Annotated in this window: 190 protein-coding genes and 2 riboswitches (1 of these 192 only partly in view); of the genes, 55 read left to right on the top strand and 135 right to left on the bottom strand. The window is 71.4% G+C overall.

Annotated features, from left to right (window positions below; all coding sequences use genetic code 11):
* Nucleotides 1-112 precede the first annotated feature (112 nt).
* From gap to ACLQ3K_RS22400, 4 genes are all read right to left on the bottom strand, one after another.
* A complete protein-coding gene (gap, locus tag ACLQ3K_RS22415; protein WP_426001684.1) occupies nt 113-1,132 on the bottom strand; it encodes a type I glyceraldehyde-3-phosphate dehydrogenase in 1,020 nt (339 codons plus the stop codon).
* 80 nt (nt 1,133-1,212) lie between these two features.
* Nucleotides 1,213-2,241: a class II fructose-bisphosphate aldolase gene (fbaA, locus tag ACLQ3K_RS22410; RefSeq protein ID WP_426001683.1), complete on the bottom strand. Its 1,029-nt coding sequence runs from the start codon at nt 2,239-2,241 to the stop codon at nt 1,213-1,215.
* A 56-nt stretch (nt 2,242-2,297) separates the two neighbouring features.
* Nucleotides 2,298-3,719 carry a pyruvate kinase gene (gene pyk, locus ACLQ3K_RS22405; RefSeq protein ID WP_426001682.1) on the bottom strand — a complete coding sequence of 474 codons (1,422 nt, stop codon included), beginning with the start codon at nt 3,717-3,719 and terminating at the stop codon, nt 2,298-2,300.
* Nucleotides 3,720-3,775: 56 nt separating this feature from the next.
* Nucleotides 3,776-4,738, bottom strand: coding sequence for a sugar-binding transcriptional regulator (locus ACLQ3K_RS22400; protein WP_426001680.1), 963 nt, complete (start codon nt 4,736-4,738; stop codon nt 3,776-3,778).
* Between the two features lie 175 nt (nt 4,739-4,913).
* Between ACLQ3K_RS22400 and ACLQ3K_RS22395 the strand changes: the two genes are divergently transcribed.
* Nucleotides 4,914-5,945, top strand: a complete 1,032-nt coding sequence (locus ACLQ3K_RS22395) for an ATP-dependent 6-phosphofructokinase (RefSeq protein ID WP_426001679.1) — start codon at nt 4,914-4,916, stop codon at nt 5,943-5,945.
* Between the two features lie 27 nt (nt 5,946-5,972).
* On the opposite strand, the gene ACLQ3K_RS22390 is transcribed toward ACLQ3K_RS22395, so the two are convergent.
* From ACLQ3K_RS22390 to ACLQ3K_RS22365, 6 genes are all read right to left on the bottom strand, one after another.
* Nucleotides 5,973-6,749 carry an aspartate/glutamate racemase family protein gene (locus ACLQ3K_RS22390; protein WP_426001678.1) on the bottom strand — a complete coding sequence of 259 codons (777 nt, stop codon included), beginning with the start codon at nt 6,747-6,749 and terminating at the stop codon, nt 5,973-5,975.
* Nucleotides 6,750-6,841: 92 nt separating this feature from the next.
* The gene (galK, locus tag ACLQ3K_RS22385; RefSeq protein WP_426001676.1) at nt 6,842-7,942 is read right to left on the bottom strand and encodes a galactokinase; all 1,101 of its coding nucleotides are present in this window, start codon (nt 7,940-7,942) and stop codon (nt 6,842-6,844) included.
* A complete protein-coding gene (galT, locus tag ACLQ3K_RS22380; protein WP_426001675.1) occupies nt 7,939-9,039 on the bottom strand; it encodes a galactose-1-phosphate uridylyltransferase in 1,101 nt (366 codons plus the stop codon). The genes galK and galT overlap by 4 nt, the downstream gene beginning before the upstream one ends.
* Nucleotides 9,036-9,836 (bottom strand): DeoR/GlpR family DNA-binding transcription regulator, encoded by an 801-nt coding sequence (locus ACLQ3K_RS22375; protein WP_426001673.1) that lies wholly within the window; start codon nt 9,834-9,836, stop codon nt 9,036-9,038. Before ACLQ3K_RS22375 ends, galT begins: the two co-directional genes overlap by 4 nt.
* Complete coding sequence (locus ACLQ3K_RS22370; protein WP_426001672.1) at nt 9,823-10,122, bottom strand: hypothetical protein; 300 nt, start codon at nt 10,120-10,122, stop codon at nt 9,823-9,825. The genes ACLQ3K_RS22375 and ACLQ3K_RS22370 overlap by 14 nt, the downstream gene beginning before the upstream one ends.
* A gap of 14 nt (nt 10,123-10,136) precedes the next feature.
* The gene (locus ACLQ3K_RS22365) at nt 10,137-11,837 is read right to left on the bottom strand and encodes a sodium:solute symporter family protein (RefSeq protein WP_426001671.1); all 1,701 of its coding nucleotides are present in this window, start codon (nt 11,835-11,837) and stop codon (nt 10,137-10,139) included.
* A gap of 132 nt (nt 11,838-11,969) precedes the next feature.
* Here ACLQ3K_RS22365 and ACLQ3K_RS22360 point away from each other — a divergent pair, with 132 nt between their 5' ends.
* Nucleotides 11,970-12,512, top strand: a complete 543-nt coding sequence (locus ACLQ3K_RS22360) for an AAA family ATPase (RefSeq protein ID WP_426001670.1) — start codon at nt 11,970-11,972, stop codon at nt 12,510-12,512.
* Here ACLQ3K_RS22360 and ACLQ3K_RS22355 read toward each other — a convergent pair whose 3' ends face one another.
* From ACLQ3K_RS22355 to ACLQ3K_RS22345, 3 genes are all read right to left on the bottom strand, one after another.
* Nucleotides 12,513-13,244 carry an SDR family oxidoreductase gene (locus ACLQ3K_RS22355; RefSeq protein WP_426001669.1) on the bottom strand — a complete coding sequence of 244 codons (732 nt, stop codon included), beginning with the start codon at nt 13,242-13,244 and terminating at the stop codon, nt 12,513-12,515.
* A gap of 77 nt (nt 13,245-13,321) precedes the next feature.
* On the bottom strand, nt 13,322-14,176 hold the full coding sequence (locus ACLQ3K_RS22350; RefSeq protein ID WP_426001668.1) for a sigma-70 family RNA polymerase sigma factor: 855 nt from the start codon (nt 14,174-14,176) through the stop codon (nt 13,322-13,324).
* A 10-nt stretch (nt 14,177-14,186) separates the two neighbouring features.
* Nucleotides 14,187-15,590 carry an NAD(P)H-quinone dehydrogenase gene (locus ACLQ3K_RS22345; protein WP_336671197.1) on the bottom strand — a complete coding sequence of 468 codons (1,404 nt, stop codon included), beginning with the start codon at nt 15,588-15,590 and terminating at the stop codon, nt 14,187-14,189.
* A 90-nt stretch (nt 15,591-15,680) separates the two neighbouring features.
* Here ACLQ3K_RS22345 and ACLQ3K_RS22340 point away from each other — a divergent pair, with 90 nt between their 5' ends.
* Nucleotides 15,681-16,175 carry a gamma-glutamylcyclotransferase gene (locus ACLQ3K_RS22340; RefSeq protein ID WP_224649116.1) on the top strand — a complete coding sequence of 165 codons (495 nt, stop codon included), beginning with the start codon at nt 15,681-15,683 and terminating at the stop codon, nt 16,173-16,175.
* A gap of 6 nt (nt 16,176-16,181) precedes the next feature.
* Here ACLQ3K_RS22340 and ACLQ3K_RS22335 read toward each other — a convergent pair whose 3' ends face one another.
* Complete coding sequence (locus tag ACLQ3K_RS22335; protein WP_426001667.1) at nt 16,182-16,418, bottom strand: hypothetical protein; 237 nt, start codon at nt 16,416-16,418, stop codon at nt 16,182-16,184.
* 55 nt (nt 16,419-16,473) lie between these two features.
* On the opposite strand from ACLQ3K_RS22335, the gene ACLQ3K_RS22330 reads away from it, so the two are divergent.
* Nucleotides 16,474-17,466 (top strand): helix-turn-helix domain-containing protein, encoded by a 993-nt coding sequence (locus tag ACLQ3K_RS22330; RefSeq protein ID WP_426001666.1) that lies wholly within the window; start codon nt 16,474-16,476, stop codon nt 17,464-17,466.
* A gap of 224 nt (nt 17,467-17,690) precedes the next feature.
* Here the strand turns inward: ACLQ3K_RS22330 and ACLQ3K_RS22325 are convergent, their stop codons facing one another.
* From ACLQ3K_RS22325 to ACLQ3K_RS22315, 3 genes are read right to left on the bottom strand one after another with little or no spacing between them, the layout of a single operon-like run.
* A complete protein-coding gene (locus tag ACLQ3K_RS22325) occupies nt 17,691-18,899 on the bottom strand; it encodes an amidohydrolase (protein ID WP_426001665.1) in 1,209 nt (402 codons plus the stop codon).
* Nucleotides 18,896-20,098: an amidohydrolase gene (locus ACLQ3K_RS22320; protein ID WP_426001664.1), complete on the bottom strand. Its 1,203-nt coding sequence runs from the start codon at nt 20,096-20,098 to the stop codon at nt 18,896-18,898. Before ACLQ3K_RS22320 ends, ACLQ3K_RS22325 begins: the two co-directional genes overlap by 4 nt.
* 2 nt (nt 20,099-20,100) lie before the next feature.
* Entirely contained in the window at nt 20,101-20,811 is a 711-nt protein-coding gene (locus ACLQ3K_RS22315) for an enoyl-CoA hydratase/isomerase family protein (protein ID WP_426001663.1), read from the bottom strand.
* Nucleotides 20,812-20,843: 32 nt separating this feature from the next.
* On the opposite strand from ACLQ3K_RS22315, the gene ACLQ3K_RS22310 reads away from it, so the two are divergent.
* From ACLQ3K_RS22310 to ACLQ3K_RS22300, 3 genes are read left to right on the top strand one after another with little or no spacing between them, the layout of a single operon-like run.
* Entirely contained in the window at nt 20,844-21,680 is an 837-nt protein-coding gene (locus ACLQ3K_RS22310) for a purine-nucleoside phosphorylase (RefSeq protein ID WP_426001661.1), read from the top strand.
* Complete coding sequence (locus tag ACLQ3K_RS22305) at nt 21,681-23,306, top strand: phospho-sugar mutase (RefSeq protein ID WP_426001660.1); 1,626 nt, start codon at nt 21,681-21,683, stop codon at nt 23,304-23,306.
* On the top strand, nt 23,303-23,854 hold the full coding sequence (locus tag ACLQ3K_RS22300) for a hypothetical protein (RefSeq protein WP_426001659.1): 552 nt from the start codon (nt 23,303-23,305) through the stop codon (nt 23,852-23,854). Before ACLQ3K_RS22305 ends, ACLQ3K_RS22300 begins: the two co-directional genes overlap by 4 nt.
* Nucleotides 23,855-23,873: 19 nt before the next feature.
* Here ACLQ3K_RS22300 and upp read toward each other — a convergent pair whose 3' ends face one another.
* Nucleotides 23,874-24,503, bottom strand: coding sequence for a uracil phosphoribosyltransferase (gene upp / locus ACLQ3K_RS22295; RefSeq protein ID WP_224649098.1), 630 nt, complete (start codon nt 24,501-24,503; stop codon nt 23,874-23,876).
* A 63-nt stretch (nt 24,504-24,566) separates the two neighbouring features.
* On the opposite strand from upp, the gene ACLQ3K_RS22290 reads away from it, so the two are divergent.
* The 3 genes from ACLQ3K_RS22290 (at nt 24,567) to ACLQ3K_RS22280 (ending at nt 26,584) form a co-directional block, all read left to right on the top strand.
* On the top strand, nt 24,567-24,881 hold the full coding sequence (locus ACLQ3K_RS22290) for a hypothetical protein (RefSeq protein WP_426001658.1): 315 nt from the start codon (nt 24,567-24,569) through the stop codon (nt 24,879-24,881).
* On the top strand, nt 24,878-25,999 hold the full coding sequence (locus ACLQ3K_RS22285) for a C40 family peptidase (RefSeq protein ID WP_426001657.1): 1,122 nt from the start codon (nt 24,878-24,880) through the stop codon (nt 25,997-25,999). Before ACLQ3K_RS22290 ends, ACLQ3K_RS22285 begins: the two co-directional genes overlap by 4 nt.
* Nucleotides 26,000-26,101: 102 nt before the next feature.
* Complete coding sequence (locus tag ACLQ3K_RS22280; protein WP_426001656.1) at nt 26,102-26,584, top strand: MmpS family transport accessory protein; 483 nt, start codon at nt 26,102-26,104, stop codon at nt 26,582-26,584.
* Nucleotides 26,585-26,644: 60 nt separating this feature from the next.
* Here the strand turns inward: ACLQ3K_RS22280 and ACLQ3K_RS22275 are convergent, their stop codons facing one another.
* Both ACLQ3K_RS22275 and ACLQ3K_RS22270 read right to left on the bottom strand, forming a co-directional pair.
* Nucleotides 26,645-27,568 carry a recombinase family protein gene (locus ACLQ3K_RS22275; RefSeq protein WP_426001655.1) on the bottom strand — a complete coding sequence of 308 codons (924 nt, stop codon included), beginning with the start codon at nt 27,566-27,568 and terminating at the stop codon, nt 26,645-26,647.
* A 23-nt stretch (nt 27,569-27,591) separates the two neighbouring features.
* Nucleotides 27,592-27,753 carry a hypothetical protein gene (locus ACLQ3K_RS22270; RefSeq protein ID WP_426001654.1) on the bottom strand — a complete coding sequence of 54 codons (162 nt, stop codon included), beginning with the start codon at nt 27,751-27,753 and terminating at the stop codon, nt 27,592-27,594.
* A 49-nt stretch (nt 27,754-27,802) separates the two neighbouring features.
* Between ACLQ3K_RS22270 and ACLQ3K_RS22265 the strand changes: the two genes are divergently transcribed.
* Nucleotides 27,803-28,075, top strand: a complete 273-nt coding sequence (locus ACLQ3K_RS22265; protein WP_426001653.1) for a hypothetical protein — start codon at nt 27,803-27,805, stop codon at nt 28,073-28,075.
* Between the two features lie 206 nt (nt 28,076-28,281).
* Here the strand turns inward: ACLQ3K_RS22265 and ACLQ3K_RS22260 are convergent, their stop codons facing one another.
* The 36 genes from ACLQ3K_RS22260 to ACLQ3K_RS22085 all read right to left on the bottom strand — a co-directional run bounded on the left by ACLQ3K_RS22260 (nt 28,282) and on the right by ACLQ3K_RS22085 (nt 58,624).
* A complete protein-coding gene (locus ACLQ3K_RS22260) occupies nt 28,282-28,779 on the bottom strand; it encodes a hypothetical protein (RefSeq protein WP_426001651.1) in 498 nt (165 codons plus the stop codon).
* A complete protein-coding gene (locus tag ACLQ3K_RS22255; protein WP_426001650.1) occupies nt 28,764-29,204 on the bottom strand; it encodes a hypothetical protein in 441 nt (146 codons plus the stop codon). Before ACLQ3K_RS22255 ends, ACLQ3K_RS22260 begins: the two co-directional genes overlap by 16 nt.
* Entirely contained in the window at nt 29,201-29,431 is a 231-nt protein-coding gene (locus tag ACLQ3K_RS22250) for a phage holin (RefSeq protein ID WP_426001649.1), read from the bottom strand. The genes ACLQ3K_RS22255 and ACLQ3K_RS22250 overlap by 4 nt, the downstream gene beginning before the upstream one ends.
* Nucleotides 29,431-30,678, bottom strand: a complete 1,248-nt coding sequence (locus ACLQ3K_RS22245; RefSeq protein WP_426001648.1) for a peptidoglycan DD-metalloendopeptidase family protein — start codon at nt 30,676-30,678, stop codon at nt 29,431-29,433. Before ACLQ3K_RS22245 ends, ACLQ3K_RS22250 begins: the two co-directional genes overlap by 1 nt.
* A 32-nt stretch (nt 30,679-30,710) precedes the next feature.
* Nucleotides 30,711-31,562, bottom strand: a complete 852-nt coding sequence (locus tag ACLQ3K_RS22240; RefSeq protein ID WP_426001647.1) for a hypothetical protein — start codon at nt 31,560-31,562, stop codon at nt 30,711-30,713.
* 72 nt (nt 31,563-31,634) lie between these two features.
* The gene (locus ACLQ3K_RS22235; protein ID WP_426001646.1) at nt 31,635-33,020 is read right to left on the bottom strand and encodes a hypothetical protein; all 1,386 of its coding nucleotides are present in this window, start codon (nt 33,018-33,020) and stop codon (nt 31,635-31,637) included.
* A gap of 5 nt (nt 33,021-33,025) precedes the next feature.
* A complete protein-coding gene (locus ACLQ3K_RS22230; protein ID WP_426001645.1) occupies nt 33,026-33,391 on the bottom strand; it encodes a hypothetical protein in 366 nt (121 codons plus the stop codon).
* A 10-nt stretch (nt 33,392-33,401) separates the two neighbouring features.
* The gene (locus tag ACLQ3K_RS22225; protein ID WP_426001644.1) at nt 33,402-33,770 is read right to left on the bottom strand and encodes a DUF7264 domain-containing protein; all 369 of its coding nucleotides are present in this window, start codon (nt 33,768-33,770) and stop codon (nt 33,402-33,404) included.
* Nucleotides 33,767-33,991 (bottom strand): hypothetical protein, encoded by a 225-nt coding sequence (locus tag ACLQ3K_RS22220; protein ID WP_426001643.1) that lies wholly within the window; start codon nt 33,989-33,991, stop codon nt 33,767-33,769. Before ACLQ3K_RS22220 ends, ACLQ3K_RS22225 begins: the two co-directional genes overlap by 4 nt.
* Nucleotides 33,988-35,679 (bottom strand): hypothetical protein, encoded by a 1,692-nt coding sequence (locus ACLQ3K_RS22215; protein WP_426001642.1) that lies wholly within the window; start codon nt 35,677-35,679, stop codon nt 33,988-33,990. Before ACLQ3K_RS22215 ends, ACLQ3K_RS22220 begins: the two co-directional genes overlap by 4 nt.
* Nucleotides 35,676-36,374, bottom strand: a complete 699-nt coding sequence (locus ACLQ3K_RS22210) for a hypothetical protein (RefSeq protein ID WP_426001640.1) — start codon at nt 36,372-36,374, stop codon at nt 35,676-35,678. The genes ACLQ3K_RS22215 and ACLQ3K_RS22210 overlap by 4 nt, the downstream gene beginning before the upstream one ends.
* A 48-nt stretch (nt 36,375-36,422) precedes the next feature.
* Entirely contained in the window at nt 36,423-38,057 is a 1,635-nt protein-coding gene (locus ACLQ3K_RS22205; RefSeq protein WP_426001639.1) for a hypothetical protein, read from the bottom strand.
* A complete protein-coding gene (locus ACLQ3K_RS22200; protein WP_426001638.1) occupies nt 38,054-39,010 on the bottom strand; it encodes a hypothetical protein in 957 nt (318 codons plus the stop codon). The genes ACLQ3K_RS22205 and ACLQ3K_RS22200 overlap by 4 nt, the downstream gene beginning before the upstream one ends.
* Nucleotides 39,011-43,204 (bottom strand): transglycosylase family protein, encoded by a 4,194-nt coding sequence (locus ACLQ3K_RS22195; protein ID WP_426001637.1) that lies wholly within the window; start codon nt 43,202-43,204, stop codon nt 39,011-39,013. It lies immediately after the preceding gene.
* Between the two features lie 78 nt (nt 43,205-43,282).
* Nucleotides 43,283-43,888, bottom strand: a complete 606-nt coding sequence (locus ACLQ3K_RS22190) for a hypothetical protein (RefSeq protein ID WP_426001636.1) — start codon at nt 43,886-43,888, stop codon at nt 43,283-43,285.
* Nucleotides 43,889-43,891: 3 nt separating this feature from the next.
* Nucleotides 43,892-44,422, bottom strand: a complete 531-nt coding sequence (locus ACLQ3K_RS22185; protein ID WP_426001635.1) for a hypothetical protein — start codon at nt 44,420-44,422, stop codon at nt 43,892-43,894.
* Between the two features lie 3 nt (nt 44,423-44,425).
* Nucleotides 44,426-44,881 (bottom strand): HK97 gp10 family phage protein, encoded by a 456-nt coding sequence (locus ACLQ3K_RS22180; RefSeq protein WP_426001634.1) that lies wholly within the window; start codon nt 44,879-44,881, stop codon nt 44,426-44,428.
* Entirely contained in the window at nt 44,871-45,146 is a 276-nt protein-coding gene (locus ACLQ3K_RS22175; RefSeq protein WP_426001633.1) for a hypothetical protein, read from the bottom strand. Before ACLQ3K_RS22175 ends, ACLQ3K_RS22180 begins: the two co-directional genes overlap by 11 nt.
* Before the next feature lie 68 nt (nt 45,147-45,214).
* Complete coding sequence (locus ACLQ3K_RS22170) at nt 45,215-45,676, bottom strand: hypothetical protein (RefSeq protein WP_426001632.1); 462 nt, start codon at nt 45,674-45,676, stop codon at nt 45,215-45,217.
* The gene (locus tag ACLQ3K_RS22165; protein ID WP_426001631.1) at nt 45,676-46,398 is read right to left on the bottom strand and encodes a hypothetical protein; all 723 of its coding nucleotides are present in this window, start codon (nt 46,396-46,398) and stop codon (nt 45,676-45,678) included. Before ACLQ3K_RS22165 ends, ACLQ3K_RS22170 begins: the two co-directional genes overlap by 1 nt.
* Nucleotides 46,399-46,401: 3 nt before the next feature.
* Nucleotides 46,402-47,103 carry a hypothetical protein gene (locus ACLQ3K_RS22160; RefSeq protein WP_426001630.1) on the bottom strand — a complete coding sequence of 234 codons (702 nt, stop codon included), beginning with the start codon at nt 47,101-47,103 and terminating at the stop codon, nt 46,402-46,404.
* Between the two features lie 86 nt (nt 47,104-47,189).
* Nucleotides 47,190-47,435 carry a hypothetical protein gene (locus ACLQ3K_RS22155; protein WP_426001628.1) on the bottom strand — a complete coding sequence of 82 codons (246 nt, stop codon included), beginning with the start codon at nt 47,433-47,435 and terminating at the stop codon, nt 47,190-47,192.
* A gap of 12 nt (nt 47,436-47,447) precedes the next feature.
* The gene (locus tag ACLQ3K_RS22150) at nt 47,448-48,233 is read right to left on the bottom strand and encodes a hypothetical protein (protein WP_426001627.1); all 786 of its coding nucleotides are present in this window, start codon (nt 48,231-48,233) and stop codon (nt 47,448-47,450) included.
* An 84-nt stretch (nt 48,234-48,317) separates the two neighbouring features.
* Nucleotides 48,318-50,168 carry a major capsid protein gene (locus tag ACLQ3K_RS22145; protein WP_426001625.1) on the bottom strand — a complete coding sequence of 617 codons (1,851 nt, stop codon included), beginning with the start codon at nt 50,166-50,168 and terminating at the stop codon, nt 48,318-48,320.
* 86 nt (nt 50,169-50,254) lie between these two features.
* The gene (locus ACLQ3K_RS22140; RefSeq protein ID WP_426001623.1) at nt 50,255-50,407 is read right to left on the bottom strand and encodes a hypothetical protein; all 153 of its coding nucleotides are present in this window, start codon (nt 50,405-50,407) and stop codon (nt 50,255-50,257) included.
* Nucleotides 50,397-52,469, bottom strand: a complete 2,073-nt coding sequence (locus tag ACLQ3K_RS22135; protein WP_426001622.1) for a hypothetical protein — start codon at nt 52,467-52,469, stop codon at nt 50,397-50,399. Before ACLQ3K_RS22135 ends, ACLQ3K_RS22140 begins: the two co-directional genes overlap by 11 nt.
* A 68-nt stretch (nt 52,470-52,537) precedes the next feature.
* Nucleotides 52,538-52,825: a hypothetical protein gene (locus ACLQ3K_RS22130; protein WP_426001621.1), complete on the bottom strand. Its 288-nt coding sequence runs from the start codon at nt 52,823-52,825 to the stop codon at nt 52,538-52,540.
* Nucleotides 52,818-54,629 (bottom strand): phage minor head protein, encoded by a 1,812-nt coding sequence (locus ACLQ3K_RS22125; protein ID WP_426001620.1) that lies wholly within the window; start codon nt 54,627-54,629, stop codon nt 52,818-52,820. Before ACLQ3K_RS22125 ends, ACLQ3K_RS22130 begins: the two co-directional genes overlap by 8 nt.
* Entirely contained in the window at nt 54,616-54,969 is a 354-nt protein-coding gene (locus ACLQ3K_RS22120; RefSeq protein ID WP_426001619.1) for a hypothetical protein, read from the bottom strand. The genes ACLQ3K_RS22125 and ACLQ3K_RS22120 overlap by 14 nt, the downstream gene beginning before the upstream one ends.
* On the bottom strand, nt 54,966-56,624 hold the full coding sequence (locus tag ACLQ3K_RS22115) for a hypothetical protein (protein WP_426001618.1): 1,659 nt from the start codon (nt 56,622-56,624) through the stop codon (nt 54,966-54,968). The genes ACLQ3K_RS22120 and ACLQ3K_RS22115 overlap by 4 nt, the downstream gene beginning before the upstream one ends.
* The gene (locus ACLQ3K_RS22110) at nt 56,621-56,920 is read right to left on the bottom strand and encodes a hypothetical protein (protein ID WP_426001616.1); all 300 of its coding nucleotides are present in this window, start codon (nt 56,918-56,920) and stop codon (nt 56,621-56,623) included. The genes ACLQ3K_RS22115 and ACLQ3K_RS22110 overlap by 4 nt, the downstream gene beginning before the upstream one ends.
* 146 nt (nt 56,921-57,066) lie before the next feature.
* On the bottom strand, nt 57,067-57,462 hold the full coding sequence (locus tag ACLQ3K_RS22105; RefSeq protein WP_426001615.1) for a hypothetical protein: 396 nt from the start codon (nt 57,460-57,462) through the stop codon (nt 57,067-57,069).
* Nucleotides 57,463-57,501: 39 nt separating this feature from the next.
* Entirely contained in the window at nt 57,502-57,978 is a 477-nt protein-coding gene (locus tag ACLQ3K_RS22100) for a hypothetical protein (protein ID WP_426001614.1), read from the bottom strand.
* Nucleotides 57,971-58,108, bottom strand: a complete 138-nt coding sequence (locus ACLQ3K_RS22095) for a hypothetical protein (protein ID WP_426001613.1) — start codon at nt 58,106-58,108, stop codon at nt 57,971-57,973. The genes ACLQ3K_RS22100 and ACLQ3K_RS22095 overlap by 8 nt, the downstream gene beginning before the upstream one ends.
* Complete coding sequence (locus ACLQ3K_RS22090; protein ID WP_426001612.1) at nt 58,108-58,398, bottom strand: DUF732 domain-containing protein; 291 nt, start codon at nt 58,396-58,398, stop codon at nt 58,108-58,110. Before ACLQ3K_RS22090 ends, ACLQ3K_RS22095 begins: the two co-directional genes overlap by 1 nt.
* Nucleotides 58,379-58,624 (bottom strand): hypothetical protein, encoded by a 246-nt coding sequence (locus ACLQ3K_RS22085; protein WP_426001611.1) that lies wholly within the window; start codon nt 58,622-58,624, stop codon nt 58,379-58,381. Before ACLQ3K_RS22085 ends, ACLQ3K_RS22090 begins: the two co-directional genes overlap by 20 nt.
* 66 nt (nt 58,625-58,690) lie before the next feature.
* Between ACLQ3K_RS22085 and ACLQ3K_RS22080 the strand changes: the two genes are divergently transcribed.
* Together ACLQ3K_RS22080 and ACLQ3K_RS22075 are read left to right on the top strand one after the other, a co-directional pair.
* Nucleotides 58,691-60,277 (top strand): terminase large subunit domain-containing protein, encoded by a 1,587-nt coding sequence (locus ACLQ3K_RS22080; RefSeq protein WP_426001610.1) that lies wholly within the window; start codon nt 58,691-58,693, stop codon nt 60,275-60,277.
* 24 nt (nt 60,278-60,301) lie between these two features.
* Nucleotides 60,302-61,000 carry a hypothetical protein gene (locus tag ACLQ3K_RS22075; protein ID WP_426001609.1) on the top strand — a complete coding sequence of 233 codons (699 nt, stop codon included), beginning with the start codon at nt 60,302-60,304 and terminating at the stop codon, nt 60,998-61,000.
* Nucleotides 61,001-61,249: 249 nt separating this feature from the next.
* Here the strand turns inward: ACLQ3K_RS22075 and ACLQ3K_RS22070 are convergent, their stop codons facing one another.
* The 39 genes from ACLQ3K_RS22070 to ACLQ3K_RS21880 form a co-directional block, all read right to left on the bottom strand.
* Nucleotides 61,250-61,732 carry a hypothetical protein gene (locus ACLQ3K_RS22070; protein WP_426001607.1) on the bottom strand — a complete coding sequence of 161 codons (483 nt, stop codon included), beginning with the start codon at nt 61,730-61,732 and terminating at the stop codon, nt 61,250-61,252.
* A complete protein-coding gene (locus ACLQ3K_RS22065) occupies nt 61,729-62,637 on the bottom strand; it encodes a hypothetical protein (protein ID WP_426001606.1) in 909 nt (302 codons plus the stop codon). Before ACLQ3K_RS22065 ends, ACLQ3K_RS22070 begins: the two co-directional genes overlap by 4 nt.
* Nucleotides 62,624-62,842 carry a hypothetical protein gene (locus ACLQ3K_RS22060; RefSeq protein WP_426001605.1) on the bottom strand — a complete coding sequence of 73 codons (219 nt, stop codon included), beginning with the start codon at nt 62,840-62,842 and terminating at the stop codon, nt 62,624-62,626. The genes ACLQ3K_RS22065 and ACLQ3K_RS22060 overlap by 14 nt, the downstream gene beginning before the upstream one ends.
* On the bottom strand, nt 62,835-62,987 hold the full coding sequence (locus ACLQ3K_RS22055) for a hypothetical protein (RefSeq protein WP_426001604.1): 153 nt from the start codon (nt 62,985-62,987) through the stop codon (nt 62,835-62,837). The genes ACLQ3K_RS22060 and ACLQ3K_RS22055 overlap by 8 nt, the downstream gene beginning before the upstream one ends.
* Entirely contained in the window at nt 62,984-63,415 is a 432-nt protein-coding gene (locus ACLQ3K_RS22050; protein WP_426001603.1) for a hypothetical protein, read from the bottom strand. The genes ACLQ3K_RS22055 and ACLQ3K_RS22050 overlap by 4 nt, the downstream gene beginning before the upstream one ends.
* A complete protein-coding gene (locus ACLQ3K_RS22045; RefSeq protein WP_426001602.1) occupies nt 63,412-63,771 on the bottom strand; it encodes a hypothetical protein in 360 nt (119 codons plus the stop codon). Before ACLQ3K_RS22045 ends, ACLQ3K_RS22050 begins: the two co-directional genes overlap by 4 nt.
* Nucleotides 63,764-64,987, bottom strand: a complete 1,224-nt coding sequence (locus tag ACLQ3K_RS22040; protein ID WP_426001600.1) for a hypothetical protein — start codon at nt 64,985-64,987, stop codon at nt 63,764-63,766. The genes ACLQ3K_RS22045 and ACLQ3K_RS22040 overlap by 8 nt, the downstream gene beginning before the upstream one ends.
* The gene (locus ACLQ3K_RS22035; protein ID WP_426001598.1) at nt 64,984-65,199 is read right to left on the bottom strand and encodes a hypothetical protein; all 216 of its coding nucleotides are present in this window, start codon (nt 65,197-65,199) and stop codon (nt 64,984-64,986) included. Before ACLQ3K_RS22035 ends, ACLQ3K_RS22040 begins: the two co-directional genes overlap by 4 nt.
* Nucleotides 65,196-65,480, bottom strand: coding sequence for a hypothetical protein (locus ACLQ3K_RS22030; RefSeq protein WP_426001596.1), 285 nt, complete (start codon nt 65,478-65,480; stop codon nt 65,196-65,198). Before ACLQ3K_RS22030 ends, ACLQ3K_RS22035 begins: the two co-directional genes overlap by 4 nt.
* Complete coding sequence (locus tag ACLQ3K_RS22025; protein ID WP_426001595.1) at nt 65,477-65,872, bottom strand: hypothetical protein; 396 nt, start codon at nt 65,870-65,872, stop codon at nt 65,477-65,479. Before ACLQ3K_RS22025 ends, ACLQ3K_RS22030 begins: the two co-directional genes overlap by 4 nt.
* Nucleotides 65,869-66,189 (bottom strand): hypothetical protein, encoded by a 321-nt coding sequence (locus tag ACLQ3K_RS22020; protein WP_426001593.1) that lies wholly within the window; start codon nt 66,187-66,189, stop codon nt 65,869-65,871. Before ACLQ3K_RS22020 ends, ACLQ3K_RS22025 begins: the two co-directional genes overlap by 4 nt.
* A gap of 2 nt (nt 66,190-66,191) precedes the next feature.
* Nucleotides 66,192-66,890, bottom strand: coding sequence for a metallophosphoesterase (locus ACLQ3K_RS22015; protein ID WP_426001591.1), 699 nt, complete (start codon nt 66,888-66,890; stop codon nt 66,192-66,194).
* Complete coding sequence (locus ACLQ3K_RS22010) at nt 66,887-67,129, bottom strand: hypothetical protein (RefSeq protein WP_426001589.1); 243 nt, start codon at nt 67,127-67,129, stop codon at nt 66,887-66,889. Before ACLQ3K_RS22010 ends, ACLQ3K_RS22015 begins: the two co-directional genes overlap by 4 nt.
* Nucleotides 67,126-67,710 carry a hypothetical protein gene (locus ACLQ3K_RS22005; RefSeq protein ID WP_426001588.1) on the bottom strand — a complete coding sequence of 195 codons (585 nt, stop codon included), beginning with the start codon at nt 67,708-67,710 and terminating at the stop codon, nt 67,126-67,128. The genes ACLQ3K_RS22010 and ACLQ3K_RS22005 overlap by 4 nt, the downstream gene beginning before the upstream one ends.
* Nucleotides 67,707-67,886 (bottom strand): hypothetical protein, encoded by a 180-nt coding sequence (locus ACLQ3K_RS22000; RefSeq protein ID WP_426001586.1) that lies wholly within the window; start codon nt 67,884-67,886, stop codon nt 67,707-67,709. The genes ACLQ3K_RS22005 and ACLQ3K_RS22000 overlap by 4 nt, the downstream gene beginning before the upstream one ends.
* Entirely contained in the window at nt 67,883-68,110 is a 228-nt protein-coding gene (locus ACLQ3K_RS21995) for a hypothetical protein (RefSeq protein WP_426001584.1), read from the bottom strand. Before ACLQ3K_RS21995 ends, ACLQ3K_RS22000 begins: the two co-directional genes overlap by 4 nt.
* Nucleotides 68,107-68,523 (bottom strand): hypothetical protein, encoded by a 417-nt coding sequence (locus tag ACLQ3K_RS21990; protein ID WP_426001582.1) that lies wholly within the window; start codon nt 68,521-68,523, stop codon nt 68,107-68,109. The genes ACLQ3K_RS21995 and ACLQ3K_RS21990 overlap by 4 nt, the downstream gene beginning before the upstream one ends.
* Nucleotides 68,520-70,058, bottom strand: coding sequence for a hypothetical protein (locus tag ACLQ3K_RS21985; protein WP_426001580.1), 1,539 nt, complete (start codon nt 70,056-70,058; stop codon nt 68,520-68,522). Before ACLQ3K_RS21985 ends, ACLQ3K_RS21990 begins: the two co-directional genes overlap by 4 nt.
* Before the next feature lie 65 nt (nt 70,059-70,123).
* The gene (locus tag ACLQ3K_RS21980; RefSeq protein WP_426001578.1) at nt 70,124-71,266 is read right to left on the bottom strand and encodes a hypothetical protein; all 1,143 of its coding nucleotides are present in this window, start codon (nt 71,264-71,266) and stop codon (nt 70,124-70,126) included.
* Nucleotides 71,266-71,469, bottom strand: coding sequence for a hypothetical protein (locus tag ACLQ3K_RS21975; RefSeq protein WP_426001577.1), 204 nt, complete (start codon nt 71,467-71,469; stop codon nt 71,266-71,268). Before ACLQ3K_RS21975 ends, ACLQ3K_RS21980 begins: the two co-directional genes overlap by 1 nt.
* Nucleotides 71,470-71,592: 123 nt before the next feature.
* Nucleotides 71,593-72,240 (bottom strand): hypothetical protein, encoded by a 648-nt coding sequence (locus ACLQ3K_RS21970; protein ID WP_426001575.1) that lies wholly within the window; start codon nt 72,238-72,240, stop codon nt 71,593-71,595.
* Nucleotides 72,237-72,506 (bottom strand): hypothetical protein, encoded by a 270-nt coding sequence (locus ACLQ3K_RS21965; RefSeq protein WP_426001574.1) that lies wholly within the window; start codon nt 72,504-72,506, stop codon nt 72,237-72,239. Before ACLQ3K_RS21965 ends, ACLQ3K_RS21970 begins: the two co-directional genes overlap by 4 nt.
* Before the next feature lie 3 nt (nt 72,507-72,509).
* A complete protein-coding gene (locus ACLQ3K_RS21960; protein WP_426001572.1) occupies nt 72,510-73,043 on the bottom strand; it encodes an NUMOD4 motif-containing HNH endonuclease in 534 nt (177 codons plus the stop codon).
* Nucleotides 73,040-73,246, bottom strand: coding sequence for a hypothetical protein (locus ACLQ3K_RS21955; RefSeq protein WP_426001570.1), 207 nt, complete (start codon nt 73,244-73,246; stop codon nt 73,040-73,042). The genes ACLQ3K_RS21960 and ACLQ3K_RS21955 overlap by 4 nt, the downstream gene beginning before the upstream one ends.
* A complete protein-coding gene (locus ACLQ3K_RS21950) occupies nt 73,243-73,518 on the bottom strand; it encodes a hypothetical protein (RefSeq protein WP_426001568.1) in 276 nt (91 codons plus the stop codon). The genes ACLQ3K_RS21955 and ACLQ3K_RS21950 overlap by 4 nt, the downstream gene beginning before the upstream one ends.
* The gene (locus tag ACLQ3K_RS21945; protein WP_426001566.1) at nt 73,515-73,859 is read right to left on the bottom strand and encodes a hypothetical protein; all 345 of its coding nucleotides are present in this window, start codon (nt 73,857-73,859) and stop codon (nt 73,515-73,517) included. The genes ACLQ3K_RS21950 and ACLQ3K_RS21945 overlap by 4 nt, the downstream gene beginning before the upstream one ends.
* Nucleotides 73,856-74,191, bottom strand: a complete 336-nt coding sequence (locus ACLQ3K_RS21940; RefSeq protein WP_426001565.1) for a DUF3850 domain-containing protein — start codon at nt 74,189-74,191, stop codon at nt 73,856-73,858. The genes ACLQ3K_RS21945 and ACLQ3K_RS21940 overlap by 4 nt, the downstream gene beginning before the upstream one ends.
* Complete coding sequence (locus ACLQ3K_RS21935) at nt 74,188-74,340, bottom strand: hypothetical protein (RefSeq protein WP_426001563.1); 153 nt, start codon at nt 74,338-74,340, stop codon at nt 74,188-74,190. Before ACLQ3K_RS21935 ends, ACLQ3K_RS21940 begins: the two co-directional genes overlap by 4 nt.
* A gap of 237 nt (nt 74,341-74,577) precedes the next feature.
* A complete protein-coding gene (locus ACLQ3K_RS21930; protein WP_426001561.1) occupies nt 74,578-75,015 on the bottom strand; it encodes a DUF7171 family protein in 438 nt (145 codons plus the stop codon).
* Between the two features lie 3 nt (nt 75,016-75,018).
* Nucleotides 75,019-76,044, bottom strand: coding sequence for a recombinase RecT (locus tag ACLQ3K_RS21925; protein ID WP_426001559.1), 1,026 nt, complete (start codon nt 76,042-76,044; stop codon nt 75,019-75,021).
* Between the two features lie 13 nt (nt 76,045-76,057).
* Nucleotides 76,058-77,074 carry a YqaJ viral recombinase family protein gene (locus tag ACLQ3K_RS21920; protein ID WP_426001557.1) on the bottom strand — a complete coding sequence of 339 codons (1,017 nt, stop codon included), beginning with the start codon at nt 77,072-77,074 and terminating at the stop codon, nt 76,058-76,060.
* Nucleotides 77,071-77,319, bottom strand: a complete 249-nt coding sequence (locus tag ACLQ3K_RS21915; RefSeq protein ID WP_426001555.1) for a hypothetical protein — start codon at nt 77,317-77,319, stop codon at nt 77,071-77,073. The genes ACLQ3K_RS21920 and ACLQ3K_RS21915 overlap by 4 nt, the downstream gene beginning before the upstream one ends.
* The gene (locus tag ACLQ3K_RS21910; RefSeq protein WP_426001553.1) at nt 77,316-77,465 is read right to left on the bottom strand and encodes a hypothetical protein; all 150 of its coding nucleotides are present in this window, start codon (nt 77,463-77,465) and stop codon (nt 77,316-77,318) included. The genes ACLQ3K_RS21915 and ACLQ3K_RS21910 overlap by 4 nt, the downstream gene beginning before the upstream one ends.
* Nucleotides 77,465-78,229, bottom strand: coding sequence for an exonuclease domain-containing protein (locus ACLQ3K_RS21905; protein WP_426001552.1), 765 nt, complete (start codon nt 78,227-78,229; stop codon nt 77,465-77,467). The genes ACLQ3K_RS21910 and ACLQ3K_RS21905 overlap by 1 nt, the downstream gene beginning before the upstream one ends.
* A complete protein-coding gene (locus ACLQ3K_RS21900) occupies nt 78,226-78,672 on the bottom strand; it encodes an HNH endonuclease signature motif containing protein (RefSeq protein WP_426001551.1) in 447 nt (148 codons plus the stop codon). Before ACLQ3K_RS21900 ends, ACLQ3K_RS21905 begins: the two co-directional genes overlap by 4 nt.
* Nucleotides 78,669-78,833 (bottom strand): hypothetical protein, encoded by a 165-nt coding sequence (locus ACLQ3K_RS21895; RefSeq protein ID WP_426001550.1) that lies wholly within the window; start codon nt 78,831-78,833, stop codon nt 78,669-78,671. Before ACLQ3K_RS21895 ends, ACLQ3K_RS21900 begins: the two co-directional genes overlap by 4 nt.
* The gene (locus ACLQ3K_RS21890) at nt 78,830-79,033 is read right to left on the bottom strand and encodes a hypothetical protein (RefSeq protein WP_426001549.1); all 204 of its coding nucleotides are present in this window, start codon (nt 79,031-79,033) and stop codon (nt 78,830-78,832) included. The genes ACLQ3K_RS21895 and ACLQ3K_RS21890 overlap by 4 nt, the downstream gene beginning before the upstream one ends.
* Nucleotides 79,030-79,236, bottom strand: coding sequence for a hypothetical protein (locus ACLQ3K_RS21885; RefSeq protein ID WP_426001548.1), 207 nt, complete (start codon nt 79,234-79,236; stop codon nt 79,030-79,032). The genes ACLQ3K_RS21890 and ACLQ3K_RS21885 overlap by 4 nt, the downstream gene beginning before the upstream one ends.
* Nucleotides 79,233-79,478, bottom strand: a complete 246-nt coding sequence (locus tag ACLQ3K_RS21880) for a helix-turn-helix domain-containing protein (RefSeq protein WP_426001547.1) — start codon at nt 79,476-79,478, stop codon at nt 79,233-79,235. The genes ACLQ3K_RS21885 and ACLQ3K_RS21880 overlap by 4 nt, the downstream gene beginning before the upstream one ends.
* Before the next feature lie 181 nt (nt 79,479-79,659).
* Here ACLQ3K_RS21880 and ACLQ3K_RS21875 point away from each other — a divergent pair, with 181 nt between their 5' ends.
* The 5 genes from ACLQ3K_RS21875 to ACLQ3K_RS21855 all read left to right on the top strand — a co-directional run bounded on the left by ACLQ3K_RS21875 (nt 79,660) and on the right by ACLQ3K_RS21855 (nt 82,706).
* On the top strand, nt 79,660-80,619 hold the full coding sequence (locus tag ACLQ3K_RS21875) for a hypothetical protein (protein ID WP_426001546.1): 960 nt from the start codon (nt 79,660-79,662) through the stop codon (nt 80,617-80,619).
* A gap of 247 nt (nt 80,620-80,866) precedes the next feature.
* Nucleotides 80,867-81,532, top strand: a complete 666-nt coding sequence (locus ACLQ3K_RS21870; protein ID WP_426001545.1) for a hypothetical protein — start codon at nt 80,867-80,869, stop codon at nt 81,530-81,532.
* Between the two features lie 49 nt (nt 81,533-81,581).
* On the top strand, nt 81,582-82,016 hold the full coding sequence (locus tag ACLQ3K_RS21865; protein ID WP_426001544.1) for a hypothetical protein: 435 nt from the start codon (nt 81,582-81,584) through the stop codon (nt 82,014-82,016).
* On the top strand, nt 82,010-82,240 hold the full coding sequence (locus ACLQ3K_RS21860) for a DUF3263 domain-containing protein (protein WP_426001542.1): 231 nt from the start codon (nt 82,010-82,012) through the stop codon (nt 82,238-82,240). The genes ACLQ3K_RS21865 and ACLQ3K_RS21860 overlap by 7 nt, the downstream gene beginning before the upstream one ends.
* Nucleotides 82,230-82,706, top strand: coding sequence for a hypothetical protein (locus ACLQ3K_RS21855; RefSeq protein ID WP_426001541.1), 477 nt, complete (start codon nt 82,230-82,232; stop codon nt 82,704-82,706). Before ACLQ3K_RS21860 ends, ACLQ3K_RS21855 begins: the two co-directional genes overlap by 11 nt.
* 11 nt (nt 82,707-82,717) lie before the next feature.
* Here the strand turns inward: ACLQ3K_RS21855 and ACLQ3K_RS21850 are convergent, their stop codons facing one another.
* Nucleotides 82,718-84,094 (bottom strand): recombinase family protein, encoded by a 1,377-nt coding sequence (locus ACLQ3K_RS21850; RefSeq protein WP_426001540.1) that lies wholly within the window; start codon nt 84,092-84,094, stop codon nt 82,718-82,720.
* A 178-nt stretch (nt 84,095-84,272) separates the two neighbouring features.
* Here ACLQ3K_RS21850 and ACLQ3K_RS21845 point away from each other — a divergent pair, with 178 nt between their 5' ends.
* Entirely contained in the window at nt 84,273-85,607 is a 1,335-nt protein-coding gene (locus tag ACLQ3K_RS21845) for a primosomal protein (protein ID WP_426001539.1), read from the top strand.
* 39 nt (nt 85,608-85,646) lie between these two features.
* Here the strand turns inward: ACLQ3K_RS21845 and ACLQ3K_RS21840 are convergent, their stop codons facing one another.
* The 4 genes from ACLQ3K_RS21840 to ACLQ3K_RS21825 form a co-directional block, all read right to left on the bottom strand.
* Nucleotides 85,647-86,765, bottom strand: coding sequence for an adenosine deaminase (locus tag ACLQ3K_RS21840; protein WP_426001538.1), 1,119 nt, complete (start codon nt 86,763-86,765; stop codon nt 85,647-85,649).
* Nucleotides 86,766-86,809: 44 nt separating this feature from the next.
* Entirely contained in the window at nt 86,810-87,436 is a 627-nt protein-coding gene (locus tag ACLQ3K_RS21835) for a response regulator (protein WP_426001537.1), read from the bottom strand.
* Nucleotides 87,437-87,446: 10 nt separating this feature from the next.
* Nucleotides 87,447-88,706, bottom strand: coding sequence for a sensor histidine kinase (locus tag ACLQ3K_RS21830; protein WP_426001536.1), 1,260 nt, complete (start codon nt 88,704-88,706; stop codon nt 87,447-87,449).
* Between the two features lie 86 nt (nt 88,707-88,792).
* On the bottom strand, nt 88,793-90,454 hold the full coding sequence (locus ACLQ3K_RS21825) for a DHA2 family efflux MFS transporter permease subunit (protein ID WP_426001534.1): 1,662 nt from the start codon (nt 90,452-90,454) through the stop codon (nt 88,793-88,795).
* Between the two features lie 107 nt (nt 90,455-90,561).
* Here ACLQ3K_RS21825 and ACLQ3K_RS21820 point away from each other — a divergent pair, with 107 nt between their 5' ends.
* Both ACLQ3K_RS21820 and ACLQ3K_RS21815 read left to right on the top strand, forming a co-directional pair.
* The gene (locus ACLQ3K_RS21820; RefSeq protein WP_426001533.1) at nt 90,562-91,056 is read left to right on the top strand and encodes a MarR family winged helix-turn-helix transcriptional regulator; all 495 of its coding nucleotides are present in this window, start codon (nt 90,562-90,564) and stop codon (nt 91,054-91,056) included.
* A gap of 5 nt (nt 91,057-91,061) precedes the next feature.
* Entirely contained in the window at nt 91,062-91,988 is a 927-nt protein-coding gene (locus ACLQ3K_RS21815) for a D-2-hydroxyacid dehydrogenase family protein (protein ID WP_426001532.1), read from the top strand.
* Here the strand turns inward: ACLQ3K_RS21815 and ACLQ3K_RS21810 are convergent.
* Together ACLQ3K_RS21810 and ACLQ3K_RS21805 are read right to left on the bottom strand one after the other, a co-directional pair.
* On the bottom strand, nt 91,985-93,283 hold the full coding sequence (locus ACLQ3K_RS21810; protein ID WP_426001531.1) for a thymidine phosphorylase: 1,299 nt from the start codon (nt 93,281-93,283) through the stop codon (nt 91,985-91,987). The genes ACLQ3K_RS21815 and ACLQ3K_RS21810 overlap by 4 nt on opposite strands.
* Nucleotides 93,284-93,288: 5 nt before the next feature.
* The gene (locus ACLQ3K_RS21805) at nt 93,289-93,702 is read right to left on the bottom strand and encodes a cytidine deaminase (protein ID WP_426001530.1); all 414 of its coding nucleotides are present in this window, start codon (nt 93,700-93,702) and stop codon (nt 93,289-93,291) included.
* A gap of 238 nt (nt 93,703-93,940) precedes the next feature.
* Here ACLQ3K_RS21805 and sdhC point away from each other — a divergent pair, with 238 nt between their 5' ends.
* The 9 genes from sdhC to ACLQ3K_RS21760 all read left to right on the top strand — a co-directional run bounded on the left by sdhC (nt 93,941) and on the right by ACLQ3K_RS21760 (nt 101,762).
* A complete protein-coding gene (sdhC, locus tag ACLQ3K_RS21800) occupies nt 93,941-94,348 on the top strand; it encodes a succinate dehydrogenase, cytochrome b556 subunit (protein ID WP_068741624.1) in 408 nt (135 codons plus the stop codon).
* A 14-nt stretch (nt 94,349-94,362) separates the two neighbouring features.
* A complete protein-coding gene (locus ACLQ3K_RS21795) occupies nt 94,363-94,830 on the top strand; it encodes a succinate dehydrogenase hydrophobic membrane anchor subunit (protein ID WP_068522412.1) in 468 nt (155 codons plus the stop codon).
* A gap of 25 nt (nt 94,831-94,855) precedes the next feature.
* Complete coding sequence (sdhA, locus tag ACLQ3K_RS21790) at nt 94,856-96,607, top strand: succinate dehydrogenase flavoprotein subunit (RefSeq protein ID WP_224649071.1); 1,752 nt, start codon at nt 94,856-94,858, stop codon at nt 96,605-96,607.
* Nucleotides 96,607-97,374, top strand: coding sequence for a succinate dehydrogenase iron-sulfur subunit (locus tag ACLQ3K_RS21785; RefSeq protein WP_224649069.1), 768 nt, complete (start codon nt 96,607-96,609; stop codon nt 97,372-97,374). Before sdhA ends, ACLQ3K_RS21785 begins: the two co-directional genes overlap by 1 nt.
* 80 nt (nt 97,375-97,454) lie before the next feature.
* Nucleotides 97,455-98,399: an SGNH/GDSL hydrolase family protein gene (locus ACLQ3K_RS21780; RefSeq protein ID WP_426001529.1), complete on the top strand. Its 945-nt coding sequence runs from the start codon at nt 97,455-97,457 to the stop codon at nt 98,397-98,399.
* Between the two features lie 309 nt (nt 98,400-98,708).
* The gene (locus ACLQ3K_RS21775; RefSeq protein WP_336671207.1) at nt 98,709-99,221 is read left to right on the top strand and encodes a histidine kinase; all 513 of its coding nucleotides are present in this window, start codon (nt 98,709-98,711) and stop codon (nt 99,219-99,221) included.
* Nucleotides 99,222-99,326: 105 nt separating this feature from the next.
* Nucleotides 99,327-100,172, top strand: a complete 846-nt coding sequence (locus ACLQ3K_RS21770; protein WP_224649050.1) for a DUF4097 family beta strand repeat-containing protein — start codon at nt 99,327-99,329, stop codon at nt 100,170-100,172.
* 28 nt (nt 100,173-100,200) lie between these two features.
* A complete protein-coding gene (locus ACLQ3K_RS21765; RefSeq protein ID WP_426001527.1) occupies nt 100,201-100,995 on the top strand; it encodes an ABC transporter ATP-binding protein in 795 nt (264 codons plus the stop codon).
* Nucleotides 100,992-101,762, top strand: coding sequence for an ABC transporter permease (locus tag ACLQ3K_RS21760; protein WP_426001526.1), 771 nt, complete (start codon nt 100,992-100,994; stop codon nt 101,760-101,762). Before ACLQ3K_RS21765 ends, ACLQ3K_RS21760 begins: the two co-directional genes overlap by 4 nt.
* Here the strand turns inward: ACLQ3K_RS21760 and ACLQ3K_RS21755 are convergent.
* Nucleotides 101,755-102,723 (bottom strand): DUF2867 domain-containing protein, encoded by a 969-nt coding sequence (locus tag ACLQ3K_RS21755; RefSeq protein WP_426001524.1) that lies wholly within the window; start codon nt 102,721-102,723, stop codon nt 101,755-101,757. The genes ACLQ3K_RS21760 and ACLQ3K_RS21755 overlap by 8 nt on opposite strands.
* Nucleotides 102,724-102,793: 70 nt before the next feature.
* Here ACLQ3K_RS21755 and ACLQ3K_RS21750 point away from each other — a divergent pair, with 70 nt between their 5' ends.
* Entirely contained in the window at nt 102,794-103,366 is a 573-nt protein-coding gene (locus ACLQ3K_RS21750) for a TetR/AcrR family transcriptional regulator (protein ID WP_224649041.1), read from the top strand.
* Here ACLQ3K_RS21750 and ACLQ3K_RS21745 read toward each other — a convergent pair.
* The 4 genes from ACLQ3K_RS21745 to ACLQ3K_RS21730 all read right to left on the bottom strand — a co-directional run bounded on the left by ACLQ3K_RS21745 (nt 103,363) and on the right by ACLQ3K_RS21730 (nt 106,951).
* The gene (locus tag ACLQ3K_RS21745) at nt 103,363-104,889 is read right to left on the bottom strand and encodes a DHA2 family efflux MFS transporter permease subunit (RefSeq protein ID WP_426001523.1); all 1,527 of its coding nucleotides are present in this window, start codon (nt 104,887-104,889) and stop codon (nt 103,363-103,365) included. The two genes, ACLQ3K_RS21750 and ACLQ3K_RS21745, sit on opposite strands and share 4 nt — an antisense overlap.
* Entirely contained in the window at nt 104,879-105,460 is a 582-nt protein-coding gene (locus ACLQ3K_RS21740; protein WP_224649037.1) for a PadR family transcriptional regulator, read from the bottom strand. Before ACLQ3K_RS21740 ends, ACLQ3K_RS21745 begins: the two co-directional genes overlap by 11 nt.
* Before the next feature lie 118 nt (nt 105,461-105,578).
* Nucleotides 105,579-106,052 carry a nitroreductase/quinone reductase family protein gene (locus ACLQ3K_RS21735; protein ID WP_426001522.1) on the bottom strand — a complete coding sequence of 158 codons (474 nt, stop codon included), beginning with the start codon at nt 106,050-106,052 and terminating at the stop codon, nt 105,579-105,581.
* A gap of 26 nt (nt 106,053-106,078) precedes the next feature.
* A complete protein-coding gene (locus ACLQ3K_RS21730; protein ID WP_426001520.1) occupies nt 106,079-106,951 on the bottom strand; it encodes a sucrase ferredoxin in 873 nt (290 codons plus the stop codon).
* Nucleotides 106,952-106,982: 31 nt separating this feature from the next.
* Between ACLQ3K_RS21730 and ACLQ3K_RS21725 the strand changes: the two genes are divergently transcribed.
* Nucleotides 106,983-108,287, top strand: a complete 1,305-nt coding sequence (locus ACLQ3K_RS21725; RefSeq protein WP_426001519.1) for a D-alanyl-D-alanine carboxypeptidase family protein — start codon at nt 106,983-106,985, stop codon at nt 108,285-108,287.
* Nucleotide 108,288: 1 nt separating this feature from the next.
* Entirely contained in the window at nt 108,289-109,785 is a 1,497-nt protein-coding gene (locus ACLQ3K_RS21720; RefSeq protein WP_426001517.1) for an APC family permease, read from the top strand.
* A 10-nt stretch (nt 109,786-109,795) separates the two neighbouring features.
* Here the strand turns inward: ACLQ3K_RS21720 and yhjD are convergent, their stop codons facing one another.
* The gene (gene yhjD, locus ACLQ3K_RS21715) at nt 109,796-110,794 is read right to left on the bottom strand and encodes an inner membrane protein YhjD (RefSeq protein WP_224651159.1); all 999 of its coding nucleotides are present in this window, start codon (nt 110,792-110,794) and stop codon (nt 109,796-109,798) included.
* A 38-nt stretch (nt 110,795-110,832) separates the two neighbouring features.
* Entirely contained in the window at nt 110,833-111,858 is a 1,026-nt protein-coding gene (trpS, locus tag ACLQ3K_RS21710) for a tryptophan--tRNA ligase (RefSeq protein ID WP_426001515.1), read from the bottom strand.
* 470 nt (nt 111,859-112,328) lie between these two features.
* Between trpS and ACLQ3K_RS21705 the strand changes: the two genes are divergently transcribed.
* Nucleotides 112,329-113,135, top strand: a complete 807-nt coding sequence (locus tag ACLQ3K_RS21705) for a hypothetical protein (RefSeq protein ID WP_426001514.1) — start codon at nt 112,329-112,331, stop codon at nt 113,133-113,135.
* Here ACLQ3K_RS21705 and ACLQ3K_RS21700 read toward each other — a convergent pair.
* Genes ACLQ3K_RS21700 through ACLQ3K_RS21685 form a run of 4 tightly spaced genes read right to left on the bottom strand, consistent with a single transcriptional unit; the run spans nt 113,113 to nt 115,944 of the window.
* On the bottom strand, nt 113,113-113,922 hold the full coding sequence (locus ACLQ3K_RS21700) for an exodeoxyribonuclease III (protein ID WP_426001513.1): 810 nt from the start codon (nt 113,920-113,922) through the stop codon (nt 113,113-113,115). The genes ACLQ3K_RS21705 and ACLQ3K_RS21700 overlap by 23 nt on opposite strands.
* A complete protein-coding gene (locus ACLQ3K_RS21695) occupies nt 113,919-114,350 on the bottom strand; it encodes a barstar family protein (RefSeq protein ID WP_426001512.1) in 432 nt (143 codons plus the stop codon). Before ACLQ3K_RS21695 ends, ACLQ3K_RS21700 begins: the two co-directional genes overlap by 4 nt.
* The gene (locus tag ACLQ3K_RS21690) at nt 114,347-114,787 is read right to left on the bottom strand and encodes a ribonuclease domain-containing protein (RefSeq protein WP_224651145.1); all 441 of its coding nucleotides are present in this window, start codon (nt 114,785-114,787) and stop codon (nt 114,347-114,349) included. Before ACLQ3K_RS21690 ends, ACLQ3K_RS21695 begins: the two co-directional genes overlap by 4 nt.
* Before the next feature lie 11 nt (nt 114,788-114,798).
* A complete protein-coding gene (locus tag ACLQ3K_RS21685) occupies nt 114,799-115,944 on the bottom strand; it encodes an MFS transporter (RefSeq protein ID WP_426001688.1) in 1,146 nt (381 codons plus the stop codon).
* Nucleotides 115,945-116,075: 131 nt separating this feature from the next.
* A riboswitch (SAM riboswitch) is annotated at nt 116,076-116,193 on the top strand.
* 9 nt (nt 116,194-116,202) lie between these two features.
* Here ACLQ3K_RS21685 and metX point away from each other — a divergent pair.
* Nucleotides 116,203-117,351 (top strand): homoserine O-acetyltransferase MetX, encoded by a 1,149-nt coding sequence (gene metX / locus ACLQ3K_RS21680; RefSeq protein ID WP_426001511.1) that lies wholly within the window; start codon nt 116,203-116,205, stop codon nt 117,349-117,351.
* A gap of 21 nt (nt 117,352-117,372) precedes the next feature.
* On the opposite strand, the gene ACLQ3K_RS21675 is transcribed toward metX, so the two are convergent.
* From ACLQ3K_RS21675 to ACLQ3K_RS21665, 3 genes are all read right to left on the bottom strand, one after another.
* A complete protein-coding gene (locus ACLQ3K_RS21675) occupies nt 117,373-118,800 on the bottom strand; it encodes a hypothetical protein (RefSeq protein WP_426001510.1) in 1,428 nt (475 codons plus the stop codon).
* Nucleotides 118,801-118,909: 109 nt separating this feature from the next.
* On the bottom strand, nt 118,910-119,221 hold the full coding sequence (locus ACLQ3K_RS21670) for a DUF3017 domain-containing protein (protein ID WP_426001509.1): 312 nt from the start codon (nt 119,219-119,221) through the stop codon (nt 118,910-118,912).
* Nucleotides 119,221-120,087 (bottom strand): bifunctional methylenetetrahydrofolate dehydrogenase/methenyltetrahydrofolate cyclohydrolase, encoded by an 867-nt coding sequence (locus tag ACLQ3K_RS21665; protein ID WP_426001508.1) that lies wholly within the window; start codon nt 120,085-120,087, stop codon nt 119,221-119,223. Before ACLQ3K_RS21665 ends, ACLQ3K_RS21670 begins: the two co-directional genes overlap by 1 nt.
* 87 nt (nt 120,088-120,174) lie before the next feature.
* On the opposite strand from ACLQ3K_RS21665, the gene ACLQ3K_RS21660 reads away from it, so the two are divergent.
* On the top strand, nt 120,175-120,765 hold the full coding sequence (locus ACLQ3K_RS21660; RefSeq protein ID WP_224651131.1) for an HdeD family acid-resistance protein: 591 nt from the start codon (nt 120,175-120,177) through the stop codon (nt 120,763-120,765).
* 49 nt (nt 120,766-120,814) lie between these two features.
* Entirely contained in the window at nt 120,815-121,279 is a 465-nt protein-coding gene (locus tag ACLQ3K_RS21655; protein WP_426001507.1) for a tRNA (cytidine(34)-2'-O)-methyltransferase, read from the top strand.
* Nucleotides 121,280-121,312: 33 nt separating this feature from the next.
* Here the strand turns inward: ACLQ3K_RS21655 and ACLQ3K_RS21650 are convergent, their stop codons facing one another.
* The gene (locus ACLQ3K_RS21650; protein ID WP_426001506.1) at nt 121,313-123,178 is read right to left on the bottom strand and encodes an alpha/beta hydrolase; all 1,866 of its coding nucleotides are present in this window, start codon (nt 123,176-123,178) and stop codon (nt 121,313-121,315) included.
* Nucleotides 123,179-123,213: 35 nt separating this feature from the next.
* Entirely contained in the window at nt 123,214-124,653 is a 1,440-nt protein-coding gene (locus ACLQ3K_RS21645; RefSeq protein ID WP_426001504.1) for a short-chain fatty acyl-CoA regulator family protein, read from the bottom strand.
* Nucleotides 124,654-124,800: 147 nt separating this feature from the next.
* Here ACLQ3K_RS21645 and prpD point away from each other — a divergent pair, with 147 nt between their 5' ends.
* From prpD to ACLQ3K_RS21625, 4 genes are all read left to right on the top strand, one after another.
* Nucleotides 124,801-126,306, top strand: coding sequence for a 2-methylcitrate dehydratase PrpD (gene prpD, locus ACLQ3K_RS21640; protein ID WP_224651110.1), 1,506 nt, complete (start codon nt 124,801-124,803; stop codon nt 126,304-126,306).
* A gap of 17 nt (nt 126,307-126,323) precedes the next feature.
* Nucleotides 126,324-127,238: a methylisocitrate lyase gene (prpB, locus tag ACLQ3K_RS21635; RefSeq protein WP_224651170.1), complete on the top strand. Its 915-nt coding sequence runs from the start codon at nt 126,324-126,326 to the stop codon at nt 127,236-127,238.
* Nucleotides 127,238-128,353, top strand: a complete 1,116-nt coding sequence (locus ACLQ3K_RS21630) for a bifunctional 2-methylcitrate synthase/citrate synthase (RefSeq protein WP_426001503.1) — start codon at nt 127,238-127,240, stop codon at nt 128,351-128,353. The genes prpB and ACLQ3K_RS21630 overlap by 1 nt, the downstream gene beginning before the upstream one ends.
* A gap of 289 nt (nt 128,354-128,642) precedes the next feature.
* The gene (locus tag ACLQ3K_RS21625; protein ID WP_426001687.1) at nt 128,643-132,029 is read left to right on the top strand and encodes a pyruvate carboxylase; all 3,387 of its coding nucleotides are present in this window, start codon (nt 128,643-128,645) and stop codon (nt 132,027-132,029) included.
* Between the two features lie 54 nt (nt 132,030-132,083).
* Here ACLQ3K_RS21625 and metE read toward each other — a convergent pair whose 3' ends face one another.
* Complete coding sequence (gene metE / locus ACLQ3K_RS21620; RefSeq protein ID WP_426001502.1) at nt 132,084-134,372, bottom strand: 5-methyltetrahydropteroyltriglutamate--homocysteine S-methyltransferase; 2,289 nt, start codon at nt 134,370-134,372, stop codon at nt 132,084-132,086.
* A gap of 164 nt (nt 134,373-134,536) precedes the next feature.
* Nucleotides 134,537-134,702, bottom strand: a riboswitch (cobalamin riboswitch).
* Nucleotides 134,703-134,787: 85 nt separating this feature from the next.
* Nucleotides 134,788-135,021 carry a DUF167 domain-containing protein gene (locus tag ACLQ3K_RS21615; RefSeq protein WP_426001500.1) on the bottom strand — a complete coding sequence of 78 codons (234 nt, stop codon included), beginning with the start codon at nt 135,019-135,021 and terminating at the stop codon, nt 134,788-134,790.
* Nucleotides 135,022-135,062: 41 nt separating this feature from the next.
* Here ACLQ3K_RS21615 and ACLQ3K_RS21610 point away from each other — a divergent pair, with 41 nt between their 5' ends.
* Nucleotides 135,063-135,665 (top strand): CHAP domain-containing protein, encoded by a 603-nt coding sequence (locus ACLQ3K_RS21610; protein WP_224651098.1) that lies wholly within the window; start codon nt 135,063-135,065, stop codon nt 135,663-135,665.
* Nucleotides 135,662-136,537 carry a patatin-like phospholipase family protein gene (locus ACLQ3K_RS21605; RefSeq protein ID WP_224651089.1) on the top strand — a complete coding sequence of 292 codons (876 nt, stop codon included), beginning with the start codon at nt 135,662-135,664 and terminating at the stop codon, nt 136,535-136,537. Before ACLQ3K_RS21610 ends, ACLQ3K_RS21605 begins: the two co-directional genes overlap by 4 nt.
* A 3-nt stretch (nt 136,538-136,540) precedes the next feature.
* On the opposite strand, the gene ACLQ3K_RS21600 is transcribed toward ACLQ3K_RS21605, so the two are convergent.
* Complete coding sequence (locus ACLQ3K_RS21600; RefSeq protein WP_224651080.1) at nt 136,541-137,122, bottom strand: TetR/AcrR family transcriptional regulator; 582 nt, start codon at nt 137,120-137,122, stop codon at nt 136,541-136,543.
* Between the two features lie 56 nt (nt 137,123-137,178).
* Between ACLQ3K_RS21600 and ACLQ3K_RS21595 the strand changes: the two genes are divergently transcribed.
* The gene (locus tag ACLQ3K_RS21595; protein ID WP_224651077.1) at nt 137,179-137,616 is read left to right on the top strand and encodes a PaaI family thioesterase; all 438 of its coding nucleotides are present in this window, start codon (nt 137,179-137,181) and stop codon (nt 137,614-137,616) included.
* The gene (locus tag ACLQ3K_RS21590) at nt 137,613-138,176 is read left to right on the top strand and encodes a pyridoxamine 5'-phosphate oxidase family protein (protein WP_426001499.1); all 564 of its coding nucleotides are present in this window, start codon (nt 137,613-137,615) and stop codon (nt 138,174-138,176) included. The genes ACLQ3K_RS21595 and ACLQ3K_RS21590 overlap by 4 nt, the downstream gene beginning before the upstream one ends.
* Here the strand turns inward: ACLQ3K_RS21590 and ACLQ3K_RS21585 are convergent.
* Both ACLQ3K_RS21585 and ACLQ3K_RS21580 read right to left on the bottom strand, forming a co-directional pair.
* The gene (locus ACLQ3K_RS21585) at nt 138,106-138,507 is read right to left on the bottom strand and encodes a DUF4440 domain-containing protein (RefSeq protein WP_426001686.1); all 402 of its coding nucleotides are present in this window, start codon (nt 138,505-138,507) and stop codon (nt 138,106-138,108) included. The genes ACLQ3K_RS21590 and ACLQ3K_RS21585 overlap by 71 nt on opposite strands.
* Nucleotides 138,508-138,526: 19 nt before the next feature.
* Complete coding sequence (locus ACLQ3K_RS21580; RefSeq protein ID WP_426001498.1) at nt 138,527-141,823, bottom strand: error-prone DNA polymerase; 3,297 nt, start codon at nt 141,821-141,823, stop codon at nt 138,527-138,529.
* A 178-nt stretch (nt 141,824-142,001) separates the two neighbouring features.
* Between ACLQ3K_RS21580 and ACLQ3K_RS21575 the strand changes: the two genes are divergently transcribed.
* Both ACLQ3K_RS21575 and ACLQ3K_RS21570 read left to right on the top strand, forming a co-directional pair.
* Nucleotides 142,002-142,649: an MspA family porin gene (locus ACLQ3K_RS21575; protein WP_426001497.1), complete on the top strand. Its 648-nt coding sequence runs from the start codon at nt 142,002-142,004 to the stop codon at nt 142,647-142,649.
* Nucleotides 142,650-142,670: 21 nt separating this feature from the next.
* A complete protein-coding gene (locus tag ACLQ3K_RS21570) occupies nt 142,671-143,147 on the top strand; it encodes a hypothetical protein (protein ID WP_426001496.1) in 477 nt (158 codons plus the stop codon).
* A 10-nt stretch (nt 143,148-143,157) separates the two neighbouring features.
* On the opposite strand, the gene ACLQ3K_RS21565 is transcribed toward ACLQ3K_RS21570, so the two are convergent.
* Nucleotides 143,158-143,697, bottom strand: coding sequence for a TetR/AcrR family transcriptional regulator (locus tag ACLQ3K_RS21565; RefSeq protein WP_224650208.1), 540 nt, complete (start codon nt 143,695-143,697; stop codon nt 143,158-143,160).
* 46 nt (nt 143,698-143,743) lie between these two features.
* Between ACLQ3K_RS21565 and ACLQ3K_RS21560 the strand changes: the two genes are divergently transcribed.
* Entirely contained in the window at nt 143,744-144,787 is a 1,044-nt protein-coding gene (locus ACLQ3K_RS21560) for an FAD-dependent monooxygenase (RefSeq protein ID WP_426001495.1), read from the top strand.
* Nucleotides 144,788-144,796: 9 nt separating this feature from the next.
* Here ACLQ3K_RS21560 and ACLQ3K_RS21555 read toward each other — a convergent pair whose 3' ends face one another.
* Nucleotides 144,797-145,258, bottom strand: coding sequence for a MarR family winged helix-turn-helix transcriptional regulator (locus ACLQ3K_RS21555; RefSeq protein ID WP_426001493.1), 462 nt, complete (start codon nt 145,256-145,258; stop codon nt 144,797-144,799).
* A 91-nt stretch (nt 145,259-145,349) separates the two neighbouring features.
* Between ACLQ3K_RS21555 and ACLQ3K_RS21550 the strand changes: the two genes are divergently transcribed.
* The 3 genes from ACLQ3K_RS21550 to ACLQ3K_RS21540 all read left to right on the top strand — a co-directional run bounded on the left by ACLQ3K_RS21550 (nt 145,350) and on the right by ACLQ3K_RS21540 (nt 148,964).
* Nucleotides 145,350-146,258, top strand: coding sequence for an amidohydrolase family protein (locus ACLQ3K_RS21550; RefSeq protein WP_426001492.1), 909 nt, complete (start codon nt 145,350-145,352; stop codon nt 146,256-146,258).
* 23 nt (nt 146,259-146,281) lie between these two features.
* Entirely contained in the window at nt 146,282-147,553 is a 1,272-nt protein-coding gene (locus ACLQ3K_RS21545; RefSeq protein ID WP_426001490.1) for a serpin family protein, read from the top strand.
* A gap of 91 nt (nt 147,554-147,644) precedes the next feature.
* Nucleotides 147,645-148,964: a hypothetical protein gene (locus ACLQ3K_RS21540; protein ID WP_426001489.1), complete on the top strand. Its 1,320-nt coding sequence runs from the start codon at nt 147,645-147,647 to the stop codon at nt 148,962-148,964.
* A 20-nt stretch (nt 148,965-148,984) separates the two neighbouring features.
* On the opposite strand, the gene ACLQ3K_RS21535 is transcribed toward ACLQ3K_RS21540, so the two are convergent.
* From ACLQ3K_RS21535 to ACLQ3K_RS21525, 3 genes are all read right to left on the bottom strand, one after another.
* Nucleotides 148,985-150,577, bottom strand: coding sequence for a DNA polymerase Y family protein (locus tag ACLQ3K_RS21535; protein WP_426001488.1), 1,593 nt, complete (start codon nt 150,575-150,577; stop codon nt 148,985-148,987).
* Nucleotides 150,574-151,284, bottom strand: a complete 711-nt coding sequence (locus tag ACLQ3K_RS21530; protein WP_426001487.1) for a hypothetical protein — start codon at nt 151,282-151,284, stop codon at nt 150,574-150,576. The genes ACLQ3K_RS21535 and ACLQ3K_RS21530 overlap by 4 nt, the downstream gene beginning before the upstream one ends.
* 401 nt (nt 151,285-151,685) lie before the next feature.
* Nucleotides 151,686-153,191, bottom strand: coding sequence for an amino acid permease (locus tag ACLQ3K_RS21525; RefSeq protein ID WP_336671231.1), 1,506 nt, complete (start codon nt 153,189-153,191; stop codon nt 151,686-151,688).
* Nucleotides 153,192-153,241: 50 nt separating this feature from the next.
* On the opposite strand from ACLQ3K_RS21525, the gene ACLQ3K_RS21520 reads away from it, so the two are divergent.
* Entirely contained in the window at nt 153,242-153,790 is a 549-nt protein-coding gene (locus tag ACLQ3K_RS21520) for a CGNR zinc finger domain-containing protein (RefSeq protein ID WP_259143887.1), read from the top strand.
* 17 nt (nt 153,791-153,807) lie between these two features.
* Entirely contained in the window at nt 153,808-154,980 is a 1,173-nt protein-coding gene (locus ACLQ3K_RS21515) for a serine/threonine-protein kinase (RefSeq protein ID WP_426001486.1), read from the top strand.
* A 12-nt stretch (nt 154,981-154,992) separates the two neighbouring features.
* On the opposite strand, the gene ACLQ3K_RS21510 is transcribed toward ACLQ3K_RS21515, so the two are convergent.
* On the bottom strand, nt 154,993-155,664 hold the full coding sequence (locus ACLQ3K_RS21510) for a LuxR C-terminal-related transcriptional regulator (protein WP_224650231.1): 672 nt from the start codon (nt 155,662-155,664) through the stop codon (nt 154,993-154,995).
* Entirely contained in the window at nt 155,661-157,118 is a 1,458-nt protein-coding gene (locus tag ACLQ3K_RS21505; protein ID WP_426001485.1) for a PspC domain-containing protein, read from the bottom strand. Before ACLQ3K_RS21505 ends, ACLQ3K_RS21510 begins: the two co-directional genes overlap by 4 nt.
* Nucleotides 157,119-157,260: 142 nt before the next feature.
* Between ACLQ3K_RS21505 and ACLQ3K_RS21500 the strand changes: the two genes are divergently transcribed.
* Nucleotides 157,261-158,640, top strand: coding sequence for a PspC domain-containing protein (locus ACLQ3K_RS21500; protein ID WP_426001484.1), 1,380 nt, complete (start codon nt 157,261-157,263; stop codon nt 158,638-158,640).
* Nucleotides 158,630-158,878, top strand: a complete 249-nt coding sequence (locus ACLQ3K_RS21495; RefSeq protein ID WP_224650237.1) for a hypothetical protein — start codon at nt 158,630-158,632, stop codon at nt 158,876-158,878. The genes ACLQ3K_RS21500 and ACLQ3K_RS21495 overlap by 11 nt, the downstream gene beginning before the upstream one ends.
* Here the strand turns inward: ACLQ3K_RS21495 and ACLQ3K_RS21490 are convergent.
* The 5 genes from ACLQ3K_RS21490 to ACLQ3K_RS21470 form a co-directional block, all read right to left on the bottom strand.
* A complete protein-coding gene (locus ACLQ3K_RS21490; protein ID WP_426001483.1) occupies nt 158,811-159,617 on the bottom strand; it encodes an SDR family oxidoreductase in 807 nt (268 codons plus the stop codon). The genes ACLQ3K_RS21495 and ACLQ3K_RS21490 overlap by 68 nt on opposite strands.
* 40 nt (nt 159,618-159,657) lie before the next feature.
* Nucleotides 159,658-161,229, bottom strand: coding sequence for a glutamine-hydrolyzing GMP synthase (gene guaA, locus ACLQ3K_RS21485; protein WP_224650241.1), 1,572 nt, complete (start codon nt 161,227-161,229; stop codon nt 159,658-159,660).
* Nucleotides 161,230-161,280: 51 nt separating this feature from the next.
* Nucleotides 161,281-161,661, bottom strand: coding sequence for a hypothetical protein (locus ACLQ3K_RS21480; RefSeq protein ID WP_426001482.1), 381 nt, complete (start codon nt 161,659-161,661; stop codon nt 161,281-161,283).
* Between the two features lie 74 nt (nt 161,662-161,735).
* Nucleotides 161,736-162,392: a DNA alkylation repair protein gene (locus tag ACLQ3K_RS21475; protein ID WP_426001481.1), complete on the bottom strand. Its 657-nt coding sequence runs from the start codon at nt 162,390-162,392 to the stop codon at nt 161,736-161,738.
* 26 nt (nt 162,393-162,418) lie between these two features.
* Nucleotides 162,419-163,865, bottom strand: partial view of a GMC family oxidoreductase N-terminal domain-containing protein gene (locus ACLQ3K_RS21470; protein WP_224650247.1) — the 3' portion only. Its footprint extends 323 nt past the window's final position; the window shows 1,447 of its 1,770 coding nt (coding positions 324-1,770); the start codon falls outside the window, past its right edge; it ends in the stop codon at nt 162,419-162,421.

Here is a 163,865-nt window from a genome sequence, read left to right as displayed (position 1 = left end):
GCCGCGCGGGCGAAGCTGCCATCGGCCAGCACGATCTCCACCTCCACCGTGGGGTTACCACGGGAGTCGAGGATCTCGCGGGCGCCTACCTGGACGATCTCTCCGGCGGCCGTCACAGCGACTTCCCCACCAGGCCGGTGAGATCCACGAGGCGATTGCTGTAGCCCCACTCGTTGTCGTACCAGGAGACGACCTTGGCCTGGTTGTCGATCACCTTGGTGAGGCCGGCGTCGAAGAGCGAGCTGTGCGGGTCGGTGACGATGTCGGAGGAGACGATCGGGGCGTCGTAGTACTTGAGGATGCCCTTGAGCTTCCCCTCGGCCGCGGCCTTGAGGGCGGCGTTGATCTCGTCGGCGGTGGCGCGCTTGCCCAGCTCGACGGTGAGGTCGGTGACCGAGCCGGTGGGGATCGGCACGCGGAGCGCGTAGCCGTCGAGCTTGCCCTCCAGCTCGGGGAGGACGAGGCCGATGGCCTTGGCGGCGCCGGTGGAGGTGGGCACGATGTTGATCGCGGCGGCGCGGGCGCGGCGCGGGTCCTTGTGCGGGCCGTCCTGCAGGTTCTGGTCCTGCGTGTAGGCGTGGACGGTGGTCATGAGGCCGCTGACGATGCCGAACTCGTCGTTGACGACCTTCGCGAGCGGGCCGAGGCAGTTCGTGGTGCACGAGGCGTTGGAGATGATGTTCTGGCTGCCGTCGTACTTGTCGTCGTTGACGCCCATCACGATGGTGATGTCCTCGCCCGAGGCGGGCGCGGAGATGACAACCTTCTTGGCGCCCGAGTCGAGGTGGCCCTGTGCCTTGTCGCGGGCGGTGAAGATGCCCGTCGACTCGACGACCACGTCGACGCCGAGGTCGCCCCAGGGCAGCGCCGACGGTCCCTCGCGGACCTCGAGGGCCTTGATCACCTGGTCGCCCACGCGGATGGAGTCGCCGTCGGCGACCACGTCCGCGTCGAGGCGGCCGAGGATGGAGTCGAACTTGAGCAGGTGCGCCAGCATGGCGTTGTCGGTGAGGTCGTTGACCGCGACGATCTCGATGTCGGTGGCGCCGCCGAGCGCCTTCTGGGCGGCGACGGCCCGGAAGAAGTTGCGGCCGATCCGGCCGAATCCGTTGATGCCTACGCGAATCGTCATGGTTGTTCCTTTCAGAGGTGTCCGTTCGCGGTGTCTCCGCGGCGTCGGACGGGATGTGTCTGTGGTGCAGCCTGTTCGGGCTACTTCGTGCTGATCGACTTGCCGGCGGAGTGCAGGTCGTTGCACGCCTCGACGACCCGCTCGGCCATCGACGTCTCCGCCTTCTTCAGGTAGGAGCGGGGGTCGTAGACCTTCTTGTTACCGACCTCACCGTCGATCTTGAGCACACCGTCGTAGTTCGACAGCATGTGCCCGGCCACCGGGCGGGTGAACGCGTACTGGGTGTCGGTGTCGACGTTCATCTTCACCACGCCGTAGGACAGCGAGTCCTCGATCTCCGACTTCAGCGACCCCGACCCGCCGTGGAAGACGAAATCGAAGGGCTTGCTCCCCGCCGGCAGCCCTAGCTTCTCGGAGGCCACCGCCTGACCGTCCCGCAACACCTCCGGACGCAGCTTCACATTCCCCGGCTTGTACACGCCGTGGACGTTGCCGAACGTCGCCGCCAGCAGATACCCCTCCGCGCCCAGCGCGTCGACGGTCTTCGCGAAATCCTCATCCGAGGTGAACAGCTTGTCGTTGATCTCGTTCTCGACGCCGTCCTCCTCGCCGCCGACCACGCCGATCTCGATCTCGAGGATGATCTTCGCGGCCTTCGACTTCGCCAAAAGGTCCTGCGCGATCTCCAGGTTCTCCTCCAGCGGCACCGCCGAGCCGTCCCACATGTGGGACTGGAACAGCGGGTTCTGGCCCTTGTCCACCCGCTCCTGCGAGATGGCGAGCAGCGGGCGCACGTAGGAATCGAGCTTGTCCTTCGGGCAGTGATCGGTGTGCAGCGCGACCGTCACGTCGTACTGCGCCGCCACCACATGCGCGAACTCCGCCAACGCGACCGCACCGACCACCATGTCCTTGACACCCAGGCCGGAACCGAACTCGGCGCCGCCGGTGGAGAACTGGATAATGCCGTCGCTGCCCGCATCGGCGAAGCCCTTGATCGCCGCGTTGATCGTCTCGCTCGACGTGCAGTTGATCGCCGGATAGGCGTAACCGCCCTCACGGGCGCGGTCCAGCATCTCCCGGTAGGCCTCGGGGGTGGCGATAGGCATGGTCGTGTCCTTCTGTAGCTGAGTGGAAGTCGTGGGAGTGGCGGAGAATCAGGCGCTCAGTGGTCGTCTTCGCCGATGCGGTGCACCTGGATCAGGTTGGTCGAGCCGATGGTCCCGGGAGGAGCACCGGCGACGATGACGACCTGATCGCCCGTGGAGTAGCCGCCGATCCCCTCCAACGAGTGGTCGACCTGCCGGATCATCGCGTCGGTGCTGTCGGCGCCGTCGACCAGGAAGGTCTCCGTGCCCCAGGACAGGGCGAGCTGGCTGCGGACCTCCGGCAGCGGCGTGAACGCCAACAGCGGCAGGCGGGTGTGCAAGCGGGCCAGGCGACGCACGGTGTCTCCGGATTGCGTGAAAGCGACGAGGGCCTTGGCATTGAGCCGCTCGCCGATGTCGCGCGCGGCGTAGGAGATGATGCCCGGCTTGGTACGCGGCACGTGGTTCAGCGGCGGCACGGACGGCGCACCGTCCTCCACGGCCTGCACGATCTTGGCCATCGTCCGGACGGTCTCGATCGGGTACTTGCCCACCGACACCTCGCCGGAGAGCATCACCGCATCCGCACCGTCGAGGACGGCGTTCGCGACGTCGGAGGCCTCCGCGCGGGTGGGGCGGCTGTTCTCGATCATCGACTCCAGCATCTGCGTGGCGACGATGACCGGCTTGGCGTTCTCGCGGGCGATCTGGATGGCCCGCTTCTGCACCAGCGGCACCTCCTCCAGCGGCAACTCCACACCCAGATCACCGCGGGCGACCATCACCGCATCGAACGCCAGGATCACCGCCTCCAGGTTCTCGATCGCCTCCGGCTTCTCCAGCTTCGCGATCACCGGAATCCGGCGGCCCACACGGTCCATCACCGCATGCACCCGCTCGATATCCGCCGGCGCCCGCACGAACGACAAGGCGATGAAATCCACCCCCAGCTCGAGCGCGAACTCCAGATCCTCAATGTCCTTCTCACTGAGCGCAGGAACCGAGACGTTCATCCCCGGCAGCGAGACACCCTTGTTGTTCGAAACCGGGCCGCCCTCGGTGACCTCACACACCACATCGTTGCCGTCGACCGAGGTGACCTTCAGGCCGACCTTGCCGTCATCGACCAGCAACCGGTCGCCCGGGCGGGCGTCCTGCGCCAACTCCTTGTAGGTGGTGGAGACCCGATCATGCGTGCCGACCACATCATCGACGGTGATCCGCACCGTCTCACCCGTCTCCCACACGGTCCGGCCGTCACCGGCGAACCGGCCCAGCCGGATCTTCGGGCCCTGCAGATCCGCCAGGATCCCGACCGCACGACCGGTCTTATCCGAAGCCTCACGAACCCGCTCGTAGTTCACGCCGTGATCGGCGTGCTCACCATGGCTGAAATTCAGGCGCGCAACATCCATGCCCTCCTCGACGAGAGCAAGAACCTTCTCATCGGTTCCGACAGCGGGGCCCAGGGTGCAGACGATCTTGGTTCGACGAGTCACAGGACGGAACGTATGCACCCCGGATCGGGGTGACAACCGTCACGCCCATATGGGCATCAGGCGCGATCCGCCGATTCGGCCGGCGCCACGCGCAGCAGCGAGATGGCGGTCTCGCGGTCGGTGACCAGCGACGTGACGACCCCGCTGATGAGGCTCGCACGGATGGCCTCCACCTTCTGGTGGCCGCCGGCGATGGCGATGACCTCGTCGACCGCGCTCAGCTCGCGGTACGAGATGGCGAGCGTGCGCCCGCTGTAGTTCGTGCGCACCGGCCGCCCCGCGGCGTCGAACTGGATGGCGCAGAGCTCGGCCGCGACGTTGAGCGAATCCAGTTCCGCCCGGCCCTGATCCGACAGCATGGCGTACACCTGGGAGCCCGTGAGGTCGAGGCTGCCGACCGCGACCACGGCCACGGTGATCCGCTTCCACAGGCCCATCGCGGTGGCGACGCCGGGCTGCCGGGCGAGGGCCGCCTTCATCCGCTGGTCCGACATGATCAGCGGCGCGTAGATGGGGTACTGGGGGCCGCGGGAGACCGAGGTCAGCTGGCGCACCAGGTCGACCGAGCTGGCCTGCACGTCGCCCACCACGCCGGACATCTGGACGATCGTGCACGGCGGCAGGTCGCGGACGTGCTGCGCCATCGCGTCCAGGGTGCGCCCCCAGCCGACGCCGAGCACGTCCGACTCGGTCACGACCTCGCTGAGCAGGTCCGCAGCGACCCGGCCGAGGCCGTGCCGCAGGCCGTCGAAGTCGGTGAACGAGCCGGTGGCGACCAGCGCGCGTCGCAACCCGTACGCACGGCGCAGCCGCTCCGAGAGGTCCGCGTCGACCGCGGCATCGGTGTTGATCTCGATGCGGACCAGGCCCGATTCGAGGCACGCGTCCAGGATCCTGGCCACCTTGTACCGGGACAGCCCGTACTCGGCGCCGATCTCCATCTTCGACTTCCCGTCGAAGTAGAACCGTCGCGCGATGGCGGCGGCCTGGACGACTTCGGCCGGCCCCATGGACCCCATCGGTGCCTCCTGTGCAACGTCGTGGGCGGGACGTCCGCCACCCTCAGCGTAGATCGTCCGGACATCGGTCAGCGCCCATATGGGCGCGGCCGTTGTCGAAACGTTCCGATCCGCGTCTGATGAGTCGAGAACGACGACGGCCGTACGGCCTCGTTCCCACGACGAAGGGGAAGAAGTGCGCATCGGAGTGTTGACCGGTGGTGGTGACTGCCCGGGCCTGAACGCGGTGATCCGCGCGGTGGTCCGCACCAGCGACTCCCGCTACGGATCCGCCGTCGTCGGATTCCAGGACGGCTGGCGCGGCCTCCTCGAGGACCGCCGGATCCACCTGTCCAACGACGACCGCAACGACCGCCTGCTCACCAAGGGCGGCACGATGCTCGGCACCGCCCGCACCCACCCTGACGTCCTCAAAGCCGGCCTCGACCGCATCAAGGCCACCCTCGACGACAACGGCATCGACGTCCTCATCCCCATCGGCGGCGAAGGCACCCTCACGGCCGCCTCCTGGCTCGCCGACGAGGGGGTGCCGGTCGTCGGGGTGCCCAAGACCATCGACAACGACATCGACTGCACCGACGTCACCTTCGGCTTCGACACCGCCCTGACCATCGCCACTGACGCCATCGACCGGCTGCACTCGACCGCGGAATCACACCAACGCGTGATGCTGGTCGAGGTGATGGGCCGCCACGCCGGGTGGATCGCGCTGAACTCCGGCCTCGCCTCCGGGGCGCACGCCGTCCTCATCCCCGAGGTGCCCTTCGACGTCGAAGAACTGTGCACGATGATCAAACGCCGCTTCCAACGCGGCCACGCCAGCTTCATCGTCGTCGTCGCCGAAGGCGCCAAACCCGCCGACGGCACCATGGAACTGCGCGTGGGCGGCACCGACGAATTCGGCCACGAACGGTTCACCGGCGTCGCGCACCAACTCGGCGTCGAGATCGAAAAACGCATCAACAAAGAGGTCCGCACCACCGTCCTCGGCCACGTCCAACGCGGCGGCACCCCCACCCCCGCCGACCGGGTCCTCGCCACCCGCTACGGCGTCAACGCCGCCGACGCCGCCCACGCCGGCAAAACCGGACAGATGGTCTCCCTCCGCGGAACCCAGATCGGCCTCGTCCCCCTCGCCGAAGCAGTCAAACAACTCAAACGCGTCCCCCGCGACCGCTACGACGACGCCGCCGAATTCTTCGGCTGAACCGATCCTCCGGCGGCACCGCCGGACTCAGCCCACGGCCTTGAGCGCGCTGGAGACCGCGGCGTTCACGGCCACGACCAGCGGCACGTCGAACTGCGGCTGCAGCCGCAGGGCGGACGGCGACAGCGGCCCGCCGCCCATGATCACCGCGCGGGCACCGTCCTGATCCACCGACTGCCGCACGGCCTCGCGCAGCGCAGCGTCGAGGGCGTCCGGCGACTTCACCAGTTCGGTCGCGTCGCCGGGCGTGACGCGGACGCCGCGGTACTGCGCCAGGAGCCCGAGCTCGGCCGCCTTCTGCCGGAAGGACTCCACCAGTGCGGGATCCGAGGTCACGGTCGCGATGCCGAAGGCGCGGCCGCCCTGGCCTGCCTCCCGAAAGGCCTCAGTGCCGATGCCGAAGACGGGGATCGAGACCGCCGCGTCCAGGTCGGCGAGCCCGGGGTCGCTGAACGCCGAGACGATGATCGCGGCGACGCCCGGCTCCTTCGCCGCGGCGACGCCGCGCTCGACCACGCCCCGCGCCGCCGTCGCCATGTCCTGCTGCGTGGTCAGCAACGCCGGGGCCCCGTCGTTCGTGACCCCGACGATGTTCGCCGCGCCGCGCGCGTGCGCGGTCGCGAGCTCGACCATCGAGGCGGTCGCGCTCGCGCTGGAGTTCGGGTTGATGAGCACGATGGTCTTGACCGGCGCCGCCGCGCTCGACGAGCTCCCTGCCGCAACGTCGCCGCTGCTTCCGCAGCCCGCGATCGTCATCGCCGCCGCAACGATCCCCACCGCGAGCACCCCGCCTCGTACCGCCATGCCGCACCTCTTCCCGCCGGCGTCGCGCCGAGCATCAAATTCCGTTATGCGGAATGTACGCTCCGGATCGCGGCGAGTCCGACGAACGCGCGTTACCGTCGCGATCGCACAGCCGGAAGGAGATGCGCACCGCGCCCCGGACGGACAGCCGTGACGGTGGGGACGGGGTGACCCGCCCCCGCGATTCTCGACGGCAACGCGTCTGCGATCCGTTCGGCCGCAGTCGCGGACGCCAGGGCGATGACGGTGCCGCCGAAGCCGCCGCCCGTCATCCGGGCGCCGTACGCACCGAGCTCGACCGCGGTGTCGGCGATGAGGTCGATCGCGGGAACGGTGATCGCGAAGTCGTCGCGCATCGACGACTGCGAGGCGGTCATCAGCGCGCCGAAGGCGGCATGGTCCGCGCGCCGTAGCGCGGCCGAGGCGTCGAGCACGCGCCGGTTCTCGGTGAGCACGTGCCGGGCGCAGCGACGGATCTCCACGTCCTCCAGCGACTTCCAGGCGTCGTCCGCGGCATCGCGCAGGGCAGCGACACCGAGCCGCGCTGCGGCGGCCTCACACGCCTCGCGCCGCCGCCGGTACTCCCCCGCCGCGTGCTGATGCGGCGTGCAGGAGTCGATGGCGAGCAGCACGTCGTGGTCGAGGCGCAGGGGAACGGGATCCACGGCCAGCGTGCGGAAGTCGAGCAGCAGCGCAGTGTCCTCCGCGCCGTACATGCTGCTCATCTGGTCGAGCAGGCCGGTGGGCGCGCCCACGTAGTCGTTCTCGGCGCGCTGCGCGAGCCGGGCTACGACGGTGCGGTCCATCGCATCCGCCCCGGCGGCCGCGACCAGCGCCGGCAGCACGGCGCACTCGAGGGCCGCGGAGGACGAGAGTCCCGCCCCCACCGGCACGTCCGAGCGGAGCCGGAGCGTGCCGGCGGGGACGTCGACGCCGTGCTCGCGGGCCGCCCACACACACCCCGCGACGTACCCGGCCCAGCCCCGCACCCCGCCCGGGCGGGTGTCCAGCGGGACGGTGACGGCTCCGTCCTCCTGGGCGGAGGTGACCTCGATCGCGGAACCGGTCGCGTCCGGATCGAACTCGGCCACGGTCCCGACCTGCAGCGCGATGGGCAGCGCGAAGCCGTCGTTGTAGTCCGTGTGCTCCCCGATCAGGTTCACCCGCCCGGGGGCGTACGCGCGCACCGTCATCCGATCACCCGGCGCAGCTCGTCGGCGATGGCCTCCGGCGTCTTGTCCGTGACGAAGGCATCGCGGCCGGACTCCGAGCCCGCCAGGTACTTGAGCTTGTCCGCGCTGCGGCGGATGGAGAACAGCTCGGCGTGCAGGTAGCCCTCCGCGGAATCGAATCGGTACTGGTGCCACGAGGCGATGTACGGCAGCGCCGCGTCGTAGAGGGCGTCGAAGGCGCGGAGCAGCACCAGGTAGACCGCGGCCAGGTCGTCCGCCTCGGCGTCGGTGAGCTCGGACAGGTTGCGCACGTGCCGATTCGGGTAGACGTGCGCCTCGACCGGCCATTTCGCGGCGTAGGGCACGAAGGCGGTCACGTACTCAGTGCGGACGAGGATCCGCGCACCATCCGCGATCTCGCCGGCGAGCACCGCCTCGAACAGGTCGGCGCCGTGGTCGGCGCGGTACTGCGCGGCGGTGCGCAGCAGCGCGGCGGTCCGGCGGGTGCGGAAGGGGTAGCCGTAGATCTGGCCGTGCGGGTGTGTGAGCGTCACGCCGATCTCCTCGCCGCGGTTCTCGAAGCAGTACACCTCCTCGATGTCACTGCGCGCCAGCAGTTCCGCGGTGCGGTGGCTCCACGCGTCGATCACCAGCCGCGCCCGCCGCTGCGACAGCCCGGCGAAGGAACCGTCGTGATCGCTGGTGAAGCAGACCACCTCGCACCGGCCCAGCCCCGGCCACTCCACGCGCAACGGGTCCACCTGCGCGGGCTGGTCCGCCGCGTAGCCGTCGGGCGCCGAGAGGGAGGGGAAGCGGTTCTCGAAGACCACCACTTCGTAGTCCGCCGCGGGGATCTCGCTCGACAGCCCCGTGGGATCGGGGTCGAGCGGACACATGGCCCGCGGCGGCTTGTACGTGCGCTCCTGCCGGGCCGGCGCGATGATGACGTTGTCGCCGGTCGTCGGGTCGCGGCGCACGGTGGTCACCGGCACCGTCGGGCGGGCGGGCAGGTCCCGTCGGTCCGCACCGATCGACGGCGGACCGTCGGACGAGAAGAAGAGGATCTCGCGGCCGTCGGCGAGGCGGGACGCGGTGGGGGCGGCTATCTCGCGGGTCATGGGGCGCCTTCCGGTGCGACGGTGAGCGGGACGGCGGCGGCCAGCGCCTCGCGGGCTGCGGTGCCCAGGCCGTCGTCGACGATCAGCGCGTCCGCGTCGGCGAAGCGCGCGAACAGGTGGGCGCCGATCTCGCCGTACTTGGTGTGGTCCGCGAGGAGCACGGTGGACCGGGCGCTGCCGATGAGGCGCCGGTTCGTCTCGGCCTCACCGATGTTGGGCGAGGTGAACCCGGCCGCGGGATCGATCCCGTGGCAGCCGAGGAAGGCGAGGTCGCAGCGCACGCGCTCGAGCATGGCGTTCGCCACGGGCCCCACCAGCGCGTCCGACGGGGTGCGTTGCCCGCCCGTCAGCTGCACGTCCGAGGCCCCGGTCGGGTCGGCGCCGGCGTCGTCGGGGTCGGTGAGCACGTGGAAGATCGAGATCGAGTTGGTCACCACCGCGACGCGGCGGCCCCGCAGCAGCCGCGCGAGCTCGAGGGTGGTCGTCCCGGCGCCGACCGCCACCGTCATCCCGTCCTCGACGAGAGCTGCCGCGGCGGCCGCGATGGCGCGCTTCTCGGCGGTGTCGCGGACGGCCTTCTGCGCGGACCGCGGCTCCACGCCCCGTCCGGCCCGAGCACCGGGCAGGACCGCCCCGCCGTGCACCTTGGCGAGCTCGCCGGCCTCGTCGAGCCGGTCGAGGTCGCGACGGATCGTCATCTCGGAGACGCCGAGCCCGGCCGCGAGGTCGATCACCCGGACGGAGCCGTGGGCGGCCGCCGCCTCGAGGATCATCCGGCGTCGGTCAGCTGCGAGCACGCCCCACGCCCATCACTGCCCACGCCTCGAAGCCGATGGCGACGAGGACGAGGGCACCGCCCACCCACAGGTTCCCGGCGCTGCCCGCCGCCATGTCGACGCGGTCGGGCGTGTGCTCGAATTCGCGGGCACCCAACTCGGCGAACGACGGCACGAGTCCCGCGATCAGGAGCAGGACGCCGTAGATCCCGAGCAGGGCGGCGATGACGGTGCGGATGTCGGACAGGAGCGCCAGCTTCGTGGACTTCTTCGCCGGAGCGGACGCGGTTCCGTTGTCGTTGGTCATGGTTCAGCTCCTCGTCAGTGGAAGATCAGGCCGAGTGCGACGGTCGTGGAGAGCACCGCGGCACCCAGGGGCACGGGCCGCGAGTACCAGGGCGCGGAGGCGTCGTCCTCGCCCCGCAGGGTGGCCTTGTCGGTGAGCGAATAGACGTAGCCCGCCAGCTCGGATTCGGGCTTCGGTTTCGTCACGGCGGAGACCAGCACGGAGACCACGATATCGACCACGAAGGCCGCCGATGCGGCGACGAAGGCCATGCCCTGGCCGGGCAGGTCGATCACGCCGGTCTTCTGCAGGATGAAGACGCCGATCGCGGCCAGCGTGCCGGAGACGAGGCCCACCCAGCCGGCGGTGGGCGTCATCCGCTTCCAGAACATGCCGAGCAGGAACGTCGCGAACAGCGGCGCGTTGAAGAAGCCGAACAGCGTCTGCAGGTAGTCCATGAGGTTGGAGTAGCCCGCGGCGATCGTCGCCGTGCCGATCGCGAGGAACACCGCGATGACCGTCGCGACCTGGCCGACGCGGATGTAGTAGGAATCCTCGCGGTCCTTGACCACGTACTGCTGCCACAGGTCGTAGCTGAAGACGGTGTTGAACGCGGAGACGTTGGCCGCCATGCCCGCCATGAACGACGCGATCAGGCCGGCGACGGCCACGCCCAGCAGGCCGTTGGGCAGGATGTCGCGCATCATGAGCAGCAGCGCGTCGTTGTAGGTGACGCCGTCCGGCGCGCCGTTGTTCTTGAGGTTGATCATGTCGCCGATCGCGGCGGCGCAGATCATGCCCGGCACCACGACCACGAAGGGGATGAACATCTTCGGGATGGCACCGATGATCGGCGCGCGCCGCGCGGCCGACATCGAATCCGAGGCCATGGCGCGCTGCACCTCGACGAAGTTCGTGGTCCAGTAGCCGAAGGAGAGCACGAAGCCGAGGCCGAAGACGATGCCGACGACGGACCAGACCGGCGACTCGAAACCGCTGAGCGCCTGTCCGGGCCAGGTGTGCAGCTGATCGGAGACGGTGGCGGTGACGCCCTTGTCGGAGCGGGTCTCGATCACCTTCTCCTTGAGGCCGCTCCAGCCGCCGATCTTGATCAGGCCGATCACGGTGAGCGGCACCAGCGCCGCGAGGATCACGAAGAACTGCAGGACCTCGTTGTAGATCGCGGCGGAGAGGCCGCCGAGCACGGTGTAGGTGAGCACCACCGCCGCGGCGACGAGGAGCGAGACCCAGTGCGGCCAGCCGAGCACCACGTTGATCACGGTGCCGAGCAGGAACAGGTTGACGCCGGCGATGAGCACCTGGGCGACGGCGAAGCTCAGCGAGTTCACGAGGTGTGCGCCGGTGCCGAAGCGCTTGCGCATGAACTCGGGGACGCTGCGCACCTTCGAGCCGTAGTAGAACGGCATCATCACGATGCCGAGGAAGACCATCGCCGGGACGGCGCCGATCCAGTAGTAGTGGAAGGTCGACATGCCGATCTGGGCGCCGGTGGCCGACATGCCCATGATCTCGACGGCGCCGAGGTTCGCGGAGACGAAGGCGACGCCGGTCACCCAGGCCGGGAGCCGCCTGCCCGAGAGGAAGAAGTCGAGGCTGGACGCGACCTGCGTACGGGCCAGGTACCCGATGCCCAGGACGAACACGAAATAGATCGCGACCAGCGTGTAGTCGAGCAGTCCGACGTTGAGTCGGAGTGCGTTGTCGGCGAGGAGCATCGCGCCTCCAGGGGGTCAGGGAACGAATTCTCACGAAATTTAACAGAGACGCACATCTTCGCTGAGTGTTTCTGTGATTATTCGTGCGAAATCGATCGGGGCACGTGGTCGGGCGCGCGATACCCTCCGGACATGCGCATCGTCGTCTCCGGCACCCACGCGAGTGGGAAAAGCACTCTGATCACGGACTTCGCCGCCGTGCGGCCCGGGTACGAGGTGCTCCCCGACCCGTTCGAGGAGCTCGAGGAGTCGGCGCTCGACCTCGATGCCGGAACGTTCTACTCCCAGCTCGTCCTGGCCGCCGCACGCTTGCGCGGACGTCGTCCCGGCGACCTCGTCATCGCCGAGCGCGGGCCGCTCGACCTGCTGGCCTACCTGCGGGCGCTGGACGACCTCGGGCGCCCGACGAGGTCGCCGGGCCTGCTCGACCGCGGCGCCGCCATCACCGCGCGGGCGATGGCCGCGGTGGACCTCCTCGTCGTCCTGCCGTTGCACCATCGCGATCCGATCGAGGTCGGTGACGACGAGGATCCCGAGCTGCGCCGCGCGACCGACGCCGCGCTGCTCGACCTCGCCGACGACCCCGCCCTCACCGGCGGCGCCCGCATCGTCGAACTCGCCGGGTCGCCCGCGGATCGCCTCGCCCGGCTCCTCGACGCCGCACCCTCGATCTGATCAGGCGAAGAACCGCGTCGCCGCGATCTCCGCACCCGGACCCGGCAGCAGCGTGTCCGCCTGCAGGTGCGCGCCGAAGTACGCGGCGTCGGGGTCGCGGACGACGGTGCGCGCGTCGCCCGCCTGGGCGAGCGCCCTGCGGACGAGCTCGTCGAGGGCGAAGACGTCCGGACCCGCGACCTCGGTACGGCCGCCGGCCGGCGCCGCGAGCGCGGCGCGCACGACGGCCGCGGCCACGTCGTCGGACGAGATCGGCTGGATGTTCGCGCCCGGCACGCGGACGACCCCGTCGACCTCCGAAGCGGCGGCGATACCCGGGACGAACTCGAAGAACTGCGTGGCCCGGACGATCGTGAACGGCATGTCGCCGGCCTCGATCAGCTCCTCCTGCGCGATCTTTCCGCGGAAGTAGCCGCTCTCCTCGAGCCGCTCGGTGCCCACGACCGACAGCGCCACGTAGTGGCCGACTCCGGCCGCCCGCGCCGCAGCGAGGAGGTTCGTCGTGGCACGGGTGAAGAACTCCAGCACAGCCGCGTCCTCGAACGACGGTGAGTTCGCGACGTCCACGACGCCGTCGGCGCCCGCGAGCGCCGTGGCCAGCCCCTCGCCGGTCACGGCGTTCACGCCGGTGCTCGGGGCACCCGCGACCGCCTCGTGCCCCGCCGCGGCCAGTCCCGCCACCACCTTCGACCCGATCAGCCCGGTACCGCCGATCACCACGAACTTCGCCATGTCCTCGTCCTCTCGATCCGGCCCGAACCGTTCGGGCCTCCACACCAAGGACCGAACGGCGCGGCGATCTGTGACCGTCAGGCGAAATCGGCCAGCTTTTCGGGGTTCATGACCCACATCAGGCGCGTCAGGCCGGCGTCCGAGGCCGTCGGGCAGAGCAGCGCCACGGGCGCACCGTCGACGCTGAAGAGCGCGCCCGGCAGACCGTTGACCTCGACTATCCGCGCGGACGCGTCGGACATGAAGCGCGCGGAGAAGCCGGCGACGAAGCGCGCAACCGCGTTGTCCCCGACCACCGGGCGACGCCCGGCCCGACGCGCGCCGCCACCGTCGGTCTCGCTGACCACGTCGGCCACGAGCACGGCCTCGAGGCCCGCGACGTCGCCGGCGTGCGCCGCGGCGAGGAAGGCGTCGAGCAGCGCACGGACCCGCTCGCGGGTGGCGGTGGTGCGCCGCTCGCCCGCGACCTGGGTGCGGGCGCGGCTGACCAGCTTCCGCACGGCGGGCTCCCGCATCTGGAGGATCTCCGCGATCCGCGGGTAGGGGTGCTCGAAGGCCTCGCGGAGTACGTACGCGGCGCGCGCCTCGGGCGAGAGCCGCTGCAGTACGTGCACCACGGCGAGCTCCAGGGCCTCCGCCCGCTCGGCTCCCAGCGCGGGGTCCTCGGCCGTGTCGACCGGCGTCGGGAACCACTCCCCGACGTACTGCTCGCGCCGCGCCCGCGCCGACTGCGCCAGGTTGAGCGCGAGGCGGGTCACCGTCACCACCAGGAACGCCTCGGGATCGCGGACGGAACCGTCGTCGGCGCCGCGCCAGCGCAGCCACGCGTCCTGCACCACGTCCTCGGCGTCGGGCGCCGACGCGAGCACCCGGTACGCCACCCCGAACAGGCGGGGCCGCAGCGCCTCGAAGACGCCGTCCCGATCGCTCACCGCCGGACGGCTAGGCCAGGTCGTCCTGGCGCATCAGCTGCCGGGCGGCCTCGGTGACCGAGCCGGACAGCGACGGATACACGGAGAAGGTCTGCGCCACGTCGTCGACCGTGAGGCCGTTCTGCACCGCGACGGTGAGCGGCAGGATCAACTCGGAGGCGTTGGGCGCCACCACGACTCCGCCGATGACCAATCCCGTGTTGGGGCGGCAGAAGATCTTGACGAAGCCGCGCTTGAGGCCGGACATCTTGGCGCGCGGGTTCGTCGCGAGCGGCAGCATGACGGTGCGGGCCTGGTACGTCCCGTCGTCGATCGCGGCCTGCGAGACGCCGACGGTGGCGATCTCCGGGCGGGTGAAGATCGCCGACGAGACGGTCTTGAGCTTCACGGGCGAGACACCCTCGCCGAGCGCGTGGTACATCGCGACGCGGCCCTGCATCGCGGCGACGGAGGCCAGCGGCAGCACGCCGGTGCAGTCGCCGGCGGCGTAGATGCCGGGCACCTTGGTCCGCGAGACCCGGTCGACGGGGATGTAGCCGCCCTTGTTCAGCTCGATGCCCACGTCCTCGAGGCCGATGCCCGCGGTGTTCGGAATCGAGCCGACGGTCATGAGGCAGTGCGAGCCCTCGACGGTGCGGCCGTCGGTCAGGCGCACGACGACGCCGGTCTCCGTGCGCTCCACCTTGTCGGCGTAGGCGCGCTTGACCAGCGACACGCCGCGGTCGAGCAGCGCGTCCTCCAGCACCAGGGCGGCGTCCTCGTCCTCGTGCGGGAGCACGCGGTCGCGGGAGCTGACGAGGGTGACCTTGATGCCGAGCTCGGTGTAGGCGTGCACGAACTCCGCGCCGGTGACGCCGGAGCCGACGACCACGAGGTGCGTCGGGAGCTCCTCGAGGTCGTACAGCTGCCGCCAGGTGAGGATCTTCTCGCCGTCGGGCTGCGCGGACTCCAGCACGCGGGGCGAGGCGCCCGTGGCGACGAGCACCACGTCGGCCTCGAAGGACTGCTCGCCGCCGGACGGGGTCACGACGTTCACCTCGTGATGGGCCATGCCCGACGCCGTGGGTGCAAGGGTCGCGCGGCCGCGGATGATCCGCACGCCCTCCCCCGCGAGGCGGGCGCGGATGTCGGCCGACTGCGCCGTCGCCAGGTCCTTGACGCGCGCGTTGATCCGCTCGACGTCGATCTCGACGCGCTCGAAGTGCAGCTCGATGCCCAGGTCGACGGCACGCCGGGTCTCGGTGCGGATGCCGGTCGAGGCGATGAAGGTCTTCGACGGGACGCAGTCGTACAGGACGCAGGCCCCACCGATCCCGTCGGACTCGATCACCGTGACGTCGCCGCCGTGCGCCACCGCCACCAGTGCTGCTTCGTACCCCGCCGGACCGCCGCCGATGATCACGATGTTCGTCATGGCTGCAACGCTATCGTCCGCGGCCACGCCGCGTGCGGGCACCGTCGCACCAGCGACGTTCTCCCGGACCGGCGCGCTAGAGTCTGACCTGTGCCGATCTACGCCGCCTACGGCTCCAACATGCACCCCGACCAGATGGCCGAGCGCGCCCCGCACTCGCCGATGTCCGGTACGGGGTGGTTGCACGGCTGGCGCCTGACCTTCTCGGGCGAGGACATCGGGTGGGAGGGTGCGCTCGCGACCGTCACCGAGGACCCGTCGGATCCCGACGCCAAGGTCTTCGTGGTGCTCTACGACGTGACCAGCGACGACGAGGTCTCCCTCGACCGGTGGGAGGGCTCGGAGCTCGGCATCCACGTCAAGCTCAAGGTGCGCGTCGAGCTCACCGGCGGCGGCTCCACCCTGGCTTGGCTGTACGTGGTCGACGCCTTCGAGGGCGGCCTCCCGTCGGCCCGCTACCTGGGCGTCATGGCCGACGCCGCGTACATCGCCGGCGCCCCCGAGGAGTACGTCCTCGACATCCGCACCCGCGAGTCCCGCAACGTCGGCCCCGGCCCGGGCGCCTCCGCCGACGGCCCGGAATAGAACCGCTCAGGCGGCCTCCGGCCCGCAACCCGCCGGCGCCGGCTCGATCGCGGCCGCCAGCCGTCGCAACGCCCGGGCCAGCCCGGGACGCAGGCCCCGTCGCCCGGGTGCGACGGTGCGCCCCACCCGGTTCCGCCGCGCCCGGTCCAGCGCCGAACGGTCGTGCGCGTCCGCCATGCGGGCGTAGACTGCTGCCGTCGGAGGATCCGCCGTCAGGTTCCAGTGCTCTCGGTATTCGCTCATATCCCGAGCACACACGAACCCCGTCGCGGGTTCCAATGAATTAGGTGGCGCCTACATGTTGACCTACCTGTTGGACGTCGGCGATCTGGCCGACGCCCGCTTCGTGGTGTCGCCGCTCAACGAGACCGTCCTGAGCCTGTTCCACCTGAACAAGGTCTACGACACCGCGCACCACCTCACGGGGTGGCGATGCGAGGCGAACGCCCGCCGGGGCGAGTACGACCGCGACCTGATCGACGCGCTGGTCTCGCCGTCGGGCAAGCAGATCCCCGACTTCCTCACCCCGGTGACCGCACAGGCCGACGTCCGGCCGACGTTCGACGCGCACCTCGACGCGGTCCGCGGCACGGACGCGCGGACGGCGCGCGCCGAGCTGGTCGAACTGGCGGAGGGCACGGTACCGTCAGAGCCCCTGGCGCGCCTGATCGCCCTGGACGACCCCGCACCGGTCATCGCCGATGCCCTGGCCGCCTACCACCGCGCGGCCGTCGCTCCCGTGTGGCCGGCGGTGCAGCGGATCCTGGAGTCCGACGTCGTCTTCCGCGGCCGCGAGCTCGCCGTCGGCGGGCCCACCCGGCTCTTCGAATCACTGAGCCCGCGCGTGGAATGGCGTCGTACCGGGGAGCTGAGCGTGGACATGTCGTGCTCAGTGGTCGCGGGCGAGGTCCGCTCCCCCGGTCTCGGTCTGACCCTGATGCCGAGCGTCTTCACCACCAGGATCACCACCGCGCACGATCCGACCCGCACCGCGCCGAACATCGGTTACCCCGCCCGGGGGTCGGCGACGCTCGCGGAATCCGTTCCTCCGGTCGCCGACGACGCGCTCCGCAGGCTGATCGGCACCGCGAAGGCGGACCTCCTCGCGGTACTGGCCGAGCCCGCCGCAGTGGTCGATCTCGCCGCCGCACTGGGGATCTCGCCGTCGGCCGTGTCGCAGAGCCTGAAAGTCCTGGGCGCCAGCGGAATCGTCGAGAGTTCGCGGTACGGACGTCGGGTCCTGTACCGCCGCACCTCCCTCGGCGACGCGCTCGTGCAGGGCGACGGCTGATCGCGCCATCGCGGCGACCAGGATGGCGAGGATCAGGACGACGGGCCGATCACCGGCAAGTTCGAAACCGATCGCCGGGCAGACGAGCCGGCATCGACGACTCTCGGATTCTGTCCGTCCCGGACACCCTGTCCGATCCGGACAGAATTCGAGAGTCCGTTCGCCGCACTGCCGTCGCCACGACGGGCCCGCGCCGGCGCGGGTGTGGCCGGGGCCGACCGCGATCAGCGACCGGAGGCGAAGACCACGTTCGTGAAGACCTTCACGCCCATCTCGAGTGCGCGCTCGTCGAGCACGAAATCGGGCTGGTGCAAGTCGTACTGGCGGCCCTCGCCGGACCAGACGCCCAGCCGTGCCATCGCGCCGGGCGACTCCTCCAGGTACCAGGAGAAGTCCTCGCCGCCGCCGGACTGCGGGGTGTCGACCACCCCGTCGGGCGAGACGGCGCGCGCGGCGTCGGCGAGGCGGGTGGCGGCCAAGTGGTCGTTGATGACCGGGGGGACGCCGCGGGTGTAGTTGACCTCGTGCTTGATCCGCAGCGGCGCGAGCAGCTCGGCGATGATCTCGCGCACGAGCGGCTCCAGCGACTCCCAGATCTGATGCTCGCCGGTGCGGACGGTGCCGTGCAGCGCGCCGATCTGTGGGATCGCGTTCGGCGCGGATCCGGCGTTCGCCGCGCCCCACACCATGATCGTGCCGGAGCGGGGGTCCACGCGGCGCGACAGCACGCCGGGGAGCCCGGTGATGACGGTGCCCATGGCGTAGATCAGGTCGCTGGTCAGGTGCGGCCGCGAGGTGTGCCCGCCGGGCGAGTGCAGGATGACCTCGACGTGGTCGGCGGCGGAGGTGATGGCGCCGGAGCGGACGCCGATCCGTCCCACCTCGACGCGGGGATCGCAGTGCAGCGCGTAGATGCGGGAGACCCCCTGCATCACCTCGTCGCGCACCGCCGAGAGCGCGCCGCCCGGCATGACCTCCTCGGCAGGCTGGAAGATCAGGCGCACGCCCACTGGCAGCCGGCCCGCGCGGTCCAGCTCGGCCAGGGCGAGGCCGGTGCCCAGCAGGATCGAGGTGTGCGCGTCATGACCGCACGCGTGCGAGACGCCGGCCGACGTGGATCGGAAGTCGAGGCCGGTGGCCTCGTGGATCGGCAGCGCGTCCATGTCGGCGCGCAGGGCGACGCGCTCCCCGCCGGTGGGTCCGAGGTCGCAGATCAGGCCGGTGGTCGAGAGCTTGCGGGGGTGCAGGCCCGCGGCGGTCAACGCCTCGAAGACGACGTTCGTGGTGCGCTGCTCGCGCCAGGACAGCTCGGGGTGGGCGTGCAGGTCGCGCCGGAACTCGCGGAGCCAGTCGCCCTTGCGCTGCAACCACTGGTCGACGTAGGCGGCCCTCGAGAGATCCTCGCCCGCACTTCCGCTCGCCGTGCCGCTCACCGTCCGCCTCCATCGCTGCCGCGTCGCCCGGCCCCGGTCAGCAGCCGCGCGCGCTCGTCCTCGTCCTCTGCGACCGCAGCGAAGGCTGCGGCCAGGGCCAGCGCACCATCGCGCACGGCCCGATCGGCGGATTCGGTGGCGGCGGCGGCCGTGAACTCCGGCTGATGGGTCACGGCCCCGTCGGTCTCGAGGCCGATCAGCGGATGGATCGACGGTACAGCGTGGCTCACATTGCCCATGTCGGTACTCCCCAACGGCACCAGCCGCTCGAACTCCGGAGCCACCGGTTCCCGGCCGATCGCGACCGCCGCGGCGCGGTACGCGACGGCGAGGGCACCGTCGCTGCGCAGCTCGGTGTAGGCGGGCGAGACCTCGCCGACCTCGTGCGTGCAGCCGGCCGCCAGCGCGCCTGCGGCGAAGCAGTCGCCCGCGCGGACGGCGAGCCGCTCCAGCGACTCCGCGTCGTCGGCGCGCAGGTAGTAGAGCAGCTCGGACGCGGCGGGCACCACGTTGGGCGCGGTCCCGCCGTCGCTGACGATGCCGTGCAGCTGTTGGCCCGGCTCGAGGTGCTGCCGCAGCAGGCCCAGCGCGACCTGCGCGACCGTCGCGGCGTCGCCCGCGTTGCGGCCGGCCCAGGGGGCCGCCGAGGCGTGCGCCTCGCGCCCCGTGAACCGGATCGCCAGGTCGGCCAGCGCCAGGGTGCGCGTGCGCACCACGTCGAACGGGGCGGGGTGCACCATGCCCGCGTAGGCGACACCGTCGAACGCGCCGCGCTGCAGCATGAGCACCTTGCCGCCCCCGGACTCCTCGGCGGGCGTGCCGTACACCTCGACGGTCAGGCCCAGCTCGTCCGCGACGGACGCGAGCGCGAGGCCGGCGCCGAGCCCCGCCGCGGCGATGATGTTGTGCCCGCAGGCGTGCCCGATGCCGGGCAGGGCGTCGTACTCGGCGAAGACGGCGACGCGCAGCGGCCCGCTGCCGGACCGTCCGACGAACGCGGTATCGAGGTCCGCGACGCGGCGCTCGACGGCGAAGCCGTGCCCCGCGAGGGCGTCGGCCAGCAGCGCCGACGCGAACCGCTCCTCGAAGGCCAGCTCGGGCCGGGCGTGGATCTCGTGGCTGACCGCGACCAGGTCGCCCCGCACGCGGTCGACGGTGCCGGTGAGCGCCTCCAGGACGGAGGTGACGCGACCGGTCACCGTCAGCCGAACTTGACTTCGGTCGTCGGAACGGCGAGGTCGGCGATGAGGTGCGTGTGCAGATCGTTCTTGATCTTGTTCAGCGTAGGGCCGTCGGCGGCGGCGTTCGCCGCCGCCCGGGCGGTCGCGGTCGGCAGCAGCTCGGCCTCCGAGACCGCCGCCTGCACGATGCCCGCAGCAACGGCGTCGGCGCCGCCGTAGCGACGTCCGGTGGTCATCGCCTCGACCGCCGTCTGGTACGGCAGACGGGAGCGCAGCAGGCTGGCCATGCCGACGGTGAAGCCCATCTTGAGGCTGACCTCGGGGAGGCAGAAGAAGCCGCGGTCGTCGCGCATCACGGCGAAGTCGCACGACAGTGCCAGCATGGCGCCGGCACCGAAGGCGTGGCCGTTGACGGCCGCGACGGTGGTCATCGGGAAGGTCAGCAGGCGGCTGAAGACCGTGTGCACGCGGTCCAGGTAGGTCGGCAACTCACCCGCGTTCGCCAGGATGTACATGACGTCCAGGCCGTTGGAGAAGAACTTGCCGGTGGCGGTCACCACCAGCGCGGCGGGCGACCCGGCCGCCTGCGCCTCGATCTCGTCGAGACGGGCGTGCACTGCGTCGACCCAGTCCGGGGAGAAGCGGTTCTCCGGGTTGGTCTCCGAGAGCTCGACGCCCTCATCGCCCAGGAACAGAGTGAAGACGTCGTCGGTGCGCGTGACGTAAGGCATGGGCATCACGATAGCGGCTAGCATCTGGGGCCATGGCGCAACTGCACGCGGCACGTGACTCCGGTATCGACGATCCCTCCGCTGCGGCCCGCGAGGCGGCCGCCGCACTGACCGCCGCGACGGGCGGTGAACCCTTCGACGTGGCGGTGGTGCTCGGCTCCGGCTGGGCCCCCGCGGCCGACGCGCTCACCGCGCGCGGCGCCGCCGTCGGGTCCGTGCCGATGGCGGATCTCCCTCACTTCGCGCCGCCCAGTGCGGCCGGCCACAAGGGCACGGCCTCGGCGGTCGTCGTCGGCGGCAAGCGGGTCCTGGTGCTGCTGGGCCGCACCCACGCCTACGAGGGCCACGACCTGTCGCGCGTCGTGCACCCCGTGCGCACGGCCTGCGCGGCCGGGGCGTCGACGGTGATCCTCACCAACGCCGCGGGCGGCCTGCGCGAGGGCATGTTCGTCGGCGAACCGGTGCTGATCGAGGACCACCTGAACCTCACCGCCCGCTCGCCGCTCGTGGGCGCGCAGTTCGTGAACCTGGTGGACGCGTACTCGGCGCAACTGCGCACGCTGGCCCGCACCGTCGACCCTTCGCTCAAGGAGGGCGTCTACGCCGGCCTCCCCGGCCCGCACTACGAGACCCCGGCCGAGATCCGCATGCTGCGCACCCTGGGTGCCGACCTGGTGGGCATGTCGACGGTGCACGAGACGATCGCCGCCCGCGCGGAGGACGCTGCGGTGCTGGGGATCTCGCTGGTGACCAACCTGGCGGCGGGCATCACCGGCGAGCCGCTGAACCACGAGGAGGTCCTCGAGGCCGGACGCGAGGCGGCGGCGCGGATGGGCGGCCTGCTCGCCGACGTGATCGAGGCGATGTAGATGGGCGCCGAGCTCGCGGCCGAAGTCCTCGCCTGGATCGAGGGCGATCCCGACCCGGCGACCCGCGCCGAACTCGAGGCGCTGAGCGGCGACGAGCTCGCCGAGCGCTTCGCCGCCCCGCTGTCCTTCGGCACCGCGGGCCTGCGGGGCCCGGTCCGCGGCGGACCGTCGGGCATGAACGTGGCGGTGGTGACCCGCACGACCTGGGCCCTCGGCGAGTGGCTGAAGGCGAAGTGCCTGGGCGGCGGCACCGTCGTCGTCGGGCGTGACGCGCGGCGCGGCTCCGAAGCCTTCTTCGCGGCCGCCACCGAGGTGCTCGCGGCGCAGGGCTTCGCCATGGTGGCGCTGCCCGAACCCGGCCCCACGCCGTGGGTCTCGTTCGCGACCAAGGCACTCGGCGCCGTCGCGGGCGTCCAGATCACGGCCTCGCACAACCCGCCCGCCGACAACGGCTACAAGGTCTACCTCGACGGCGGCGCCCAGCTGGTCTCCCCCGCCGACGCCGAGATCGAGAAGCTCATCGCCGCCGCGCCGCCCGCCACGGAGATCGCGCGGACGCCGGTGCCGGCCGATCCCCGCGCGACCGAGGTGGTCGCGGCGTATCTGGACCGCGTCTCCGCGCTGCGCCCGGCGCCCGCCGTGCCGCTGCGGATCGCGCTGACGCCGATGCACGGCGTGGGCGGGGAGGTCGCGGTGGAGGCCCTGCGCCGCAGTGGCTTCGACGACGTGCACGTGGTGGAGCAGCAGTTCGCCCCGGACGGCGAGTTCCCGACGGTGGCCTTCCCCAACCCCGAGGAGCCGGGCGCCTCCGACCTGCTGCTCGCCCTCGCGGAGCGGGTGGATGCGGACCTCGCGGTCGCCCTCGACCCCGACGCGGACCGGTGCGCCCTGGGCGCCCGCTTCGCCGACGGCTGGCGGATGCTCACCGGCGACGAGTCCGGCTCGCTGCTCGGCGCCCACCTGCTCGACGCGCCGCTGGACGGCGCACCGTCGGATCCCCTCGTGGCGACGACGATCGTCAGCTCCGAACTCCTGGGCGCGATCGCCGAGAGCCGCGGCGCGCGGTACGCGAGGACCCTGACCGGGTTCAAGAACCTCGTCCGGGCGGGCGACGGCCTGGTCTTCGCGTACGAGGAGGCGCTCGGCCTCTGCGTCGACCCGTCGACGGTGCGCGACAAGGACGGGATCTCCGCCGCGGTCGTCGCCGCCGGCTACGCGGCCGCGCTGAAGGCGCAGGGCAGCGGACTGCCGGACGCGCTGGACGCGTTGTACCGCCGGCACGGCGTGTACCTGTCGAGCCAGTACGCGCTGCGCGTGGACGACGTTGCGCGGATCGCCGCGATCATGGCCGCCCTGCGCGCCGACCCCCCTATTGAGGTTGCAAACACCGCCGTCGGCTGTGAGGATCTTCTGACGGCCCGCCCCGCGACGGACGCGCTGGTGTTCCGCGGCGACGGCGTCCGGGTCACCGTGCGGCCCTCCGGAACCGAGCCGAAGGCGAAGTTCTACCTGGAGGTGATCGAGCCGGTGACGATCGACAGCGACACGAGCGGCGCCGAGGCGCGCGCCCGACAGCGGCTCACCGCGGTGACCGACACGGTGCGTAAGTGGGCGGCCTTCGGGTGACCCGCCCAGTGCGCCCGGCCGATCCCGCACGCGGCCGGGTGATCGCGGCGGCGGTCGTGGTGGGGGTGCTCATCGTGGTCGCCGCCGCGGCGGCCGCGACCGCCTACGTCAGCGGCAAACGACCCACGGAGCCGGCCACGGCCGCCGCGCCGCCGTCCGGGCCGTCGAGCTCCGCGTCGGCCGCCCCGGCACCGTCGTCCGAGCAGCCGGGCACACCCGCGCCGCCCGCACCGTCGATCCCCGGGACCGATGCCCTCGGCTTCCTGGGGACCCCCGCGCGCTGCGCCGACGGCGACGCCGCCCGGATGATGGTCCTCACCGCCACCTCGCAGGCCGTCGTCTGCGATCGCGCGGGCGCACTGTACTACGCGGGCTGGCGCGTCGACACCGGTACCGGGACGCGCATCGAGGGCGTGCTGCCCGCGGGCCCCGGCTGGGTCGCCCGCGCCCCGGACGCGACGATCAACATCACGCCCGCCGGGCTGGTGATCAGCACCCCGTCGGGCGAGTTCACCGAGCCGGCGACGGGATTCTGGGCGGCCCCGTAGCCGGCCGCCGATCCGTGACTCAGGTCCAGCGCGGGCCGAACTGGCGGTCGCCGGCGTCGCCGAGGCCGGGCACGATGTAGGCGTTCTCGTTCAGCCCCCGGTCGACGGTGGCCGTGACCAGGCGGACGGGGTGGCCGCAGTCGGCGAGCGCCTGCACACCCTCGGGCGCGGCGACGACGCACACCGCGGTCACGTCGGTCGCGCCGCGCTGCGCGAGCAGGCTCAGCGTCTCCACCATCGAGCCGCCGGTCGCGAGCATCGGGTCGAGCACGAAGACGGGGCGCCCCGCGAGATCGGCGGGCAGCGACTGGAAGTAGGGCTCGGGGACGTGCGTCTCCTCGTTGCGGCCCATGCCGACGAAGCCCACCTGGGACTCCGGCAACATCGCGTGCGCCTGGTCGACCATGCCGAGGCCGGCGCGCAGCACCGGCACCAGCAGCGGCGGCTTCGCGAGCGCGGCGCCGTCGGTGTCCTCGAGCGGGGTGGTCACCGTGACGGCGGCGACGGCGGCGTCGCGCATGGCCTCGTAGACCAGCATCTGGGTGAGCTCCTTCAGCGCTGCGCGGAAGGAGGCGTTGTCGGTGGCCTCCGCGCGGAGCGCGGTGAGGCGGACGGCGGCCAGGGGGTGGTCGACCACGGTGATCTGCATGCGGTCAGCGTATCGGGAACCGCTCGGGCCCCTGAGGCGTCCAATCAATGAGGGGGTATTGCGATGGAACCGTTTCTGATGACGACGAGCGCGGTGACGGCGGCGGGGACCGAACTGGGCTCGCTGGCCGCGTCGGTGGCGGGGGCCGCGGGAACGGGCGCCGTCTCGGCCGCGGCGCTCACACCGGTCTTCGGGCTGATCGGCGGCGACTACCTGGCCGAGCTGCTGGGCGCCGTCACGGCGACCGATGCCGAGGTGACGCGCCTGGCCGCGTTCTACACCTCGGCCTCCGCCGGCGCGGCGCGGACGGTGGCCTCGGCGGTCGCCACGGACGGGGGCGGCGCGGGGGCGCTGCTCGGGTTGCTGGGTGCGTCGTGAGCGGCATCGTCGCGGCGCTGGCGGCGCCGCTGCGGGCCCTGCTCGACACGTTCGGCACCGGCGACCTCTCGGTCGCGGGGGTCGACGCGGCGATCCGGGCGGTGGAGGCCGAACTGGCCCGGGTCAGCGCGCAGACGGATTCGGCGACGGTCAGCGTCGGCAGCGCGTGGACGGGCGTGGATGCGACGACCGCGCAGCGCACGATCGGCACCGGCGGCACCGCCGCGGCGGCCCTGTCGCAGCACAGCGGCGCGATCCGCGAGTCGGTGACGACCGCCGCCGGGGTGGTGAGCAAGGGCCGCACGCGGCTGCAGGCCGTCCTCGATTCCTTCGTGAGCAAGGCCGAGGCCGCGAATCCGACGCTGCTCAACCCCACCGGGCTGATCGCGGTGCTCACGCTGGCGGCCGATCACCTGCAGCAGGCGCTCGACGTACTGCGGTCCGTACGCGACAAGCTCGACGGCGAGACCGGCACGGTCTCCGGGCTGGCGGAGAGCACCCCGGCCGCGCCCGCCACCGTCGACGGCGGTGCGGCGACGACGCCCGCCTCGACGACCGCGACCACGACCCCGTCGACCTCCTCCCCGACCGGCACCGGCTCGGGGTCCGGAGGCGGCTCGGGCGGCGGAGCCTCCCCCGTCAGCGGGCTCACCTCCGCGCTCACGTCCGCGAACCGGGGCGGCTCGGGCTCGGGCCGCGGTTCGAAGACGCAGACGGCGTCGGCGTCCCGACGGTCCGGGGCGACGGTGACCGCCGACGGCAAGGGCGGCTACGACGTGCGCCTGCCCGACGGCACGGTGGTGAAGGCCCCGAACGCGAAGGCCGCCGCCGCGGTGCAGGCCGCGCTCACGCAGCTGGGCGTGCCCTACTCGTGGGGCGGGACGACGCCCGGAGTCGGCCTGGACTGCAGCGGGTTCACGCAATGGGCCTACCGGCAGGCGGGCATGGAGCTGCCGCGGCTCGCCAACGAGCAGGGCGTCGGCGCCGCGGTCAGCGCGGGCCAGTTGCAGCCCGGCGACCTCGCGGTGTGGGAGGGCCACGTCGCGATGGTCATCGGCGACGGACGCATGGTGGAGGCTAACTGTTCAGATAGGTTCAGTTTCCACGGACGGTTCTGAGCTCATACGTCCGTTTCGCGGAGCACATCAGTGTATGGTTCCGCTCACGCGCGGGGGGCGCTTGTGGTCCTCGTCGCACCCATCCCGAGAAACGAGGACCCGATGACCGACCAGCCGCAGCAGCCCTACCCTGGCCAGCCATACGCCGGCCAGCCCTACCCGCCCCAGCAGCCCCCGAAGAAGCGCAAGAAGTGGCCGTGGATCCTCCTCGCCATCTTCGTAGTGATCATCGCCATGTTCGGCGGATGCGCCGCCCTCATCGGCGGCGCCGCCAAATCCATCGACGACGAATCCAAGTCCGTGGTCAGCGTCACCTACAAGGTCACCGGGCCCGCAACCGGCGCGCTGATCACCTACACGATCAACGACAACATCACCCAGGACAACGACGTCGCACTCCCGTGGGAGAAGAAGACCGACGTTACCGGCCTCGCCAAGACCGTCACCCTCTCCGCGACCAACGGCATGAACGACACCGGCAAGATCACCTGCCAGGTCCTCGTCGACGGCAAGGTCATCATCGAGAACACCGCCAGCGGCACAGGCGCCTCGGCGTCCTGCTCAGGCAGCGTCAGCAAGAAGTAGCATCGCCGCCACAGCGGCCCCGACCTTCTCACCGAGGTCGGGGCCGCTCCGCGTTCGCGCCTACTTCGGCCAGTACCGCCAGTCGATACGCAGGCGGTCCGGCTCCCCCGCGACCTTCGCCTTCACGTCGATCCGGCGCACCAGCACGTCGATCACCTCGCGGCGGGCATCCATCGAGGCGGCCTCCCACCAGCTCGCGATCTTCATCACCGACGGCTCCGGCACATCCGTCAGCACCTCGCGGGCCCGCACACGGCCGGTCGCCGCGTCAAGGTTCTCGGCGAGGGTCTGCGACGCCGCGACGAACGCGACCTCGTCGACCTCGAGGTCGCCGTAGCTCTTGCCGAGCGCGCGCTGCCGCGCCTCGTACTGGGCGATGAGCTTCCGGTCCTCGTCCATGCCGGCCACCGCGATCGCCGTGGCGAGGTCCTCGCGGAGTCGGGTGTCGACGAGCCGCGCGAGGACGTGGCGGGTCACCTCGGCGTCGGCGGTGTCGAGGACGATCGACCGGCGGTTGCACCATCCGCCACCCGAGGAGCGGCACTGGTACACGGCCGGGCGGGCGCCCTTCTGCTGCGGCGACGTGCCGTACATGGGGCCGCCGCACTCGCAGCGCAGAATCCCGCCGGCGAGCAGCGGCCGGGTCTTCGGGTCCTTCGGGGCGATGAACTTCTGCCGCTCGGGGTCAGCGAAGATGCCGCGGACCTTCTGCCACACGTCATCGTCGAGGATCGGCTCGTTGTCGGCGTCGACGAGCTCGCCGCCCTTCTCCCGCTTACCCACGATGCGGGGGTTGAGCAGGGCCTGCTTGATGGTGCTGCGCCGCCAGGGCTTGCCAGACACCGTCTGGATGCCGCGGTCGTTGAGGTCGTCGATGAGCGGGAGGAAGGGCTCGCCGCGGGCGACCCAGTCAGCCATGTAGCGGAGCTGGTCAGCCTCGTCGTCGATGATGGTGCCGTCGCGGTTCCAGCCGTAGGGTCTCACGCCGAGTATTCTACCCTCGGCAACTAGTTCTTGGGTTCGCGGCGTGGTTGTGGCGCGGCGGCGCGGATCGCTTCGATGATCCGGGCGTCCTTCTCCGGCGCGAGCGGCGCCCCACGACCGCGGCCGGCCAGCGCGAGGGCGTACCAGCCACGGAGGCGAGTGAGGGCGTAGCGAACGAAGCTCATACCTATTGGACGCACCAGCTCGGCATTCGGTTCCCGGTATCTTCGGCTCGTGTTGTGGACGGTGGTCATCTTCTCGCAGATCCCGGGCGACACCCCTGTCGTCAGTTCCAGCGCGGCTCTGCCGGAGCAGGCGGCGCGGGCAGGTGGCACCGCGATGCTGGAGGCCCGCGGCGTCCCATCGGACGCGGTGGAGCGGTGGCGGCGCGCCCCCGCAGGCGAGGTGCTGCGCGCCGGGATGCTGACGTTCGGGATGGTGCCGACACCCCACCCGGGGGAGGCGTCCGACGCGATCGGCGAGTGGGTCGCCGAACACATGTGGTGACCTGGACTTGTCGGTGGTCGGTCGTACCGTCGCGCTCATGAGCGAGATCGAGGAAACGTACGAGTTCGGCGACGTGGTGCTGGTGCGCGGGCAGCGGCGGATGGTGCTCCGCGAGCGCCGGTATGGGCTGGAGGACTACGTGGTGATCGCCGCGGGCGGCGGCGGAGAGTCGATGATCCAGAAATCCCAGGTCACCCGAGTTCCGGCTATCCGTGCCCGAGCCACTCCCGCAGCTCCACAGGGACAGCTGGAAGGGGATGCTCAGGGTCTAGGTCTCGAAGGGCGAGTATCACGCGCCGGGTGTATCCGAGGAGCAGGAAGAACCGCGCCTTCGTCTCGGTGACCTCGCGCTCGAGGTTTTCCACGTCGCGGCGGAGGTCGGCGATCGCGCGGTCCTGCCGTTCGGCGCGCTCGTCCGCGCGCCGCGCGTCGGCGGCGCACTGCTCCACCAGGTCGTCGTACCGCTTGTCCATCCGGGCGATGACCTTGTCGTCGAGCAGCTCCGACGGCGTCGGCTCGGCGGCAGCCGCGCGCGCCTCCTCCCGCTTCCGGGCCTTCCGGCCCTGCCACGCGCGGGCGCCAGCGCCGAGGAGACCCGGCAGGGTGGCGGCTTTCTCGGACCCGGCAGCGGGTACGAGACCGAGGACGATGAGCAGCACGATCAGCCACGCGGGGGCGCCGGCGGAGATCAGGGCTTCGAACATGCGTCGGCCTCCAGGTCGTCGGGCTGCTGCGCGTAGCCGAGTGCCATGCCGAGCTGTGCGAGCGCGAAGATCGTGACGATGCCGGGGCCGCGGATCCCGTCGAGCCACGGCTCACCGAGCACCGCGACCCACTGGCCGACGGCGAGGGCGACGTACGTGGAGCCTCCGACCCACAGGCCAGCGATCGCGACGCGGCGCCACAGGCCCAGGAACCCCACGAGCGCGAGCACGCCGGCCAGGACGCACATGGCGCCCCACGCGGGCATCGGCATCGCGCGCTCGATGATGGAGAGCTGCTGCGCGGTCTCGGCGCCCGGGAGCGCGTAGTCGAAGCCGCGGAGGATCGGTTCGATAGGGACGATGCTGACGACGGCGTAGCGCGCGGCTCGCGGCAGGAGCGGCACCCACGAGCCGCGCCGGATCACGACTTGCCCCGCGGCGTGTGCGCCAGCGCGAGGACTCCGCCGCCGCCGAGCAGCGCGGCCTGGGCCACGATGAGCCAGAGGTCGGCCTGCTGCTGCGTCGCCAGCCCGTAGAGCACGGCGAGCGGTGCCAGGGCCGCGAGCACGCCGTAGATCACCCGACGCCGAGCCGGAGTGAGCCACGCGAGCGGCTGCGGCGTCGGCTGCTCGGGTGCGTTGTGCTCGGCCATCACTTCGCCGCCTTCGTGTCGCTGGCCCCGGGCACGCCGTTCTTCGCGGCGGTCGCCGCGGTCAGGTCGTACAGGGTGCGGTTGCCGCCCTGCTTGAACCCGCCGTACTCGCCCGCGTCCCGGCCGCCGGTGAGCTGCTGGCGGATGTCCTTCACGTCCGACCCGATCGGGCCGACGAACGTCTGCAGGCACTCGTAGATGAGCTCCCGCACCTCGTCCTTGGTTGCCATGTCCAACCAGTCCTTCCCCGGCAGCAGCCGGTCTCCGAGCGCGCGGCAGCGGTTCCACCGCGCGCGCCTGTCGTTGATGCCGTTGAGGCCGCCGTTGATCGCGCGGGTCACGCCGTCGAGATCGCCGCGGTCGCACATCGCGTTGATGCCCGGGCGAGCGACGGTCCAGTACCAGGACGCGGCAAGGAACCCGAGCCGCGGGTCGGAGCGCACCAGCTCGGGCCGCTCGACGAGCAGAGTCGGCGACGCGATGTGCCCGTGGTCGTACGCCCACCGCGAGAACAGGGTGAAGTTGTGGCGCCCGGTCAGCTGGATCGGGCCGGAACCTTTGAACCGGCGGCCGTCGCCCGGCTGAGTGTTCCCGAGGTCGGCGCGGCCCTCGTACTGCGAGCCGTCGGCGATCTCCTCCATGTAGACCAGGCCGGCGGACTCGTGGCCGATCTGCGCGGCGAACATCGCGGCGCGATTCGCGTTCGTGATCTCGGCAGCCTCCATGGCTACGACGTAGCCGGGAAGCATTTCGGTGGCTCGCGCTAGGCTGCAACTCATCGCCTGCGCCAGGGTCGCAGCGTCGATCCCCGTAGGGGGCTCCGGCGCGGGCGGCGTGTCACCGGGGTAGCTCGCGGCCGCGAGCTTGTCCTTCCAGTCCTGCTTGCCCTCCGGGCCGCCGTACGCGCGCGGCCAGAACGAGACGTGGCAGTGCGGCGCGACGCCGCCGTTCGTCGAGCTGTTCGGGTTCACGTAGCCGATGCGCTGGCCGGCGGCCACGGTCTGGCCGACGCCAACCTGGCGCACGATGTGCCCGTACTCGAAGCACCCCGAACCCTGCTCGTCCGTGCTGTCGATCACAAGCCAGCCTGCAGGATCCGGGCCGCCGTAGCCCTGCGCCGCACCGGCCTTAATGACGGTGCCCGCCTGTACCGCGTACACGGCGCGCCCGGCCGAGCCGCCCGGCCATCCGAAGTCGATCCCCGTGTGGAAGCCGCCGTCGCGCGGCCCGAACGGCGACGTCACCATGCAACCGCGGTCGAGCGGCCAGTACCGAGTTGTCACAGGACACCACTCCCATACGCGCTGTCGAAGAACATGTCCCGCGCCATCTGCTGGACGTAGGTGTAGGTCGTGCCGGGGAAGTTCCGCGCCCCGTACGCGGTGTGCACCTTCGGATAGCCGGTGGCCTCCGCGAGGCTGTTGGCCGCGATATGCGGGAGCTGCGGCAGCACCTTCGCCAGATCGCCACGAGCGAAGAACCGGGCCCAGAACGGCGCGTTCTGCCACGCTCCGCCCTTGACCTTCTCCAGCGTCTCGGCAGCCCAGGTGTGCACGCCCTGCGGCCCGGCGATCGAGAACCACTCCGAGACGTCGGCGAAGTCCCGCACGAGCGAGCCGGGAGAGCAGTCGGTGATGACGTCGCCGGGGATGCTGTACCAGCGGGCACGCCCGACGCGGTGCTGGCCGCCGACGCCGAACCCGCGGAACTCGTGCTGATCGGACTGCGCCCGGTACCCGGGGTCGCGGACCTGCCCGGTGCGATTCGCGCCTGCGGGTCGCAGCGGGTCGCTGAGCAGGTATCCGCACGGCACGTACGGAGACTCGTCCGCCGCGATGTTCGCGGACGCCGCGCCCTGGCTGTAGCCCGCGACGAACGGGATCAGGCCGCGGCGGCGCACCAGGTCGATCGTCGCGTGCGCCCGCTGCACGCCGTCGGCGCGCGACTCCCCGTAGGAGTTGGGGTTGGCGTACTGCGCGAGATACCGAGGCGTCCAGTGCTCGAACCGGCCCGGCGCGAGCCGGTCCAGCTCGTCAGCGACACCACGCAGCATCCCGAGCGGCTTCCGCGCGTCGGCGGGGAACGGCTCGTTGGTGCCGACCAGCCAGATCGCAGCGTGGGTAGCGGCCACCGGGATCACCTCATCGAGTGAGAAGGTGCCCGGCCCAACGCCAGCAGCTTGTTCACCCCAAGGGTATCGCGCTCAGGATCGGTAGACCGCCCAGGCGCGGCCGATCGAGCCCGCTCCGCCTGCGCTCCCGAAGAACGGAACGGCGTTGCCGCCCGCTCCAGCGCCGCCCGGAGCGTTGCCTGCAGCGCCCGCGGTCGTCTGCGCGCCGCCGCCGGTGAAGGTGCGGCCGTCGACTGTCCTGCTGCCTGCGCCCTGCCCGTCGCGGGTCGCTCCTGGGTTCTCGCCGGTACCGCCGGGCGCGGTGAGGGAGCCGCCGCCCTCCCAGGTGATCGTCGTTGCGCCGCCGGGGCCGCCCTTCGTCGGTGCGGCGCCGCCGGCTCCAGCGGTGCCCGCGCTGCCGATGGTCGCGGTGAGCACCGCGGGCACCCCGGTGAAGCCGCGCGAGATGGTGACGGAAGCGAACTGGCCCGCGGCGCCGCCGTACCCGGCCACCGCCCATCCGCCGCCGGTCCCGCCCACGCTTCCGCCGACGCCGATGACGTCGACGATCGTGGCGTTGTAGGGCACGATGTTCGCGCCGGCCGCGAGTTGCACGGTCGTCGCGGCCAGCGCGGGATACGCGACGAGCGCGGTCATCGCGGCCTTCACGCCGAACGTGGCGGCGAGGGTGAGGACCGCCGAGCACACCACCGTCATCGTCGCCGCGATCGGCACCCGCTGCCCGGTGGTCAGGGCCTCGGTGAGCTGCGCGGTCATGGCCGCGGTGGCACGGGCGGAGACGTCGCGGTCGTACCGCTGCGCCACGGCGGCCGAGAAACGGGCCATGCAGCCCATCACGGGCGCCGCGACGTACTGCTGCGCCAGGGCGGCGGTGAGCTGGCCGCGCGCGGCGAGGGTCGCGGCGTGCGCCATGCTCACCTCCACCTCGGCGGTGAGCTGCCCGACGGCGGCGAGCTCGGCCGCGAGGTTCATGCTCGCGGCGACGTCTGCGCCGAACTCCGCCCGCACAGCGAACTCGGCGAGGATGCGCCACCAGGCGGGCGGCGCGCAGACCTCCGCGCGGATCTGCGGGCGCGGGGCGACGGCGCGCGCGGCGGGCTGCCCGAGCAGCACGTCCGGAGCGCGCACGACAGAGAGCGCGGCGCGCACCGTCGAGGCGGCCAGCATGGCCCCAACGCGCGGCCGGGCCACGCCGATCCGCGCGGGTGCAGGCGCGGGCGCTGTGATCCGGACGGTGTGCACGGCCCGCGGGACGGTCACGGCGACCCGGGACGCGCTGGCGCCGCCCGTGGTGCGCGCCGTAGTGGGCACGCCCAGCGGCACCGTGCGCCGCCCGGGCCGAGGCAGCACGGACCGGGCCGCCTCGGCCCCGGCGGCGGCGCGCGCACCCGGCGCCGCGACCGAGACTCGCGCGGCCGTCGGCGCCGGACAGGGCACCGTGATCCGCGTGCACCCCATCGCGGTCAGGCCGCGAGGACGGTGAGCGTCGGCGTCACGTTCAGCACGCCGTTCGTCGTGAAGTTCACCGTGAACGGCACGCCGCCACCGTCGACGATCCGGTACGTCGCGACGTGCTGGCCGGAGGAGTGCCACAGGCAGACGTGCGAGACGTTCACCGGAGACGTCGGCGCGGCGACTGTGACCGGGCACGCGACCATCGACCCGGTGCCGGAGCCGTTCGAGCCCGCGGGCCAGGCCGTCGTCTGGTCCGTGTTGCCCGGCGCGCGGGCCGTGGCCTTGTTCGTGCCCGGGTCCGCGGTGTGCAAGGTGACCACGTCGCCCTGCGCCTTGAACGTGGTGAACATCGCCTGCAGCGAAGCTGGATTCACAGGTGGCATGTCAGCCTCGCTTTCCGGGCTTCGTGGTGCCGGTCACCACGAGGTAGTCGGTGGTCGGCGCGGTCGGCATCGAGACGTAGACGCCGAACACCGCCTTCGTCGGGAGCGCCGCGAGGTCCGCGGACTCCATGCGGCCGTGGATGAACGCGCCCGCCGCGTCGACGTCGAGAGTGACGGTGTCGAGGACCGGGGCGTCGTCGGCGGCCGTGGCGTAGAACCGCAGCTCCGCCGACGTCCCGGACGGCCACGGTTCGCCGCCCGGCGGGACGTCGAGGAAGAACTCCATGTCCTGGCCTGGGTACACCTCGATGACGGCCTTGATGGGGCGGTGCGTGAGGAGCGCTGCGCCACCGCCGAGTGGATTGGTCATGGGGTTCCTCCTGGTAGATCGGGGACTTGATCCGGCGTGAGGCCGAAGAACTGCTCGCAGCCGGGTGACCAAGGCATCTGCGCCCAGCCGCCGGGCGCGGCGGGTGAGTCCCAGCAATGTGCCGCGGCGTCGTCACGGGTGAGGTAGACGCCGGCGGGCTCGGCGTCGACGGGGAGGAGCTCGGCCGAGGGGACCGCGCCCACCAGATGCGGGCCGGTCACCGGAAGTACTCCGCGATGAGGGCTTCGCCGCGGGCGCCGTTGCCTCCGTTGCCGGGGCCGCCGGGGTTGGCGCCGCCGCCCGCGCCGCCACCGCCGCCGGGGATGCCGCCGTTCCCGCCGGTGCCGCCGCTGCTGCCGCCAGCCGAGCCGCCACCGCCCCCGGAGCCGCCGGTGAGGAATGTGTCGTCAGTAGGGGCGTTCTGCCCGGCGCTGCCGCTGCCGCCGTTGCCGGTTCCGCCCGAGCCGCCCTGCACTCGGTACGCGGGCTCGCCTTGCTTTCCGTTGTCGTCGTACACCGAGACGTTGGCGCCGATGCTGTTGACGTAGCCGGTCGCCATCCCCCCTGCGCCGCCGCGGCCGGCGCCGCCCGCGAGGGCGATCCCGAGGCTGGTGGAAACGCCGCCGCCTGCGCCGGAAGCGATGGACAGGAGGGAGCCGAAGCTGGTGGTGCCGCCGTAGCTTCCAGCTGATCCGTTCGAGGTCGCTCCGGCTCCGCCCGCACCGATCGTCACGGTCTGCGACGCTCCGACCGCCGCGGGGTCGAACTCGGCGTAGATGTACCCGCCACCGACACCGCCCGGTGCGGACGGGCATTCGAAGTACGAGCCTGTACTGCCGCTCGTCCCGTAGGCAGCCTGCTTCGACGACCTCGACGGCTTGCTGCCACCCTGCCCTGACCCGACGAGACCAACGCCGGTCTTCACCCGCTCAGTGCATCCGGCGGGGATGTTCGAGCGATTCCAGGTGCCTGTGCTGGTGATCGACGTGTAGACGACGGTGAGTCCGTCGACCGTCCCCATGGTGACGGCCTGCTGTTGCACAGTGCCCTGCACCGTTGTCGCTGTCGTCTGTGCAGCAACGGCCGCGGTCTCGGCGTCGACGGCCTTCTGCTGCAGCCCGCCGATCTCCGCGATGATGTCCGCTAGAGTGCCGCCCACCACCGGGATGCCGCGGATCGCGCGGAGGATCGCGTTCACCAGGTCCTGCACATACGTCGAGATCGACGACAGCGCGCCCTGCAGCCCGGCGACCGCCTGCTGCGGGATCGACGTGAGAGCGCCCAGCAGGTCCGCCGCGTCATCCCCGGTCGGAGTGAACCCGAACGCCTCGAAGATCATGTCGCGGATCCGGCCCGCGAGCGCCGACACGGCGCCGATCGCGTCCCACTTCCCCGACAGGAACGCCGCGAGGTCTTCCATGGTCGCGCCGGGGATCCCGACGATCACCTCGATCAGCGTGAACAGCATCCGCATGACGGCGGTCAGCTTGTTCAGCGCATCGCGCAGCGCCTGCCCGATGTTCTCCGCGATCGGCCCCGTGACGTCGTTGCAGCCGAGCCCCAGCGCGAGCTGCTTGAGGATCTCCGTGACGTCGCCGAGCAGCACCTCGGACAGCTCGATCGCGCCGAGCAGCGTGCCCTGGATGTCGCTAGCGAACCCGAGGATCCCACCCATGCCCGGCTCCCCCGACAGGGCCTCGCCGAGCGCGTCGAACCCGGCCTGCACGGCATCGACGACGTTCGTGAAGCCGTGGTAGAACTCGCGGGTGATGCCGTCACCGAAGGCGGCGAGCGCCTGGATGAGGAGCTTCCCCTCCTTGCCGACGCCGCAGGCCTGGATGTCCTGCAGGGTGTTGAGCAGCTGCGCCGGGAATGTGCCCGGCGGGGCGGCACCGTCGGGGGACGTCACGGGGCATCACCGCCCTCGTCCTCACCGGTGGCGTCGAACACGCCGTTCCGCACGTCGTCGGCACGCTTCTTCGCCGCCTCGACACGGTCGCGGGCGGCCTGCGCCTGCTGCGCGCGGATCTTGCCCTCCGTCGCCGCCATCCGGCCCGCAGCGCGCTGCACCCACTCCGGCTCCTTCGACAAGTCGAAGCCCTCCGGCGCGCCGGCCGCAGGATCCGCGTCGAACCCCGCGCCGTCGAGGTTCTCCTCCTGCACCAGCTGGTTGCGGCGCGCGAGGAGCCGCGACTCGAGGACGTCAAGCTCGTCGTCGGTCAGCTCGTCGAGCGCAGGGACACGGGAGGCGTCGAAGTCCGGGTCCTCCACGGGGTCACGGCCGACGCGGGACTCCTCCGCCTCGTCCTTGATCGGCACCCACCGCGGCGGGTTGTCCCACACGTCGGGCCCGTGCTCCGGGGGAATGGCCTTGTACCGCGGCTGCCGCGGCGCCGAGCAGTCGAGGTTGTCGAAGACGTGCATCGCGAGGACCTGCGCGGTGTGCTCGGTCATGGACATGTCCGGGAGGCCCTCGCCCATCGGCACCGAGCGGAAGTAGTGCGCCAGCGGGTGCCGCGTCTCGCGGGCGACGACGACGCCGTCCGCGTTGCGGTGAATCCCCTTGTTCAGCTTGTTCTTCGCCTTGTTCCTGCGTCGCGCCACGACGCCTCCTCTCGTTGAACTACTCGGACTAGGCCCGCGATTTCTCGGTCATGACGAGACCCCCAGGGCTTGGACGACGGACCGGATGTTCGCGACCTGCCGGGCGAGCAGCGCGCCAGGGGTGTCCTCGAGGTGGTCGTTGCCGATGGAGACCTGGAAGATCGGATCCTGTGTGCGGGACCAGGAGTCCTCGATCGTGTACACCTGGTCGACGTAGTACCAACCGGACCGGCCGACCTCCGTGGCGACGCGGTCGCCGAGCCCGAAGTGCTGGCCGATGAGGTACGGGGCGCCGTTCTCGACCTCCACTTTCGTGCTGGTGTACGCGCGGGACTTCCAGAAGCCGGTGCGCACCGACTGCAGCGCGCTGAGGGAGAAGCCGGTGCCGCCGGTCGCCTCCCACACCTCGCCGAACGGCGGCCCGTTGAGGCCCATCCTGGTCTGCCGGAACGGGTTCGGGATGCGGTCAAAGGCGAGGATCACGTCCTCGACCTGCGGATACACGATGTCGACGAAGATGTTCGGGTTGCCGATGACCTGCCCGAGGTAGCCCAACGTGGCGTTGAGCAGGAGCTTCAGCCCGGAGTTCACCCACTGCGGGGACTTCCCGCCGGTGACCACCGCGCTGGCGCTGGCCTTGTGGATGGTCGTCGCCTTCGACTTCACACCCGAGATGCCATGCGTCCGCTTGATATTGCGGAAGTTCACCCACGGGAAGTCCTTGAGCGAGCCGCGCCAGCCGGGGCGGCTGTACTCGGACGGGTTCGGGACGCCCTGGATCTCCTGGGCGGTTTCGTTGATGAAGTCCTCGGTGATCTGCAGCACCAGGTACGCGAGGCCGTCGAGCACCGTGCCCGTGAGGCCGCGGTACCCCGACTTGTTCTCGATCGACAGGACCAGCGTGGGCTTCTCGAGCGTGTACCAATCCTCGGCGGGCTGCTCGTCGCCCGGGAGCCACCGCTCGGCCTTCAGCTGCAGGCCGGCGTCCTTGAGCGTCGGCAGGATCATGTCGTAGAGCAGCCCGAACCGGGTAGCCATGACCGCCCACATCGACGTGTCCTGCAGGACGTCGATCGGCTTGATGATGATCGGCCAGTTCTCCGGGTTCAGGTTCGCCACCCACGAGCCCGGGTCGAGGATGTTGTCGGAGAACGTCCACGGCAACGCGAAGCGCCGCAGCAGGTTCAGGAAGATCGCGATGAGGCTGGTGCTGGCCGCCGGGCCCGCCGTCGCCCAAATCTTCGGCCACTGCACCTCCGCCGGCAGGAACGGATTGCAGTACGTCACAATCTTCTTGACGTGCTCGAACTCCGAGATGAACGCCAGCTTCAGGTAGGAGAAGCCGTTGTCGCGGTCCTCCTCGGTGATGGTGGTGCACTTCCCCGACCACCGCACGCCGGCGGTCTCGACGACGATGTGCAGGTCCTCGTCCTCGCCGAGCTCGTCGACGACCCAGTCGCGGATCGGGTGGTCACCGAACAGCTCGAGCTCACCCTCACCGGAGTCATTGAGCTTGTGGACGAACTTCCCACTGATCTCGCCGAAGATGCGGGTGCGCTCGGTCCAGTTCTTGTCGTAGATCCAGATCTTCCTGGGGGCGTGGGCCTGCCGGACCATGTCGGCGCAGACCGTGAGGAGGGAGGCGCGGACCTGGTCCGGTTCGAGGAGGGCTGGCGCGGTCACAGGTCCTCGCTCTCGCCGCCGACGAACCGTTCCCAACGGCGCGGCATGTAGCAGGTGATCTGCGACGTCTCAGCGCCGCCGACGAGCTCCACCGGCAGGGACACGGGAGTGTTCATCTCCGCGGGGAGCGGGTTGTCGAACTCCATCCCGCGCAAGTTCGCCCAGCCCGCGAGGGAGTCGTCACGGCACAGCACACGCGGCCGGGTGGGGTACGTCTGCACCAGGAACTCCTGGCCGGGCCGCAGGGGGCCGTTCGGGGTGAGCGGCACCAGCCGGCCCGGCGTCAGGTCGGGGTTGACCGCGTCGGGGATCTTCCACGTGAACGGCGCGGTCTCCTGCCCGTTGGCCCACTCGAGCCAGCCGAGGGAGTCCGTGGGGTTCCACACGTCGACGGTGCCCCGGTAGGTGACACCGTCGGGCTGCAGCACCATGTCCGAGCGCTTCAAGGTCACCGAGTCGAGCGGCCCGTACCAGTACGGGTCGCCGGCGAAGTAGTCGACGGTGTGCTTCGCGGTGTTCCGGATGCCGAGCTGCAGCTTCGTCTGGTCGACCGGGGACTCGAGGAGGCGAATCGTCAGCTCCCGCCACGTAACGCCGTCGATGTCGTAGATGCGGAGCACGGCGTCCTTGCCGACCTTGAGGACCCGCCAGAGGAGCGTCTCCATCCACACCCAGTCCGCGGGATCCTTCCCGACGGTCCCGAACCGCAGCTGCGAACTGCGCTCGTTCACGCGCGGGTTGTCCGACGGCTTCGCGCCCTCGCCGTACGCGGACTTCTCGATCGGCTGCGTCTTCGGCAGGTAGTAGAGGCCGCCGAGGCCGCCGAGGAGGTGGATGCCGCGGCGATCGAAGTTCGAGGCGTCGAGGACGTCGAGGACGATCACGTCGTTGCCCGCGGCGTCCCGCTTGATCAGCTGGTACTTCCGCGCGCGGTTCGTCAAGCACAGGGCCATCTACGGACTCCTCAGCGTGTTGGTGACCAGCGACTGGCCGCCGACGGAGCGCACGAGCTGGCGCTGAGCGTCCTTCGGGTCGTAGGCGGTGACGTTCTGGTTGATGACGGCGGTCGCCCCGCTGCCCACAGCGCCGGCCGCGACTAGAGCCGGGTTGCCGGTGGCGGCACCCGCAGCGCTGGCGGCTTGCACCCCAGCCTGCGCAGCCTTCTGGGCTTGCGCAGCCGCGCCCTTCGCGCCGTTGGTCGCGATGTCGACGCCCTTGCCGAACAGGCCGTCGAGGCCGAACGGGGCGAGGAACTGGCCGACGATCTCCTTGGTGGTGTCGCCCGCGTAGCCGATGCCGGAGGCGATGAGGTCGCCGCCGGTGTTGTTCGACGTGCCGGTGTCGCCGGTGATGAGCTGCGGGCCGGTCTGCTCGCCGGTGCGGTTCAGCGTCGGCGTGGTCACGGGCCCGGTGGCCTGCGTGACAGGGAGTGGCATACCCGGCCCGGTTGCCGTCGGATTCACCGTCGGGGTCTGCTGGAACGGGACCGGGCTCGATGCTGGTGCACCCACCGTGATGCCGGCGCGGAGTCCGGCCTCGCTCTCGCGGCCGGACAGGCCCGCGCCCCACGGAGATCCGCCGTCTCGGTTGAAGATGGCCGCCGCGATCTCGGCTTGCTGCTGCGGGGTGGCCTGCCCTGCGGTGGCCGCGTACTTGGTGCCGCCGCTGCCCTTCCAGGTGCCCTTGGCGATCTGGAACAGGCCCGAGGCCTCGTTGCCGCCGGAGTTGGCGTCCTGGATGCCCTGGACGATGTCGGCCTTGCCGCCGGACTCCCGCTTGATGAGCTTGGCCCACTCCGGGTTCGACGAGGTCCAGGTGCCATCTGCGTTCTGCGTCAGCGGGACCGACGCGGGGCCGGTGGCGGCCGGTGGCGCGGTGGTGGTCGCGGTGGTCTGCTGCGCGATCGCCTGCGTGTTCGCGGTGACCGCCGCCGTGTTCGCGGTGGTCGCCTGCTCGGTCTGCTGCTGGATCGTCGGATCCAGCCACTCCGGGATCTTGATGCCGAACGCGCTCTCGAGCGCCGCGAGCGGGATCCGCGCGAGCTCCTGCTGCGCGGTGCGCTTCGTCCCGCCCGACGAGCTGCTGCTGGTGCTCGACGACGACACGCTCGAGGATCCGGTCCCGGCGCTGGTGCTGGCCGTGGCGCCGGTGCCGACGACCGGGCCCGCGGTACCCGACGGGTCGCCGCCCATCGGCAGCCACATCTCGTTCGCCAGCGACCCGGCGCCCTGCGCGCCGGCACCGAACTTGCCGGGCGAGCCCTGCGGGCCGGTGTGCTCGAAGTTTGTGCCGTCGGGCAGCGTTCCCGCGGAGTGCTGTGAGTCCCAGCCGATGCGGAGCGACCCGGCGGGCCCACGCCCGGCCTGGAAGCCGCGGGCGGCGAGGAAGGCTCCCATCCCGCCGGTCGCTGTCCGTTCGCCCTGGCCGGGGCCGCTGGCCTTCCCGGTGGCGATGTTCGCGACCGACGACGTGGCGCCGGAGCAGTCGGTGTTCCAGCCGTTGCCCCAGCCGCCCCAGGTGTAGCCGGAGTTCACGATTCCCGACACCGCTGACCGCAGGTTGCCGACGAGGCCGCCGGTGTCGTAGCCCGGCAGGGTGCCGGTCCGGTTCATGAAGTCGAGGAGGCCGGGGAACTTGCCCTCGATGCTGCCTCGCGAGTTCTTGGACAGGACGAACTCGTCGGCGTGAACGATGCCCGCGGCCTTGTACTTCGAGCCCGGCCCCGTCCAGCCGCCCTCGGCGAACTCGGCGATCGTGGGGATCGAGAACGTCTTCCCGCCGATCCCGGGAATCCAGTCCGGCGTCGAGAAGGACAGCTTCGACGCGAAGTTGTTCCAGACGCGGATCATCGCGTTGACGGTCGACTTGAACGCGTTGCTGATGCCGTCCCACATTCCCGAGGCGGTGGAGCGGATCTTGTCCGGGATCGAGGCGATGAAGTTGACGAGCTGGTTGAACTTGTCCTTCACGCCGGTCCACACCGCCTCCGCCGAGGCGACGAGCGTGTTCCACCCCGTCTTGATCGCCTCCCACACACCGGCGAGGAACGGGAGCGCGGTGTCGGTGAACCACGAGACGACGGCGGCCGCTGCGGCCTTGATGGCGTTCCAGCACGTCTCCCACACCTTGCGTCCCGTCTCGGTCTGGGTGAAGAACCAGACGAGGCCAGCGACGAGCGCTGCGATGGCGGTGATGATCAGGCCGATGGGGTTCATCGCGAGGACCGCGTTGAAGATCCGCGCTGCCGCTGCGGCGGCGTTCGTCGCGATGGTGCCGGCGACCATCGCCACGCGGTGTGCGGTGAGCGCGATCGTGTTACCGGCGAGGGACGCAGTGCCAGCGCCGGTGGCGGCGGCAAACACGCCCTGCGCGATCGACGCGGCGGCCATCGCGGCGTTCCAGACGACCATCGCGGTGCCGATGCCCTTCACTGCGAGGGCGAGCCCGAGGATGATCGGGGCGAGCGGCCCGAGGTGTGAGACGAGGGTGGCGATGTGCGGGGCGAGCACCGCGACGACGGACGCCCACGGGGTGAATGCCTGCACGAGCGACGGGAGGAGCGGCGCCAGGTTGGTCATCACCTGGCCGAGGGCGGGCATGAGCTCGCGGGCCATCTGCATGATGCCGGGTGTCGCCTCGACGATGGCCTTGCCGATCGCCTGGAATCCCGGCGCGAGCGCGGGCGCGGAGATCCCGCCCAGCTGCCGCAGCCCGGACAGGACCGGGCCGACGACCGCGGCGATGTTGTCGAAGACCTGCCGCAGTTGGTCGAAGGCGGCGCGCATCTGGTCGGGGCTGATGTTCCGCAGCCACTCTCCCGCGTCGAGCAGTGCCTCGTTGATCCCCCCGCCGACGCCGGCGAAGGTCTTCGCCGCGGTGCCCGCGAACGAGACCAGGCCGGAGGAAAGCCCACCAAGTCCGGACTCGCCCTTGAACGCCGAGAAGAAGGTGTTCGAGGCCGCGAGCATGTCGGCGAAGCCCTGCTTGGCTGCAGGGCCCGCGAGGCTCTTGGCGACCTCGTTGCCGACCTCGCCGAGGGTGGTCGACAGGCCGACGAGCTGAGGGCGGAACTGAGAGACGAGACCGCCCATGGACTTGAACGCGGGCTGCAGCGCGCCGGCGAACGCGAGCTTCATCTGGCTGCTGGCGTCGTGCCATGCGGTGAGGAGCGGTGCCATCATGTTGCCGATGCGCTCGGACAGGGCGTCGTCCATGGCCTTGAACTGCTCGTTGAACTTCTTCGCCCCGTCGGACAGGCCCTTGAAGCCGACCTTGAGCGCGACGAGTGCGGGTCCGAGGATGCCGGCGGCCGCGCCCGCGGCCACGCCCATCGCGGCGCCGACGGCGGTGATCGCGGACAGCAGCGGGCCGCCGAGGAGCTGGGAGACGCCCGTGGCGACGCCGAGGAGCGCGGAGAAGCCCATCGTGCCGACCGCGGCGAACTTCCCGAGGTTCCCGAGCATCCCGATTCCGCGGCCTACGGCCTGCAGCACGGTGACGAGGGCGATGACGCGGGTGAGGTCCCGCGCCAGCTGGCCGGCGAACCGGGACGCGATCTTCAGACCGGCAGCGAGTTTCGTGAGCGCGCCCGCACCGAGCCCGCCGAGCGCGCCGCCGACGAGGAGCACCTTCTTCGCCAGCTGCCCTGCGGCGAGCGCCGCGACCTTCGTACCGAGCGCAATCCGCGCGAACCGAGACTCCGCACCGGCCATGCCACCCGCGAAGAGCTGGCTCACCGCGCCCAGGCCCGCCGACAGCGCGCCAAGGAACCCGGCGGAGAACTTGCGGCCCTGCGCGGCCCCGAGCCCGGTCATGTTCTGCGAGGCGAGCTGCCGCTCAACCGCCGCCGAGTCGACCTTCACGTCCACGGTGACCGAGAGGCGCGACGTGCGGAGGCGTCGCTCGATCCCCGCGAGCTCGCGGTCGACGGTTCGTGCCGCCTGGTTCATGCCGTGCGCGAAGGCGTCGGCCATCCGGTCAGCGGTGCGCCCGAACGCGGCCTCGATGTTGTTGAGGTGCTTCGCGACGACCTTCTCGGCCCGCTTCATCTCGGCTTCGACGCGCGGCGTCATGAGCCGTTCGATGTCGTCCCACGTCAGCGTGGCCTTGACGTTCGCCTCAGCGAAGGTGCCACCTGGTGCGGTCATCGAGCGAGCCCTCTTCGGGATCACGCTCGGCCCAGCGCCAGCAGCAGGAAATCTGTGTCTAGGGTACCGCCGAGGCGGTCACCGGTACTCGACGACGCTGTCGCCCGCCGTGTCTCGGTCCCGCACACGGCGGGTGAGCACGGCGGCGGCCTCTGCGTCGTCGGCGAAGTCGTCGTCCGTCGCGTCCTCGATCTCGGCGCGCACCACGCGCGGCGGCTTCCGCTTGAGGTCGCGTTGGAACTGCTCGTAGTCCTTGCGGTCGCGCTGCTGGTACCAGCCGCGGAGGACGCCGTAGATCGCGTTCGTGGCCTGCGCGAGCGGCATGGCGGCGATGTTCACGCCGCGGGCCTGCAGGTCTCCGTCGACCTCGTGCCACATCCCGTAGGCGGAGGTCCACAGGAACCGGGCCTCCCAGCGGCGCCAGCGGGTGTGGTCGTGGACCAGTGCGTCGGTGATCCTGTGCAGCACTGCGACGGTCACGGGCTGCCGTCGGTCGAGGATCCGGCCCGCGAGCCATATCCGGTCCTCCGCGCGCGGCAGGCTCGCGAACAGGTACGGCAGGGGGTTGTCGACGATGAGGTCGTCCCATAGCAGCAGCGGGGCGAGCTCGGCGGCGGTTCGGTCGGGTGCCGCGACGTGCAGCACCCGACCGTCGACGCGGATGGCGGGGGTTGTGCCCCACACGGTTCAGCGGCGCCGGCGCTGCGGCTGGCGTGCCTTGGCGGCGTTGCGCCGCGCGGCCCTGTTCGTGTGGGACGTCGGGTCCGGGGAGAGGTCGACGAGGAGCTTGTCGACGATCTGGGCGAGCATCTCGAGGCCGAAGCTGTCGTGCTTGTCGTAGAGCCGGGTCTGCACGATCATCTTCGACTGGTCGTCGAGCGTGCCCCACGCGAAGTTCAGGATCGCGTGCGTGCGATCGGCGTTCGTGGCCGCGGACGCGACGGCCTGGGACAGCAGCGCGTACGCGGCGTCGTCGGGCTGCTCGGCGACGAGGAGGTCGCCGTCGAGCTTGAACTCGCGGGTCTTCCGCTGCGCGAGCTGCTCGTCGGTGTACGGCGTGGTCTCGAAGACGAAGCCCTCGTCGACTTCCACCTCGTCGTCTTCGTCGGGCCCGTCCTCGTCGGGGGCCTCGGGGAGGTCGGGATCGAGCGTGTCGAGCTCGGTCTCGGGGATCTCGGTGTCGTCGATCTTCGTCACAGCGGTGTTCTTGCGGGCCATCGGTTACCTTCCTCGTCTGCGGACATTGCCCTGCCCGAGCACGGTCTCCAGCGCGCGGGACAGGAAGTGCGTGGCCTCGACGCCACGCACGTACTTGGCGAACACCCACGGCCGCTTGCCCTTCGCAGGCTGGCCTGGGCCTTTCATCGAGGCCCGGAACTTGAGGGCCTGCATCGTGGTGGGGTAGATCAGCGCGTTGCGGGGACCGTGGATGCCGGTGCCCTCTTCCTGGTAGGCGGCGTACTCGAGCGGGCTGCCGACGGTGACCTCGACGGCGCCGGGCCGCACCGCGACGGTATGCGCGATGCTCGAGCGGAGGCGGCCCTCGTCGACCGGTGCGTTCTTCTTGGCCTGGTTCACGACGGCGCGGCCGACGCGGTTGCCCCACTGCACGGCACCCTGGCTCATCACGCGGTCGCTCTCGCCGCGGTTGAAGCTGTAGTTGCTGCTAGTCGGCATCGTCAGCGCGCTTGCGGCCGCGGCGCGGCGCGTCGGGCACGGGTGCGTCGCCGGCGGGCAGCTCCTGCTCGGGTGCCTGCTGGGCCGCGTCGTCACCGTCGGCTGCGGGCGCCGGATCGACGGGCTGGTCGGAGGTTTCGCGCAGCACCTCGACGTGGCCGCGGGCGATCAGGCCGTCAAGGACGGGGCTGCGGGTGAGGCCGTGCACCACCTGCCCGCGGTCGTACTGCAGGGCCTTCGTGTGGAACTTGACGTCGACGGGCATGTGGGCGCACCTCTACGGGGACGGCCCGGCCCAACGCCAGCGGCTGCTTCTCCCCCGAATCGTACCGCTCAGGGGCAGCAGGGAGCGTCAAGGTCGTGGACGGTGACCTGCATGACGCCGCCGTACACACCGCCCTGCGGACCGACCGGCCGCCACACCCCGGGGGTCCACGTGAAGTCGTCGGGAATCGCGCACAGCGTCCGCTGCATCGCCTGCGCGTCGGAGACACCCGCGTCGGCGAGCGCGGACAGCAGATCCATGTCCGGGGTGACCGACGGGTCCGATGCCGGGTAGCAGCGGTTCACCACGAGGTCGAGGGCGACGTCCCAGTACGCCGGCAGGCCGCACCCAACCTGCACGGCCTGCGGGGTGATCGCGGCGACGCGCACCGCGGCCATCGCGCAGGAGCTGTACGCGGGCACGATGTCGCCGGGGTGGACGGCGGCGAGCTGCACTGGCCCGGCGAGGCTCTGCTCGAGCTGGACGACGAGTTCGTCGCGGAGCAGCGCCGCGAGCTCGAACGGGCCCATCAGCGCATCACCCGCGCGCCTCGCGGGACGTCCGGCGAGAACACCTCGGGCCGGGTCAGGGTGCGGTGCGGGTTCACCGAGGCGATCCACCGATCCACCGACGGAACGCCGGTGGCCTGGTCGCCGAGAAGCGCCGCCATGTCGACCATGTCCATGCTGACGCCCTGCCGCGACACCGAGCGGACGTTCTCCGGCAGGCCGCAGTCCTGGCCCTCGGCGGCCTTCCACAGCTCGTACGCGAGCGCGCCGGCGGCTTCCTGCCCGCCGAGCGGGACGGGCACGCCGCGCACGTAGTCGATCTCGAAGCCGAGGCCGGGCTCGAGCGGCGCGGGCCACTCCCCCGCGTCGATGCGGACCAGCCACCGGTGCTCGCGGACCTCCCACGCCGGAGGGGGCACCGCGGCACCGTCGACCCGCACCGCGAGGACCTCATGCACGGGGCCCGGCAGCGCGACTCGGCGCCGCGACGGCGCGCAGAACTCGATCACCGGGTACCAGTCGACGATGCCCGTGGCGCCGCCCTGCCCTTCGTACGTGGAGAGCCGGGAGTCGCACGCGAGGTGCGGGCGGACGGTGCGCTCGACGAGGCCGAAGACCCGCCCGGTGCGGCGCCACAGCAGTTCGACCGCGATAGCCGTGAACCGGCCCCGCGTCTCCGGAGTGAGCGCAAGCCACTTCGGATCAGGCGAGACCGGTTCAGCAACAGGCCAGAACGTGACCATCGGCTACGGCGTCGGGGTGTGGTAGCCGGGCGCCAGCGCGAGGGTGACCGCACCGTCGGTGAGCGCGGGCACGGGAACCGTCGACCGCAGCCAGGCGTAGTGGTCGGTGTCCTCGAACGGGGTGATCAGCGGCGCCGGGACTGCGGTCGGCGTGCCCGCCATCTGCACGTTGTACGGGCCCGGGCCCCAGTTGGTGCCGGGGCGGGTGTTCGCGGTGAACGTGAAGGTGGCCGCGGTCTTCTCGACGGTGAAGTCGCCGAGCCGGGCGGACGCGATGTAGGGCAGCACGTGGTACAGGAACGGCTTCGAGCCGGCGCCGCAGACCGCGCCGGGGATGTCGGACCACACCTCGAGGGCGAAGAACACCTCGTCGGCCTGGCCGAAGACGTTGCCGACGGATTCGCCGGCGGCGTCGACGAGGACCTTCTGGCCGGTCATGATCTCGACCATGTCGAAGTCGACCTCGCAGAGGGTGGCCTCGATCTCGATGTTCTTGAGCTTGTCGGGGGCCTTGTCCTGGATGCAGAGGTCACCGTTGGCGTTGGTCTCCTCGGTGTCCTCGCCGTCGATGTACTGGGGGGAGAGCTGGATCGAGACGAACCCCTTGGTGACGACCACGGCGGGGCCGACGGCGATGGGGTTGCCGCACTCGTCGAGCTTGGTGATCCGGAGGGCCTTGCCTCGGATGCTCTTCATGGTCGCCACGGCGGGCTCCTTCGTGAGGATGCCCGGCCCAGCGCCAGCAGCGAGTTCTTTCTGTTGTTGATGGTATCCCGCCCGGCGGGGCGTGATCAGGTGTCGGAGCTGGTGTTGGCCTTGGGCTTGCGGGTGGAGGGCTTGGTGGCGGGCTTCTCCGCGGGCTGCTCGGGCTCGGGTTCCGGCTCGGCGATCGTGGCGGCGAGGTCGTCGTCGACGTCGAAGACAGTGCTGCCGCCGTGCGTCGAGGTGCGTACGCGCTCCGGGTGGTCGCCTGCCGCCTTGAGGAGGCGTACGGCGAGCTCGGGTGCCTGGCCGGGCTTCGGGATGATCGTGGGCATCGTGGTGCTCCCTTACGGTGTCGGGTCGATGGTGATGACGGCGCCGCCCGGGTCGAACGAGACGACGACGGTGCGCTGCGCGAGGACGAACACCTCGTTGCTGGTGAGGTCGATGCCGTCGGCCCACTGCATCGGGTGGATCTCGACGCCGGAGCGGCGCACCGCGACCGGGCCGGACACGGCGATGCGGTTGGGCTGCGGGTAGTCGCCGAACGCCCAGGCGTTGTCGAGACCGGTCGTGAGCGTCGAGCCCTGCCGGACGGTGAGCTGCGCACCGTGGGCGACCGCTCCGAGCGCGCGCGGCGCGTGGACGATCGCGCGGCCCGCGAGCTTGCGGTACGCGTGCTCCTCGAGCGCACCGACGGCGGCCGTGATGCTGGGCGCGGTGCCGAGGTCGGTGGCACCGACGGTCAGCGACGGCGTCGCGGCCGCCCAGATGGTGCGTTCGATCGCGGCGCCCTCGCCCGCGGTGAGCCGGGCCTCGGCCTCGGCCTGCACGCTCTGCTCGTCGAGTCCGACGGTCTTGCAGGTGAAGCCGGTGTAGAGCACGAACGGGAGGGCGTTCGGGAAGTCGAGGCCCTCGTCGAACTGGCGGGCCGGTTCGTCGGTCATGCACTCGGCGGCGGCGAGTCGCACCGCGTCGCCGGGGATGTTGGCCTTCCACTCGACGCCGTGCCGGAAGTGCGCGCCGTCCTCCGGCGGGACGAGGTCGGCGACGGACAGCAGCCCGAACCGGGCCGGGGTGACCGGCGGGGCGGGCACGTACAGCAGGGGCCGTACGGGGGTCGGGGTGGTCACGTCGTCCTCCTAGATGCGCTGGATGCTGAGGTGGCCCGCCACCCTGCCCGGGGGGGGAGGCAGGGGTGCGGGCCACGGGGACTGCTACGGGGTGGCGGGGACGACCACGCCGTTGCCGTCCAGCTGGCGGGGCTGGCTGGTCACGCCGTTGACGAGGGTCGGGAACGTCACCAGGCGCGCGCTGTAGGCCCGGCGGGCGACGAGCAGCTTCTCCTCGACGAACAGCTGGATGTAGTCGTTGATCTTCAGGTTGGTGCTGTCGTAGATCGTGTCGAGCGACAGCACCTCACCGCGGCCGCGGACGTACGTGCCCGCGGGGTAGATCAGCGCCTGCACCGTGTCCGGCCAGTCCTTGTACGCGTCGGCGCCGCCGAACCCGGTCGACGGCGTGGTCGCCGAGGTGAACGAGTCCTGCCAGTCGTACACGAACTGCACGCGCACACCGCGCTTCGCGAAGTAGCCCGTGATCGCGCCGTCGTCGACCTGGTCGAACGCGATGCCGGTGCGCAGCGACAGGTCCTGCCGGATGAGCGGCTTGAGCCACAGCGGGAGGATCGCCTCGAGCTGCATCGTCTCCGGCGCGCGGTAGCCGTACCGCACGTCGACGACCTGCTGCTCCAGGCCGCCGAGCACCGCGGTGGTGACCGACGGGCCGAGGGTGACGGTGCCGACGTTGGTGGCCTCGGCGACCATCCGCGAGATGGTCGACGCGTTCACCTTGTGCGCGTGGGCCGCCAGCGCGCCCGCGGTGGCCTCGCGGCCGACCTCCGGGTACGCGTCCTGCTGCAGCACACCGGCGATGAGACCGAAGCCGACGACGTCGGAGCGGACGTCGATCCACGGGTCGACGCACGGGATGTGCCAGAACGTCTTCTCGGTGCCGGCGATCGCCTGCGCCTCGGTCTGCGCGAACCCGACGCCCGCGTAGATGTTCTTGAAGTCGAGGCCGCGGTTAAAGCGGATGCCGCCGCGGTTGACCTGGATGTCCGGGACGTCGATCAGACCGGCCTTCGCGTCGGCGAGGATGCCGGGCAGCTCGTACAGCGTCTCGGACGGCGAGCACCAGCCGCCAGCCGCCACGAGGCTGCCGCCGTCGAGGCGCGAGTGGTCGGCGGCGTAGTTCAGGACCTCGGTGTCGTCACGGCGGTCGGCCGAGGCGACGAGCTCCTTCGGGAACGGGCGACGGATGGTCGCGACGTTCTCCTTGATCACCGCGTTCGGGACGTACCCGGTCGGCAGGGCCTCGATCTTCGCCTGTACGGCGGCGGTGAGGCCGTCGAGGCCGTCGAGGTGCGTGCCGGCGGCGATGCCCTTGACGTTGGCGGCGGCGACGATGGCGACGCCGGGAGCCTCGGTCGGGGTCGGCTCCTGCTTGCGCGGCAGCGAACCGAGCGGGACGCGGCGGCGCGCTGCGCCGCTGGCGGCGATCGGTGCGGCCTCCTGCACGGGTGCGTCGACACCCGCGGCGGGAGTGTCGGACTGGGCGGTCGACGCCTTCTTCTTGGCGTCCGCGCCGGCCGCCTTCGCGACCGGGTCCTCGGGGCCGTCGACGGGGGCGTCGGGCTCCTCCGCCGGGGCGTCCTCGTCGACCGCGCTGGGGTCGGCCGGGGTGTCGGTGTCCTCGCGGGCGCCGAGCGCGCTCATCCGGTCCGACAGGGACGCGACGGCCGCCGCACGCTCGGCGGTCGCGGCCTCAGCAGCGGACGCCGCCTGCTGGACCGACTCGCTGATCGCGACGAGCGTCTCCAGCGCGGCGATCGACTCGTCGCTGGGGTTCTCGACGTCGATGGAGCCGAACTCGCCCTGAGCCTCAGCGGAAATCGCGTTGAGGTCCGCGTCGGGGTTGTCGGCCAGCACCTGGGCCACGATGGCGGGAACGTCGGCACCTTCGCCGGCCTGCTCCACCGCGCTGATGATGTCCTGCAGCTTGATCACCGGGATCTCCTCTAGGAGAAGCCCGGCCCAACGCCAGCAGCACTACTTCGTGTGGTTCGAGGTCAACTGTAACGCAGGTCAGCGCGTCAGCGCCGCACCTGCTCGTAGACGCCACCGTCGTGCTGCGCAGCGGCGCGCGCCTCAGCCTCGGTGGCGTAGCGGCGCACGATGCCCGTGGCGGGCCACCGCACCTGGTACTCGGTGACGTTCTTGTTGCTGCCGCAGGCGCTACATCCCATTGGTCGCTCCCTTGTTGCGCTGGTTCTGGTCTCGTGCGTCGAGGTGTGTCTGGAGGCGGTCGAGCAGGGACTGCAGCCGCTGCCGCTGCTCGGGCGTCGGCCCGGACTCGGGCGGCCCTGCCGCGGGTGCGCCGGAGTTGCCCGACGGTGCGGGCTTCGGGGCGAGCGCGTTGACGAGGGCCTCGACGAACGAGGTGATCGGGTCCTTCGCGGCCGTCGATGTGCCGGTGGTGGTGCTTGTCGCCTTCGTGCCGGTGGTGCTGGTCTTCGACGAGGTGCCGGTGCTGGTCTTCGTCGACTTGCTGCTCGACGTCTTGGTCTCGCCCTGCTCGTACCAGCCCTTCCCGTCGGACAGGGTGCCGTCGGAGTAGTACGCGACGCCGTTCTCGAAGTTGACGAGCTTCCCGCCCTTCGCGCCCTTGTCCGGGCTCTCGTCCTCCTCCATGTACGCGGTGTCGCCGGACTTCCGCGCTGGCGTGGAGCTCCCGAGCTTCTTCGACCCCGACGGCACCTGGCCTTTCGTGGTGCTGTCGGTCGACTTCTTCGACGAGCCACTACCGCTGCCGCCCTTCGTCGCCTTCGCCCCCGCGGGGTTCTCGGCCTTGATGGACTCCCACTCCTTCTCGACCGCCTGCGTGCGCGCGGAGCCCGTGGGGATCGGCTGCCCTACCTCGACGCCATAGCGCGTCGCGCCCTCTTGCGTGCGGACGATCCGCTGGCCGCCCTGAAGCTGCGTGCCGTCCTCCTCGACCGGCGCGGCGACGAGCGCGATCATGCGGGCGCGGAGCGTGTGGGCCTTGAGCGTGTTCATGCGGGCGCGGAGGTCGCGGGTGCGGATCGCGTGCATCCGCTTCGCCAGCACGCCAGCGCGGGCGCGCCGCAGGCTCGCATCGACGGCGCGCGCGGTCGCCGGGGTGACGATCCCCGCGGCGACGAGCGCCGCCTCCCCCGACGCCGCCATCGACTGCGTCCGCGGGATTGGGAAGCCGGGCACATTCACCGCGAGCGCCGCGACGAGCTCGAGGCCACCGCCCGGCGTGACGGTGCGCCAGTCGCCGGAGATCCCGGACCGGCGGAGCTCGTCGAGGCGGGTGTCGCTGGTGCCGGGCAGGGTGCGGCCCGCGACCCACACGCCGTGCTGGTCCTCGCCGCAGCGGACGACGCAGATCACGGAGCCGGTGTTGTCGTAGTGCGCGGCCGCGGCGGTCGCTCCGACTCCCGGCCGGGTGGGTGCATGGCCGGTGCCGATGGTGATCTTCCCGACGGGCAGGTCCCGGCCGTCAGCGAGACGCACGGCGCCCTGGTGGAAATAGCGGTAGTTGCTCGCGCTGCGGGGCGCGGTGACGCACGCGCCCTGGAACCCGATGTGGCACGACCGCCACCCGGCGAGGTGCCCGAACACGCGGCCGTCGTCGGTGACCTGCAGCGCGGTCAGCTCCCCGAGCCGGGGGTCGGCGAAGTCGTCAGCGTCGTAGGCGATGCCCGCGGCGATCAGCGACGCCGTCAGCCCGGACGGCTCGACGGTGGCGGCCTCGATGTGCGCGGTCTCGAACGCGGGGCCGGCGCAGAGGGTGGCGCCCATGAGCTTCCACTCGGTGACGCGGATCAGGGACTCCACCTCGAGGTCGAGGACGACGTCCGCGGCGGCGGTGTCCATCTCGGCGCCCTGCTCGTCGAGGGGGATCTCCTCGGCCTGGATGTCGGAGAGGTCCGCCGAGATCCAGCGCTGTCCGTTGGCGACGCGCTGCGCCCACTCGCGGCCGTCCTCGTCGTCGTTGAAGGTGCCCTCGGCCCAGACGTGCCCGTCCTGCAGCCAGACTCGGCGGATGAGGCCGACGACGACCGCGCCGTCGTGGCCTTCGTCGACGTGCTTCTGCGCGGACAGCGGCAGCGGGAGCGGGCGGCACGGCGGGTCGGTGATGGTCTCGTCGAGGACCATGATGCGGCCGTCGCCGGATCGGGTGTTGATCGGCATGATCGGGCCGCGCCACCCGGATGGTGCTGCCGGGGCGGGGATGGCGTCGTCAGGGACGATCGGGGCGTCGACGGCGGGAGCGGTCACGGGCACCTCGGAAGGTCATGCCCGGCCCAACGCCAGCAGCGGCTGGCTCTAGGGTATCGCCGCGGTCGCTATGCGGCGGACGGCTCGGGAAGCGCGTCGTACTCCGCCTCGGTGTAGACGGGGAAGCCGAGGGGCTTCACCTTGTCCATGAGAGCGGCGACCACGAGGTCGAGGTCAGCGCGGTCGACGTCCACGTCGACGTCGACCTGGATGGTCTCTTCGCCGGCGTCGGCCCAGGGCTCCACGATGATCAGCCGGATGGGTCCGCCGTCGGGAATGCCCGCACGAACGTGTGCCTCGACGTCGGCCAAGGCCGACGGCGGGGCCATCACGACGAAGGTGCGGGTCTCAATCACGCTGCCAGTATACCGCTCCGTCGGAGCCGAACAAGTACAGTTCGTCCAGGTGAGGTCCGGTCTCGGCGTTGCCGAGGAACCGTTTCATCAGGGCCTCGCACTGGGCGGAGTCGCGCGACGGTAGTTCCGCGTAGACGTGCCGCGCTTGCTCTCTCGCCCGGCGCAGCTCACGCAGGACCGTCTTGTCGTTGCCGTCGAGACGCTTCACCTCGACCAACCGTCCGTCCTGCGTGAGCAGGAAATCGGCGGACTTGCCCTCGAAGTCGAGCCCCGGCTTGTTCGCCAGGTCCGCGATCGTCAGCGCTGGCTCTCCGTTGAGCGCCAGCGCGGCGGCCATCCGCGCAACGTTCTCGTCGGGCCGGCCGTCGGGAGGGTCGACAGCCATCACCAGCGGGTCGTCCGGCGGCGAGATCCGTCCGTGCTGCCGCAGCTCCTCGACCGTCGCCTGCTGCGCGCCCGTGTACTCGGCGGGCGGGTGCACCGTCGCAGGATCGGCACGCCGCGCATCGCGGTACGCGCGGGCGAGATCCTCCGACCCTGAAGGCGCTCGCTTCGGCAGAGATCCGCGGAACTCTCCTTTCACGACCCCGTGGCCCCGGGTGCCCGGCTCGCGGATCGGACGGCGCGCGGGCCGCATCCCTCGAACGATCGGCGTCTCGGTCGGCGCGCCCCAGTAGTCCGAGTCGCGGACTCGGCGCGGCCCAGCGGAAGTGAGCGGTGGCGCCCAGTCCTCAGCGCGGGTGTCGGTGTGCTGGTCGTCGGCGGCTTCGAGCTCGGCGACCTTCGCGTCGACGACCGCGGGATCGTCGGGGCCGAGGCGCACGCCCTGCGGCACCACCTCGCCGATGCTCCCGTCGGGGCCCTGCAGCTCGGCCTGCAGCTCGTCGCGCTCCCAGTACGCCAGGGAGCAGCGGCAGTTGATGATCTCCGACGCGGCGCCCGACGACGGGTCGGCCGGGTACAGCAGTTGCGCGGTCCCGACGGTGAACCGCTCCGCGAGGCGCACCGCCTGCCCGTCGGCGAGCCAGTGCGAGTGCCGGGTGCGGGTGTCCGGCGTCGCGATCCACCGCTTCCACAGGGTGATCCCCAGCTGCGACTCGGACGCTCGGGCCGCCTCGTACTGTCCCGCCTCGACGGCGCCCTGCACCTCGGTGCGGGCGATGCGGCGGGCCATCCACTCCCACTCCTCGAGGGATGCGTCGTGGTCGCGCCACAGCTGGGCCTTCTGCGCGAGCAGCTCGGCCAGGTCCGCGGGGTCTGCGTCGGGATCGTCCAGGATGCGGTTGATCTCGTTGATCCGGGCGCGGTGCTCGCGCGTCATCTTGTCGATCCCGAGGATGGCGCCGACCCGGTCCTGCACCTGCCCGATCGACTCGGCTTCCGACAGCGCTTCCTCGAGCTCGGGCCGCAGCTCCTCGAATGCGCCGTCGGGCCAGATGACGAGCCGGTCATGCACGGTCGCCATGTGCGCGGCCTCGTACGGTTGCGGCGAGATCGTCGCGGTCTTCCGCACGGTGTTGAACGCCTCGCCGAAGACGGCGCTGATCGACGGTGCGACGGCGCCGTCGACCCACCGCAGCCACGTGCGGGCCGCGGCGGCGGCGTTGTCGAGGCGCCACAGGTGCTGGAAGAACCCGCCGGCGAGGATCTGCTCGCGGTTCGGCTGGTGCTCGGTGATCGCGGTGTAGACGGCGATGCGCCACAGGTCCATCCCGGCGAGCACGACCGCGGTGAGGTCGCGTTCGGCTGTGACCTTGCGGTGCCAGGCGGCGAAGCGGTGCTCGGCCGCCCTATCGGGCCGCATCGACGGCCGCCAGGTGCTGGTCGAGTCGGTCGCCGAGCGCGATGAGGGACGGCGTCCCGCGGGAGGTGAGTAGGCCGCGGGCGTAGGCGTCGACGGTGCGGATGATGTCGTCGACGTCGGGGCGGTCACGGAGCGCGGTGGCGAGGTACACCCAGGCGCCGTCGAGGAGCTGGTCGAGGTCGGCTTCGACAACGACGGTCGCCCGGTACATGAGGTGCTTCGGGATGTTCTGGAGGTTGTGGGCGCGGCGGCCGAGCTTGCGGCGGCTCGCGGTCTCGAGCGCCTTGAGGAGGGCGGCGTAGCAGGCGACGGCGAGCATCGACGGGGCTGGGCGGGTCATGGCTGCTGCTCCGGCATCGTGCGGTCGGCGGGCGCGGGCTCTGCGGGGTTCGGGTCGCCGCCGGGCAGCGGTCCGGGTTCCGGTTCGGCGGCACCGGGGCCGGGTGGTGCGCCCGCGGCTCCGTCAGGTGCGCCAGGGACCGTCAGCTGGACGTCGGTGATCCCCAGGGCGGGCAGCAGCTGGTTCGCGAGGTCCGGTCGGGCCGTGAGCAACTGGGTGAGGATCCGCTCGCGCTTCTCCTCGTCGGTGGGTGCGTCGTCGTCGCCGAACCCGGACTCGCGTCGCAGGGTCTCCGCGGACACGGCGCCGGCCTGGTGCAGCGCCTGCGCGTCCTTGGACCGGTCCGGGCGCAGCTCCAGCGACGACACGTCGAACCACACGAGGTAGTCGGCGGGGTCGTCGGTGAACTGGCTGTCGGCGGCGAGGGCCTCGAGGTACGGGCGGAGCCAGCTGTTCGTCAGGCTGTGGCAGAGGGTCGCGACCATCGGCGCGATGACGAGCCGGACTTCGTTCTGGTCGACGAGGAACCCGGTCCAGTGGTTCGCGCCGGACATACCGAGCAGGGTCTCGGGTTCGGAGTCCATGCCGAGGGCGACGCGGCGGATCGCTTCGTCGCGGAGGTCCTTGGCCTGCGCGTCGAAGGGCTGCGCGAAGCTGATGTGCTGGACTTTGCCGACGAGGTCGTCGCGGACCTTCACCATGAGCGGGACGATCGCGGAGGCGTCGTCGCGGTCGCCGATGGCGGTCATCATCGCTTCGAGGAGCGCGGTGTAGAAGTTGGTGTCCTCGGCGTCCTCCCCGGTGTCGCCGTCGATGGGGTCGCCGTTCTCGTCGACGCGGGGCGGCCGCTGCCCGGGGATCAGGCTGATCGACTCGGGGACGACGAGCATTCCGGCGCCGGCGAGGCGGGAGTCGATCTGCGCGGACACGTGCTGGCCGAGGCCGCGGAGCTCGCGCGCGACGGGGAGGACGGACCGGACGGGGCAGTCGGCCCACTGGAACACCTCGGGGTCGGGTGTCCAGGAGCGGATGAGGATTTCGGTCTCTTCGTCGACGTCGCGGGGTGTGCCGCTGCCGTCGTTGATCTTCCAGTCGCCGCTCTTGCCGGTGATCTCCTTCACGCTGTAGGGGCGGAAGGTGAGGCCTTCGTCGGGGTCGCGGTCGGAGACGAGGATGTTGCTCTCGCCGTTGAAGATCATGTGCTGGACGTAGCGGCGGATGGACTGGGCGGTGTGCGGTCCGTCGCCGAACATGTCCCGCGAGAGTGCGGCGAGCGTGGGGTCTTCGACGGGTTCGGGTTCGCCATCGGTGTCGGTGGGGCGCTTGGCGATCATGAGCCGGGCGAGGCTGGCGGCGCGGGCGACGCGTTCCCCGCTGTAGCGGAGTTCGCCGACCTCGCGGAACAGGGCGAAGGCCTCGGACTGCCATTTTCCGGCGGCGGGGCGCCGGTAGCCTTCGCCACGCGCGCCGGTCATGGTGTGCGCGGCGGCGACGATGCTGTGCGGGGCGGGCGCGGGATCGCCGAGGTCGGCGTAGCCGCCGGTGACGGAGTAGTAGCCGACGGCGGTGCCGTCGGGCCGGGTGATCGTGCGGGTCGCGCGGGTCCGCACCGGGACGGCGTACCGGTGGGCGGTGGACTCGGGCCGGCGCTTCATCGGTCTCCCCCGTCGACGAACGTGGCTGCGGCGCCGGTGATCCACGAGGCGGTGCCGATGGCGGCGGCGATGAGGTACGCCGGGGTGTGCCCGTACTGCCAGGCGACGGTGACGAGCGCGGCGGCGACGTAGGGGCTGACGCACCAGGGGCAGGCCACCCAGTAGGCGATGGGGTGGTTGGGGCCGAACCGTCGGATGATCGCGGCGCGGGCCCGGCCGAGGACGCGGTCGTCGGTGATGAGCCTCGTCACCCGGGCGACGAGTCCGAAGGTGAGCAGCAGTACGAGGGTCGACACACCAGCTCCTATATCGAGGGACTAGTGGCATCATATCCGCGTTTCAAGCTATGGTCGGGAGGCGTCTCCGTGGGATGGGACAGCGCGCGGCCCCCGACCTCTCACCAGGTCGGGGGCCGCTTGCGTGTCCATGGCGACGGAAGTCGTCAGCACACCTCGTTCTCGTTGTCCCGCGCGAGGCACTCGCGGTACTCCTTCGCCTGGATGCGCGCCCACTCCAGCGCCTCTGCCTGCGACCGCGCGTTCACCTGCCGCTCGTGCTCCGCGAGGGCCTTCTCGTAGGCCTTCAGCTCCTCCTCGGTGGCGTCCTTTCCCGGCTTCTCCGGGGCGCTGCCGACCGAGGGGATCGACACCGGGGTGTCGAAGCTGGGGCCGGGGACGCCGTTGCCGTCCTCGTGCTCGGCGCCGGCGGTGCGCGGGCCGGACCCGCTGTCGATCGACGCGCCGCCACCGGCGCCGGCGGGGTCGGCCCATGCGGCGGCGGGAGTGGTGAGCAGTGCGGCGAGGGTAAGCGCGGCGAGTGTGCGGTGGATCTTGTTCATGATCATGTCCTTTCGAGGTGGTGGTGCGGGGTGGGTGGGCTACTGGTTGTCGGCCATGGAGACGAGGGGCGCGGTGCCGCGGTCCTCGTACGTCGTCCAGGCCTGTACGAGCGCGGGGTGCGAGGTCGCGATGGTCATGCGCTGCAGCGGGTCGGCGTGCCGGATCAGCTCGATGACGCGCCGCTGGTGGTCGGACGGTGTCGGCCACCGTCCGGGCGGGCCGCCGAGGTGGGCGAGGATCAGCGCGGACGCCTCGGGCGCTTCGATGCCGTCGGTGATGGACTGCAGGTGACCGAGGACTTTCGTGAGGTGCTTGAACGAGGTGAGAAGTTGCGCGGCGAGCTTCTGGTCGAGGATCTGCCAGATGTTGTCGCCGGTGATCGTGACTTCCGTGCCGGTGGCCGCGCCGGCATGCTGCCCGCGGGCCTGCAGGTACAGCAGGGTGTCGTTGACGTGCTCGGTGATCTCGGCCAGCTGCTCGTTGTCGAGGGTGCGCGGGGTGTGGCGTTCAGGCATCGTCGCGGCCTCGTCGCTCGAGGACGTCGAGGCCCGTGCCGGTGGGCCGGTCGGTGTTGGTGCCGACGGCGGACCAGCCAATAACGCCCGCGCAGTAGATGGCGGCGAGCAGGAGCAGGACGTTGAGCATCAGGCGGCCTCCGCCCAGGCGAGGACCCGCGGCCAGGTGTCGGGGCAGTAGTTCCGCGACGCGGCGCTGACGAGAACGCCGGTGTCCCAGCCGGAGATTCCGGACGCGATGCCGGTGTCGACGACCGCCTGTACGGGGTTCGTGCGGAGCGCGCCGCACGTCGCGACGCCGAGCTCCACCTTCGACCGCGGGGTGCCGCCGATGCTGCCGGTCTGCTCGGCGGCAAGGTCCGCGAGGTAGGCGCGGTCGGCGCGCGTGTAGGCGCCGGGGTTAGCGGTGGCGGCGGGCAAGACGGCGAGTAGCGGCGCGGCGAGCGCGACGGTTGCCGTTGCGAGCGATATGCGAGTCGACCAGGTCTTCATCGGTGGGTCCTTCGTCTTCTTCGTCCGGGGATGGTTCGGGTTCGGGGAGGCCGGCACTGAGTTGCCGGATCTGCTCCTGGCGTTCCTCGAGCTCGACGGCCTTGAGCGACTTTCGGGCGAGTGCCTGCGGGTCGAGGTTGTTGGTGTTCGTCACCCACCTCAGTAAACTCGAATCGCGGAACTAATTCAACTATTCCCTCGTTCTAGGAGGTCGCGGACCATGAACGCACCCACCCTGGCGTCGCCCGCGGACAAGCGGTACGAGCTGCGGCGGCTCGTCGAGCTGCTCGCCGAGCAGGGTCTGCCGCTCGCCGACGTCCCCTCTCCCGCCGCGCTGGCCGGCGAGCACGACCGGCTGTTCGTGACCCGCGACCACATCCGCGTGATCGACGACGCGCTGGTGTGGCTGGCCGCCACGCCGGGCGGCCGGCTGATGGTGAACATCCCGCCGCAGCTGGGGAAGTCGACGCTGGTGTCGCGGTGGCTGCCGTTCTGGTGGCTACTGCAGCGGCCGATGGACCGGATCGTGCTCACGTCGTACGCGTCGTCGCTGGCGGCCGGGCACAGCGCGGCGTGCCGCGACCTGATCGCGGACTTCGGCGCCGAGTACGGGCTGTCGCTATCGCCGACGGAGTCGAACCGCACCGACTGGACGCTGACGACAGGCGGCGGCCTGCGGGCCCGCGGTGTGCGCGGCGGCCTGACCGGTAACCCTATGGACCTGGGGATCATCGACGATCCACTGGCGGACCGCGCGCAGGCGGACTCGCCGGTGTACCGGGACGCGGTGTGGGAGTGGTACTCCTCGGTGTTCCTCTCGCGCATGAGCCCGGGGGCGCGGCAGGTGGTGATCATGACCCGCTGGCACCAGGACGACCTGTCGGGGCGGCTGCTGAAGCGGGACGGGCGGCTCGAGGACGGTGGCCTGTGGCGGGTGGTGCACCTGCCGGCGATCGCCGTGGCGGCGGACCGGGAGCGCGGGTTCTACGCCGATCCGCTGGGCCGGGCGGCGGGTGAGCCGTTGCCGCACCCGAAGATCCCGGCGGGTGATCGGGCCGCGGCGATGGCGTTCTGGACGCGGCGGCGCGCGGACTCCACGTCGCGGGACTGGAACGCGCTCTACCAGGGCGTCCCGCACGACACGGAGGGCTCGCTGCTGTCGGATCTGGATGTGCTGCGCGCGACGGTGCACCAGGGGCCGGCGCTGCGGCGCATCGCGGTCGGCGTGGACCCGTCGGGCGGTGGCCGCGACGAGGCGGGCCTGGTCGCTGGCGGGCTCGGCGCGGACGGCCGGGTGTACCTGACGCGGAACCTGACGGCGCGGATGACGTCGGACCGGTGGGCGACGGCGGCGTGCACGTTGGCGGCGGAGGTCGGCGCGGACCGGATCGTGGTGGAGAAGAACTTCGGCGGCGACATGGCGCGGCTGCTGATCCTGCAGGCGTGGGAGAACCTGGTGCGGGACGGGAAGGTCGCGGGGTTGCCGCCGATGGTCACGGAGGTGACGGCGCGCCGGTCGAAGGTGCTGCGCGCGGAGCCGATCGCGCAGGCGATCAAGGGCCGGCCGGACGCGGACGAACCGGGGCGGGTGCGGTTCGCCGATGTGCACGAGCTGAAGGGCCTGAAGGCGGAGTGGACGATGTGGACGCCCGGCAGCACGTGGTCACCTGGTGCGCTGGACGCGAGCGTGCACCTGGTGACTGAGCTCCTGCCATCGCTGCCCGGTGGGGCGCGGATCGAGTCGCCGACGGGGATCCGCCGTGGCGAGGCGCGCGGCGGTGGTCCGCGGATCCAACGCCGCGCATGATCGGCCTGTCCTATTCTCGTCGCCATGAGCGATGGCGGCGGGGACGACGATTCTCGACAGACGTGGGTGTGGGCGGCTGGGATCGTCGCTGTTTCCGTGGTCGGGCTTGTCGCCGGTTCGCAGATCGCGCGGTGGGCGGGCCAGGACGTGGACTGGTACACCGGCTTCGGTCAGTGGCTCGGTGCCATCGCTTCCATCCTCGCCGCCGGCGCCGCACTCTGGATCGCCACCTCCGACCGCCGCAGAGCTGATCGGCTCGCGCGCGAACGGCAGGACGAGGACGACGAGAAGGAGCGCATCCGGCTAGAGCGCGTCGCCGCGCTCGTCCGCGTAGAACACGGCACGACGGTTCCCCAATTCGGGGAAGCCGTGTTCATCCAGATCATCAATATGCGGTCCGAGACCATCGTCGATGTCCAGATCACGGAGTACGTAATCGAGGGCCACAACTGGGCCACCACCGAACAATGGCTGTCGGACCACGTTCGACGAATTCCCCGCACACCTGACGGCGCTCCACGCCCGCTCAACAGCGACATCCCTGCGAACTCGGCGGTCATCAGACACGCCGCCGAAGTCCCGGAGTCTGATCCGGCATTCGTACCGAGGAAAGTCCCTGAGCTGGTCGTGGTCACGTATCTCGACTCGGCGGGTCTTCAGTGGCAGGTGGATTCGACGGGGCGTGCAGAGCGGATCCCTGATCGGCACGACGCGGAGGCCTGAGGGCCGGCGCGGCTGAGTCTGCGGGCTTCCATTCGAGGTGGAGTCGTTGGGGGCCTTCGTCGAGGCGGAGGCTGCCGGCGTCGACGGTGCCGCCGATCTCGTAGTTCGCGGCGGGGTGCTGGTCTACGTAGGAGCGGACGGCGCGGGTGAGCGCGGCGTGGCTGGTGATCCAGGCGGTGGCGGTCATGAGTTCGGTGCCACCGCTCACCAGGTCGGTGACGAGGACCTGCCGGTGCATGGCGCTGCTGGTCATGGGGTCTCCTCTACGGTGCCGTCGACGACGGTGGGCTGCTGCTGGAGCTGGGTGAGACGGTCGCGGATGGTGGCGATGTCGCGGTCGATCTGCTCGCGGTGCGCGACGATCACGGTCTGGTTGACCTGCGCGGGGGTGTCCTCGACGCGGTACAGCTTCGCCTGCCGCTCGAGGAGCTTGATCGCGGCCTCCATGGCGCGGATGCTGCCGCGGTCGACTTCCTTCCAGATGCGGGCGTAGAGCCGCTCCGAGCGTTCGATGAGGATGTCGAGGGCGCTGTCGCCGAGTTCGGCGCGACGTTGCGCGGCGGCTTGGGCTTCGGCCCGGACGTCGGTGTAGGCGACGGCGGGTGTGGTGCCGAGCTGCTCGGCGATCTCGCGGTAGGTCTTGCCGGTGCTGAACAGCTCGAGGGCTTGGGCGCGGCGGTCGTTGATGGCGAGTTCGCGGCGCTGTTGGTCGGGGGTCTGGCGTTTCGTCACCGGTGGCCTCCGTTCGGGTAGTGGGGCATGAAGTCGGTCCGCGGGCCAACGAGTTCGTCGCGGTCGATGCGCAGGCCGACGACCAGGCCGACGTGCCGCCAGGGGTCGGCCATGCGGACGCACTCCTGGCACGGCTCGGCCGGCGGCGGGTAGTTGCGGGCGACGGTGCGCGGCAGGGAGTGCACGCCGGTGCCGGGCTCGGTCGCGATGTTCCAGTTCTCGTCGTACAGGCGGAGTGTGTCGGGGCGCTGTTCGCCGAGCTGGCTGGCGGTGAGGTCGGTCGGCAGGTCTCCGGTGAGCCACGCTGTCGGGTCGAATAGCTCGGGGTGCTCGGCGTACGCGCGCTGCATCTGCAGCACGAGGAGGTCGAGGAACCACTGCGGGTAGATGGCGGTTCGTGGGAACCGGGGCCGCGGCGGCGGTTCAGGTGGCCCGGTGAGCTGGTGCTGGCAGGCGGCGTACGCACCGTCGCGCCACGCGGTTCCGCGAGAGACCGGCGGCGGGGCGTCGGCGGCGTTCGTGAGGAGCAGCACCCAGGTGCCGAGGGTGATCGAGCGTCGCGGGAACGTGACCTCGATCGGCACACTCGGCCGGTCGGTGCGGATCGGGCGGCCGTCCCAGCCGAGGTCGTCCAGGAACGGGTTGCGCGCGGTCAGGATCGCGTTCAGGTGCTGGGGTTCGCGGCCGTCGCCCTGCAGGGTGAGCTTCCCGGAGACGCGGAACGGCGGAGCCTTCGGCGTGAGCCACGCGGACGGGTCGAATAGGGGCCAGAGGCCGTCGAACGCGATCGTGTAGCACTGGGCGGCCTTCGTGACTTCGCCCGCGCGGGCGTAGCGGTCGCCGAGGAGCACCATCAGGGAGCGGCGAACGGTGTCGCGGCTGGGTGTGGTTTCAGGTTCGGGCATGGCGTAGTTCCTCAAGGGCCCGGGCGAAGTCGAGGGCGTAGGCGTGGGTGCCGAACACGAGCACTGGGCGGTGAAACCAGGGCCGGCGGACGGTGATGCGTACGCGGTCGTCGCGGATTGTGAGCCACCAGGTGCGCCATTCCCCGGGGTAGAGGTAGGGGTCGGGGAACAGCCCATCCGGGACGTCGAGGGTCTTCTCAGGCATGGTCGGGGGTTTCCTCTCCGCGGTCGGCGGCGCGGTCGTGTTCGGCGAGCAGGAGCCGGTAGGTGGTGAACAGGGCGATGCCCTTGCGTGGGGCGACCTGCCGGACGGCCTTCGCCCAGCACGCCCCGCACTCGATGACGGTCACGGCGCGCACCCCGGGCAGTTCTCGGCGTGGCGGCCGTCGTCGCCGATCTGGTGGAACACGACGGGGCCGTAGTGCGGGTGGAGCACGGGGAGCGTGATTCCGCCGGCCGTGAACGTCTCACCCTCCTCGATGTCGTCATCGTCATCGCCCTGGTCGCCGCGCAGGCACGTGAAGCAGAACTCCCCGCCGCGTAGCTTCCGCACCGCGGTGATGAGCGCGAGGATCACGTCCTCACGGGAGTACAGCGGGCCGGTGTCGACGTGCAGGGCGCCGTCGTGCACGGTCTCGGTGCCCTCCGGGGTCCATCTGGACATGAGTTCCAGCAGCTCATCGAGCGTGTTCGTCGTGCTGTCGTAGGTGGCGTGCACGGCCTCCTCGATCGCGTCGAGCGTGCCCGAATCGACAGGGAACGGCGGCAGGGCGGTCATGAGCACTCTCCGTCGTGGCCCTCGGCGAGCGCGCACCACGGGTCGAGGTGGCAGATCCGCGGGATGATCGTCTCCTGCACCTGCTCGTACGTCTTCGCGAACACGCCTGCCTCGCAGGGGTAGAACTCGCCGACCACGCCGCGGATCACGTAGTCGCCGGGGCGGGCGAGCATGTCCCCTTCGAGGGTGCGGATCGCGATGGCGTACTGCCCGTCGACGCGCACGACCTCGGTTCGGCCGCCGTTGTCGTTGATCCAGCGGTGCAGCGCCGCGTTGTCGTGGACGGTGGGTTCGGCCGGGTAGTGCATGGCTTCGATGACGACGGGGCGCTTCCGCCAGCGGGTGGGCTCAGGCATGGTGCGCTCCGCCCTGGCCTGCGGGCTGGCCGCCGCGGGTGCCGGGGTTGCCGCTTCCGCCGCCGTTGCCGGGCTGCCACGCGGCGACGGTGTCCTCGCGGCCGGCGCGGTACAGCTCCAGGCCGTAGTCGATGCAGTGGGCGCGCTCCTCGTCGGTGAGGTCGTCCCATGTCGGTACGAGGGATGGGAGGAACTGCCGGTCGCGGTCCTTCGCCCAGCGCGCCGCGAGGATCGGCTCGACGCGGTCGCGGTCGCGGGTGTCGGCGGCGGCCTGGCGCTCGTCGCGCTCCACCTCGTCGGCGGTGCGCCGAACCACGGACTGGAGGTACCTGGCGGCGTTGGGGGCGTCCACATGCTCACGGGCGGTGTCGATGCGGTCGGCGAGGTCGCGGAGCCACGCCGCCGAACCGGCCTCGGGCTCGGCGGTGAGCTTGGCTTCGCGGCGCTTCCACTCGGCCTCCATGCGGTCGTACTCGCCGGTCTCGGTGTCGACGATGATCCGAAGGTGGCCGCCGCGGGGCGCGGTGCCGCCGGTCTCGATGAGGTGGCAGCCGGGTTCGCCGGCGGCGAGGGCGCGCGCACCGTTGAGGACGGCCTTCTCCCACGCCTTCAGGAGGTGGGTGTCGTCGTCCATGTACTCGGTGAGGGTCCAGCCGTTGCCGTCCTGGTCGAGGTGCCATTTCGAGCCGTCGGTGGCGGTGTGCTCCAGCGGGTAGCAGTCGGGCGCGGGGAAGCCGTACCGCTCGGTGGCGGCGTCGGTGGTCATCGTGCGGTACCAGCCCGGGGAGTGCACGGGCTGCGGCTCGTCGGTGTCGATGTGGATGACGCGGGCTGTATCGCTGCCTTCGGCTCGGATACGCGCAGTGCGGCCGGTCTCGATGAGCTTGTCCGCGAGGGCTTCGATGGTGCTGTGAGGCGTGATCCCGGCGAGCTGGTCGGGGAGGGGCATGGTGTTCTCCTGGGTGTTCGGGATGGTCTCGGTGGCGTCCGCGAGGGCGGCGCGGATCATGTCGTGGAGAGCAAGGGCGTCGAGCACGCGGGCCTTCCACTCCTGCGAGCCGCCGACGGTAGTGATCGGCTTGGCCTGCGGCGTTTCCGGTTTCGCGCGCTCAGGTGAGGGGATCGGCTCGCCCTCGTCGTCGATCCAGCCGATGGCCCGGAGGAACTCGTGGTCGTCGTCGGGCGGCTCGGGCTTCCGCCGGCGCGGCCACCTCACGGGCGGGCCTCGGGTGTTCCGACGCTGAGGTCCATCTCGGCGAACGTGGCCTTGACGTCTGCGAACGGCATCGAGGCGAACGGCTGCCAGCACGAGCAGTACCGGTCGTCGGGCTCGTGGCAGTGGGCGCATTCGACGGGCGGGCACTTCTCGCAGGCGCTCGGCTGCGGGTTGTCGGAGTTGGCGGGCGCGCCGCACCGTAGGCACCTCATTCGGTGATCCGTCCGTTGAAGTGGGCGGGCGGAGTCCAGCCGCTTCCGAGCAGGTAGTCGACGAGGTCCGCGCCGCACTTCCACTGGTCCCGTTCGCCCTTCGCGGTCAGCCGCCGTGCCTTCTCGGCGAGGCTCATCAGGTCGTCGTAGACGGCCTGCTCGACGTCGGCGCGCTGCGCGTAGATGGCGGCGTCGTCGTGTCCGTCGGTGCGGAGCTGTCGGGCTACGTCGCTGAGCCGGGTGTGCGCGTAGGCGATGTCGCGGCGGTCGAAGGTGCTCATGCGCGGAGTCCGTCGAGTGCGGCTGCGTACAGCTTGTTCGCGAGGGATTCGGGGCCGCGGGCGCGGCTGTCCTCGTAGGGGTCGATCGCGTCGTAGTGGGCGCGCGCGATCTGCTCGGCCATCTCCTCGTCGGGCACGAACTCGCCGGCGGGCGCGGAGCACTCGTCCTGGATCGGCGCGGGCTCCTCGGTGACCTCGGCGCGCACCCACGTGCCGGGCGCCCAGGCGGCGACCGCGAAGCCGCCCGAGGTGTACTGGCCCTGGATCTCTCGCTCGACGGTGAGCGTGCCGTCTTCGACGCTGAACCAGTCGGCCTCGTACGTGATGGTGTCGTTGACCGTGATTCCGGCCTTGTGGACGGTGACGACGGTGCGGGTCTGGTTGTCGCTCATCGCTGCACCCACGTAACGGGGATCGTGTCGGCGGACTCGGGCGCGAACTCCAGCCGCCACTCGTAGTCCAGGTCGGCGACTTCGATCACCTTGGCGTGGGTGTGGTTCACGTCGTCGGCGGTGATCTCGTCGTCGGGACCGAACTGGGCCAAGGCGTCGTACTCGCTGACGAGGCGGGCGAACTCGGCCTTGTCGATGTGTCCGTAGCCGTAGATGCCGTAGCCGTTCTCGTCTTCGAAGAACGGGAAGGTGTGGTTGTCGTCGTAGACGGTCTCGAAGTCCTTGGCGGTCAGGGTTCGGGTCTGGGTGTCGGTCATGGTCAGTTCTCCTCGGGTGTGATGGTGGGGCCGGTGAATCGGGCGGCGGTGCGCTCGGGGACGGTTGTGGGGATCGGGATCGCGGGATGCCCGCGGAGGCCGCGGTGCCGGAGCAGCGACGGCGTTCCCTCGCGGATGAGGTCGGTGATGTCGTCTTCGCGGACCGGTCGGCGCCAGGCGTCCCAGCCGACGTGGATCGAGTGCGTGCCGGACCGCTTGTGCGGGGAGTGCGTGTGTCCGTGGAGGAGCCAGCGGCCCATCAGCGGGAGCCGGTACTGGCCGTACCGCTCCAGCTCGGTGTGGTCGCCGCCGCCCTGGTACGGGAAGTGCGACAGCAGCACCTCGTGGCGGACGGTGTCGACGGCGAACCGTTGCCGGGCGTACGGCTGCACGCTCTCGAACACCTGGAGGTAGCGGCGCTGCCACTTCCAGGCGTCGCGGTGCATCGGGTGGGCGGGGTCGTGGTTGCCGAGGATCAGGTGCTTGGTGACGGGGACTTCGGCGAGGAGGTCGAGGGCGCGTTCGGTGGCGCGTTTGGAGCCGCCGGAGAGGTCGCCGAGGATGTACAGCTGGTCGCCCTTGGGGTTGAGAGCGTGGAGGGCGTCCAGCAGTTCGTCGTCGTGGTCCTGGGTGTAGTCGTACCCGCGGGTTTCGGCGACGAGTTGGTGCCCGAGGTGCAGGTCGGCGGTGTAGTACCTCATAGCTCCTCCTCGCTGTAGAGGAGCCGGTCGGTTCCGGTGGGCCACACGGCGTGTTCGCCGTACGCGTCGCGGCAGCAGGTGCACACGTCCGGTCCGAACTCGCGTGCGCGCCGCTGGTGCTTGGCCCTCAGGGGGGCCAGGGCCTCGCGGGCGGAGGCGACGCGCTGGACGTGGCGCGACCGGCCCTCGGTGGCGGCGCCGGCTCGGTCGGCCGCGGCGACGGCGGGATCGGTGCTCATCGTGTGGTCCTTTCGGGGCGGGCGGGGAGGTCGAGGCCGGCCATCGCAAGGCGGTAGTCCTCGGTGACGATGAACGGCACGGGCAGCCGGAGGTGGACGGCGCCGATCGCGGCGAGCGCGAGGGCGTCGCGGGCGTTGTCGTCGCGGCACGGAACGGCGGGCCACATGCGGGTGACCGCGGCCTCCATGCGCTTCTTGCCGGGATCCTTGGCGCCGCTGCCGGTGGTGATCTTCTTCAGCGAGGACGGTTGCACCACGGTGATCGGGGTGTCGGGTCGGGTCTGGCTGATGGCGGCGTAGAGGAGCCACCAGAGGTAGACGATGCGGTCGTGGCCGATCTGGTTGGAGCCGAAGGAGATGCCTTCGATGACGAGGTGGTCGATGTGCTCGCGGGGGAGGCTGTCCATCACGGCGTTGCGTTGGGTGGCGGTGCGTCGGGCTTGGACGGCGCGCGTGTCGGACTTCTTGCCGCTGCTGGTGACGACGTGGGTGCTGGCGATGGTGCCGCGGCCGGGGTCGTAGGTGATGACGGCGACGCCGGTGCCGGCGAGGGATGGGTCGAGCCCTACGACGGTGGTCACGATGCGCCTCCGGCGAGGCCGATGCCGGTGAGGGCGCCGAACACGAGGAGCACTGCCGCGGTGAGGAATGCGGCTTCGGGCCAGGTGCATCGGTAGAGGTGGTGGATGATCGCGGCGAGGACCGCGCACGCGAGGAGGAACGCGGCGGCGCCGGCGAGGATCTGGAGAACGATCACGATGCGCCTCCGCTCACGGCGTCCCATTCGCTCGCGTCGCCCGTGGTGGCGTGCACTTCCATCGCGAGTTGCCCGGCGGTGGCTGCGGCCAGCGCGAGGGTGGCGTGCACCTGGGCGACAGTGAGGAGCGCCGCGATCTGCTCGCTGGTGAGGTTGTAGCCGCCGATCGGGTCGACGTCCGCGAGGAGTCGTTCGGCTTCGGCGTAGTGCTCGGGGCCGTTCACAGTGCCTCCTGGGCGTCGAGTTGGCCGGTGCGGTAGGACGCTTCGACGACGGCGTCCTCGCGGGCGTTGCGTCGTTCGGGGGTGAGGTCGGTGAGCTGCACGATGGGCTCCCACCCGCAGCCGGGTTCGTGTCCGTAGGGGCCGCCGCCGTAGCAGGTGCAGCCGCCGGCCTCGGCGACGATCCAGCCGTTGCGGACGTGGAGGGTCGGGTCGGAGAGGCCGGTGAGCGCGGTGAGGACTTCGGCGAGTTCCGCTCGTGCTGCGGAGAGCTCGTGTGCGAGCCGGTGTTCGTCGCACGGCCAGGGGGAGGAGTCGTGGGCGCAGAGCTTCCGGGGTTCGTCGCCGGGGTATCGGCCGCGGGTGACGTAGGCGTGGCGGGCGAGTGCGTTGAGGATGAGTTCGTCGTCGTTCACTGGTCCTCCTCGGCGACGGCGTCGTGGAGGTACGGGAGCCGCGCGTACAGGTCGGCGTACGGGCCGGGCGGCATGAGGGCGACGGCGGTGACGTCGTCGAACGGCCACGCGACGCCGGTGACGTTCCAGGTGGTGCCGTTCCAGTCGGCGCGGAGGCTGCCGTGGTCGATGTGCTCGCGGAGCCATGCCTTCACGTACGGGTCAGCGATTTGCACGTGGACGCCACGGCCGTCGCGCATGGTGCTGGTGGTGTCGGCGGAGGCGCGGGCACCGTCGGGCAGGTAGAAGCTGATCGACGGGCCGCCGGCGGCGGTGCGCGCGGTGCGGTATGCGACGCGGTCGGCCTGGCTCAGCTTGTCGTTGGGGCCGCCGGGCATCGGCAGCACCTCGTCGATGGCGTCGATGGCGCGCTGTCCGGCGCCCCAGACGACGATGCGGCCGCCGGACGTCTCGTGATCGGTCGCGTAGTGCGCCCCGCGGTGGTCGGGCTTGCCCTCGCATGTGAGGCCCTCGCCGGACCGGGCGGCGCACACCTCGTCGGCGCTGTCGCGGGTGGCCTGCGCGAGGGCGTCGCGGCGCGTGTTGGGGTTGGCGGGGTCGCCGCTGAACTCGTGGGTGGTGATGGTGCCGTCGGGGTGCTCGACGCCGATCCGGTCGCCCTTCGCGAGGTGCGGGAACGGCCCGGCGTACGGGGCGCGCCCGAGCACTTCGTCGACGCGCGGCGGCTTCGGGATCGCGCCCAGCATCAGCACCAACTCGCGGCGGTCGTGGTCGTAGCTGTACCCGGCGAGGCTCCACTCGCGGTCCATCCAGGCCACGAACACCGTTGCGCCGCCGTCGTCGGGCTCGAAGTGCGGCGTGAGCCAGGCGTACGCGGTGTCGACCTGAGCGGCCCGGACCTGCACCCGAGTGCCGGCTTCGCCCCGCACGGCCCGTCCGATGACGTCGAGCTTGTCGGTGTGCTCGCGGTTCCACAGCCGCACGGGCGCCTCCGGCGGGAGGGTGCGGCGCGGCGCGGTCCGGCCCGCGAACGGGGCCGCGGGCTCCGGCTCCGCGATCGGGAACAGCGGTGCGGCGGTGTGGGCGCTGGGCTGATGGTCGCCGTCGTGCCCCACGGGGAGCAGGCACGCACTGCGGACGCCGCCGCCGGAGATGACGCGAGTACCGCAGGGATCGGGCTGCCCGAGGGCGGCGGCCAGGAGGTCGCGCGGAACGATGTGCTCGCCGGCGTGGACCATCCGGCCCTCGAGCCACGCGGACAGCCAGTCACGCACCGGCGTCGGTAGCACCGCGACGGCACCGGCCCGCGTGAGTTCGCTCGCGGGCCGGTCCGCCGGGGACGACTGGCGGACGGTGATCGTCCACTCGCGGCACTCCCCCGCGACCGTCGACGTCACCCGCTGCACGGTGATCCGGTCGTCGGTCGGCGAGACCGCGACGCTGCGGCGCGTGTTCCCGCCGCCCCGTTCCGCCGTGGAGCGACTTTCAGGTGCGTCCTGGGGTGGATGGGCCGGGGCGGGGTTTTCGATGCTCATTTCGCGTCTCCTGGGATGGGGGTCGACTCACGACCGACGGATTAGTTTCGACTTTATCGTAGTTTTCACACGGAAGGCGAGACCTCGACCGGCGCCCTGCCCGTCACCTCGGCTCGTGCTTGGGCGCGGGCTTCGGGGTCGTCTGCTGGCTGGTCTGCGGGCTCGTCGGGGTTGGGCTGTTGGCGGGCGGCGAGGGCTTCGCGGATTTGGGCCATGCCGCGGGCGCGGCGGTCGTCGGTTTCGGGGTCGTGGTCGCAGACCTGGGTGCCGCGGTAGCCGTCGGGGTCGCAGAGCGTGCAGGCGTCGATGGCGGTGCGGCGTGCGGCGGCTTGGGCTTCGCGGTCGGCTCGGCGGGCTTCGGCGGCTCGGGCTCGGTCGGTGGCGGCGTGGGCTTCGGCGGCGAGCCGGGCGGTGCGGCAGTCGCCGCAGGCGTCGGCCGTGCCGTTCGGGTGGCGCGGGCAGCTGGAAGGTGGTGGTTCGTTGCCGGGCGAAAGTTGTTCGCGCTCGTAACGTTCCCTACTTACGTAACCACCTTCTTTGGAGCTGGAGCTAGGAGCTGGAGCAGGAGCTGGTAGGGAACCCTCCCCCAAACCTTCCCCCTGGGTTTGGGGGTAACCCACCCCGTAACCTTCCCCCAAATCTTGGGGTAAACCTTCCCCTAAACCTACGGGGTGATTGTGGGGGTTCCGCTCCCCGCAACCGACCGCCTGCGCTACCCCCTGCGGCATCGGAAGCGCCGCCGGATCGACCGTCTTGCGGGTCAGGATCTCCGCCACGCGATCGACGCCCCAGCCCTTCAATGCGGGCTGCTTCTCGTGCAGCCGGAGCAGCTGGTGGACGATCACGCCGCGCAGCGAACGCGACGCGAGGTCGGCGTACGCGTTGGCGAACGACACGGACACCTTCGGGTTCTTCAGCAGGCCGTCGTGCTTGACGAACGAGCGGATCAGGTACTCCTCGGTGTCCTCGTCGACGACGATGAACAGGTGCTCGATGAGCTCGGCGGCCGCCGCCTGCACAGCGCGCGTGGTCCATCCGCGGGCAAGCTGCGCGATGCGGCCGGGCCGCCAGTCCCCGACGCCGGCATACGACAGCGACGGGCTGGTCAGGAGCACGAAGTACAGGTGCTGCGCGGCCGGCGAGAGAAGGTCGGTCCAGTCGTCGTCGCCCCAGATATCGAGGCGGATCGGTGCGTGCTCGCGGGCCATCAGACCTCCTGCAGTCGTGGTGTGAGGACTCGCCAGCGGCCGTCGGGCTGCTGCTCGAGGAGGCCCGCGGCGACGAGGGTGTCGCGGGTCTGCTTGTACGAGAGCCGGGCGACGGTGGCGGCGTCGACGGAGCTGTCGGGGGCGCCCTGCGCGTCGGCGTGGACGGCGAGGGTGAGGTACACGGCGCGGGGCCGGGTGGGCATGTCGAGGAGGGTCGGATGGTCAGCAACCCAGGGCGTGAGGATCACGGGTGCGCTCCCTTCGTTTTCACCGGATAGCGTATCGCTTTTCAGTGCACTAATCGTATTTGCTCCGCGTTTTGTGTGTCACCAGAGCATCCCTTGTCCGACGTACTCGGGTTCGGCCGGCACGACGTGGACGTCCTCCAGGATCACGCCGAGGCGGGTGAGCTCGGCGACGGCGGCGTTCACGCGGTGGGGGTCGGTGCGGGGGTAGATGACCCAGCGCATGCACCAGCGGCACGGGTACGGGAAGTCCACGCCGTAGTTCGTCATGCCGCGGCTGACGTGCTCGATCGCCGCGTACTTCGACCACGGGGTGCGGCAGATCCGGATCGTGCGGACGTGGCCGGTGCCGGTGGACACCGGGTGTCGCGCGGGCCGGGTCGGGTTGGCGCAGCGGGCCATCGTGAACTGGTGGAAGAACGTCAGGTGGGAGTCGTCGATGACTCCGGGCGTGCCGGTGCGGACCCAGTCCGGGAGGGCGCGCGACCACGCCTGGAGCTCGGGGACGGTGACCGCGATGTCCTTCTGGTGGTCACCGGGGTGGAGCGTGACGTGGATTCCGTCGGGCCCGATGTGGCCGCCGGACATGGCTCCGGCAACCCAGTAGCCGTCGACGGGCTTCATCGTGGTGATCGCCGCGGCGGTCGGGTCGGCGACGAGCGCGACCGCTTCGGTGAAGCTGGAGAAGCACCGGAGCGCGGTGAGCTGGTCGGCGGTCAGGGGCGTCACGCTGCCGACTCCATGACGATGAGAGCGAGCTCGGCCAGGTAGGCGTTGATCGCGCTGCCGGAGCAGTGGAGCAGGCGGGCGGCCTGGGTGCGGGTGAGTTGGCCTTCGGTGACGAGCTGCACGATGCGGGCGCGATCGGCGGGGTCGGTGACGTGGACGGGGCTCGGCTGGCGGAGCGGCCCGCGGTACGCGGTGAGGGCGCGCTGCACGGCGAGCGGGTCATGGTCGTCGGGGTTGCCGAGGCGGAGGCCCTTCGGCTGCGGCATGGTTCAGTCCTTCGTGGTAGAGGCACCGGCGCGCTTGCGCCGGCTGGCAGCAGTGCGGGCTCGATTGCAGGCGCGGCAGTGCCGCCACCTGCGTGGCCCGATGTAGGTGGTGTTCTCGGGCGTGAACTCGTGCCCGTTCTTGCAGTGGGTCTTCGACGCCATGTGGTGCTCGCCGGCACGAACGACGTCGAGCGCGTTCTCCTGGCGCGTGTCCCACCGCAGGTTGATCAGGTGGTTGTTGGCTGGGTTGCCGTCGTTGTGGCAGCACTCCGTGCCCTCCGGCGCTGGACCGACGAACGCCTCCAGCACCAGCCGGTGGACCCAGACCGTCCTCCCGTGTCCATCGCGGAACAGTCTGGTGCGCCGATGGCTCCCGTTTCGCGGACCGCCGTCGTGCTGGCTGATCGCCCGCGACTGGACCGTGAGCAGATGTCCGTTGCGCTGCTGAATCTTCCGAGCGACGCTGCGCACGCGGCCGTGGTCGCTCACCTCGTACAGACCCTCGTAGCCGGGAACAGCCCGCCACGTCTCGCTCACGCGTCCTCGCCCTTCGTAGAGGTGATGAGCTGCACGGGGACGTGCACGACCTCGTTGGTCATCAACAGAATCGCGTATAGGCCGTTCACGGGGCCGGCCTTGACGATCCCGAACACGGCGACGCCGAGGGCGGGCATGTGCTGGACCTGGCCGGAGTCGAGGCGGAGGACGCGCACAACGGTGCCGATCGGGTGGTGGATCACGGGTGCTCCTCGTAGGTCCAGGTGCCGTGGAGCGCGCTGTCGGGGTTGCCGTGGTAGGTCCAGGTGCCGATGAGCTGGTCGCCGCGCCAGCGCTGGATTTCCGTGTCTCGGTCGGTGTTCCAGTGGATGAGGCGGTGCCGCCGGAGGCGGGGAGTTGCGATCTTCGCGGCCTGCAGGGAGCCGTAGACGCCCCATGTGGTGTCCGATTCCTCGTAGTCCTGCTGGGGGTCGACGACGAGGAACGCCTCGGCGCTGTGCTTCGTCGCGGTCACCGTCGGCCGCCCTTCTTGGCGTGGCGGGCAGCGTTGCCCTTCCGCCACTGGTCGGCGTGCGGGCACGTCGCGAAATGACTGCGGTAGAGGACGTTCCCGTCGGCGCGGGCGCCGGCGATCTGGCCGGGCCGCATCACGGTGGCGCGGACCGGGACCGGCTCCCCCGGCTTGTGCGCGATGCTGGGGTCGCGAGCGAGGAGGATGTTGCCGTTCGGGTGCGGGTCGGCGTCGACCATCATGGGGTGCCCGGACTTCAGCTCGGGGTTGGTGACGGTCCAGATGACGCGCGCGGAGCACGAGCGGCAGTTCACGATCCGGTACACGTTCTGCGCGCGCGTCACGACCGGGCCTCCTTCAGCTCGCGGGTGAGGCGGGTGATGGTGCCGCGCAACGGCGCGTTCGCCCGCTCGGCCTTCTCTGCGCGCTTGAGTGCGTCGACAGCGCGATCGTCCTCCAGCGACAGCATCACGTACCCGTCGTCGAGCCCTTCCACCCCGCGCAGAACGTGCGTGATCCGACGCTCGACGCCGGTGTAGAAGCCGTTGTCCGCGGTCAGGAACTCGATCGTGTCGCCGGCCTGGAAGTCACGGTCGTCGTACCGCACCTCGGCGGTCTTCTCGTGTGCGCGGACCCGCTGCAGCCAGCGGTCTTCGACTTTCAGGAGGTGCTTCATGCTGCGCCGCCGATCGTGTCGTCGGCGCCGGGGATCTGCCGGTTCGTGTAGCCGAGGCCGAGGCGCGCCCCGGCCACGATCGCGACGCGGCGCGTGCGCTCCGCGACCGTGTCGGTCAGCGGGATCCACGCCGCCAGCGTCAGGATCAACCTGCCCGGCGAGCTGCGGGTCCGCGCACAGGCTCTCGGCCTTCGCCAGCACCTCGTCGAGGCTGGGGTTGAACATGAGGTCGTCGGCGAGCTCCTGCGCGAGGGCGGCGACGTGCTCTTCGGAGCGGTACATCATCGGGGTCTTCCTTCGAGGGGATGGACATGGAACCGGGCGGCGGCGCGGGCCGCGAGTGGGCCGGCGCGCCGCCGCCCGGGTCATGGGGTGACGAGGCGTCGTCAGGCGCCGTCGGAGAACATCGCGGTGACGTTCTCGGGCACGCGGCCCTCGCCGTCCCGCTCGGGCAGCACGTCCGCGGCGGGCGGCACGTGATCGCCGCCGGCGTCGGGCACGTAGTCGCCGTACTCGTCGCGCGGCAGCTCGTTCGGGTCGTCGTCGATGCTCATCTGCCCCGGGATCTCGCCGTCGGGGCCCTTGCGGCCCTTGAGCGTCCCGACGTTGCCGACGGTGGTCTCGCGGACCGCGAACTTCGCGAAGTCTCGCGTCCCGCTGGCGAGCTGCTCCGTACCGACCGAGGTGCACTCGACCGTCACCTGCAGCACGCGGATCTCGCCGACCTGCGGGTGGTGCTCGAAGAGGTCCTCGGGCGAGCCTGCGAACTTCCACTTCGAGCCGCCCGCGCCCTCGGACGCACCGTCTACCGTGTTGACCTGCATGATCTACTTCCCTTCGTTGTCGGCTGCGGCTGCGGCCTGGTCTCGCTGCGCGAACGCGGCGTCGATCGCGGTGATGTCGTCGGAGGTGAGGTCGTCGAGCCCCGTCACCTCCCGGCCGGCCCACGAGGTCAGGGCGTCCGGGATCATGTCGTCGGGCAGCTTCTCGTCGTCGAACCGCTTCTGGACCCGGTCGCGCTGCGCCTTCGTCGCCTTCTTCGGGCCCGCGGTCTCCTCGAAGACCTCCGCCGCCTCCGCGTCGACGACCGGCGGCGCCTCGATCTCGGCGGGCACCTGCGGCACCACGTCGACGATGTCCGCGGCGTGAGCGTCCGTACCGTCGCGCTGCGTCTCGTCGAGCGCCGACGCCTGCGTCAGCTCCGTCGACATCGGCAGCCACTTCGCGAGCTGCTTCACCGCGGTCTTCTTCGCCATCGCCGCCCAGTCGGTCACCCAAGGCCCGTTCCGGCCAGCCCGCGACCGCGAGCGGATCGCCTCGACCTCGGGGATCGACAGCACCTCGAACGCGAAGCCGCCCTCCTTGAACACCGCGACGGCGTACACGTAGACCGGGGCGCCGCGGTCGCCCGTGGCGGGCTTGTGCACCAGGTCGCGGCGCAGACCAAGCTGGTAGTCGAAGTCGTCGTGCTCGTAGACGACCTGGGCGTGGATGTCCTGCAGGGCGCCGGACTGCCAGGCCAGCTTGATCAGGCCCTTGTAGCCGGGGATGAACGTGACGGTGTTGCCGTAGGGCACGAGGTACGCCTCGCCGAGCGGGCCCGGCTCGAGGCCGAGCTGCGACGCGGTGAGCAGCGCGCCGAGGAACGACTCCGGCGTGCACCGGGCGAGCGCCGGGGTCTGCTTGAGCACGGTGGTCGCGATGCGCGCCATCCGCTCGGGATTCATGTGCCGCGGCAGCGCCTTCGCGATCTCCGGCTGCATCCGCTGGATGAGCTGCTGCAGCGTCGGCTGACCGCCGGCCTGCTGGTTGGCGACGGACTGCTGCGCCCGCTGCGCGAGGTTGGTTCCCATGGATTCGGTTCTCCTACTTCTTCTTCGGGTTGGGGATTCGGATGGATACGGACTGGTAGCGGCGGAACAGGTCGGGGCTCTCGGTCTTCATCCGGGCGCGGTCGACGACCTCGACCTTGTGGAGCCACTCCGGGGCGGTCGGCTCCTCGGCCATGAAGTCCTTCTCGCGGAACTGGCCGCGCTGCAGCCGCACTAGCGGCTCGCCGGCCTCGTCGGTGAGGACGTCCGCGCCCTGCATCAACGCCAGCAGCTCGTTCTTCGCCTTGGCCTTCCGCGCGAGCGCCGCCTTCTCATCGGCCTGGGCCACGCGGTAATCGAGCACCGCGTCCGCGACGGCGAGCGGGCGATCGGTCACCCGCTCCACGCCGTGCTGCCGGGCCCACACCGCGCCGATCGCCTGCTCCGTCGCGGAGCTGCCGTCGATCGCCGGCTGCACGTCCGGCACGATGTGCTCGTCCCACAGCCGGGCCTCGGCCTCGTTGATCAGCGCGATCAGCTCGTCGTCGCGCGGCACGAACTCCCAGCGGAGCCGGTTCCCGCCGACCAGGCCCACGACGTACGCGCCGTCGGCGCCCGTCACCGCGCAGCCGTGCTGCACCTGCAGCTCCGCGTGATCCGGTACCTCGCCGTCGACCCACTCGTGCGCGAGCCACTGGCTGGCGTTCTTGATCTCGACGAGCACGTTCTCGGTGAGCACCAGGCCGTCGGGGTTGTACAGCTGCCACGGCCGCTCGAGGGATCGCAGCGTCGGGCACGCGGTGACGTCCAGCTCGGTGCGGCGCGCGAACTCGTCGCGGATTACTGGCTCGAGGATGTTGCCCCACTCCATGGCCTCCGACGGGCCGTCGTCGTCCACGCCGCGGGCGGTCTTGTCGACCCACACGGAGAACGGCGACCCGTACTTGCCGAGGCCAAGGATTGCGGAGCAGTCCGACGACCCGATGCCGGTGCGGCGCAGTTCCAGCCACTCGGCGCGGTCCTTGTAGTGGCCGGCGAGTTCGGCGTGCTCGGCCCAGAACGGCGCGGTCATCGGGTGATCACCCCGCGGAAGCTGACGAACCACCGTCCGTCGCGCTTCACGATGAGGTAGCCGTCGGCGTCGCCGAAGTGGCGCCGGAACTCGTCCCGCTCAGCGTCCGCCGCGCCCTCGCCCGGGAACCCGGTGCGCGGCCACTTGAACCAGACGCCCTCCGCGGCCTGGAGCTGCTCCGCCATGTCCTCGCACCAGGCCGGCACTACCGGCGGCAGCGCGGCCACCCGCTCCAGCTCGATCACGACGCCACCGCCGCCTGGCACTCGGCCTCGGCCCGCGCGCACGCGGCGCACAGGTCGCCGTCGGGCGTCCACGTCAGGCACACCTCGCAGTGCGGGCCCTTCGGCTCGGGGAACGCCGGATCGGCCGGCGACCACACGATCGCCATCACGCCACCGCCTTCGCGAACGGCGGGTTCTCCAACAGCGGCCACCCAGAATCGACGGTCTCCCAACGCAGATCACCCTGGCCCTGCCAGAACGCGCGCAGCGAGTCCTTCTTCCGCCGCGCCGCCGCGGCCTGCCACGCCAGCAGCTGCTCGAACGTCATCCCGTGCAGCGCGGCGAACGGCCCGCGCTGCGCCGCGGCGGCCCGACCCATGTGCCACGCCAGGTTCCCCGCCGCGCGCGCATCCGCATCGGCCGTGTGCGCGGCCGTCAGCTCCACGCCGTACGCGCGGGCGACCGCCTCCAGCTTGTAGGCGCCCGCGCCCTTCCGGCGGTTCAGCGCCTGATCCAGGACCAGCGGGTCAACGATCCACTCCGGCACCGTGAACCCGATGCCGAGACGCGCGCACTCCCGCACCAACAGCGTCAGATCGAACGGCACGTTGTACGCCACCAGAGCGGCGCCGTGCGTCGCCTCGTCGATCGCGTCCGCGATCTGCTGCACACCCGTCCGGTAGTCCATGCCGTGTTCAGCCGCGTGATCCGGCGTCACGCCGTGCGTCTCGACGGCCTGCGGCTCGAACTCGCAGTCCGGATTGAGGAGCCACTGCCGCGGCGCCGTGCGCGGCAGGATCAAGCACGCCGTGACGATCCGCTGCGGCGGCGCATCCAGTACCTCCGGACGCGGCCCGAGACCGGTCGTCTCGCAGTCGTAGGTGACCATCCGGCCGTCGTGCCAGGCGAAGGTCTCGCTCCACCGCGTCATGCCGACACCGCCTTACGCGCCGCCCACAGGCGGTTGCACGTCCGGCACCTTCGACGGCCATCGGTCCTGATGTGGGTGTTCGCGGGCGTGTACTCGTGGCCGTTCTTGCAGTGCGTCTGAGAGGCGAAGTACTCGAGATGCCGAGCGCGAAGCTCCCCGCGCTCGACGTTGACCAAGTGCGGCACGGCCTCCAAGTGGCTCGGGTTGCAGCACTTGGTGTTGCGGCAGAGATGATCGAGCTCGAGGCCGTCGGGCACCGGGCCCACGAGCAGCGTGTAGGTGATGACGTGAACGCGCTTCGAGATTCCAGCCTCACGCAGGGCCGTGAGGTTGACCTCGCCGTAGCCGTGGCGGTTGCATCGTTGCTGCCACTCCCAGCACTCTGCGTCGGTGACCGTGATCCGCGCCTTGATGTGCGCGACGGGGTCCGTGACCCGGCTCATCGCGCACCGCCGATCCGGCGCGCGCACACCGCGGGGTGGCGGCTGCGGTCGGCGGCCACGCGCCGGGCGCGGGCGTCGCGCCTCGCGTCGGCCAGCTCGAGCACCAGCAGGTGCAGGATCGCGATCAGGCCGACGAGGCCGAGGATGGTGAGGCCGTTCATGCTGCGACCGCCTCTCCGACGCGGAGTGCGGCGAGCCGGTCCAGGGCGGCGGGCGGGAGGACGAGGTCGACGATGCCGTCGGCGGCGTTGAGTTCGCGCTGGCGCTGGATCTGGTCGATGAGCGGCAGCTCGGCGTGCCGCTCGGTGAGCTCGTCGGCGGTCAGATCGAACGCGGGGCTGGTGGGTGCGAGGATGTTCACGCTGCATGTCCCTTGATGGAGGTGTGGCGGCCGGCGGCGGGGCTGTTCTTGGCGGAGTGGCCCGCTGCCGGTTCCTGGGTGAGGTGGGGGCCGAAGACGCGGCGTAGTACCGCGAGCTGCTGCGGGGAGTCGGGCGGCGGCCAGTCCCGGGTGAGCTCGTCGACGTACGCCTCGATCTCGGCGTCGAGGTCCGGCGCCGTCATGCCGACACAGCCTCACGATCGGGCTGCCAGACATTCAGCGGCGTGAGGCCGAGCGCCTTGCTCCAGGCGGTCATGAGCGGGCGACTCGCCTTCTTATGGCCCAGCTCGACGTTGCGGATCGTGTCGGGATGGACCTCTACGCCTTGCTCAGCGATCCGCTCAACCAGAGCCGCTACCGACAGCCCTAGCCCCTCCCTGAAGTCTCTGATTCGAATCTGCGGTCCGACGGGTTCGTTGATCATGTCGCCGACACTACCGACAGATACCGACAGATGCCAGCATTCCGTCGATTTTCGAACAGGTTTCTCCGATCTGGCCTGCAGAATGACAGACGTGTAAGAAGCAGACTGTTCGAAGGCTGCTGGTCAGAATCTGTCGATCTGCCGATAGACCTGTCGCCACATGTCCTGACAGGATGGGGGCATGGATTGGGAAAGGCTCGGCAACGAGGTCGCCGCCCGACGCGTGCAGTTGCGCCTCACGCAGCAGCAGGTGCAGGAGCGCGGCGGGCCTTCGGCGACCAAGCAACGTGAGCTCGAGAACGGTAGGACGTCGGTCCTCAGCGCGAGCAAACGCCGCGACCTTGAGCGCGCCCTGGACTGGCAACCAGGCAGCGTTGAAGCCATCCTCGACGGCGGCGACCCCACGCCCGCGCGTTTGGGTGAAGGCCTCGCCGCCCTCATTCCCGTCGGGATGGATCGCCGCGAGGAGTCGCTGTTGCTCCCGTCCTCCAAGGGCAATCCGGAGTACATCCAGCAGGCAGCGCGACTCGCTCGGCCGACGCGCGAGTACCGCCTCCTGGCGGCGAACCTGGACCTGGCGGAGAAGATCCTCGACCACGCCGAAGCGGCCGTGGAGCCATGGTCAAAGGCCGGGATCCGATCCCAGATGCCGTACATCGGCGACCTGCTCGACTCGGTCGCACGGTATTCCGACATCGTGAGCGGGCCTGAGTTCGAGTCGGTCCAGGGACGTGTTCGGCAGGACTCCGAGCGGTACGCCACCCAAAGACTCCGACTCGGCATGTCCCTCGGCATCGAAGGGACGGGCATGGGCGTCCGCGCAGCCCTCGGTGAAGACTGGGAGTCGAGAATCGACTGGTCGCAGCTTGAGCAATTCGAGGACGTCCGCAGAGCGATCGGCGAGCTCGAGGAAGCCTCGCGTGACCGCCATGGCGACGATGTCCACCTGGACTCGGCGAACTTCTTCAACAACGTGTTCAGCCGTTGGCTGCGAGCCCGCGGTGTCCTGGACGCCGACCAGGCTGACTTCGAGTTGGCCGCCCGTGATCTCGGCGCAGAGCCAGTCGGCCGGAAGGTCCGGCGCGCGCAGGACGAGGCCGGCGAGCTCCCCGATCCCGAAGGCCCGGAGGGCGGCGCGTGATGATGGCGTCGCCGTGGCCCTCGCACAAGGCCAACTACGTTCTGCGCAAGATCCTCTGCGCCAAGCTCGGTTACTCCAAGCTCGCGGGATCGCAAAGTGGGAGCCACGTATGGCTAGTCGCCGAAGGCAGGCCTCAGATACGCTGGGGATACCACGCCAAGCGGACCATCGCTGGGCAGGAACTCAAGAGGATCCTCGTCAAGGACGCAGGTCTCACGATCGAGGAAGCGAAGGAGGTGCTAGGGCTATGAAGAACCTTCACCTGGTGTTCACCAACTACGAAGGGTTCGGTTGGTCGATTCACAGTCCGCAGCTCCCGGGGCTGGCAGCCGGCCGCACGACGAGCACCGACATCGTGAATGACACCCCCGAGATCCTCCGGTTCGCTGGTGCCTCGACTGACGATGTGGGCGCGCCCAACGTCTACGTCCACGAGGAACATGCACGCACCGACCCGTACGGCAACGAGTACCTGATCAGGATGTACGGTCCTCCGAATGGCGATGCGAGCGATCGTGAGCATCTTGCGGGACTCGCCGCAGGGGCCGTCGACGATGGCATCTGGACGGACGCGGAACGCGCGAAACAGCCGTTGCTCAGCACCGAGGAAAGGCTGATCATCGTGGCCCTACCGACTGACACACTCGGTTGGATCCGCGACCAGATGGATTCGGATGACTCTGCCACCCTGATTGTGGCGGCCCCTGGCGTCGGGGCGAACGCCGTCTGGAATGTGCCCTATTCGGTTCCGGGCTTCGAGTCGAACCTCGGACGCGACCTCGTCGAGTTGGGCCTGTCCGACACTTCGACCGTCGACGAAATGCTGCGCGCGCTCCTGGCCGCAGACGCGGCGGTTCCCTCGAAGGCACTCCCCGAATCTACGGCGTTTCGACGCGAACTTACATCCGTGTAGTTCCTGGTCAGAGCGGTTTCTGTCGGTCCGTACGTGTACAACATCGGGCATGACGATCGAACGAGGAGCCTGGCACCCGTGGCGGGAGGCCCGCGCCCGGAACTGGCTGGAGATCCGCTTCGGCGACGTCGGCCACACCACGCTCGCCGGGTGCATCAACGGCCGGCGGATTCAGCTCGCCGACGACCTCACCCAAGCCGAACGACGCTGCACCATCGCGCACGAGCTCGTCCACGACGAACGCCGCGTGTACCCCCGCGACCCGGTCCTCCGAGCTCGCGAGGAGACCACGGTGCACGAGATCGCCGCGCGCCGGCTCATCGAGCTCGAGGACCTCGTCGACGTCCTCCGCTGGGCCCGGCACGCCACCGAGGTCGCCGACGAGCTGTGGGTCGACCTGCCGACACTCCTCGCCCGCGTCCGCGCGCTCACCGACGACGAACGAGCGTGGGTCGACGCCCAGGTGGAGGACCGGCCATGCTGACCGACCAGCAGCGCGCGATGCTCGACTTCGAGTCGTCATGGTGGCGGCAGCGCGGCTCGAAGGAGGACGCGATCACCGCCGCGTTTGGGGTGTCGCCGGTTCGGTACTACCAGCTGCTCAACCGGTGCTTGGATGATCCCGAGGCGGTGGCCTACTCCCCCACGACCGTCCGCCGCCTGCAACGTATCCGCGCGCCGAGAAGGGCCAACCACGATGACGACTGACCTCCGGAGGCCCACCCGCACGACGATCGCCTCCAGCGCCGCAGCCGCGCTGCTCGCGCTCGCCGCGGGCTGCTCCAGCACAGACTCGCCGACCACCGCGCCGGCGCCCTCGGTCGCCGCCACGTCCGCCGAGACCTCACCCGCCGCGCCGCCCGGGTCCGCGAAGGCCAAGGCGGTCTCTCTCACCGACGCGCTCACCGCCGCCGGCGCGCAGTGCACCACCGGCACCAAGGGGCAGGACTGCACCCTCAGCGGCGTCAAGCTGACCCTGTCGAGCGGGACTTGGGGATCGGACACCGCGCTACGGCGCCGCGCGTGCACCGAGGGCTACGTGAACAGCACCTACAAGGTCATCACCGACGGCCGCGACATGATCACCACCGACTTCAACAAGGACCTCGCGGCGATCATCACCGCGCTCCGCGAACACGGTGCCGACCCGCGCGAGGCCAGCTACTGCCCGTAGACGATCCTCGGCTAGATTCGCTCGATCAGCACGTCGGCTGGGCGGAACTTCGCCACGCCCCGGGCCGTCGTCGGCATCACGCGCACCGTCAACATCGACTGGATCACCTCGCGCTTCTCCACCACCGTCAGCTCGTCCCAGTCGTCCGGGTTCTCTGCCAGCCGCCCGATGAGCGGAGACCGATACGACGCCCGAGCTCGCGCCAGCGCGGCGTCGATCTGTGGCTGCAGCTTCTTCTCGATCGCCGCCAGCGCGCGGGGCGAAGGACCGCCCGGCTCCGCCGCGGCGAGCGTGAACTCGTCCAGGCGGGCCTGGAGGTCTACTGCCTCCCTGCGCGCGGCCGCGGCCATCACACCACCGTCGTCGCCGAGCTGCGCCCGGTCGATCTTCCGGATCCGCGCCAGCGTCGCGCGCACGACCATCTTCTCGAGCGGCTTCGCCTGCCGTCTCACGTGCAGCCCGTCGCTGCACGCGTACGCCGGTGGCGCGCTGATCTTCTGGGCCGACGGCGGCCAGTAGTGACGCATCCCCGCGCCACACACGCCGCACCGCGCGATCCCGGCCAGCAGGTGCCGCACCGGCACGCCGCCACCGCCGCTCGCGCGGCGGGCCGGGTCAGCGAACGCCGCGATGATCTGATCGCGCTGCTCCGGCGACCACAGCGCCGGCCAGTTCGCCTCACCGACGACCTTCCCCTGATGCACGCGCAGGCCCGCATAAGACGCGAGGTGGAGCCGGTCGCGCATCTGCCTGTGCGTGCCCGTCACACCGTGCTCGTTCGCCCAGCGGGTCACCTCCCGCAGCGTCTCGCCCGCGAGGATCCGGCGGGCCGCCTCCTGCATCACCGGCGCGACCTCGTCGGGCTCCCACGTGACCGTGCGGCCCGTGCGCGGATCGCGGACCGGCCGGTAGCCCGGCGGGTTCTTCCCATGGGGCCGCCCTTCCGCCGCCGCCGACCGCTTCCCGCGGAGCACGCGGGCGCGGATCTGCTCAGCCTCCTTCTCCGCGAGCAGCGCGTCGAGGCCCGTGCCGAACCGGTCGTCGCCGTCGGAGAGGTCGAAGACGCGGCCGTTGTACGCCCATTTCACGCCACGGTCCGCGCACAGGTTCCGCAGCTCGACGTAGGCCGCGAGGTCGCGCTGCGCTCGGCTGGCCTCCCACGTGACGAGGACGTCGCCCGGGCTCAGGATCTCCTTCAGCTCGCGGTACGCGGGCCGGTCCTTCCCGCTGTAGCGGCTGGCGCCGATGTCGTTGTCGGTGAGGACGCGGGTCACGTTCCAGCCCTGGCGATCGCAGAACTCGCGGCACTCCCGCTCCTGCTCCTGCACGGACCTCGTCCCGTGATCCTGGGACACCCGGGCGTAGATCACCGCATCCATGCTGGTCATCATATCTGAACCTATACATGCACTTGTCTGAAGCGGGCGATCCGGTGCAGATCTCCGCGATCCGCACGGAGAACATCGGCCAGCAGTTCTACGGCTTCTTCCGCCCGACCGGCTGAGCCTCGTGCGGTCGGATCCTCCAGCCGACGCCGAGGTGGCCCGGTGCACTACGCTGGGCGCCATGGCGTCTGACATCGTCCCGATCGAGCTCGGCCTCACCGACGGCCCGGTGTACACCCTGTGGGCACCGCGGTGGCGTGACGGGGAGGACGAATGGGAGGCCTTCCTGGGCCTCGACGAGGATCTGTACGGCTTCTCGTCGGTCGCCGAGTTGGTCGCCTTCGCCCGCAGCGGCAAGGCGAACGACCTGGACGACCACCCGGCCTGGGAGGCCCTGACCACCCTGCCGGCGGAGGCCTTCGTCCCGCGTGACGACCGTAGCTTCGACCTGATCTCGGTGCCGGAACTCGCCGCCGAGGAGCCCACCCCCGAGGTGATCGCCGAACTCGAGGACACCCTCGAGATCGTCGGCCTCATCGGCGAGGTGTGCGAGCTGATCGACGTCACCAAGTTCTTCAACGGCAACCCGGTGCTGGGCACCGTGCGCATCGGCACCCGCAACTTCGAGGGCCGCGAGGGCGCGGAGATGTGGCACAAGGTCGGCCAGATCATCAGCCGCAAGTGGGACGACGTGATCGACGCGATCGAGGGCGTCGTCAGCGCGCCGAAGGTGTCCGCCACCCTCACCGAGGCCGCCGAGCAGGAGCTCGCGGAGGCCGAGGAGAAGGCCGCCGCGCTCGCCGCCGACGCAGCGGATCTGGACGACGACCTCGACGACGTGCCGGGTCTCGACACCGACGACCTGGACGAGGACGACGACGAGTACGAGGGCGACGAAGCCGACGCCGACGACGGGGTGACGCTCGCGAAGAGCGCCGACGAGGACTTCGAGGACGAGGAGGATGACGATTCCTTCTGGGGTCAGGTCGGCATCGACCCGATCAAGATCATCACCTCCACGGGCGAGTACTACACGCTGCGCTGCTACCTCGACGACAGCCCGGTCTTCCTGGGCCGCAAGGGCAAGATCTACGTCTTCGACTCCGAGGGCGCGCTGGCCCGGTACCTCGCGGACGACGACGACACCGACCTCTCGTCGGTCTCCACCTTCGACGAGGTGCGCGTGGCCGCGACCGACGGCTCGCTGGAGATCGAGGTCTACGACGACAACGTCTACGTGCTGCCCGGGATCGGCGAGGACATCGCCGACGGTCCGCGGCGCATCGACCGCGATCAGCTGGACCTCGCGGTGGAGCTGCTGCTGGACTCGGCCGACTTCGCGGACGACGCCTCGGTGCGGGAAGCGCTGCGCCCCACCACTCCGCTGGGCTTCTTCGTCTCCTACGCGCTCGACCCGCAGCCGCGCCGGCTGGCCCCGTCGGGCCCGTTCGACAACGAGGCCGAGGCGTGGCGGGCGCTCGAGCACGACTTCGAGGACCGGCTCACCTCCAAGTGACCGGACCCCGCGGCGCCACCACCGCGGGGTACCCCGGCGTCAGCCGATCAGCACCGCGAAACCGGGCTTGATCACCTCGTCGATGATCGCGAGCCGCTCGTCGAAGGGCAGGAACGCCGACTTCATCGCGTTGATGGTGAAGCGCTGCAGGTCGGTCCAGCCGTAGCCGAAGGTCTCGACCAGCTTGAGCATCTCCGCGCTCATGGTGGTGTCGCTCATGAGCCGGTTGTCGGTGTTCACTGTGACGCGGAAGCGCAACTGCGCCAGCAGGTTGAAGGGATGCTCCTCCATCGAGGCGACCGCGCCGGTCTGGACGTTGGAGCTGGGGCACAGCTCCAACGGGATGCGCGCGTCCCGCACCCGCGCCGCCACCCGGCCGAGGACCGCGCCGGAGAAATCGGTGGATCCCGGCTCGACGCCCGCGATGTCGTCGACGATGCGCACGCCGTGCCCCAGGCGGTCGCAGCCGCAGAAGGCCAGCGCCTCGTGGATCGACGGCAGCCCGAAGGCCTCGCCCGCATGGATGGTGAAGGGGGCGGAGTGATCCCGCATGAACTCGAAGGCGTCGAGGTGGCGGCTGGGCGGGAAGCCCGCCTCGGCCCCGGCGATGTCGAAGCCGACGGCGCCGCGGTCGCGCCAGCGCACCGTCAACTCCGCGATCTCGCGCGAGCGGGCCGCGTGCCGCATCGCGGTCACGAGGCAGCGCACCACGATCGGGCGGCCAGCGGTGCGCGCCGCCGACTCACCCGAGGCGAAGCCCGCGAGCACGGCCTCCATCACCTCGTCGAGCGACAGGCCGCCCTCCAGGTGCTGCTCGGGCGCGAACCGCACCTCGGCGTAGACCACGCCGTCGGCCGCGAGGTCCTCCGCGCACTCGCGCGCCGCCCGGGCCAGCGCCTCGGGCGTCTGCATCACGCCTACGGTGTGCTCGAAGGTCTCCAGGTACTTCACCAGCGAGCCGGAGTCGGCGGCGTCCCGGAACCACGCGGCCAGCTCGGGCTCGGTGGTGGCGGGGAGGTTCGCGTAGCCGGTCTCCGCGGCCAGCTCGAGGACCGTGGCGGGACGCAGCCCGCCGTCGAGGTGGTCGTGGAGCAGCACCTTGGGCGCGCGGCGCAGGGCCTGCAGGTCGATGGGGGTGGGGCCAACGGGATTCGCCATAGGGTCAAGGTACCGGCTACCGGTGCGTAACACGGTCGGCGCGGCTATCGCTCCGTGAGATAGGTGAGGATGGCGCGGACGCGGCGGTTCCCCTCCTCCGGAGGCAGGTCCAGCTTAGCGAAGATGTTCGCCACGTGCTTGGCCACCGCGGCGTCCGAGACCACCAGCGCCGCAGCGATATCGGCATTGCTGCGCCCCTCCGCCATGAGGGCGAGCACCTCGCCCTCGCGGGGCGTGAGGCGGTCGAGCACCGTCGGGGTGAACATCTTGGAGATCACCTCGGGGTCGACCACCACTCCCCCGCTCGCGACGGTGTCGAGGGCGCGGAGGAAATCGTCCACGCGGCCGACCCGCTCCTTGAGCAGGTAGCCCACGCCGCCGCCGGAGTCCAGCAGCCGCCGCGCGTACGCGGCGGCGACGTACTGGGACAGCACCAGGACCGGCAGGCCCGCGCGGCCGGCCCGCAGATCCAGCGCCGCCCGAAGCCCGTCGTCGCCGTGCCCGGGCGGCATCCGGACGTCGGTCAGCACCAGGTCGACGGTGCCGGGATCGATCGCCCGGAGCGCATCGGCGTCGCCGAGCAGGCCGGCCACCTCGTGGCCGGCCCGTTCGACGATCCGCTGCAGCCCCTCGGCCAGCAGCACGGAATCCTCGGCTATTGCAATGCGCATCGCGCGCAGCCTACGACATCGCCTTCGCCCAGTAGAGCGTCGTGGGCCCTCCGGGCGGGCTCAGCACCGTCAGCGTCGCGCCGATGGACTCGGCCCGCTCGATCAGGCCGGCCAGGCCCGTGCCGCCGGCGGGATCCGCCCCACCCGTACCGTCGTCCATGACCGTCATCGACACCCCGAGCGCGCCCGCCGCGAACGTGATCCGCACCGTGCTCGCGCCGCCGTGCTTGATCGCGTTGGTCACGGCCTCGCTGGCGGTGTAGTACATGGCCTGCTCGATCTCGGCGGGCAGGCGGCCGCCGGGCGCCCAACCCTCGCCCGCGCTCACGTCGACCCGGATCGCGCCGCCGAGCTCGGCGCACGCCGCCTCGACACCGGCATCGTCGAGCACCTGCGGGTGCACGCCGCGGACGGTGTCCCGCAGGCCCGCCATGGCGCGCTCGAGCCGGGCCTGCGCCTCGGACACCTGGCCGCGCAGGGCCTCGTCGGCGGTCTCCGGCAGGCTCTGCTGCAGCTCGCCGAGCTGCATGGACAGGCTCGCGAGGTCCTGCTGCGGGCCGTCGTGCAGGTTGCGCTCGATCCGGCGCCGCTCTCCCTCGAAGGAGTGCACCAGCACGCCGCGGGAGGCCTCCAGCGTCGTGACGCGGCGCTGCAGCTCCTCCTCGGTGGGGCCGAGCAACAGGCGCGCGGTGGCGGCCTGCGCGACCGAGACCGCGTACGTGATGTAGAGCCCCGCCGCACAGATCACCGCGCCGATCGCGCCCCAGACCGCCTGGCTGACGACACTGTCGATCGCCGTGCCCATGACGTTGACCTCGCCGTCGAGGAAGGGAGCGATCACGAGCCCGCCGCCGATCGTCCATCCGATCACCGCGCCGAGGAAGACGATCGGGGTGAGCACTGCGAGGAGCAGCGAGTACGCGACCTCACGCCAGGTGGCCCGCTCGCCGAGGCGCGCGCCCGCGCGGGTGGACAGGTTGCCGGACACCGGCGGGTGCGGGTCCCCGATGGCCTGCTCCCCCAACCAGGTGACCCGCAGCCGCTCCAACTTCGCCAGCCCGAACGACCACGCCGGCGCGAACGGCAGCAGCACAACCACGACGTAGAGGAAGAAGAGCACCCACCCGACGATCATCGACCCGGCGAAGTAGGCCAGGCCGCGCCACGGCGCGGACGTGGTGAGGAAGCGCAGCGGCTCGCGGAGTGGCGCGGCGAGCGCGCCGCGCGCGGGCTCGGACTGCGCCGGGGACGGGGTCACGTAATCGATCATGCCGTAGACGCTATGCACGCCGCGGGCGCGAGTCCCTGGCCCCAGCCGGAGAATCCGGGGTGGTGCCAGCACTACCCTCCGCCGGATCAGGCGGCGACGTGCGGGCGGGCGTCCTTCGCGCCGCTCCCGTCGTCGCCCACCTCGCCGGTCATCGGCGGGATCAACAGGGACGCGACCAGGCCCAGCAGAACGAAGGCCGCCGCGACATAGCCGCCCACCATGATGCCGTCGGTCATCGCGCTGCGGCCTGCGTCCGCCACGACGGCGGTGGACGGATCGGCGGCGAAACCGCCGATCGCGGCGCCGGCGCTGTCCGCGAGCGTGCCGGACAGCGCGTCAGCCTGCTCGGGACCCATCCCATGGTCGGTCAGGTAGGTCTCCGACCGCGAGCTCAGCGCGGTGAAGAACACGGTGGTGAGGATCGCGATGCCCAGGGCGGAGCCGAGCTGCCGGAACGCGCTCTGGATGCCCGCGGCCTGGCCGTCCTCACTCGCCGGCACGTCGGCGAGGACGACGTTCGTGACCTGCGCGGTCGCGAAGCCGACGCCGACGCCGTACAGCGCGAGGACCAGCGAGAGCACCCACCAATTCGTGTCCGTCGCGGCGACGAACGCGAGGCCGGCGAGGCCGACGACCTCGAAGGCCAGGCCCAGCCGCAGCATCGCGAGGGGCGTGACGTTCTTGTCCGCCAGGCCGAAGCTCGCACCGCTGGCGACGAAGCTGCCGACGGCGATCGGGACCAGGAGCAGGCCCGACTGCATCGCGGTGTAGCCCAGCGTGAATTGGAGCCACAGGGGCAGGACCGCGATGATGCCGAACTCCCCGACGCCGATGATGAGCGTCGCGACGTTGCCGTTGCGGAACGAGGCGATCGAGAACAGCCGCAGGTCCATCAGGGCCTTGTCCACGTCGCCGCGCCGGCGCAGCAACACCTGTCGAGCGACGAAGCCGGTCATCGCGAGCGCGCTCAGCACGAGCGCGACGAGCACGGGCGACGGTCCGCTCGCCCAGTGGCGGCCGGCGACGTCCAGCGGACGGGTGACGGTCCACCATCCGTAGGTGCGGCCCTCGATCAGGCCGAAGGCGAGAAGACCCAGTCCGGCGACGGAGAGGATCGCCCCGAGGGCGTCCAACCGCCCGGCGACGCGCGGCGCGCGATCGACGCAGAGTACGACGCCGACGATGATCAGCACCGCCAGCGGCACGTTGATCCCGAAGGCCCAGCGCCAGGAGAAGTGCTCGGCCAGCCAACCGCCCAGCAAGGGCCCCAGGGCCGCTGCGGCCCCGATCGTGGATCCCCAGATCGCGAACGCCTGGCCGCGGGCCTTGCCGGTGAAGGTGGCGTTGAGCAGCGCGAGCGAGGTGGGCAGGATCATCGCAGCACCGGCGCCCTGCACGAACCGCGCGACGATGAGCACCTCGGTCCCCGGAGCGATCCCGGCCGCGATGCTGCTGACGCCGAAGACCACGACGCCCGCGGTGAACACCCGGCGCACTCCGTGGATGTCGGCGACGCGACCGACGACCAGGAGCAGCGCCGCGAAGACGATCGCGTACGACTCCTGGATCCACTGCGCCGCAGTGGATCCCGCTCCGAGGTCGGCGATGATCGACGGGTTGATCACATTGACGATCGTGGTGTCGACGACGATCAGCGCGACGCCGAGCGCGATCGCCAGCAGGCCGATCCACTGCCGCCGCGTCGGCACGACTTCCCCCGTGGCGACACCCTGTGGCGAGCCTTCCATGGCAACCTTCTTCCATTGTGGAATAATTCCACCAAGAAACTAGATCGGGCGCGGTAGGTTGTCAACCGAGACGGGTCGGCGTCGTGGGCCGACCGCAGGAGGGGCAGATGAGCGACCGGGTCGAACCGGGTCAACAGGAGCGGCTCGCCGAGTCGCTGCTCAGCTACGGCGCGACCTTCCGCGAGCTCAGCCGCAAGTTCGCAGCCTGGCTGGGCCTGCACTCCACCGACGCCGAGGCCCTCCTCGAGATCTTGTCCGCCGAGGAGAGCGGCACGCCGATCTCGCCGGCCCGACTGAGCGAGCGGATCGGCAGGTCCCACCCCGCCACCACCGCGGTCCTGAACCGGCTCGAGCGCGCCGGCCACGTCGTCCGCACCCGGGAGCACGCTGACCGCCGCGTGGTGACGCTGCGCAGCGGCCCCGAGGTCCAGTCGCTCGCGGACGAGTTCTTCAGCCCGCTCGGCGTCGAGGTCGGCGCCGTCATGGCGCGCTACTCCGCGGCCGAGCTGGAGCGTTTCCAGGGCTTCCTCGACGCGATGCTGATCGCCACGAACGGCCACCTCGAGCGCCCCGTCGAACCCGCCCCGCGCGCACTACCCTGAGACCCATGCGCATCGCGATCCTCGACGACTACCAAGACGTCTCCCGCGAGTACGGCGACTTCTCCGGCCTCGACGTCACCGTCTTCACGGAGCCGCTCACCGACGTCGCCGGCCAGTTGGCCGGGTTCGACGGGGTCGTCGCCATGCGGGAACGCACCCGCTTCCCCGCCGAGGTGCTCCGCTCCCTCCCCGACCTCCGACTGCTGGTGTCGACGGGCCGCCGCAACGCCGCGATCGACCTCGCCGCCGCATCGGAACTCGGGATCACCGTGTGCCACACCGGGTACCGACCCGCGGCCGCCGCCGAGCACACCTGGGCGCTGATCCTCGCGGCGCTGCGCCACGTGCCGACCGAGGACGCGAACATCCGCGCCGGGCGGTGGCAGAGCACCGTCGGGAAGGAACTGCACGAGAGCACGTTCGGCATCGTCGGCCTCGGCGGGCTCGGGCGGCGCGTCGCCCGGGTCGCGAACGCCTTCGGGGCGGAGGTGATCGCCTGGTCCAGCAACATCGACGCCGAGCGCGCGGCGGAGGTCGGGGCGACGGCCGTGAGCAAGGAGGAGCTGTTCGAGCGCGCCGACGTCGTGACGATCCACTACGTGCTCTCCGACCGCTCGCACGGCATCGTCGGCGCCGCCGACATCGCCCGGATGAAGCCGGGCGCACTGCTGGTCAACACCTCGCGGGCGGGCGTGCTCGACACTCCGGCCGCCGCGGTGGCGGCGCGCAGGGGCGACATCCGCCTCGCCCTCGACGTCTTCGACGCGGAGCCGCTGCCCGCCGACGACCCGATCCGCGACGTGCCGAACTCCGTCCTCACCGGGCACGTCGGCTACGTCACCGAGCAGCAGTACCGGACCTTCTACGCGGACGCGGCCGAGGACGTCCGCGCCTATCTCGCGGGCGCCCCCGTCCGCGTCATGAATCCCTAGGCGGTCACCCGGTCCAGCACGAGCGAGCCGCGCGGCACCGTGGACTCGCCGATGGCGGCGGCGCCGTCCAGGGCGGCGACGGCACCGTCGAACTTCTCCGGGGTGTCGGTGTGCAGCGTGAACAGAGGCTCCCCCGCAGTCACGGTGTCGCCGACGGTCGCATGCCAGGTGACGCCGGCCCCGGCCTGCACGGGCTCGCCCTGGCGCTCGCGGCCCGCGCCGAGGCGCCAGGCGGCGATGCCGACGCCCATGGCGTCGAGCTCGGCGAGGACGCCGGAGGCGGGCGCGGCGACGGTGCGCGTGTGCTGCGCGACCGGCAGCGGCGCGTCCGGGTCGCCGCCCTGCGCCGCGATCATCGCCTTCCAGCTGTCCATCGCCTTCCCGTTGGCGAGGTGCTCGGCGGGGTCGGCGTCGACGCCGGCGAGGGCGAGCATCTCCCGCGCGAGGGCGAGCGTCAGCTCCACCACGTCCGACGGTCCGCCGCCGGCCAGGACCTCGAGCGACTCGGCGACCTCGAGCCCGTTGCCGGCGGTGCGGCCGAGCGGGGTGGACATGTCGGTGAGCAGCGCGACGGTGTTCACGCCCGAGTCGTGACCGAGCGCGACCATCGTCTCGGCGAGCTCGCGCGCCTGCTCCGCGGTCTTCATGAAGGCGCCCTTGCCGACCTTGACGTCGAGCACGAGCGAGGCAGTGCCCTCGGCGATCTTCTTGCTCATGATCGAGCTGGCGATCAGCGGGATGGCCTCGACGGTGCTGGTGACGTCGCGCAGGGCGTAGAGCTTCTTGTCGGCCGGCGCGAGCCCGGATCCGGCCGCGCAGATCACGCCGCCGACCTTCTCGAGCTGGTCGAACATCTGCTCATTGGTCAGGTCGGCGCGCCAGCAGGGGATCGCCTCCAGCTTGTCGAGGGTGCCGCCGGTGTGGCCGAGGCCGCGGCCCGAGAGCTGCGGCACGGCGACGCCGTACGACGCGACGAGCGGGGTCAGCGGGAGGGTGATCTTGTCGCCCACGCCGCCGGTCGAGTGCTTGTCCGTGGTGGCGAGCGGGCGGCCGTCGCGGCGCAGGCCGGAGAAGTCCATGCGCTCGCCACTGGCGATCATGGCCGCGGTCCAGCGCGCGATCTCCCGGCGGTCCATCCCGTTGAGGAAGATCGCCATCGCCAGCGCCGACATCTGGTAGTCGGCGACCTCGCCGGAGGTGAACCGGTCGATCACCCAGTCGATCTGGCCGTCGGTGAGGGCCTTTCCGTCGCGCTTGGCAGCGATGATGGAGACGGCGTCGAACACTTCGGTCATGTGGTCTACCTCTTCTCGTCGTGGGCGACCTCGTCGAGGTCGTCGGGCCCGAAGGCGTCGGGCAGCAGCCGGCTCAGGGGCACCGGGCCGGCGCGGTGGTCGATCAGGAGCTCGCCACCGCCGTGTTCGTAGAGGAGCTGGCGACACCGTCCGCAGGGCAGCAGGACGTCGCCGTTGGCGTTGGTGCACGTGAAGGCGAGCAGTCGCCCGCCGCCCGTGGAATGGAGCGCGCTCACGAGGCCGCACTCCGCGCAGAGGGTCAGTCCGTATGAGACATTCTCCACATTGCATCCGGACACCACGCGGCCGTCGTCCGTCAGCGCGGCGGCCCCGACGGGGTAGTTCGAATAGGGCGCGTAGGCGCGCCCCATGGCGTCGACGGCGGTGCGCCGCAATGCCTCCCAGTCGATGTCGGGCACAGCCGATCACTCCCTTCCGGAGGCTTGTTGATCCGGGTCAATTTCGGTCAGGCATACCTAACTAAATCTGTTCGGCCCCAACACATCGGGACCGTGGTTTCGATTCCACATAACGGTGGGTTTAAGGTCAAGGCGTGGGTTCAGGTATACGTCGCGAACGGCGCCGACGCGAGGGCTCAGTCCTTTCGCCGACCTCCGATCGACCGTATCCAAGAAACGATGTCGAAGGCAGGACTCGATGAGCAGTAGTACCGAGGTGGCGGCCGCCGAGGAGCCGCGCCGCGTCTCCCTCTACAAGGGCGATCCGGGCATGTTGAACTGGGTGCTGCACCGCATCAGCGGCGTCACCATCTTCTTCTTCCTGTTCGTCCACGTCCTCGACACGGCGGTCATCCGCATCGATCCCGAGGCGTACGACGCGATCATCAAGACGTACAAGACGCCGATCATCGGCCTGCTCGAGATCGGCCTCGTCATGGCCATCCTGTTCCACGCCCTCAACGGCGTCCGCGTGATCCTCGTGGACTTCTGGAGCAAGGGCGTGCAGTACCAGAAGGCGATGTCCATCGCCGTCTGGACGGTCTTCCTCATCACCGGCGCCGGAATGGCCGCGCGTCTCCTCTACATCATGATCTCGCACGCCTAGGGGGACGCAGAGATATGACTACCGCGAACGAACCCAAGCTCGCCAAGACGCTGCTCAAGCAGTACGACCGCCCCGCGTCGCTCGACAACCCGCGCTCGCCGCACCGTCCGGCGTCCGGCAACTTCGAGAAGTACGCCTGGCTGTTCATGCGCTTCTCGGGCATCGCCCTCCTGGTGCTCGTCTTCGGGCACGTCTTCATCATGCTCGCGCTGGACAGCCAGGGCGTGCACCGGATCAGCGCCGCCTTCGTCGCGCAGCGCTGGGCCAGCCCCTTCTGGCAGATCTGGGACATCACGATGCTGTGGCTCGCCCAGCTGCACGGCGGCAACGGCCTGCGCGTGATCATCGACGACTACGCCCGCAAGGACCGCACGCGGTTCTGGCTCAAGACCCTGCTCGTGCTGTCGATGATCCTCGTGGTCGGCCTCGGCTCGTACGCGCTCCTCTCGTTCGAACCGGCCTCCGTGCCCACCGCCCAGTAACGGCCAGGAAGGACTGACCCGCATCATGCAGGAACATCGTTACGACGTGGTGATCATCGGCGCCGGCGGCGCCGGTATGCGCGCGGCCATCGAGGCCGGCCCCCGCGCCCGCACCGCGGTGCTCACCAAGCTCTACCCCACCCGCTCCCACACCGGCGCGGCGCAGGGCGGCATGTGCGCCTCCCTCGCCAACGTCGAGGAGGACAACTGGGAGTGGCACACCTTCGACACGGTCAAGGGCGGCGACTACATCGTCGATCAGGACGCCGCGGAGATCATGGCCAAGGAGGCCATCGACGCGGTGCTCGACCTGGAGAAGATGGGCCTGCCCTTCAACCGCACCCCCGAGGGCAAGATCGACCAGCGCCGCTTCGGCGGCCACACCCGTGACCACGGCAAGGCCCCCGTGCGCCGCGCCTGTTACGCCGCGGACCGCACCGGCCACATGATCCTGCAGACGCTGTACCAGAACTGCGTCAAGCACGACGTGGAGTTCTTCAACGAGTTCTACGTCCTCGACATCGCGCTGACGGAGACCGAGGACGGGCCCGTCGCCACCGGCGCCGTCGCGTACGAGCTGTCCACCGGCGAGATCCACGTCTTCCACGCCAAGGCGATCATCTTCGCCACCGGCGGCTCGGGCCGCATGTACAAGACCACCTCCAACGCCCACACCCTCACCGGTGACGGCATGGGCATCGTCTTCCGCAAGGGCCTGCCCCTGGAGGACATGGAGTTCCACCAGTTCCACCCGACGGGCCTCGCGGGCCTGGGCATCCTCATCACCGAGGGCGTCCGCGGCGAGGGCGGCATCCTGCGCAACGTCGACGGCGAGCGCTTCATGGAGCGCTACGCCCCCACCATCAAGGACCTCGCACCCCGCGACATCGTCGCCCGCTCCATGGTGCTCGAGGTGCTCGAGGGCCGCGGCGCCGGCCCGAACAAGGACTACGTGCTCCTGGATGTCACGCACATCCCGGAGGAGACCCTGATGGCCAAGCTGCCGGACATCATGGAGTTCTCGCGCACCTACCTCGGCGTAGACCCCGTCACCGAGCTCGTGCCCGTGTACCCCACCTGCCACTACGTCATGGGCGGCATCCCCACCAACATCCACGGTGAGGTGCTGCGCGACAACACGAACGTGGTCCCCGGCCTCTACGCCGCCGGCGAGTGCGCCTGCGTCTCCGTGCACGGCGCCAACCGCCTCGGCACCAACTCGCTGCTCGACATCAACGTCTTCGGCCGCCGCTCCGGCATCGCCGCCGCGGAGTACGCCAAGACGCACGACTTCGTGCCGCTGCCCGAGAACCCCTCGGAGATGGTCGAGAAGTGGGTCGCCTCGATGCTCAGCGACCACGGCAACGAGAACGTCATGGCGATCCGCACCGAGCTGCAGCAGACGATGGACAACAACGCCGCCGTCTTCCGCACCGAGAAGACCCTCTCGCAGGCCCTCGAGGACGTCCGCGCCCTCAAGAAGCGCTACGAGCACGTCACCGTCACCGATAAGGGCACGCGCTTCAACAGCGACCTGCTCGAGGCCATCGAGCTGGGCTTCCTGCTCGAGCTGGCCGAGGTCACCGTCGTCGGCGCCCTCAACCGCAAGGAGACCCGCGGCGGCCACGCCCGCGAGGACTACCCCAACCGCGATGACGAGAACTTCATGGTGCACACCATGGCGTACAAGGAGGGCGAGGGCCTGGAGTCCGGGATCCGTCTCGACACCAAGCCCGTCGTGCAGACCCGCTACGAGCCGATGGAGCGTAAGTACTGATGACCGCCGCAGTTGATACCCCCGCGTCCGTGCAGCCGCCCGTTCCGCCCGGCTCCACGATGGTCACGATCAAGGTCTACCGGTTCAACCCGGAGGACCCGGACGCGGCCGGCTGGCAGAGCTACCGGGTTCCCGCGCTCCCCTCGGACCGCTTCCTGAACCTGCTGCTGTACATCAAGGGCTACCTCGACGGCACCCTGACCTTCCGCCGCTCCTGCGCCCACGGCGTGTGCGGCTCGGACGCCATGCGCATCAACGGCGTCAACCGCCTCGCCTGCAAGATGCTGATGAAGGACTTCCTCGTCGAGGGCAAGGAGATCACCGTCACGGTCGAGCCCATCCGCGGCCTGCCCGTGGAGAAGGACCTCGTCGTCGACATGGAGCCCTTCTTCGACGCCTTCCGCGCCGTGAAGCCCTTCCTGATGACCTCCGGCAACGAACCGACCCGCGAGCGCATCCAGTCCCCCACGGACCGCGAGCGTTTCGACGACACCACCAAGTGCATCCTCTGCGCCTGCTGCACCACCAGCTGCCCGGTGTACTGGATGGACGGCTCGTACTTCGGCCCCGCGGCCATCGTGAACGCGCACCGCTTCATCTTCGACAGCCGCGACGAGGGCGCCGCCGAGCGCTTGGAGATCCTCAACGGCGTCGACGGTGTCTGGCGCTGCCGCACCACCTTCAACTGCACCGACGCGTGCCCCCGCGGCATCCAGGTGACGAAGGCCATCCAGGAGGTCAAGCGCGCCCTCCTGTTCAGCCGCTAGAACCTTTACTGCAGCCCGGAAACGCCCCGGACCTCACCCGAGGTCCGGGGCGTTTCTCACTCCCGACGACAGGACCGCCGGTGGCCCCGAGCCTGATCAGCACCCCGATCGACGAGGCCGTGCTGCGCGGCCATCTCGACCTCGAACGGACGGCCCGCGGCGCCCTTCCGCACCGCCTCCCCGCCGAGGCCCGCCGCCGGATCCCCGACGCGCGGCTCGCCTCCGCGGAGGCGCAGCCCTCGGGCGTGCGCCTCGTCCTCCGGACCGCCGCCACCGTCATCGAGCTCGAGACCCTGCCCACCAAGCGCGCGTACGCCGGCCTCCCGCCGCTGCCCGACGGTGTCTACGACCTCGTCGTGGACGGCCGCCTCGTCTCCCGTACGACGGTGCCGGGCGGGAACGTCGACACCGTCATCGACATGGTGACGCAGGAGGCCGAGCTCACCGAGGGCCCTTCCGGCAGCGCACGATTCGCGGACCTGCCCGCGGGCGAGAAGGACGTCGAGATCTGGCTGCCCCACAACGAGATCACGGAGCTGATCGCGCTGCGCACGGACGCCCCGGTGAGCCCGCAGCCGCCCCGCGATCGCCTCTGGCTGCACCACGGCAGCTCGATCAGCCACGGTTCCAACGCCACTCATCCGACCGGGACGTGGCCGGCGATCGCCGCGGCGGCCGCCGGCGTCGACCTGATCAACCTCGGCTTCGGCGGCAGCGCGCTCCTCGATCCGTTCGTCGCCCGCGCGATCCGCGACACCCCGGCCGACCTGATCAGCCTCAAGCTCGGCATCAACGTCGTCAACGCCGACGTGATGCGGCTGCGCGCCTTCACCCCCGCCGTGCACGGCTTCCTCGACACGATCCGCGACGGCCACCCGAGAACGCCGCTGCTCGTGATCTCCCCCATCCTCTGCCCGATCCAGGAGCACACACCCGGCCCGGTGATGCCGGTCCCTCGGCCGGCGGCCTGCGCTTCGAGGCCACCGGGGATCCCGCCGAGGTCCGCGCGGGAAAGCTCACGCTGACCGTCATCCGGGAGGAGCTCGAGCGGATCGTCGCGGAGCGGACAGCCGCGGACCCGAACCTGCACCTCCTCGACGGCCGCGCCCTGTACGGCGCGCACGACTACGGCCGCCTGCCGCTCCCCGACGAACTGCACCCCGACGGGCCCACCCACTCCCTGATCGGCACCCGGTTCGGCGAGCTCGCCTTCGGCCCGGGCGGCGGCTTCACACCATAGGACACCACAGTGACACCATGATTCACCTGGCGATTCTCATGTTTCCCGCCTATCGCTGTTGACGTGACACCATGATGGTGTCATAGTTGACGCCATGGACATCACCCCCTTCGTCAGCGACCTCCAGCGTCAGCTCATCGCCGCCGCCGAACGCGACTTCACGGATGCCGGGGACAACGGCGTCGACGACGCCCGCGCCTCCGCGGAGCGCCTCGCCTCCGGCCTCGACGCCGCCACCCGACTCGTCCTGCTGGACGCGCTGTCCGCCGCGACCGGCGAGATCACCCGCGACCTGGTGCCCGGCTCCGTCGACCTGCGCCTGCGCGGCCGCGACGTCGAGTTCGTCGTCGCCGCGGCGCGCGCGGAGCAGGACGAGGACGCGACCACCGCGACCGGCGTCGACTTCGACGACACCAGCAGCTCGCGCACCACACTGCGCCTCCCGGACGTCCTCAAGTCGCAGGTCGACGAGGCCGCCGCGGCCGACGGCGTCTCCGTGAACACCTGGCTGGTGCGGGCCGTCGCGGCCGCGCTCGCCCCGCGCAGACGACGAACCGCCCAGCGCGCGCTCCGCACCGGCGACGACTTCGCCGGCTGGGCGCGCTGACCCCTCCCCGCCCGATCCCCCTCCGAACACACCACAACCGCACAGCCCGACGAGAACCCCGCGCCCCGCGGGGTCGGCCGAGCGCACCCTTCGAAAGGTCCCATCATGCCCGTCTTCCCCACCCCCGAGCCCATCGACCTCGCAGTCAACCTGCAGGTCGGCGACATCGACGTGATCGCGAGCGACCGCACGGACGCCGTCGTGACCGTCTCCCCCAGCTCTCCCGACAAGGCGGCGGACCGGCGCGCCGCCGAGGCCACGCGCGTCGAGTTCGACGGTGCCCGGCTCACCGTAGTCGGCCCCAAGCCGAAGTTCAGCCTGTTCGGCCCGAGCGAGTCGGTGGACGTCACCGTCGAGCTGCCGGCCGGCTCCCGGTTCACCGCCGAGAGCGCCGTCGGCGGCGTCCGCACCGAGGGCCGCCTCGGCGCCACCCGCATCAAGGCGACCACCGGCATGGTCGAACTGGATGCGACGGGCGACCTGTGGCTGCGCGCCGGGCACGGGAACGCCACGGCCCGCGCGGTCGACGGCTCGGCGGAGATCACCGCCGACCACGGCCAGATCCGCATCGATTCCGTCGCCGCCGACGCCGTGCTCAAGGCCTCCCACGGCAGCATCCGCATCGGCGAGGCGCTGGGCGGCGTCGACGCCAACCTCTCGTACGGCGATCTCGACATCGACCGCTCCACCGGGTCCGTCACGGCGAAGACCGCCTACGGCGCCATCTCCCTGCACGAGGTCTCCGCCGGCGTCGTCGACGTGGAGAGCAGCTACGGCAAGCTCACCGTCGCTGTGGCAGAAGGCGTCCCCGCCTGGCTCGACCTGTCCTCCAAGGAGGGTCGCGTCCGCAACCACCTGGAGGAGAGCCTCCCCGATTCCACCACCGGCGACCACGTCGCGGTGCGCGCGCGGGCCAAGTTCGGCGACATCGACATCCGGCGCGCCCGCTGAGCGCGCCCCCGACGACCAGGAGAACACCATGACCATCACCACCACCGCGGCCATCGAGGTCCGCGGCATCGAGAAGTCCTACGGCGACCTGCCGGTGCTCCGCGGCGTCGACTTCGCCGTCGTCCCCGGCAGCATCTTCGCCCTCCTCGGCGCGAACGGCGCGGGCAAGACGACGCTGGTCCGCATCCTGTCGACGTTGCTGCGCCCCGATGCCGGCAGCGCCGTCGTGCACGGCTACGACGTGACCTCCGAGGCGCAGCAGGTACGCGAATCCATCAGTCTCACCGGGCAGTTCGCCGCCGTCGACGAGATCCTCACCGGGCGCGAGAACCTCGCACTCGTGGCGCGGCTGCGGCACCAGAGCGATCCCGGCGCCGTCGCCGACGAATTGCTGAGCCGCTTCCGCCTCACCGACGCCGGAGGCCGGAAGGTCGGCACCTACTCGGGCGGCATGCGCCGGCGCCTCGACATCGCCATGAGCCTGATCGGCGATCCCGCGGTGATCTTCCTCGACGAGCCCACGACCGGCCTCGACCCGGAGGCCCGGATCGACGTGTGGGACATCGTCAAGGAGCTCGCCGATCGCGGCACGACGGTGTTGCTGACCACCCAGTACCTGGAGGAGGCCGAGCAGTTGGCCGACCGGATCGCCATCCTGCGCGACGGGCGGATCATCGCCGACGGCACCCTCGCCGAGCTCAAGCGGATGCTGCCGGCGGCGAAGGTCGAGTACGTCGAGAAGCAGCCCACGCTCGAGGAGATCTTCCTCGCCCTCACCGGAACCCGCACCGACACCCCCACCACGACCGAGGACCGATCATGACCAGCTACGCCGTCTCCGATACCAGTGCGCTGCTGGGCCGTTCGCTCAAGCACATCACCCGCAGCGTCGACACCATCGTCACCACCGCGATCACGCCGATCGCGATGATGCTCCTGTTCGTCTACGTCTTCGGCGGGGCGATCAAGGGCAGCACCGGCGACGAGAACTACGTGAACTACCTGCTGCCCGGAATCCTGTTGATGGCCATCGCCTCCGGCATCGCCTACACCGCGCTGCGGCTGTTCAACGACATGCAGGGCGGCATCTTCGAGCGCTTCCAGTCGATGCCGATCGCGCGCTCGTCGGTTCTGTGGGCGCACGTGCTCACGTCGATGGTGGCCAACGCGATCACCGTGCTGATCATCATCGGCGTGGGGCTGATCATGGGCTTCCGCTCCTCGGCGGGCCCGCTCGCCTGGCTCGGCGTCGCCGGCATACTGGCGCTGTTCACCCTGGCGCTCACCTGGATCGCGGTGGCCGTCGGTCTGACGGCGAAGTCCGTCGACGGCGCGACCGGGTTCTCCTACCCGCTGATCTTCCTGCCGTTCATCAGCTCCGCCTTCGTGCCCACCGACACCATGCCCGGGCCGGTGCGCGCCTTCGCGGAGAACCAGCCGGTGACCTCGATCGTCAACACGATTTCGGCCCTGCTGGCCGAACGTCCCGTCGACACCGGTGACCTGGTCTCGGCCCTCGCCTGGTGCACCGGAATCCTGGTGGTCGCCTACGGCGGGGCGATGCTCGCCTACCGCCGCCGGATCAGCTGACGCCCAGCCCGATCCGCCCCTGCTGCGCCGCGCGCCGATGCGCGCGGCGCAGCATCGCGCGGATCACGGCCGGGTGCACGCGCCGCACCACGGCGAGGTACGCCCGGCCCTTCGCGGTCGACGGCGCCGAGACGGTGGTCAGGGTCACGGCACCGTCGGCCACGAGGACCGAGGCTCGGAATCGCAGGTGGCCGGGGTCCCCGCCCAGCAGCACCTCGGTCTCGGACCGCTCGCGCGTCGCGAAGAAGTCCTCCCGCTCCCCGCGATCGATGCCCACCAGGAGCGCCACGGCCTGCCGTACGGCGAACGCCGCGCGCACCCAGCCCGGCAGGTCGCGGAACGTGGCATCGGCCCAGGCCTGCGGATCCGTGGGGAATCCCCGCCACACCGGCACGGCGAAGGCGTCCACCAGGGCACCGGGCCGCCCGGACTGTTCCGCGAGCGAGCGCCGGGCGAGCACGGCGCCGTCCGGGACGTCGACGGATCGGACCGCGGGCAGATCGACGGTGCGGAGCATCCGCACCCACGCCGACCATCGCGCCGGCCGCGTGACCGAACCGGTGGCGGCCAGCTCGGCGTCGTCGAGCAGGTCCTCGAGCACCGCGTCGTGGAGGGGCACCAGGAGGAGCGGCCCCAGGATCCGCATGGCGCCCTCGGTCCGGCAGTCCAGGACGTGCCGCACCCGAGTACGGCCGTCGGCGACGGGTTCCAGCGAGATCTCGTGGTGTCCCGTAATGCCCGGTGTGGAGTGGAAGGCGAAGCGGATCCGGCGTCCCGGTTCGGCGTCCACCACCCGGTAGCGGATGGGGCCGTGGCCGCCGTCGGCGCCGACGACGGGCGGTCCGTCGAGGATCATCGGCTCCCACGCCGGCGCGGGCCACAGCACGTCGTCGGGGCCGCCGAGGCGGTCCAGGAGCGGCGCGAGCGCCGATGCCGGCGCCCCGACGATCCGCTCGTGCACGTTATGGATCCGACCGGCCACGGGACACCTCCGTACGGTTGCGTATGGCTCCATACGGTACCGTATTGTAATGGACGGATCCAGCCCTCGACGACGACTCACCGCGGACGACTGGACCGGCGCCGCGCTGCAGGCGATCGCCGAGGGCGGCCTCGACGCGGCCGCGGTCGAGCCCCTCGCGAAACGCCTCGGCGCGACCAAGGGCAGTTTCTACTGGCACTTCTCGAACCGGCGCGCGCTCCTGGACCGCACGATGGAGACGTGGGAGAAGGTGCACACCGACGCCGTCATCGCCGCCACCAGCGCGGCACCGGCAGCGCCCGAGCGCCTGGCGGAGCTGCTGGAAATCGTCTTCGGCAGCATCGGCGAGCCACTCGAACTGGCGCTGCTCGCGGCCGTCGACGACCCCAGCGTGGGCGCCGCGGTCGCCCGGGTCACCGAGCGGCGCGTCGACCACGTCGCCGGGCTCTACCGCGCCGCCGGGCTCGACGAGGAGGCGGCGCGCAGCAGCGCCGTGGCCGCCGTCGCGCTGTACCTGGGCCACGCCCAGTTGGCGGCGGCGGCACCGTCGACCCTGCCGGAGGGCGCCGCGTGGACGGCCCACCTCACGCGCCTCGGCGAACTCCTGGCGCCGCGCCCCTAGACCTGCTCCGCGGGCACCTTCTGCGCCGCGGCCTTCTGGTGCGTGGGCGTCGCGAAGAACTGCACCACCACGAAGGCGACCACGAGTGCGGCGGCGGGCAGCAGGATCGTCGAGCCCATGGCGTCGGCGAAGGGCCCGCGCAGGAACTGCGGCAGCGCACCGGTGGCCATCGCCCCGCCGCCCTGCGCGTGGCCGGTGGCGGCGGCGATCTTGTCCTCGATCTCGTGCTGCATGAGCACGCCGACCGCCGCGCTGCCGAGCACCGCGCCCACCTGCCGGGTCATGTTGTAGACGCCCGAGCCGGCGCCGGCCAGCGGCAGCGGCAGGTTCCGGTTCGCGGTGGCGGCGAGTGGCCCCCAGATGAAGGCGTTGCCGACGCCCATGAGGCCGATCGGCGCCAGGATGCCGATCACCGGCGTGGTGTCGTGCGCGACGAGGGCCAGCCAGAACAGGGCCGCCGCGTTCGCCGCGAAGCCGAATCCGGTGAGGTACTTGGGGTGCACCTTGTCGGCCAGCTTGCCCGACGGGGCCGCCAGGGCCCCGGAGATCACGGCCAGCGGGATGAGCAGCAGCGCCGAGCGAGTGGGCGTGAGCCCCATGGACTTCTGCGCGAAGAGCATGAGCGGGATCGACATGCCGGTGACGGAGAATCCCATGCAGGCGATCGCGGCGTTGGCCAGCGAGAAGTTCCGGTCCTTGAACAGGGTCAGCGACATGAGCGGCTCGGCCGCCTTGGTCTGCCACCACACGAAGGCGACGAGCAGCGCGAGGCCCCCGACGATCATCGTCCAGATGCCGGCCGACCAATCCTCCTTCTGCCCCTCCTGCAGACCGAAGGTGAGCAGGAACAGGCCGAGCGCGCTGAGCACGATGCCGGGGATGTCGAGCTTGTGCTTGTGGGTCGGCAGGTTCGGCACGAGGATCACGGCGGCGATGAAGGCCGCGATGCCCACGGGCACGTTGACGAAGAAGACCCACTCCCAGCCGAGCCGATCGACGAGCACGCCGCCCGCCAGCGGGCCGACGAGGATCGCGACGCCGGCGACGGAGCCCCACAGCGCCATCGCGGTGCCGCGCTTGTTCGGCGGGAAGGTGCGGGTGATGACGGCCATCGTCTGCGGGGTCATGAGCGCGGCGCCCAGGCCCTGCACGACGCGGGCCGCGATGAGCATGCCGATGGAGCCGGAGAGGCCGCACCAGGCCGATGCCAGCGTGAAGACGACGAGGCCGGCCAGGTACAGACGCTTGGGTCCGTACATGTCGCCGAGGCGGCCGGCCAGCAGCAGCGGCACCACGTAGGCCAGCAGGTAACCGCTGGTCACCCAGATGACGCCGTTGAGGTCGGTGCCGTTCGTGAGGTCGATCCAGATCGCGTCGGTCGCGACCGAGACGATCGTCGAGTCCACGAGGATCATGAAGAAGCCCACGACGAGCGCCCACAGCGCGGGCCAGGGCCGGTAGCCGGACGGCAGGCCCGGCAGCGCGCCCGGGTCGTACTGCTTCGCGGTCGCGTCATTCGTCATGACAGGTCGCCTTCCATTCCAGGGTCTCGTCGTCGAGTCGTTCGACGGTGCGCCGCAGCCAGTCGGCCTCGGCGGTGCGCATCGCGATCAGGTAGTCCAGGTCGAGCAGGTGCACCTCGGCGGCGTGCCCCAGGGCGCGGGCGTGCCCCTCCCGCATCGCGGCCACGTCGGCCTCGAGGCGCGACAGCCGCGCCGCGAACAGCCCGCGCACGCGGTCGCGGTCCAGGTTGTGCGCCTCGGAGACGGCGAGCGGGAAGCTCGGGTACTCCTCGGCGGGCTCGGCGAGCAGAGCCGCGACGGTGTCCTGCAACCGTTCCCGGCCCGCGGCGGTGATCGCGTAGGTGGTCCGCTCGGGGCGGTTGCCGTCGCGATCGGTGCCGATCTCGGTCACCAGCCCGTCCTCCGCCAGCCGGTTCACGCAGTGGTACAGGGAGCCGGCACGGAGCTTGACCACGAGATCCTCGCGGCGCTCCGTCATCGTCGTGAACATCTCGTAGGGGTGCATGTCCCGCTCGGTGAGCAGGGCCAGCGCCGCGATCGCCAGCGGGGTCAGTGCCCGTTCTCGAGCCATGTCCCACCTCCGATCGCACGCTCGGCGGTCACGCTACCCGCCGAATACTCCACATGGAATATTCGGATCGGGGGAATTCGCCCGAAACGGGACGAACTCCCGCGTGACTCCGCTCACATCAGTGCAGTGTGAGCGTCACCAGCGGGATCGGACGGTCGACGGTCGCCTGGAAGGCCGCGAGGTCGGGGTTGTCCGCGAGCGCCCAGGCGGCGAACTCCGCGTACTCCTCCCCCTTGAGGACGCGGGCCGTCGCGGCGACGGTGCGCGCGCCCATCTCGACGGTGACCTCGGGGTTCTTGCGGGCGTTGTGCCACCACGCTGGGTAGGACTTCTCGATGAAGGAGCTGACGTACATCTGCTCGCCGCGGTGCAGCGGTCCCAGCGGCACGGTGTGCGGCCGCCCGGACTTCGCGCCGGTCGTGGTGAGCAGGAGGAGCGCTCCGCCCTCGTAGGCGCCGCCGACGACGCCGTCGTTCGCCCGGAACTCGGCGATCACATTCCGGTTCCAGTCGCCGATGGTCTCCTCGGTCAGCGTGTTCCACGGCATTTCGGGGTCGTCGTACGAGCCCGCTTCCGGTGTCTTCTCAGTCATACCCACGAGTCTTACGGGTATTGGTGTCAGTTTCCGTCCGCTATGCGCGCGGAAACGCGCCAGGCCCGCGCGGGCGAGGGCTTCTTCCCGCACGACATCATCCGCGGCGGCAGGTCCTCCGGCGTCACCGTCATCGTCCACGCGCGTCCGTCCTCGTGCCGGACGGTGACCTCGGTACCGTCACCGGCGGCACCGTCGGACCCGGTGCGCAGGACGTCCGGCGCGACGGGCCCGAGGAGCTCGCGGACCGCGACCTCGGCGGCCTGCTCGGCGGGCGGGATCGACGAGCGGCCGCGGAGCCCGGCGGTGGCGACGAGGCCGGCGCGCGCGGCGTCGAGCGCCTCCTTCGCCTGCGCTCCGGTGACCCGGCCGTAGGTGTGGCCGGCGGGCAGCACGATGAGCACGGGCGCGAAGCGGTGCCCGCCGGTGTGGGAGCACTCCCACACCACCGGATCGGCGTAACAGCCCGCGAGCGACGCCGCGATCGGCCGCCCGAGCACGGCGCAGCAGACGTCGCGCTTGCCGTTGGTGCACACCAGGGCGATCGGTCCCGCGGGCTCGCCCGCGGACGGGTCGTCGAGGGGCAGCGCGGGGATCTCCGCGTAGTCGGCCACGGTGAACATCCGCAGCGCGGTCTCCCCCGGCACCGAGTTCGCCACGAAGACCCGCATCCGCCCGCGGAAGCCCCCGGCGCGCCCGGGCCGTCGGATCAGCAGCACCCGCAGGCCCCGGGACTCCGCGAACCGCTCGACGGCCTCGCCCACCTCCGGAGCGAAGGTCTCGCCCGAGAACGGGTCACGGCCCCACCCGGAATCGTTCTCGATGCACAGCCAGCCGGTCTCGGTGGTCGCGGTCCCGGGGAGCGGCTCGTCGGTGAAACTCGAACAACGCTCCGTCATTCCGCCACCGTAGCGGACTACGATGAGCGCGATGATCGCGCGCACTCTGACCACCGCGGGCCGTGTCCTCGCGACCGCCGGCCTGCTCGGCGCACTCGCCGCCCCGGCCGCCGCGACACCCGGCGGCCCCGCACCGTCGCCCACGCCCGGCCCCGCGGCGAAGACCCTGGTGACCGACGCCTGCCCGCACAAGCAGGTCCCGCCGCCCGCCGTCGACGAGTCCGAGGTCCCGAAGCCCGGGCAACCGAGCCCCACGCCGCTCGCCGTGCCGGACCCGCCCGTCGGGGGCGCGAAGTTGGGCGGGTGCGGCGTCGTCGTGCCCGACGGTGCGCCGCCGGTCCCGCCCGGCATCGACTCCGCCGGCTGGCTCATCGCGGACGTCACCGACGGCACCGTCGTCGCGGCGAAGGATCCGCACGGCCGGTACCGGCCGGCGAGCACGATCAAGGTGCTGCTCGCGCAGGTCGCGCTGCGCGATCTCGACCTCACGACGGTGGTCGAGGGCACCGCCGAGGACGCCGCGCAGGAGGGCAACGGCGCGGGCGTGAACGTCGGCGGCCGCTACACCGTCGAGCAGCTCCTCGAGGGCCTCCTGCTGGCGTCCGGCAACGACGCCGCGCACGCCCTGGCGCGGCAGCTGGGCGGCGTGGACGCGACCCTGCGGAAGATGAACGCACTGGCTGAGTCCCTCGGCGCGCGCGATACGCGGACCGCGTCACCGTCGGGCCTCGACGGCCCCGGCATGAGCTCGAGCCCGTACGACATGGCGCTGATCCTGCGCGCGGCCCTGCGGGACGACCGGTTCGTGCGCATCGCGTCGACGAAGCAGGTCACGTTCCCCGGGCACCCGCCGGTGCCGACCACCGCGCCGTCGACGCCGCCTCCTCCCGGGCAGAGCCCGCCGCCGGCGCCCACCTCGGTGGCGCCGTATCCGATCGTCAACGAGAACCGCCTGCTCACCGACTTCCCCGGCGCGGTGGCCGGTAAGAACGGCTACACCGACGACGCGAAGAAGACCTTCGTCGGCGCGGTCGACCGCGACGGCCACCGCTACGTGATCGTGCAGATGTTCGGCCTCTCGCAGACCGGCAACACCTACTGGGACCAGTACCGGCGGCTCCTCGACTACGGCGTCGCGCTGCGCGGGAAGTCCGTCGGCACGCTGGTCGCGCCAGACGGTTCCGCGGGCCGGCCCGAGCGCGCCCAGGAGGACCTGGTGGTGGAGAGCGGACCGTCGGGGATGGGGAACGGCACGCGGCTCCTGATCGGCCTCGGCGGACTCGGCCTCATCGCCGTCCTGGTGGGCGCCGCCATGCGCACCAACCGGGGCCGCTGAGGTGGTCGCCGCGCCCGTCGGCGCCGCACCGGTCCCGGACAAGGGCCTGCGCTCGAACTCGCTGGGCCTGCTGAGCAACATGGCGATCGGCCTCTCGTCGACCGCCCCGGCGTACAGCCTCGCGGCGACGCTCGGCGGCGTCGTCGGGCACGTGCAGGGCAAGGCGCCGGCGATGTTCGTGGTCGCCTTCGTTCCCATGCTCATGGTGGCCGTCGCGTACAAGGAACTGGCCGCCGACACCCCCGACGCCGGGACCACGTTCACCTGGGGCAGTAGGGCGTTCGGGCCGTGGATCGGCTGGCTGGGCGGCTGGGGCCTCGCGGTCTCGGCGATCATCTGCCTGGCGAACGTCGCCGAGATCGCGGCGAGCTACCTCCTGCGCTTCGTCGGCCTGACCTCCCTCGCGGACGACCGCGTCGCCGTGGTGGGCTTCGGGTGTGCGTTGATCGTCGCGATGACCTGGGTGTCGTACCGCGGGATCGTCGTGTCGGAGCGGATGCAGAACGTGCTCATGTCGATCCAGTTCGCTGTGCTCGGCGTGGCCGCGGTCGCCGCGCTGTGGGCGGTGTACCGGGGCACGGCGGGACCGCAGGCCGTGCGGCCGAGCTGGGACTGGCTGGATCCGACGGGGCTGAGCGCCTCCCAGATCGCGGCCGCGGTGATCCTCTGCATCTTCCTCTACTGGGGCTGGGACGCCTGCCTGGCCGTCGGCGAGGAGACCAAGGACTCGTCGTCGACCCCCGGCCGTGCCGCGGTGCTCGCGACGGTCGTGCTCATGGGCACCTACGTGCTCGTCGCGGTTGCGGTGCAGGCCTATTCGGGCTTCGGCGAGACGGGCCTCGGGCTCGGCAACACCGACAACCACGACGACGTCCTCACCGTGCTCGGCCACCCCGTCGGGGGCGCGGTGCTCGCGGGCCTGCTGGTGCTCACGGTCGCCCTGTCGGCGCTGTCCTCGACGCAGTCGACGGTGCTGCCGACGGCGCGGGGCACGCTCGCGATGGCGATCTACCGGGCGGTGCCGGAGCGGTTCGCGCGCGTGCATCCGAAGTACCTCACCCCGTCGTTCGGCACCGTCGTGATGGGCGGATCCGCGCTCGCCTTCTACCTCACGCTCGCGCTGCTCAGCCGCAACACCCTGGAGGACTCGATCAGCTCGCTGGGGCTGGCGGTGGCCTTCTACTACGCGATCACGGCGTTCGCGTGCGCGTGGTACTTCCGGCGGACGCTGCGCCGGTCGGTGCGGAACCTGGTGCTGCGCCTGGTCTTCCCCGTGCTCGGCGGCGCGGCGATGATCTGGGCCTTCGTGCAGAGCGCGGTCGACATGATCGCGCCCGACTACGGGCAGACGGTGATCGGCGGGATCGGCGGCGTCTTCGTGATCGGCATCGGCATGCTGGTCCTCGGCGTGCCGCTGATGATCGCGTGCGCTGTGACGCGGCCCGCCTTCTTCCGGGGCCGGACGCTGCCGCGGGCGACCGCGCCCAAGGACGCCTGAGCGGCGCGCGTCAGCGCTTGCGGCGCAGCAGTGAGCCGAGGCCCAGTCCGGCGACGAGCCCGGCCGCACCGGCGAGGGCGGTCCGGCCGGCGTCGGGCTCGGAGCGGATGACGGGCGAGATCACCACGGGCGCCGGGGCGGCAGGGATCACGTACCGCTGGTTCCGCGGATCGGTGGCGGCCCACGCGGTCGCGAACAGCACGATCCGCGCGGTGAAGTAGATGAACAGCATGATGCCGAGGATCGGGCCGAAGGTGGCGCCTGCCGGGCCCTTCATCGCGTTGCCGATGAGCAGGGTCGCGAGCTGGATGAGGATCATGAACGCCACCGCCGCCATGAGGCCCGCGCGGGTGGCGTTGCGCCACGGGAACTGCACCCGCGGCAGACGCGCGATCACGAAGGTCCACAGGAGCCACAGCGCGAGGAGCGTGACCAGGAGGGTCGCCCCGGAGATGACGAAGTGGAGGCCGGGGGCATCGTCCAGTCCGGCCTTGTCGAGGAGCTTGGCCGTGAGCGGGCTGCTCCCCGCGGCCATCAGCGCTATGCAGGCCACCATCGCGACGAACAGGCCCGCGAGCGCGCCGAGGTCGGCGAACTTGGTCTTGACGAAGTTCTCCTTCGGCACCTCGCTGTCCCACATCTCCGTGAGACCGGCGCGAACGTTCGCCATCCAGCCGAGGCCGGCCCAGAGGGCACCGGCGAGACCCACGATGCCGACGGTGCTGCGCGAGGCGATCGCCTGGTCCACCAGGTCGCTGACCGACTTGCGCAGGCTCTCGTCGCTGATCACGGAGTTGATCTGGGCCTTGATCTCAGCGAGCAGGTCCGCGTCGTTGATGAGGATGTAGCCGCCGATGGCGAAGGCCACCATGATCAGCGGGAACAGGGCGAACACGCTGAAGTACGTGATCCCGGCGCCGAAGTAGTCGCCCTTCTTGTCCTGGTACCGGGTCGCGGCCGCCATGATGTGGTCGAACCACGGCCACTTGTCGCGGTACTTCTGGAGCATGTGGAGACGTCCTCCTGCAGTTCGCTACTGCACACGGGCTAGGGCGCCAGGAACCCTACCCTGTCGTAGACGTCGGCGAGGGTCCGGGACGCGATCTCGCGTGCCCGCTCCCGACCGGCGGTCAGGACCTTGTCCAACTCTGCGCGGTCGTCGAGGTAGCCCTGGACCCGGCCCCGCAGCGGCGTGGCGAAGTCGACGAGCACGTCTGCCACCTGCGTCTTCAGATCGCCGTAGCCCTTGCCCTCATAGGAGCGCTCCAGCTCCGGGATCGGGGTGCCCGTGAACGCCGACTCGATGGTCAGCAGGTTGGAGACGCCGGGCTTGTTCTCGCGATCGAAGCGGATCTCCCGCTCAGTGTCGGTGACCGCGGACTTGACCCGCTTCGCGATGATCTTGGGGTCGTCGAGGATGCTGATCAGCCCCGCGTCGGACTCCGCCGACTTGCTCATCTTGGCGGTGGGGTTCTGCAGGTCGTAGATCTTCGCGGTGTCGGAGACGATGTACGCCTCGGGCACCACGAAGGTCTTCTTGAACCGGGTGTTGAAGCGCTGCGCCAGGTTCCGGGTGAGCTCGAGGTGCTGCCGCTGGTCCTCGCCCACGGGCACGAGCTGCGGGCGGTAGAGCAGGATGTCCGCGGCCATGAGGATCGGGTACGTGAACAGGCCCACCGACGAGCTGTCGGTGCCGTTCCTCGCCGACTTGTCCTTGAACTGCGTCATCCGGCTGGCCTCGCCGAAGCCGGTGATACAGCTGAGCACCCAGGTCAGTTCCGCGTGCTCAGGGATCTGCGACTGCACGAACATCGTCGAGCGGGCCGGGTCCACGCCCAGCGCCAGGAGCTGCGCCGCGGCGAAGACGGTGCGCTCGCGCAGCGCCTTCGGATCGTGCTGCGTCGTGATGCCGTGCATGTTGGGGATGAAGTAGAACGTCTCGAACTCGTCCTGCAGCTTCACCCACTGCCGCACCGCGCCCAGGTAGTTGCCGAGATGGAACGAGTCCGAGGTCGGCTGGATGCCCGACAGCGCACGCTGCCGCTTCGCGGGGGTGGGGGCGGTTTCCGTCACGAGGAACGAGTCTATCGACCGCGGTTCCGCGGGTCTCCTCAGTATTCGGTCCGACGGTGCCGGCTGTGCGACGCGCGGGGGGCGACCGCGCCGACACACGGGCACCCACTGCGACCGGCTGACTATGAAATCGTGACCGCCAGTGACAAACCGGACGCCTGAGGACCGCGGTCCGGCGTCGCCTCCGAACGAGACTCGTGCCCGGCGAGGCGTCCGGCCGTTCTACTCGTATCGGATCTGTCACTGGCGGTCACGATGTCATAGCGCCCGTTCCGTTCCCTCCTCGCTCCGGACTCCCGAACCGAGCACGGACGGGGCACGGTGTCGGTAGCGTGGCACGCAACTCAACAGGTCGATCGGGGGACGGCATGGGTGGGGATTCGAGGACACCTGGGCGGGCGCAGTACGACGCGGAGGATCGTCGTGATCGGTATTGGGCGGGGTCGGTGATGCCTGCGCGGAAGAGGGCCTTGGACCGCCGAGTCTCCGAGGCGTGCCTGCGCCTCATGGCAGCGCGCCACACCGCGAACATCTCGTTCACCGACCTGGCGGAGGCGACAGGCGACATCAGTTCGCGAACCCTGCGCCGGCACTTCCCCACAGTGGCCGCGGCGGCGTACCCCACGACGTGGTGGCTGCCCCGACCGCCGGACGCCATCCGCAAGGTACTCGCACCCCGCGAACGGATCGGGCCGTGCTGGCCCCCGGACCTCGACGATCCCGAGGTCGCCGCGGCGACGGCGATCGAGCCCGGAGACGAGCATTTCGCCTGGCCGCCCGCAGGCTTCTTCGAGGCGCTGGGCGTTCCCGATCCACTGAATCCCGGCGCCGTCTCACCGCAACCGATCACCCTGCGCAATCTGTTGAACGATCTGCACGCCCTCGACCGGAGGTGGTCATCACTCAGCGGGTATCGCGAGCTGGAGCCCGGCCTCGAGGAGCTGCGCGGGACCACCCCGGAGCTGGAGGCCTGGTACGTGCGCGCACTGCACCGCCGCGCCGACGCGCTCGCGGCGGTGCTCGCCCGGGTCTTCGGTCTCCCGTTCGGCGCAGCACGCGCGTGCGCACACGGCTACGCCGCGATCCCCGAGTCCACAGCGCCCATCGAGGTGGCCGCCCATCTGACGGCGTTCGCGCACATCATCACGACCGGCGTGACCGTCCCACCGGGCCCCGGCGGCCCGATCGCCCCGGCGTTTCGCGCGATCGGCCTGCCCGTACGCGAGCCGGAGCGCGCCCGCCCGCGGACCGGTCCTAGTCCGCGTACTCCACGGTGACCGGCGCGTGGTCGGACCAGCGCAGGTTGTAGGCCTCGGCCCGCTCGACGTGCGCGGACACGGCCCGCTTCGCCAGCGCGTTGTTGGCGATCTGCAGGTCGATGCGCCAGCCGGAGTCGTTGTCGAAGGCCTTGCCCCGCCAAGACCACCAGGCGTACGGCCCCGGCTCGCCGGGGTGCAGCTCGCGCACGACGTCCTTGAAGGCGCGCCCCTCGCCGATGTACTCGCTCATCCAGGCCCGCTCCTCGGGCAGGAAGCCCGAGTTCTTGACGTTGCCCTTCCAGTTCTTGATGTCCAGCTCGGTGTGGCCGATGTTCCAGTCGCCGCACACCAGCACCTCGCGGCGCCGCCGGCCCAGCTTCGCCAGGTAGGCGCCGAACTCGGCGCGGAAGCGGTCCTTCTCGTCCTGCCGCTCGGTACCCACGTCGCCCGACGGGAGGTACAGCGAGCCGACGGTCAGCCCGTCGAAGTCGGCCTCGAGGTAGCGGCCCGCGTGGTCGAACTCCTCGCTGCCGAAGCCGACGCGCACCGCGTCCGCCTCGCGCCGCGAGAGCACGGCGACGCCGTTGCGGCCCGCGGTCGAGGACTCGGCGGCAGCGAGGTGCCAGTCCTCCTCCAGCGCGGGCGCGAGCGCCGTCAGCGTCTGCTTGTGGGTGGCGCGCACCTCCTGCAGGAGCACCACCTCCGCCTTCGTCCCACGAAGCCAGGGCAGCATGCCGAGGTTCTCCTCGGAGCGCTGCTTCACCGCCGCGCGGATACCGTTGACGTTGATCGACGTGATGATCACGCGAGCGCCTCCACGGTCAGGCCGGCCGCGGCCCAGGCGGAGCGCACCCGGGGCACATCGGCACCGTCGGACACGGACAGGAGCACCTGCACCTCCCGGTCGGCGAGCACCGCGACGAACGTGGCCAGGGAGCCGGCCTCGTCGGCGAGCACCTGCTCGGCCTCGGCGACGCCGACCACCACGGCCGCCGGACCGCCGAGCCAGTCGAGATCGCCCAGGCTGTCGGCGAGCGCGTCCCAGTTGGCACCGAAGTCGAGCGGGAACTGCAGCGCGGCCGAGACCTCGTCGAGCAGCGCGGCCTTGGTGCGCATGCGGCTGCCGCGGGCCACCAGCACCCGCGGGCGCTCGCGACGCTTGAGGGAGTCCAGATCGGTGCCGGTCAGCGCGGCACCTGTGCCGGAGGTGAGGAACTGCGGGAGGGTGCTCATCGGATCCTCGTGAAGGTCTCGTAGTGGTCCAGGGTGTACCAGGCGCCGCCGTCGGCCCCGGTGATGATGCGCTCGGCGTCCCGGCCGCGGCCGGACTTCTTCACGTTGACGTCCCACTCCGTGTACTTCGCGCGCTTGCCCTGCTTATCGGTCGCGGGCAGGCGCTTCTCGAAGTTTCCGAAGTTGCGGCCGCCCTGCGTACCCGAGCCGTCCTTCGGCGGCCACGTGCCCGCGTCGATCCGGGCGAGCGTCGCGAGGACGCGCGCGGGCACCGCGGAGTTCGACGGTGCCGAGGCGCGGGCGCCGCCCGACGCGCCGGCCGCCGACGTGGTTGCCGGCTTGGCCGTCGCGGACGGCTCGGCGGTCGACTTGCCGCACGCCACGAGCCCGAAGACGGTGAGCAGCGCGATCGCGCACAGGGCGAGAATCCTTCGCATAGTCCAAGACCCTACCGAGGGGCTCCGACAGGTTCCGCGGTCCGCCGCGCGAGCAGCATCCCGATCCCGAAGACGACGAGGCCCGCGAGCGCCAGCGCGCTGCCCGCCAGCGCGGGCGCGGTGTATCCGCCGCCGGCCGCGATGACGGCGCCGCCGAGCAGGGCGCCGAGCGCGTTCGCGATGTTGAGCGCCGAGTGGTTCAGCGTGGCGGCCAGCGTCTGCGCCTCGCCGGCCACGTCCATCAGGCGGGTCTGCAGCGCGGGCACGAGCGCGGAGGCGGTGAGGCCGATGAGGAAGAACAGGGTCACCGCGGCGAAGGGCTGCGGCGCGAACACCGAGAACAGCGCCTGCAGCACGACGAGCGCGGCCAGCGCGACCGCGATCGACCGCGTCACCGAGCTGTCGGCGGCGCGGCCGCCCACGACGTTGCCGATCACCATGCCGACGCCGTAGGCCGCCAGGACCGCCGGCACCGAGGCCGCGCTCAGACCCGAGACCGAGGTCAGGGTGGTGGAGATGTAGGTGTACACGGCGAACATGCCGCCGAAGCCCACGACGCCGGTGAGCAGCGCGAACCACACCTGGGGTCGGGCGAGGGCGCCGAGCTCGGTGAGCGGGTTGGTGACGGGGATCTGCACCGACGGGAGGAAGGCCAGGAGCGCCGCCACGGTGACGGCGCCGATCACCACCACGACGCCCATCGCGTACCGCCAACTCAGGGCGGTCCCCAGCCAGGTGACCAGGGGCACGCCGATCACGTTCGCGACCGAGAGCCCCATCAGCACCTGCCCCACCGCGCGGCCGCGCTCCGCGGGGCCCGCGAGGTGCGCCGCGACGAGCGCGGCCACGCCGAAGAACGCGCCGTGCGGGAGCCCTGCGACGAAGCGGGCCGCCATCAGCGTCCCGTAGGTCGGGGCGAACACCGACAGCGCGTTGCCGACGGTGAACGCGACCATCAGCGCGATGAGGAGCACCCGGCGCGGCACCCGGGCGAAGGCGGCCGCGATGAGGGGCGCCCCGACCACGACGCCCAGCGCGTACGCCGAGATCACGTGGCCGGCGACCGGCTCGGTGACCTCGAGGTCGGCGGCGATGTCGGGCAGCAGCCCCATCGCGGCGAACTCGGTGGTGCCGATGCCGAAGCCGCCGAGCGCCATGGCGCCGACCGCCAGCCTGGTCCGGGTAGAAGATTCCACGGAACGGTGTAACGCCTCACCGCCTTCCGCGCTTCCCACCCACCCCTGTGACCTCGTTCACGGAAGTGCCCGTCGGTTATGCTGCAGCCAGTGGTCATGAGTGTCAGTGCGCAGCCCCGGCTTGCTGACCGGCAACCCTCCACCGCGGTGGGGTGCCCCGGGTGATGACCCGGTTTCCCGGCGGCACCCGCCGGGTGGCAAGCGCGAGGAGAGGGTTCGGTGACCATCAGCACCCGCACAGGCTCGCCCACCGACAGCCTCCCGGGCGACTGGGCCCGGGTTCCCGACGGTGCGCTGCAGTCGGTCGCGCTCGGCCCGCTGGTCCTCGAGTCGGGTGAGGTCCTCGAGGACGTCACGATGACCTTCCAGCGCTGGGGCACCCCCAACGCGGCGCGCGACAACGTGCTCCTGACGCTCCACGCCCTGACGGGCGATTCCCACGTCACCGGCCCGGCGGACGACGACCACCGCTCCGCCGGCTGGTGGGACGGGCTGATCGGCCCCGGCGCCGCCGTCGACACGGACGAGTGGTGCGTCGTCTCCGCGAACGTCCTGGGCGGGTGCTCGGGTTCGACGGGGCCCGCGTCGATCGCGCCGGACGGTCGCCCCTACGGCTCCCGCTTCCCGGTGATCACGGTCCGCGACCAGGTGGAGGCCGAGGCGGCGCTGCTGCGCGCGTTGGACGTGCACGACATCGCATCGGTCGTGGGCGGATCGATGGGCGGCGCGCGGGCCCTCGAATGGGCCCTGATGTACGGCGATTTCCTGCGCTCGGCGCTGGTCCTCGCCGTGGGCGCCCGCGCCACGGCCGACCAGATCGGCACACAGACCACGCAGATCGCCGCGATCAAGGCCGATCCGGCCTGGCAGGGCGGCGATTACCACGACAGCGGCACGCATCCCGACGCCGGCCTCGGCGTCGCGCGGCGGATCGCGCACCTGACCTATCGCACCGAGGTCGAGCTGGACAGCCGGTTCGAGAACCGGCCGCAGGGCGACGAGGATCCTCGCGCGGGTGGCCGGTACGCCGTGACCTCGTACCTCGACCACCAGGCCGCGAAGCTGGTGAACCGGTTCGACGCGGGCAGCTACGTGGTGCTCACCGACGTGCTCAACCATCACGACGTGGGCCGCGGTCGCGGCGGCGTCGAGGCGGCCCTGCGCGGCTGCCGGGTCCCGGTCGTGGTGGGCGGCATCGATTCCGACCGCCTCTACCCCCTGCGCCTGCAGCGCGAGCTCGCGGAGTCGCTGCCCGGCAGTGACGATTTGGTGATCGTGCACTCCCGCGACGGACACGACGGCTTCCTCACCGAGATGGACGCCGTGGCGGCGCTGCTGCGCCGGACCCTGGAGTTCGCGCGCCGCTGACCCGCCGGGCGGAACGTCCCGTCAGGGTGCCGGTTCGGTCACCGTCGGCGCCGCGACATCGCCGCTCGGCTGCCCCGGAGTCACCTCGACCGCGGACGGACCCGCCTGCGCCGCTCCGGTGTTCACCGGATTCGAGCTCGAGCCGCCCGTACCCTGCGTACCGCCGGCGCCGGGGGCGACGAGGCCGTTCCCCGGCATGGGCAGCGGGGCGTCCGGGCTCGGCGGGTTCGTGCCCGTGCCCTCCGTCGGCGTGCCCGGCCCCGTGGTCCCGGACGGCGACCCCGTCGGAGTGCCGGTCGGGGTGCCGGTAGGAATGCTCGGGAGGATCGTGGTCGGGAGGGTTCCCGTCGGCGACGTCGGCGGAGCGGTCGGCGACGTGGGAACCGGCGGCCGAGTCGTGGTGGGCACCACGGGCGGCGGCGCGAAGGTCGTCATCGTCGGGGTGACCGCGTCCCCGCGCCCCGGCTCGGGCGCCACGGTCGTGGGCACGACAGGCCGCTCCCGCGGCAGTGACGACGTGACGGTGGCGATCCTGGTCTCCGACGCGGACTCGTCCTCCTCGGAGGTCACCGAATCGGAGGAGGTGGGGACGACCTGCTCCGTGCTGCGCGCGGCGGGGCCGATGATCCCCGTCGCGTACCCCGTGGCCAGCACCGCGCCGGTGAGGGCGGCGACCACGAGCAGCGGCAGGATCGCCGCGGTGAGGCGGACGCTGTGCCCGCCCAGGACGCCGATGCCGCTGTCGACCAGCGACGACGGCGCGGCGCCCGCGGCCCGGCGGTCCGCCGCGATCAACGCGGCACCGGACGCCGTGATGGTCTCGGGCTCGTCGATGAGGAGCGGTTCGATGCCGGCGTCCCGAGCCACCCCGGCGATCGCTTCCCGCACTACGGTGTTCAGCGCGCCGGAGCCGACGAGTGCCATCGCCTCGGGGGCGGCGGACGCAGCGGCGGCCGCCGAGCGCACGAGCGCGGCGACGTCGTCGGTCGAGGCGGCCCCGGCCCCGTCGAGCACGACGGCACGGGTACGGCGCTCGGCGACGACGGCACCGTCGCGCACGGTGTACAGGCGCGTCTCATCGGCGCCGAGGTCGGCGACGAGCGCGGTGTCGTAGCGGGCGATGGAGCCGCGCTCGCCCAGGCCTCGCAGGACGGCGTCGGCCTCGCGGACGATCCCCGCCGCGCGGACGCCGCCGCGCGCGCCCAGGCGGACGGAGAGCAGATCGCGCCGCGAACGGACGGTCACCGCGGATGCGTCGACGTCGCGCTCCGCATGGCCGGCGAGGAGGTCGAAGCCCGAGGACAGCAGGTTGCCGCGGCGCCCGAGGCGGTACGGACCGGGATCGATGGTGCGCGCCTCGCGGCCGACCACGTGCCCGTCCTCGATGTCGAGGAGCACGCAGTGCACGGGTCCGGAGCCGACGGAGGCACCGAAGGACGAGATCCGCATGGCACCTCCGATCGGATCGCTCGACGAACCGTTACCTGAGCACATCATACCCGATGCCTAAACGTTACATACAAGAATGCAAATTCGAAGTTTCGAGTATGCGGGTTGGCTAGGTGCCGAGCGCCTTGATCCCGTACGAGACGAAGAGGATCGCCGCAGCCGCCAGGGCGAGCACGGTGACGTCGAACCACCTGCTCCGCACCCGGAGCAGCCCCTGCCTCCGTTCGGGCAGGGTGGCACGCAGGACCGCGGCGAGGCCCGTCCCCGCGCCGAAGACGTACAGGCCGCGGCGCCAGTACTCCAGCCCGACCAGGACCATCCCCGTGGTCAGTACCCCCACGACGGCCACGTACCCCGCGTTCGCGATCACGGCGCGCACCATGCGGGCGCGCCGGTACTGCTCGACCGCGGGTTCGGCCACTAGGCCTCGTCCGAACGCGCGAGATCGCGCTCCGCGGCGTCGATCACGTTCCCCAGCAGGAAGGCCCGGGTCAGCGGACCGACGCCGCCGGGGTTCGGCGAGAGGTGACCGGCGACCTCGGCGACCTCGGGGGCGACGTCGCCGCGCAGGCCGTCCTCGGTGCGGCTGACGCCGACGTCGAGCACGGCGGCGCCGGGCTTGACCATGTCGGCGGTGATCAGTCCGGGCACGCCGGCGGCGGCGATCACGATGTCGGCCCGGCGCACCTCAGCGGCCAGGTCCCGGGTGCCGGTGTGGCACAGCGTGACCGTGGCGTTCTCGGAGCGGCGGGTGAGCAGGAGGCCGATGGGCCGCCCCACGGTGACACCGCGCCCGACGACCACGACGTGCGCCCCGTCGAGCGGGACGTCGTAGCGGCGCAGCAGGTGCACGATGCCGTGCGGGGTGCAGGGCAGCGGCCCCGCGGCGCCGAGCACGAGCCGGCCCAGGTTCGTCGGGTGCAGGCCATCGGCGTCCTTGGCCGGGTCGATCCGCTCGAGGATCGCGTTCTCGTCGATGTGCTTCGGGAGCGGGAGCTGCACGATGTAGCCGGTGCACGAGGGATCGGCGTTGAGGTCGTCGATCACGGCCTCGAGCTCGCCCTGCGTGATCTCCTCCGGGAGATCGCGACGGATCGACTCGATGCCGACCTTCGCGCAGTCGGCGTGCTTGCCCTTGACGTAGGAGCGCGAGCCCGGGTCGTCCCCGACGAGCACGGTGCCGAGCCCGGGGACGACCCCGCGGGCCCGCAGCGCCGCCACGCGCTCTCGGAAGCTCTCGAAGAGTTCGTCGCGGGTCTTCTTACCGTCCAGTACAAGCGCCGTCACGGCCCACATCCTATCGCCCTGGGATCAGCACGACGATTTCCGCCGGTTCGAGTCGCCTTCGTTCGCCATCCAACAGATACTGACTCCATGACTCATCAGAACCCCCTCCAGCAGGGCATCCAGCAGGGCGTCAAGTCGACGTGGCAGGCGATCCTCGCCCTCGGCGTCCTCTCCATCGTGCTCGGCGTCATCATCGCGGTGTGGCCCGGACCGACCACGCTCGTCGTCGGCATCCTCTTCGGCGTCTTCCTGCTCCTGACCGGCGCGTTCCAGGTGATCGCCGGCATCCTCGGCGAGACGCAGCACCGCGTGCTCACCGTGATCAGCGGCGCGCTCGCGCTCGTCCTCGGCGTCTCCTGCTTCCGGGACGACGTGGTCAACTCGGTCGCGATCCTCGGCATCTGGATCGGCGTCAGCTGGATCTTCTCGGGCGTCACGTCCATCGTGATCGGCATCTCCGACAAGCAGCTCCCCAACCGCGTGTGGGTCGTGATCCTGGGCCTGATCAGCCTCGCCGGCGGCGCGGTGCTCATCGCCTACCCGTTCTCGGTCGAGGTGCTCGTGCTGGTCGCCGGCATCTGGGCCGTCGCCATCGGCATCGTGCAGGTCATCTCGGCGTTCCAACTGCGCAGCACCGCCAAGCAGGTCCAGCAGCGCGTCTCCGACCTGGTCGGCTGACGGCCCCACCTCGCCTGAGTGCGGGACACGGGTGACAGGATCGTCACCCGTGTTCCGCATTCTGTTCTTCGAGCCCCGGATCGCCCCCAACACGGGCAACGCGATCCGCATCGCCGCCGTCACCGGATGCGAGCTGCACCTCGTCGAGCCGCTGGGCTTCGACCTGTCCGAGCCCAAGCTCCGCCGGGCGGGCCTGGACTACCACGATCTCGCGCACGTGAGCGTGCACGCCGACCTCGAGGCCGCCTGGGCGGCGCTGGAGCCGCGCACCGTCTACGCCTACACCGCGCACGCGACGCGGCACCATCACGAGGTCGCGTACGCGCCCGGCGACGTCCTCCTCTTCGGCCCCGAGCCCACGGGGCTCCCGCCGGAGGTGCTCGGGGACCCGCACATCACCGAGGCGCTCCGCATCCCGATGCTCGCCGGCCGCCGCTCCCTCAACCTCGCGAACAGCGCGGCGATCGTCGCCTACGAGGCGTGGCGGCAGAACGGTTTCGACGGGGCCCTCTGACGGCGCCGGAACACCGGCGCCGTCCCGCCGCGGCTAGCCCGTCGGCTCGTTGTAGCCGTTCTGGCTGTTGAGGATCGGCCGCAGTTTCGCCGTCTTCTCCGGCGTCCAGCCGGGCGGCTCCAGGATCGCGGCCCAGGCGTCCGCGGCGGCCTTGACGTAACTGTGCCCGTGCCCGTCCGGGACGTTGACGGCGACGGCCATGTCGGCGGAGACCTGCAGGAAGGTCACGATCGGCACCCACGACACCGAGGACAGCACGTCGACACCGCGCTCCTCCCGCAGCCAGTCCGGCTTGCTGAAGGCGAGGTCCGGGGTCCACCGGCCGATCGGATCGGACGCGTGCTGGAGGTAGACCACGCGCGGCCCGTTCCACGGCCCCGTCGGCTTCGCGAGATCCTCGGCGCGGGCGGCGAACCGGACGTTGGCCCCCTGCTGGTAGACGGGCAGCCACTCGGGCGAGCCCGCGTCGCGCTGCTCGGTCAGGCGCACCCACATCTCGTTGTTGAAGGTGGGACCGGAGAAGAGGGCACCGTCGGTTCGGGCGAGCAGGTTGTTGAGCGAGAGGAACGGGGCCTCCCCGCCGAAGGAGCCGAGGCTCTCGCCGAAGACCACGAGCTTGGGCCGCTGCCCCTCGGGCAGGGCCTTGACCCGCTTGTCGACCGCCTCGAACAGCGCCTGGCCGGCGTCCAGTGCGTTCTGCTTGTCGACGAGGAAGGACAGCCAGCTCGGCAGGAACGAGTACTGCATGCTGACGATCGCGGTGTCGCCGTTGTACATGTACTCGAGCGCCCCGGCCTCCGCCTCGTTGACCCAACCGGTTCCGGTGGTCATCGCCACCGCGACCACCTTGCGCTGCAGGCCACCCGTGCGCTCCAGCTCCTGCGCGGTCTTCTCCGCGATCGCCTGGTACCGGTTGGGGTCGTCGGAGTCCACGGAGCCGAGGCCGGCATAGGTCCGGATCGGCTCCATGGCGGGGGCGCCGTTGAAGGCGGTGAGGTGCTCGACGGTCTGCGCATTGGAGACGAACACGCGCCCCTGCTTGCCCAGCGAGGACCATTCCACGAGCGAGCCCGGACCGCCCGATCGGAACGCGCTGGTGGGCGCGGGCCGGTCGGTCCCGCCCTCCCGGTTGACCTTCGAGAAGGTGTTGTTCATCGCGTCCATGGCGCCGCGCACGACGACGCCGTTGATCACGCCGACGGACAGGAGCAGCACGAGACCGACCGCGACCACCGCCGCGATGCGGGGCGGGCAGTAGGTGCCGAGCTTGCCGGCGATCCAGCGCACCAGCGTGCGCACGCCCTTGCCGACCTCGACGAAGACGTAGAGGAGCACGATCGACAGCACGCCGATCTCCAGGTAGTCGACGAAACGCAGGTACTCGACGTCCATCAGGTCGCGCAGCCTGGTCTGCCAGGAATCGAAGAACAGGACCATGCCGGTCGTCCCGAGGATGCCGATGCCGAGCAACCACCACCACGCCTTGCGCGGCACGGGCGGGGTGGAGTCCTGCGACCGCATGAACCGCACGAGCCACACCCCGAAGACGCCGAACATGTAGCCGAGCGCGCCGGAACCGCCGCTGACGAGGCTCTGGAACAGCGGGCCGCGCGGCAGCAGCGACGGGGTCAGCGAGAGCCAGAGGAAGACGAGCCCGACCGCGGTGCCTGTGAACGTGTAGCGGTGCGACCACCAGGCGCGGAACCGGTCGAGCAATGCGGCCGCGCCGGCCTCGCCCCCGTCCGGCTTCGCGACCTCGGCGTCGCTCTTCGCGACGGCGACCTCCGCTCCGGTATCAGCGGTCCCGGTACCGGCCTCGACAGCCTTGGCAGCGGGCGCGGCGTCTGCCTCGGCCTCGGTACCGGCCTCGGCGGCCGCGGGCTCGACCTCGTCGTTCATCCGACCTCCCCTGGGGATGCGTGTGTTGCGCGTAATCATGCCCTTTCCGCGTCGGATGCGCGTGCAAAGGTGTACGGAATCGGCTCGGCCCGGTTCTCGTCCACCTCGATCGGCCTGCCGAGGTGCGGAAAGGCGCGCTGCGCGCACCGCGGGCGGTCGCACACCTTGCATCCCGCCCCGATGGGGACGAAGGACTCCGGGTCGTCGAGGGCGAGGCCGCGCGAGTACACCAGCTTGTGGGCGTGCGCGAGGTCGCACCCGAGGCCGACCGCGAAATCCCTCCCCTGCCCGAGGAATCCGGCCGCCCCGCGGTCGGAGGTCGTGCGCGCCACCCACAGGTAGGCGCGGCCGTCCGGCATCTGCGCGACCTGGGTGCGGATCCGGCCGGGGGACGTGAAGGCGTCGTGGACCACCCACAGCGGACAGCCCCCGCCGACGCGGGAGAAGTGGAACGCGGTGGCGGACTGCCGCTTCGAGATGTTGCCCGCGCGATCGGTGCGCACGAGGAAGAAGGGGACGCCGCGACGGCCCGGCCGCTGCAGCGTGGAGAGCCGATGGCACACGGTCTCGAAGCCCACCTCGAACCGCGCCCCGAGGAGGTCGACGTCGTACCGCAGTTCCTCGGCCGCGCGCAGGAACCGCTCGTAGGGCAGGACCAGCGCGCCCGCGAAGTAGTTCGCGAGTCCCACCCGCGCCAACTCCCGTGACCGGGTCGGCAGCGTCGTGGCCTCCCCGACGATCCGATCCATCGCCTCGCCCCGGGTGAGGAAGGCGATCTGCGTGGCGATCTGGAAGGCGCGCTGCCCGTGGTCCAGCCGCCGCGCGAGCGTGAGCACGCGGGACTCGGGGTCGTAGTGCCGACGGGGCCCGGACCGGTCCGGCTCGCCGTCCCGGATCCGGACGGTGACCCCGTGCTCGTCGCGGAGCATCCGCGCGAGCTGCAGATCGAGCCCGCCGACGGTGAGGCCCCGGCTCTCGAAGAGACCTTCCGCGGCGTCGTCGAGGTCGGCGATGTGATTGCGGCGGTCGTAGAAGAAGTCGCGCACGTCCTCGTACGGCGTGGCCACCGCGCCGCTGGCCCCCGCCGCGACCCCCGAGGACAGCCGCTCGACCTGCTCCGTCGCCCCCCGGAGCCGGCGGTGCATCGCGACCACGGCCCGGGCGACCGCCGGCGACCGCGCCACCAGGTCCTCGACCTCGCCCGCCGTCGCCGCGGCCCCGTCGCCGCCCTCGGCCAGCGCGTCCTGGAGGTCCGCGACGAGGCGGGCGTCGGACTCCGCCGCGAAGAAGCCGACGTCGAGGTCGAAGGTGGAGTTCAGTTTGAGCAGCACCGGCACGGAGAGCGGCCGCTGGTCGTTCTCGAGCTGGTTGACGTAGCTGACGGACAGCTCCAGCGCCTTCGCGAGCGCGGTCTGGGTGAGGCCGCGGTCGTCCCGCAGGCGCTTGATGCGCGCACCCACGAACAGCTTCTGCATGTCGCGAATGCTACCCCGCGCGATTTCCACAACTTTCGCAAAAGGCCGAGCAGCGCTTTGCACGATTCCACACGTGCAACACATTTCGCGGACCGTCCGCCGTGCATAGCGTGTGAATCACCGATCCCGGCAAGAAGGAGTCCCGACGTGCAGACGCACCCCGTGCGCACCCACCGCTCAGCTGAGAACTTCCCGCGCGAGGAGCACCTCGCCTGGAAGATCGCGCAGGTCGCGGCGGACCCCGTCGCCGTGCCCGACGACACCGCCGAGATGGTGATCAACCGGATCATCGACAACGCCGCGGTGGCGGCCGCGTCCGTCGCGCGCCGTCCGGTCGCCAACGCCCGCGCCCAGGCCGTCGCGCACCCCTACTCCCCCGGCGCGACCGTGTTCGGCGTTCCCGGCCGCTTCTCGCCCGAGTGGGCGGCGTGGGCCAACGCCACCGCGGTGCGCGAGCTGGACTTCCACGACACCTTCCTCGCGGCCGAGTACAGCCACCCCGGCGACAACATCCCGCCGATCCTCGCCGTCGCCCAACACCGCGGCGCGACGGGCGCCGACCTGCTCCGCGGCCTCGCCACGGGCTACGAGATCCAGATCGACCTGGTGCGCGCCATCTGCCTGCACGAGCACAAGATCGACCACGTCGCGCACCTCGGCCCCTCCGCCGCCGCCGGCATCGGCACCCTCCTCGGCCTTCCCACCGAGACGATCTACCAGGCGATCGGGCAGGCGCTGCACACGACGACCGCCACCCGGCAGTCGCGCAAGGGCGAGATCTCCAGCTGGAAGGCGTACGCCCCGGCGTTCGCCGGAAAGATGGCGGTCGAGGCCGTCGACCGCGCGATGCGCGGCGAGGGCGCACCGTCGCCCATCTGGGAGGGCGAGGACGGCGTGATCGCCCGGCTCCTCGGCGGTCCCGAGGCGAGCTACGCCGTGCCGCTCCCCGGCCCCGGCGAGGCCAAGCGCGCGATCCTCGACTCCTACACGAAGGAGCACTCGGCGGAGTACCAGAGCCAGGCGCCGATCGACCTCGCGCGCCGGATGCGCGAGCGGGTCGGCGATCTCGAGCTGATCGAGAAGATCGTCCTGCACACCAGCCATCACACCCACTACGTCATCGGCACCGGCTCGAACGACCCGCAGAAGTTCGATCCCCGGGCCTCCCGCGAGACCCTGGACCACTCGGTGATGTACATCTTCGCCGTCGCGCTCCAGGACGGCGGGTGGCATCACGAGCGGTCGTACGCCCCCGAGCGAGCGCAGCGCCCCGACACCGTCGCGCTGTGGAAGAAGATCTCCACCGCCGAGGACCCGGAGTGGACGCGCCGCTACCACTCGACGGACCCGTCCGAGAAGGCCTTCGGCGCCCGCGCCGAGATCACCCTCGCCTCGGGCGAGGTGATCGTCGACGAGCTCGCCGTGGCCGACGCGCACCCGCTCGGCGCCCGGCCCTTCGCGCGCGAGCAGTACATCGAGAAGTTCCGGACCCTCGCCGACGGCGTCGTCGAGAAGGCCGAGCAGGACCGCTTCCTCGAGGCCGCGCAGCGGGCCGGATCGCTCGGGGCCGGCGAGCTCGATCGGCTCACCTTCACCGCGTCCGACGAGGCGCTCGCCCGCACCCCGGAGCTGAACCCGGGACTGTTCCGATGAGCGGCGACGAATCCGCCGTGAGCGGCCTGATCGCGGCGCGGGCCTCGGCGAGCGACAAGCGCAAGGCCTTCCGCGCCGCGCTCTCCTCGGACCGGATCGTCCGGCTTCCCGGCGCTTTCAATCCACTGACGGCGAAGCTGATCCAAGAGATCGGCTTCGAGGGCGTCTACGTCTCGGGCGCCGTGGTGGCCGCCGACCTGGCCCTGCCGGACATCGGTCTCACAACCCTGACCGAGGTCGCGACCCGGGCGCAGCAGATCGCCAGGGTCACCGACCTTCCCACGCTCGTGGACGCCGACACCGGTTTCGGCGAGCCGATGAGCGCGGCGCGCACCGTGACGATTCTCGAGGACGCGGGCCTCGCGGGCCTGCACCTGGAGGACCAGGTCAACCCGAAGCGGTGCGGTCATCTCGACGGCAAGGCCGTGGTCCCCGTCGACGAGGCCGTACGTCGCCTGCGCGCCGCGGTCGCGGCGCGGCGCGACCAGGACTTCGTGATCTGCGCTCGGACGGACGCGGCGGGGATCGAGGGGATCGACGCGGCGATCGCTCGCGCGCGGGCCTACGCGGACGCCGGAGCGGATCTCATCTTCACCGAGGCGCTCCACACCGCCGCCGACTTCGAGCGGTTCCGAGCGGCGGTGGACACGCCCCTGCTCGCGAACATGACGGAGTTCGGCAAGTCCGACCTGATCGATGCCGGCGTCCTCGAGTCGATCGGCTACGACGCGGTGATCTACCCGGTCACCACGCTGCGCCTCGCGATGTTCGCCGCGGAGGAGGGCCTGCGGGAGATCGCCGCGCAAGGCACTCAGCAGGCGTTGCTCCACCGGATGCAGCCCCGCAGCCGCCTGTACGAGTTGCTGCAGTACGAGCGGTACAACGATTTCGATTCCGGCATATTCGATTTCACACTGTCCAGGAGCCAATGATGACCAGTCCGACCATCCACAAGGGCCTCGCCGGCGTCGTCGTGGACACGACTGCCGTCTCCAAGGTCGTGCCCGAGACCAACTCGCTCACCTACCGCGGGTACGCGGTACAGGACCTGGCAGCGCAGTGCAGCTTCGAGGAGGTCGCGTACCTGCTGTGGAACGGCGAGCTCCCCTCGCCCGAGGAGCGCGTCCGTTTCGAGGCCTCGGAGCGCGCCGCGCGGGCCGCGGACCGTTCGTTGCTGGAGCTCATCGCGCGGCTGCCCGCCGCGTGCCACCCGATGGACGTCGTCCGGACGGCGATCAGCTTCCTCGGCGCGGACGACCCGGACGAGTGGGACTGCTCACCGGAGGCACTGCAGGCCAAGGGGTTGCGCATACTGGCCGTCCTCCCCACGATCGTCGCGGCGGATCATCGCCGGCGCCGAGGTCTCGACCCGATCCCTCCGGACCCCCGCCTCGGGTACGCGGAGAATTTCCTGCACATGTGCTTCGGCGCGATCCCCGAGCGGGAACTCGTCCGCGCCTTCGAGGTGTCGCTGATCCTGTACGCGGAGCACAGCTTCAACGCCTCGACCTTCGCCGCGCGGGTCGTCGCATCCACCCTGTCGGACATGTACAGCGCCGTCACCGCCGCCATCGGCGCCCTCAAGGGGCCGCTGCACGGCGGCGCCAACGAGGCCGTCATGCACGACATGGAGGAGATCGGTGATCCCGCGAACGCCGAGGCATGGATGCGGGACAAGCTCGACCGTCGGGAGAAGGTGATGGGCTTCGGGCATCGCGTGTACAAGAACGGGGATTCCCGCGTCCCCACCATGAAGCAGGCACTCCTCGACATCGCGGCCCGCACCGACGGGACGAAGTGGGTACGGATGTACGAGGTCCTTGAGAAGGCGATGCACGACGCCACCGGCATCAAGCCCAATCTGGACTTCCCGACGGGGCCCGCGTACCACCTCCTCGGATTCGACACGGAGGTGTTCACGCCGATCTTCGTGATGTCGCGCATCACGGGGTGGACCGCCCACATCATCGAGCAGGCGGCGGCGAACGCGCTGATTCGTCCGCTGTCCGCGTACGTCGGGGTTCCCCAACGGGCCATTGAGACATAAAATATGTTTGATACGATGCTGGTCGAGCAGGGTTTCGTGCGCCGCACTCGGTGCGCGCAGCCGATTGCCGAACGCAATAGATCGGATGTTTTGGCCTCACCGACGCGGAATATCTCAGCGGCTCCAGCATTCACTCAGCATTTCGCGCACTTCCGGATAAGATTGATCGGGTCTCTCTCGAACAGCGTCGGGCTGACACCCCCAGCACGCCGCCCCATAGGACCGAACCACATGCAACGACGGGAGCACTCCAGTGACAGGCATCGCCGCAGACCGACCGCCGGTGAAGATGTTCGACAAGGTCCTGGTGGCCAACCGTGGTGAGATCGCGATCCGGGGCCTGCGCGCCGCGGTGGAGAGCGGCTCGAAGACGGTGGCCGTCTACCCGTACGAGGACCGCAACTCCCCGCACCGCCAGAAGGCGGACGAGGCGTACCAGATCGGCGCCGAGGGCCATCCGGTCCGCGCGTACCTGACCGTCGGGGAGATCATCCGGATCGCGGTCCAGGCCGGGGCGGACGCGGTGTACCCCGGGTACGGCTTCCTGTCGGAGAACCCCGACCTGGCGGCGGCGTGCGCGGCGAACGGCATCACCTTCGTCGGGCCGTCGGCAGACGTGCTGGAGCTGACGGGCAACAAGGCGCGGGCGATCGCGGCGGCGCGGGCGGCGGGTCTGCCGGTGCTCGATTCGTCGGCTCCGTCGTCGGACATCGACGAACTGCTCACCGCGGCCCAGGACATGCACTTCCCCGTCTTCGTCAAGGCCGTCGCCGGCGGCGGCGGGCGCGGCATGCGCCGCGTCACGGCGATCGAGGACCTGCGGGACGCGATCGAGATCGCCTCGCGGGAGGCGGAATCGGCGTTCGGCGATCCGACGGTGTTCCTCGAGGAGGCCGTGATCGACCCGCGGCACATCGAAGTGCAGATCCTGGCGGACAACGCGGGCAACGTGATCCACTTGTACGAGCGCGACTGTTCGCTGCAGCGACGGCACCAGAAGGTCATCGAGATGGCCCCGGCACCGAACATCTCCGACGAGCTGCGGGAGCGGCTCTGCACGGACGCGGTGAACTTCGCCAAGGAGATCGGCTACAGCTGCGCGGGCACCGTCGAGTTCCTGGTGAACCCCGAGGGGCGGCACGTCTTCATCGAGATGAATCCGCGGATCCAGGTGGAGCACACGGTGACCGAGGAGGTCACCGACGTGGACCTGGTGGCGGCGCAGCTGAAGATCGCCGCGGGCGCCATGCTGCCGGAGCTGGGCCTGACGCAGGACGCGATCCGGCTCAACGGCGCCGCCCTGCAGTGCCGCATCACGACGGAGGACCCCACGGACGGCTTCCGGCCCGACACCGGCCGGATCACCGCGTACCGGTCTCCGGGCGGCGCGGGCATCCGCCTGGACGGCGGCACGTCGGTGGGCGCGGAGATCAGCCCGCATTTCGATTCGATGCTGGTCAAGCTGACCGCTCGTGGCCGCGATCGGGCGACGGCCATCGTCCGCGCCCGCCGCGCACTCGCCGAATTCCGCATCCGCGGCGTGGCGACGAACATCCCCTACCTGCAGGCGGTCCTGGCCGATCCGGCGTTCGTCGCCGGCGAGGTGACGACCTCGTTCATCGAGCAGCGCCCGGAGCTGCTCACCGCGCGCGGTTCCTCGGACACGGCGTCGAAGATCCTGCGCTACCTGGCGGACGTCACCGTCAACAAGCCGCACGGCGTGCGCCCGACCAAGATCTACGCGGTCGACAAGCTTCCCGCGGTGGACCTTTCGGCGCCCGCGCCGGAGGGATCGAAACAGCGGCTCGAGCGGCTCGGCCCCGCCGGCTTCGCCGCGGACCTGCGCGCGCAGACCGCGCTCGCGGTCACCGACACCACCTTCCGCGATGCACACCAGTCGCTGCTCGCGACCCGGGTGCGGACCTCGGCGCTGGCGACGATCGCGCCGTACGAGGCCCGGCTCACGCCGCAGCTGCTCTCGGTGGAGGCGTGGGGCGGCGCCACCTACGACGTCGCGCTGCGGTTCCTGCACGAGGACCCGTGGGAGCGCCTCGCCACCCTCCGCGAGGGGCTGCCGAACATCTGCCTGCAGATGCTGCTGCGCGGCCGCAATACCGTCGGCTACACCCCGTACCCGCAGCAGGTGACCGACTCGTTCGTCGCCGAGGCGGCGGCGACCGGGGTGGACGTGTTCCGGATCTTCGACGCGCTCAACGACGTCGAGCAGATGCGGCCCGCGATCGAGGCCGTCCTCGCCACGAACACCGCGGTCGCCGAGGGCGCGCTGTCCTACACCGGCGATCTGTCGAACCCCGCCGAGGACCTATACACCCTGGACTACTACCTCGGCGTCGCGGAGAAGATCGTGCAGGCCGGCGCCCACGTCCTGGCGATCAAGGACATGGCCGGGCTGCTCCGGCCCGCCGCGGCCACGACGCTGGTCACCGCGCTGCGCAAGGAGTTCGACCTGCCCGTGCACGTGCACACGCACGACACGCCGGGCGGGCAGCTCGCCACCTACCTCGCCGCGTGGACCGCCGGCGCGGACGCCGTCGACGGCGCCGCGGCGCCGCTGTCGGGCACCACCAGCCAGCCCTCGCTGTCGTCGATCGTCGCCGCAACCGCGCACACCGAGCGCGACACCGGGATCGACCTCGACGCGGTCTGCGCGCTCGAGCCCTACTGGGAGGCCGTGCGCGGGGCCTACGCGCCATTCGAGTCCGGCCTCAAGGCCCCGACGGGGCGGGTCTACCACCACGAGATCCCCGGCGGCCAGCTGTCGAACCTGCGGCAGCAGGCCGGCGCGCTCGGCCTGGCCGAGCGGTTCGAGGACATCGAGAACTCCTACGCCGCGGCCGATCGCATGCTCGGCCGCCTGGTCAAGGTCACGCCGTCGTCGAAGGTGGTCGGCGACCTCGCGCTCGCACTCGTCGGCACGGGCGTCAGCCCGGACGAGTTCGCCGCCGACCCCGGCAAGTACGACATCCCCGACTCCGTGATCGGCTTCCTCCGCGGCGAGCTCGGCACCCCGCCCGCGGGCTGGCCGGAACCGCTGCGCACCCGCGCCCTCGAGGGCCGCGCGGGCGCGACGCCCGTGACCGAGGTCCCCGCCGACGAGGCCGCCGAACTCGCCGGAACGAGCGAGCAGCGGCGAGCGGCGTTGAGCCGCCTGCTGTTCCCCGGTCCGATGCGCGAGTTCACCGAGCACCGCGCGGAGTTCGGCGACGTCTCGAAGCTCTCGACCAACCAGTTCCTCTACGGGCTGCGGCAGGGCGAGGAGCACCGCGTACAGCTCGCGACCGGCGTCGAGCTGCTCATCAAGCTCGACGGCGTCGGCGAGCCCGACGAGCACGGCAACCGCACGCTGGTGTGCACCCTCAACGGCCAGCTCCGCACCGTCGCCGTTCGCGACGACTCGGTCAAGGCCGACATCCCGGCCGCGGAACGCGCGGACAAGATGAACCCGGGCCACGTCGCCGCGCCGTTCGCCGGCATGGTCACCCCCACGGTCCACGCCGGTTCCACGGTCGAGGTCGGCGATCAGATCGCCACGATCGAGGCGATGAAGATGGAGGCCGCGATCACCGCACCCGTCGCCGGCACCGTCACCCGCGTCGCCCTGGCCGGGGCTACCCAGGTCGACGGTGGCGACCTTGTCGCCGTCATCGAGGGCTGACCCGCACCACGGACGGGGCCCGGCCGCGCGAACGCGGCCGGGCCCGTCATTCTCTCACAGCGTGGCGCGGACCGCCTTCGCCGCTGCGACCAGGTTCCGCAGGGAGGCGACCGTCTCCTGCTGCCCGCGGGTCTTCAGGCCGCAGTCCGGGTTCACCCACAGCCGCTGCGCCGGCACGGCGTCCAGGGCCGCACGCAACGATGACTCGATCTCGTCCTGCGCCGGGACCCGGGGCGAGTGGATGTCGTAGACACCGGGCCCGACCTGGTTGGCGAAGCCCGCCTCGTTGAGGTCGGCGAGGATCTCCATCCGCGACCGCGCGGCCTCGATCGAGGTCACGTCCGCGTCGAGATCGGCGATCGCGCCGATCACGTCGCCGAACTCCGAATAGCAGAGGTGCGTGTGGATCTGGGTGCCGTCGGCGACGCCCGAGGTCGACAGCCGGAACGAGCCCGTTGCCCAAGCGAGGTAGGCCGAGCGGTCCGCCGCCCGCAGCGGCAGCAGCTCACGCAGCGCGGGCTCGTCGACCTGGATGATCGCAGCGCCCGCCCGCTCGAGGTCCACCGTCTCGTCGCGGATCGCGAGCGCCACCTGGTCGGCCGTCTCGGCGAGCGACTGGTCGTCGCGGACGAACGACCAGGCGAGGATCGTGACCGGCCCGGTGAGCATGCCCTTGACCGGCCGCTCCGTGAGCGTCTGCGCGTAGGTGATCCACGAGACGGTCATCGGATCGGCGCGGTGCACGTCGCCGTACAGGATCGGCGGCCGCACGCACCGCGTGCCGTAGGACTGCACCCACCCGTTCTCGGTGGCGAGGAAGCCGTGGAGGCGCTCCGCGAAGTACTGCACCATGTCGTTGCGCTCGGGTTCGCCGTGGACGAGGACGTCGATGCCGAGCTCCTCCTGCAGCGCGATCACATCGGCGATCTCGGACTGCATGCGCCGCACGTACTCGGCCTCGTCGATCCTCCCCGCGCGCAGGTCCGCGCGGGCGACCCGGATCGCGCCGGTCTGCGGGTACGAGCCGATGGTCGTGGTCGGCAACAGCGGGAGGCCGAGCCGGTCCCGCTGCAGCACGGCGCGATCCGCGGCCGCGGCCCGTCCGGTGCCGGCGGTTCGGAGGGCGGTGAGGCGGTCGCGCACCGTCGCATCGTTCAGTCGGGGGTCCGCGCTGCGGGCCGCACGGACCGCTGCGCTCCGCCCGAACTCCGCGGCGACCACGGGGCGCCCCTCGGTAAGGGCGCGGGCGAGGACGACGACCTCGTCGATCTTCTCCTGAGCGAAGGCCAGCCAGGCGCGAACCCCCTCGGCGCCAGCGGGTTCGGGCGCCATCTCCGCGGCGACCGCGTAGGGCACGTGCAGCAGCGAGCAGGACGTGCTCACGGCCAACGCACCCGCTGACCCGGACAGCATGCCCAGGGTCGCCGACGCCGATGCCAGGTCGGTGCGCCAGACGTTGCGCCCGTCGACGACGCCCGCGAGCAGCAGCTTGTCCTGCAGCACCGGCACGGCGGCGACCGCCGCGACGGCGGCGGGATCGGTCACCAGGTCGACGGCGACCGCCTCGATCGCGGTGCCGGCCAGGGCCTCCAGCGACGGCCCCGGCGAGCCGAAGTACGTCGCCACGAGGATCGACGGCCGGTCGGCGGCCGAGGAGAGCTCGCCGTACACCCGCGCCGCCTCGCCGGCGAGCGACAGGCCCGCCTCCGTCACCAGCACCGGCTCGTCGATCTGCACCCACTGCGCACCCCGGGCCGCCAGCCGCGCCAGGAGATCCCGGTAGAGCGGCAGGAGCTCGTCCAGGCGGGAGCGCGGCTCACCGGCACCGTCGACCGGCTTGGCGAGCGCGAGGAAAGTGAGCGGTCCGACGACGACCGGGCGCGCCGGGACGCCCTGCGCCAGCGCCTCGTCCAGATCGCCGAGCACCTTCTCGGGGTGCAGCGCGAAGGCGGTCGCCGGCCCGATCTCGGGAACGAGGTAGTGGTAGTTCGTGTCGAACCACTTGGTCATCTCGAGCGGGGTGACCTCGGCGGTACCGCGCGCCGCGGCGAAATACCGGTCGAGCGGATCCTCGATCCCCGCGACCCGGGGCGGCAGGGCGCCGAGCAGTTCCGCGGTGTCGAGCATCTGGTCGTAGTAGCTGAACGTGTTGGTGGGGACAGAATCCAGCCCGGCGGCGACCAGCCGTGCCCACTCGTCGCGCCGGAGGCCGGCGGCGGTGGATGCGAGCTCGGCCCGGGTGATCGAGCCCTTCCAATAGCCCTCGATCGCGCGCTTGAGCTCGCGCCGGGGGCCGATGCGGGGAACACCGAGGACGGTGCGGGTGAAATTCGGTGCGGTCACGTGAAGGACCGTTCCTTTCGTGCGTAGCCAGGGCGGGCCACCCGTCCGGACGCACGTACGCACGACTCGCGGACCGTCGACGTGCGACGTCCGTTCGTCCTGTGCGGTCGCACGCCCGGTCCGCGAGGCGGCACACCACCGGACGCGGCGCGTCCGGTGCAGCGGGCAGGTATTCGGACTCGCAGGCGCGCCCTGGGGCTCCTACCGGCCGCTGCTTCCCAGGCTCTGCGGCCCAGTGCATTCGTCGCGACTTTCGTTCCTGCTCACCGCTGCGGGACAGTCCCGGATTCCCACCGGGTTCCCTCTCGATCCGCGGTTCCCCACGGCACCGAGTTGTCGCGGCCCGAGGCTTCGGCGCGACATACCAGCTGCACCGTCCAGCATGCCATGCCGCTCCGTGACGGCGGGCGTCACCTCAGTCGTCGACGGCGAACCGCTTGAGCCGGCTGGTCTGCCCCGCGATCAGCCGCACGCGGGACTTCGGCACACCGAGGTGGGAGGCGAGCAACTCGACGGCGGCCTTGTTCGCCTTGCCCTCGGTGGCCGGCTCGCGCACGAACAGGGTGAGCGCGCCAGCATCGTCGACCTCCACGACGGGGCCCTTGCGGCTGCCCGGTTTGATCGTGCAGGTCACGGTGCGCGGGCTCATCGCTCCATGATCGCAGGTTCACCACTGAGTACAGTGGATTCATGGGGTTGAGGAAGGCCGGGCTCGTCGCCGCCGCGGTGGTCGCCGCGCTGGTGGTGCTCGCGGGCGGCGTCGTGTGGCTCTCCAGCGTGCATCAGACGCCGCTCACGAAGCACCTCCCCGCCGAGTTGAAGCCCCGCGTCTACCCCGCGGTCTCGACCGCGGGCCTCGATCCCGCGCGCGTCCGGATCCTGGAGAACGTGCGCCGCGAGTTCGATGCGAACCGCCCGGGCACGTACTTCTCGGAGGGCGTCGACGAGCCCTGGTGCGCCGACTTCGTCTCGACGGTGCTCCGCGATTCGGGCCTGCCGCTGCATAACCCGAACTCCGGAACGTGGCGCATCCCCGGCGTGTACACGCTCACCGAGTACTTCCAGAAGGCCGGGAAGCTGGAGTCGGCCACCGCGTACCGGCCGCAGCCGGGCGACGTGGTGCTGTACACCCCGGAGCACCCGGCGATGCGCCAGCACACCAACTTCGTCGTCGCGGTGTCGGGCGACAGCGTCACCACCGTCGGCGGCAACCAGGAGGGCGGCATCAGCGCCTGGACGTACCGGCTGACCGACACCTTCGGCCTCGCCGGGTACGGGGTGCCGGCCCGATGACGGTGCTCGAGGCGCTGCGGGCACGGCTCACCTCCGGAAGCCTTCCGGGAGAGCGCTCCGACGGGCTGCGGATCGCCGTGTGCATCGAGGGCGGCGGCTCGCGCTCCGCGTATTCCGCGGGGATGGCGATCGCGGTCGACGAGCTCGGCCTGCTGCCCGCCGTCGACGCGATCTACGGCACCTCGGGCGGCGGCCTCAACGCGGCGTGGCTGGTCTCCGGCGAGGGCCGACGGTGGCTGCCCTCGTGGGGCTGGGAGGAGGTGCTGGCCGAGCGCGTGGTGCACCCGCGGCGGGCGCTGCGCGGCGGCGTCGTGGTGGACACGCAACACCTGGTGGACCGGGTCTACTCCGACGTCACGCCGATGAACTTCGCCGCCATCCTCGCCAGCCCGATCTCCCTGCACCCCTTGGCCGTCGACGCGCACACCCGCCGGGTGGCCGACCTCGCGCCCTACGTCACCGACGCCGCGACGCTGCGCACCGCGCTGCGCGCGACGACCGCCCTCCCTCTGCTCGCGGGGCGGCCCGTGCGGCTCGCCGGGCGGGAGTTCCTCGACGGCGGCCTCGCGGAGAAGGTACCCCTGGCCACCCCGATCGATCAGGGCGCCACGCACCTGCTCGTGCTGCGCACCACCTCGGAGGACGCGGCGCCCCGCTCCTCCCGCGCCGAGCAGTGGGTCCTGGACGCGTACTTCACCGCCCGCCGCGCCGCCCCCGCTCCGGAGCCGGCCGCGGTCGGCACCGCCGAGGTGCTGCAGGTCTGGGTCCCATCCGGGAGCCCTGCCGTCGGCAGGCTCTCGGGCGACGGTCCGCTGATCTCCCGCGCCGTCGAGATCGGCCGGGACGCCGCGCTCCTCGCCCTCGCCGGATAGCCCTCAGTCGCGCAGCAGTCGTCCGGCGAGGCGTTCGGCCTGATCCGCCGCGGCGGGCGGCGGCGGCTCGCCGGCGACGAGGTGCCGGCGCGCGACCGCGAGGGGCAGCTCGTACAGGGCGAAGGCGACGTCGGCACGCGAGCATCCCGCATCCGCGGCCACTCGGCCGACGATCCCCGCGATCCGGTCCTGCCGCTCGGTGTCGAGCGCCGCCCACTCGGCGGCCGCGGCGGCCGGCCAGGAGTCGACGGCGAACGCCTGGGGTCCGGCCTGCAGGACGAGCGCCTCGCCGAGGTCGGCGCGGCAGCGCTCCACGATCCACCGCGCGCTCGACGCGGCGTCGGAGCTAGCCGCGAGGTCTCCCCAGGCCGCGGTGTAGTCCTCGTGGAACCGGCGGACCGTCCGGAGCCAGACGGCCGCGAGCAGAGTGGGACGGTCGGGGAAGAGGTGGTACACGGATCCGCTGGGCGACTTGGACTCCCGCACGACAGCGGCCACCGTGAGGCCCCGCGTCCCGTCCCGCGCGAAGAGCCGGACGGCGGCGTCGAGCAGCCCGTCCGGATCGTGCAGCCTCGGCCTTCCCATGACCGCGATCCTATGTTAGACCTGTTTTAGAGAGAAGTCCCCAAAAAGGAGCCGTCATGCTCGAACCCAACGCGGAGTCCCTCGCCCTCGCCTCGGCGATCCTCGACGCCCAGCCCTTCAACGCCGTGGTCGGCGCGCGGATCACGGCGTTCGGCGGGGGCGTTGCGGAGCTGGTCCTCGACATCGAGGACCGGCACCGACAGCAGTTCGGCGTCGCCCACGGTGGCGTCCTCGCGTACCTGGCCGACAACGCGCTGACCTTCGCGGCGGGGTCGGTCCTCGGCACGGACGTACTCACCGGCGGCGTGGACGTGAACTACCTCCGCGCGGCGCGGGACGGGCGACTGCGCACCGCGGCGACGGTCGTACACCGGGCCCGAACGCACGCCGTGGCCACCGCCGAGATCTGGCACGAGTCCGGCGACGGCGAGCCGCGCCTGTGCGCCATCGCCCGCGGCACCGTCTTCGTCACTGCCCCGGGGACGTCGCGGTGACCGCCCCGGACGTACCGTGGGCGGCCGCGCGCACCACCGTGCGCCGCGCCGTGCGCTCGTCGCTGCACTGCGCGGTCGCGTCCCGCAATCCCGACGGTTCCCCGCACGTCACCCCCATCGGCTCGATCCTGCTGGATCGAGAGGCCCGCTCGGGCATCTACTTCGACGTGTTCAACGCGCTGCTCGCACGCAACCTCGCACTCGACCCCCGGGTGACGGTGCTGGCGGTCGACAGCGGCCCGCTCCGCTGGCTGCGCGCGCTGCTCCGCGGGCGGTTCGAGCAGAGCCCCGGGGTCCAGCTCGTGGGTACGGCCGGCCCGGCGCGGCCCGCGCTCCCCGAGGAGATCGCCCGGTTCCGCAGGGTCGTCGGCCCGCTCGGCAGGACCCCCGGCGGGCGCGCCTTCTGGGCCGACCTGTCCCGGGTGCGCGACCTCCGCTTCGACGACGCCCGGCCGGTCCGTCTCGGCTCGATGACGCGTGAGCGGCGAGTCAGTCCGCGACGACGGTGCCCTGATGGAACATCACCGTCCACCGGTTCTCGCGGCGCCGCCACACGGTGAGCCGCCGAGTGCTGCACTCCCCCTGCACCAGCGTGTACGTGAGCAGGTAGACGGAGCCACCCAGCGCGCGCACCTGGAACTCGCCTGTCTCCCAGTCCGATTCGTCCTGCGGCGCCGCCATCCGCTCGGCGAGCGCCGCGCGGACGTGCTCGCGGCTGTACCGCCGCCCCGAGGCGCCGACCTCCCAGAAGTCCTGCGCGACCGCATTGTCGAAGTCCTGCAGTGTTCGCCAGCAGGGGCCATGGAAGACGGGTTCGCGGCGACGGAGGTCCGCGAGCACCTCGCGCAACTCCGGCGCCGTGGTGCGGTCCGGTTCGTACGCCTCCTCCATCACTTGCCCAAGGCTACCCTCACTGCCAGTCGCGGGACCGGGAGGGCACCGACAGGTCCATGCGCTGCAGCCGGTCGGCGACGACGGTGACGGCGCCCTCCGCGTTCTGCAGCTTCCCCCGCACCAGCAGTGCGGGCGCCGACTGCGCGAGCCGCCGGTACCGCGCCCACAACCCCTGGCTGCACACCACGTTCACCATCCCGGTCTCGTCCTCGAGGTTGATGAAGGTGACGCCGCCCGCGGTGGCGGGCCGCTGCCGGTGCGTGACGGCCCCGCCCACCAGCACGCGGTCACCGTCGGGCAGCGAGAGCAGGCGGTCGGCGCGGACGACGCCGAGCCGGTCGAGGGCGGGCCGGAGGAACTCCGTGGGGTACTTGCCGACGGTGACCGACGTGGCCCACACGTCCGCCGCCGCGAGCTCCGTCTCGCTCATCCCGGGCAGGGTGGGCGGGGCTCCCGCGGTGGCCGTGCCCGGCAGCCGGTCCGGGCGCTCGCGGGCGGCGGCGCCGGCCTCCCACAGCGCCTGCCGCCGATCCCGGCCGAAGCAGTCCAGCGCGCCGGAGGTCGCGAGCGCCTCCGACTGCGCGACCGTGAGCTCGACACGGGCGGTGAGATCGGTGAGGCCCGCGTAGGCACCGCGGGAGTCCCGTTCGCCGACGATGCGTTCGGCGAGGTCGTCGCCGATGGTGCGGATCGCGGCCAGCCCGAGCCGGACCTCCGCCCCTGCGTTCTCCAGATCCGCCCACGGCAGGCTGCGGTTCACGCACGGCCCGTGCACCGTGACGCCGTGCCGCCGCGCGTCGGCGACGAGGGACTGCGGCGAGTAGAAGCCCATCGGCTGGGCCCGCAGCAGCGCCGCGCAGAAGGCCGCCGGGTGGTAGAGCTTGAACCACGAGGAGTAGAAGACCAGCGACGCGAACGACTGCGAATGACTCTCGGGGAACCCGAAGTTGGCGAACGCGGCGAGCTTCTCGAAGATCCGGTCGGCCACCTCCCCCTCGATGCCGTGCCGGTGCCGGGCCCCGTCGTAGAAGCGCTGTCGCAGCTGCTCCATCTTCTCGGTGGAGCGCTTCGAGCCCATGGCGCGGCGCAGCTGGTCGGCCTCCGCCGGGGAGAACCCGGCCACGTCGACCGCGAGCTGCATGAGCTGCTCCTGGAAGAGCGGCACGCCCAGCGTGCGGCTCAACGCCTTGTCCATCGACGGGTGGTCCGCCTTCGCCGATTCCAGCCCGTTGCGGCGGCGGATGTACGGGTGCACCGAGCCGCCCTGGATGGGGCCGGGCCGGATGAGGGCGACCTCCACCACGAGGTCGTAGAAGGTCCGCGGTTTCAGGCGCGGCAGCGTGGCCATCTGCGCGCGCGACTCCACCTGGAAGACGCCCACCGAGTCGGCGCGGCAGAGCATCTCGTACACGTTCTCGTCGGTGAGGTCGAGCTGCGCGAAGTCCACGTCGATGCCCTTGTGCTCGGCGAGGAGGTCCTTCGCGTAGTGCAGCGCACTGAGCATGCCGAGGCCCAGCAGGTCGAACTTCACCAGCCCCGCGGCGGCGCAGTCGTCCTTGTCCCACTGCAGCACGCTGCGGTTCTCCATGCGCGCCCACTCGGTGGGGCAGACGTCGGCGATCGGCCGGTCGCAGATCACCATGCCGCCGGAGTGGATGCCCAGGTGCCGCGGCAGGTCCGCGATCTGCGTGGCCAGCTCGACCACCCGCTCCGGGATGCCCTCGGGCACCGGATCCTGTCGCCACCCCCAGCTGGAGATCTGCTTGCTCCAGGCGTCCTGCTGCCCCTGCGAGTAGCCGAGCGCGCGGGCGGTATCGCGCACCGCGGACCGCCCGCGGTAGGTGATGACGTTCGCGACCTGCGCGGCGTACTCGCGGCCGTACTTCCGGTAGACGAACTGGATCGCCTCCTCGCGACGGTCGGACTCGATGTCCACGTCGATGTCGGGCGGGCCGTCGCGCTCGGGGGCCAGGAAGCGCTCGAAGAGCAGTTGGTTGCGCACCGGGTCGACCGCGGTGATGCCGAGCGCGAAGCAGACGGCCGAGTTGGCGGCGCTGCCCCTGCCCTGGCACAGGATGTCGCTGTCCCGGCAGAAGGTCACGATGCTGTGCACGATGAGGAAGTAGCCGGGGAAGGTGAGCGTCTCGATCACGTTCAGCTCGTGCTCGATCTGCCGATACGCCTGCGGATTCGACTCCGGCGGGCCGTACCGCTCCAGCGCCCCGCGCCGGGTCAGCTCGCGCAGCCAGGTGGCCTCCGTGTGGCCCGACGGGACGTCGAAGGGCGGCAGCTTCGGCGCGATCAGCTTGAGGCTGAAGGCGCACTCGGCACCGAGCTCGGCGGCGGCCGCGATGGCGCCGGGGTGCTCGGGCAGCAGCAGCGCCATCTCGTCACCCGAGCGCAGGTGCGCGCCGCCCGCGGCGGGGAGCCAGCCGTCGAGCTCGTCGAGGCTGCGGCGGGCGCGGATCGCCGCGAGCGTCGACGCCAGGTGACGCTGGCCGGGACGGGCGAAGTGCGCCCCCGTAGTGGCGACGGTGCCCACCCCCATCCGCGCCGCGACGCCGGCCAGCAGATGATTGCGCTCGTCGTCCTCGGGGACGCCGTGGACGGTGAGCTCCATGCTCACCCGCCCCTCGCCGAACCGGTCGACGAGCTGCGCCAGGGCGGCGGCGGCACCGTCGGGCCCCCGGGCGGCGAGGCCACGCCGGACCGCGCCCTTGCGGCAGCCGGTGAGGATGTGCCAGTGGCCGCCGGACCACTCGGCCAGGCGGTCCGGATGGAAGCGCAGCAGCCCCTTCTCCCCCGCCTCCATGTGCGCCTCCGCCATGGCGCGTGAGAGGCGGCGGTAGCCCTCCTGCCCGCGGGCGAGGACGAGCAGGTGCTCGCCCGACGGGTCCTCGGCGCCGGTGCGTTCGGTGTCGTGCTCCAGGGACAGCTCCGCCCCGAAGACCGTGGGGACGCCGAGCTCCAAGGCCGCCTCGGCGAACCGGACCACGCCGTAGAAGCCGTTGTGGTCGGTGACCGCGAGGGCCTTCAGGCCGAGCGCGTGGGCCTGCTCGACCATCTCCTCCGGCTGCGCGGCGCCGTCGAGGAAGCTGAAGGCGGTGTGCGCGTGCAGCTCCGCGTAGGGCACGCGGGACGAACGGAGACCGCCACTGGGCGGAACCGGGGGCGGAACGTAGGGCTCCCGCTTGCGGGACCAGGCCGGGGAGTCGCCACCGTCGCCCGGCGGCTCCTCCGCCCGGCGCACCGGGGCCCGCCCGGAGAGCACCCGCTCCATCTCCGACCAGCTCGGCCCGTTACTCCATCCCACCCCCCCATCATACGCTCACATGTTCGATACGACTATCGCCGTCGAACGGATACGCTTGTCATACTATTTTTGTAGTTGGCGCTTGGATCGTCGGTTGCTAGCGTCTCCCCACGTGACCTCAGCCCGCCTGCGTGACCGCCAAAACACCGGTCGCGCAACACGTCTTGCCACCACCTCCATGTGCATCCTCGCCGTCGCAGCGGGAACGTTCGCCGCCGCACCCCAGGCGGTGGGCGCTCCGACCTCGATGAAGGACACTCAGATCTCGCGGACGACCAAGGACGGCTGGAAGGTCCGCATCCAGCTGCAGGGCGTCGAGGTCAACCCCGTCTCCAACCTGGCGGGCACGCCCACCAGTCGCGAGGCGTTCTTCAAGGCGACCGCCGTCGGGAGCGTCGACGGAGCCGGCTCGAGCCCGATCGAGGGCGCCTCGATGGCCCTCATCGTCCAGATCGGCTGCGCCGTCGACGTGGCCTCCGGGGTCGCCGTCGGCGGCGGTGTCTCCGCCACCGTGGGCCCCAGCGTCTCCGTCAGCCCGGCACTGTCGATCGCCGGCGGCTCCTTCAACATCGGCGCCGGCGTCGGCGCGGGACTCGGGGCCGCGGCGAACGTCTCCACCGTGATCAAACCGGGCGGCATCGCCACCTCGGTCGTCCGGAAGAAGACCATCGCGAAGAACCGCGCGGCCGTCTCGGTCGAGGGCGTCCACGTGAGGGTGGACGGCTGCGCCGGCAACGTGGGCGTCCGCATCGGAGCGGGGATCACGATGTCCTCCAGCGAGTTCGACAACGAGGTCTTCACCTACTCCGCCTCCCTGCCGATCTGACTCGAGATGGGAACGAATCCGATGCACACACAATCCACGGGCCCGTCCCGTGCGCCCTGGTACGCGACGGCCGGCCTCGCAGTGCTCGCCCTGGGCACCTCCCTGCTGTTCCCCATGACCTCCCCGCCCGCGTCCGCCGACCCGAGCGGGCTTCCGGCCACGACGCGCGTGCCGTACCCGACGGACGGCAGCCTTCCGCCCTGGACCCTGCCGGGCGGCTACACCTGGTGCAGCGCCATGGGCGGCCCGGGCTACGAGCAGGCGGTCTACGTACAGCCCGGCTACGCCTGCCCGCCGACCGGGGTGCCCACGACCACGCCCACCACGTCCACGCCGACCTCTCCGATCGGCAGCGGGCAGGCCCCGAACCTGCCGCAGACGCCCAACCCGCCCTTCGCGGGCATCGGCGCCCCGAACGGCAAGTCCTGGAACTACGGCGTCGACACCCTCGGCCCGCCGGCGGGCCGAGGCACGGTCGTCGCTCAGGCGCCCCGCTAGCCGGGCCCCTTCAGCGCAGACGCGTGAGAAGGGTCGTCAGCGCGGGCAACGGGTCGAAACCCTCGGTCGGCATCGCGAGCTGTCGCGTGATCAGGGCGTCGGTGGCGTCCATCACCAGCGCGGACTCGGCGACTCCGAGGCCGATGGCGGCACCGACCTGCTCACCGACGAGCTCGACGGCACGACGTCCACGCCGGAGCGGTTCGCGCAGGTCCGGCTCCACCGCGGCCGCGGCGAACAGGTTGAGCCGCGCCACGCCCCGCACCCGACCGTCGCCGATAGACCAGCGGACGAATTCCGCGAGACGCTCCGCCACGTCACCCGGCGTGGACTCCTGGACCCCGTCGAACGCGGCCCAGAAGGCGAGGTCCTCCTCCACCAGGCGCTCGACGACACCGCGCACCAGCGCGGCGCGCGAGCGGAAGTAGTTGGACGCCGTCCCCGCAGGCACACCCGCGGTGCCGTCGACGGCGCGGTGCGTGAGCCCGCGGAGGCCGAGCGTGCCGAGCACCTCGATCGCCCCGTCCAGGACCTCTTCCCGTCTGCCCATGAGCGAGGACTGTACCCGAATACTACGTTTGTAGTACCGTGAAGTCATGACCACGGCAGCGATCATCGGCGGCGGCATCGGCGGGCTGGCCACCGCAGCGCTCCTCACGCAGCAGGGCTGGGAGGTGGAGGTCTTCGAACGCGCGGCGTCGCTCCCCACCACCGGCACCGCCCTCGGGATGTGGCCCGAGGCGATGGCGGTGCTCGAGCGGGTGGGCGCGGCGGACGCGGTGCGGGAGATCGGGATCGATCAGCGGATCGCGGAGATCCGCAGCGCCGAGGGGCACCGGCTCGGCCCCGAGGTACGAGCGAAGGGCGCCACCGTCATCATCTCGCGGCCCCGGCTCCTCGAAGCCCTCGCCGCGTGCGCACCCGCGGTCCGGTTCGGCGATCGCCGCGCCGGCCTCGACGGGCTCACCCACGACGTGATCGTCGGCGCCGATGGCATCGGCAGCGTCGTCCGCGCGCACGTCGTCGGGCACGAGGTGGCGCCGCGACCCCTCGGCGTCGACGTGCTCATCGGCCGGTGTCCCGGCGACACCGACGTGTTCACCGAATACTGGGGCCCGGGAAGACTGTTCGGCGTCACGCCCCGCGACGGGGGCTACATCAACTGGTACTCGGAGTTCGATCCGCGGGTGGTTCCGCCGGGCACCCCGGACCCGGACGAGGACCCGCGCGGCTTCCTCCGCGCGATGTACCGCGGCTGGGCCCCGCGAGTGGCCGAGACCATCGAGGGCATCGAGGCGGAGACGGCCCTGCACTACCGATCGCGCGACCTGCCGCGGCTGCCGCGGATCGTGCGCGGCAACGTCGCCCTCCTCGGCGACGCGGCCCACGCCATGGCACCCAACCTGGGCCGCGGCGCGTGCGAGACCCTGCTGGACGCCGCCGCCCTGGCCGACGCCCTCGGCGCGGCGGCCGATGTCGGCGGCGACGCGGCGCCCGCGCTGCGCGCCTACGAGGCGGCGCGGCGCCGCGCGGGACAGCGGACGATGCTGCTCTCGCGGGCGATGCGGCACGTCGCCCTCGTTTCGCGGCTGCGCGCCCCGCGGGACCTGCTGCTGCGGGCGGTGGCCGCCGCGGCCTGAGGGCCCGGGTCAGGCCTCGTCGGCGAGACCCGGGGTGACCTTGGAGAGCGCGGCCCGCAGCGCCGCGACGTCGCGCACCGTGAGGTGGTCGAAGACCAGCCGGCGCACCTCCGCGACGTGCCCGCGGGCGGCACCGTCGAGCGCGGAGAAGCCCTCGTCGGTGAGCTCGGCGTACGCCGAGCGCCCCTCCGCGTGCCGCACCAGCCAGCCCCGCTCGCTGAGCTTGCGCAGCACGTGCGAGAGCCGTGAGGGCGAGGAGTTGGCGGCCTCAGCGAGCGCCGACAGCCCGAGGGTGCGGTCCGGAGCCTGCGAGAGCTGCGCGAGCACCATGAACTCGTAGTGGGTGATGCCGGAGTCGGTCCGCAGCTGCGTGTCCAGCTTGGCCGGCAGCCGCATCGCCACGTGGATGAGGGGCAGCCACGCCGCCATCTCCTCGTCGGACAACCACCGGGTGCTTCCCGCGTCCACCATCACACACCCCCGAACATCACGTCGGGACTCGACTTTACCGCCTCCTCATTTCGGTGAACGGCGCCTCACCGAGGTGGGTACATTGACCGGTATGAGCAGTCCGAGCACGACGACGGGACCGACCTCCGACGACGAGATCGCCGGCTACCTGAAGACCCTCGGCATCCCCGGCCTCGCCGACATCCACGTGCACTTCCTGCCCGAGCCGATGCTGCTCAAGGTGTGGGACTTCTTCGACCGCGCGAGCTCCGAATACGGCCGCGAGTGGCCCATCCGGTACCGGTTCGACGAGGACACGCGCCTGGAGCTGATCCGCGGCATGGGCGTGACGGCGATCCCCGCGCTCACCTATCCGCACAAGCCCGGGATGGCCGTGTGGCTCAACGACTGGTGCGCCGAGTTCGCGCGCCGCGTGCCCGACGGGATCCACTGCGCCACGCTCTACCCCGAGCCCGGCGTGGGCGAGTACGTCGCGCGGGCCGTCGCCGACGGTGCGCGACTGTTCAAGATGCACGTCCAGGTGGGCGTCTTCGCGCCCGACGATCCCCTGCTGGACCCGGCCTGGGAGGTCCTGTCGGCCGCGAGGATCCCGGTGGTGATCCACGCCGGTTCCGGCCCCGTGGAAGGGCCGTACACGGGCCCCGACCGGGTCGCCGAGGTGCTGCGCCGGCACCCCGAACTGACGCTGGTCATCGCGCACCTGGGCATGCCCGAGTACGACCGGTTCGCCGATCTCGCCGAGCGCTTCCCCAACGTGTACCTCGACACCACGATGGCCGCGACCGACTTCACCGAGCGCACCGCGCCGATGCCGCCCGGCTACGTCGAGCGGCTCGGCGCGCTCGCCGACAAGGTGGTGCTGGGCAGCGACTTCCCCAACATTCCCTACGACTACGCGCACCAGCTCTTCGGGCTCGCCCGGCTCGGCCTCGGCGACGAGTGGATGCGCAAGGTGCTGTGGCACAACGGCCGCGCCCTGCTGGAGCGCGCGGGCGCCTGAGCGCGGGCCGTACGATGGCCCTCATGCAGATCCGGCGCGCCGCGGTGGCGCTGTTCGTCGCGGGGACCCTCGCGGCGTGCGGCGGCGCACCGTCGGCGCCGCAGGCCCTCTCGCTCGAACGGTCCAAGACCGCGTTCGAGCAGGTGGGGATCGACGAGACGCGCGGCGACGTGACCGCGCTGGTATCCACCGCCACCCGCCTCGGCGCGCGGCTCGCGGCCGGCGACCCCCGCGCCGGGAGCACCGCCGTCTCGCCCTGGTCCGTCCTGAGCCTGCTCGGGATGCTCCGGGCCGGGGCACAGGGCGAGACCGCCGCGCAGCTCGACGGTGCCGGGCTCGGCGCCGCGAAGGACGTGCCGCGGGCGATGGCGGCGCTCACCGGCCAGACCGCGCAGTGGGCGGGCGATCCCGGCACCGTGCCCGCGGACACGCCGCCCGCGACGCCGCTGTTCCAGTCGCAGGTCGCGCTCCTGTCCGCGAAGCAGCCCGAGGACCGTCGGGTGCGGGCCGAGTACCTGGACACGCTGTCGGCCTCCTACGACACCGGCGTCTACCCCGTCGATTTCGGCGCCGGCGTGGGCGAACCGCTGGGCGAGTGGGTGGCGGTGAACACCGGCAGCAGCTTCACCTCCGCGCCGCTGCGCGTCGACTCCACCACCCGCCTCGCCGCGGCGACCACCGCCTACCTCGCGGCCGCGTGGCGCTTCCCGTTCGACGCCGCCCGCACCCGGCCCGCGCCGTTCACCGCCGCCGACGGTGCGGTGCTCGACCCGCTCACGATGCGCGGCACGGTGCCCGCGCGCGTGGCCGCGGGCGAGGGCTTCACAGCGCTGCAGCTCGACTACGGCACCACGCTCGCGCTGCAGATCGTGCTGCCCACCCCCGGGACTCCGCTCACCGACGCGGCGAGCGAGGGCCGGTTCACCGCGGCCAGGATCGCGCTGGCGGGGGCACCGTCGGTCCCGCACGAGGTGAGCCTGCCCAAGTGGCGCACCACCACCTGGACCGGCCTCGCGGACCCGCTCCGGGACGCCTGCCTGACGGGGCTGTTCGCCGGTCCGGGCCTCGACGGCGTGGCCCCGGGATCACCGTGGCTGGCCGACGCCCGCGCCGCGGCCGTGCTCACCGTGGGCGAGAAGGGCACCGCCGCCGGCACCGCGACCGCGGCGCCGACTCCCGAGTCCGCCCCGGGCCCCGCGCCCTTCGTGGTGGACCGGGCCTTCGCGTACTCGGTGGTCGACACGGCGACGGGGATGCCCCTGATGATGGGGACGGTCAACCGCCCGGGCGGATAGTCCGCACTCGCCCACCTTGACATTGCAAATTCAAATTTCTTCCGGCGGTTATCTTTTCACCAAAGTCTCGACTTCACGTTAAGGTTGAGGCATGACCATGAAGCTGTCCCGCCCGCTCCGCGCGGCGGCCCGCTCGGCGTGGGCCCTCACGGGCACCGCGCTGCTCGCCGTGCTGATCGCGCTCGTCGCCGGCGGCGCCACCTTCCTCATCGCCGCGGGAACGACTCCGCCGGCGCCGGCCCAGGAGCGGGAGAACGCCGAGAACACGCGCGTCGCCCTCAAGGCCGCCGACGAGTCGCGCGCGCTCTTCGGCCTGCTGTCCAACGCCGTGGTCTCGGCGGGGAACGGGCTGAACACCTCGGCGAGCTCGGTGCCGCAGATCTTCGACAGCGTCGACACCGCCAAAACCGGTGCCGAACAGCTGGTCTCGGGCCTCGACGAGGCCTCCTCCCTCTCCGCCGCCCTGAACCAGGTGAACCGGGCGACCGCCACGCTCGGCGGCGCGCTCGAGCGCACCCAGGGCCTGCAGCAGGTGGCGGCCGGCACCCGCGCCGCCCTCGTGGCGCTGCGCGGGCGGCTGATCGAGCACCCGTCGCCCGGCTCCGCCGAGGCCGTCGCGCAGCTCGACCGCGCGCTCGCCGGATCGAAGGGCGTGGGCGCGCTCGACGACGTGGCCGGCATGCGCAGCACGCTCTCGACCATGACGAGCAGCCTGAGCAGCGCCTCCGCCAACGCCGACGCCTCCCTCACCTCCGCGCGCAGCGCCGCCCGGCAGCTGCGGGACGGGCTGACCAAGCTGGCCTCGGCCCGCAAGGACGTCAACGCCTCCGTCACCAACCTGACCACCGGTGTGGGACAGCTGAAAACGGCGCTCGGCGCCATCGACGGCCAGCTCGCCCTCACGCAGACCCGGCTGCGGTCCGTGACCAGCGCGCCCGCCCCGGCGCCGGACCCCGGCATCGCGCGGCCCCTCGCGTGGGCGCTCGTGGTCGGCGGCGCGGCCGGCACCGTCACCTACCTGGCCGCCCTCGCCGTCGCCCATCGCGTGCGCCGCCGGGAGGCGATCGCCCTGGTCCCGAACGAGGCACCGGACGCCGCGGAAGCGAGCTCCGAGGCCGCGACCGAGGAGCCCGCCGAGGCCACCGTCGCAGCCACCGTGGACGAGCCCGCCCCCGTCGAGGACGTTCCCGCCGCGGGACACCACCGGGTTCTGCCGCCGGCCGACGAGACCCCCGACGAGGCGGACGACACCGTCGTGGACCCCGGTGACGAGCCCGCCCCCGAGGATTCCGAGGGCACGGCGCTCACGCCCGGGAAGCGGGCGAAGCACCGTCGCAACCGGTTCCGGGCCGCCCCGGCGCCGGACACCAACCCGTACCTCTCGGTGGCCTTCTCGGGCAGCGCGGGCTGACTCCCCGGGCGGCGGCCCACCTACTCGTACACCCCCTCTACCTCCCAGCTCCCGGCGTACTGCAGCAGCAGGGCCCGCCCGTCGTCGCGGCCGGGCGCGGGCTCGAGCAGCACCTGGGCGCGGGCCCGCGGCTCGGCGGCGCCGTCCGCCGCCCACCAGCGCTCGTCGACCAGCCACGGCCCCGCCCACCAGCTGAGCGACCAGTCGCGGGAGCCCCACACCAGGTGCGTGGGCTCGCCCGTGAAGACGCCGCGCTCGGTGACCCGCACGGCCGCGCCCGCGGCGTCGGTGATCGTGACCGCGGCGCCCGTGACCAGCACCGACGGCGCCGGCTCCGGCATCCGACCCGGCCACGGCGCGGCCGGATCGCGCTCCGGGACCACCTCGTCGCCCAGCGGGACCCAGGTGACCCGCTCGGCCGGGCCGCGGCCGCCGCTGCGCACGCCCATCCGCACAGCCTCCCCGCCGAGCAGGCCCTGCACCCGGACGAGGGCGCGACGGAACCGGGCGGCACCGTCGGCATCGTCGCCCCACATGCCCGCCTGCAGCGCGCCGGCGTCCACCACCTCCACGGGCTCGAGCCGCAGCAGAGAGATCGGGGCGCCCGGGCCGCCCTCCCCGCCCCGCTTCGCGGACCGGCCGCCGGTGAGCCAGCCGTCGATCTGCCAGCGCACCCGGTCGGCGGTGCCGTCCGGGGTGAGCGGCTCGGCGCAGCGCCAGATGCGGCTGTGCCGCTCGCCGTTCTCCGCGATCGCGGAGACCTCCAGCCGCAGGCACGCCACGCCCGCCGCGGACAGCTTGCCGTGCAGCTCCGCGGCGAGGGCGCGGCCGGCGAAGGCCGCCGCGTCGACCCGGTCGATGGGCGGGTCGGGTCGCAGCTCCACCTCCAGCCCGGGCGGCAGGGCCGCGGTGGACGGCGGCCGGTCCGGCACCGCGCGGGCCTGCCGGTGCGCGGCGATCGCGTCGGTGCCGAAGCGGGTGGCCACGTCGGTGGCGGAGAGCGCCGCGAAAGCGCCGACGGTGCGCAGCCCCAGCCGGCGCAGCAGGTCCAGGAGCTCGGTGCGGTCGCCGCCCGCGAGCGCCGGCTCCGCCCCCAGCTGGGCGATGGGCAGCGGGGCGAGGAAGGCCGCCGACTCCCCCGGCGGCACGACGACGCCGCGGCGGGCGGCCAGGGCCGCGGTGAAGACCTCGTCGGCGATGCCGGCGAGCGACTCCGCGCCCACCGAGGACGCCGCGTCCACCAGGCGCTCGGCCGCCTGCTCCTCGCCGCCGAAGAAGCGCGCCGCGCCCCGCGCCGGGATCACCACGAGCCCCGGGCGCAGCACCTCGATGAGCGGGATCAGCGCCGCCACGGCGCCCGCCACGGGCTCGAAGAGCCGCGCGTCCCGCCCCTCGTCGGCCTGAGCGATGTGCAACCCCGGGCAGCGGGCCTGGGATTCGCGGCGCTTCATGCCGCGGCGCACCCCGTCGGCCCGGGCGGGGGCGTTGCAGGCGACGACCCGGTTGCCGTGCAGGACGGCGACGGGGCGGTCGGGCGGCAGGTCCGCGTCCGCCGCCGCGGCCGCCGCCGGCCAGTCCGGGCACCACAGGGCGAGGATGCGCTGCGCGGTCACTGCGCCGCCGCCATTCGACGCTGCTCGGCGCCCCAGTACTGCTCGGCGCCCCGCTGCGGGTTGACGCAGCCGCGGCCGCGGGCGGAGAAGACCAGGTCGATCCCGCGGATCCGGCCGCGTCCGGGCCGGGCGCCGAGGCCGGTGTAGCCCCGCACGCGCGCGCCGAGGTGCAGCGCGGCGCCCTCCCAGCGGCCGCCGGTGACTAGCAGGATCGAGCCCCGGGAACGGGCCCGGGCGGCGATGGCGCGGCCGCGGCTGGGCGGCACCGCGATGCCCCCGAGCTCGCACAGCACCACGTCGGCGCCGTCGAGCAGGATCGAGGCGACGGCCACCGGGTCCGCGAGTGGGCCGGCGATGAGCGCGATCCGCTCCGGATCGGCCCCCTGTTCGAGTGCGGCGGCCATGCCGAAGCCGGAGACGCCGCACAGCGCGACGCTCGATCCCGTCCGGGAGACGCCGGCCACCAGCGAGACCGCGAGCGAGCCCGCGCCCGAGAGCTCCGCGACCGTGCCGCGCGGCAGGCCGCCGCCCGGCAGCAGTCGGGCCAGCTCCTCGTGCACCGGCAGCACACCCATGCCGAGCTGCGCTGATTCGTCCTGCAGCGGCGCCTCCACGGGCGCCTGCGCCTTCGCCGGACGATGCTTCTCCGGCAGCGTCGCGAGCCGCTTGCGCAGCTCCGCCAGCTTCTCCTCGCGATTGCCTGCCAACGCTTGAACACGTGCGGACATGTGTCACACCCCTCCCCTACCTTCGGATCCCGCGTCACCGATCAGTGCGGAAGCCGAGCCACGGGGAAGACATGACTAGAACTTCTGTTCGATCTGATCTCAGCGTAGATCCGCGATCCGAACGGCGTCAAGCGCCGAGGTGAGAGGGGTTCCAGCAGAGTGATGCGCCCGGCGCATCACACGATCGTCGCAGTTCACGAGCATTTTTCGCGGTGAGGCGATGCATCGCACGCATCACGTCGCCGATGGGACGCAGAACCTCGGGATGAGGATGGTCGAGTACGCGAAGGTCATCACTCCCCTACCCTCGCCGCGCCCGGACCAACGAAGGCGGATCGCCCGTGTACCGGGGCGATCCGCCTTCCTCGAGCGATCGACTATCAGCCCACGCGATCTGGATCGTGGTGCGCGGAGGCCGCGGCGACGGGCGACAGGTCCGCGGTCTTCGGGTCGACGGTCGGCGCCTTGGTGATGAGCTTGTGTCCCCACCACAGCCCGAGGAACAGGATCAGGGCCGCATACGTGGTGAGCCAGAGGCTGATGCTGGCGCCCGTCTCGGAGTCCTCGGACGCGAGGTAGCCCTGGCCCGCGACGACTGCGATCGACATGATCAGCGCCACGATCGGTCCCGCGGGGTACAGCCACGCCTTGTAGGGAAGCTCGTCGAGCGAACGCCCCTGCGCGTTCCACGCCCTACGGAACTTGTAGTGCGCCCACGCGATCCCGATCCAGGTCACGAACCCGGCGACCGACGAGGCGGCGACCAGCACCGTGTACGCGGCACCATCGCCCTTCGGGCCGGCGAGGAAGCACAGGCAGCCGATCACGGTGGTCGCCGCCGTGGCAGCGATGGGAACGCCGGCCTTGGTCACCTTGGCGAAGATCTTCGGCGCGTTGCCCTCCACCCCCAGGCCGTACAGCGCGCGCGTGGCGGCGAACAGGCTGGCGTTGCCGGCGGAGAGGATGGCGATGAGGATGACCGCGTTCATGATCGACGCCGCGGCGTCGATGCCCGCGAGCTTGAAGACCAGCGTGAACGGCGCCACCGCGACGTTCTCCGCGGAGGCGTCCAGCAGCTCGGGACTGGTGTACGGGATGAGGAAGGCGATGATCGTCAGCGTGCCGATGTAGAAGACCAGGATCCGGAAGAAGACGGTGCGCACCGCGCGCGGGATGGCGCTCTTCGGCTCGATCGCCTCGCCCGCCGCGACCGCGATCATCTCCGTGCCCTGGAAGGCGAAGCCCGCGATGAGGAAGACCGAGAGCATCCCCAGCGGCCAGTCCACGAAGGGCGCGTCGCCGATGGTCCAGTTGGAGAAGCCGGGGGCCGGGCCGTCGCCGACCACGCCCAACACCATCAGCACGCCGACGATCAGGAAGATCACCACGGCGATCACCTTGATCGACGCGAACCAGAACTCGGCCTCGCCGAAGGCCTTCACCGCGAACAGGTTCAGGGCCAACAGGCCGGCGAGGAAGATCACCGACCAGATCCAGGTGGGCACGTCGGGCAGCCAGAACTTCATGATCAGGCCGGCCGCCACCACCTCCGCGGCCAGCGTGATCGACCAGTTGAACCAGTAGTTCCACCCGGCCGCGAAGCCGAAGGACTTGCTGACGAACCGGCTGCCGTACTCCTCGAACGGATTACTGCACGGCATGTACGCCGACATCTCGCCGAGGCTCTGCATGAGGAAGAAGACCATGACGCCCATGAGCGCGTAGGCCAGGAGGGCGCCACCGGGGCCGGCCTGGCTGATCGTGGCGCCGGACGCCACGAACAGACCGGTGCCGATCGCGCCGCCGAGCGCGAGCATGCTGATGTGGCGGCTCTGCAGTCCCTGGCGGAGGGAGTCGTCGGGGGTGATTCCAAGAGGGCTGGACACCCGATGAGAGTAGCGACCGCAACGCCCATCCGGTTAGCATTCGCAGCGTCATGTTCTCCTACGACACCCGATCCGCCCTCGCGAGCGCCGCCGATCTGGTGAACACCGCCCCCGACGCGCGCACGGAGCGCCCCGAGCGCCTGCCCGACGTCGCCGCGCTCCGCGCCTTCGTGGAGCGCTGGGGCTGGACCGGCCCCATCCCCCTGCGCGAGGACGAACTGGACCGCGTGCACGCCGTGCGCCGCGTCCTGCGCGGCCTGTGGGACCTCGCGGGCGACGAGGCCGGCACCGTCGACCTGGTGAACCGGATGCTGCGCGACGCGGCGGTCCTCCCCCAGCTCGTGCGGCACGACGACTGGCCGTACCACCTGCACGGTTGGAACGACGCGACGCCGATCGCGGAGCGCTTCCTCGCCGAGCCCGCGATGGGCATGGTCGACGTGGTCCGCGCCGACGCCCTCGACCGGCTGCGGCGCTGCGCCGCGCCGGACTGCGCCGGGGTGCTCGTGGACTTCAGCCGCAACAGCTCCCGCCGATTCTGCGACGACGGCTGCAACAACCGCTTGAACGTGGCCGCGTACCGCGCGCGCCGGGCCTGACCCTTAGGATCAACGGCGTGGCGGAAACGACGGGTGCGAGCGGCGCGATCAGGGGCGTTCCCGGGCCCGATCACCTGGTCGCCGGGCGCTACCGACTCACCTCCAAGATCGGCGGCGGCGGCATGGGCGCCGTCTGGCTCGCCCGCGACGAGCGCCTCGAGCGCGACGTCGCCGCCAAGCAGGTCATCTCCACCGAGGGACTCACCCAGGAGGAGGCCGACGAGCTGCGCCGGCGCGCCCTGCACGAGGGCCGGCTCGCGGCCCGGCTGCAGCACCGCAACGCCGTCGCCATGTACGACGTGGCCCTCGACCGCGGCGAGCCCTGGCTGGTGATGGAGTACCTGCCCTCGCGCTCGCTGGCCCAGGTGCTGCACATGACCGGCTCGATGCCCGAGCGGCAGGTGGCGCAGATCGGCGCGCAGATGGCCGACGCCCTCGTCGAGGCGCACGAAGCCGGCATCATCCACCGGGACATCAAGCCGGGCAACATCCTCATCGCCAACCGCGGCCGTGCGTCGGGCACCGTCAAGCTCTCCGACTTCGGCATCGCGCGGGCCAAGGGCGACGATGCCGGCCCCACCGGGATCATCACCGGCACGCCCGCCTACTTCGCCCCCGAGGTGGCCCGCGGCACCGAGCCCTCCGAGGCCTCCGACCTGTACTCGCTCGGCGCGACGCTGTACACCGCGCTCGAGGGCGCGCCGCCCTTCGGCGTCGACGAGGACTCGATCGCCCTGCTGCACAAAGTCGCGCTGGGACAGATCAATCCGCCCAAGAACGACGGTCCGCTGGTCCGCGTCATCCTGGACATGCTGCAGCCGAGCCCGAAGCGGCGGCCCTCGCTGATCGAGGCGCGGGACCGGCTCGCCGCGGTCGCGGCCGGCGGCGGCAACCCCGCCGCGATCCTCGCCGCCCCGCTGCAGGCGACCGAGGGCGCGCCCGCGGTGTGGCTGCGGCGCACCGCCGGTGAGCGCACCCCCGGCGACCGGACCTCGTCGGCGCGCACGACGGCGTCGGGCCCGATCGAGCGGAAGCGGCCGATCCCGCCCGCGCCGCGGCCCAGCACCTACGTGCCGCCGCCGGTGGCGCCGCCGTCGAAGATGTCGAACACCGTTCTCGCGGCGTGGATCATCGGCGGCTTCATCGTGCTCGCCGCGATCATCGCGGGCATCATCATCGCGCTGGGCTGAGTCCCGGCGCGGTCAGTCCGCGAGGTGGCGGGTGTGCGCCCAGCGGGTGAGGGCGTTGCGGTTGCTCTGCTGCGTCTTGCGGAGCACGTTCGAGGCGTGCGTCTCGACGGTCTTGACCGAGATGAACAGGTCCTCGGCGATCTCCCGGTAGGTGTAGCCGCGCGCCAGCAGGCGCAGCACCTCCAGCTCGCGCGGGGTGAGCGAGTCCAGCTCCGGGTCGAGCGCGGGCTCCGGCACGGGCGAGCGGCCGGTGAAGGAGTCGAGCACGAAGCCGGCGAGCCGCGGCGAGAAGACCGCGTCGCCCTCGGCGACGCGGCGCACCGCATCCGCCAACTCGTCCCCCGAGATCGTCTTGGTGACGTAGCCGCGGGCGCCGGCGCGGATCGTGGCGATCACGTCCTCCGCCGCGTCGGAGACGCTGAGCGCGAGGAAGACCGGCGCCTTCTCCAGCTTCGCGCGCGGGGCGCCGTCGGTCACGCCGCGCAGCACGGCGACGCCGCCGCCGTCGGGCATGTGCACGTCCAGCAGCACCACGTCGGGGCCGGCGGAGAGGATCCCCGCCACCGCCTCGCCGACGGTGCCGGCCTCGCCCACCACCTCGATGGAATCCTCACGGGCCAGCTCGGCGCGCACGCCGGACCGGAACACGCCGTGATCGTCGACCAGGAACACCCGGTAGCTCACGCACTCTCCTCCGCTGTCTCCGGCGCGACCGTCTCGTCGCCCTCGGCGAGCCTCGCCATCGACAGCCGCACCTCGGTGCCCCGGCCCGGAGCGGTGCGGACCGCGACGCTGCCGCCGCGGCGCTCCATCCGGGACCGGATCGACTTGGCCAGGCCCTGCCGGTCCGACGGTACCCCGTCGAGGTCGAATCCGACGCCGCGGTCGCGCACGAAGACGGACACCGACGCCTCGTCGACCTCCGCGTAGGTGTCGATGCTCTCGCAGCCGGAGTGCTTGGCGGCGTTCACCATCGCCTCCTTGGCGGCGCCGAGCAGGGCCGTGAACCGGTCGTCGACGCCGAGCTCGGCGCCCTCGACGTCGCCCACGGTGATGACGTCGACCGCGACCGAGTGCGCGTCCTCGACGTCCGCCGCGGCGGCCTTGAGCGCCGCGGCCAGGGACTGCGCCGGCGCCTCGGTGCCGCCGAACAGCCACTCCCGGAGCTCGCGCTCCTGACTGCGGGCGAGCAGCTTGACGGCGGCGCCGTCGGCGGACTGCTTCTGGATGAGGGCGAGCGTCTGCAGCACGGAATCGTGCAGGTGCGAGGCGATCTCCTCACGCTCGATGGTGCGCACCCGGGCGGCGCGCTCGGCGCCGAGATCGCGCCACATGCGCACCCAGATCGGCACGGTGAGCAACGCGACGCCGACCAGCGTGAGCACGACGGCGGCCAGCGCCGTCGGGATCGCGGCCACGTCGACCCGGCCCAGGAAGACCACGGCGAGGCCCACGATCACCAGCGTGACCCCGCCCAGCATCCGCAGCCCGGTGATGAGACGGGAGCCGCCCGCATGCGTGGACACCGGTGTCCGCGACGCGGAATCGGCCTCCCGCCAGACGAGGGCCGCGCCGATCCCGATGACCAGGACGGGGACCACGAAGCCGGCGCTGGTGTTGCTCGCCACGGAGGCGAGGGTCGCGGCGCCGACGACGCCGAGGACCGCCAGCGCGAGGCCCTGGCGGCGCTCGGCCGGGTCGGGATGCTCGGTGTCGGTGCCCGGCCGGCACATGAACCACAGCAGCGCGTACATCACCACACCCGCGCCCATCAGCGCGAGCAGGGTGAAGGCGATGCGGACCTTGGTGGCGTCGACGCCGAGGTGATCGGCGATGCCGCCGCACACGCCGCCGATCACCGCGCCGCCGTTGCGGCGGTACAGGCGGGGGTACGACGGTGCCGGGGCCGGCTGGGCCGGGGGCGGGAGGACGGCGGGCCGCGCGACGGCCGGCGGGACGGTGGCCAGCGGGACGGTGCCCGACGGTGCGGGGCCGGACGGTGCGGGCGTGCGGAAGTCGGCCGCCGGCGCCTGGTTCGCGCCCTGCTGCCACCCCTGCTGCCAGTTCTGCCAGCCCTGCTGCCACGCCTGCTGGCGAGCCTGGTGCCGCGCCCACCGGCGCTGTGCTCGTCTGCTCATGATCCCTCGATGGTGGCACGGATCGTCGCCCTCGGGTATCGGGGAAGCCCCTGAAAGATCACCCTCACCCCGAGGTGCGGCGCCGCGATTTCAGGGTAGATCCCGATGGACCGGGACAGCCGCGGCCCGCAGGATCGAAGGCATGGATACGACAACCCTCTCCAGCCAGCTCCGGCAGATGTGGGAGACCAGGCCGCTCCGGGCCCGCAATGCGCCGATCGCCGGCGTGTGCACGGGCTTCGCGCGCCGCTACCAGGTGGACGTCGCGCTGGTCCGCGCGGCGTTCATCGGGGCGACGGTGCTCGGCGGACTCGGTTTCGTCGCCTACATCGTCGGCGTCTTCGTGCTCCCCAAGGAGTCCGAGTACGCGTACGGCACGCCCGTGCAGCGCTCGGGCCCGCCGACCTTCGTCCTCATCATCGCCGCGGTGATCGCGGTCAGCTTCGGCAGCGGCATGAGCTCGTCCTGGCCGGGCGCCGGGATCATCAGCCTCGCCCTGCTGGCGGCCGGCTGGTACGCGCTGCACCAGCGCCTGCCCGTGCCGCCGCCCGGCACCGCCGTCTCCACGCGGCTCGCGCCGGCGGCCCCCGTCGGGGCGTGGCAGCCGCCCGCGGCCCAGTTCCCCTGGCAGCCCGTGTGGACGCCCACTGATCCGCGCGCCACCGCGGCACCCGCCCCCGAGGCGCCGAGGGCCGACGCACCGGCTCCGGAGCAGGCCCCGGAGGCGAGCCCCGCGGACGCGACCTCGCAGGCCCCTCAGGCATCGGCACCGTCGGAGCCCCTGAACCTGCGGAAGGCGCCGGCCCCCGAGGCCCCGCGCGTGCAGACGCAGGTCACCGAGGAGATCCATCCGCCGCGCTGGGATCCGCTGGGCGCCGCGCCCTTCGCGTGGGACCTGCCCGAGCCGGCGGCGGCGCACGCCCCGATTCCGGTGGAGCCCAAGCGCCGCACCCGGATCACGCCCGTCACGCTCGGCATCGCGCTGCTCACGGCCGCGGCGATCGCCACCGTCAACCTCGTGTTCGGCGTGCCGATCTCGCCGGTGGTGGCCGCCGCCATCGTGCTCGGCGTGGTGGGCACCGGACTCGTCGCGGGCGCCTTCCGGCGCAGCGGCTACGGCCTGCTCGCCGTCGCGATCCCCCTGGCGGGCTTCGTGATCGTGGGCACGATGGCGCAGAACGTGATGAGCGGTTTCGCCGACGCCCCGCGCGGCGACAAGCAGTTCGTGGTGCCCTCGCCCACCGACCTCCAGGAGCAGTACGTCCTGCAGGTGGGCTCACTCCAGCTCGACCTGCGGCAGCTCACCCTCGACCACGACCGCACCGTGACCACCCGAGTGGGCGTGGGCGACACGCAGATCCAGATCCCCGCCGCGATGAACGTCAAGGTGCAGTGCCAGGTGTCGGTCGGGGACTCCGACTGCCCCACGGCGCTGAACAGCGTCGTGACCCCCGGCGCCCCCACCCTGACCATCGACGCCCAGGGCAACGTGGGCAATGTGGAGGTGAATCGTGTCCGCTGACAACAGCTCCGGCCGCGAGCGCGGCACGTCGCCCGCTCTCCTGGTCGCCGGGATCGCGGCCCTCGCGATCGCCGCCTGGGGAATCGTGGGCGGCCCCCGCCTCATCGACGCCGGCACCCTGCTCGGGATCCTCGCGATCGGCGCCGTCGTCGTGGCGGGGGTGACCCTGATCAGGCCGCGAAGAGGTTCCGATTCCGCTCCGCCCACTGCGCCAGGCTCATCGCCGGACGCCCACTGAGTTCCTCCACCAGCGAGTTCGCCTCCTGCCGGTACCGGCGGGAGGCGTCTTGCAGGTCCAGGTACCAGCCGGCCATGTCGCCCATCTCGGGGCGCAGGGCCTCCTCGGCCGCCTCGCGGCTGATCTGCTCGAAGCCAACCTCGCGGCCGATGCCCTCGCCGATCTGCGCGGCCATCTCGACCCGGGTGAGGAAGCTCGGCCCGGTCAGCTCGTAGACCTTCCCGACGTGCGCGGCGTGATCGTCGGCCGCGAGGAGCGCGGCTGCGACCGCAGCGATGTCGTCCATGGAGATCGGCGCGCTCCCCGCGTCCGGGTAGGGCTCGCGGACCACGCCGGTGGCGACCTGGCCCGCCCAGCCCGCGAAGTTCTCCATGAATTCGCCCGGCCCCAGGACGGTCACGTCGATGCCGCTCGCCAGGATCGTGTCGGTGAGCGCCTGCCAGTGCGCACTCCCGGAGGTGGCGACCACGTACTGGACGCCCGCGTCCTTGGCCCGGCGCAGCACCTCCGCCGCCGTGGGCTCGTACGGCGCGAGGTACATCCCGGTCACGCCCTCGAAGGCGCCGTCGAGCGTCTCCGGCTTGCCGATGAAACCGCTGAAGGCCTCCACCCCGCTCGGCAGCGCCGCCTTCGCGGGGTTGGTGGTCAGCGCCCGGATGTCCGTGACACCCCTCGCCACCAGCTCGTCGACCACTTTCCGTCCGATGTTGCCCGTTGCACCCGTCACCAGAATCGTCATGGCAACGACGGTACCGGCGGCACCGGTCAGATCGTGACCGCTATTCCCACTCGATGGTCCCCGGCGGCTTGCTCGTCACGTCGAGCACCACGCGGTTGACCTCTTCGACCTCGTTCGTGATGCGGGTCGAGATGATCTCGAGCGTCTCGTAGGGCACCCGCGTCCAGTCCGCGGTCATCGCGTCCTCGGAGCTGACCGGGCGCAGCACGATCGGGTGGCCGTAGGTTCGGCCGTCGCCCTGCACGCCCACGCTGCGGACGTCGGCGAGCAGCACGACCGGGCACTGCCAGATGGTGCCGTCGAGGCCCGCGGCGGTGAGCTCCTCGCGCGCGATCGCGTCCGCCTTGCGCAGCAGGTCGAGCCGGTCCTTGGTGACCTCGCCGACGATGCGGATCGCCAGGCCCGGCCCGGGGAAGGGCTGCCGGCCGACGATCTCCTCCGGCAGGCCCAACTCGCGGCCGACCGCGCGGACCTCGTCCTTGAACAGCAGGCGCAGCGGCTCGACGAGCGTGAACTCCAGGTCCTCCGGCAGCCCGCCCACGTTGTGGTGGCTCTTGATGTTCGCCGTGCCCGCGCCGCCGCCCGACTCCACCACGTCCGGGTACAGCGTGCCCTGGACGAGGAAGTCGATGGTGTGGCCCTCGGCCGCCCGCGCGCCCAGCGCCTCGGAGACGACGTCCTCGAACGACCGGATGAACTCGCGGCCGATGATCTTGCGCTTCTCCTCGGGATCGGAGACGCCCTTGAGGTGCCCGAGGAAGGTGTCCTCAGCGTCGACGGTGATCAGGCGCGCGCCCGTCGCCTCCACGAAGTCCTGCTGCACCTGCTCGCGCTCGCCCTGCCGCAGCAGCCCATGATCGACGAAGACACAGGTCAGACGGTCTCCGATGGCCTTCTGCACCAGAGCGGCCGCGACGGCGGAGTCCACGCCGCCGGACAGCGCGCACAGCGCCAGACCGTCACCGACCTGGGCGCGGACGTCCTCGATGAGCTGCTCGGCGATGTTCGCCGCGGTCCAGGTGGGCTTCAGCCCGGCGATCTCGTACAGGAAGCGCGTGAGCACCTCCTGGCCGTGCGGGCTGTGCAGGACCTCGGGGTGGTACTGGACGCCGGCCATCTGCTTGCCGACGTTCTCGAACGCCGCGACCGGGGCGCCGGGGGTCGACGCCACCGTCGCGAAGCCCTCGGGCGCGACCTGCACGGCGTCGTTGTGGCTCATCCACACCGGCTGCTCGGCCGGGAGCCCCACGTGGAGGACACCGTCGCCCTGGGGGGTGAGGGTGGTGCGCCCGAACTCGCGCCCGCCCGTGTTGGCGACGGTGCCGCCGAGGGCCCGGGCCATCATCTGGAAGCCGTAGCAGATGCCGAAGACCGGGACGCCGAGGTCGAAGACCGCGGGATCGAGGTTGGGCGCGTCCTCCGCGTAGACCGACGCGGGGCCGCCCGACAGCACGATGGCGGCGGGGTTCTTGGCGCGCACCTCCTCGGCGGTGATGGTGTGCGGCACCACCTCCGAGTAGATCCGCGCCTCGCGGACGCGGCGCGCGATCAGCTGCGCGTACTGCGCGCCGAAGTCGACGACCAGAACCGGGTTGGGTGAGGAGTCCGTCACCCGGCTCAGTCTAGTCGCGGGCGGGGCCGCGTTCCGACAGCGGGCGGGACATCACGGCACGTCCACGAGCTCCCAGAGCGGCACGTGGGCGTACCGGGGGAACTCGTCGGGCGTGACGCGGACCCGGCGGCCGGCGAGGATCGCCTCGTTCTCTCCCCGCGCGTGCGGGGACAGGACGTCGATCGCCGCCTCGGCGACCCGGTGGACGTCGGCCTCGTCGAACCGGGCCCAGAGCACCCGGCACCGTCGATCGGCGGACGGGGTCCCGGGGTGCTCGATCGCCCACTGCCGCAGCAGCGAGGGGTCCTCCGGGGAGCTCGCGAACTCGAACAGGGCCGAACCCGCGCCCAGCCGGTCGGCGATCGACGCGGTGACGCGCGGCTCGTCGTCGGGCCGGATGAGGACGGTGACGAGGGGGAATCCTGCGGACATGCGGTCACGCTACGGCGCCGGGACCGCCGCGGTCATCAGGGTTTCTCCGGGTTCCGCCCCTGATAACGCCCGGTCTAGGCCTCGCGGCGGCGGACGATCTCGGCGATCCAGGCCGGCGCGAAGGGCGAGGTGCAGCCCTTCGACACCGGGTAGTCCGCGAGCACCTGCAGGTCCTCGCCGATGGCGACGGCGCGGGCACGGCGGGACTCGTCCTCGATGCCGATGGTCGCCAGGGTCTCGTTCATGGCCCACTGCAGCTTCGGCTCCGCGTCGCGCATCTCGCGGGCGATGGTGTCGAGCAGCGCGTCCCGGTCGAGGTCGGCGGTGGTCACCGCATGCGTCGTGAGCGCCCAGCCGGCCGCGCGGACCCGCGGGTCGGCGTCGCCCCACCACCGCTCCCGCAGAGCGGAGGCGTGCGCCGACTTCTTCACCAGGTAGTTCAGCAGCCAGTCGTGCGCCTTGTCGCTGCGCGCGGTGCGCAGCATCGCGTCCAGCTCGTCCGCGGTGAACTGCTTCGGCATCGCGATGAGCAGGGCCACCAGCTGCGCGGCCACGTCGCCCGAGTCCCACAGCTCGCCCGCCAGCTCGCGGTCGGTGCCGAGGGACTTCGCCAGCGCCCGCAGCTTCGTCAGGTTCACCCCGTGCGGGTCGCCGTGCCGCTCGTTGACGGCCCGCGCCTTCGGGTCCTCCAGCGCCGCCAGCTCGGCCACGATCTCGTCGACTCGCGTCATGACACCGAGGGTAGCGGCGCGGACCATCAGGCCTGGGAGTCCGCGTCCTGCTGCGCCGGCGCCTCCTGTGCCGGACGCACCTTCGGCAGCGGCAGCAGCAGCTGGCCGGGCGCGCCCGCGGGCACGGCGGGCGCCTTCGGCGCGGTCGGCGCGATGCGCTGGTAGCCGGCGCCCTGCGCAGGACGCGGGTCCTGCTCCCCCTTGTTCGGCCACAGCGACGCGGCGCGCTCGGCCTGGGCCGCGATCGACAGCGACGGGTTGACGCCGAGGTTCGCGGAGATGGCGGCACCGTCGACCACGAACAGCGACGGGTAGTTGTGGATGCGGTGGTACGGGTCGATGACGCCGGTCTCGGGCGTCTCCGAAATCGCTGCGCCACCGAGGAAGTGGGCGGTCATCGGGACGTTGAAGATGTCGCCCCAGGTACCGCCGGCCACGCCGTTCAGTTTCTCCGCGCCGATCCGCGCGGCCTCGTTGCCCGCGGGGATCCAGGTCGGGTTCGGCGCGCCGTGGCCCTGCTTGGAGACCATGCGCCGCTTCTTCGAGCCGGGGATCTTCTTGGTGTACGTGGTGATCGAGTTGTCGAGGCTCTGCATCACCAGCAGGATCAGCACGCGCTGACCCCAGTCCTTCTGCGTGAGCAGCAGTTTGAGGTCCGTGGGCTTTTTGGCGAGGCCCTTGAGGAAGCCGCCGAGGCGGGTGCGCTTCTCACCGCCGTCGACGAGCAGGGTCTGCAACAGGCCCATGGCGTTGCGGCCGGGGCCGTAGCGGACGGGCTCGATGTGGGTGTCGGGCGTCGGGTAGAAGGAACTGGTGATCGCGACGCCCTGCGAGAGGTCCTGCGACGGGTCGGCGACCGTGCGCGCCGACCCCAGGATCGACTCGGAGTTGGTGCGGGTGAGCACGCCGAGCCGGTCGGAGAGCTGCGGCAGCGCGCCGGTGTCCTTGAGCGAGTGCAGCAGGGTCTGCGTGCCCCAGGTGCCGGCGGCGAAGACCACGTTGTCGGCCGTGTAGACGGTCCGGTTCTTGCGCGCGACGGCACCCGTGCGCACCGTCGACACCTCCCAGACGCCCTTGCGGCCCTCGCGCAGCGCGGTCACCGTCGTCATCGGGATGAAGCGGGCGCCGCCCGCCTCCGCGAGGTGGATGTAGTTCTTCATCAGCGTGTTCTTGGCGCCCACGCGGCAGCCCGACATGCACTGGCCGCACTCGGTGCAGCCCGTGCGGGCGGGGCCCGCGCCGCCGAAGAACGGGTCGGCGTCGGTGCGGCCCGGCTGGTTGAAGTACACGCCCACCGGGGTCTCGGTGAACGTGTCCGCGACGCCCATCTCCTCCGCGATCTGCTTGATCACGCGGTCCGACGGGGTCTCGTGCGGGTTCTTCACCACGCCCAGCATGCGGCGGGCCTGGTCGTAGAACGGGCTGAGCTCGTCGTCCCAGTCGGTGATGTGCTTCCACTGCGGGTCGTTGAAG

Origin of the sequence: Tsukamurella sp. DT100 (assembly GCF_049844855.1) — a bacterium.
In the GTDB taxonomy this organism is placed as follows: Bacteria; Actinomycetota; Actinomycetes; order Mycobacteriales; family Mycobacteriaceae; genus Tsukamurella.
Note: the sequence above shows the minus strand (reverse complement) of the source record. Positions and strands in the feature narration are given on the sequence as shown.

Bases quoted from the DNA above. Each gene is read 5' to 3' on its own strand.
- ACLQ3K_RS21920 (WP_426001557.1), bottom strand. From the start codon at position 77,074: ATGACCGCGCCGTTCTGGGCCGAGCACGCCGAACTCGCCGGCCACTAC.
- ACLQ3K_RS21875 (WP_426001546.1), top strand. From the start codon at position 79,660: ATGGATTGGGAAAGGCTCGGCAACGAGGTCGCCGCCCGACGCGTGCAG.
- galT (WP_426001675.1), bottom strand. From the start codon at position 9,039: ATGACCCGCGAGATAGCCGCCCCCACCGCGTCCCGCCTCGCCGACGGC.
- ACLQ3K_RS21785 (WP_224649069.1), top strand. From the start codon at position 96,607: ATGACCGCCGCAGTTGATACCCCCGCGTCCGTGCAGCCGCCCGTTCCG.
- ACLQ3K_RS22400 (WP_426001680.1), bottom strand. From the start codon at position 4,738: ATGGGGTCCATGGGGCCGGCCGAAGTCGTCCAGGCCGCCGCCATCGCG.
- fbaA (WP_426001683.1), bottom strand. From the start codon at position 2,241: ATGCCTATCGCCACCCCCGAGGCCTACCGGGAGATGCTGGACCGCGCC.
- ACLQ3K_RS21965 (WP_426001574.1), bottom strand. From the start codon at position 72,506: ATGCCGCAGCCGAAGGGCCTCCGCCTCGGCAACCCCGACGACCATGAC.
- ACLQ3K_RS22050 (WP_426001603.1), bottom strand. From the start codon at position 63,415: ATGACCGCCCTGCCGCCGTTCCCTGTCGATTCGGGCACGCTCGACGCG.
- ACLQ3K_RS21610 (WP_224651098.1), top strand. From the start codon at position 135,063: ATGGGGTTGAGGAAGGCCGGGCTCGTCGCCGCCGCGGTGGTCGCCGCG.
- ACLQ3K_RS21975 (WP_426001577.1), bottom strand. From the start codon at position 71,469: ATGCCCACCCGGCCCCGCGCCGTGTACCTCACCCTCGCCGTCCACGCC.
- ACLQ3K_RS21605 (WP_224651089.1), top strand. From the start codon at position 135,662: ATGACGGTGCTCGAGGCGCTGCGGGCACGGCTCACCTCCGGAAGCCTT.
- ACLQ3K_RS22370 (WP_426001672.1), bottom strand. From the start codon at position 10,122: ATGACCAACGACAACGGAACCGCGTCCGCTCCGGCGAAGAAGTCCACG.
- ACLQ3K_RS21820 (WP_426001533.1), top strand. From the start codon at position 90,562: ATGAGCGACCGGGTCGAACCGGGTCAACAGGAGCGGCTCGCCGAGTCG.
- ACLQ3K_RS21980 (WP_426001578.1), bottom strand. From the start codon at position 71,266: ATGGCCCGCGAGCACGCACCGATCCGCCTCGATATCTGGGGCGACGAC.
- ACLQ3K_RS22115 (WP_426001618.1), bottom strand. From the start codon at position 56,624: ATGAAGCGCCGGCCCGAGTCCACCGCCCACCGGTACGCCGTCCCGGTG.
- ACLQ3K_RS21845 (WP_426001539.1), top strand. From the start codon at position 84,273: ATGGCGTCTGACATCGTCCCGATCGAGCTCGGCCTCACCGACGGCCCG.
- ACLQ3K_RS22095 (WP_426001613.1), bottom strand. From the start codon at position 58,108: ATGCTCAACGTCCTGCTCCTGCTCGCCGCCATCTACTGCGCGGGCGTT.
- ACLQ3K_RS21855 (WP_426001541.1), top strand. From the start codon at position 82,230: ATGACGACTGACCTCCGGAGGCCCACCCGCACGACGATCGCCTCCAGC.
- ACLQ3K_RS22120 (WP_426001619.1), bottom strand. From the start codon at position 54,969: ATGACCCGCCCAGCCCCGTCGATGCTCGCCGTCGCCTGCTACGCCGCC.
- ACLQ3K_RS22105 (WP_426001615.1), bottom strand. From the start codon at position 57,462: ATGAACAAGATCCACCGCACACTCGCCGCGCTTACCCTCGCCGCACTG.
- ACLQ3K_RS22025 (WP_426001595.1), bottom strand. From the start codon at position 65,872: ATGAGCGACAACCAGACCCGCACCGTCGTCACCGTCCACAAGGCCGGA.
- ACLQ3K_RS22335 (WP_426001667.1), bottom strand. From the start codon at position 16,418: ATGAGCGAATACCGAGAGCACTGGAACCTGACGGCGGATCCTCCGACG.
- ACLQ3K_RS21880 (WP_426001547.1), bottom strand. From the start codon at position 79,478: ATGATCAACGAACCCGTCGGACCGCAGATTCGAATCAGAGACTTCAGG.
- ACLQ3K_RS21505 (WP_426001485.1), bottom strand. From the start codon at position 157,118: ATGAGCAGACGAGCACAGCGCCGGTGGGCGCGGCACCAGGCTCGCCAG.
- ACLQ3K_RS22125 (WP_426001620.1), bottom strand. From the start codon at position 54,629: ATGCGGCCCGATAGGGCGGCCGAGCACCGCTTCGCCGCCTGGCACCGC.
- ACLQ3K_RS21830 (WP_426001536.1), bottom strand. From the start codon at position 88,706: ATGATCGATTACGTGACCCCGTCCCCGGCGCAGTCCGAGCCCGCGCGC.
- ACLQ3K_RS21745 (WP_426001523.1), bottom strand. From the start codon at position 104,889: ATGACGAATGACGCGACCGCGAAGCAGTACGACCCGGGCGCGCTGCCG.
- ACLQ3K_RS21840 (WP_426001538.1), bottom strand. From the start codon at position 86,765: ATGGCGAATCCCGTTGGCCCCACCCCCATCGACCTGCAGGCCCTGCGC.
- ACLQ3K_RS22365 (WP_426001671.1), bottom strand. From the start codon at position 11,837: ATGCTCCTCGCCGACAACGCACTCCGACTCAACGTCGGACTGCTCGAC.
- upp (WP_224649098.1), bottom strand. From the start codon at position 24,503: ATGCAGATCACCGTGGTCGACCACCCCCTGGCCGCCGTCCGCCTCACC.
- ACLQ3K_RS21685 (WP_426001688.1), bottom strand. From the start codon at position 115,944: ATGGCGCTCGGCGGCTTCGGCATCGGCACCACCGAGTTCGCCGCGATG.
- ACLQ3K_RS22225 (WP_426001644.1), bottom strand. From the start codon at position 33,770: ATGACCAATCCACTCGGCGGTGGCGCAGCGCTCCTCACGCACCGCCCC.
- ACLQ3K_RS22010 (WP_426001589.1), bottom strand. From the start codon at position 67,129: ATGAGCACCGATCCCGCCGTCGCCGCGGCCGACCGAGCCGGCGCCGCC.
- ACLQ3K_RS21650 (WP_426001506.1), bottom strand. From the start codon at position 123,178: ATGAACGACGAGGTCGAGCCCGCGGCCGCCGAGGCCGGTACCGAGGCC.
- ACLQ3K_RS21910 (WP_426001553.1), bottom strand. From the start codon at position 77,465: ATGGCGATCGTGTGGTCGCCGGCCGATCCGGCGTTCCCCGAGCCGAAG.
- ACLQ3K_RS22035 (WP_426001598.1), bottom strand. From the start codon at position 65,199: ATGAGGTGCCTACGGTGCGGCGCGCCCGCCAACTCCGACAACCCGCAG.
- ACLQ3K_RS21985 (WP_426001580.1), bottom strand. From the start codon at position 70,058: ATGAGCATCGAAAACCCCGCCCCGGCCCATCCACCCCAGGACGCACCT.
- ACLQ3K_RS21615 (WP_426001500.1), bottom strand. From the start codon at position 135,021: ATGAGCCCGCGCACCGTGACCTGCACGATCAAACCGGGCAGCCGCAAG.
- ACLQ3K_RS21575 (WP_426001497.1), top strand. From the start codon at position 142,002: ATGTGCATCCTCGCCGTCGCAGCGGGAACGTTCGCCGCCGCACCCCAG.
- sdhA (WP_224649071.1), top strand. From the start codon at position 94,856: ATGCAGGAACATCGTTACGACGTGGTGATCATCGGCGCCGGCGGCGCC.
- ACLQ3K_RS21490 (WP_426001483.1), bottom strand. From the start codon at position 159,617: ATGACGATTCTGGTGACGGGTGCAACGGGCAACATCGGACGGAAAGTG.
- ACLQ3K_RS21675 (WP_426001510.1), bottom strand. From the start codon at position 118,800: ATGCGGATCTCGTCCTTCGGTGCCTCCGTCGGCTCCGGACCCGTGCAC.
- ACLQ3K_RS21770 (WP_224649050.1), top strand. From the start codon at position 99,327: ATGCCCGTCTTCCCCACCCCCGAGCCCATCGACCTCGCAGTCAACCTG.
- ACLQ3K_RS21740 (WP_224649037.1), bottom strand. From the start codon at position 105,460: ATGGCTCGAGAACGGGCACTGACCCCGCTGGCGATCGCGGCGCTGGCC.
- ACLQ3K_RS22345 (WP_336671197.1), bottom strand. From the start codon at position 15,590: ATGACGAACATCGTGATCATCGGCGGCGGTCCGGCGGGGTACGAAGCA.
- ACLQ3K_RS21885 (WP_426001548.1), bottom strand. From the start codon at position 79,236: ATGACGGCGCCGGACCTCGACGCCGAGATCGAGGCGTACGTCGACGAG.
- sdhC (WP_068741624.1), top strand. From the start codon at position 93,941: ATGAGCAGTAGTACCGAGGTGGCGGCCGCCGAGGAGCCGCGCCGCGTC.
- ACLQ3K_RS21905 (WP_426001552.1), bottom strand. From the start codon at position 78,229: ATGACGCGGTGGAGCGAGACCTTCGCCTGGCACGACGGCCGGATGGTC.
- ACLQ3K_RS22140 (WP_426001623.1), bottom strand. From the start codon at position 50,407: ATGGGATGTAGCGCCTGCGGCAGCAACAAGAACGTCACCGAGTACCAG.
- ACLQ3K_RS22235 (WP_426001646.1), bottom strand. From the start codon at position 33,020: ATGGGGTGCACGCGGATCACGGTGCCCTGTCCGGCGCCGACGGCCGCG.
- ACLQ3K_RS21810 (WP_426001531.1), bottom strand. From the start codon at position 93,283: ATGACCGAAGTGTTCGACGCCGTCTCCATCATCGCTGCCAAGCGCGAC.
- ACLQ3K_RS21725 (WP_426001519.1), top strand. From the start codon at position 106,983: ATGATCGCGCGCACTCTGACCACCGCGGGCCGTGTCCTCGCGACCGCC.
- ACLQ3K_RS21815 (WP_426001532.1), top strand. From the start codon at position 91,062: ATGCGCATCGCGATCCTCGACGACTACCAAGACGTCTCCCGCGAGTAC.
- galK (WP_426001676.1), bottom strand. From the start codon at position 7,942: ATGACGGTGCGCGCGTACGCCCCCGGGCGGGTGAACCTGATCGGGGAG.
- ACLQ3K_RS22390 (WP_426001678.1), bottom strand. From the start codon at position 6,749: ATGGCGGTACGAGGCGGGGTGCTCGCGGTGGGGATCGTTGCGGCGGCG.
- ACLQ3K_RS21570 (WP_426001496.1), top strand. From the start codon at position 142,671: ATGCACACACAATCCACGGGCCCGTCCCGTGCGCCCTGGTACGCGACG.
- ACLQ3K_RS22290 (WP_426001658.1), top strand. From the start codon at position 24,567: ATGGAACCGTTTCTGATGACGACGAGCGCGGTGACGGCGGCGGGGACC.
- ACLQ3K_RS21865 (WP_426001544.1), top strand. From the start codon at position 81,582: ATGACGATCGAACGAGGAGCCTGGCACCCGTGGCGGGAGGCCCGCGCC.
- ACLQ3K_RS22310 (WP_426001661.1), top strand. From the start codon at position 20,844: ATGGCGCAACTGCACGCGGCACGTGACTCCGGTATCGACGATCCCTCC.
- ACLQ3K_RS21565 (WP_224650208.1), bottom strand. From the start codon at position 143,697: ATGGGCAGACGGGAAGAGGTCCTGGACGGGGCGATCGAGGTGCTCGGC.
- ACLQ3K_RS21500 (WP_426001484.1), top strand. From the start codon at position 157,261: ATGGATACGACAACCCTCTCCAGCCAGCTCCGGCAGATGTGGGAGACC.
- ACLQ3K_RS21645 (WP_426001504.1), bottom strand. From the start codon at position 124,653: ATGCAGAAGCTGTTCGTGGGTGCGCGCATCAAGCGCCTGCGGGACGAC.
- ACLQ3K_RS21735 (WP_426001522.1), bottom strand. From the start codon at position 106,052: ATGACTGAGAAGACACCGGAAGCGGGCTCGTACGACGACCCCGAAATG.
- ACLQ3K_RS21520 (WP_259143887.1), top strand. From the start codon at position 153,242: ATGTTCTCCTACGACACCCGATCCGCCCTCGCGAGCGCCGCCGATCTG.
- ACLQ3K_RS22155 (WP_426001628.1), bottom strand. From the start codon at position 47,435: ATGCCCACGATCATCCCGAAGCCCGGCCAGGCACCCGAGCTCGCCGTA.
- ACLQ3K_RS21550 (WP_426001492.1), top strand. From the start codon at position 145,350: ATGAGCAGTCCGAGCACGACGACGGGACCGACCTCCGACGACGAGATC.
- ACLQ3K_RS21600 (WP_224651080.1), bottom strand. From the start codon at position 137,122: ATGGGAAGGCCGAGGCTGCACGATCCGGACGGGCTGCTCGACGCCGCC.
- ACLQ3K_RS21480 (WP_426001482.1), bottom strand. From the start codon at position 161,661: ATGTCCGCAGGATTCCCCCTCGTCACCGTCCTCATCCGGCCCGACGAC.
- ACLQ3K_RS21540 (WP_426001489.1), top strand. From the start codon at position 147,645: ATGACCATGAAGCTGTCCCGCCCGCTCCGCGCGGCGGCCCGCTCGGCG.
- ACLQ3K_RS21835 (WP_426001537.1), bottom strand. From the start codon at position 87,436: ATGCGCATTGCAATAGCCGAGGATTCCGTGCTGCTGGCCGAGGGGCTG.
- ACLQ3K_RS22020 (WP_426001593.1), bottom strand. From the start codon at position 66,189: ATGACCGACACCCAGACCCGAACCCTGACCGCCAAGGACTTCGAGACC.
- ACLQ3K_RS21860 (WP_426001542.1), top strand. From the start codon at position 82,010: ATGCTGACCGACCAGCAGCGCGCGATGCTCGACTTCGAGTCGTCATGG.
- ACLQ3K_RS22170 (WP_426001632.1), bottom strand. From the start codon at position 45,676: ATGGGCCCGTTCGAGCTCGCGGCGCTGCTCCGCGACGAACTCGTCGTC.
- ACLQ3K_RS22175 (WP_426001633.1), bottom strand. From the start codon at position 45,146: ATGCCCGTCGACGTCAAGTTCCACACGAAGGCCCTGCAGTACGACCGC.
- ACLQ3K_RS22305 (WP_426001660.1), top strand. From the start codon at position 21,681: ATGGGCGCCGAGCTCGCGGCCGAAGTCCTCGCCTGGATCGAGGGCGAT.
- ACLQ3K_RS21630 (WP_426001503.1), top strand. From the start codon at position 127,238: ATGACCAGTCCGACCATCCACAAGGGCCTCGCCGGCGTCGTCGTGGAC.
- gap (WP_426001684.1), bottom strand. From the start codon at position 1,132: ATGACGATTCGCGTAGGCATCAACGGATTCGGCCGGATCGGCCGCAAC.
- ACLQ3K_RS22180 (WP_426001634.1), bottom strand. From the start codon at position 44,881: ATGCCGACTAGCAGCAACTACAGCTTCAACCGCGGCGAGAGCGACCGC.
- ACLQ3K_RS21475 (WP_426001481.1), bottom strand. From the start codon at position 162,392: ATGACGCGAGTCGACGAGATCGTGGCCGAGCTGGCGGCGCTGGAGGAC.
- ACLQ3K_RS22270 (WP_426001654.1), bottom strand. From the start codon at position 27,753: ATGAGCTTCGTTCGCTACGCCCTCACTCGCCTCCGTGGCTGGTACGCC.
- ACLQ3K_RS21775 (WP_336671207.1), top strand. From the start codon at position 98,709: ATGGACATCACCCCCTTCGTCAGCGACCTCCAGCGTCAGCTCATCGCC.
- ACLQ3K_RS22355 (WP_426001669.1), bottom strand. From the start codon at position 13,244: ATGGCGAAGTTCGTGGTGATCGGCGGTACCGGGCTGATCGGGTCGAAG.
- ACLQ3K_RS22100 (WP_426001614.1), bottom strand. From the start codon at position 57,978: ATGCCTGAACGCCACACCCCGCGCACCCTCGACAACGAGCAGCTGGCC.
- ACLQ3K_RS21795 (WP_068522412.1), top strand. From the start codon at position 94,363: ATGACTACCGCGAACGAACCCAAGCTCGCCAAGACGCTGCTCAAGCAG.
- ACLQ3K_RS21730 (WP_426001520.1), bottom strand. From the start codon at position 106,951: ATGACGGAGCGTTGTTCGAGTTTCACCGACGAGCCGCTCCCCGGGACC.
- ACLQ3K_RS21900 (WP_426001551.1), bottom strand. From the start codon at position 78,672: ATGAGCCGGGTCACGGACCCCGTCGCGCACATCAAGGCGCGGATCACG.
- ACLQ3K_RS21595 (WP_224651077.1), top strand. From the start codon at position 137,179: ATGCTCGAACCCAACGCGGAGTCCCTCGCCCTCGCCTCGGCGATCCTC.
- ACLQ3K_RS21690 (WP_224651145.1), bottom strand. From the start codon at position 114,787: ATGCGAAGGATTCTCGCCCTGTGCGCGATCGCGCTGCTCACCGTCTTC.
- ACLQ3K_RS22015 (WP_426001591.1), bottom strand. From the start codon at position 66,890: ATGAGGTACTACACCGCCGACCTGCACCTCGGGCACCAACTCGTCGCC.
- ACLQ3K_RS21750 (WP_224649041.1), top strand. From the start codon at position 102,794: ATGGACGGATCCAGCCCTCGACGACGACTCACCGCGGACGACTGGACC.
- yhjD (WP_224651159.1), bottom strand. From the start codon at position 110,794: ATGCTCCAGAAGTACCGCGACAAGTGGCCGTGGTTCGACCACATCATG.
- ACLQ3K_RS22045 (WP_426001602.1), bottom strand. From the start codon at position 63,771: ATGCCTGAGCCCACCCGCTGGCGGAAGCGCCCCGTCGTCATCGAAGCC.
- ACLQ3K_RS22185 (WP_426001635.1), bottom strand. From the start codon at position 44,422: ATGGCCCGCAAGAACACCGCTGTGACGAAGATCGACGACACCGAGATC.
- ACLQ3K_RS21895 (WP_426001550.1), bottom strand. From the start codon at position 78,833: ATGAACGGCCTCACCATCCTCGGCCTCGTCGGCCTGATCGCGATCCTG.
- ACLQ3K_RS22315 (WP_426001663.1), bottom strand. From the start codon at position 20,811: ATGCCTTACGTCACGCGCACCGACGACGTCTTCACTCTGTTCCTGGGC.
- ACLQ3K_RS21585 (WP_426001686.1), bottom strand. From the start codon at position 138,507: ATGGAGGAGGCGTACGAACCGGACCGCACCACGGCGCCGGAGTTGCGC.
- ACLQ3K_RS22280 (WP_426001656.1), top strand. From the start codon at position 26,102: ATGACCGACCAGCCGCAGCAGCCCTACCCTGGCCAGCCATACGCCGGC.
- ACLQ3K_RS21545 (WP_426001490.1), top strand. From the start codon at position 146,282: ATGCAGATCCGGCGCGCCGCGGTGGCGCTGTTCGTCGCGGGGACCCTC.
- ACLQ3K_RS21560 (WP_426001495.1), top strand. From the start codon at position 143,744: ATGACCACGGCAGCGATCATCGGCGGCGGCATCGGCGGGCTGGCCACC.
- ACLQ3K_RS21870 (WP_426001545.1), top strand. From the start codon at position 80,867: ATGAAGAACCTTCACCTGGTGTTCACCAACTACGAAGGGTTCGGTTGG.
- ACLQ3K_RS22165 (WP_426001631.1), bottom strand. From the start codon at position 46,398: ATGGTCACGTTCTGGCCTGTTGCTGAACCGGTCTCGCCTGATCCGAAG.
- ACLQ3K_RS21850 (WP_426001540.1), bottom strand. From the start codon at position 84,094: ATGACCAGCATGGATGCGGTGATCTACGCCCGGGTGTCCCAGGATCAC.
- ACLQ3K_RS22075 (WP_426001609.1), top strand. From the start codon at position 60,302: ATGAGCGATGGCGGCGGGGACGACGATTCTCGACAGACGTGGGTGTGG.
- ACLQ3K_RS22245 (WP_426001648.1), bottom strand. From the start codon at position 30,678: ATGGTGACGTCGCCGTTCGGGCCGCGCGACGGCGGCTTCCACACGGGG.
- ACLQ3K_RS21825 (WP_426001534.1), bottom strand. From the start codon at position 90,454: ATGGAAGGCTCGCCACAGGGTGTCGCCACGGGGGAAGTCGTGCCGACG.
- ACLQ3K_RS22200 (WP_426001638.1), bottom strand. From the start codon at position 39,010: ATGGCCCTGTGCTTGACGAACCGCGCGCGGAAGTACCAGCTGATCAAG.
- ACLQ3K_RS21760 (WP_426001526.1), top strand. From the start codon at position 100,992: ATGACCAGCTACGCCGTCTCCGATACCAGTGCGCTGCTGGGCCGTTCG.
- ACLQ3K_RS21555 (WP_426001493.1), bottom strand. From the start codon at position 145,258: ATGGTGGACGCGGGAAGCACCCGGTGGTTGTCCGACGAGGAGATGGCG.
- ACLQ3K_RS21930 (WP_426001561.1), bottom strand. From the start codon at position 75,015: ATGCAGGTCAACACGGTAGACGGTGCGTCCGAGGGCGCGGGCGGCTCG.
- ACLQ3K_RS21625 (WP_426001687.1), top strand. From the start codon at position 128,643: ATGTTCGACAAGGTCCTGGTGGCCAACCGTGGTGAGATCGCGATCCGG.
- ACLQ3K_RS21940 (WP_426001565.1), bottom strand. From the start codon at position 74,191: ATGAAGCACCTCCTGAAAGTCGAAGACCGCTGGCTGCAGCGGGTCCGC.
- ACLQ3K_RS22080 (WP_426001610.1), top strand. From the start codon at position 58,691: ATGAACGCACCCACCCTGGCGTCGCCCGCGGACAAGCGGTACGAGCTG.
- ACLQ3K_RS22260 (WP_426001651.1), bottom strand. From the start codon at position 28,779: ATGTTCGAAGCCCTGATCTCCGCCGGCGCCCCCGCGTGGCTGATCGTG.
- ACLQ3K_RS22065 (WP_426001606.1), bottom strand. From the start codon at position 62,637: ATGCCCGAACCTGAAACCACACCCAGCCGCGACACCGTTCGCCGCTCC.
- ACLQ3K_RS21660 (WP_224651131.1), top strand. From the start codon at position 120,175: ATGACTCATCAGAACCCCCTCCAGCAGGGCATCCAGCAGGGCGTCAAG.
- ACLQ3K_RS21695 (WP_426001512.1), bottom strand. From the start codon at position 114,350: ATGAGCACCCTCCCGCAGTTCCTCACCTCCGGCACAGGTGCCGCGCTG.
- ACLQ3K_RS22030 (WP_426001596.1), bottom strand. From the start codon at position 65,480: ATGAGCACCTTCGACCGCCGCGACATCGCCTACGCGCACACCCGGCTC.
- ACLQ3K_RS22060 (WP_426001605.1), bottom strand. From the start codon at position 62,842: ATGCCTGAGAAGACCCTCGACGTCCCGGATGGGCTGTTCCCCGACCCC.
- ACLQ3K_RS22330 (WP_426001666.1), top strand. From the start codon at position 16,474: ATGTTGACCTACCTGTTGGACGTCGGCGATCTGGCCGACGCCCGCTTC.
- ACLQ3K_RS21925 (WP_426001559.1), bottom strand. From the start codon at position 76,044: ATGGGAACCAACCTCGCGCAGCGGGCGCAGCAGTCCGTCGCCAACCAG.
- ACLQ3K_RS21765 (WP_426001527.1), top strand. From the start codon at position 100,201: ATGACCATCACCACCACCGCGGCCATCGAGGTCCGCGGCATCGAGAAG.
- ACLQ3K_RS22250 (WP_426001649.1), bottom strand. From the start codon at position 29,431: ATGGCCGAGCACAACGCACCCGAGCAGCCGACGCCGCAGCCGCTCGCG.
- ACLQ3K_RS22360 (WP_426001670.1), top strand. From the start codon at position 11,970: ATGCGCATCGTCGTCTCCGGCACCCACGCGAGTGGGAAAAGCACTCTG.
- ACLQ3K_RS22195 (WP_426001637.1), bottom strand. From the start codon at position 43,204: ATGACCGCACCAGGTGGCACCTTCGCTGAGGCGAACGTCAAGGCCACG.